The organism is Pseudomonas sp. Irchel 3F3, from assembly GCF_900187545.1.
Taxonomy (GTDB): Bacteria; Pseudomonadota; Gammaproteobacteria; order Pseudomonadales; family Pseudomonadaceae; genus Aquipseudomonas; species Aquipseudomonas fortuita.
The window spans coordinates 338,641-516,553 of the sequence record NZ_FYDS01000006.1 but is presented as its reverse complement, the minus strand read 5'-3'; the positions used below and the strand labels follow the sequence as shown (position 1 = coordinate 516,553).

General features: G+C 60.3%; 171 protein-coding genes and 1 pseudogene (1 of these 172 cut by a window edge). 103 read left to right on the top strand and 69 right to left on the bottom strand.

Going from position 1 to position 177,913, the window contains the following annotated elements; all coding sequences use genetic code 11:
- Positions 1-549: 549 nt before the first annotated feature.
- A complete protein-coding gene (locus tag CKW35_RS16145; protein WP_016484312.1) occupies positions 550-1,770 on the bottom strand; it encodes a CaiB/BaiF CoA-transferase family protein in 1,221 nt (406 codons plus the stop codon).
- 14 nt (positions 1,771-1,784) lie between these two features.
- Positions 1,785-2,966 (bottom strand): acyl-CoA dehydrogenase, encoded by a 1,182-nt coding sequence (locus CKW35_RS16140; protein ID WP_016484311.1) that lies wholly within the window; start codon positions 2,964-2,966, stop codon positions 1,785-1,787.
- A 161-nt stretch (positions 2,967-3,127) separates the two neighbouring features.
- Here CKW35_RS16140 and CKW35_RS16135 point away from each other — a divergent pair, with 161 nt between their 5' ends.
- The 10 genes from CKW35_RS16135 to CKW35_RS16090 all read left to right on the top strand — a co-directional run bounded on the left by CKW35_RS16135 (position 3,128) and on the right by CKW35_RS16090 (position 12,932).
- Entirely contained in the window at positions 3,128-4,027 is a 900-nt protein-coding gene (locus CKW35_RS16135; protein ID WP_016484310.1) for a LysR family transcriptional regulator, read from the top strand.
- Positions 4,028-4,463: 436 nt separating this feature from the next.
- Positions 4,464-5,585: a Re/Si-specific NAD(P)(+) transhydrogenase subunit alpha gene (locus CKW35_RS16130; RefSeq protein ID WP_095116383.1), complete on the top strand. Its 1,122-nt coding sequence runs from the start codon at positions 4,464-4,466 to the stop codon at positions 5,583-5,585.
- Positions 5,586-5,596: 11 nt separating this feature from the next.
- Positions 5,597-5,911, top strand: coding sequence for an NAD(P) transhydrogenase subunit alpha (locus tag CKW35_RS16125; protein WP_016484308.1), 315 nt, complete (start codon positions 5,597-5,599; stop codon positions 5,909-5,911).
- 2 nt (positions 5,912-5,913) lie between these two features.
- Entirely contained in the window at positions 5,914-7,350 is a 1,437-nt protein-coding gene (locus tag CKW35_RS16120) for an NAD(P)(+) transhydrogenase (Re/Si-specific) subunit beta (RefSeq protein WP_016484307.1), read from the top strand.
- Positions 7,351-7,536: 186 nt separating this feature from the next.
- Positions 7,537-9,030 (top strand): acetyl-CoA hydrolase/transferase family protein, encoded by a 1,494-nt coding sequence (locus tag CKW35_RS16115; RefSeq protein ID WP_016484306.1) that lies wholly within the window; start codon positions 7,537-7,539, stop codon positions 9,028-9,030.
- A 373-nt stretch (positions 9,031-9,403) separates the two neighbouring features.
- Positions 9,404-9,619 (top strand): DUF1127 domain-containing protein, encoded by a 216-nt coding sequence (locus CKW35_RS16110; protein ID WP_016484305.1) that lies wholly within the window; start codon positions 9,404-9,406, stop codon positions 9,617-9,619.
- Positions 9,620-9,922: 303 nt separating this feature from the next.
- A complete protein-coding gene (locus CKW35_RS16105) occupies positions 9,923-10,240 on the top strand; it encodes a DUF2388 domain-containing protein (RefSeq protein ID WP_016484304.1) in 318 nt (105 codons plus the stop codon).
- 88 nt (positions 10,241-10,328) lie between these two features.
- Positions 10,329-10,622, top strand: coding sequence for a DUF2388 domain-containing protein (locus CKW35_RS16100; protein ID WP_016484303.1), 294 nt, complete (start codon positions 10,329-10,331; stop codon positions 10,620-10,622).
- A 37-nt stretch (positions 10,623-10,659) separates the two neighbouring features.
- Entirely contained in the window at positions 10,660-10,980 is a 321-nt protein-coding gene (locus CKW35_RS16095; protein WP_016484302.1) for a DUF2388 domain-containing protein, read from the top strand.
- Positions 10,977-12,932: a DUF4105 domain-containing protein gene (locus CKW35_RS16090; RefSeq protein ID WP_060519863.1), complete on the top strand. Its 1,956-nt coding sequence runs from the start codon at positions 10,977-10,979 to the stop codon at positions 12,930-12,932. The genes CKW35_RS16095 and CKW35_RS16090 overlap by 4 nt, the downstream gene beginning before the upstream one ends.
- Positions 12,933-13,059: 127 nt before the next feature.
- On the opposite strand, the gene CKW35_RS16085 is transcribed toward CKW35_RS16090, so the two are convergent.
- Complete coding sequence (locus CKW35_RS16085; protein WP_095116381.1) at positions 13,060-13,461, bottom strand: GFA family protein; 402 nt, start codon at positions 13,459-13,461, stop codon at positions 13,060-13,062.
- A gap of 266 nt (positions 13,462-13,727) precedes the next feature.
- Here CKW35_RS16085 and CKW35_RS16080 point away from each other — a divergent pair, with 266 nt between their 5' ends.
- The 9 genes from CKW35_RS16080 to CKW35_RS16040 all read left to right on the top strand — a co-directional run bounded on the left by CKW35_RS16080 (position 13,728) and on the right by CKW35_RS16040 (position 24,022).
- Positions 13,728-15,035, top strand: coding sequence for a CitMHS family transporter (locus CKW35_RS16080; RefSeq protein WP_095116379.1), 1,308 nt, complete (start codon positions 13,728-13,730; stop codon positions 15,033-15,035).
- Between the two features lie 68 nt (positions 15,036-15,103).
- Positions 15,104-15,874, top strand: coding sequence for a TerC family protein (locus CKW35_RS16075; RefSeq protein ID WP_016484298.1), 771 nt, complete (start codon positions 15,104-15,106; stop codon positions 15,872-15,874).
- Positions 15,875-16,149: 275 nt separating this feature from the next.
- Positions 16,150-17,808: a Na/Pi cotransporter family protein gene (locus CKW35_RS16070; protein WP_016484297.1), complete on the top strand. Its 1,659-nt coding sequence runs from the start codon at positions 16,150-16,152 to the stop codon at positions 17,806-17,808.
- A gap of 30 nt (positions 17,809-17,838) precedes the next feature.
- Positions 17,839-19,245 carry a pitrilysin family protein gene (locus CKW35_RS16065; protein WP_060519860.1) on the top strand — a complete coding sequence of 469 codons (1,407 nt, stop codon included), beginning with the start codon at positions 17,839-17,841 and terminating at the stop codon, positions 19,243-19,245.
- Between the two features lie 145 nt (positions 19,246-19,390).
- Positions 19,391-20,413 carry a DUF5924 family protein gene (locus CKW35_RS16060; RefSeq protein WP_016484295.1) on the top strand — a complete coding sequence of 341 codons (1,023 nt, stop codon included), beginning with the start codon at positions 19,391-19,393 and terminating at the stop codon, positions 20,411-20,413.
- 113 nt (positions 20,414-20,526) lie between these two features.
- The gene (locus tag CKW35_RS16055) at positions 20,527-21,660 is read left to right on the top strand and encodes an ABC transporter permease (protein ID WP_023047259.1); all 1,134 of its coding nucleotides are present in this window, start codon (positions 20,527-20,529) and stop codon (positions 21,658-21,660) included.
- Positions 21,657-22,448 carry an ABC transporter ATP-binding protein gene (locus tag CKW35_RS16050; RefSeq protein ID WP_016484293.1) on the top strand — a complete coding sequence of 264 codons (792 nt, stop codon included), beginning with the start codon at positions 21,657-21,659 and terminating at the stop codon, positions 22,446-22,448. Before CKW35_RS16055 ends, CKW35_RS16050 begins: the two co-directional genes overlap by 4 nt.
- 3 nt (positions 22,449-22,451) lie before the next feature.
- Entirely contained in the window at positions 22,452-23,390 is a 939-nt protein-coding gene (locus CKW35_RS16045; RefSeq protein WP_016484292.1) for an MlaD family protein, read from the top strand.
- Positions 23,387-24,022, top strand: a complete 636-nt coding sequence (locus CKW35_RS16040) for an ABC-type transport auxiliary lipoprotein family protein (RefSeq protein ID WP_016484291.1) — start codon at positions 23,387-23,389, stop codon at positions 24,020-24,022. The genes CKW35_RS16045 and CKW35_RS16040 overlap by 4 nt, the downstream gene beginning before the upstream one ends.
- Here the strand turns inward: CKW35_RS16040 and CKW35_RS16035 are convergent.
- From CKW35_RS16035 to CKW35_RS16005, 6 genes are all read right to left on the bottom strand, one after another.
- Positions 24,004-25,233 carry a nucleoside recognition domain-containing protein gene (locus tag CKW35_RS16035; RefSeq protein ID WP_060519857.1) on the bottom strand — a complete coding sequence of 410 codons (1,230 nt, stop codon included), beginning with the start codon at positions 25,231-25,233 and terminating at the stop codon, positions 24,004-24,006. The genes CKW35_RS16040 and CKW35_RS16035 overlap by 19 nt on opposite strands.
- Before the next feature lie 237 nt (positions 25,234-25,470).
- Positions 25,471-26,799: a glutamate/aspartate:proton symporter GltP gene (gltP, locus tag CKW35_RS16030; protein ID WP_016484289.1), complete on the bottom strand. Its 1,329-nt coding sequence runs from the start codon at positions 26,797-26,799 to the stop codon at positions 25,471-25,473.
- A 745-nt stretch (positions 26,800-27,544) separates the two neighbouring features.
- Entirely contained in the window at positions 27,545-28,015 is a 471-nt protein-coding gene (locus CKW35_RS16020) for an inhibitor of vertebrate lysozyme family protein (RefSeq protein ID WP_016484287.1), read from the bottom strand.
- Between the two features lie 2 nt (positions 28,016-28,017).
- Positions 28,018-28,179: a DUF1328 domain-containing protein gene (locus CKW35_RS16015; RefSeq protein ID WP_003252966.1), complete on the bottom strand. Its 162-nt coding sequence runs from the start codon at positions 28,177-28,179 to the stop codon at positions 28,018-28,020.
- 43 nt (positions 28,180-28,222) lie between these two features.
- A complete protein-coding gene (locus tag CKW35_RS16010) occupies positions 28,223-28,513 on the bottom strand; it encodes a hypothetical protein (protein ID WP_016484286.1) in 291 nt (96 codons plus the stop codon).
- Between the two features lie 174 nt (positions 28,514-28,687).
- Positions 28,688-29,509 carry a BON domain-containing protein gene (locus CKW35_RS16005; RefSeq protein ID WP_095116377.1) on the bottom strand — a complete coding sequence of 274 codons (822 nt, stop codon included), beginning with the start codon at positions 29,507-29,509 and terminating at the stop codon, positions 28,688-28,690.
- A 210-nt stretch (positions 29,510-29,719) separates the two neighbouring features.
- On the opposite strand from CKW35_RS16005, the gene algB reads away from it, so the two are divergent.
- Together algB and CKW35_RS15995 are read left to right on the top strand one after the other, a co-directional pair.
- On the top strand, positions 29,720-31,066 hold the full coding sequence (gene algB / locus CKW35_RS16000) for a sigma-54-dependent response regulator transcription factor AlgB (protein WP_016484284.1): 1,347 nt from the start codon (positions 29,720-29,722) through the stop codon (positions 31,064-31,066).
- Positions 31,063-32,844 (top strand): KinB sensor domain-containing domain, encoded by a 1,782-nt coding sequence (locus CKW35_RS15995; protein WP_016484283.1) that lies wholly within the window; start codon positions 31,063-31,065, stop codon positions 32,842-32,844. Before algB ends, CKW35_RS15995 begins: the two co-directional genes overlap by 4 nt.
- A gap of 14 nt (positions 32,845-32,858) precedes the next feature.
- Here CKW35_RS15995 and CKW35_RS15990 read toward each other — a convergent pair whose 3' ends face one another.
- The 7 genes and pseudogenes from CKW35_RS15990 to CKW35_RS15960 form a co-directional block, all read right to left on the bottom strand.
- Positions 32,859-34,457: an EAL domain-containing protein gene (locus CKW35_RS15990; RefSeq protein ID WP_016484282.1), complete on the bottom strand. Its 1,599-nt coding sequence runs from the start codon at positions 34,455-34,457 to the stop codon at positions 32,859-32,861.
- A 204-nt stretch (positions 34,458-34,661) separates the two neighbouring features.
- Entirely contained in the window at positions 34,662-35,450 is a 789-nt protein-coding gene (locus CKW35_RS15985) for an N-acetylmuramoyl-L-alanine amidase (RefSeq protein WP_095116375.1), read from the bottom strand.
- A 79-nt stretch (positions 35,451-35,529) separates the two neighbouring features.
- Positions 35,530-37,446, bottom strand: coding sequence for a GGDEF domain-containing protein (locus tag CKW35_RS15980; RefSeq protein ID WP_095116372.1), 1,917 nt, complete (start codon positions 37,444-37,446; stop codon positions 35,530-35,532).
- Positions 37,447-37,473: 27 nt separating this feature from the next.
- Positions 37,474-38,306, bottom strand: a pseudogene (locus tag CKW35_RS15975) (endonuclease/exonuclease/phosphatase family protein).
- A 34-nt stretch (positions 38,307-38,340) separates the two neighbouring features.
- Positions 38,341-38,973 carry a thiol:disulfide interchange protein DsbA gene (gene dsbA, locus CKW35_RS15970; RefSeq protein ID WP_016484278.1) on the bottom strand — a complete coding sequence of 211 codons (633 nt, stop codon included), beginning with the start codon at positions 38,971-38,973 and terminating at the stop codon, positions 38,341-38,343.
- Between the two features lie 151 nt (positions 38,974-39,124).
- A complete protein-coding gene (locus CKW35_RS15965; protein WP_016484277.1) occupies positions 39,125-39,742 on the bottom strand; it encodes a cytochrome c in 618 nt (205 codons plus the stop codon).
- A 31-nt stretch (positions 39,743-39,773) separates the two neighbouring features.
- Complete coding sequence (locus tag CKW35_RS15960; RefSeq protein ID WP_016484276.1) at positions 39,774-40,076, bottom strand: cytochrome c5 family protein; 303 nt, start codon at positions 40,074-40,076, stop codon at positions 39,774-39,776.
- A 201-nt stretch (positions 40,077-40,277) separates the two neighbouring features.
- Between CKW35_RS15960 and yihA the strand changes: the two genes are divergently transcribed.
- Positions 40,278-40,910 (top strand): ribosome biogenesis GTP-binding protein YihA/YsxC, encoded by a 633-nt coding sequence (gene yihA / locus CKW35_RS15955; protein WP_016484275.1) that lies wholly within the window; start codon positions 40,278-40,280, stop codon positions 40,908-40,910.
- A 399-nt stretch (positions 40,911-41,309) separates the two neighbouring features.
- Here yihA and polA read toward each other — a convergent pair whose 3' ends face one another.
- A complete protein-coding gene (gene polA / locus CKW35_RS15950; protein ID WP_095116370.1) occupies positions 41,310-44,057 on the bottom strand; it encodes a DNA polymerase I in 2,748 nt (915 codons plus the stop codon).
- Positions 44,058-44,132: 75 nt separating this feature from the next.
- Here polA and CKW35_RS15945 point away from each other — a divergent pair, with 75 nt between their 5' ends.
- Positions 44,133-44,420 carry a DUF2782 domain-containing protein gene (locus tag CKW35_RS15945; protein ID WP_003252997.1) on the top strand — a complete coding sequence of 96 codons (288 nt, stop codon included), beginning with the start codon at positions 44,133-44,135 and terminating at the stop codon, positions 44,418-44,420.
- 69 nt (positions 44,421-44,489) lie between these two features.
- On the top strand, positions 44,490-45,440 hold the full coding sequence (locus tag CKW35_RS15940; protein ID WP_016484273.1) for a homoserine kinase: 951 nt from the start codon (positions 44,490-44,492) through the stop codon (positions 45,438-45,440).
- A 111-nt stretch (positions 45,441-45,551) separates the two neighbouring features.
- Here CKW35_RS15940 and CKW35_RS15935 read toward each other — a convergent pair whose 3' ends face one another.
- A complete protein-coding gene (locus tag CKW35_RS15935) occupies positions 45,552-46,508 on the bottom strand; it encodes a zinc ABC transporter substrate-binding protein (RefSeq protein WP_060519849.1) in 957 nt (318 codons plus the stop codon).
- Between the two features lie 18 nt (positions 46,509-46,526).
- On the opposite strand from CKW35_RS15935, the gene zur reads away from it, so the two are divergent.
- From zur to CKW35_RS15915, 4 genes are all read left to right on the top strand, one after another.
- Complete coding sequence (zur, locus tag CKW35_RS15930) at positions 46,527-47,012, top strand: zinc uptake transcriptional repressor Zur (protein WP_016484271.1); 486 nt, start codon at positions 46,527-46,529, stop codon at positions 47,010-47,012.
- Positions 47,009-47,782 carry a zinc ABC transporter ATP-binding protein ZnuC gene (gene znuC / locus CKW35_RS15925; RefSeq protein WP_016484270.1) on the top strand — a complete coding sequence of 258 codons (774 nt, stop codon included), beginning with the start codon at positions 47,009-47,011 and terminating at the stop codon, positions 47,780-47,782. Before zur ends, znuC begins: the two co-directional genes overlap by 4 nt.
- Complete coding sequence (gene znuB / locus CKW35_RS15920) at positions 47,775-48,557, top strand: zinc ABC transporter permease subunit ZnuB (RefSeq protein WP_016484269.1); 783 nt, start codon at positions 47,775-47,777, stop codon at positions 48,555-48,557. Before znuC ends, znuB begins: the two co-directional genes overlap by 8 nt.
- Positions 48,558-48,684: 127 nt before the next feature.
- A complete protein-coding gene (locus tag CKW35_RS15915; RefSeq protein WP_016484268.1) occupies positions 48,685-49,392 on the top strand; it encodes a PA5502 family lipoprotein in 708 nt (235 codons plus the stop codon).
- Positions 49,393-49,499: 107 nt separating this feature from the next.
- Here CKW35_RS15915 and katE read toward each other — a convergent pair whose 3' ends face one another.
- Positions 49,500-51,644, bottom strand: a complete 2,145-nt coding sequence (gene katE, locus CKW35_RS15910) for a catalase HPII (RefSeq protein WP_023047103.1) — start codon at positions 51,642-51,644, stop codon at positions 49,500-49,502.
- Between the two features lie 227 nt (positions 51,645-51,871).
- On the opposite strand from katE, the gene CKW35_RS15905 reads away from it, so the two are divergent.
- From CKW35_RS15905 to CKW35_RS15895, 3 genes are all read left to right on the top strand, one after another.
- Complete coding sequence (locus tag CKW35_RS15905) at positions 51,872-52,879, top strand: methionine ABC transporter ATP-binding protein (RefSeq protein WP_095116368.1); 1,008 nt, start codon at positions 51,872-51,874, stop codon at positions 52,877-52,879.
- Entirely contained in the window at positions 52,879-53,550 is a 672-nt protein-coding gene (locus tag CKW35_RS15900; protein ID WP_012269918.1) for a methionine ABC transporter permease, read from the top strand. The genes CKW35_RS15905 and CKW35_RS15900 overlap by 1 nt, the downstream gene beginning before the upstream one ends.
- A gap of 64 nt (positions 53,551-53,614) precedes the next feature.
- The gene (locus tag CKW35_RS15895) at positions 53,615-54,385 is read left to right on the top strand and encodes a MetQ/NlpA family ABC transporter substrate-binding protein (protein WP_016484265.1); all 771 of its coding nucleotides are present in this window, start codon (positions 53,615-53,617) and stop codon (positions 54,383-54,385) included.
- Positions 54,386-54,513: 128 nt separating this feature from the next.
- On the opposite strand, the gene CKW35_RS15890 is transcribed toward CKW35_RS15895, so the two are convergent.
- The 5 genes from CKW35_RS15890 to CKW35_RS15870 are packed head-to-tail and all read right to left on the bottom strand — an operon-like array spanning position 54,514 to position 58,397.
- The gene (locus CKW35_RS15890; RefSeq protein WP_016484264.1) at positions 54,514-55,146 is read right to left on the bottom strand and encodes an SCO family protein; all 633 of its coding nucleotides are present in this window, start codon (positions 55,144-55,146) and stop codon (positions 54,514-54,516) included.
- Positions 55,143-56,036: a heme o synthase gene (cyoE, locus tag CKW35_RS15885; protein WP_060519845.1), complete on the bottom strand. Its 894-nt coding sequence runs from the start codon at positions 56,034-56,036 to the stop codon at positions 55,143-55,145. The genes CKW35_RS15890 and cyoE overlap by 4 nt, the downstream gene beginning before the upstream one ends.
- The gene (locus tag CKW35_RS15880; protein ID WP_095116366.1) at positions 56,021-57,100 is read right to left on the bottom strand and encodes a heme A synthase; all 1,080 of its coding nucleotides are present in this window, start codon (positions 57,098-57,100) and stop codon (positions 56,021-56,023) included. Before CKW35_RS15880 ends, cyoE begins: the two co-directional genes overlap by 16 nt.
- Before the next feature lie 9 nt (positions 57,101-57,109).
- Positions 57,110-57,691, bottom strand: a complete 582-nt coding sequence (locus CKW35_RS15875) for a hypothetical protein (RefSeq protein WP_095116364.1) — start codon at positions 57,689-57,691, stop codon at positions 57,110-57,112.
- The gene (locus CKW35_RS15870; protein ID WP_095116362.1) at positions 57,660-58,397 is read right to left on the bottom strand and encodes an SURF1 family protein; all 738 of its coding nucleotides are present in this window, start codon (positions 58,395-58,397) and stop codon (positions 57,660-57,662) included. The genes CKW35_RS15875 and CKW35_RS15870 overlap by 32 nt, the downstream gene beginning before the upstream one ends.
- Before the next feature lie 51 nt (positions 58,398-58,448).
- Here CKW35_RS15870 and CKW35_RS15865 point away from each other — a divergent pair, with 51 nt between their 5' ends.
- Positions 58,449-58,652: a twin transmembrane helix small protein gene (locus CKW35_RS15865; protein ID WP_016484259.1), complete on the top strand. Its 204-nt coding sequence runs from the start codon at positions 58,449-58,451 to the stop codon at positions 58,650-58,652.
- A 29-nt stretch (positions 58,653-58,681) separates the two neighbouring features.
- Here CKW35_RS15865 and CKW35_RS15860 read toward each other — a convergent pair whose 3' ends face one another.
- The 4 genes from CKW35_RS15860 to coxB are packed head-to-tail and all read right to left on the bottom strand — an operon-like array spanning position 58,682 to position 62,923.
- Positions 58,682-59,569 carry a cytochrome c oxidase subunit 3 gene (locus tag CKW35_RS15860; RefSeq protein WP_016484258.1) on the bottom strand — a complete coding sequence of 296 codons (888 nt, stop codon included), beginning with the start codon at positions 59,567-59,569 and terminating at the stop codon, positions 58,682-58,684.
- A gap of 16 nt (positions 59,570-59,585) precedes the next feature.
- The gene (locus tag CKW35_RS15855; protein WP_016484257.1) at positions 59,586-60,152 is read right to left on the bottom strand and encodes a cytochrome c oxidase assembly protein; all 567 of its coding nucleotides are present in this window, start codon (positions 60,150-60,152) and stop codon (positions 59,586-59,588) included.
- Positions 60,153-60,162: 10 nt separating this feature from the next.
- Entirely contained in the window at positions 60,163-61,752 is a 1,590-nt protein-coding gene (ctaD, locus tag CKW35_RS15850) for a cytochrome c oxidase subunit I (RefSeq protein WP_016484256.1), read from the bottom strand.
- 43 nt (positions 61,753-61,795) lie between these two features.
- Entirely contained in the window at positions 61,796-62,923 is a 1,128-nt protein-coding gene (gene coxB, locus CKW35_RS15845) for a cytochrome c oxidase subunit II (protein WP_016484255.1), read from the bottom strand.
- A gap of 369 nt (positions 62,924-63,292) precedes the next feature.
- On the opposite strand from coxB, the gene CKW35_RS15840 reads away from it, so the two are divergent.
- The gene (locus CKW35_RS15840) at positions 63,293-63,934 is read left to right on the top strand and encodes a hypothetical protein (RefSeq protein ID WP_016484254.1); all 642 of its coding nucleotides are present in this window, start codon (positions 63,293-63,295) and stop codon (positions 63,932-63,934) included.
- A gap of 126 nt (positions 63,935-64,060) precedes the next feature.
- On the opposite strand, the gene CKW35_RS15835 is transcribed toward CKW35_RS15840, so the two are convergent.
- The 5 genes from CKW35_RS15835 to prlC all read right to left on the bottom strand — a co-directional run bounded on the left by CKW35_RS15835 (position 64,061) and on the right by prlC (position 70,431).
- A complete protein-coding gene (locus CKW35_RS15835; protein ID WP_016484253.1) occupies positions 64,061-65,593 on the bottom strand; it encodes a SulP family inorganic anion transporter in 1,533 nt (510 codons plus the stop codon).
- A 191-nt stretch (positions 65,594-65,784) separates the two neighbouring features.
- Positions 65,785-66,504 carry a carbonic anhydrase gene (locus CKW35_RS15830; protein WP_016484252.1) on the bottom strand — a complete coding sequence of 240 codons (720 nt, stop codon included), beginning with the start codon at positions 66,502-66,504 and terminating at the stop codon, positions 65,785-65,787.
- 422 nt (positions 66,505-66,926) lie between these two features.
- Positions 66,927-67,985, bottom strand: a complete 1,059-nt coding sequence (locus tag CKW35_RS15825) for a PA0069 family radical SAM protein (protein ID WP_095116360.1) — start codon at positions 67,983-67,985, stop codon at positions 66,927-66,929.
- A gap of 80 nt (positions 67,986-68,065) precedes the next feature.
- On the bottom strand, positions 68,066-68,347 hold the full coding sequence (locus CKW35_RS15820; protein ID WP_016484250.1) for a YheV family putative zinc ribbon protein: 282 nt from the start codon (positions 68,345-68,347) through the stop codon (positions 68,066-68,068).
- Positions 68,344-70,431: an oligopeptidase A gene (gene prlC / locus CKW35_RS15815; RefSeq protein WP_060519840.1), complete on the bottom strand. Its 2,088-nt coding sequence runs from the start codon at positions 70,429-70,431 to the stop codon at positions 68,344-68,346. The genes CKW35_RS15820 and prlC overlap by 4 nt, the downstream gene beginning before the upstream one ends.
- Before the next feature lie 66 nt (positions 70,432-70,497).
- Here prlC and CKW35_RS15810 point away from each other — a divergent pair, with 66 nt between their 5' ends.
- Positions 70,498-71,046 carry a gamma carbonic anhydrase family protein gene (locus CKW35_RS15810; protein WP_016484248.1) on the top strand — a complete coding sequence of 183 codons (549 nt, stop codon included), beginning with the start codon at positions 70,498-70,500 and terminating at the stop codon, positions 71,044-71,046.
- 20 nt (positions 71,047-71,066) lie between these two features.
- Entirely contained in the window at positions 71,067-71,717 is a 651-nt protein-coding gene (locus CKW35_RS15805) for an HAD family hydrolase (protein ID WP_016484247.1), read from the top strand.
- 34 nt (positions 71,718-71,751) lie between these two features.
- Here the strand turns inward: CKW35_RS15805 and CKW35_RS15800 are convergent, their stop codons facing one another.
- Positions 71,752-72,825 (bottom strand): aminopeptidase, encoded by a 1,074-nt coding sequence (locus tag CKW35_RS15800; protein ID WP_016484246.1) that lies wholly within the window; start codon positions 72,823-72,825, stop codon positions 71,752-71,754.
- 84 nt (positions 72,826-72,909) lie between these two features.
- On the opposite strand from CKW35_RS15800, the gene CKW35_RS15795 reads away from it, so the two are divergent.
- Together CKW35_RS15795 and CKW35_RS15790 are read left to right on the top strand one after the other, a co-directional pair.
- The gene (locus CKW35_RS15795) at positions 72,910-73,323 is read left to right on the top strand and encodes a hypothetical protein (protein WP_016484245.1); all 414 of its coding nucleotides are present in this window, start codon (positions 72,910-72,912) and stop codon (positions 73,321-73,323) included.
- A gap of 55 nt (positions 73,324-73,378) precedes the next feature.
- Positions 73,379-73,792 carry a hypothetical protein gene (locus tag CKW35_RS15790; protein ID WP_016484244.1) on the top strand — a complete coding sequence of 138 codons (414 nt, stop codon included), beginning with the start codon at positions 73,379-73,381 and terminating at the stop codon, positions 73,790-73,792.
- Positions 73,793-73,826: 34 nt separating this feature from the next.
- On the opposite strand, the gene CKW35_RS15785 is transcribed toward CKW35_RS15790, so the two are convergent.
- Both CKW35_RS15785 and CKW35_RS15780 read right to left on the bottom strand, forming a co-directional pair.
- The gene (locus CKW35_RS15785) at positions 73,827-74,060 is read right to left on the bottom strand and encodes a DUF1161 domain-containing protein (RefSeq protein ID WP_016484243.1); all 234 of its coding nucleotides are present in this window, start codon (positions 74,058-74,060) and stop codon (positions 73,827-73,829) included.
- 73 nt (positions 74,061-74,133) lie between these two features.
- Positions 74,134-74,559, bottom strand: a complete 426-nt coding sequence (locus CKW35_RS15780) for an OsmC family protein (RefSeq protein WP_016484242.1) — start codon at positions 74,557-74,559, stop codon at positions 74,134-74,136.
- Positions 74,560-74,713: 154 nt separating this feature from the next.
- Between CKW35_RS15780 and CKW35_RS15775 the strand changes: the two genes are divergently transcribed.
- Positions 74,714-75,718 carry an LLM class flavin-dependent oxidoreductase gene (locus CKW35_RS15775; protein ID WP_095116358.1) on the top strand — a complete coding sequence of 335 codons (1,005 nt, stop codon included), beginning with the start codon at positions 74,714-74,716 and terminating at the stop codon, positions 75,716-75,718.
- Between the two features lie 98 nt (positions 75,719-75,816).
- On the opposite strand, the gene CKW35_RS15770 is transcribed toward CKW35_RS15775, so the two are convergent.
- Together CKW35_RS15770 and CKW35_RS15765 are read right to left on the bottom strand one after the other, a co-directional pair.
- Positions 75,817-76,038, bottom strand: a complete 222-nt coding sequence (locus CKW35_RS15770) for a DUF1161 domain-containing protein (RefSeq protein ID WP_016484240.1) — start codon at positions 76,036-76,038, stop codon at positions 75,817-75,819.
- Between the two features lie 100 nt (positions 76,039-76,138).
- The gene (locus CKW35_RS15765) at positions 76,139-76,354 is read right to left on the bottom strand and encodes a dodecin (RefSeq protein WP_012269893.1); all 216 of its coding nucleotides are present in this window, start codon (positions 76,352-76,354) and stop codon (positions 76,139-76,141) included.
- A gap of 148 nt (positions 76,355-76,502) precedes the next feature.
- Here CKW35_RS15765 and CKW35_RS15760 point away from each other — a divergent pair, with 148 nt between their 5' ends.
- Positions 76,503-76,826 (top strand): YqjD family protein, encoded by a 324-nt coding sequence (locus CKW35_RS15760; protein WP_016484239.1) that lies wholly within the window; start codon positions 76,503-76,505, stop codon positions 76,824-76,826.
- Here the strand turns inward: CKW35_RS15760 and CKW35_RS15755 are convergent.
- A complete protein-coding gene (locus CKW35_RS15755; RefSeq protein WP_060519829.1) occupies positions 76,823-77,719 on the bottom strand; it encodes a LysR family transcriptional regulator in 897 nt (298 codons plus the stop codon). The genes CKW35_RS15760 and CKW35_RS15755 overlap by 4 nt on opposite strands.
- 110 nt (positions 77,720-77,829) lie before the next feature.
- On the opposite strand from CKW35_RS15755, the gene trpB reads away from it, so the two are divergent.
- Both trpB and trpA read left to right on the top strand, forming a co-directional pair.
- Positions 77,830-79,047, top strand: a complete 1,218-nt coding sequence (trpB, locus tag CKW35_RS15750) for a tryptophan synthase subunit beta (protein WP_016484237.1) — start codon at positions 77,830-77,832, stop codon at positions 79,045-79,047.
- The gene (gene trpA / locus CKW35_RS15745; protein WP_016484236.1) at positions 79,044-79,853 is read left to right on the top strand and encodes a tryptophan synthase subunit alpha; all 810 of its coding nucleotides are present in this window, start codon (positions 79,044-79,046) and stop codon (positions 79,851-79,853) included. The genes trpB and trpA overlap by 4 nt, the downstream gene beginning before the upstream one ends.
- 111 nt (positions 79,854-79,964) lie before the next feature.
- Here trpA and CKW35_RS15740 read toward each other — a convergent pair whose 3' ends face one another.
- Complete coding sequence (locus CKW35_RS15740; RefSeq protein WP_016484235.1) at positions 79,965-80,297, bottom strand: DOPA 4,5-dioxygenase family protein; 333 nt, start codon at positions 80,295-80,297, stop codon at positions 79,965-79,967.
- Between the two features lie 52 nt (positions 80,298-80,349).
- Between CKW35_RS15740 and CKW35_RS15735 the strand changes: the two genes are divergently transcribed.
- Complete coding sequence (locus CKW35_RS15735; protein WP_095116356.1) at positions 80,350-80,904, top strand: NAD(P)-dependent oxidoreductase; 555 nt, start codon at positions 80,350-80,352, stop codon at positions 80,902-80,904.
- Between the two features lie 31 nt (positions 80,905-80,935).
- Here the strand turns inward: CKW35_RS15735 and CKW35_RS15730 are convergent, their stop codons facing one another.
- Complete coding sequence (locus CKW35_RS15730; protein ID WP_095116354.1) at positions 80,936-81,835, bottom strand: LysR family transcriptional regulator; 900 nt, start codon at positions 81,833-81,835, stop codon at positions 80,936-80,938.
- Between the two features lie 108 nt (positions 81,836-81,943).
- Here CKW35_RS15730 and betC point away from each other — a divergent pair, with 108 nt between their 5' ends.
- From betC to CKW35_RS15715, 3 genes are all read left to right on the top strand, one after another.
- On the top strand, positions 81,944-83,461 hold the full coding sequence (gene betC / locus CKW35_RS15725) for a choline-sulfatase (protein WP_031311669.1): 1,518 nt from the start codon (positions 81,944-81,946) through the stop codon (positions 83,459-83,461).
- A gap of 14 nt (positions 83,462-83,475) precedes the next feature.
- A complete protein-coding gene (gene choX, locus CKW35_RS15720; RefSeq protein ID WP_095116352.1) occupies positions 83,476-84,399 on the top strand; it encodes a choline ABC transporter substrate-binding protein in 924 nt (307 codons plus the stop codon).
- Positions 84,400-84,525: 126 nt separating this feature from the next.
- On the top strand, positions 84,526-86,091 hold the full coding sequence (locus CKW35_RS15715; RefSeq protein WP_016484230.1) for a SulP family inorganic anion transporter: 1,566 nt from the start codon (positions 84,526-84,528) through the stop codon (positions 86,089-86,091).
- 130 nt (positions 86,092-86,221) lie between these two features.
- Here the strand turns inward: CKW35_RS15715 and aroE are convergent, their stop codons facing one another.
- Complete coding sequence (gene aroE, locus CKW35_RS15710) at positions 86,222-87,046, bottom strand: shikimate dehydrogenase (protein WP_016484229.1); 825 nt, start codon at positions 87,044-87,046, stop codon at positions 86,222-86,224.
- Positions 87,047-87,071: 25 nt separating this feature from the next.
- Positions 87,072-87,983, bottom strand: a complete 912-nt coding sequence (gene hemF, locus CKW35_RS15705) for an oxygen-dependent coproporphyrinogen oxidase (RefSeq protein ID WP_016484228.1) — start codon at positions 87,981-87,983, stop codon at positions 87,072-87,074.
- Positions 87,984-88,117: 134 nt separating this feature from the next.
- On the opposite strand from hemF, the gene CKW35_RS15700 reads away from it, so the two are divergent.
- On the top strand, positions 88,118-89,095 hold the full coding sequence (locus tag CKW35_RS15700; RefSeq protein ID WP_095116350.1) for an NADPH:quinone reductase: 978 nt from the start codon (positions 88,118-88,120) through the stop codon (positions 89,093-89,095).
- 354 nt (positions 89,096-89,449) lie between these two features.
- Here CKW35_RS15700 and CKW35_RS15695 read toward each other — a convergent pair whose 3' ends face one another.
- The 4 genes from CKW35_RS15695 to dprA all read right to left on the bottom strand — a co-directional run bounded on the left by CKW35_RS15695 (position 89,450) and on the right by dprA (position 92,701).
- A complete protein-coding gene (locus CKW35_RS15695) occupies positions 89,450-89,758 on the bottom strand; it encodes a hypothetical protein (protein ID WP_095116348.1) in 309 nt (102 codons plus the stop codon).
- Between the two features lie 484 nt (positions 89,759-90,242).
- Positions 90,243-90,686, bottom strand: a complete 444-nt coding sequence (locus CKW35_RS15690) for a hypothetical protein (protein WP_016489943.1) — start codon at positions 90,684-90,686, stop codon at positions 90,243-90,245.
- A 317-nt stretch (positions 90,687-91,003) separates the two neighbouring features.
- Positions 91,004-91,561 carry an L-threonylcarbamoyladenylate synthase gene (locus CKW35_RS15680; protein ID WP_011953122.1) on the bottom strand — a complete coding sequence of 186 codons (558 nt, stop codon included), beginning with the start codon at positions 91,559-91,561 and terminating at the stop codon, positions 91,004-91,006.
- A 42-nt stretch (positions 91,562-91,603) separates the two neighbouring features.
- Complete coding sequence (gene dprA, locus CKW35_RS15675; RefSeq protein WP_023047731.1) at positions 91,604-92,701, bottom strand: DNA-processing protein DprA; 1,098 nt, start codon at positions 92,699-92,701, stop codon at positions 91,604-91,606.
- 206 nt (positions 92,702-92,907) lie between these two features.
- On the opposite strand from dprA, the gene def reads away from it, so the two are divergent.
- Genes def through CKW35_RS15650 form a run of 5 tightly spaced genes read left to right on the top strand, consistent with a single transcriptional unit; the run spans position 92,908 to position 97,431 of the window.
- A complete protein-coding gene (def, locus tag CKW35_RS15670; RefSeq protein WP_012269876.1) occupies positions 92,908-93,414 on the top strand; it encodes a peptide deformylase in 507 nt (168 codons plus the stop codon).
- 60 nt (positions 93,415-93,474) lie between these two features.
- Positions 93,475-94,407 (top strand): methionyl-tRNA formyltransferase, encoded by a 933-nt coding sequence (gene fmt / locus CKW35_RS15665; RefSeq protein WP_095116346.1) that lies wholly within the window; start codon positions 93,475-93,477, stop codon positions 94,405-94,407.
- Positions 94,404-95,714 carry a 16S rRNA (cytosine(967)-C(5))-methyltransferase RsmB gene (gene rsmB / locus CKW35_RS15660; protein WP_095116344.1) on the top strand — a complete coding sequence of 437 codons (1,311 nt, stop codon included), beginning with the start codon at positions 94,404-94,406 and terminating at the stop codon, positions 95,712-95,714. Before fmt ends, rsmB begins: the two co-directional genes overlap by 4 nt.
- 23 nt (positions 95,715-95,737) lie before the next feature.
- Positions 95,738-97,111, top strand: a complete 1,374-nt coding sequence (gene trkA, locus CKW35_RS15655; RefSeq protein ID WP_016489939.1) for a Trk system potassium transporter TrkA — start codon at positions 95,738-95,740, stop codon at positions 97,109-97,111.
- An 11-nt stretch (positions 97,112-97,122) separates the two neighbouring features.
- Positions 97,123-97,431 (top strand): tetratricopeptide repeat protein, encoded by a 309-nt coding sequence (locus CKW35_RS15650; protein WP_023048056.1) that lies wholly within the window; start codon positions 97,123-97,125, stop codon positions 97,429-97,431.
- Between the two features lie 167 nt (positions 97,432-97,598).
- Here CKW35_RS15650 and CKW35_RS15645 read toward each other — a convergent pair whose 3' ends face one another.
- Entirely contained in the window at positions 97,599-98,486 is an 888-nt protein-coding gene (locus CKW35_RS15645; protein ID WP_095116342.1) for a lysophospholipid acyltransferase, read from the bottom strand.
- A 41-nt stretch (positions 98,487-98,527) separates the two neighbouring features.
- On the bottom strand, positions 98,528-99,079 hold the full coding sequence (locus CKW35_RS15640) for a DNA-3-methyladenine glycosylase I (RefSeq protein ID WP_095116340.1): 552 nt from the start codon (positions 99,077-99,079) through the stop codon (positions 98,528-98,530).
- Between the two features lie 83 nt (positions 99,080-99,162).
- Here CKW35_RS15640 and glyQ point away from each other — a divergent pair, with 83 nt between their 5' ends.
- Genes glyQ through CKW35_RS15620 form a run of 4 tightly spaced genes read left to right on the top strand, consistent with a single transcriptional unit; the run spans position 99,163 to position 103,520 of the window.
- Complete coding sequence (gene glyQ / locus CKW35_RS15635; RefSeq protein ID WP_012269869.1) at positions 99,163-100,110, top strand: glycine--tRNA ligase subunit alpha; 948 nt, start codon at positions 99,163-99,165, stop codon at positions 100,108-100,110.
- The gene (glyS, locus tag CKW35_RS15630) at positions 100,107-102,158 is read left to right on the top strand and encodes a glycine--tRNA ligase subunit beta (protein ID WP_023048058.1); all 2,052 of its coding nucleotides are present in this window, start codon (positions 100,107-100,109) and stop codon (positions 102,156-102,158) included. Before glyQ ends, glyS begins: the two co-directional genes overlap by 4 nt.
- A 3-nt stretch (positions 102,159-102,161) precedes the next feature.
- Positions 102,162-102,689 (top strand): D-glycero-beta-D-manno-heptose 1,7-bisphosphate 7-phosphatase, encoded by a 528-nt coding sequence (gene gmhB, locus CKW35_RS15625; RefSeq protein ID WP_016489933.1) that lies wholly within the window; start codon positions 102,162-102,164, stop codon positions 102,687-102,689.
- A gap of 45 nt (positions 102,690-102,734) precedes the next feature.
- On the top strand, positions 102,735-103,520 hold the full coding sequence (locus CKW35_RS15620; protein WP_016489932.1) for a 1-acyl-sn-glycerol-3-phosphate acyltransferase: 786 nt from the start codon (positions 102,735-102,737) through the stop codon (positions 103,518-103,520).
- A 177-nt stretch (positions 103,521-103,697) separates the two neighbouring features.
- Here CKW35_RS15620 and CKW35_RS15615 read toward each other — a convergent pair whose 3' ends face one another.
- Together CKW35_RS15615 and CKW35_RS15610 are read right to left on the bottom strand one after the other, a co-directional pair.
- On the bottom strand, positions 103,698-105,317 hold the full coding sequence (locus CKW35_RS15615) for an MFS transporter (protein WP_016489931.1): 1,620 nt from the start codon (positions 105,315-105,317) through the stop codon (positions 103,698-103,700).
- Positions 105,318-105,414: 97 nt separating this feature from the next.
- Positions 105,415-107,061 (bottom strand): GMC family oxidoreductase, encoded by a 1,647-nt coding sequence (locus CKW35_RS15610; RefSeq protein WP_016489930.1) that lies wholly within the window; start codon positions 107,059-107,061, stop codon positions 105,415-105,417.
- Between the two features lie 238 nt (positions 107,062-107,299).
- On the opposite strand from CKW35_RS15610, the gene CKW35_RS15605 reads away from it, so the two are divergent.
- A complete protein-coding gene (locus tag CKW35_RS15605) occupies positions 107,300-108,187 on the top strand; it encodes a LysR family transcriptional regulator (protein WP_060519805.1) in 888 nt (295 codons plus the stop codon).
- On the opposite strand, the gene CKW35_RS15600 is transcribed toward CKW35_RS15605, so the two are convergent.
- The 3 genes from CKW35_RS15600 to CKW35_RS15590 are packed head-to-tail and all read right to left on the bottom strand — an operon-like array spanning position 108,176 to position 111,183.
- On the bottom strand, positions 108,176-108,994 hold the full coding sequence (locus tag CKW35_RS15600; protein ID WP_095116338.1) for a sulfite exporter TauE/SafE family protein: 819 nt from the start codon (positions 108,992-108,994) through the stop codon (positions 108,176-108,178). The genes CKW35_RS15605 and CKW35_RS15600 overlap by 12 nt on opposite strands.
- A complete protein-coding gene (locus tag CKW35_RS15595) occupies positions 108,991-110,259 on the bottom strand; it encodes an FAD/NAD(P)-binding oxidoreductase (RefSeq protein WP_016489927.1) in 1,269 nt (422 codons plus the stop codon). Before CKW35_RS15595 ends, CKW35_RS15600 begins: the two co-directional genes overlap by 4 nt.
- A gap of 39 nt (positions 110,260-110,298) precedes the next feature.
- Positions 110,299-111,183, bottom strand: a complete 885-nt coding sequence (locus CKW35_RS15590) for an MBL fold metallo-hydrolase (RefSeq protein WP_016489926.1) — start codon at positions 111,181-111,183, stop codon at positions 110,299-110,301.
- Between the two features lie 221 nt (positions 111,184-111,404).
- Between CKW35_RS15590 and CKW35_RS15585 the strand changes: the two genes are divergently transcribed.
- Together CKW35_RS15585 and CKW35_RS15580 are read left to right on the top strand one after the other, a co-directional pair.
- Positions 111,405-112,703, top strand: a complete 1,299-nt coding sequence (locus CKW35_RS15585; RefSeq protein WP_060519819.1) for a sigma-54-dependent Fis family transcriptional regulator — start codon at positions 111,405-111,407, stop codon at positions 112,701-112,703.
- 129 nt (positions 112,704-112,832) lie between these two features.
- Complete coding sequence (locus tag CKW35_RS15580; RefSeq protein WP_016489924.1) at positions 112,833-113,240, top strand: RcnB family protein; 408 nt, start codon at positions 112,833-112,835, stop codon at positions 113,238-113,240.
- Positions 113,241-113,304: 64 nt separating this feature from the next.
- Here CKW35_RS15580 and gyrB read toward each other — a convergent pair whose 3' ends face one another.
- From gyrB to dnaA, 4 genes are read right to left on the bottom strand one after another with little or no spacing between them, the layout of a single operon-like run.
- Positions 113,305-115,725, bottom strand: a complete 2,421-nt coding sequence (gene gyrB, locus CKW35_RS15575; RefSeq protein ID WP_016489923.1) for a DNA topoisomerase (ATP-hydrolyzing) subunit B — start codon at positions 115,723-115,725, stop codon at positions 113,305-113,307.
- Positions 115,726-115,729: 4 nt separating this feature from the next.
- Entirely contained in the window at positions 115,730-116,833 is a 1,104-nt protein-coding gene (gene recF / locus CKW35_RS15570; protein ID WP_016489922.1) for a DNA replication/repair protein RecF, read from the bottom strand.
- Positions 116,834-116,848: 15 nt separating this feature from the next.
- Positions 116,849-117,952 carry a DNA polymerase III subunit beta gene (gene dnaN / locus CKW35_RS15565; RefSeq protein WP_016489921.1) on the bottom strand — a complete coding sequence of 368 codons (1,104 nt, stop codon included), beginning with the start codon at positions 117,950-117,952 and terminating at the stop codon, positions 116,849-116,851.
- Between the two features lie 40 nt (positions 117,953-117,992).
- The gene (dnaA, locus tag CKW35_RS15560; RefSeq protein WP_016489920.1) at positions 117,993-119,537 is read right to left on the bottom strand and encodes a chromosomal replication initiator protein DnaA; all 1,545 of its coding nucleotides are present in this window, start codon (positions 119,535-119,537) and stop codon (positions 117,993-117,995) included.
- 596 nt (positions 119,538-120,133) lie between these two features.
- Between dnaA and rpmH the strand changes: the two genes are divergently transcribed.
- The 22 genes from rpmH (at position 120,134) to CKW35_RS15450 (ending at position 141,791) form a co-directional block, all read left to right on the top strand.
- Positions 120,134-120,268, top strand: coding sequence for a 50S ribosomal protein L34 (gene rpmH / locus CKW35_RS15555; RefSeq protein ID WP_003253163.1), 135 nt, complete (start codon positions 120,134-120,136; stop codon positions 120,266-120,268).
- Between the two features lie 13 nt (positions 120,269-120,281).
- A complete protein-coding gene (gene rnpA / locus CKW35_RS15550; protein ID WP_016489919.1) occupies positions 120,282-120,686 on the top strand; it encodes a ribonuclease P protein component in 405 nt (134 codons plus the stop codon).
- Complete coding sequence (yidD, locus tag CKW35_RS15545) at positions 120,679-120,924, top strand: membrane protein insertion efficiency factor YidD (protein ID WP_015268406.1); 246 nt, start codon at positions 120,679-120,681, stop codon at positions 120,922-120,924. The genes rnpA and yidD overlap by 8 nt, the downstream gene beginning before the upstream one ends.
- Before the next feature lie 2 nt (positions 120,925-120,926).
- Positions 120,927-122,609 carry a membrane protein insertase YidC gene (yidC, locus tag CKW35_RS15540; protein ID WP_016489918.1) on the top strand — a complete coding sequence of 561 codons (1,683 nt, stop codon included), beginning with the start codon at positions 120,927-120,929 and terminating at the stop codon, positions 122,607-122,609.
- Positions 122,610-122,697: 88 nt separating this feature from the next.
- On the top strand, positions 122,698-124,068 hold the full coding sequence (mnmE, locus tag CKW35_RS15535; protein WP_016489917.1) for a tRNA uridine-5-carboxymethylaminomethyl(34) synthesis GTPase MnmE: 1,371 nt from the start codon (positions 122,698-122,700) through the stop codon (positions 124,066-124,068).
- Positions 124,069-124,701: 633 nt separating this feature from the next.
- A complete protein-coding gene (gene mnmG / locus CKW35_RS15530) occupies positions 124,702-126,594 on the top strand; it encodes a tRNA uridine-5-carboxymethylaminomethyl(34) synthesis enzyme MnmG (protein WP_024717851.1) in 1,893 nt (630 codons plus the stop codon).
- A complete protein-coding gene (gene rsmG, locus CKW35_RS15525) occupies positions 126,591-127,241 on the top strand; it encodes a 16S rRNA (guanine(527)-N(7))-methyltransferase RsmG (protein ID WP_016489915.1) in 651 nt (216 codons plus the stop codon). Before mnmG ends, rsmG begins: the two co-directional genes overlap by 4 nt.
- Before the next feature lie 18 nt (positions 127,242-127,259).
- Positions 127,260-128,051 (top strand): ParA family protein, encoded by a 792-nt coding sequence (locus tag CKW35_RS15520; RefSeq protein ID WP_016489914.1) that lies wholly within the window; start codon positions 127,260-127,262, stop codon positions 128,049-128,051.
- A 9-nt stretch (positions 128,052-128,060) separates the two neighbouring features.
- Positions 128,061-128,933, top strand: a complete 873-nt coding sequence (locus tag CKW35_RS15515; protein ID WP_016489913.1) for a ParB/RepB/Spo0J family partition protein — start codon at positions 128,061-128,063, stop codon at positions 128,931-128,933.
- Between the two features lie 148 nt (positions 128,934-129,081).
- Positions 129,082-129,489 (top strand): F0F1 ATP synthase subunit I, encoded by a 408-nt coding sequence (locus CKW35_RS15510; RefSeq protein WP_008092225.1) that lies wholly within the window; start codon positions 129,082-129,084, stop codon positions 129,487-129,489.
- Between the two features lie 16 nt (positions 129,490-129,505).
- A complete protein-coding gene (gene atpB, locus CKW35_RS15505) occupies positions 129,506-130,375 on the top strand; it encodes a F0F1 ATP synthase subunit A (protein ID WP_016489912.1) in 870 nt (289 codons plus the stop codon).
- A 144-nt stretch (positions 130,376-130,519) separates the two neighbouring features.
- Positions 130,520-130,777 carry a F0F1 ATP synthase subunit C gene (gene atpE, locus CKW35_RS15500; RefSeq protein WP_003097235.1) on the top strand — a complete coding sequence of 86 codons (258 nt, stop codon included), beginning with the start codon at positions 130,520-130,522 and terminating at the stop codon, positions 130,775-130,777.
- A 56-nt stretch (positions 130,778-130,833) separates the two neighbouring features.
- Positions 130,834-131,304, top strand: coding sequence for a F0F1 ATP synthase subunit B (locus CKW35_RS15495; RefSeq protein WP_003253189.1), 471 nt, complete (start codon positions 130,834-130,836; stop codon positions 131,302-131,304).
- 12 nt (positions 131,305-131,316) lie between these two features.
- Positions 131,317-131,853, top strand: coding sequence for a F0F1 ATP synthase subunit delta (locus tag CKW35_RS15490; RefSeq protein WP_003253191.1), 537 nt, complete (start codon positions 131,317-131,319; stop codon positions 131,851-131,853).
- Positions 131,854-131,874: 21 nt separating this feature from the next.
- Positions 131,875-133,419 carry a F0F1 ATP synthase subunit alpha gene (atpA, locus tag CKW35_RS15485; RefSeq protein WP_012274911.1) on the top strand — a complete coding sequence of 515 codons (1,545 nt, stop codon included), beginning with the start codon at positions 131,875-131,877 and terminating at the stop codon, positions 133,417-133,419.
- 48 nt (positions 133,420-133,467) lie between these two features.
- Positions 133,468-134,328, top strand: coding sequence for a F0F1 ATP synthase subunit gamma (gene atpG, locus CKW35_RS15480; RefSeq protein ID WP_016489911.1), 861 nt, complete (start codon positions 133,468-133,470; stop codon positions 134,326-134,328).
- A 27-nt stretch (positions 134,329-134,355) separates the two neighbouring features.
- Entirely contained in the window at positions 134,356-135,732 is a 1,377-nt protein-coding gene (atpD, locus tag CKW35_RS15475; RefSeq protein ID WP_016489910.1) for a F0F1 ATP synthase subunit beta, read from the top strand.
- 43 nt (positions 135,733-135,775) lie between these two features.
- Positions 135,776-136,195, top strand: coding sequence for a F0F1 ATP synthase subunit epsilon (locus tag CKW35_RS15470; RefSeq protein ID WP_016489909.1), 420 nt, complete (start codon positions 135,776-135,778; stop codon positions 136,193-136,195).
- Between the two features lie 116 nt (positions 136,196-136,311).
- Positions 136,312-137,679: a bifunctional UDP-N-acetylglucosamine diphosphorylase/glucosamine-1-phosphate N-acetyltransferase GlmU gene (glmU, locus tag CKW35_RS15465; protein WP_095116336.1), complete on the top strand. Its 1,368-nt coding sequence runs from the start codon at positions 136,312-136,314 to the stop codon at positions 137,677-137,679.
- Between the two features lie 190 nt (positions 137,680-137,869).
- Complete coding sequence (locus CKW35_RS15460) at positions 137,870-138,646, top strand: DeoR/GlpR family DNA-binding transcription regulator (RefSeq protein WP_016489907.1); 777 nt, start codon at positions 137,870-137,872, stop codon at positions 138,644-138,646.
- 3 nt (positions 138,647-138,649) lie between these two features.
- The gene (gene glmS, locus CKW35_RS15455) at positions 138,650-140,485 is read left to right on the top strand and encodes a glutamine--fructose-6-phosphate transaminase (isomerizing) (protein WP_023048578.1); all 1,836 of its coding nucleotides are present in this window, start codon (positions 138,650-138,652) and stop codon (positions 140,483-140,485) included.
- Positions 140,486-140,645: 160 nt separating this feature from the next.
- Positions 140,646-141,791 carry a TniQ family protein gene (locus CKW35_RS15450; RefSeq protein ID WP_095116334.1) on the top strand — a complete coding sequence of 382 codons (1,146 nt, stop codon included), beginning with the start codon at positions 140,646-140,648 and terminating at the stop codon, positions 141,789-141,791.
- A 50-nt stretch (positions 141,792-141,841) separates the two neighbouring features.
- On the opposite strand, the gene iteS is transcribed toward CKW35_RS15450, so the two are convergent.
- Both iteS and iteA read right to left on the bottom strand, forming a co-directional pair.
- Positions 141,842-144,121, bottom strand: a complete 2,280-nt coding sequence (iteS, locus tag CKW35_RS15445; protein ID WP_095116332.1) for a S8 family anti-phage peptidase IteS — start codon at positions 144,119-144,121, stop codon at positions 141,842-141,844.
- On the bottom strand, positions 144,072-145,250 hold the full coding sequence (gene iteA / locus CKW35_RS15440; RefSeq protein WP_095116330.1) for an anti-phage ATPase IteA: 1,179 nt from the start codon (positions 145,248-145,250) through the stop codon (positions 144,072-144,074). Before iteA ends, iteS begins: the two co-directional genes overlap by 50 nt.
- 199 nt (positions 145,251-145,449) lie before the next feature.
- Here iteA and CKW35_RS15435 point away from each other — a divergent pair, with 199 nt between their 5' ends.
- Positions 145,450-146,709: an abortive infection family protein gene (locus tag CKW35_RS15435; protein WP_095116328.1), complete on the top strand. Its 1,260-nt coding sequence runs from the start codon at positions 145,450-145,452 to the stop codon at positions 146,707-146,709.
- 36 nt (positions 146,710-146,745) lie between these two features.
- Here CKW35_RS15435 and CKW35_RS15430 read toward each other — a convergent pair whose 3' ends face one another.
- Both CKW35_RS15430 and CKW35_RS15425 read right to left on the bottom strand, forming a co-directional pair.
- Positions 146,746-147,138 (bottom strand): antitoxin Xre-like helix-turn-helix domain-containing protein, encoded by a 393-nt coding sequence (locus tag CKW35_RS15430; RefSeq protein ID WP_095116326.1) that lies wholly within the window; start codon positions 147,136-147,138, stop codon positions 146,746-146,748.
- A gap of 137 nt (positions 147,139-147,275) precedes the next feature.
- Positions 147,276-148,919, bottom strand: coding sequence for a TnsD family transposase (locus tag CKW35_RS15425; RefSeq protein ID WP_256583398.1), 1,644 nt, complete (start codon positions 148,917-148,919; stop codon positions 147,276-147,278).
- 619 nt (positions 148,920-149,538) lie between these two features.
- Here CKW35_RS15425 and CKW35_RS15420 point away from each other — a divergent pair.
- The 5 genes from CKW35_RS15420 to CKW35_RS28600 all read left to right on the top strand — a co-directional run bounded on the left by CKW35_RS15420 (position 149,539) and on the right by CKW35_RS28600 (position 155,159).
- Positions 149,539-150,498 (top strand): hypothetical protein, encoded by a 960-nt coding sequence (locus tag CKW35_RS15420; protein ID WP_232894454.1) that lies wholly within the window; start codon positions 149,539-149,541, stop codon positions 150,496-150,498.
- Complete coding sequence (locus CKW35_RS28605) at positions 150,495-152,495, top strand: transposase (protein WP_232893800.1); 2,001 nt, start codon at positions 150,495-150,497, stop codon at positions 152,493-152,495. The genes CKW35_RS15420 and CKW35_RS28605 overlap by 4 nt, the downstream gene beginning before the upstream one ends.
- A 2-nt stretch (positions 152,496-152,497) precedes the next feature.
- Entirely contained in the window at positions 152,498-153,841 is a 1,344-nt protein-coding gene (locus CKW35_RS15410) for a transposase (RefSeq protein ID WP_095116320.1), read from the top strand.
- 197 nt (positions 153,842-154,038) lie between these two features.
- A complete protein-coding gene (locus tag CKW35_RS15405) occupies positions 154,039-154,686 on the top strand; it encodes a hypothetical protein (protein ID WP_095116318.1) in 648 nt (215 codons plus the stop codon).
- A gap of 200 nt (positions 154,687-154,886) precedes the next feature.
- The gene (locus tag CKW35_RS28600) at positions 154,887-155,159 is read left to right on the top strand and encodes a hypothetical protein (protein ID WP_269803271.1); all 273 of its coding nucleotides are present in this window, start codon (positions 154,887-154,889) and stop codon (positions 155,157-155,159) included.
- A 115-nt stretch (positions 155,160-155,274) separates the two neighbouring features.
- On the opposite strand, the gene CKW35_RS15390 is transcribed toward CKW35_RS28600, so the two are convergent.
- The 6 genes from CKW35_RS15390 to CKW35_RS15365 all read right to left on the bottom strand — a co-directional run bounded on the left by CKW35_RS15390 (position 155,275) and on the right by CKW35_RS15365 (position 160,341).
- Complete coding sequence (locus tag CKW35_RS15390; protein ID WP_177434965.1) at positions 155,275-155,730, bottom strand: DUF411 domain-containing protein; 456 nt, start codon at positions 155,728-155,730, stop codon at positions 155,275-155,277.
- On the bottom strand, positions 155,720-156,502 hold the full coding sequence (locus tag CKW35_RS15385; protein ID WP_095116316.1) for a cytochrome c: 783 nt from the start codon (positions 156,500-156,502) through the stop codon (positions 155,720-155,722). Before CKW35_RS15385 ends, CKW35_RS15390 begins: the two co-directional genes overlap by 11 nt.
- A gap of 10 nt (positions 156,503-156,512) precedes the next feature.
- Complete coding sequence (locus tag CKW35_RS15380) at positions 156,513-157,628, bottom strand: copper resistance protein B (protein WP_095116314.1); 1,116 nt, start codon at positions 157,626-157,628, stop codon at positions 156,513-156,515.
- Positions 157,618-157,941, bottom strand: coding sequence for a hypothetical protein (locus CKW35_RS15375; RefSeq protein WP_095116312.1), 324 nt, complete (start codon positions 157,939-157,941; stop codon positions 157,618-157,620). The genes CKW35_RS15380 and CKW35_RS15375 overlap by 11 nt, the downstream gene beginning before the upstream one ends.
- Positions 157,942-157,955: 14 nt before the next feature.
- On the bottom strand, positions 157,956-159,953 hold the full coding sequence (locus CKW35_RS15370) for a copper resistance system multicopper oxidase (RefSeq protein WP_095116310.1): 1,998 nt from the start codon (positions 159,951-159,953) through the stop codon (positions 157,956-157,958).
- Positions 159,954-160,134: 181 nt separating this feature from the next.
- Positions 160,135-160,341 (bottom strand): co-regulatory protein PtrA N-terminal domain-containing protein, encoded by a 207-nt coding sequence (locus CKW35_RS15365; RefSeq protein WP_060519770.1) that lies wholly within the window; start codon positions 160,339-160,341, stop codon positions 160,135-160,137.
- Positions 160,342-160,506: 165 nt separating this feature from the next.
- On the opposite strand from CKW35_RS15365, the gene CKW35_RS15360 reads away from it, so the two are divergent.
- From CKW35_RS15360 to CKW35_RS15315, 9 genes are all read left to right on the top strand, one after another.
- Complete coding sequence (locus CKW35_RS15360) at positions 160,507-161,184, top strand: heavy metal response regulator transcription factor (protein WP_060519766.1); 678 nt, start codon at positions 160,507-160,509, stop codon at positions 161,182-161,184.
- Entirely contained in the window at positions 161,184-162,593 is a 1,410-nt protein-coding gene (locus CKW35_RS15355) for a heavy metal sensor histidine kinase (RefSeq protein WP_095116308.1), read from the top strand. Before CKW35_RS15360 ends, CKW35_RS15355 begins: the two co-directional genes overlap by 1 nt.
- Positions 162,594-162,673: 80 nt before the next feature.
- Entirely contained in the window at positions 162,674-162,949 is a 276-nt protein-coding gene (locus tag CKW35_RS15350) for a metal/formaldehyde-sensitive transcriptional repressor (protein WP_095116307.1), read from the top strand.
- Positions 162,950-162,956: 7 nt separating this feature from the next.
- Positions 162,957-163,895, top strand: coding sequence for a CDF family Co(II)/Ni(II) efflux transporter DmeF (gene dmeF / locus CKW35_RS15345; protein WP_095116305.1), 939 nt, complete (start codon positions 162,957-162,959; stop codon positions 163,893-163,895).
- Positions 163,896-164,471: 576 nt separating this feature from the next.
- Positions 164,472-165,722, top strand: coding sequence for a TolC family protein (locus CKW35_RS15335; RefSeq protein WP_095116301.1), 1,251 nt, complete (start codon positions 164,472-164,474; stop codon positions 165,720-165,722).
- Positions 165,719-167,182 carry an efflux RND transporter periplasmic adaptor subunit gene (locus CKW35_RS15330; protein WP_095116299.1) on the top strand — a complete coding sequence of 488 codons (1,464 nt, stop codon included), beginning with the start codon at positions 165,719-165,721 and terminating at the stop codon, positions 167,180-167,182. Before CKW35_RS15335 ends, CKW35_RS15330 begins: the two co-directional genes overlap by 4 nt.
- Positions 167,179-170,337, top strand: coding sequence for an efflux RND transporter permease subunit (locus tag CKW35_RS15325; RefSeq protein WP_095116297.1), 3,159 nt, complete (start codon positions 167,179-167,181; stop codon positions 170,335-170,337). Before CKW35_RS15330 ends, CKW35_RS15325 begins: the two co-directional genes overlap by 4 nt.
- On the top strand, positions 170,334-170,687 hold the full coding sequence (locus tag CKW35_RS15320) for a copper-binding protein (RefSeq protein ID WP_095116295.1): 354 nt from the start codon (positions 170,334-170,336) through the stop codon (positions 170,685-170,687). Before CKW35_RS15325 ends, CKW35_RS15320 begins: the two co-directional genes overlap by 4 nt.
- A gap of 160 nt (positions 170,688-170,847) precedes the next feature.
- Positions 170,848-171,174 carry a four-helix bundle copper-binding protein gene (locus CKW35_RS15315; protein ID WP_095116293.1) on the top strand — a complete coding sequence of 109 codons (327 nt, stop codon included), beginning with the start codon at positions 170,848-170,850 and terminating at the stop codon, positions 171,172-171,174.
- Between the two features lie 136 nt (positions 171,175-171,310).
- On the opposite strand, the gene CKW35_RS15310 is transcribed toward CKW35_RS15315, so the two are convergent.
- Positions 171,311-171,643 carry a DUF2790 domain-containing protein gene (locus CKW35_RS15310; protein WP_095116292.1) on the bottom strand — a complete coding sequence of 111 codons (333 nt, stop codon included), beginning with the start codon at positions 171,641-171,643 and terminating at the stop codon, positions 171,311-171,313.
- A 733-nt stretch (positions 171,644-172,376) separates the two neighbouring features.
- Here CKW35_RS15310 and CKW35_RS15300 point away from each other — a divergent pair.
- The 8 genes from CKW35_RS15300 to CKW35_RS15265 form a co-directional block, all read left to right on the top strand.
- Positions 172,377-172,733, top strand: coding sequence for a metalloregulator ArsR/SmtB family transcription factor (locus CKW35_RS15300; RefSeq protein WP_060519748.1), 357 nt, complete (start codon positions 172,377-172,379; stop codon positions 172,731-172,733).
- Positions 172,734-172,760: 27 nt separating this feature from the next.
- The gene (locus CKW35_RS15295) at positions 172,761-174,044 is read left to right on the top strand and encodes an arsenic transporter (RefSeq protein ID WP_095116288.1); all 1,284 of its coding nucleotides are present in this window, start codon (positions 172,761-172,763) and stop codon (positions 174,042-174,044) included.
- Between the two features lie 14 nt (positions 174,045-174,058).
- Positions 174,059-174,529, top strand: coding sequence for an arsenate reductase ArsC (locus CKW35_RS15290; RefSeq protein WP_095116286.1), 471 nt, complete (start codon positions 174,059-174,061; stop codon positions 174,527-174,529).
- Between the two features lie 23 nt (positions 174,530-174,552).
- Complete coding sequence (gene arsH, locus CKW35_RS15285) at positions 174,553-175,266, top strand: arsenical resistance protein ArsH (protein ID WP_095116283.1); 714 nt, start codon at positions 174,553-174,555, stop codon at positions 175,264-175,266.
- Positions 175,267-175,270: 4 nt separating this feature from the next.
- Positions 175,271-175,774, top strand: a complete 504-nt coding sequence (locus CKW35_RS15280) for a cyclin-dependent kinase inhibitor 3 family protein (RefSeq protein WP_095116280.1) — start codon at positions 175,271-175,273, stop codon at positions 175,772-175,774.
- Between the two features lie 25 nt (positions 175,775-175,799).
- Entirely contained in the window at positions 175,800-176,882 is a 1,083-nt protein-coding gene (locus CKW35_RS15275) for an ArsO family NAD(P)H-dependent flavin-containing monooxygenase (RefSeq protein ID WP_095116278.1), read from the top strand.
- Positions 176,875-177,435, top strand: coding sequence for an arsinothricin resistance N-acetyltransferase ArsN1 family B (locus CKW35_RS15270; protein ID WP_095116274.1), 561 nt, complete (start codon positions 176,875-176,877; stop codon positions 177,433-177,435). Before CKW35_RS15275 ends, CKW35_RS15270 begins: the two co-directional genes overlap by 8 nt.
- 165 nt (positions 177,436-177,600) lie before the next feature.
- Positions 177,601-177,913, top strand: partial view of a DUF4917 family protein gene (locus CKW35_RS15265; RefSeq protein WP_095116272.1) — the beginning only. Its footprint extends 686 nt past the window's final position; 313 of the gene's 999 nt are visible here — the first part of the coding sequence; its start codon is at positions 177,601-177,603; its stop codon lies off the right edge, out of view.

The window sequence follows — 177,913 nt, the reverse complement described above, 5'->3', positions numbered from 1 at the left end:
AGAAACCCTAAACTTGGCTCAGCAATCTCAAATGACTATGTGATTTCTCGCATGGTCACTTGTGATGCTGATAATCTTTTTGACTATCAGTCCGTACTCACAAGCACCCACACGAATTGCTTGATTCGATTTGTTAAAGAGCGTTTGGTTAAGAGCTTTTCGTCTCAACCGAGGCGCGCATTCTACGCTTTCCTCAGAGCCTGTCAAGCGTTTATTTTGAAGTTTTTTGCGAGAAACTCGTTTAGCTTCAAACACTTGGCTCGCTGCGATCTCTCGTAGCGGGAGGCGAATCATACAGCGTTTAGAAGCGCTGTCAACCACCATTTCAACCGCTTGCGATCATTCGATCGTAGCCCTTTCAACGCCACCTTAACTACCTAACTCATTGAATCTCAAGGAGTTTGTCGTTCCGATGTCGCTGGAAGTGGGGCGCATTATAAGGGGATTCGAAAGGGCGTCAACCATTAATTTCAAGAAACCGTAATATCGCTGAAAAGCAAAGCAGGGAGGCCTGGCGGCCTCCCTGCTTTTATATAGCACCCGCCGCTTCTACAGCACGCCGGCCTCCCGCAAGCGCTGCACCTCACCTGCCTCCAGCCCCAGCACTTCCCCCAGTACCGCCTCGGTATGCTCACCCAGCAGCGGCGGCGCCCGTCGGTACTCCACCGGCGTCTCCGACAACCGTATAGGGCTGGCTACCTGCGGCACGCTACCCGCCAATGGATGCGGAATGTTCACCGCCAACCCACGCGCCAGCACCTGTGGGTCCTGAAACATCTGCGCCAGGTCATTGATAGGCCCGCACGGCACCCCAGCAGCCTCCAGCTGGGCAACCCATTCGGCGGTTGTCTTGAATACTGTGGCCTGGCGGATCAGTGGAATCAGCTCGGCCCTGTTGGCCACCCGCTGCTTATTGGTCAGGAAGCGTGGATCGTCCGCCCATTGTGGCTGCCCGGCCACTTCTGCGAATTTGCGGAACTGGCTGTCGTTGCCCACGGTAAGAATGAAGTCGCCATCCGCCGTCGGGAAGTCCTGGTAGGGCACTATATTGGGGTGCGCATTGCCCAGGCGCCGAGGCGGGTTGCCCGTGGTCAGGTAATTCATGGCCTGGTTCGCCAGGCAGGCTACCTGTACATCGAGCAACGCCATGTCGACATGCTGGCCCACCCCGGTCTGCGCCCGATGGGCAAGGGCGGCAAGCATGGCCACCGTTGAGTACAGCCCGGTAAGGATGTCGGTAAGCGCCACACCCACTTTGACCGGCCCCGCGCCTTCCTCACCCTCCGGGCGGCCGGTCAGGCTCATCAGCCCACCCAGCCCCTGGATCATGAAGTCATAACCCGCACGCTTGGCATACGGGCCGGTCTGGCCGAAACCGGTAATGGAGCAATAGATAAGCTGCGGGTTGATCGCCTTCAGGCTCTGGTAGTCCAGCCCATAGGCCGCCAAACCACCCACCTTGAAGTTCTCGATGACAATATCGGACTTCGCCGCCAACTCACGCACCAGGCGCTGCCCTTCAGGCCGGGTGAAGTCGATGGTCACCGAACGCTTGTTACGGTTGGCCGACAGGTAGTAAGCCGCCTCGCTGGTGTTTTCACCCTCGGCATCCTTGAGGAAAGGCGGCCCCCACGCGCGGGTATCGTCACCACTGCCCGGGCGCTCCACCTTTATAACGTCAGCGCCCAGGTCAGCGAGAATCTGGCCAGACCATGGGCCGGCCAACACGCGCGAAAGGTCCAGCACCCGCAGATGTGATAGCGCGCCCATGGGCTGGCTCCTTATTAATAGAAGGCCTGGATACCGGTCTGCGCACGCCCCAGGATCAGTGCATGCACGTCGTGAGTACCTTCATAGGTGTTGACCACCTCCAGGTTTACCAGATGACGGGCCACGCCAAACTCATCGGAAATGCCGTTGCCACCCAGCATGTCGCGCGCCATGCGAGCGATATCCAGCGCCTTGCCGCAGGAATTGCGCTTCATGATCGAGGTAATTTCCACAGCAGCGGTACCTTCATCCTTCATGCGCCCCAGGCGCAGGCAGCCTTGCAGCGCCAGGGTGATTTCGGTCTGCATGTCGGCCAGCTTTTTCTGGATCAGCTGGTTGGCAGCCAGGGGGCGGCCGAACTGCTGACGGTCCAAGGTGTACTGACGCGCGGTGTGCCAGCACGCCTCGGCCGCACCCAACGCCCCCCACGAGATGCCGTAACGGGCAGAGTTGAGACAGGTGAACGGGCCTTTGAGGCCGCGCACATCCGGGAAGATGTTCTCTTCTGGCACGAACACATTGTCCATGACAACTTCACCGGTGATCGAGGCACGCAGGCCGACCTTGCCATGAATGGCCGGGGCACTGAGGCCCTGCCAGCCCTTCTCCAGGACAAAGCCGCGGATATCCCCTGCATCGTCCTTGGCCCACACCACGAACACATCAGCGATCGGGCTGTTGGTGATCCACATCTTGCTGCCGGTCAGACGGTAGCCGCCGTCGACCTTCCTGGCACGTGTGATCATCGAGCCAGGGTCGGAGCCGTGGTTGGGCTCGGTCAGACCAAAACAACCGATCCACTCGCCACTGGCCAGCTTGGGCAAGTACTTCTGCTTTTGGGCCTCGGTACCAAATTCATTGATGGGCACCATCACCAGCGACGACTGCACGCTCATCATCGAACGGTAGCCCGAGTCGATACGCTCGACCTCTCGGGCAATCAGCCCATAGCACACGTAGTTCAGGCCACTGCCACCGTACTGTTCGGGAATGGTGGCACCCAGCAGGCCGACTTCACCCATCTCCCGGAAGATCGCCGGGTCGGTCTGCTCGTGGCGGAAAGCCTCGAGCACACGCGGGGCAAGCTTGTCCTGGGCGAACTGATAAGCGCTGTCACGCACCATGCGCTCTTCTTCAGTGAGCTGTTGATCCAGCAGCAGTGGGTCGATCCAGTGGAAGCTTGCTTTACCGGCCATGAGCGAAATCCTCGTAATAGGGGGCAGTTTCTTGTGCCTTTGAGCCTAGGCCTGATCGGCCGCCGGGACAAACGAGGATTGCGCACCAATTAGTGATAATTTGTCACTTCGTAAATCGGCAAAACACCACAAAGACAGCCTTACGAGTGAGGTTGACGTACATGCGCCGCAAGATCCCCAGTACCACCGCTCTGGTTTGCTTCGAGGCGGCGGCACGCAACGAGAGCTTTACCAAGGCCGCCCAGGAACTCGCTCTGACCCAGGGTGCCGTTTGCCGGCAGATCGGCGGCCTCGAGGCTTTTCTGAATGTGGAACTGTTCCGCCGTTCCCGCCGCGGCGTGAAGCTGACCGAGGCCGGCCTGTCCTACAGTCGTCAGGTTGCCGCTCAACTGGACGCGGTAGAGCGCGACACCCTGTCGGTGATGGGTCAGCAGGGCGCCAGCGTGATCGAGCTGGCCGTAGTGCCTACCTTTGGTACCCAATGGCTGCTTCCGCGCCTCAAGGACTTCCAGCAACGCCACCCAGAGGTGACGGTCAACCTCACCAACCGCACCCGGCCATTCCTGTTCGCCGACACCCCCTTCGATGCCGCAATCTATTTCGGTGATGCCGACTGGTCCGGCACCCAGTCGCACCGGCTGATGGGGGAGAACCCGGTCCCCGTCTGCAGCCCGGCATTGCTGGCCGGGCAGGGCATACTCGAAGCACAGCGCATCGCCCAACTGCCACTGCTGCAGCAAAGCACGCGCCCCTACGCCTGGCGGCAGTGGTTCGGCAGCCTAGGGATGAATGTGCCACGCGACATGACAGGCCCGCGTTATGAACTATTCTCGATGCTCGCCCAGGCGGCCATACATGAAATGGGGGTCGCACTGATCCCACCGTTCCTGATCCAGCGCGAGTTGGGGGAGGGTAGGCTGGTGGTCGCTAACAGGCATGCCCTGATCAGCGACAAGGCCTACTATCTGATGATTCCGGATCGCAAGGTAGAGTCAGCTTCGCTGCGCGCCTTCCGAGACTGGCTGGTGAGCCAGGCCTGGGCCTACACCGCAACAGCTTGATGAAGTGCGACAAATTGACCCTGTAGTCAATTATTTTAAACACCTACAGATATATGTATTTGTCGCATATCCATAAACTGTTATGTCCGCCTGGAAATACCCTTTAACCCTGCTAACCACGCGGCTTTGCGGGTGATTTTGCGACATTCACCGTGCCGTAAGCGTATCAACCCAAATATTTTTGATTTTTTCTCCTAATCTGCCAATAGCCCATGCTTGACGGGCTGGAGCCTTACCGCTGCGACAAGCGGTCACAGGGTGACTTGTAGTTTTAACTTCGTTTCGCTCCATAACCGGTTGAAGGCCCCCGGGTTCGTCTGCAAAATGCTTCGCCCGCCCGGGAATCGGCGGGTCGGCGCTCCACAGCCGCCCCAGCGCACCATCCGAAGTGTGCTGGCTCATACAAAGACAAAAGGTCACCGCAGGAGAAATAGTCGTGCACATTGGTGTTCCTCTCGAGACGCAGACCGGTGAGACAAGGGTCGCTGCGACCCCGGAAACCATCAAGAAACTGATTGGCCAAGGCCATCAGGTCACCGTCCAACGGGGGGCAGGGCTCAACGCCAGCATTCCGGACAGTGCCTATGAGGCCGCAGGCGCTTCCCTAGGGAGCGCAGCCGATGCATACGGCGCCCAATTGGTACTCAAAGTGGTCGCACCCAACGACCAGGAGCTGGCCCTGATCAACAGTGGCAGCCTCCTGGCGGGCATGCTCAACCCCTTCAACAGCGAACTGATCGCCAAGATGGCCGAACGCGGCATCACCGCTTTCGCCCTGGAAGCCGCTCCCCGCACCTCGCGGGCGCAGAGCCTCGACGTGCTGTCGTCACAGGCCAACATCGCGGGTTACAAAGCTGTGTTGCTGGCGGCCCATCACTACCCACGCTTCATGCCCATGCTGATGACCGCTGCAGGTACCGTGAAGGCCGCGCGCGTGCTGATCCTGGGGGCGGGCGTTGCCGGCCTGCAGGCCATCGCCACCGCCAAGCGCCTGGGTGCGGTGATCGAAGCGTCCGACGTACGCCCGGCAGTGAAGGAGCAAATCGAGTCGCTGGGTGCCAAGTTCATCGACGTGCCTTACGAGACCGATGAGGAGCGCGAGTGCGCCGAAGGCGTCGGCGGTTACGCCAGACCGATGCCAGCCAGCTGGATGCAACGCCAGGCCCAAGCCGTGCACGAGCGAGCCAGGCAGGCGGACATCGTCATTACCACCGCACTGATCCCCGGCCGCAAGGCTCCAACCCTGCTCAGTGCCGAGACCGTGGCGCAGATGAAGCCCGGCTCGGTGGTCATCGACCTCGCCGCAGCCCAGGGTGGCAACTGCCCACTCACCGTTGCTGATCAGGTAGTACGGGAGAATGGCGTGACCATCGTCGGCCCGACCAACCTGCCGGCCCAGCTGGGTGCCGATGCCTCGGCGCTGTATGCGCGCAACCTGCTGGACTTCATGAAACTGCTGTTCGACAAGGACGGCGCACTGGTCATCAACCTCGAAGACGACATCGTCGCGGCCTGCCTCATGTGCCGTGATGGTCAAGTCGTCCGCAAGAACGGCTAAGGAGCACGACAATGGAAGACATGCTGATTTCCCATGGCATCTACAACCTGATCATCTTCGTGCTGGCCATCTATGTGGGCTACCACGTGGTGTGGAACGTCACCCCGGCGTTGCACACGCCGCTGATGGCCGTGACCAATGCCATCTCTGCCATCGTAATCGTCGGCGCCATGCTTGCTGCCGCGCTGACTGTGACCCCAGCCGGCAAGCTCATGGGCACTCTCGCCGTAGCCCTGGCTGCGGTCAATGTGTTCGGTGGCTTCCTGGTCACCCGCCGCATGCTTGAGATGTTCAAGAAGAAAGCCAAGAACGAGGGGCAGAAGTAAGCATGAGCATGAATCTGGTAACACTTCTGTACCTGGTCGCTTCGGTGTGCTTCATCCAGGCGCTCAAGGGCCTGTCGCACCCAACCACCTCACGGCGCGGCAACCTGTTCGGCATGATCGGCATGGGCATCGCCATGCTCACCACGGTTGGCCTCATCTATAAGCTGGGCGCCGAGCTGGCCACCGCCGGTATTGGCTATGTCATCGTCGGCCTGCTGGTCGGTGGTACCGCGGGTTCGATCATGGCCAAGCGCGTCGAGATGACCAAGATGCCGGAACTGGTCGCCTTCATGCACAGCATGATCGGCCTGGCTGCGGTGTTCATTGCCATCGCTGCCGTGCTGGAGCCGCAGTCGATGGGCATCGTTGCCGCGATCACCGACCCGATCCCCACCGGTAACCGCCTGGAGCTGTTCCTGGGCGCAGCCATCGGCGCCATTACCTTCTCCGGTTCGGTAATCGCCTTCGGCAAATTGTCGGGCAAGTACAAGTTCCGCCTGTTCCAGGGCGCACCGGTACAGTTCCCCGGCCAGCACAAGCTGAACCTGATCCTGGGCCTGACCACCATCGCCCTGGGCCTGCTGTTCACCTTCACTGGTCATTACAGCGCCTTCACCCTGATGCTGGCCCTGGCCTTCGTCATGGGCGTGCTGATCATCATCCCGATCGGCGGCGCCGACATGCCCGTGGTGGTGTCGATGCTCAACAGCTATTCGGGCTGGGCGGCGGCCGGTATCGGCTTCTCCCTGAACAATTCGATGCTGATCATCGCAGGCTCCCTGGTGGGTTCGTCCGGTGCCATCCTCTCGTACATCATGTGCAAGGCGATGAACCGGTCGTTCTTCAACGTCATCCTTGGGGGCTTTGGCGGCGATACCGATGCCGGCGCGGCGCAAGGCTCGAAAGAGCAGCGCCCCGTGAAGTCCGGTTCGGCCGACGATGCCACCTTCTTGCTCAGCAACGCCGACAGCGTGATCATCGTCCCGGGATACGGCTTGGCGGTGGCCCGTGCCCAGCACGCGCTGAAGGAGCTGACCGAGAAGCTGACCCACAACGGCGTAACCGTGAAGTACGCCATCCACCCCGTGGCGGGCCGCATGCCCGGGCACATGAACGTGCTGCTGGCCGAGGCCGAAGTACCGTACGATCAGGTGTTCGAGATGGACGACATCAACGCCGAATTCGGCCAGGCCGACGTGGTGCTGGTGCTGGGCGCCAACGACGTGGTCAACCCGGCGGCGAAGAACGACCCCAAATCGCCAATTGCCGGTATGCCAATCCTCGAAGCGTTCAAAGCCAAGACCATCATCGTCAACAAGCGCTCCATGGCCAGCGGCTATGCCGGCCTGGACAACGAACTGTTCTACCTGGACAAGACCATGATGGTGTTTGGTGACGCCAAGAAAGTCATCGAGGACATGGTGAAGGCCGTGGAGTGAAAACCACGGCTGCAAACCAACTGATATAAAGGAAGCCCCGGTCAGATTCTGCCGGGGCTTTCCTTTTATTGATCCGGATCAACGGCTCGACTTCAAGGCTTCTCATACGACCATGGTCGTGGGACGGCAATGGGCGAAATCTCTAGACTGCGCTGCAGTAGTTTCAGTAGCCCGAGATAACAATCCATGTACCGTGATCGTATCCGCTTGTCCTCCCTGCACAGCAAGGTAATGAGTGCGGCTGATGCCGCTGGTCTGATCGAGGACGGCATGACCGTCGGCATGAGCGGTTTCACCCGCGCCGGCGAAGCCAAGGCCGTACCGCATGCCCTGGCCGAACGTGCCAAGCAGTCGCCACTGAAAATCAGCCTGATGACCGGCGCCAGCCTGGGCAACGACCTGGACAAGCAGCTGACCGAGGCCGGTGTGCTGGCTCGCCGCATGCCGTTCCAGGTTGACAGCACCCTGCGCAAGGCCATCAACGACGGCCAGGTGATGTTCATCGACCAGCACCTGTCGGAAACTGTCGAACAACTGCGCAACCAGCAGCTGAAGCTTCCGGACATTGCGGTGATCGAGGCCGTGGCCATCACCGAGCAAGGCCACATCGTGCCAACCACGTCGGTAGGCAACTCGGCCAGTTTCGCGATCTTTGCCAAGCAGGTGATTGTCGAGATCAACCTCTCGCACAACCCCAACCTCGAAGGCCTGCACGATATCTACATCCCGACCTACCGCCCGACCCGCACGCCAATCCCACTGGTCAAGGTCGACGACCGCATCGGCAGCACCGCCATCCCGATCGACCCGGCCAAGATTGTCGGCATTGTCATCAGCAACCAGCCGGACTCCCCGTCCACCGTACTGCCGCCGGATGACGAAACCCAAGGCATCGCCGACCACCTGATCAACTTCCTCAAGCAAGAAGTTGAAGCTGGCCGCATGACTAACAAGCTCGGCCCACTGCAAGCCGGTATTGGCAGCATCGCCAACGCGGTGATGTGCGGCCTGATCGAGTCGCCGTTCGAAGACCTGACCATGTACTCCGAAGTACTGCAGGACTCCACCTTCGACCTGATCGACGCCGGTAAGCTGAGCTTCGCGTCGGGCAGCTCGATCACCTTGTCCGGCCGCCGCAATGCCGACGTTTTCGGCAACCTGGAGCGATACAAGGACAAGCTGGTGCTGCGCCCGCAAGAAATCTCCAACCACCCGGAAGTGGTACGTCGTCTGGGGATTATTGGGATCAACACCGCACTGGAGTTCGATATCTACGGCAACGTCAACTCCACCCACGTGTGCGGCACCCGGATGATGAACGGCATCGGCGGCTCGGGTGACTTCGCCCGCAACGCCCACCTGGCCGTATTCGTCACCAAGTCGATTGCCAAGGGCGGCGCGATTTCCAGCGTGGTGCCGATGGTCAGCCATGTCGACCACACCGAGCATGACGTAGACATCCTGGTTACCGAGCAAGGCCTGGCCGACCTGCGTGGCCTGGCGCCTCGCGAGCGGGCACGGGCGATCATCGACAACTGTGTGCACCCGGACTACCGCGCTGCGCTGAACGATTACTTCGAGCGTGCGTGCCAGCGTGGCGGCCATACCCCGCACATCCTGCGCGAAGCGCTGAGCTGGCACGAAAATCTGGAAGAAACTGGCCGTATGCTGGCTAGCTGACCCAAATACTGGACGGAACAGCAGCCCTGCTTCTGCTGTTCCGGCCTCTTCGCGGGCAAACCCGCAAAAGGGCCATGACAGTCAAATCCTTCTACTCGTACACCCATTCACTGCGACCAAATAAAACTGTACTACTGTACTGGTTGCCTTGCCTCGCTATACCTGTAAACGCCGCTATCCAACGTTAAAACGCACCAACAAAGTGCGGACCGGTACAGTTACGCCATTTTCGAGTGCAACAGTAGGGTTACACAGTTAACTGAGCCATCGTCTTACTACAGAACTGTATCTACTGTTATGGACAGCAGAGGAGGATCATTGGCATCAGTTAAATCACTACCTAATCCCGCCATAAGCGGAAGGATGAAGCATCATGGAACGTACCCTCAGTTCCGGTCTGGTTTTTGAAAGCAACGCCCAGCAATCCAACACCTCGATGCCGCTGCGCGCGCTGTCTACCCTGCTGCTGTGGCAGCGCCGTATGGCCAGCCGCCGTCAACTGGCTCGCCTGGACAGCCGTCTGCTGGCCGACGCCGGTATCAGCGAGTCGCAGCGTTACGAAGAGCTGAGCAAGCCTTTCTGGCGCTAAGCACCGGCTTGCCGGCTTAGGCCGGCACCGCGAATTCCCAAACCCGTTGCAGGTGACTGCGACGGGTTTTTTTATGTCCAGGCCGCGCGGCAGAGCGCTTCAAGGTCAATAGGTACAGTTTTTATAAACACAAAACAAGCCAGCACAGTTTACTGGCGTGCCGTTCATTAACTTCCACAAACAACGGCGCGTGATACGCTTGGCTTAACAGTCTGTTGAAAGCCGCTGTTAAACGTACCGTGACGAGCTGTGTCAGCGTCCGATAAGCACCACCACCCGACCCTAGTCCAGGAGTCCACCATCATGTCCCGTAAATACCTGATTGGCGCCGCCCTGATGCTGAGCCTGGCCGGCACCGCAAACGCCACCAGCTTCGTTGTCACCACCGACGCCGTTGTCGGCGCAGTGGCCGCATCCACCGATGCCACTTCCGACGTCACCTCTTCGTTCAAAGACGACAAGATCGTGCAGGCCGCCCGTGACGACGCCGCCAGCTTCGTTGGCAGCCAGGGCGACATCCGTGGGGCCAAGCTGGAAAGCGCTTTTTTGCACATCCGTTCGCAGATGCCTGACCTGCAAGCCAGCGACGCGCAATTGGCCCAGGCTATCCTGGCGCTCTGACCCCGAATAAGCCGTGCAACTGCGCTGCTCAGCACCTGCCCAGTTACACGCGCTTCTGTCACCCACGTTCCCAGCCGTTGTAGAGCCCATGCGTTATCTGTTGCCACTGCTGTTCTCTGTTGCAGGTATGGCCAGTGCCCATGCCATGGATACCACCACGCAAGGCATGGTCATCACTGGCTATGTCACCAGCCAGGTCACCAGCGCACCGTTCGATCGCAAGCTGGTTCGCCAGGCGCGCGATGATGCTGCTGCCTTCGTTGCCAGCGACGGCCAGATCCGCGGTGTTCGGCTGGAAGCCGCGCTGGAATCATTACGCCACAATTGTTCACAGCACGCCGTCGGCGACCTGGAACTGGCGCAGGCAATTCTCGTCCAATAGCTACATCTGACTCCCTGTATTTTTTCGGAGATGCTCCATGCGTAAACCGCTGATTGCCGCTAGCCTCGGCATGTTGCTGCTGGCCGACCTGGCCCATGCACAGACCTTGGTGGCCACCAGCAACATCATCGTGCGTGCCTTTGGCCGCTCGATCGACTTCACCTCAGACACCACCACCTCGATTCGCGACTCCAAAGTAGTCCGCGAAGCGCACGATGACGCCGCCAGCTTCGTCGCCAGCAATGGCGACATTCGCGGTGTCCAGCTTGAGGCCGCCTTCAACACTCTGCGCGAGCGTGTGCCTGAAGCACGTGGCGCCAGCGACCAGGTACTGGCTGAAGCCATCCTCGCGCTGTGAACCGCATGCGTACCTGGCTGCTCGGCTGCGCCCTGACGCTGCTCGGTACGCCCGCATTGGCCGACCTGCAGCTCCAGCTGCAGGCATCGGGCCTCGACCCACAACAAACCCAAGCCACCCAGGCACTGCTTGACGAGGCCATGGGCAAACTGCCCCCTCGCTTCAAGCAGCAGCTGGACCGCCGCGTGCGGGTGAGCTGGAGCGACACCATGCCGGCCGATGCCTACGGCCAGGCATCGCTGGTGTCCACCCTTGAGCTCAACCGTCGCCTGCTGCCCAGCCTCACCGACGGCAGCGCCGCAACCGAGCGTACCAATCGCCCACACGGCACAGTGCGTGAAGAACTGCTGGCCACCGTGTTGCACGAGCTCACCCATATCTACGACCGTGCCCGCCTGTGGCCCGCTGCCGAGAATTCGCTGATTGCCCGCTGCAAGCGCCAGCAAGGCACGCTGGGCAAGATCGGCCTGCCAGAAGCGTGCCGCGGCCAAGCCGAGCGCCGCTTCACCCTTAGCGACGACCCGCGCCTGCTCGACCTGGCCGGCTGGCAGCAGTACGTGGGCCGACGCGGCGAGCGCGAACAGCACAACGGCCAGTTCGTGCGCAGCCCCGACAGTTATGAACTGAGCAGCCCCAAGGAGTACATCGCGGTCAACATGGAGTATTTTCTCCTCGACCCAAGCTACGGTTGTCGCCGCCCGGCGCTGAACCAGTATCTGCGCGAGCACTTCGGTTGGGCCCCCCAACAGGACACTTGCGCCAAGGGCCTGCCGTTCATCAACGCTGGCAGCGACTTCGCTCGCCAGCCGTTGGGTGAAATCGATCCCGAGCGGGTCTATGAAGTGGACTACCTGCTGGCCGAAGCCAACCAGAACCTGGTCAGCCGTTGGGGCCACAGCATGCTGCGTCTGGTGATCTGCAAGCCCGGCCGCCCACGCGGGCCGGACTGCCGCCTTGACCTCGACCAGAGCCTGGTGCTGTCGTACCGCGCCTTCGTCAACGATGTGCAGCTGTCCAGCTGGGACGGCCTGGTCGGTGTCTACCCCTCGCGATTGTTCGTACTGCCGCTGGGGCAGGTGATCGATGAGTACACCAAGACCGAACTGCGTAGCCTGGCCTCGGTACCCTTGAGGCTCAGCCGCGAAGAAGTCGAGAGCCTGGTGCGTCAGGCAGCCGAGATGCACTGGAGCTATGACGGCAACTATTGGTTCCTGTCCAACAACTGTGCGGTGGAGTCGTTGAAACTGCTGCGCAGCGGCACCGCCAACCCACGCCTGAACGACCTCGACAGCATCATGCCCAACGGTTTGCTGGCCGTGCTCAAGGGCAGGGGGCTGGCCGATACCAGCGTGCTGGACAACCCGCGCGAGGCATTACGCCTTGGCTACCGCTTCGATTCCTACCGAGACCGCTACCAGGCGATGTTCGAGGTACTGAGGAAGCAGCTGCCGATCAAGCAGGCCCTGGTGGAAGACTGGCTGGCCCTGGATGCCGAGCAACGCCGCCCCTGGTTCGCCAAAGCCGACCTGCGCACCAGCGCTGCGTTGCTGCTGCTGGAACAGGCCAGCCTGCGCCGGCAGTTGCTGCTGGCCCAGGACGAGGTCAAGCAGCGCTACCTGAATGCAGCGGCGCTGAAAGATGGCAGCATCAACAAAGCTGACGCCACCCTCAAGCAGATGCTCGCGAACAGCGGTTTCCTCAGCCGCCCTGCAGAATTGCTCGATGCCAAAGGCTACGGGCTGCCACAACCCGAGGAGCGTAAGCACCTTGAGCAGGTGAGCAGCGAACGCCAGGCACAGCTGTTGCGCTTGAGTACCAGCCTGGACAAAGAGGTGAGGGCATTGCTGGAGCCATCGCGCGCCAAGGAAATTGCCGCCGTCGAGGCCAATGTGAAACAGATCGGTGAGCATTTGCGGGCGCTGCATAAAGCTGCGGGTGGCCTGCAATTGTAAGGAAGGCTGTACCGGCCCTATCGCCGGCAAGCCAGCTCCCACACATTCTGCACAGGCCTTGAGTACTGCGCAGTACCTGTAGAGGCTGGCTTGCCGGCGATAGGGCCTGCAGCACCAGCACAATTGCTTACTGGCTTTCGCCATCCTCTTCTGGCAAATCTTCATCCAGATGCAACCAGGGCAGCCGGCTACCCACCCAGATATGCCGGGTGGCCCGCACCCGCTCGGGGTGATCCAGCGTCGCCACCGTCACGTCAACCGTCTCAGGGCTGTGCGTAGTCACCAGCGCCACATGCGCCCCGCAATGCCCGCAGAAGTACCGGTTGCAACTGGCCGGCGCCACATAGCAGTTGGGGTCGCCCGCCAGCCACTTGAACCCCGAACCGGGCAGGGTGAGCCAGGTGACCACCAGCCCGCCGCTTACCCGGCGGCAGATCGTACAATGGCAGTGGGCAACGTCTGTCAGGTCACCCTCCAATCGGTAACGCAAGGCGCCGCAATGACAGCCCCCTTCGGTCACATTCTGCATCACCTACCTCTCGTCGCCTTTGCTTCAGCGAAAGCTGGCTGAAAGCTTGCCCTCATAGGATAGCCCCCACTACCGGCACAAGACCGGTCAGCCAGGGCACCGGTAAATACCGCGCCCGGCCCAATCAACAACAACAATGGTGATTCTGATGTATTCCTGTGCCCGCCTTCCTGCAGTACCTCTCCGTATGCTCCCCGCGCAGCGCCTGACGCGCTGATCCGCCCGAATCGACTTTCCTTTCGCCGCGCCACGCCTGGAGTATTGCCATGCTGACCTTCCTCGGCTTTGCCATGGTCATCACCTTCATGTACCTGATCATGACCAAGCGCCTGTCGGCCTTGATCGCGTTGATTCTGGTACCCATCCTGTTTGCCCTGTTCGGGGGCTTTTCTGCCAAGATCGGCCCCATGATGCTCGAAGGCATCAGCAAGCTCGCACCTACCGGCGTGATGCTGATGTTCGCCATCCTGTACTTCGCCCTGATGATCGACTCTGGCCTGTTCGACCCGGCCGTGCGCAAGATCCTGAAGCTGGTGAAGGGCGACCCGCTCAAAGTCTCTGTCGGCACTGCCGTGCTGGCCTTGGTGGTCTCCCTCGACGGTGACGGCGCCACGACCTACATGATCTGCTGCGCCGCCATGCTGCCCATGTACAGCCGCCTGGGGATGAGCCCGCGGATCATGGCCGGCCTCATCATTCTCGCCGGCGGGGTCATGAACATGACCCCGTGGGGTGGCCCCACTGCCCGCGCCGCCAGCGCCCTGCACGTCGACCCGTCGGACATCTTCGTGCCAATGATCCCGGCCATGCTGTTCGGCGTGCTGGCGATCCTGGCCATTGCCTACATGTACGGCAAACGGGAACGTGCCCGCCTGGGCGAGCTGCACCTGCCGACCGATGACATCGACCACAGCGAAATCACCGTTTCGCAATTTCCGGAAGCACGTCGGCCCAAACTGCTGTACTTCAACGGTGCGCTGACCGCCACCCTGATGGTCGCGCTGATCGCCGGTGTGCTGCCGCTGCCAGTGCTGTTCATGATCGCCTTCAGCATCGCCATGATCGTCAACTACCCGTGCCTGCAACAGCAGAAGGACCGTATAGCCGCCCACGCTGGCAGCGTGCTGGCCGTGACCGGGCTGATCTTCGCCGCCGGCATCTTCACCGGCATCCTGTCGGGTACCGGCATGGTCGACGCCATGTCCAAGAGCCTGCTGGCAGTCATCCCAGAAGCGCTGGGCCCATACCTGGCGGTAATCACCGCGATCGTGAGCATGCCGTTCACCTTCTTCATGTCCAATGATGCCTTCTACTACGGCGTACTGCCCGTGCTGGCCGAAGCCGCCAGCCACTACGGCATCACCCCGGTGGAAATGGCCCGTGCGTCGATCGTCGGGCAGCCGGTACACCTGCTCAGCCCGCTGGTACCCTCCACGTACCTGCTGGTGGCCCTGGCCGGTATCGAGTTCGGCGATCATCAGCGCTTCACGCTCAAGTGGGCAGTGCTGGTATGCCTGTGCATAATGCTCGCCGCACTGCTGATGGGGATTTTCCCGCTGTTCAGTAGTCTTTAATACTGACGTATCACCTACGCGACGCGTCCCACCGGGGCGCGTCGCCATTACCGCTCGAAGGAAATTACATGGAATGGCTGACCAGCCCGGAAATCTGGGTTGCCTTTTTTACCCTTACCGCGCTTGAGATCGTCCTCGGTATCGACAACATCATCATGATCTCGATCCTGGTCAGCCGCATGCCCAAGCACATGCAGCCGCGCACCCGGATCTTTGGCCTGGCCCTGGCCATGGTCACCCGCATCATGCTGCTGCTGTCGATTACCTGGGTCATGCGCCTTACTGCCGACCTGTTCGTGGTGTTCGGCCAGGGCATCTCCGGACGTGATCTGATCCTGTTCTTCGGTGGCCTGTTCCTGCTGTGGAAAAGCTCGCAAGAGATTTACCACGGCCTGGAAGGCGAGGACGAAAGCCCGGATGAGCCAAAAGGCGCAGGTGGCAAGTTCTTCTACACCATTATCCAGATCGCCATCATCGACATCGTGTTCTCGCTGGACTCGGTAATCACCGCAGTGGGCATGGTTTCCCACGTACCGGTGATGATCGCCGCCATCGTCGTAGCCGTGCTGGTGATGATGCTGTGCGCCGGTGCGATCAGCAATTTCATCGACAAACACCCGTCGCTGAAAATGCTCGCACTGTCGTTCCTGATCGTGGTCGGTACCGTGCTGATCGCCGAGGCTTTCGAGGTGCACGTACCCAAGGGTTATGTCTACTTCGCCATGGCCTTCTCGCTGGCAGTGGAAGCTATCAACATCCGCATGCGCACTGCCTCGGCCCGCAAGAAAGGCACAGAACAGGAGCCGGTGAAACTGCGCAAGGACATCCCGGGTCAATAAAACCAGGGAGTGCAGGAAAACCAAAGGGCCCTTCGTTCGGGGCCCTTTTTCATGCCCGCTTTCTGAACACGATCCCTGTGGGAGCGGGTTCACCCCGCAAAAAAGCGCGCACAGGCAATCATTCATTTCCATGTGTTTCAAATAAATGACTGCCATGCGAAGCTGGCAACAGCTGCGCAAAACAACTAAAGCTTTGAGTGAGCACCGAAAATTCTTCAAACGCTCACGTTTCTTTTTCTGGGCCCTATGGGCCAGTGCAACAGGGGGCCTTCGCCATGTTGACCCTGCTCAACCTGCTTTCGGCCGTGACGCTGCTGGTCTGGGGCACCCACATCGTGCGTACCGGCATCCTTCGGGTATTCGGTTCGAACCTGCGGCGCATCATCAGCCAGAACATGGACAAGCGTCCGTTGGCTTTCATAGCCGGTATTCTGGTCACCGCCATGGTGCAAAGCAGTAACGCCACCGCCATGTTGGTCACGTCTTTCGTCGGCCAGGGCCTGATGGCCATGACCCCGGCCCTGGCGATCATGCTGGGTGCCGATGTGGGTACCGCGTTGATGGCCCGGGTATTGACCTTCGACCTGTCGTGGCTGTCACCGCTGCTGATCTTCCTGGGCGTTATTTTCTTCCTCTCGCGCAAGCAGACGCGCGCTGGCCAATTAGGTCGGGTAGGTATCGGCCTTGGCCTGATCATTCTGGCACTGGAGCTGATCGTGCAGGCAGCTGCGCCTATCACCCATGCACAAGGCGTAAAAGTGCTGTTTGCTTCGCTGACCGGCGACATCATGCTGGACGCCTTGGTAGGCGCCATGTTCGCCATGATTTCCTATTCCAGCCTGGCCGCCGTGCTGCTCACTGCGACATTGGCCGGCGCCGAAGTCATCAGCCTGCCGGTGGCCATCGGCCTGGTGGTCGGCGCAAACATCGGCAGTGGCTTGCTGGCCTTCATCAGCACCAGCATGCAGAACACCGCCGGGCGCCGGGTAGCTTTGGGCAGCCTGCTGTACAAGCTGTTTGGCCTGGTGCTGATCATCCCGGTGCTGCACCCACTGGTGGAGTGGATGGACTCGCTCAGCTTCAGCCCACAAGAGCTGGTCATCGGCTTTCACCTGCTCTACAACACGCTGCGCTGCCTGCTGATGCTACCCACAGTCAAACTCATGGGCCGGCTGTGCAATACACTGCTGCCTGAGCGCGAAACCGGTAACGGGCAAGTGCGCCCACGCCATCTGGACGCTTCGGCACTGGAAACGCCCAGCCTGGCCTTGGCCAACGCCGCCCGCGAAACCCTGCGCCTGGGCGATATCGTCGACAGCCTGCTCGAAGCCATGCTCGGCGCCCTGCGCGGAACCCAGACCGCCCTGCCACAGCAGGTTCGCGCCTTGGCCGAAGACGCCGAAGCCCTGTACAGCGCGATCAAACTGTACCTGGCGCAGATGTCCCGCGAAGACCTTAGCGAGCAGGACAACCGCCGCTGGGCGGAGATCATCGAACTGGCAATCAACCTCAAGCTGGCCTGCGACCTGATCGAGCGCATGTTGCGCAAGGTCCAGCAGCAAAAAACCAGCCAGCGCCGGGAGTTTTCCCAAACAGGCCTGGAGGAGCTGACCGGCCTGCAGGAGCAATTACTGGCCAACCTGCGCCTGGGCCTGTCGGTGTTTCTCAGCGCCGACCCGGAAAGCGCCCGCTTGCTGCTGCGGGAAAAACGCCGTTTTCGCGCCCAGGAACGGCGCTTGGCGCACGCCCATGTCAGCCGCTTGCAGCGTAAGGTGGTGCAAAGCATCGAGACCAGTTCGCTACACTTGGAACTGATTGCCGACATGAAACGGTTGAACTCTTTGTTCTGCAGCAGTGCCTATGTGGTACTAGGCGGCTCGGACACCGGCGGCCTGATGCTCGACAGCGTACCGGACGAAGCCCGTCTGCCCTGATTCTGCCTACAAAAGGACCCTCGCTCGCCCATGCGTTGCCTGATGTTCGTTTGCCTGCTGATCTGCAGCCTGCCCTCATTGGCCCTCGACCGCTCGCGAGTCGAGGGCTACCTGCTGCCCAATGGCCTGCAGATCATCCTGAAAAACGGCTACGAACGTGACCACGTGGCAATCCGCCTGGTGGTCGGGGTGGGCCTGGACGACTTCGATTGCGAGCAGAAAGAACTGCCTCACCTGCTTGAGCACCTGCTGTTCAGCGGCATTGACGAAACGGGCGAGGGCGGCCTGGAAGAGCGCCTGCAAGCGCTGGGTGGCGAGTGGAACGCCTACACCAGCAGCGCCGACACCACCTTTGTCATCGAAGCCCCGGCGCGCAACCAGCGCAAGGTCCTCGACCTGCTGCTGGCGGTTATCCGCGAAACCCGCATCGACGCCAAAGCCCTGACCACTGCCAAGCGCATCATCGAGCGCGAAGATGGCGGCCATTATGGCCACCTGCAGCGCTGGCTCGACCGCCAGGACATCGGCCACCCTGCCAGCGACCAGCTGGCCACCGAGCTGGGCCTGAAATGCCCGGAGCGCTCCAATATCGACGACATGACCCTGGAGCAGGTGCAAGCCTTGCGTGATCGCTGGTACGCCGCCAACAACATGACCCTGATCATGGTCGGTGGCCTTGACCGCCTCTTACCGGCCTATCTAGAGCGCACCTTTGGCGAGCTACCCGCCACTGAACCGGAAGAGCGCCGCAACCTTGAAAGCATCACCCAACAGGCGGAGCAGCGTCGCGACCTGACCCGCGGCTGGCTGGGCGATGGCGTCAAGCTGCACTGGCTGTTCATCGAACCGGTGCTGGACAACGACCACCAGGCCACCCTCGACCTGCTGTCACGCTACCTGGACTGGGCGCTGTACGACCAGCTGCGCCTGCGCAACGGGCTGTCCTACGGACCCACGGTGCAGCGTGAGAGCTTTGGCGACACCGGCCTGCTCAGCCTCAACGCCGACCTGGAGCGCGATGACATCGACAAGGCAGTGAAGGTGATGCAGGCCCTGTTCGAACACCTTCGCAAGGAAGGCCTCGACCCGGACACCTTCGCCCGCATCAAGGACGCCAGCGTGGCCAAGGAAAGCTGGAGCACCCAGGGCAACAGTGCCCTGGCCGACTACTACTGGGGAGCGCTGAACGACTATACCGACGGGCGTTTTGCGAACCCGGTGCGCAAGTTGCGCCAGGTCAGCCTTGAACAGGCCAACGAGGCGCTGAAAGAACTGCTCAAGGAAGATGGCTATGTGCGCATCGAGAAGCCGTTGCTTGGCTATGACGAGCTTTACGGCTTGATCGCCTTGCTTGTGGGGGTGGTCCTGGCAGCAGGGTTGCTTCGCTGGCGGCGGCATGGGCCTGAACGGCCGAGTGGTGCTACACGGCAGCGGTGAATCGGCGGTATCCTTTTGCCAGTACCGCCTCCTTCGCGGGCACGCCCGCTCCCACAGGGACTGCATTATCGCCGAACCCTGTGGGAGCGGGCATGCCCGCGAAGGGGCCCGGACAGCCAACTCATCCTTTCTGTTGTAGCCCCTAATGCCCCAAATTCCCCATATCGTCCAGCGCATCATCGAACTGCTCAAACGCTACCCCGGCATCATCGCGCTCGGCGGTTTTCTCTCCGGTATAGGCAGCTTCATCCTGGTCGACCGCCAAGCCGGCCTGGCCAGCTGGGTTGCCGTGCTCATGCTGGTCAGTTGGGTCTGGCTGATGCTGGAAAACACCCTCACCGGCTTGTTCGCGCGTACTTTCAACCGCGAAATCCCGCAGCCGCTGTTGCGCTACGCGACGCAGATGATCCACCAGGAAACGCTGTTCTTCGTGCTGCCGTTCTTCTTCATCACCACCACCTGGAACAGCGGCCAGCTGGTGTTCACCGGTTTGCTCGGTGCCGCAGGCCTGATTTCGATCATCGATCCGCTGTACTACAAATGGCTGGCACCACGGCGCTGGCTGTTCCTGGCGCTGCATACCCTGACGCTGTTCGCCGCCCTGCTGACCGCGCTGCCGATCATCCTGCACCTGACCACCGCGCAGAGTTTCAAGCTGGCCCTGATCGCGGCCATGGCGCTGTCTTTCCCCAGCCTGGCCAGCAGCTTCCCGATCAACAACTGGCGCCGCGCCGTGGCGCTGGTGCTGGTCACCCTGTCGGTCGGTGCCGGGGGCTGGCTGCTGCGCTCCTGGGTACCGCCAGCAACCCTGTGGATGACCGAGGTGGCGGTGAGTACCGAAGTGCTGAACCGCCAGCCCGGCGAGTCGCTGGACGAAATTGCCGCCAGCCGCATACGCAGCAGCGGCCTGTACGCCTACACCGCCATCAACGCACCACGCGGCCTGAACGAGCGGATCTACCATGTGTGGCAAAAGGACGGCAAAGAGGTGGACCGCATCGCCCTGGACATCCATGGCGGGCGCAAGGAAGGCTACCGGGCCTGGACCCACAAGCAGAACTTCCCGCCAAACCCGGTGGGCAAGTGGCAGGTGAGGGTGCTGACCGAAGATGGCCAGGTGATTGGGGTACTGCGTTTCAAGGTGGTCGACGACACGCCAGCGCAGTAAATGAAAGGGGCGCTATGCGCCCCCGGGGCATCAACACACAGCACATAATCACCTAACAGCCCATGCCGGCTGCGCTATGATCAGCCCTTAAGCCTTAGCGCCGAGTCAATTGCATGGAGCCTATGACCCCACCCAGCGCCACCCTGGATGCCAGCAGCCAACCGGCCTGCCTGCGCATAACCGGTGACTGGACACTGGCGCACTACGCCAGCCTCAGGCGCGAGAGCGAGCAGCTACGCGCGCACTACACTGCTGACGCCGTCGCCGACCTCAGCCAGCTGGGCCGCCTGGACACCGCCGGGGCCTCGCTGCTGGCCGAGCTGCTCGGCTCAGAACGCCTGTCACACTGTGCCGAGGACCTGCCCGAAGCCAGCCGCGCACTGCTCAAGAACGTCTACTGCTCGGTCCAGGACTACTGCATCCCGGTCAAGGAGCCCGAGCGCAACGTCCTGCTGATGCTGCTGGAACGCATCGGCCGTGCCGTCGGCACACTGTGGCAAGACTCCATGCAGTTGCTCGGTTTCATCGGTGTCATCCTCGAGACCCTGCTACGCCGCGCCCTGACACCGCACCGCTGGCGCCTCACGCCGGTTGTGGCACATATCGAACAGACCGGGCTGGACGCGGCCCCCATCGTCGCCTTGCTGACCTTCCTGGTGGGCGCGGTGGTGGCCTTCCTCGGTGCCACGGTACTGGCCGCATTCGGCGCGACCATTTTCACCGTGGACCTGGTGGCGTTCTCGTTCCTGCGCGAGTTCGCCGTGCTGCTGACCGCCATCCTCATGGCCGGCCGCACCGCCAGCGCTTTCACCGCGCAGATCGGCTCGATGAAGGCCAACGAGGAAATCGACGCCATCCGTACCCTGGGCCTGAACCCGATGGAGCTGCTGGTGGTGCCACGGGTACTGGCACTGCTGATTTCACTGCCCTTGCTCACCTTCATCGCGATGATCTGCGGCATTGTCGGCGGTGCAGTGGTATGCGCCCTGTCGCTGGGCATCTCGCCGGCGATGTTCCTCTCGCTGCTGCAAACCGATATAGGCGTGCAGCACTTCCTGGTGGGCTTGGCCAAGGCGCCGTTCTTCGCCTTCCTGATCGCCGCCATCGGCTGCCTCGAAGGCTTCAAGGTCAGCGGCAGCGCCGAATCGGTGGGCGCACACACCACCTCTGCGGTGGTGCAGTCGATTTTTGTGGTCATCGTCCTGGACGCCGTGGCCGCCCTGTTCTTCATGGAGATGGGCTGGTGAATGCTCGGGAAAAAGTGATCGAAGCCCGCGGCATCTGCAACCGTTTCGGCCGCCAGGTTGTGCATGAAAACCTCGACCTGGACCTTTACCGTGGCGAAATCCTGGCCGTGGTCGGTGGTTCGGGCAGCGGCAAGTCGGTACTGCTGCGCAGCATCATTGGCCTGCGCCGGCCCAATGAAGGGCTGATCAAGGTGTTCGGCCAGGACCTTGCGGGCCTGCGCGAAGAACAGCGCTCACTGGTCGAACGGCGCTTCGGCGTGCTGTTCCAGAAGGGCGCACTGTTCTCTTCGCTGACCGTCACCGAAAACGTGGCCTTGCCGTTGATCGAACACGCCGGGCTGTCCCGCGCCGATGCCGAGCACCTGGCCGGCGTCAAGCTGGCCTTGGCCGGGTTGCCAATCTCGGCCGCCGACAAGTACCCGTCCTCGCTGTCAGGGGGCATGATCAAGCGTGCAGCGCTGGCTCGCGCCTTGGCACTGGACCCGGACATCCTGTTCCTTGACGAGCCCACCGCCGGCCTGGACCCGATCGGCGCCGCCGCATTCGACCAGCTGATCCTGACGCTGCGTGATGCGCTGGGCCTGTCGGTGTTCCTCATCACCCACGACCTCGACACCCTGTACACCATTACCGACCGCATCGCGGTGCTGTCGCAAAAAAAGGTCCTGGTGGCCGGCCCGCTGGCCGAGGTCGAGCAGACCAACGACGCCTGGATTCAAGAATACTTTCACGGCCCACGCGGGCGCGCAGCCGAGCAGGCTGCCACCCGTGCCAGGCAGGAGCGCTGAGCAATGGAAACCCGAGCCCATCATGTCCTTATCGGCCTGGTCACCGTCCTGGTGGTGGCTGGTGCCATGCTGTTCGGCCTATGGCTGACCAAGTCCAGTGTCGATGACGCCTTCAAGGATTACGAAGTGGTGTTCAACGAAGCCGTTTCCGGCCTGTCGCGCGGCAGCCCGGTGCAGTACAACGGTATCAAGGTGGGTGATGTATCTACCCTGCGGCTGGACCCGAAGGACCCGCGTCGGGTACTGGCCCGGGTGCGCCTGAGCGGCGACACCCCAGTGAAAGAAGACACCCAGGCCAAGCTGACCCTGGCCGGCGTGACAGGCAACTCGTTCATCCAGCTGAGCGGCGGCACTCCGCACAGCCCTGAACTGAAGGGCAAGGACGGCAAGCTGCCAGTGATCATTGCCTCGCCGTCGCCGATCTCGCGCCTGCTCAATGACAGCAGCGATCTCGTCACCAACGTCAACCTGCTGCTGCACAACGCCAACCAGATGTTCTCGGAAGACAACATCGGCCACCTCAGCAACACCCTGGCCAACCTCGACAAGACCACCGGCGCCTTTGCCGGGCAGCACGGTGGCATCGCCGAGGCCATCGAACAGCTGGTGCAGGTGGGCAAGCAGGCCAGCGCGACCCTGGCCGAAACCCAGGCGCTGATGCGCAACGCCAACGGCCTGCTCGGCAGCCAAGGCAAACAGGCGATCGGCAGCGCCGAGCAGGCCATGCAGTCACTGGCTGAAAGTACGGCAACCATCAACAACCTGCTCAAGAACAACAGCGAGGCCCTCGGCGACGGCGCACAAGGCCTGAACCAGCTAACCCCAGCCATTCGCGAGCTGCGCGAAACCCTCAACGCGCTCAAAGGCATTTCCCGGCAACTGGAGGCCGACCCGAGCGGCTACCTGCTCGGCCGCGACAACAACAAGGAGTTCCAGCCATGAAACCGTCGTTGCGCCTGCTGGCCCTGGCGGCCTCGCTGAGCCTGGCCAGTGCCTGCTCGATCCTGCCCCAGACCGAGCCCGTCGACCTCTACCGCCTGCCGGTGAACCAGCCCAGCCGCACAGCGGCGCCGCTGGACTGGTCATTGCGCCTGAACAAGCCGCTGGCCAGTGAGGTGTTGGCTGGCCCGCGCATTGCCGTCATTCCCCAAGGCGATGTGGTCAGCAGTTACAAGGGCGCGCGCTGGAGCGATGCGGCCCCGGTACTGCTACGCAACCGCCTGCTCGATGGTTTCCAGCGTGACGGCCAGGTGCAGCGCTTGAGTGCCGACGACAGCAACCTGCAGGCCGACTACGAGCTGGCTGGCGAGTTGCAGGCGTTTCAGAGTGAATACCGCCCGGGCGGGGCGGTGGAAGTGGTGATCCGCTACGATGCCCGTCTGGTTCAGGGGCGCAACCAGCGCATCCTGGCCAGCAAGCGCTTCGAGATTCGCCAGCCCCTTGCCGACAAACAGGTGTCAGCGGTGGTCGCCGGCTTTGGTCAGGCCAGCGACCAGCTGGTGGGGCAGGTGGTGAACTGGACGATTGCCCAGGCCAACCAGGATCAGTTGAAGGTTCAGGCGAAGAACCAGTAGCAGACGAAGATCGCCGCGATCACCCCGGACAACTCGGCCAGCAGTGCGCAGCCTACCGCATGGCGCACGCGCTGGATGCCCACGGCGCCAAAGTACACGGCCAGTACGTAGAAGGTGGTTTCGGTGCTGCCCTGAACCGTTGCCGCCACCAAGGCCGGGAAACTGTCCACGCCTTGGGTCTGCATGGTCTCGATCAGCATGGCCCGTGCTGCGCTGCCAGAGAACGGCTTGACCAGCGCGGTGGGCAAGCCCTCGACAAAGCGGGTGTCCAGGCCCATCCAGTTCACCGCATGACGGATACCGTCCAGGGCCAGCTCCAGGGCACCAGAGGCGCGCAGCACACCCACCGCCACCAGCATCGCCACCAGGTAGGGCAGCAGGTTCTTGGCCACATCGAAGCCTTCCTTCGCGCCTTCGACAAAGGCTTCATACACCTTCACCCGCTTCAGGGCACCTATCACCAGGAACAGCATGATCACGCCAAACAGCGTGAGGTTGCCCAGGATAGACGACAGGCTGGCCAGCGCGGCCGCCGACAAAGTGCCGAGAAAGGCCATGAACCCTCCCAGCAGCAAGGCGCCGGGGATGAAGTAGGCAAGTACCACCGGGTCCCACAGGCGCAAACGCTGCATCACTGCCACCGACAGCAGGCCGACCAGGGTCGAGACGCTGGTCGCCAGCAGGATGGGCAGAAACACCATGGTCGGGTCTGGCGCGCCCTGCTGGGCCCGGTACATGAAGATAGTGACTGGCAGCAGCGTCAGCGACGAGGCGTTGAGCACCAGGAACAGGATCTGCGCGTTACTCGCGGTGGTGCTGCTGGGGTTCAGCTCCTGCAGCGCGCGCATGGCCTTGAGCCCAATCGGCGTGGCGGCGTTGTCCAGGCCCAGACCGTTGGCGGCGAAGTTCATGGTTATCAGGCCAAGAGCCGGGTGGCCGGGCGGCACCTCCGGCATCAGGCGGGCAAACAGCGGGCCCAGCACCTTGGCCAGCCATTCGACGATACCGGCCTTCTCGGCGATCTTCAGAAAGCCCAGCCACAGGGTCAGTGTGCCGAACAGCAGCACCATCACCTCGACCGACAGCTTGGCCATGGCGAAGATGCTTTCGACCATTGCCGCGAAGATGCCAGCGTTCCCGCCTACCAGCCATTGGGCCAGGGCGGACACCGCCGCCACCAGGAAAAAGCCAAGCCAAAGGCCGTTGAGCATCCGCGTGTACCCCCTGAAAAATGCCCGAATGATAGCGTATCGCAGCCCCTGACTGGCGATCGCAGGCGAGGGCTGCGCCCTCGTATCGCGACACAAGGCCGCTCCCACAAAGATCGGTGAACGCCCGCCCTTGTGGGAGCGGCCTTGCGTCGCGATAGGGCCGCAACGCGGCCCAAGATCTCACAGACAACAAAAAGCCCCGACAGGTCGGGGCTCTTTATCAAACAGCGGTAAGGCTCAGCGCTTGGCGGTTTCGCCAGCGACTACAGCTTCCTTTTTGTCGGCCATCAGCGAGGCGTAGTACTGCTCGCCTTTGGCCGCGTCGTACATGCCTTCCCAGCGCGCGATGACCAGTGCAGCCAAGGCGTTGCCCACCACGTTCAGTGCAGTACGGGCCATGTCCATGATGCGGTCGACACCTGCGATGAAGGCCAGGCCTTCCAGCGGGATGCCTACGCTGCCCAGGGTGGCCAGCAGGACCACGAACGATACGCCCGGCACGCCGGCGATACCTTTGGAGGTGACCATCAGGGTCAGCACCAGCAGCAGCTGCTGGCTCCACGACAGGTCGATACCGTACAGCTGGGCAATGAAGATGGCCGCAATGCTCTGGTACAGGGTCGAACCGTCAAGGTTGAAGGAGTAGCCGGTCGGTACCACGAACGAACAGATCGACTTCGGTGCGCCGTACTTCTCCATCTTCTCGATCACACGCGGCAGCACGGTTTCGGAGCTGGAGGTGGAGTAGGCCAGGATCAGCTCATCTTTCATGATGCGCATGATCTTGATCACCGAGAAGCCGAACACGCGGGCTACCAGGCCCAGCACCATGAAGGCGAAGAAGGCGATGGCGAAGTACACCAGCAGCACCAGCTTGGCCAGCGGCAGCAGCGAGCTGAAGCCGAAGTTGGCCACGGTCACGGCGATCAGGGCGAACACGCCGATCGGGGCGTAGTTCATGATCATGTGGGTGACCTTGAACATGGTTTCCGATACAGCCTGGAAGGTGCGTACCAGCGGGTCACGCAGTTCTGCCTGCAGGCTAGAAAGGCCCAGGCCGAACATTACCGAGAAGAAGATGATCGGCAGCATTTCGCCACGCATCAGCGCTGCGAAGATGTTCGATGGAATCAGGTTGAGCAGGGTTTCGATGAACGCGTGCTCATGCTGCACCTCAGCCGCAGTGGCCTGGTACTTGGAGATGTCCACGGTACCCAGGGTGCTCATGTCGATGCCGGCGCCCGGGTGGAACAGGTTGGCGAGCACCAGACCCACGACGATGGCGATGGTGGTCACCACTTCGAAGTAGATGATGGTCTTCAGGCCGATACTGCCCAGTTTCTTCGCGTCGCCAACCCCGGCGATACCCACGATCAGCGACGAGATCACGATCGGGACGACGATCATCTTGATCAGGCGAATGAAGATGTCACCGGCGGGCTGGAGAACGTTGCTGATCCACCATGCCTTTTCCGCGCTGAAGTGGTTCAGCAGCGCGCCGATTGCAACGCCCAGGACCAGACCGATGACGATCTGCCAGGCGAGGCTCAGTTTTGCCTTCTTCATGTCTTTACCCTTTGTTCTAGTGGTCATGGCACCGGACGAAAACGCCCGTGACAAAGCCATAGGCCAGGTCACGGGCAGCAAATCTTCCTTCCGGCGACTTCATGTAAGGACAGCGCAGGCGAGCGACAGGGCGCTCGTGCCAGCGAAAAAGGCGGCAACTATTGCGATGGCAAAGGGGGAAATCTAATGCCGGAAACGCATACCCCATGCCGTTTACGCATATCGATTTGCACTAAAACAGAGCGTCGGCAAGTGCTTGATTTATAACGTTCGGAATCCCGAACAAGTCCAAACCGCCATATTTCGGCAGATTTGACGGTATGCAAAGCACATGAAAGATGGCCTGTTCGACAATCCGAATGGCGGAAATGACACTTGAAGAAGCGCCATCGAGGTCGAAAAAAAGTTGATGTACGGTCGAGACAAAATGTGTCTTGAGGGAAAAAACGCGCAAGGGAAGGGACGTTTCCTACATGGCTCCTCGGAAGTCAGGTCTGCAAGGCGTCCCTGTGACACCGCCGACCTGATACTTCCGATTCCGCCTTTCCTGACCCGGCCCATTGCTGGAGGCACTCCCTGTACCCCTAGGCCACTCCGGTTCTCTAGCAACCAGAACAGCCCGGCCCCCTGGTCATGTGCTGCCCCTCCTCGGGGCGGCGCATCATAGAAGGCTGAACTATAGAAAGGTTCAGCTTCTATTACGTGACAGTCGATAACCTTTCACCGCAATACCGGCAAAAAATGCTCAGTACCAGTTAGGGTCACGTTTGAGCTGCTCCTGCAGCATCGCCTTCATGCCGTCATCGGGTTTGCCCAGCCAGCGATACTGCGCATGGCGAGTGGGCGATTTGTCGCTGGGCAAACCCTCGGGTACCTCCACGAGCATCCCGTAGGCATCATCCTTGTCCCAGCTGAAGGCCACGATCAGCCGCTTGTAGGTACAGTTGTCCTGTTTTTCACACAGGGGGCCGACCAAGTATTTGTCGCCGTCTTCGGTAACGGCAGACATCTGCTGCTGGGCACTACCGGTCAGATTGACTACCCAATCGGGCAGTCGTTCCTCGCCCTTGATCGTGTCCTGCCAGGTATCCCGATACTCCGGGTCCGAGCCGAGCAACTGGTCGACCCGGACCTGGCCGTCATTGGCCGCCATGGCCGCCGCGCTGCCGCCCAGCAACAGGGCGGCGGCAAGGGCCGAACAAAGCTTCCTGCTCATCTTCAACCTCGTCCACGTCCAAAGAAGAAGGAGGCTACGAACAACACCAGGAAGACAATGAACAGGATCTTGGCGATACCCGTCGCAGCGCCCGCTATACCACCGAAGCCCAGTACGGCAGCGACAATGGCGATGATGAGGAAAGTGATAGCCCAGCTCAGCATGGTAGTTCTCCTTTCTTTTTGCGGAATCGATCGGGTCGGCAGGTCAGAAAACCCAGCGGTCCCGGGGTACGACATTTTCCAGGGTGGCCGGTGAGGCAGTGGCCTGGCCCGCTGGCAGGCGGTCAGCCGCCTGGACCAGGGTGTTGGCACGGGTTGCCTGAATTTGCGTCAACAGGGCAGTTTGAGCTGCCACCTGGTCAGCCAGACGCGCTGTCTGCCAGCTGTAATAGAAGAGGCCAGCAGCCAAGGTCAGCAGCAGCGCCATGCCAAGCGTGAGCATCTGGCGCAAAGGCAGTGCGGCGATCTGTGAGCGGTTGACGGATTGGCGGTTCATGCCGGCTCCTCCTGCTGTAATTTTTGTTCAAACCTGAACAGGTAATTGCAGCCTGCATGCCAGCCTTTTGATTTAATTAAAATGCTTATAAATCAATCACTTGCATAATAATCAAGTGAACCGCGAGGACGTATCCTGCACGATGTCGCCTGCAGGGTCGTGCGAATTGCACGATCATCCCTCAACCTTGGTCGCCACCTTGAGCAGGTCGGCATCTACCCCGCGTACGCCGATGATCTGCCGGGCGATCTCCACGGCGATGGTTTTCTGCTCAGCGCTGACCACCTCACCCGACAGCCTGACCATCCCCGATTCGCTGGCCACCTTCAGGTTCAGGCCATCGAGGTTGCGGCTGAAGCGGTAGCTGCTCTGGATCTTGTCGATGATCCAGCTGTCACTCGGCTGCGGCCCGGTTGGCGCCCCCACCGGCGTTTCCCGCGCCTTGGCCATGGCGGCGGTATCGAGGCTGATCAGGTTATTGACCAAGTGCACGCCGTCGGTGGTACGCGCCACCACGCCTGCCAGCTCCTTGGCTTCGGCACTGTCGACCCTGCCGCGCAACGTCACCACGCCGTCGCTGCTCTGTACTTCTATAGGTGCTTTTTCGGTGGTGCGGCTCCACAACAGCCGGGCGCGGATCACCGCCGCCAGGGTGGCGTCCTCCAGGCGCTGGGCGTAGGCACGCTGCTCCAGCGGGCGCTCGACCAGTTGGGCATTGACCTGCAACTGGTTCTCAATGTGTTCGATGCCCCGGGTGGCCCGGGCCACATCTTCGGCCAGCTGCCGCTCGACCTCGCTCTCCACCTCACCGGAAAGCCGCGCCTGCTTGCCGTCCACTTCAACCTTTATACGGAATGGGTCGAGCATGCGGTTCAGTGTCAGGGCGGTTTGCAGGGCACCTTCCAGGCGCGCGTCCTGCACCGGGTCGGCCACGGCCGGGGTGAAAATTGGCAGCAGGGTGGCTGCCAAAACGGCAGTACGCAGGGAAAAGGGCATGGCTGTTCCTCCTTCGTAGGCAAAATCTGAAAAACATCGCAACCAATGTGCCAGTGCGTGCCTCTAAGTAAATCATTGGCAAATAGCGGTTTTTACGTATCGTTTGGCCGTTGGCTAGCATGCAAAGGACAGAATCCTTCAGAATTGACCATGCAACTTGCCCGATTTTTCCCACACTAAATAAAGATCTATCCCTAAGGAGCACAGGAAATGGAATCAGCCCAGGACAACCAAGGCCGCATTCTGCTGGTGGATGACGAGTCCGCGATCCTGCGCACCTTCCGCTACTGCCTGGAAGACGAGGGATACAGCGTGGCCACGGCCAACAGCGCCGCCCAGGCCGAAACCTTGCTGCAGCGACAGGTATTCGACCTGTGCTTCCTCGATTTACGCCTCGGTGAAGACAACGGCCTCGATGTGCTGGCGCAGATGCGTATCCAGGCCCCGTGGATGCGCGTGGTGATCGTTACCGCGCACTCGGCGATCGACACTGCGGTAGACGCGATTCAGGCCGGCGCTGCCGACTACCTGGTCAAACCGTGCAGCCCCGACCAGTTGCGCCTGGCCACGGCCAAGCAACTGGAGGTGCGCCAGCTTTCAGCGCGCCTGGAAGCCCTGGAAGGTGAAGTCCGCAAACCCAAGGACGGCCTCGACTCCCATAGCCCGGCCATGATGGCGGTGCTTGAAACCGCCCGCCAGGTCGCCACCACCGACGCCAACATCCTCATCCTGGGCGAGTCCGGCACCGGTAAGGGCGAGCTGGCACGGGCGATCCATGGCTGGAGCAAGCGTGCACGCAAAGCCTGCGTGACCATCAACTGCCCGTCGCTTAACGCCGAGCTGATGGAAAGCGAGCTGTTCGGCCATACCCGTGGCGCCTTCACCGGCGCGAGCGAAAGCACCTTGGGGCGGGTCAGCCAGGCAGATGGTGGCACCCTGTTCCTCGACGAGATCGGCGATTTCCCGCTGACCTTGCAGCCCAAACTGCTGCGCTTCATCCAGGACAAGGAATATGAACGCGTAGGCGACCCGGTTACCCGACGTGCAGATGTGCGTATTCTGGCCGCTACCAACCTGAACCTCGAAGAGATGGTGCGCGAAAGCCGCTTCCGTGAAGACCTGCTGTACCGCCTGAACGTCATCACACTGCACCTGCCACCGCTACGCGAGCGCAGTGAGGACATCCTCACCCTGGCGGACCGCTTCCTTGCCCGCTTCGTCAAGGAATACTCCCGCCCCGCTCGCGGGTTCAGTGACGAGGCACGCTCGGCCCTGCTCAACTACCGATGGCCTGGCAACATTCGCGAACTGCGCAACGTGGTGGAACGGGCCAGCATCATTTGCCCGCAGGAACGCGTGGAAATCAGCCATCTGGGCATGGGCGAACAACCCGCCAGCAATGCCCCGCGCGTGGGCGCCGCCCTGAGCCTGGATGAGCTGGAGCGCGCCCATATCGGCGCCGTGCTGGCCGCCAGCGACACCCTGGACCAAGCCGCCAAGACCTTGGGCATCGATGCTTCAACCCTGTACCGCAAGCGCAAGCAGTACAACCTATGAAGTGGCCACCCATGAAGCTGCGCACGCGGCTTTTCCTCAGCATCTCGGCGCTGGTGACCGTGGCATTGCTAGGGCTCCTGCTGGGCCTGGTCAGCGTGCTGCAGATGGCCACAGTGCAACAGCAGCTGGTGCGTGAAACCACCCATGCCCTGGAAGTGGGCCTGAAGTTGCGCCAGAACCTGGGCGAACAGCTGACCCTGATCCTGGATGAAGACACCGCCCCGGAAAGCCTGCGGCTGCTACAGGAAAACTTCCAGGCCCTGCTCAATCAAGGGCTGGAGCAAGGCGGTGAACGCACCGGTTTCAGCAAGGCCAGCAGCAATTACCAGGCCTTCCTCCAGGCCTATCGCGACAGCGCCGCACCCGCTCGCAGCATGGGTCTCGATCAGCCGTTGGGGGCCGCATTCAACCAGGTCCGCAGCGACCTGATCGATTCCCACAAGCAGGCATTGGACCTGATTACCCGTAGCGAGGAACGCACCCGTGACCGAGCCTTGCTGGTCAGCGGTGTACTGGGCCTGATGGGCCTGGTGGTGCTGGTACTGGGCTTTATCACCGCGCACAACATCGCCCGGCGTTTCGGCCAGCCGATCGAAGCCTTGGCCAAGGCGGCCGACCAGCTGGGCAAAGGCAATTTCGACGTCACCTTGCCGGTCACTCAGGCGTCCGAGCTCAACCAGCTGACCCGTCGCTTTGGCCTGATGGCCGATGCCTTGCGCAAGCACCAGGCCACCAACGTTGACGAACTGCTGGCTGGTCAGCAACGTCTACAGGCCGTGCTCGACAGCATTGACGACGGTCTGCTGATCATCGACCGCCAAGGCCGCCTCGAGCACCTCAACCCGGTAGCGCAGCGCCAGCTGGGCTGGAACGACAGCCGCGTCGGCAGCAGCCTCGCAGAAGCCTTGCAGCGCCCCGAGCTTGAGCAACAGCTGCGCCAGGTGCTACGCGGAGGCAACCTCGACCGCCCACCTGACGATTTGAACATGGAGGTTGATGAAGAATCACGCCTGCTCACCTACAGCCTGACCCCGGTCAGCCACCCGCAGGGGCCAATCCTGGGTGCGGTGATGGTGCTGCACGATGTGACCGAGCAAAGGGCCTTCGAGCGGGTGCGCAGCGAGTTCGTGCTGCGCGCCTCCCACGAACTGCGTACCCCGGTGACTGGCATGCACATGGCCTTCGGCCTGTTGCGCGAGCGGGTAAAATTCCCGCCCGAGGCGCGCGAGAACGACCTGTTGGAAACCATCGGCGAAGAAATGCAGCGCCTGACCCAGCTGATCAACGACCTGCTGAACTTCTCGCGCTACCAGAGCGGGCTGCAGAAGCTGGACCTGGCCCCATGCTCCCTCGACGAGCTGCTTGAGCGGGCGCGACTGCGGTTTGCGGAGCAGGCAGCGCACAAGCAGATCGAATTGACCATGGAACTGGAAGCGCCGCTGCCGCGCATCCAGGCCGATGCCGCCCAGCTGGACCGCGTGCTGGACAACCTGCTGCACAACGCCGTCCGCCATACTGCCAACGGCGGGCGTATCCGCCTGCATGCCCGGCGGCATGCGGAACGGGTCATCATCAGTGTCGAGGACAACGGCGAGGGCATCGCCTATGGGCAGCAGGGGCGCATCTTCGAACCCTTCGTGCAGGTAGGTCGCAAGAAAGGCGGCGCTGGGCTGGGGCTGGCATTGTGCAAGGAGATCGTCCAGCTGCACGGCGGTCGCATGGGTGTATTTTCCCGACCGGGGCAGGGGACCCAGTTCTACATGGCGTTGCCGGTCTGAATGCGGTAACGCGCCTATACCCGCCGCGGGAGGTGCCCGCGGGTCACCAGCTCGGCAAATTGCCGGGCGTTCAGAGGCCGGGCAAACAGCCAGCCCTGGCCATAGTTGACCCCCTCGCTGTTCAGCAGCACCGCCTGGTCCTCGAACTCGATCCCTTCGGCGATCACCCGCAGGTGCAGGTCATGGGCCATGCGGATGATATGGGGGGCAACGCCGCTGCTGGCGGCATCATGGCCCAGGGCATCGATGAACGCCTTGTCGATTTTCAGGCAGTCCACCGGCAAGGTCTGCAGGTAGGCCAGGCTGCAATAACCCGTACCAAAATCGTCGATCAGCACCTGATGCCCCACGGCGCGCAGCGCCTGCAGGTTGTCACGGGCTACCACCACATCGATCAGGCCACGCTCGGTCACCTCAAAGGCAATCTGGCTGGGCGCCACTCGATGCAAGGCCAACAGGCGGGCCGCCACCCGACCAATACGCGGCACCATCACATCGCATGCCGCCAGGTTTATCGATATGTACAGTTTGGGGTGCGAGCGCAGTAGCTGCCCAAGCTGTTCAAGCACCCGTTGCAGGACAAAATCGGTGATCTGGCGAATCTGCCCGGTGTTCTCCGCCAGCGGAATAAACAAGTCCGGGCTGGTCAGGGTGCCGTCCGGTCGACGCCAGCGCACCAGCGCCTCGGCACCCACGCAACGCCGGCTGTCGAGCTCGATGATTGGCTGATAGAGCACCTGCAGCTCGCCACGGCGCAAGGCATTCTGCAACTCCGAGCTCATCGACCGTCGTTGCAGGATCAACTGGAGTACCAGCCAACCGATGCAGCAGGCCGCCAGCACGCTACCGGGGAACAGCAACCAGAGCATGCCGTTCATCCTCAGCGGCAGGCTCGCCCTCGGGGCTATCAGTACCAGCTGGTAATCCGGCGACTTGGTCGGCATTCGGTAGATCAGCCGATCACTGAGTTCCAGCAATGACTTGTGGCCGTTCGACCATGCGGAGGGCGGTGGCCATACCTGGGGCGGGCCGAGTACCGGAATGGCCCGGGCACCGTTGTCCAGCACCACCACCAGGCTGCCGCCCGGGGGCAGATCGACCACGTCGGTCAGGTGCCCGCGCGAGGTGGAGACCACGAACTTGCCCCGGCCCAGCATGAGTGCAGCCAGGTTCTCGTTGGGTTCGGTGGTGGTGTTCAACCAGTAGCTGTAGGTCGGCCCCTGAATGTCGGGTGCCCGCAGAGGTTCGAACGCCCGCTCATCGCCACGGTTGGAGCAGGCGACATCACCGTCCACATAAGCCGCTTCATAAATGAACCGCGAGCTCAGGCCCACTTGTTGCAACGCCGCCAGCATCGCCGGGCTGCAGCCACGCAAGGGCTGCGCCTGCAACAGGTCGACCCCTTCACGCAACTGGCCAAACACTTGTTCGAGGCGGTCGAGAAATCGCTCGCCCTGGGCGTTCATCTGCTCGCTCTCGCTTTGCTTCATCTGTTGCAGGGCAATGCCAATGCTGGCAGAGAGCAACAGGGCGGCGCTGGCCAGCGCTGCCAAGGAGGCCAGCATCCAGGGACGGTAAAAAATTTGGCGCAGCAGGGTGATGATGGCTGACATCAAAGGCATCCAGTTGATAACTAAGGTATAGCAACTGAATCGAGAATCACCCTCACCGTTTGGCGCTTATCCGCAGTTTACGCAGGCCGTTGCAGGAGCGGCCTTGTCGCGAACGGGCTGCAAAGCCCCCGGGATCTCAGCTTTTGCCTGGTCACCGGGGCCGCTTTGGGGCCCGTTCGCGACACAAGGCCGCTCCTGCAGGGCTCAGCGCATGCGGTTAAGCACCTGCAGCATCGCTGCCGTCTGCGCATCCGGCATGCCGTCGAAGCGCTGAGGGCGGAAGCGCATCTGGAACGCGGCAATCACATGCCGGGTGGCCACATCCAGCACCCCGGTCTGCTCGATTTGATAGCCAAACCGCGCCAGCTCCTGCTGGTACCAGCCAATGCCTGGCGGGTTGACGCTGAAGTAGGCCTGCTGCCGCGCCACAGCGTTGGCATCCGGCCAGATACCCAGCCCGGCATCAGCCAGGCGCTTCCACGGGAACAGCGGCCCTGGGTCCAGCTTGCGCAACGGAGCAATATCGCTGTGGCCGATGATGTGCCGCGGCTCGATGTTGTTGCGTTTGACAATGTCCTTGAGCAGCGCGATCAGCGATTGCACCTGCGCTTCGCTGTAAGGGTGCCAGACCCGGCCGTTCGGTGTGTCGGTAAACCCCGGATTGACGATCTCGATCCCAATGGACGAGGAGTTCAGCCAGGTGCGCCCCTGCCACTGGCTGTCACCGGCATGCCAGGCACGGCGGTTCTCATCCACCAGTTGATACACCGTCGCCGGGCCGTCGCCGATCAGGTAATGGCTGCTGACCTCACCATGGGTAAGCAACGCCAGGGAGCGCTCCAGCGAAGCATTGGTGTAATGCAGGACAACGAACTGTATGCGGTTGTCCTGGTTGGCCGAGGGGTGGCTGCGGTCAATGCGCAGGCCCGTCGAGCAACCGGCGACAGACAACAGCAGAAAGGGGATCAGCGTTTTTTTTAGCGTAGAAAGCACGTCAGTGGCCTCAGCGAATCAGCGCTACAGTATAACGTGCTCCCCATGGCCGCGCTTACCGTGGGTCAGTGTTTGCAGGCTAGCCCTGTTCGACCAGGTTGCGGCCCTGCTCCTTGGCCCGGTACAGCGCCGCATCGGCGCGCTTGAGTACCTGGTCGGCGCGCTCCCCGGAGCGAAACGCAGCCAGGCCTATGGAGGTGGTAATGACCACCCGCTCGCCCTTGAAGTGGAACGGGCAGGCTTCCACCGTGGCCCGCATGACTTCCGCCACTTGGGCAGCGGCAGCCGGCGACCTCTGAGGGAGCAGCAGGACGAATTCCTCACCACCGAAACGGGCGATGAAGTCACGACCCTGCAGGCGCTTGCGTAACTGGTCCGCAACAATCTTCAGTACCTTGTCACCCGCCAGGTGCCCATAACTGTCGTTGATGCGTTTGAAGTGATCCAGGTCGAGGATAGCCATGGCCAGATGGCCGCCGTTCTCTTGCCATTCGACCATTTCGCGCTCTACCCGCTCACTCCAGGCCGCGCGGTTGGGCAGGCCGGTCAGGGGGTCAAGCAGGGCTTTCTGGCGCTGCTCTTCCAGGTGCTCGCGGTAACCGAGCGCTTCGTGCTCCATGTTTGCCACCCGCTCGGACAGGCCTTGCAGGCGCCCCGCCAGCTCTTGCTCGCGGCGATCCCGTTCGTGCTTGTGCTCGTCCATGGTGACCAGCAGGCCTTCCAGGCGGTTTTCCAGGATGTGCTTGAGGCTATCGACGTCAGCGGCGCCCTGCACACTGGTTTGCAACCCATCGACATGCTCACGCAACTGGGTATCCAGCTCGCGAGCGGCAAAGCTGTTGTCGGCGTGGCCGGCGCTGGCCTCGTGCAGGTGGCTCTGGAACCCTTCCAGGCGCTCATTGAGCTGTTGCAGATAAGTTTCGAATTCGTGCTGGCCACTGTCAGTGATCGCCAGCATGAGCACGGCAAGGTCATCCAGCACCGGGATCAGCTCGTACCAGTTCAGGCCACGGGCAACTCGCTCGCGCATTTCCAGCGCCTGAGCCTTGTGCCGTTCGGGCAGGCTCAGGTCATCGAGCAGGCCGATCAGGGTCTTTTCGATGTGCGCCGCAACCTGGCTGTACGGCGGTTCAACCGCGTAGGGCAGGGCATAGGGGCCGTCTTCGCCGAAGGTTTCTTCGAGCGTGGGTGCCGGCTGTGCTTCTGCCAGAGGTTCGCTGACGTCAGCCCCTAGGTCGGGCGCATCATCCTGCGGCAGCTGGGCGGCTGATGTTTCAATTGTTTCAATCAGCGCCGGGCCAGACACCTCCCGATCCGGTTCGGGCAACCCGATCGCTTCGGCGGCCGAAGCGGAAAGCGGTTGCAGCGCATCCACATCGTCAGGCTGCGGGGCTTCGGTACTGGCCTGTACAGCCTGGGGTGCCTCAGCAACAGGCACCGGCACCGGCACAGGCTCGCCTTGTGGGTCGTCCTCACGGCTGCCAAACAACCGTTGCAAAAAGCCGGGCCGGGCTTCGTCCGCCTGTTTGCCAAGGGCCGACAGTGCAAGCCCCTGCAGGCCGCTCAGCTCGCCCAACAGCGGCGGCAGATCGCGGGACTGGGCAACCCCACCATCGAGTTTTTTTGCCAGCTTTTTCAACGGCCGCGAGATATCGCTGGGCAGCGGTAAGCCTTGCAGCTGGCCGACCAGCGCGGCCAACGCATCGCTGACCTGATTCATGCGGGTTTCCCGGCGCTGTTCGGAGTCCAGCACCGCTTTTTCCAGGCGCGGAATCAACCCGGCGAGGCCAGCATCCATGTTGTCGCTGCGAATAACCTCGCGCATCTCCTTCATGCACGCGTCCACCACCTTGTCACTGCCTTCGGCAGCCAGGGTGCTGCGCACCAGACCACGACGCAGCAGGTCGAGACGGGCGTCCCAGCGGCGTTCGAGCTTTTCTTGCTGCTCGATGCTTTTAAGGTATTTTTCTTTCCAGCGCTCAGCGTCTTCAGTCATGCCGGGGTCCGCAAACGGTGATGGCAATTAGCTCAAGGCCGGCAGCGTATCCACAGTCAATGCATCAGGCAATCGAATCTCGACAGCAACGGGAAGGTGGTCGGAAATTGGCCGCGCCAACACCTCGACACGCTCCAGCGTGAGGCTTGGGCTGAGCAGGATATGGTCCAGGCAACGCTGCGGACGCCAGCTGGGGAAGGTTGCCTCGACTTGCGGGGCAATCAGGCCCAGATCGCGCAACGGCGAGTGCTCCAGCAGGTCGGCGGCATGGGTATTCATGTCGCCCATCAGCACCTGGTGGCGGTAACCGCCAATCAGCTCGCGGATGTAACCCAGTTGCAGGGCGCGGGTCTTGGCTCCTAGCGCCAGGTGCATCATCACCACGATCAGGGCGTCTTCACCTTCACCAAAACGCACCAGGATCGCCCCACGGCCGGCCGGGCCGGGCAACGGGTGATCTTCGAGCAGTTGCGGCTTCAGCCGGCTGAGGACGCCATTGCTGTGCTGGGCAAAACGCCCAAGGTTGCGGTTGAGCTGCTGATACCAATAAGGGAAGGCCCCCAGTTGGGCAAGGTGTTCGACCTGGTTGACGTAGCCCGAGCGCATGCTGCCACCGTCGGCTTCCTGCAAGGCCACCAGGTCGAAGTCGGCCAGCAATTCACCGATCTTCTGCAGGTTGCCGGCACGCCCGTTGTGCGGCAGCAAGTGCTGCCAGCTGCGGGTCAGGTAATGCCGGTAGCGCTCGGTGCTGATGCCGACCTGAATGTTGAAACTGAGCAGCCGCAGTCGACCATCCTCGGGCAGGCCGGAGGCCTGCAGGTGATGCTCGTTGACCTGCGGCTGGTGCAGGCCAATGCCACGCGTGGTTCTGAAGCGGGGCATGGGTTACGCCGCCTACTTGGCGGCGCGCTCCTTGGCGATCAGTTGGTCGGCGACGTCCAGCACCTCTTTCGGCCCGCCTGCGGTACCCAGGTCGAAGCGGTACTTGCCGTTGACGACCATGCTCGGTACGCCGGTGATTTCATACTTCTTCGCCAGTTCCTTGGCCTGGTTGACCTGGCCCTTGATGGCGAACGAGTTGAAGGTGGCCAGGAACTTGTCCTTGTCCACACCTTGGGTGGCGAGGAAGTCAGCCATGTCCTGCGGGTCGGTCAGGCGCTTTTTCTGGTTCTGGATGGCGTCGAACACCGCGGCGTGCACCTTGTGCTCGACGCCCATGGCTTCGAGGGTCAGGAACATCTGGCCATGAGCGTCCCATGGGCCGCCAAACATGGCCGGTACGCGCTTGAAGTTGACATCCTGTGGCAGTTTTTCAACCCAGGGGTTGATGACCGGCTCGAAGTGGTAGCAATGTGGGCAGCCGTACCAGAACAGCTCGACCACTTCGATCTTGCCAGGCACGGAAACCTGAACAGGGTTGCTCAGCTCGAAGTATTCCTTGCCAGCAACAGGCTCGGCGGCCTGGACGGCAGTCATACCAAATACGCTGGCAGCGACCAGCGCGGCGCTGAGAATCAGTTTACGCATGCTTTACTCCTGAGCAGTCATAGGTCGCCACGACCCTACCTGCACTGAGACAGGCCGGGAAGGGGTCGAGTTCTGTAGTGTAACGGCTGCGGACTGAAAAAAGGGCGGCCCGGCCGCCCTTTCATCATTGGCCTACAACATTAACCGAAAGTTAATGCAGGCCCTGGATGTAGCTGGCCAACGCCTCGATGTCGTGGTTGCTCAGCTTGCCGGCAATGGTGCGCATGGTCATGGCATCACCATCGTTGGTGCGGTTGCCTTCGCGGAAGTCCGTGAGCTGCTTGGTCACGTACTGCGAGTGCTGGCCGCTCAGGTGCGGGAAGCCGGCCAAAGCAATACCTGCGCCGTTGGGGGAGTGGCAACCGGTGCAGGCGGGCATGCCTTTCTCCAGGTCGCCACCATTGAACAGCGCACGGCCACGTTCGACCAGCTTGGGATCGGCGGCACCCACGCTGCCTTTCTGGCTGGAGAAATAGGCGGCGATGTCGGCAAGGTCCTGGTCGTTGAACGCGGCCAGCATGCCGGTCATCTCCAGCACCGTGCGCTTGCCCGACTTGATATCGTGCAGTTGTTTTTCAAGGTAACGCTGGCCTTGGCCGGCCAGTTTAGGGAAGTTCGGTGCCAGGCTATTGCCGTCGGGGTTGTGGCAGGCGCCACAGACGGCCGTCTTGGCCTGACCGGCGGCGGCATCGCCCTTGACAGTTTGCGCAGCAGTGGCCGCACCTGCGACACCCAGGGTCAACAGCAGACTCACGACTAGTTTGTTCATCAGCTAATCCAACACGGCTAAGGGTGAAATGTTATGTATCGGGACTGCCGCTCATCCAAAGGATGACCAAACGGTAGTCCTCGGCACTGCAGTCCATGCACAATCCACGCGGCGGCATAGCCTTGAAACCCTGGGTCACGTGCTTCACCAGTACATCCATGCCTTGCGCCAGCCTTGGCTCCCATGCTGCCCGGTCACCCTGTCTGGGTGCCTGTGGCAACTGCCCGGTGTGACAGGCCGCACACGTGCGGTTGTACAACACCTCGGGATCCTGTGTAGCCTGTGCGCTGAAAACCGGCAGGAACATACCGACAGCAAGCAGCCATTTCGCCATGCGGAACGACCTTCAGGGTTGGGGGCCGCGCTGCGTTCTGATGCGCGAGCTATTGTTCGACACCCCATGCCCGTTCTCCTTCGCTGGGAGAATGAGCACACAAAAACTGGGGCATTATATACTTCCGCCATCCAAACGGAAACGACACCGCTTGCCAGGCTCGGGCCTTCAGAGTCAGGCAACACCCACATCGGATATCCCATGCAAGTCAAGAACCCCATCCTCGGCCTCTGCCAGAAAGCCACATTCGCCCTCAGCGCTGCCAAGGTCGAACAATGCCCGGACGACCAGGGTTACGAGGTGGCTTTTGCCGGCCGCTCCAATGCCGGCAAATCCAGCGCCCTCAACACCCTGACCCATGCCAGCCTGGCGCGCACCTCGAAAACCCCCGGGCGCACCCAACTGCTGAATTTCTTCAGTCTGGACGATGAACGGCGTTTGGTCGACCTGCCGGGCTACGGTTATGCAAAAGTGCCGATCCCGCTCAAGCAACACTGGCAAAAACACCTGGAAGCCTACCTGGGCAGCCGTGAGTGCCTGCGCGGCGTGATCCTGATGATGGACGTGCGCCACCCGATGACCGACTTCGACAAAATGATGCTCGACTGGGCCAAGGCCAGCCATATGCCCATGCATATTCTGCTGACCAAGGCCGACAAGCTGACCCACGGCGCGGGCAAGAACACCCTGCTGAAAGTGCAGTCGGAAATCCGCAAGGGCTGGGGCGATGGCGTGACCATCCAGCTGTTTTCGGCACCCAAGCGCCTGGGCGTGGAAGACGCCTACCGCGTGCTGGCGGGCTGGATGGAGCTGGAAGACAAGCCTGCTGTTTGAGGGCCCTATCGCCGGCAAGCCAGCTCCCACAGGTTCAACACAGGCCTCAAGGGAAGTGATACCCCTGTGGGAGCTGGCTTGCCGGCGATGAGGCCGGTACGGTCGACCCAAATTCCGGGCAAAAAAAACCCCGGACTTCGTATGGGGAGGGGGAAGTTCGGGGTCCAAGTCCGGACCGCTAGGGCGGGGTCCAGATATCTGCCAACACTTAACACAACATAGGAGCATCGAAGGGCTTCACCAGCCATTCAGTTACTCTGAGTTCCGCTTCACCGGTTTAGTTCCGAAGCCCTGAAAACTATTTGCGATAGTTTCATGAAACTTCCATACCGACGGCACTGAGCAGTGCCAGGATCCGCGTCACTACGCCGCAGATCCTACACAGCTTTCCGCGCTCAATCAGTGAGCTTCGTCCCAATTCGCACCAATGCCTGCCTCCACCAGCAGCGGCACATCCAGTTGTGCGGCCTGGCTCATGTGCTGGCGAATTTCATCTTTCACCTGCTGCACCAGGTCCTCACGCACCTCCAGGACCAATTCGTCGTGTACCTGCAGGATCACCCGGGCATCCAGCCCGCTCTCGCTCAGCCAGTTATCCACATTGACCATGGCCCGCTTGATGATATCGGCGGCAGTGCCCTGCATCGGCGCGTTGATCGCCGTACGCTCCGCGCCTTTGCGCAGGGCCGGGTTCTTGGCGTTGATGTCTGGCAGGTACAGGCGGCGGCCGAACAGGGTTTCGACAAAGCCTTGCTCGGCGGCCTGGGCACGGGTGCGCTCCATGTAGGCCAGCACGCCCGGATAGCGGGCGAAGTAGCGGTCGATGTAGTCCTGCGACTGCTTGCGGTCGACACCGATCTGCTTGGCCAGCCCAAAGGCGCTCATCCCGTAGATAAGGCCGAAGTTGATGGCCTTGGCTTTACGGCGCTGGTCGGTGGTGACGTCTTCCAGGGCCACACCGAACACTTCCGCCGCCGTTGCCCGGTGCACATCGAGGTCGTTGCGGAAGGCGTGCAGCAGGCCTTCGTCCTTGGCCAGATGAGCCATGATGCGCAGTTCGATCTGCGAATAGTCCGCCGCCAGCAGTTTGTAACCCGGGCTGGCAATGAACGCCTGGCGAATACGCCGGCCTTCGGCGGTACGAATCGGGATGTTCTGCAGGTTCGGGTCGCTCGACGACAGCCGGCCGGTGGCTGCCACTGCCTGCTGATAGGAGGTATGGATACGCCCGGTGCGGGGGTTGATCTGGCCCGGCAGCTTGTCGGTGTAGGTGCTCTTGAGCTTGCTCAGGCTGCGGTACTGCATCAGTACCTCAGGCAGTGGATAACCGAGCAAGGCCAGCTCATCGAGCACGGCTTCGGCAGTGGATGGCTGGCCCTTGGCGGTCTTGCTCAGCACCGGCATGCCTAGCTTGTCGTAAAGGATCGCGCCCAGCTGCTTGGGTGAACCGAGGTTGAACTCTTCACCGGCCAGCGCGTAGGCGCGCTGCTCCAGTTCGGCCATCTTCACGCCCAGTTCACCGCTTTGCACATGCAGCAGCGCAGCATCGACCAGCGCTCCCTGGCGTTCGATCTTGGCCAGCACCGGCACCAGCGGCATCTCGATGTCCATCAGCACCGGCTGCAGGCTAGGCGTCTGTGCCAGGCGCGCCTGCAACGCCTGGTGCAGGCGCAGGGTAATGTCGGCGTCTTCGGCAGCGTAGGGGCCGGCCTTGTCCAGGTGGATCTGGTTGAAGGTCAGCTGCTTGGCGCCCTTGCCGGCGATGTCCTCGAAGGCAATGGTGGTGTGGTCGAGGTACTTCTGCGCCAGGCTATCCATGTCATGACGGGTGGCGGTGGAGTTCAGCACGTACGACTCGAGCATGGTGTCGTAGGCCACGCCACGCATTTCGATGGCGGGTGAGCCATTGGCGAGGATGTTGATGTCGTACTTGGCGTTCTGCCCGACCTTGGCCTTGGCCGGGTCTTCCAGCAACGGTTTCAGTGCCAGCAATACGGCCTCACGGTCCAGCTGGGCCGGTGCACCTTCATAGTCGTGGGCCAACGGCACATAAGCCGCCTCATGGGGCGCGACAGCGAAAGACAGGCCAACCAGCTGCGCCTTCTGGGCGTCAAGGCCGGTAGTTTCGGTATCGAAGGCGAACAACGGCGCCTGGCGCAGCTTTTCCAGCCAGGCTTCAAAACGGGCTTGGTCAAGAATGGTTTCGTACTGCGGCTCGACCTTGGCTGCCGGCTCTTCGACCGGCGCAACGTCATCGCCAGCCCTTGCGGCATCACGCTGCACCTCGGCAACCCAGCTCTTGAACTCCATCTCGGTGTACAACGCCAGCAACGCCTCGCGATCAGGCTCACCGCAGACCAACGCCTCGACCTCGACATCCAGTGGCACGTCTACCTTGATGGTAGCCAGCTCGTAGGACAGGAACGCCGCGTCGCGGTGTTCCTCCAGCTTGGCCGGCAGGGTCTTGGCACCGCGAATGGCCAGTGCCGGCACCTTGTCCAGATTGGCATACAGGTCGCTGAGGCCGCCGCCAATACCGGTCAGCAGGCCCACAGCGGTTTTTTCGCCAACGCCGGGTACGCCGGGGATGTTGTCGACCTTGTCGCCCATCAGCGCCAGGAAGTCGATGATATGTTCCGGGCCGACGCCAAATTTCTCGTGCACGCCAGCCACGTCCAGTACGCTACCGGTCATGGTGTTGACCAAGGTAATGTGCCCGTCCACCAGCTGCGCCATGTCCTTGTCGCCGGTCGAGATGATCACCGGGCGGCCCTGGGCGGCGCTGCTGCGCGCCAGGGTGCCAATCACGTCATCAGCTTCGACACCCTCGACGCACAGCAGCGGGTAGCCAAGTGCCCGCACGGTGGCATGCAGCGGCTCGACCTGCACCCGCAGGTCGTCAGGCATGCTTGGGCGGTTTGCCTTGTACTCTGCGAACATGGCATCGCGGAATGTGCCGCCCTTGGCGTCGAATACCACCGCGAACAAGCTGTCCGGGTACTGCTTGCGCAGGCTCTTGAGCATGTTCAGCACACCCTTCACCGCACCGGTCGGCATGCCCTTGGACGTGGTCAGCGGCGGCAGCGCGTGGAAGGCGCGGTACAGGTAGGAGGAACCGTCCACCAGGACGAGGGGGGCTTGGCTCATGAGCAGAATCAACCTTTTCGACGGGTCCGGCGCTAGAATAGCCAGAATCATTGACGACAAAGGGACTAGGTTATCATGCGTACACTCAATCGCCTGTTACTGCTCGGCCTGTTGGCAACCACGCCAGTCGTCACCCTGGCGGCGGACGACGCCCCCTCGGCCGATCCCGAGGTGACCATTCGCACGGAAGGCGACAAAACCATCCAGGAGTACCGGCAGAACGGGTTCCTGTATGCGATCAAGATCACGCCGAAAAACGGTAAGCCTTATTTTCTGGTGCGCGCTGATGGCACTGATGCCAATTTCATTCGATCCGACCAGCCGGACATGCTGATTCCGTCCTGGAAGATTTTCGAGTGGTAATCTGACGCGCACCGTTCACATCAACCCGGCACTTCCCGGCGGAAGTGCCCGTATGGGCAAATTTTCATCATGTCAGTCTTCACCCCCGTGACCCGGCCTGAGCTGGAAACCTTTCTGGCACCGTATGAGCTGGGCCGTCTGCTCGACTTCCAGGGCATTGCCGCCGGCACCGAGAACAGCAATTTCTTCGTCAGCCTCGAACAGGGGGAGTTCGTCCTGACGCTGATCGAGCGTGGGCCAAGCGAAGACATGCCGTTCTTCATAGAACTGCTAGACACCCTGCACGACGCTGACATGCCGGTGCCCTATGCCGTTCGTGACCGCGACGGCAACGGCCTGCGCGAGCTGTGTGGCAAGCCGGCGTTGCTGCAGCCACGGCTGTCGGGCAAGCACATCAAGGCGCCCAACAACCAGCACTGCGCCCAGGTCGGCGAGCTGCTGGCGCACATTCACCTGGCCACCCGCGAGCACATCATCGAGCGCAAGACCGACCGTGGCCTGGACTGGATGCTGGCTTCGGGTGCCGAGTTGTTGCCACGCCTGTCCGCCGAGCAAGCCGCACTGCTGCAGCCGGCACTGCAAGAGATCAGCGCGCACAAGGCGCAGATCCTGGCTTTGCCGCGGTCCAACCTGCATGCCGATCTGTTCCGCGACAACGTGATGTTCGAAGGCACCCACCTGACCGGTGTGATCGACTTCTACAACGCCTGCTCCGGGCCGATGCTGTATGACATCGCCATCACCGTGAACGACTGGTGCCTGGACGAGCAGGGCGCAGTGGATGTACCGCGTGCCCAGGCACTGCTGGCAGCCTATGCGGCGCTGCGGCCGTTCACTGCCGCCGAAGCCGAGCTGTGGCCGGAAATGTTGCGGGTAGGTTGCGTGCGCTTCTGGCTGTCGCGCCTGATCGCGGCCGAATCGTTTGCCGGGATGGATGTGATGATCCACGACCCGAGCGAGTTCGAAGTGCGCCTGGCACAGCGCCAGCAAGTGGCCTTGCACCTCCCGTTCGCCCTCTAGACCCCGTCTGCTTCTTCGCGGGCACGCCCGCTCCCACAGGGATAACACAACCCTGAAAGTTATCGTTGTTCCTGTGGGAGCGGGCATGCCCGCGAAGAGGCCGGTACAGGCTTACAGCTGTTCCAGGCACCCCGCCAGATCACCACCCAGCTTCTCAAGCAAGCGCTCATACCCTTTGCCATCCACCGGGTCGGTACCGCCGAGTGCATCCAGCTCGGCCAGACGCACCGGCAGCCCGGCAGTCAGGGTCTCAGCCAGGCGCGGTCGCAATGGCGGTTCGCTGAACACGCACGTCTTGCCCACTTCCTGCAGGCGCTTGCGCATGGCCGCTACATGTTGCGCCCCAGGCTGCACCTCGGACGCCACGCTGAACACGCCGGCGTGCTTCAAGCCATACTCAGCTTCGAAATAATCGAACGCTTCGTGGAACACGAAGTACGGCTTGTCGGCAATACCGGCCACCCGCGCCTTGATACGCTCATCCAAAGCATCCAGGCGTTCGTCGAAGGCCTTGAGGTTGTTTTGGTAGCGGGCAGCATTAGCCGGGTCGACCTGGGCCAGGTCAGACGCCATTTTTGCCGCGATTACCCGCGCGTTGACCGACGATAGCCACAAATGAGCATCCAGGCTGCCCGGGCGGTGATCGTGGTCATGATCGTCGTGATCCTCTTCCTCATGGGAATGGCTGTCCTCACCAAAGTGGCGCAGCTTCATGCCCGTCAGCGACTGCACAGCCACCGTCGCCTTGCTACGGCTCGCCAGTACCCGAGGCAGGAAATTCTCCATGTCCGGGCCGATCCAGTACAGCAGGTCGGCATCACCTACCCGCCGCACATCGGAGGGGCGCAATGCATAGTGGTGCGGCGAGGCACCTGGCGGCAGCAATACGTCAGGGCTGCCTACGCCATCCTGCACGGCGGCGGCAATCTGCTGCAGGGGCTTGATACTGGTGAGCACACGCACATCGGCGTGAGCGGAAAATGCGATGAAAGCGACAAACAGAGCTAGGAATCGGGACACGGTGGATACTCGAGTCGTCAGAAACAGGTAACATAATAACGTCTCCATCCAGAACCGTCGCTGCCCATGTCCATCACGCCGCTGGCCAACCGTCCTCACGATCACTCCCATTGCGTACACAGCGCACTGGCTGAAGCCGACGCCTTGTGCACCCGCCAAGGCCTGCGCCTGACCGCGCTACGCCGCCGTGTGCTGGAGCTGGTGTGGCAAAGCCACAAGCCGCTGGGCGCCTATGACATTCTCGCCGTGCTCAGCGAGCAGGACGGCCGACGTGCCGCCCCGCCCACGGTATACCGCGCGCTGGATTTCCTGCTGGAAAACGGCCTGGTCCACCGCATCGCCTCGCTCAACGCCTTCATCGGCTGCAGCCACCCCGAGCACGTGCACCAAGGCCAGTTCCTTATTTGCCGGGCCTGCCATGTGGCCATCGAGCTGGAGCAGAGCAGCATCAGCGAGGCCATCATCAGCAGCGCCAAAGGCGTGGGCTTTGCGGTCGAGACCCAGACCGTGGAAGTGGTCGGCCTGTGCGGCAGCTGCCGGAGCGCGGCATGAGCGATGCCCTGATCCGTCTTGAGCAGGTCGGCGTCACCTATGGCGGCGAGGCGGTGCTCGACAGCATCGACCTGTCGGTCGCCCCCGGCCAGATCGTCACCCTGATCGGCCCCAACGGGGCGGGCAAGACGACCTTGGTCCGTGCCGTACTCGGGCTGCTCAAGCCGCACCGCGGCAAGGTATGGCGCAAGCCGAAGCTGCGCATTGGCTACATGCCGCAAAAGATTCAGGTCGATGCCACGCTGCCGCTGTCGGTGCTGCGCTTTTTGCGCCTGGTGCCCGGCGTAGACCGTGCAGCAGCCTTGTCGGCGCTACAGGAGGTAGGCGCCGAACAGGTCATCGACAACCCGATCCAGACCATTTCCGGCGGCGAGATGCAACGCGTGCTGCTGGCCCGCGCCCTGCTGCGCGAACCCCAGTTGCTGGTGCTCGACGAGCCGGTGCAGGGCGTGGATGTGGTCGGCCAGACCGAGCTGTACAACCTCATCACCCGCCTGCGTGATCGTCATGGTTGCGGCGTGCTGATGGTGTCCCACGACCTGCACCTGGTAATGAGCGCCACCGACCAGGTGGTATGCCTGAACCGTCACGTGTGCTGCTCGGGTCACCCCGAGCAAGTCAGCGGCGACCCGGCGTTCGTCGAGCTGTTCGGCCAGACCGCGCCAAGCCTGGCCATTTACCACCATCACCACGACCACAGCCACGACCTGCACGGTTCGGTGGTCGCCCCTGGCACCCATGTTCACGGAGAGCACTGCAAGCATGGCTGATTTTCTTCTCTACGCCCTGCTTGCCGGTTTGTCCCTGGCGCTGGTGGCTGGCCCGCTGGGCTCCTTCGTGGTGTGGCGACGCATGGCCTATTTTGGCGACACGCTGTCCCACGCGGCCCTGCTCGGCGTGGCCCTCGGGTTCGCCCTGGATGTCAGCCCGACGCTGGCAGTTACTATCGGCTGCCTGTTGCTGGCGATCCTGCTGGTCACCTTGCAGCAACGCCAACCGCTGGCCTCCGATACCCTGCTCGGCATTCTCGCCCCCAGCACCCTGTCGCTGGGCCTGGTGGTACTGAGTTTCATGCACGACGTGCGCATCGACCTTATGGCCTACCTGTTCGGCGACCTGCTGGCCATCAGCACCACCGACCTGGCCTGGATCCTCGGCGGCAGTGCGCTGGTGTTGCTGCTACTCGCCGCGCTGTGGCGGCCGCTGCTGGCGGTTACCGTGCACGAAGAACTGGCCATGGTCGAAGGCCTGCCGGTGGCCGGCTTGCGCCTGGCATTGATGCTGCTGATTGCGGTGGTGATTGCCGTGGCCATGAAGATCGTCGGTGTGCTGCTGATCACCTCGCTACTGATCATCCCTGCTGCTGCGGCGCAGCGACACGCCCGCTCCCCCGAGCAGATGGCCCTGGGCGCCAGCTTGCTGGGCGTCACCGCCGTCTGCGGTGGCCTGGCCATGTCCTGGTTCAAGGATACCCCCGCTGGCCCGTCGATCGTGGTCTGCGCGGCGGTGCTATTCTTGCTGAGCCTGGCCCTGCCGAAACGCTGAAAGACAGGGCGTGTGCAGGCACGCCTTGCAACCTTTTGCCGGGTAAAGGGTCTGTAAGACCTGTTTTCGAGCGTGCGCACCTGGGTGTAGACTTGCTCGCTTTTTGCGCAAATAGAGAGTCGCAGGAATGAAGCCGTTCGCCTCCCGTTATCTGCTTGTTGCCGCGTTTTCCCTGTTCCTGGGTGCCTGCTCCAGCGCGCCGGTCGAACAGGCCACCGCACCTGCCCAAGCCGATGCCTGGCAGCAGTTGCAACAAAACATCGCCAGCAACGAACTGGCCACCGCCGAAGACCAGCTTGCAGCCCTGCAGGCTCAGTCGCCCGACGACGCACGCCTGGAGCAATACCAGCGTCAGTTGGCCGAAGCCTACCTGCAACGCAGCCAGATCGTCTTGCAAAAGGGCGATGTGAACGCAGCGGCTACCGCCCTGGCCCGCGCCCGAGCTCTGATGCCACAAGCCCCGGCCGTGACCGGGGGCGACCCCCTGACCCAGGCACGCAAGGCCGAGCTGGAAAAAGCGGAGGCTGCCTTGAAAGCCGCCGAATCCAAGCCCCAGGCACGCCTCATTGACCCAACGGCGCCAAGCACGGTGGTGGCCTTGAAGACCACTGACAGCCGTGCCATGCGCCGCCAGCTCGATGACATTGCCGCCGATGTGGTGAGCTATGACTGCGAAGTGGTGTTTCAGGTGCCGCGTACCGACGATGCGCCGTGGCTGAAGACCTTGCTGGAGAAACGCGTGCGCAAGATCGACAGCGGGTTCGAGCTGAAGCAGAAGCATGAAATCCAGCGCTCGCTGCCGGCGCAGGTGGTTCTGGTTCCGCACCAGCATTGAGAATCTGGGGGCGCTGTGCTCCCCATCGCGACACAAGGCCGCCCCTACAGGGAACTGCTATCCCTGTAGGGGCGGCCTTGTGTCGCGATGGGGTGTCGAAGCAGCCCTTAGGCCGGCACAGCCTCCGCGGCAGCTTCACGCTCCCACACCCTATGCCCCTCGACCGCTTTGACGAAAGCGTCCAGCGTCTTCTGGTCATCGCCCAGCAACAGCCCCTTGTCTTCCTTGAGGCCCAGTGCGTCCACCAGCACCTTGCCTTCTTTGGCAAAGCCGATCGCCTTCAGGTGCTTGTAGGCCTCGAGCAGGAAGTGCTTGGCCAACCCACTCGCCCCCAGCGCATCCAGCGCGGCCTTGCCGGCCGGTACCAATACCCCGTCGAACATGATCGAAGGCATGCCCTCCATCGACGCATCCACTGGCAGTGCCTTGCCGTCAGCAGCCTTGACCGGTGCCGAGGTTGGGCCAAGCAGCATGATGCGTGCGCTATGCGCCTCAAGCGCCTTGACCAGCCGGTCGACACTGCCGGCATCCACGCCATCGGCCAGCAGCACGGCTATCTTGCGCCCCTTGATGCCCACAACCCCCGGGTGGTTCATCTGGCTCAGCGCGGGGGACTCGGCCAGTTTGCTGCCCTTCACCTGAACGGTGCCCGCCTTGGGTGCCGGCAACCCCAGGTTGGCGGCCACGGCGGCGGCCAGCTTGAGGTCGATGTTGGCTAGAATTTCGTTCACCTCACGGGAACGAATGGCCTCGCGCTCCACCTTGCCCAGTTCGAAGCTGTAGGCCTTGATGATGTGCTGTTGCTCTGTCGGGCTCATGCTCTGGAAGAACAACCGCGCCTGCGAGAAGTGGTCGCCAAACGACTCGCTGCGCTGGCGAATCTTGTGCGCATCAACGCGTTCCTGGTAGCTCTCGAAGCCGCCATCCTGCGCCGCAGGTGGCGTTTCCTTCGGCCAGCCGCCGTCGATGGAGTTCGGCTCATACGAGGCACGGCCCCTGTGCACGATGTGCTGGTGCAACGCGTCACGCTGGTTGTTGTGGTTGGGCGCCACCGGGCGGTTGATCGGGATCTGGTGGAAATTCGGCCCACCCAGCCGGCTCAGTTGCGTGTCGGTATAGGAGAACAGCCGGCCCTGCAGCAAGGGGTCATTGGTGAAGTCGATACCCGGCACGATATGGCCAGGGCAGAAGGCAACCTGCTCGACCTCGGCAAAGAAATTGTCCGGGTTGCGGTTCAGGACCATCTTGCCCAGCGGGGTAACCGGTACCAGTTCTTCGGGAATGATCTTGGTCGGGTCCAGCAGGTCGAAGTCGAATTTGTGTTCGTCAGCCTCAGGCACAATCTGCACGCCCAGTTCCCATTCCGGGTAGTCACCGGTTTCAATGGCTTCCCACAGGTCACGGCGCTGGAAGTCTGTATCCTTGCCCGCCAGTTTCTGGGCTTCGTCCCACAGCAGCGAATGCACGCCCTGGCTCGGCTTCCAGTGAAACTTGACGAAGCTGGCCACGCCCTCGGCATTGATCAGCCGGAAGGTGTGCACGCCAAAGCCTTCCATCATGCGCAGGCTGCGCGGGATGGCGCGGTCAGACATGGCCCACATGACCATGTGGGCCGATTCCGGTACCAGCGAGACAAAATCCCAGAAAGTGTCATGCGCCGAGCCGCCGGTAGGTATTTCGTTGTGTGGCTCCGGCTTAACCGCGTGAACAAAATCGGGGAACTTGATGGCATCCTGGATGAAAAACACCGGCATGTTGTTGCCAACCAGGTCGAAATTACCCTCGTCGGTATAGAACTTGACTGCAAAGCCCCGCACATCTCGCACCGTGTCGCCAGAACCACGTGGGCCCTGAACCGTGGAAAAGCGCACAAAAACCGGGGTGATCTTTTCCGGATCCTGCAGGAAACCGGCCTTGGTCAGTTCCGCGTGATTGCCATAGCTCTGGAAGAACCCGTGTGCACCGGTACCGCGTGCGTGCACGATGCGCTCGGGGATCCGCTCATGGTCGAAGTGGGTGATCTTCTCGCGCATGATGAAGTCTTCAAGCAGCGAAGGCCCGCGGTCACCCGCCTTCAGGGTGTTCTGATTGTCCGCAATACGTACGCCTTGGTTGGTGCGCAGCGCATGCCCGGTCGCATCACTGCGGTCGGCCTCCAGGCTTTGCAGCTTGGCATTGGTATTGGCCCGGTCAGGGGTCTGGGTGCCGGCGGCTTCACTCTGCTTGGGCGCGTCCGTTTTCTTGCTGGGCATGATCGGCTCTCCTCATCAGTCTTAAGGCTTGCCCGTTCAGGGCTTGTCCAAGTAGTGACTGGAGGGCGTGGCCGAGCGTTCAATCAGGATTACCAGTTGTCGCGATATGCCCGAAGGATTGGTGCATTACGAAATAAATGCTAAGAACAGCTATTGGAAAAGGCTAAAATGCGCGACCCCAGCTAACCGCTGACCCAAATTTCAATGCGCCCCACAAGGTTCGCTACGTGATCGAGTTCCAACAGGTACATAAAACCTACCGCGTTGCCGGTAGGGAAATCCCCGCACTGAATCCGACCAGCCTGACCATCGAAGATGGCCAGGTGTTCGGCCTGATCGGCCATTCCGGCGCCGGCAAAAGCACCATGCTGCGCCTGATCAACCGCCTGGAAGAACCCTCCGGCGGCAAGATCATCGTCGACGGCGAAGACGTCACCGCGTTCAACGCCAGCCAGCTGCGCGGCTTCCGCCAGCAGGTCGGGATGATTTTCCAGCACTTCAACCTGCTGGCTTCCAAGACCGTCGCCGACAACGTCGCCCTGTCGCTCACTCTGGCCGGCGAGCTGTCGCGCAGCGAAATCGACAAGCGCGTTACCGAGCTGCTGGCCCGCGTGGGCCTGTCGGACCACGCCAGAAAGTACCCGGCGCAGCTGTCCGGCGGCCAAAAGCAGCGTGTCGGCATCGCCCGCGCTCTGTCCACCAACCCGAAGATCCTGCTGTGCGACGAGGCCACCAGTGCCCTCGACCCGCAAACCACGGCCTCGGTCCTGCAACTGCTGGCCGAAATCAACCGTGAGCTGAAGCTGACCATCGTGCTGATCACCCACGAGATGGACGTGATCCGCCGTGTCTGCGACTGCGTGGCCGTGATGGACGCCGGCCAGATCGTCGAGCAAGGCTCGGTGGCCGATGTGTTCCTGCACCCGCAGCACCCCACCACCAAGCGCTTCGTCCAGGAAGACGAGCAGGTCGACGAAGGCGAGCAACGCGACGACTTTGCCCACGTGCCGGGCCGCATCGTGCGCCTGACCTTCCAGGGCGACGCCACCTACGCCCCACTGCTGGGCACCGTGGCCCGCGAAACCGGTGTGGACTACAGCATCCTCGCCGGGCGTATCGATCGCATCAAGGATGTCCCCTATGGCCAGCTCACCCTCGCCCTGATCGGCGGTGACATGGAAGCGGCGTTCGCCCGCTTCAAGGCAGCTGACGTACATATGGAGGTACTGCGTTGATGGACGCCCTGAATTTCTTTGCCAACGTCGACTGGGCCGAAATCTGGCTGGCCACCATCGACACCATGATCATGCTGTTCGGCTCGCTGTTCTTCACCGTGCTGCTGGGCCTGCCACTGGGTGTGCTGCTGTTCCTCTGCGGGCCGAAGCAAATGTTCGAACAGAAGGGCGTATATGCGCTGCTTTCGCTGGTGGTCAACATCCTGCGCTCGCTGCCGTTCATCATCCTGCTGATCGTGATGATCCCGTTCACCGTGCTGATCACCGGCACCTCGCTGGGCGTTGCCGGCGCCATCCCGCCGCTGGTGGTGGGTGCAACGCCGTTCTTCGCGCGCCTGGTGGAAACCGCCCTGCGTGAAGTGGACCGCGGCATCATCGAAGCTACCCAGTCGATGGGCGCTACCACCCGCCAGATCATCACCAGCGCGCTGCTGCCGGAGGCCCGCCCGGGTATCTTCGCGGCCATTACCGTCACCGCCATCACCCTCGTTTCGTACACCGCCATGGCCGGTGTGGTGGGTGCCGGTGGCCTGGGCGACCTGGCTATCCGCTTCGGTTACCAGCGTTTCCAGACCGACGTGATGGTCGTGACCGTGGTACTACTGCTGGTACTGGTTCAAGTACTGCAGAGCGTGGGCGACAAACTGGTCGTGCATTTTTCCCGTAAGTAACCCCAATGGGGTCGGCCTGGCCGACCCGTTCGGGGGCCGTCGCGGCCCTCACAAGGAGTGATCAATGAAGAAGCTGCTTGCTGTTGCTGCCGCTGTTGCGGCCTTCTCGGCCCACGCCGATACCCTGACCGTTGCCGCCACCCCGGTGCCGCATGCCGAAATCCTCAACTTCGTCAAACCGCAACTCGACAAAGAAGGCGTTGATCTGAAGGTCAAGGAATTCACCGACTACGTCCAGCCGAACGTACAGGTTGCCGAAAAGCGCCTGGACGCCAACTTCTTCCAGCACCAGCCGTACCTGGATGAGTTCAACAAGGCCAAGGGCACCCAACTGGTCAGCGTGGCCGGCGTGCACATCGAACCGCTGGGGGTGTATTCGGCCAAGATCAAGAAGCTGGACGAGCTGTCTTCCGGCGCCACCGTGGTCATCCCCAACGACGCCACCAACGGCGGCCGCGCCCTGCTGCTGCTGGACAAGGCCGGTGTGATCAAGCTCAAGGACAACAAGAACATCCTGTCCACCGTGAAGGATGTTGCCGAAAACCCGAAAAGCATCAAGTTCCGTGAGCTGGAAGCCGCCACCATCCCGCGTGTGCTGACCCAAGTCGATGCCGCCTTGATCAACACCAACTACGCGCTGGAAGCCAAGCTGAACCCGGAAAAAGACGCCCTGGCCATCGAAGGCAGCGACTCGCCTTACGTGAACATCCTGGTTGCCCGCCCGGACAACAAGGACTCGGAAGACATGAAAAAACTGGCGGCTGCGCTGCACTCGCCAGAGGTGAAGCAGTTCATCATCGAGAAGTACAAGGGCGCTGTGGTTCCGGCGTTCTGATCCAACATCCCCGGGGCCGCTTTGCGGCCCTTTCGCGGCACAAGGCCGCTCCCACCAAGTAAGGCGTACGCCGATCCATGTGGGAGCGGCCTTGTGCCGCGAAAGGCCTGCGCAGCAGGCCCGAAATCTCAATCCCGCTTCACAAGCCCAGGCAACTGCGCCACCAGCTTCTGGTTGTTGAAGGGCGCCCGAATGAACCCACGCTGACGCCCATCCGGCCCGACAACCGCCAGGTTGCCGCTGTGGTCCACGGTGTACCCCGGCTTGCTGGTATCGGCAGGGATGAACGGAATGCTCAAGGCATTGGCCAGCTTCTGGGTATCTTCGATCGACCCCGCCACCCCGACAAAGTCCTTGTCGAAATAGCCCAGGTACTGCTTCAGCTGGTTCGGCGTATCGCGGTTCGGGTCCACGCTCACCAGCACCACCTGCAGCCGGTCGACGGCTTCCTTGGGCAGCTCGCTCTTCACTTGGCGCAACTGGGCCAGGGTGGTCGGGCAGATGTCCGGGCAGTAGGTGTAGCCGAAGAACAACAGCGACCATTTGCCTTTCAGGTCATCCAGCTGCACGGGCTGGCCGTCCTGGTTGGTCATGGTCACGTCGGCCACGCTGCGGCTCTGCGGCAGCAGGATGATGCCGGCATCGATCAGCTCGGCGGGGTTGGCCTGGTCGCGGCCATTGAGCACCTTGTTGACGGTAAGGCCCAGGATCAACGCGACCAGGGCGACGAGGATGAAGACGGTTTTCTGGGTTCGGGTCATAGGTTCAGCAACAAGTAGTGGTCGAGGAGCAACGCGATGAACAGCGCGAACAGGTAGCCAATAGAGTACTTGAAGGTACCGATCGCCGCGTGCGGCCGGCTGCCACGGTACAGCACCCAGGCCCATTGCAGGAAGCGCAGGCCCAACGCCAGGGCACAGGCCAGGTACAGCAAACCGCTCATGTGGATGGCATACGGCAGCAGGCTCACCGCCAGCAGTATCAGGGTGTACAGCAGGATGTGCAGCTTGGTGTAGCGCTCCCCGTGGGTCACCGGCAGCATCGGGATATCGGCCTTGGCGTATTCTTCCTTGCGGTGAATGGCCAGCGCCCAGAAGTGCGGCGGGGTCCAGGCGAAGATGATCAGCACCAGCAGCAAGGGTTCAGCGCTGACATGGCCGCTTACCGCCACCCAGCCGAGCAGCGGCGGGGCGGCGCCGGCCAGGCCGCCAATGACGATGTTCTGTGGCGTGGCCCGTTTGAGAAAGCCGGTGTAGAGCACCGCATAACCCAGCAGCGAAGCCAGGGTCAGCCAGGCAGTGAGGGCGTTGGTGAACACCAGCAGCAGGGCCATGCCCAGCAGCGCCAGCGCCAGAGCGAACAGCAACGCCGGTAGCGGTTCGACCCGGCCCTGGGCCAGCGGCCGCTTGTGGGTACGGGCCATCAGCGCATCGATGCGCCGGTCCACCACATGGTTGACCACCGCCGCAGCGCCAGCGCACAGGCCGATGCCCAGGTTGCCGAACAGCAGCACGCTCCAGCCGACACCCGCCCGTGTGGCCAGGAACATGCCTGCCAGCGAGGTGATCAGCATCAGAACCACCACCTTGGGCTTGGTCAGCTCCAGGTAATCGCGCCAACTGGCCCGCCGTGCGCTCAGAAGCGTCGCCACGAATCGTTCCTCATGTGATGGGAGATGCCCACACCGGCCACCGGCCGCAGGCGCCAGCCTTGGCCGACGCCCACGCGAACCTTGTCGACCACTCGAATGCGGTAGTTCACCAGCACCATGCTCAGCAGCAACAGCGCCCCGCCGGCATTGTGCGCAACAGCTACCGCCAGCGGCAGGTGAAACACCACGTTGCTGATACCCAGGCCCACTTGCAGGGCCAGCACCAGCATTACCAGCCGCGCCAGGCCGGGGAGGCCACAGCGGTGCAGCTTCCAGCTGAGCATCAGCAGCACGCAAGTCACCAGTAGCGCGCCCAGGCGGTGGCTGATGTGGATGGCCGTGCGGGCATCACTGTCCAGTTGCCCGCCCAGGTAATTGGGGCCGACGTGCTGCGTCAGGTGGAAGCCATTGCTGAAGTCCGCCGCCGGCCACCACTGGCCGTGACAGGTAGGCAGGTCGATGCAGGCGACTGCTGCGTAGTTGGCACTGACCCAGCCCCCCAAAGCGATCTGGCCGATCACCACCAACAAAGCCAGCGCAGCGATCCGCCGCAGGCTCAACGGCAGTTTCGGCAAAGGCGCAAAGGCACGGGACAGGCGCAGGGACAACAGGAACAACAAGCTCAAGGTAGTAAAGCCACCCAGCAAATGCGCCGTGACCACCTGCGGCCACAGCTTCAGGGTAACCGTCCACATGCCGAAGGCTGCCTGGGCCAGCACCACACCCAGCAGCAGCACCGGCAGGCGATACGGTTGGCCATCGCGGGCATGCCGACGCAGCGCCTGGAAGGCGAGCAGGGCAATCACCATGGCCAAGGTACCTGCGAAATACCGATGGACCATCTCGGCCCAGCCCTTGGCCTCTTCCACCGGGTGATCGGGGAAGTGCAGCTCGGCATGGGCGAGCTGGGCCTCGCTCTTGGGTACGCTGATGAAGCCATAGCAACCCGGCCAGTCAGGGCAGCCAAGGCCGGCATGGGTCAGGCGGGTATAGGCACCGAGCAGGACAACCAGCAGTGCCAGCAGGGTGGCGAACACAGCGATGCGGAATCCAGGTCTGGCCATGGCAGGCTCCTAGCCGATGTTGGACAGCTTGAGCAGGTGGCGCAGGTCATCCAGCACATGCTTGCCGTTGGCCTTGCCGTCGTAACGCAGCACCAGGTTGCCGTGGGGGTCGACGATCCACAGTTGCGGGCCAGGCTCGCCCACCTTCTGCAAATAGCGCGGGGCATCCAGCGGGTAGCGTTGCAGCTGCGGGTACTCGCGGCCCAGCAGCGCCTGGTAGTCGGCGCTCAGCGGCTGGGCTGTGGCCAGTGCATGGCTGGCACGGCTGGCGTCGCGGCCCAGGCCCACCTGGATCTGCCGGGCGAGGTACACCAGGCGCTGGCAGTCCTCGGCACAGGCTTCGGGGGCGCTGACCAGCAATTGCCAGCGCTCGTCCTCGCCTGACACGCCGATATCAGTACGGCTCTCACCGTTGCCGATCATATCGCCGTGGTAGCTGCGGCCCTCCGGCACCCAGAACTTCAGCTTGTACATGCTGGTGGCCAAAATCATCGGCCCGAGCACTACCAGCAGGATCAGCAAAAGCTGCAAACGCCCGCGGGCTCTGGTTTTGCTACGTTCAGGCACGTCCAGTGGAGTGGCGGTGGCCATGGCGTTTCTCCTTGTTGTGGTGCCAGCCGAAATAGAGGTAAAGCAGAACCAGTGCACCCGCCAGGGCAAACCACTGCACGGCGTAGCCCAGGTGTTTTTCCGGGCCCATGGCGACAACCGGCCAGTCCAGGCGATAGGCCGCCGGGCCGGGCTCCAGGCGCAACTCATGGGCATAGCCTTCGCGGGCTAGCTGCGGCCATAGCTGCGCGGCAGCAACGGCGGTGAGCAGATGCGGCCATTGGCCGCCTTCAGGGTCGGGATGCAGCTGGAACGTGCTGCCGGGCGACACATACACCGAAGCGTCCAGTGCCAAGGCCTGTGGAGGGGTATTGAAATGCACCGGCACGCGGCGGTCTGGCCATGGCAGCCAGCCGCGGTTGATCAGCAGCCACTGGCCACTGGCCTGGTCATGGAAGGGTTGCAGCAGTTCGACACCGGCCTGGCCATCGCGCATGCGGTTGTCCAGCAGCACGCTGTGCTCGGCATCGAAGCGGCCGTACAGGTGCACGCGGCGGAAGGCGTTGTCGTCGTTTGATGCGAGCTGGGCCGTGGCGATCGGCGCTTCGACCCGCCGTTCGGCATAAGTGGCCAGCAGCACGCGCTTTTCCTCGGCCCGGCCGAGTTGCCAGCAGCCAAGCGCGATCAGCCCTGGCAGCAGTGCAAGCACCACCAGGGTCGGAATCCAGCCTGGGCGAAACCGCCTCACGGGCGCCTCGCTATACTTATCCACATCACCGCATCCCCCCGGAGTAGCGCCATGCTCAAGGCCGCGATTGTCCTGATGCTGTTGGCCACGATTGCCAGCCTGTTCAGTGGCCTGGTGTTTCTGGTCAAGGACGATGAAAACTCGACGCGTCTGCTGAAGGCTCTGACCGTGCGGGTGACCCTGGCGGCCCTGACAATTGCCCTGGTCGCCTGGGGTTTGCTCAGCGGTCAGCTGGTTTCACACGCCCCCTTCTGAAACTGCACTCGTTTTGCCGGCGATTGGCCCTACAGCACATACACAAAAATGAACAACCCCACCCACACCACGTCGACGAAGTGCCAATACCAGCTGGCTGCCTCGAAGCCGAAGTGTTTCTCGGGGTTGAAATGCCCGCGCAAGATGCGCACGAACATCACAATCAGGATGATCGTGCCCAAGGTCACGTGGGCACCGTGGAACCCGGTGAGCATGAAGAACGTCGCGCCATAGATCCCCGACCCCAGCGTCAGCCCCAGCTTGGTATAGGCTTCGTGATACTCGAAGGCTTGCAATGCAATGAAGCTGAGCCCCAGCAGGATGGTCAGGGCCATCCAGAATTTCAGCGGACCACGGTGGTCACGGCGCAGGGCGTGGTGGGCGATGGTGATGGTCACACTGGAACTGACCAGCAAGATCGTGTTGATCAGTGGCAGGTGCCACGGGTCGATTACTTCTTTGGGCGGCGGGAACAGTTTCGGATCCGGCGTGTGCAGCAGCGGCCAGGTGAACTCGAAAGTCGGCCACAGCATGTGTGCAACCCCTTTGGCGCCTTCACCTCCCAGCCACGGCCCGGCAAGCACGCGCACGTAGAACAGCGCACCGAAGAAGGCCAGGAAGAACATGACTTCAGAGAAGATGAACCAGCTCATCCCCCAGCGGAACGAGCGGTCCAGCTGCGGGCTGTACAACCCGGCGCGGCTCTCCTTGACCACCGCCCCAAACCAGCCGAACAGCATGTAGGCCAGGAACAAAGCGCCCACGAAGAAAATCAGCGGGCCATGCGATTCCGGGTGGCCGGCCTTCATGTCGTTGAACCAGGTGCCCAGGCCAAACACCGTGATGAACATGCCGATGGTGGCGATGATGGGCCACTTGCTCTGCGCCGGAACGTAGTAGTGCTGATGACTTGCCATTGCTGTTCTCCTTCCCTTAACGGGCGCCCTGGACGTCCTGGGCCGCAACATGCGCGACCGGCGGGTGGCGAGCGGTGATGTCGAACAAGGTGTAGGCCAGTGTCAGGTGCTTCACGCTGGCCGGCAGGTCGCGGTCGACGATGAAGCGCACCGGCATCTCTATGCGTTCGCCGGGCTGCAGCACCTGCTGGGTAAAACAGAAGCACTCGGTCTTGTGGAAGTACGCCGCGGCCTCGGCCGGGGTGATGCTGGGTATGGCTTGCGCACTCATCGGCCGGTCGGTCGGGTTGTGCGCAACGAATATCATCTGGTTCACCGCACCCGGGTTGACCTCCAGCTGGTCGGCAGTGGAATAGAAATCCCAGACCATGTCGCTGGCATTGGTCGACATGAACTGCACGCGCACCGAACGCGACGGGTCGCTAACCTGGCTGCCCTCGTATTGCCCACCGGTCTTGCCGTTGATGCCAAAGGCCTTGCACATCACGTCGTAGATCGGCACCAGGGCGAAGCCGAAGGCGAACATCACCACCGTCAGCATCAACAGGCGCGTTACCAGGCGTTTCAGCGACAGGCCGTTCATGACAGGTTTCCTATTTCACTTCCGGTGGGGTCTGGAAGGTGTGGTAAGGCGCAGGGGAGGGGATCGACCACTCCAGGCCCTCGGCGCCATCCCAGGGTTTGGCCGGTGCCGGCGCGCCACCGCGAATGCACTTGATGACAATGAACAGGAAGAAGATTTGCGTGGCGCCGAACATGAAGGCACCGATCGACGACACCATATTGAAGTCGGCGAACTGCAGGTTGTAGTCGGGGATGCGACGCGGCATGCCGGCCAGCCCTACGAAGTGCATCGGGAAGAAGGCCATGTTCATGCCGATGAACGACAGCCAGAAGTGCAACTTGCCGAGGGTTTCGTCGTACATGTGGCCGGTCCATTTCGGTAGCCAGTAGTAAGCCGAGGCAAAGATGCCAAAAATCGCCCCGGGTACCAGCACGTAGTGGAAGTGCGCCACCACGAAGTAGGTGTCGTGGTACTGGAAGTCCGCCGGGGCGATCGCCAGCATCAGCCCGGAGAAACCGCCGATGGTGAACAGGATGACGAAGGCGATGGCGAACAGCATCGGCGTCTCGAAGGTGAGCGAGCCTTCCCACATGGTGCTGACCCAGTTGAACACCTTCACCCCTGTGGGCACGGCAATCAGCATGGTGGCGTACATGAAGAACAGCTCGCCCACTACCGGGATGCCGACCACGAACATGTGGTGGGCCCAGACGATGAACGACAGAAAGGCAATTGCGCCGGTGGCGTACACCATCGAGGTGTAGCCGAACAGCGGCTTGCGCGAGAACGCCGGGATGATCGAGCTGACCGCGCCGAACGCCGGCAGGATCATGATGTACACCTCGGGGTGGCCGAAGAACCAGAACACGTGCTGGAACAGCACCGGGTCACCGCCACCGGCCGCGCTGAAGAAACTGGTGCCGAAGTGAATGTCCATCAGCATCATGGTCACCACGCCGGCCAGCACCGGCATCACCGCAATCAACAGAAAGGCCGTGATCAGCCAGGTCCAGACAAACAGCGGCATCTTCATCAGGGTCATGCCTGGCGCACGCAGATTGAGGATGGTGGCAATCACGTTGATCGCGCCCATGATCGAGCTGATGCCCATCAGGTGGATGGCAAAAATGAAGAAGGTGACGCTGGCGGGTGCATAGGTGGTGGACAGCGGGGCGTAGAAGGTCCAGCCGAAGTTCGGCCCGCCACCCGGGCTGAACAGGGTCGAAACCAGCAGCAGGAACGCCGCCGGCAGCAGCCAGAAGCTGAAGTTGTTCATCCGCGGCAAGGCCATGTCGGGCGCCCCGATCATCAACGGGATCATCCAGTTGGCCAGGCCGACGAAAGCCGGCATCACTGCACCGAACACCATGATCAGGCCATGCATGGTGGTCATCTGGTTGAAGAACGCCGGCTCCACGATCTGCAAGCCTGGCTGGAACAGTTCGGCCCGGATGACCATGGCGAACGAGCCACCCAGCAGGAACATGATGAAGCTGAACCACAGGTACATCGTGCCGATGTCTTTATGGTTGGTGGTCAGCACCCAGCGCATCAGGCCCTTGGCCGGGCCGTGCGCATGGTCATGGCCGTGGGCTTGGTCGTCGATCACTGCACTCATGTCCTGTCTCCTGCAACCCATTGGTTGCCGCGAGTAACCCGGTTCACTTGGCTTCTGCCTGCTTCAGCGCCAGCACGTCCTTCGGCGTGACCATGTCGCCTTTGTTGTTACCCCAGGCATTGCGCTCGTAGGTGACCACAGCAGCGATGTCGACTTCCGACAGTTGCTTGCCAAAGGCGGCCATGGCCGTGCCGGGCTTGCCGTGGAAGACAATGCTCAGGTGGCCTTCCTTCGGCCCGGTGGCAATCTTCGAGCCCTTGAGCGCCGGGAACATCGGCGGCAGGCCCTGGCCTTCGGCCTGGTGACAGGCCACGCAGGTGGTGTGGTAGACCTTGTCGCCACGCGCCACCAGCTCTTCCAGGGTCCATTCCTTGCTGGTCAGCTCCTTGAGCTTGGCGGCTTCAGCCTTGCGCTCGCCCAGCCAGGTGTCGTAGTCGGCCTTGGACTTGACCTCGACCACCACCGGCATGAAGCCGTGGTCCTTGCCGCACAACTCGGTGCACTGGCCACGGTAGATGCCGGGCTTCTCGATACGGGTCCAGGCTTCGTTGACGAAGCCGGGGATGGCGTCACGCTTGACCGCAAAAGCCGGCACCCACCAGGAGTGGATGACATCCGCGGCGGTCACCAGGAAGCGCACCTTGGCACCCACCGGCAGCACCAGCGGCTGGTCGACTTCAAGCAGGTAATGCTCGTCCTTGGGGGCCTTGTTGTGAATCTGATCGGCAGGGGTGGCGAGGTTGCTGAAGAACTCCACGTCCTGACCCAGGTATTTGTAGTGCCACTTCCACTGGTAGCCGGTGACCTGGATGTCGATGTCCGACTCGCTGGCGTCGTAGATGTCGATCAGGGTCTTGGTGGCCGGAATGGCCATCACCACCAGAATCAGGAAGGGCACCACGGTCCAGAGGATTTCCACCCAAGTGTGCTCGTGGAAATGCGCAGCCTGCTGGCCAGTGGAGCGGCGGTGGACGACCATCGACCAGAACATCGCGCCAAACACCACGATGCCAATGATCACGCAGATCCAGAAGATGGTCATGTGCAAGTCGAAGACGGCGTTGGAAACTTCCGTCGCCCCCGGGTGCATGTTCACGGTCCAGGCGGCATTGGCCTGACCAAAAACCGACCACAACAGGAGGCCCATCCAGACATGTGGATGTCGCATCATTGCGGGTTCCCCTTCTAATTCTTGTTGTCCCGGAGGCGTGGCCTGCGGCAAGAGGGAACGGCGGTCAAGACTGCCTGGCTTCGACGACCGAGCCCCTGCTAAAAGCAGTCGGGCCTCATCAACGAATCACGTTCAACGGGAGTATAGACAGCGACCAATGGCACGCAATGAAGCGTGTGAAATGAACTTCACGAAATGGCTGAATGGCCTGAAAGCCGCGTGCTTGATGGGGAATGGCGTAATAATGGCACGGCTATATGCCTGATAGCGCACACGTTTGCGCGACTTATAACAAATACGTCTTAGGTATTCTGTATACCGAGCTAATTTAGTGTCTTCCGTTTGAAACGTAATGTCCCTGGAGTTGTCATGAACATCGCTGCTGTACGCGAGCAGGTAAGCCAAGCCCATCAACATGAAGGCCAGACCGGCCAATTGAAAGAGCGTCTCGAGCTGCAACTGCCCCACCTGCATCCCTCGATCCAACTGCCTGAGCAGGACGCCCAGGGTACTTTGGCGCGCTTCGTCAGCGCCTACATCGATCAGGTTCCGGAACTGCTGGAGGCCGCCCACGCGGTCGCCCGCGAAGCCGGGATCGAATCGCAGATCAAACCCGTACTGAAAATTGCCGAAGCCTACTTCCTGCAGCCGCCCAGCGTGATGCAAGGGCATGTCGGCCTGGACTGCTTGCTGGATGAGGCCTACCTGGCGCACCGCCTGGTGGAAGAGGTGAATGACTTGTACATCCGCCACTTCCAGCAGCCATTGATCCCGGTCGACACCACTGTCGCCAACCTGATTGCCCACCAGTTGATTGGCGAAAGCTTTGCCAACCAGCTGGATGAAGTGGTGCACCACTCGGTTGACGAAATGCTCAATGACGAAAGCTTTGCGGTGGAGTCGGTGGAGGCGTACCGCGAGAAGCTGAGCAGCCCGGCAACCGGCGAGGCGTGGAAGCGCTGGCCTTGCCTGTCGCGCCAGCTGGGTGTGGAGCTGGGTCAACCAGCCTGATATTCCGGTACCGGCCTCTTCGCGGGCTCGCCCGCTGCCACAGGTACTGCACAGCATTGAGTGTCTGCGCGGTCCCTGTGGCAGCGGGTTCACCCGCGAAGAGGCCAGTTCAGGCGATAGAAGTTTTCAGGCCCCAACCCCCGCCGTAGTGCGCAACCGCCCCTCGATCCGCCGCTTCAGGCGCCGCTGCTCTATCAGCAACCGTGACCCATTGGCCGAATTGCTGCGGCTCCAGTCCTCCAGCAACTCAAGGCACGAGTGATCGATATAGCTCAGGTTGCCCAACGGCACATGCAGCGTAGTGCCCGCCGGTACCGTATCCAGCACCTGGGTCAGCGCCGGCACCTTGAGGAACGTCGCCGCGCCACTGAGGCGCAGTTCCATGTGCCCGGCCTTCTCCAGGCTCACCAGGTTGATCTTCAGCCGCGCCGCCTTGAACGCCAGCTTCAGCAGGGTCAGGGCAAAGCCCAGCAGCACGCCGGTCAGCAGGTCGGTGAAGATGATCGCCAGGGCTGTCGCCGCATAGGTGAACATCGGCATGCGGCCATAACGGCCCAGGCCACGAAACGCCTTGAAATCAACCAACTTCACCCCGGTAAACACCAGCACACCCGCCAGGCTCGCCACCGGAATCTGCTGCAGCACGCTGCTCAACACCACCACGAAGGCCAACAGCCACAGCCCGTGGAAGATTGCCGATGCCCGTGTCTGCGCGCCCGCCTGCACATTGGCCGAACTGCGCACGATCACGCCCGTCATCGGCAGCGCTCCGAGCACGCCACAGAGCATGTTGCCGATACCTTGGGCCGACAGCTCACGGTCGAAGTCCGAACGCTGGCCGCTGTGCATCCGGTCCACCGCCGCAGCCGACAGCAAGGTTTCGGCGCTGGCGATGAAGGCCAAGGCAAAGGCGGCAACCAGCAGGGTAGGGTCGGCCAGTTGCATCAGGTCACCCGGGCGGATCCAGTCGATGGCCTCGGACAGGTCTGCCGGCACCTGCACACGGTTTACCGGCAAGGCCAGCCACATACTGATGACGGTCATGGCTGCAACACCCAACAGGGCCCCAGGGACGAAGCGCAGCCGCTGGGGCCGCAGGCGCTCCCAGCCCCACATGATAGCGATGGTACCCAGGCCAAGCGCACCCGCCATCCAGCCGGAGCCTGAGCGTTCCTGTGGCAGGGCTGCGGCCACGGTGGACGGGAATTCCAGCAGGTTCTGCAGCCCCGAAGGCTGCGGCGCTGTATCGAACATCACATGTATCTGCGACAACACGATCAGCACGCCGATGCCCGCCAACATGCCATATACCACCGCTGGCGCAGTGACGCGAAACCAGCAACCCAGACGCAGGCGCCCAGCCAGCAACTGCAGCAGCCCCGCCAGCAACAAGATCGGCCCGAGCATGGCCACGCCATGCTGGCGCACCAGCTCGAACACCAGTACCGCCAAGCCGGCGGCCGGGCCACTGACCTGCAATGGCGAACCGGCGAGGAAACCCACCACAACGCCGCCGATAATGCCGGTAATCAGGCCCTTGGCCGGCGGCATGCCCGATGCAATCGCGATACCCATGCACAATGGCAGGGCCACCAGAAAGACCACCACCGACGCCAGCAACTCACGCGGCAGGGCCGCTTTCAACTGTGTAATGTTCACCGTGTTTCTCCTTTCTTTGTCACACGGTCATTCCTCTGACCGTGGGCACGTTTGCCCCTGACTAGCGCGCAAGCGCGGGCCGCCAGCGGGCTTGCCGGCAGGGCAGTCAGGGAATTCAAGGCAGCCGAAGGCCGCGCCACACCCCAGCAGGGTGCAGCCGGCTATCAAGGTTCTAGCGGTGGATGGGTCGCTTAGTAGCGGCCTCTCGGAGTAGCGCAGGGGACCGGCTCGCCAGCAGCCAGGGGCAGGAAGCTGTCGCTGATGGCGTCGTAGGCTTCGATCTTGCTGGTTTCGATGTCGTAAACCCAGCCATGAATGAACAGCTCACCGGCTGCAAGGCGCGAGGCAACCGAAGGGTGGGTGCGCAGGTGATGCAACTGGGCGATCACGTTTTCCTTGGTCAGCACCTGCATGGTTTCGTGTTCGGTACCGCACGAGCAGTTGTTCTCGACCACGGTACGCGCCACTTCGGCATGGCGCAGCCAGGCAGAAACAGTCGGCATCTTGGTCAGCGATTGCGGGTTGAGTACCGCACGCATGGCGCCACAGTCGGAGTGGCCACAGACGATGATGTGGTGCACTTTCAGCGCAAGCACGGCGTATTCGATGGCGCTGGAAACGCCGCCGTTCATCTGGCCGTAGGGCGGTACCACGTTACCCACGTTACGGGTTACGAACAGGTCGCCGGGCGAGCTCTGGGTGATCAACTCGGGGACGATGCGCGAGTCGGCGCAGGTGATGAACATGGCACGCGGCGTTTGCGCAGTAGCGAGCTTCTTGAACAGCTCTTGCTGCTCGGGGAAGACGTCATGGTGAAAGCGCAGGAAGCCGTCGACGATGTGCTTCAGGGCGGCATCGGCGCCCTCGGCGGGTACATCCGGAACGACCTTGGATGGGTCCTTGACGGGCATGATTCATCCTCTTGACGGTGTGGTGGTAAATCCATTTTACCGGGGAAAGATTATGGCTATGCAGGGTTTTAGATGACACGCACGGGCCATAGATCACAGTCGGTGTGGACTGACTGCCTACGCTAGCGGGGAAAACTTAACTGAAACTTAATTCGGAGGCTCTAGAACGGGTGTTCCAGATGTAAAAGGCGGGAGCTGGATAATAGCAAAAAAACATCAACTGCCAATATGTATTAGCGCAATTATTAACTCGGATTAGTTGTATTGAGGGCTGGCAATAGGCCCCATTTGGGAACCTGAGACCTCCAAGGTACCTGTGGGAGCGGGCATGCCCGCGAAAAGGGCAACTCGGTATATGGCACCGGCTGCGCCAGTGTTCGCGGGCACGCCCGCTCCCACAAAAACCGTGATCTGTTCAAAGATCAAAATAGGGCCATCTGCCCACCGGGCGGGCAGAAGGCAGAGCAATCCAGCGTCTGTGCCTCGCGCCCTTCAAAATCCAGCCGCTTCATGGCTTTGGCAAAGCGCTGAGCCAACAACTCGGCAAATACCCCTTCCCCGCGCATGCGCGCACCAAACCGGCTGTCATACAGCTCGCCGCCCCGGCTCTGGCGGATCAGGCTCAACACATGGGCCGCCCGTTGCGGATAATGGTCCTGCAGCCACTGCTCGAACAGCGGCGCCACTTCCAGTGGCAGGCGCAGCATCATGTAGGCCGCGCTCTGTGCGCCAGCTTCCTTGGCAGCCTCCAGCAAGCGCTCCAGCTCACTGTCGTTGATCATCGGAATCATCGGCGAACACAGCACCCCCACTGGCACACCCGCCTCGCGTAGCACGCGGATGGCCCTCAACCGGGCATTGGGTGACGCCGCCCGCGGTTCCAACACCCGCTTGAGGTCGTCGTCCAGCGTCGTCAGGCTGATCATCACTCGCGCCAGTCGTTGCCGGGCCATTTCGGCCAGCAGGTCGAGGTCACGCAACACCAGCGAGCCCTTGGTCACGATGGTCACCGGGTGACGAAAACGCAGCAACACTTCGAGCAGGCGCCGTGTCAGCAACTGGTCCCGCTCGATCGGCTGGTACGGGTCGGTATTGGAGCCCAGGTTGATCGGCGCGCACACGTAGCCCGGTTTGCTCAACTGCTGCGCGAGTATCTCGGCGGCATTGGTCTTGGCGATCAGCTTGGTTTCGAAGTCCAGGCCGGGGGAGAGGTCCCAATAGGCATGGGAAGGCCGGGCATAGCAGTAGATGCAGCCATGCTCGCAGCCGCGGTAAGGGTTGATGGAGCGGTCAAAGGGCAGGTCGGGCGATGTATTGCGGGTGATGACCGATTTCGCTGTCTCGCTGCGCACTTCGGTGCCTTGGGTCTGCGGCACTTCCTGATACCAGCCGTCGTCCTCGACCACCGAATGGTTGGGGGCAAAGCGGTTATGCGGATTGTGCGCCGTGCCACGGCCCTTTAATGGTGCTGGAGGATTCATGGCTAACCCCTATACTGTATTTACATACAGTATCGCGACTACCATGAATCCACCAGCGCCTCTGATCCGACAGCCAGTGCTTACTCTGTCGGTTTCTTCAGCTTCGGATTAGGGAAGAACTGCACCGTCTGTACTTTGGCCGGCGCCGCCTTGGGTGCCAGGTGGTTAACCCGGGTACCGAGCTCCTTGGGCACCGACAAGCCCTGCTCGTTGAGGGTGTCGGTGAACCCGCAGGCGACGCACTCGCGGTGCGGTACGTCGTCTTCGCTCCACATCATCAGCTTGTCAGGCTCGCTGCATGCGGGGCATACCGCCCCGGCAATGAAGCGCTTCTTGGTCTTGTTCACAGCTACCTCGCTCACGCCGCAGCGCCTTCGGTAAGGCCGCTGTGCCGCAGCAGCGCATCAATGGAAGGCTCACGGCCACGGAAGTCGACAAACAGCACCATCGGCTCGCGCGAACCGCCACGGGCCAGGATAGCCTCGCGGAAGGCGCGGCCGGTCTCGGCATTCAGCACACCTTCTTCCTCGAAGCGCGAGAAGGCGTCAGCCGACAGCACTTCAGCCCACTTGTAGCTGTAGTAGCCCGCCGCATAACCGCCAGCAAAGATGTGCGCGAAGCTATTGGGGAAGCGGTTGTACGCCGGTGGGCGCATGACCGACACCTCGTCGCGCACGCCTTCGAGCACCTGCAGCACGCTGCGGCCGTCGCCATGGCTGGCGTGTAGCTCGAAGTCGAACAGCGAGAATTCAAGCTGGCGCACCATCATCATGCCCGACTGGAAGTTCTTCGCCGCCAGCATTTTGTCCAGCAGGTCCTGAGGCAAGGCCGCGCCGGTTTCGTAATGGCCGGAGATCAGTGCCAGGCCTTCTGGCTCCCAGCACCAGTTTTCCATGAACTGGCTCGGCAGCTCGACCGCGTCCCAGGCCACGCCGTTGATACCCGAAACACCGGCATGCTCGATGCGGGTCAGCAGGTGGTGCAGGCCGTGGCCGAATTCGTGGAACAGGGTGGTGACTTCATCATGGGTCAGCAGTGCCGGCTTGCCGGGTGCGGCCGGAGTGAAGTTGCACACCAGGTTGGCCACCGGGCTCTGCAGTTCGCCACCGGCAGTACGACGACGGTCGCGGGCGCCATCCATCCAGGCCCCGCCGCGCTTGTTGGCGCGGGCGTAAAGGTCGAAGAAGAAGCGGCCGACATGCTGGCCGTTTTCCTTGATCTCGAACAGGCGTACGTCCGGGTGCCAGCTGTCGAAGCCCTTGAGTTCGGCGATTTCGATGCCGTACAGGCGCTGCACAATGCTGAACAGGCCACCCAGCACCTTATCGATCGGGAAATAGGCACGCAGGGCTTCCTGCGACACGCTGTAGCGCTGCTCGCGCAGCTTCTCGCCAAAGTAGCCGGCGTCCCAGCTGGCCAGTTCAGGGCAGCCTTGCTCAGCGGCGTAGGCCTTGAGCTGCTCCAGGTCCTGGGCTGCAAAAGGCTTGGAACGCTTGGCCAGGTCACGCAGGAAGCTCAGCACCTGGTCGCTGGACTCAGCCATTTTGGTGGCCAGGCTCAGCTCGGCGTAGTTCTTGTAGCCCAGCAGTTCGGCCAGCTCCTGGCGCAGGTCAAGGATTTGCTGCATGACCGGGCCGTTGTCGAACTGGCCGGCATTCGGGCCCTGGTCCGAGGCGCGGGTGCAGTAGGCGGCGTACACCTCTTCGCGCAGGGCGCGGTCGCTGGCGTAGGTCATCACGGCGTAGTAGCTGGGGAATTCCAGGGTAATCAGCCAGCCTTCAAGGCCCTTGGCCTGGGCCGCAGCGGCCATCTGCGCCTTGGCCGAGTCGGTCAGGCCGGCCAGCGCGGCTTCGTCGGTAACGTGCTTGGTCCAGGCCTGGGTAGCGTCGAGCAGCTGGTTGGAGAAGCGGCTGCCCAGCTCGCTGAGCTTGCTTTGCACTTCGGCATAGCGCTGCTGCTTGTCCGCCGGCAGGTCGATACCCGACAGGCGGAAGTCACGCAGCGCATGCTCGAGGATAGTTTTTTGCGCCACGTCGAAACCGGCGGCTTCAGGGCTGTTGATCAACGCCTGGTAGGCGTCGAACAGCGCACGGTTCTGGCCCAGTTCGGTAGAGTAGGCGCTCAGCGCTGGCAGGCACGACTCGTAAGCCTCGCGCAGCTCTGCGCTGTTGCACACTGCGTTGAGGTGGCTGACCGGGCTCCAGGCAGCGCCCAGGCGGTCGTTCAGTTCGTCTATCGCCAGCACCAGGCCAGCCCAGGTAGGGGCCTTGCCCTGCTTTTCGAGGATCTCGGCAATGGCTTTACGGTTGTCGGCCAGGATCGCTTCGATCGCCGGCAACACGTGTTCGGCACGGATTTGCGAGAAGGGCGGCAGATCGTGGGATTGCAAAAGCGGGTTGTTCGCAGTCACGGTTTGGATACCTTGGCAGAAGAAACACTGCCCCATCTTAATTACAATCGACGCCGACCGCAGCAGGCAGCCTGCCTATCGGCACAGATGAGAGACGCTATCATGGCCATCCGAAGCTTCCAGCAACACACTCCGAAAGTGGGACTCCGTGCCTTCGTCGACCGTTCGGCGGTGGTGCTGGGCGACGTGGAGATTGGTGAAGACAGCTCGATCTGGCCCATGACCGTGGTGCGCGGCGACATGCACCGCATCCGCATCGGTGCGCGCACCAGCGTGCAGGACGCCAGCGTGCTGCACATCACCCACGCCGGCCCGTTCAACCCGGACGGCTTCCCGCTGATCATCGGTGACGAGGTGACCATTGGCCATAAGGTGATGCTGCATGGCTGCACCCTGGGCAATCGCATCCTGGTCGGCATGGGCAGCACCATCATGGATGGCGCCATCATTGAAGACGAAGTGATCATCGGTGCAGGCAGCCTGGTACCGCCGGGCAAACGCCTGGTCAGTGGTTACCTGTACATGGGCAGCCCGGTGAAACAGGCCAGGTTGCTCAACGACAAAGAGCGCGCGTTCTTCTCCTACAGCGCCGGCAACTACGTGAAGCTCAAGGACCAGCACCTGGCCGAAGGCTACGACCAACCGGAATAAACCCGACTAACGAGACGAACATGCAACAGCAAAACATCCTCTTCGACCTCGACGGCACCCTGACCGACCCACGCCTGGGCATCACCCGCTCGATCCAGTATGCCCTGGCCAAGCTGGGCATCGACGAGCCGGACCTGACCCGCCTCGAGCACTTCATCGGCCCACCCCTGCTGCAGGCCTTCATGCAGTTCTACAGCTTCGACGAAGCAAAGGCTTGGGACGCGGTCAACTTCTACCGGGAGCGTTTCCGCGTCACCGGCCTTTACGAGAACCTGGTGTTCCAAGGTGTGCCTGAGTTGCTTGAAGCCCTTAACGGGCAGGGCCGCACGCTGTATATCGCCACTTCCAAACCGTGGGAATTCGCCCGCGAAATCGCCCGGCATTTCGCTTTCGACCAACACTTCAAGGTGATCTACGGCAGTGAACTGGACGGCACGCGTACCAACAAGGTCGAGCTGATTCGCCATCTGCTGGATGAAGAAGGACTGGACCCGGCGCAGACCCTGATGATCGGCGACCGCAAACATGACCTGATTGGCGCGCGCAGCAATGGCTTACAGGCGGTGGCGGTGGGGTATGGGTTTGGTAGCCGGGAAGAACTGATGGCAGAAGAGCCGGCCTACCACTTTGCGACCTTGGCCGAGATGCATCAGGCATTCATCAAGGCTTGAGTGCCCTAGGGGGCCGCGTTGCGGCCCCAAAATCTCACAGGCTAACCACCAGACGCTGCAGCGCCGCTTTCCTTTCTTCAATCGGCAACCGCCCCAACTGCTCGACCCGCTGGTAAAACCGAAGCCAGTCCCCACCCACCTCACGAAACACCGCCGCAAACGCCGGCACCCACTGGTCATAAAGCCCGAACGGCAACAACTTGGCATTACTCATCGGCCCATACATCCAGGCGTCATAGCGCTTGTCGCCGCCCCACTGGCCATCACGCACCTGCCGGTACTCACGCCTCAAACGCTCAAACTCGGCCTGCTTGGCCAGCCGCTTGTGTGCATCGTCCAGCGGCCCGGCATAAATCGCCTGCAACCGCTCGCGGCTGGCCAGCACCAGGCGGATGAACTGGTCACGCTGGCGCCCCTGGTTTTCGCCAATGGCAGCCAGCCCTCGCGCCGCACGCCATTGGCGTGTGCCTTCCTGCTCTACGAACGAGGCAAACGATTCGTTGAACTCGGTATCGTCCTGCACATAAAAGCGCTGGTGGGCCAGCTCATGAAAAATTAACGTCGCCAGGCGTTCATCACCCCAACCCACCATCGATGACAAGATCGGATCGTCGAACCAGCCCAGGGTCGAATAAGCCTCCACGCCACCGACATACACATCCAGGCCGTCTTGGCGCATCAACGCCGCCGCCCCGCGTGCTGCACCTTGCTGGTAGTAACCGCGATAAGCCACGCACCCGGCAATCGGGAAACAGTGCGTCACCGGCTGCAGCGACAGTTCGGGCGTGGCGAACACATTCCACACCACATAAGGCCGGGCTATGTCGGCATACACCCGATAGCTACGGTTATCCGGCAGTTTCAACTGCTCGCTGGCGAAAACCCGCGCCTGTTCAGCGTGCGCAAGACGCGAGCGTAATTGCGGTGACGTGGCCGGGTCGGCCACCACCTGCGCAACAGGCTGACGCGCACGCAGCAACTGAAACTGCCCCTCGGCCAGCTGCCCATAGTAGGCGACGCTGCTGCAACCGTTCAGCAGGATCGCCCCCAGCAGGGGAACCAAACGGGTGAAAACGCGGTCGAGTGCCCCAGGGCCTGAGCGCTGCATAAAAAAAAGTCGAAGCATCCGGGCTGTATGACTCGCTCAAGGCCAATTCGCTCCAAGACTATCTCGCCAAGGGGGAGTTTCGCCATGCGTGCATTGCTGGTCGCCGGTTCACTGTTGCTGATATCCGCCTGTTCCACGTTGCCAGCCCCGGACCCGAACCAGGCCTGGATCGACCTCACCCCCTACGACAACACTTCGCTGGACGCCGTGCAGGTCGATGAACGTGACTGGGCCGACAGCCGCTATTTCGAAGTACAGCCCGGCAGCCACGAGCTGACCGTGCGCTATCAGTTCCCGGTCACTCCCAGCAATATCGGCCCGGTCGACGAGCCGTTGTGGCGCGATTGCCAGGTCAAACTCACCTTCAAGGACTTCGGCGCCGGCCAGCGCTATCAGCTGCACGCTGGCAGTATCGGCTTCCGTCCCTGGATCAAGCTCTACGACGACCAGCAAAAAATGGTCGGCCAAGGCTTGCCGGCAGGCTGCCAACGCACCTGAACCGTACAAACGGCGCTATGCTTGTAACGTGTAAATCGCAAGTGGGAGTTTTGCCATGCGCCAGCCCATGATGCTGATCGCCCTCAGTGCACTGGGGGCTTGCGCCAGCCCCTTGCCACCCGTCGACCCCAAACAGGCCTGGGTCGATCTGTACACCATGACCCCTGGCCGGGTGATCATGGCCGACCGCCTCGATGGCAAGCGCCTGGAGGACGGCCGTTACTTCCAGGTAACGCCGGGCAAGCACGAACTGGTGGTGCGCTTTGATTACGAAATCTATTCAGGCGGCATCATGTCTGAACCCAGGGACCGAACCTGCTACCTGACCGTACGCTTTGACGACTTCAAGGCCGGCGAGCGTTACCGCCTGGAAGCGCGGGCGCCGGTGATGGAACCGCAGGTGCTGCTGTATGACGCGAGCCGCAAGGTACTGGTGAACGAGCCTAGCAACGTGTTCTGCATTCCGTGAGTCGGGGCTGCTTTGCAGCCCCACAATCCCGAATCTACTGATCATTCTTCTGGTAAATGATCTTCTTCGTGCCGCCATCGCAAGTGCCGACGACCATGTTCTGGTCCTTGACCTCACTGTTGGGCACGATCTCCAGGGTGTAGGACGGCACACCCTGAGCCTGGATCTTGGCCTCGATCTCGGCCTTGAGCTCCTCGCACGGCTTGACTGCCGCCAACGTGGATGTGGCGACCAGGGAAGCCAACACGGCGATTGCTACGCGAATCATGGAACGGCTCCTGAAAAGGCAGCGTGCTGCCGACGCTGTTTAGACTACAGCAAACCGCTGCCGTTGCGCCGCTTCAGCCCACGAGCGCCGCATCCAGGCTGATTTTGGCGTTCAGCACCTTGGACACCGGGCACCCTTCCTTGGCCTTTTTGGCAATGTCCAGGAACTGCGCCTCGCTGGCCCCAGGCACCTTGGCCCTGAGCACCAGATGCACGGCCGTAATGGCAAAACCGTCAGGCTGCTTGTCGAGTGTCACCTCGGCAGCGGTGTCGATCCGGTCCGCTGTCAGCCCTGCTTCCCCAAGCATCATCGACAACGCCATCGAGAAACAGCCGGCATGCGCCGCGCCAATCAGCTCCTCCGGGTTGGTTCCAGGTGTACCCTCGAAACGGGTGTTGAAGCCATACGGGTTCTGCTTGAGCGCCCCGCTTTCGGTAGAGAGCAGGCCCTTGCCATCTTTCAAGCCACCTTGCCAGATCGCCGATGCTGTCTTTTTCATACTGCCTCCTGGTCATTCGGTTATGTGGTTATGGATTCAGAGGCCAGCGGCTTACGGCAAGTTCAGACCAATCGCACAGCAAACATTGAATCCCCCGAATATGCCCATACAGAGTTACAAAGGCCTCTGGCCAACCACCTTTACGGAGGCTCCCATGACGCAGCTGCGTGACCTGAAAATATCCACCCTCGACCTGGTGCCCGTGCGCGCCGATGCAGGCCCGGCGCAATCGCTGCGCAACTCGCTGGACCTGGCGCAACACGTCGAGCGTTTTGGCTACAACCGCTTCTGGGTGGCCGAGCACCACAACATGGACGGCATCGCCAGTTCAGCGACTTCGGTGCTGATCGGCTACCTGGCCGGGGGTACTTCGACCATTCGCGTGGGCTCTGGCGGGGTGATGCTGCCCAACCACGCACCGCTGGTGATCGCCGAGCAATTCGGCACCCTGGCCAGCTTGTACCCGGGGCGTATCGACCTGGGCCTGGGCCGTGCGCCGGGTTCAGACCAGATGACGGCTTATGCTTTGCGCCGCGACCGTGCTGGCGGCCCGGACGACTTCCCGGACGATGTCGAGGAGCTGTCGCGCTACCTCGGCCCACGTACCGACGATCAAAAAGTGATCGCCGTGCCGGGGCACGACACTGACGTGCCAATGTGGCTGCTGGGTTCCAGCCTGTTCAGCGCCCAGCTGGCAGGCATGCGCGGCATGCCCTATGCCTTCGCTTCGCACTTTGCGCCGCGCTACATGCACGAGGCCATTCGCGTGTACCGCAATCATTTCAAGCCCTCGACCACACTGGACAAGCCGTATGTGATGCTGGGCATCCCCATGGTGGTGGCAGAAACCGACGAAAGGGCCGAATACCTGGCCACCTCGGTGTACCAGCGCATCCTGGCGCTGATTCGCGGCCAGAGCCTGATGCAGAAGCCGCCTGTAGAAAGCATGGATGGGCTGTGGTTGCCCCATGAGCGGGATACGGTAGGCAGTTTCCTCGGCCTGGCGATGATCGGCAGCCCGCAGAAGGTAAGGGCCAAGGCGGAGGTGCTGCTGGAGCAGACCGGTGCGGACGAGCTGATCTTTACCTGTGACCTGTATGAGCATGCGGACCGGATCCGGTCCTATGAGCTGTTGGCGCAGGCCCTCAAGACCGCCTGACCTTCTTCGCGGGCTCGCCCGCTCCCACAGGACTGCACGGGTGCCTGACCCTGTGTATTACCTGGGGGAGCGGGCGAGCCCGCGAAAAAGCAAACGCATCAACCGCGACGGTACACAATCTCTTTGGTACCCGCCTCGCAGCTGCCAATCACCTTGCCGGCCGGCTCGCCCTTGTTGACGATCTCCAGCTTGTAGCCAGTAACCCCTTTGGCATCGAGCTTGGCGGCAATCTCCGCCTTCAGTTCCTCGCACGGCTTGCCCGCCGCCAGCGCACCACCGGCCAGTGTCATCAGGCCAAGCGCCAGAATCAGTTTATTCATCGATCGCTTTCCTTGTGCAGATGAAATCAGAAAAGGCGCCGCCAAGGCGCCTCTCTTCTAAATACCCCATCAAGCCGGGATCATCCAGTCCCGCAATGTTTCAGCTATTGGCGATACGGAAGCCCACCTTCAACGTGACCTGGAAGTGCGCCGCCTTGTTGTCGCGGATATGCCCACGGGTATCCACCACTTCGAACCATTCCAGGTGCTTGATGCTCTTGCCGGCTTCAGCCAGGGCATTGTTGATTGCGTCTTCGATACTGGTTGGCGAGGAGCCCACCAGCTCGATCTTCTTGTACGTGTGATGGTCAGTCATGTTCACGCTCCTTGGTAACGGTGAAATTCAGCCTAGCAGCGTAGGCCCGGTTTACCTGCGAGCCGTCCGCCAAGGTGAAAGTTCGATCGCACTTTCGCGCAAGCCAAGGGTCGCAACCTTACAGCCCATACTGCAAAGGAGAGTCAACATGCACCGCAACTCGCTGCGTAAATCATCCCTGGAAAGCATGGAAGCAGAGATCGAGAGCCTTCTGAAAAGCCTGGAAAACCTCAAGCATGACGCATCGGAAGAGTCCCAGAAGTCGGTGAAGGCAATCCGCAGCAATGCCGAAAGCGCGCTGAAACATTCGCGTAGCTTGCTCAGCGATGCCTATGAGGAGGTAAAGACCCGCACTCGCCAGACCGGGATCGCCACCCGTGAGTACGCACAGGAGCACCCGGTTACCACAGCGGGCGTGGCGATTGGCGCCCTGGGTCTGCTGGCGGCCTACCTGCTGACCCGTCGCAACTAAGCCGCCTGCCGTTCCAATTCGCGGCGCAGCCACTGCGCCAACTGCTCGGCGCGCCCATCTGCGGCGCGCCGGGGCACCCACAAGGCCAGCGCTGCGCGGGTAGGGGAAAAGCCCCATGGCGCGCTGAGGCGCCCGGCCCGCAAGTCATCAGCCACCAGTGGTTGTGGCGCGATGGCCACCCCAAGGCCAGCAACCGCAGCCTCCAGCAAATAGTACAAATGCTCGAATGCCTGGCCATACTGCAACCCGGCCGGGTCCAATCCCTGTTGCCCTGCCCATGTCGGCCATGCTTGTGGCCGCGAGGTGGTATGCAACAGGGCCTCGTCCAGCAGGGCTTTGGCGGGCGCATCTCGCAAGCGATCGAAGCCGGCAAAATGCGGGCTAAGTACCGGCCCGATACGCTCCTCAGCCAGCACATGCACCTGCATGTCCGCCGGCCACGGGGGTTCAGCGTACACCAGCAATGCATCGAGCCCTGGACGACGTGGGTCGAGATCACCTTCACCGGCGGACAAGTGCAGGCGCAGCTCAGGCAAATCCGCCTTCAGGCGACCAAGCCTTGGGATAAACCAACGCGCCAGCAGGCTCCCCGAGCAGCCCAGCACAAATGGCGCCTCGCTGACATCGCGGCTGAGTTCAGTACACACGCTGCGCAACCGGTCGAAGGCCTCACCGCTGGCATCGCGCAGACGCACACCGGCATCTGTGAGTTTGATGCCACGCCCGTCCTTGACGAAAAGCGCCACCCCCAGGTGCTCCTCCAGCACCTTGATCTGCCGACTGACAGCGCCATGGGTAACATGCAGCGCTTCAGCCGCCTGGCTGACGCTGTTAAGCCTGGCGGTAGCCTCGAAGGCGCGCAGAGCATTCAGGGGAGGGAGATCGTGGGCCATTTTACCTGTGAGTTTTTCTGACAAGTTTGCGCAATCTTATCGGTTTTCAGCCGGACGTGCCGTGGTTACAGTAAAGCCCATCACTCATTCATTACGCCCTGGAGCGCCCCATGACCCAGTCCCAATACCGCCCCGGCCCCGACGCCAATGGCCTGTTCGGCTCGTTCGGCGGCCGCTACGTGGCCGAAACCCTGATGCCACTGGTGCTGGACCTGGCCCGCGAATATGAAGCGGCCAAGGCAGACCCCAAGTTTCTCGAAGAGCTGGCCTACTTCCAGCGTGACTACATCGGCCGCCCCAACCCGCTGTACTTCGCCGAGCGCCTGACCGAGCACTGTGGCGGTGCAAAGATCTTCTTCAAGCGTGAAGAGCTCAACCACACCGGCGCGCACAAGGTGAACAACTGCATCGGCCAGGTGCTGCTGGCCAAGCGCATGGGCAAAAAGCGCCTGATCGCCGAAACCGGCGCCGGCATGCACGGCGTGGCCACCGCCACCGTCGCTGCCCGCTTCGGCCTGCCGTGCGTGATCTACATGGGCGCTACCGACATCGAGCGCCAGCAGGCCAACGTGTTCCGCATGAAACTGCTGGGCGCCGAAATCGTCCCGGTCACGGCCGGTACCGGCACCCTGAAAGACGCCATGAACGAAGCCCTGCGCGACTGGGTCACCAACGTCGAAGACACCTTCTACCTGATCGGCACTGTCGCTGGCCCACACCCGTACCCGGCCATGGTCCGCGACTTCCAGTCGATCATCGGCAAAGAAACCCGCGCCCAGCTGCAAGAGAAGGAAGGCCGCCTGCCAGACAGCCTGGTTGCCTGCGTGGGTGGTGGTTCCAACGCCATGGGCCTGTTCCATGAGTTCCTCGAAGAACCAAGCGTACAGATCATCGGCGTCGAAGCCGGTGGCCACGGCGTGCACACCGACAAGCACGCCGCCAGCCTGAACGGCGGCGTGCCGGGGGTACTGCACGGCAACCGCACCTACCTGCTGCAAGACTCGGACGGCCAGATCACTGACGCCCACTCGATTTCTGCAGGCCTGGACTATCCGGGCATCGGCCCTGAACACGCCTACCTGCACGAAGTGAAACGTGTCGAATACGTCAGCATCACCGATGACGAAGCGCTGGATGCGTTCCACGCCAGCTGCCGCCTGGAAGGCATCATTCCAGCTCTGGAAAGCTCCCACGCCTTGGCCGAAGCCATCAAGCGCGCGCCGAAGCTGCCCAAGGACCACCTGATGGTGGTGTGCCTGTCGGGCCGCGGCGACAAAGACATGCAAACCGTCATGAGCCACATGGCCGCCCAGGAGAAACAGGCATGAGCCGTCTTGAACAACGCTTCGCCGAACTTAAGGCCGAAGGCCGTTCGGCACTGGTCACCTTCGTCACCGCGGGTGACCCGGGCTACGACGCCTCACTGCAGATCCTCAAGGGCCTGCCAGCAGCCGGCGCCGATGTGATCGAACTGGGCATGCCGTTCACCGACCCGATGGCCGACGGCGTGGCCATCCAGCTGGCCACCTTGCGCGCGCTGGAAGCTGGCCAGACCTTGGCGAAAACCCTGCAGATGGTGCGCGAGTTCCGTGTGGATAACCACACCACGCCAATCGTGCTGATGGGCTACTACAACCCGATCCACCGCTTTGGTGTGGACACGTTCGTGGCAGAAGCCAAGGAAGCGGGCGTCGATGGCCTGATCATCGTCGACCTGCCGCCAGAGCACGACGCCGAACTGGCCACCCCGGCCCAGGCTGCAGGCATCGACTTCATTCGCCTGACCACCCCGACCACCGACGATGCGCGCCTGCCGCGCGTGCTGGAGCGCAGCTCCGGGTTCGTCTATTACGTGTCGGTGGCCGGTGTGACCGGTGCCGGCTCAGCGACCACCGAGCACGTGACCGAGGCCATAGCCCGCCTGCGCCGGCATACCGATCTGCCAATCAGCGTTGGTTTCGGCATTCGTACCCCGGAGCAAGCTGCGAACATCGCCCGTCTGGCGGATGGTGTAGTGGTGGGCTCGGCGCTGGTCGACAAGATTGCCCAGGCCAAAAGTGCCGATCAGGCGGTGACTGATGTATTGAGCCTGTGCTCGGCACTGGCTGAAGGCGTGCGCTCAGCTCGCAATTGATCGCGAGGGCTCCGCCCTCGTTCGCGGCACAAGGCCGCTCCTACAGGGTATTGCGATCACCTTTTAGGAGCGGCCTTGTGCCGCGAAGAGGCCGGCACAGGCAATACAAATCTACCCACCAAATATCGACAGCTTCAATGGCCGCACGGCCCCCATCCAGATCGCATGATCCCGGTGGTCCGCCAGTTCATCCCCGGTTTCGGGGTGCATGAATACCACCAAACCCTTGCGGTACAGCGCCAACCAAGGCAAAACCACCCCCACCACTTCAGGCCCGAACGCCAGCTGGCAGCTCCAGTCCGGATGCGGCCCCACCGGCTTTTGATGCATGCGCCCCATGGTCACGGGAAACAGCCGCGTCGCCTCCTCGCACAGCTCCCGCGCCTGCTCCATGGTCGCTGCGTCGTAATAAACGTGGGCGTGGTAACCCTTGATCCTCTGCACGATAACTCCTGATTGCGGTCCAACCATCACCACCTGCAAAGGAAGTGATGCAGTGAAAAACGCCGAAACCCCAGTATTCAAACTGGTCCTGTTCGGGCCTGAAAGCAGCCTGGGCAAAGCCCTGATGGCCGAGCTGCTGTCGCGCCAGCACGAAGTCACCGCCGTGGTCGATGACCTCAACCGCCATACCGCACGCCCGGGCCTGCACTTCAAGATAGGCGGGCTGGACGATGCCGACCAGGCAGAGCAGGGCGCGGCAGGCGGCTCGGCGGTAATTGCCCTGTTGTCGGCGCTGGCGCCAGGTGACTTGCCGGGGCAAGCACGCCTGAGCGAGGCGCTGGTGGCGGGGCTTGAGCGTACGACTATACGCCGGCTGTTGCTGGTGGGCGATTTCGCTGTGCTGGATGAGCCGGCCAAGTACAGTGAGGTAGAGCGGGCATATGTGGACCAGGTGGTTGATCGGTTGCAGCGCAGTGCTTTGCACTGGACCTTGATCAATATGCCGCAGGCGTTGCCCGATGAGGGGTGGGCACGCGTGGCGGCGGGGATGGCGGATATGCTGGAACTGGACCTGCACCGGGGCGAGCATCTGAACTTTGTGGTCTAGATCGTCGGGGCTGCTGCGCAGCACCAAAATCTTAAAGGCTGCGCTCATCCTCCAGCCACCTCACAAATCGCTCGATCAGCGCCCCACGCCGCTTGCGCGGCGGCAGCACCGCGTAATACCCGCGCTGCGAGCGCAAACTCCCCTGCAGCGGCCGGCACAGCAACCCTTGCTCCACCAACCCATCCACCAGGTGCCCCCAACCGATCGCCACCCCTTGCCCGGCAATCGCTGCCTGAATCAGCAACGTATAGTTATCGAACCGCAACTGCCCCGCAGGCGGTGGGCTGGCCACGCCAAACCCGCGAAAAACGCCGGCCCAGTCAAACCAGCGGCTGGCCTGCTCGCCCTTCAAATGCAGCAAGGGCAATCGTTGCAAACCCACGGCTGACAAGGGTTTGCCATCGGTCAGCCGGGGGCTGCACACCGGGAACACTTCCTCATCGAACAGCCAGCGGCTTTCACCCTGATGAAAGCGCCCATCACCAAACAGCACCGCCACATCCACGTCCGGGCGCAACATCCCCTGGCTGCGTTCACCGGTCACCAGGCTCACATCCACCTGTGGATAAGCCTCGTGAAAGCGTTGCAGCCTTGGCATCAGCCAGAACGCGGCAAAGGCAAAGTCGGTGGCCACCTGCAGCACTTCGCGCTGACCGCGCCCGCTGGCTTGGGAAATGCCGTCATCCATGGCTTGCAGGCCCTGGTGTACCTGTTCAAACAACAGCTGGCCGGCCTCGGTGAGCTCGATGCCCCGATAAATACGGTCGAATAGGCGCGTGCCCAGCTGGGCTTCCAGGCGTTTCACCTGCTGGCTTACTGCCGGTTGCGTGGTGCCCAGCTCCAGCGCCGCAGCGGTAAACCCCCGCAGGCGGGCCGCGGCTTCGAACACACGCAAGGTATCCAGCGACAGCTCGGCAAGGTGCTCAAACATAAGCTCAGCTAATCCCAGTCATTGCCCGCCATGGGCTTTACCCATGTTATCCGCAGTCGCATCTTGGAAGGCAAGCAAATCGCATAACCCTCAACGATGGAAGCCACCATGACGCGCCCGAATATCCTGTTCATCATGGCCGACCAGATGGCCGCACCCTTGATGCCCATCTACGCCCCTTCGCCCGTCCAGATGCCGCACCTGAGCCGCCTGGCCGAGCAGGCGGTGGTGTTCGATTCAGCCTACTGCAACAGCCCGCTGTGCGCGCCGTCACGCTTCACCCTGGTCAGCGGCCAGCTGCCCAGCCGCATCGGCGCCTACGACAATGCCGCCGATTTCCCCGCCGATATACCGACCTATGCGCACTACCTGCGCCGTCTGGGCTACCGCACTGCGCTGTCAGGCAAGATGCACTTTTGCGGCCCGGACCAGCTGCATGGCTACGAAGAGCGCCTGACCAGCGACATCTACCCGGCCGACTATGGCTGGGCAGTGAACTGGGACGAACCGGATGTGCGCCCAAGCTGGTACCACAATATGTCCTCGGTGCTGCAGGCCGGCCCGTGCGTGCGTACCAACCAGCTGGATTTCGACGAGGAGGTGGTGTTCAAGGCACGCCAGTACCTGTACGACCATGTGCGCGAAAACGACGGTCGGCCGTTCTGCCTGACCGTTTCGATGACTCACCCGCACGATCCGTACACCATTCCCAAACGCTACTGGGACCGGTACGAGGGTGTGGATATCCCCATGCCCCGTGCAGAGTTGAGCCAGACAGAGCTCGACCCGCATTCGCAGCGCCTGCTGAAAGTCTACGACCTGTGGAACAAGCCGCTGCCTGTGGACAAGATCCGCGATGCCCGCCGCGCCTACTTCGGCGCCTGCAGTTACATTGACGACAACATCGGTCAGCTGCTGCAAACCCTGGATGAGTGCAACCTGGCCGACGAAACCCTGATCGTGTTCTCAGGCGACCACGGCGACATGCTTGGCGAGCGTGGCCTCTGGTACAAGATGCACTGGTTCGAGATGTCGGCGCGGGTACCGCTGCTGATCCATGCGCCCAAGCACTTTGCGGCGGCTCGGGTCAGTGCCTCGGTATCGACCTGCGACCTGCTGCCAACCTTGGTAGAACTGGCTGGCGGCATTGTGGATAACAACCTGCACCTGGACGGCCGCTCACTGCTTGGCCACCTGCAAGGGCAGGGCGGCCACGATGAAGTGATCGGCGAATACATGGCCGAAGGCACCGTCGGCCCGCTGATGATGATCCGCCGCGGGCCTTACAAGTTCGTGTACAGCGAAGACGACCCATGTCTACTCTATGACCTGAGCCGCGACCCGCACGAGCGGGAGAACCTCGCCGGCAGCCCGGACCACCAGGCGCTGCTGCAGGCATTTGCCGATGAAGCACGACAGCGTTGGGATATCCCCAGCCTGCGCCAGCAGGTACTCGCCAGCCAGCGGCGCCGCCGCCTGGTGGCCGAGGCGCTGGCTATCGGCACGCTGAAAAGCTGGGACCACCAACCGCTGGTGGACGCCAGCCAACAGTACATGCGCAACCACATCGATCTCGACGACCTCGAGCGCAAGGCACGTTATCCACAGCCCGCACCCCTGGATTGAAAAGAGAGGCCGCCATGCACAAGTTCTCCGCCGCCGTGTTCGCCCTGGCCCTGGGCGTCGCCACGGCCCACGCCGCCGACAGCGACGCGCAATGCAGTACCGTAAAAATGGCCGACCCCGGCTGGAGCGATATCGCCACAACCAATGCCGTGGCGCGGCTGTTACTGGAAAGCCTGGGCTACCAGGTGAAAATCGACAGCCTGGCCGTGCCGATCATCTACGGCGGCCTCAAGGACGGCCGTGTCGACGCCTTCCTCGGCAACTGGATGCCCGCGCATCAAGGCTTCCATGACAAGTTCATCGCCAACGGCGATGTGCAGCAGCTGTCGCGCAACCTGGAGGGAACCGAGTTCACCCTGGCGGTGCCCGATTATGTGTGGAATGCCGGGGTAAAGGATTTTGCCGACCTGCAGAAGCATGCCGACCAGTTCGACAAGAAGCTGTACGGGATCGGCTCCGGCGCACCGGCCAACCTGTCGCTGAAGGCAATCATCGACAAGAATGAATTCAACCTTGGCCAGTGGAAACTGGTGGAGTCCAGCGAGCAGGCGATGCTGGCCCAGGTCGACCGGGCGGCGAAGAAACAGCAGTTCATCACCTTCCTTGGCTGGACCCCGCACCCGATGAACGTGAAGCTGAAAATGCATTACCTGACCGGTGGGGAAAAGTGGTTCGGCACCAAGGGCGAAGTGTACACGCTGACCCGCAAAGGTTATCCACAAGCGTGCCCGAATGCGGCGAAGCTGCTGGGCAACTTGAAATTTACCCTGGACATGGAAAACGCCATCATGGCCGAGGTTGTGGATAACAAGATCAGCTTTGATGACGCGGCCAGGGCTTGGATTAAAACGCATCCCGAGTTGCTGGAAGGGTGGTTGGCTGGGGTGACTACCAAGGCCGATGGCAATGCCCTGGAGGCCGTGAAAGCCAAACTGTAGTTTCAGACACGACGCGCCCCCTGTGGGAGCGGGTTCACCCGCGAATGCTGCATTGCATGTACCGACGCATTCGCGGGTAAACCCGCCCCACAGGGGACAGTGGACCTTTGGAAATGTGAATATCTCATGCATCGCATCATTCACCTGCTGCCCTTCCTCTCCTGGCTCCCCCGCCAATCGGGCCGCAGCCTGCGCCAGGACCTGCTGGTCGGCCTGAGCGGTGCCATCCTCGCCCTGCCACAATCCATCGCCTACGCCCTGATTGCCGGCCTGCCCGCCGAATACGGCCTGTACGCCGCCATCGTGCCGGTGCTGATCGCCTGCCTGTGGGGCTCGTCCTGGCACCTGATCTGCGGCCCCACCGCCGCCATTTCCATCGTGCTCTACGCCAGCATCAGCCCGCTGGCCGTGGCCGGCAGCGCCGATTACATCACCTTGGTACTGTTGCTGACCTTGCTCGGCGGCATCTTCCAGTTGCTGCTCGGGCTTATGCGCTTTGGCGCGCTGGTCAATTTCGTCTCCCACTCGGTAGTGCTCGGCTTCACGCTGGGGGCTGCCATCGTCATTGCCCTGGGCCAATTGCCCAACCTGCTGGGCATGGACCTGCCCAGCCAGGCCACGGCACTGAAAACCGTACAGGACCTGGCCAGCCATGCAGGGGAGGTCGACCTGCCTTCCTTTATTCTGGGCCTGGCCACTGTCGTGATCGGCGTAGCCTTCAAACTGTGGCGCCCACGCTGGCCGAGCCTGTTGATAAGCCTGATGCTGGTCAGCCTGCTGGCTTGGCTGTTGCCGGGCTACTTTGGCCATGTGCCAAGGGTGGCGGCGTTTACCGGGCAACTCCCACCCTTCAGCCCGCTGCCTTTGCTGGATCTGGAACTGATGCTGCGCCTGCTGCCCAGCGCCGTGGCGGTAGGCATGCTGGGGCTGGTCACCAGCCTGTCGATTGCCCGCTCGTTGTCGGCACGTTCAGAACAACTGATCGACCCCGACCAGGAAATCCGCGCACAGGGCCTGTCGAACATCGCCGGTGCATTTTTCTCCGGTTACCTGTCTGCCGGTTCCTTCACCCGCTCAGGCCTGAGTTATGAGGCAGGTGCCCGCTCGCCCATGGCTGGGGTGTTCTCGGCGCTGTGGGTGGCGTTGTTTGCCGTTACCGGCGCCGGCCTGATCGCGCACCTGCCGATACCCGCCATGGCTGGCAGCATTCTGCTGATCTGCTGGGGGTTGGTGGACCATCGGGCGATTCGCGCGCTGTTTCGGGTCAGCCGCTCGGAGTTTCTGGTGATGGCGCTGACGGCGGCGGCGACATTGTTGCTGGAGTTGCAGACGGCCATCTATGCAGGCGTGCTGGCTTCGCTGTTCTTTTACCTCAAGCGCACGTCACGGCCACGGGTGCAGCAAAGCCGGGAAGGGGACGCGGATGTGTTGCGGGTGGGCGGGTCGATTTTCTTTGGTGCGGCGCATTACCTGCAGGTGCGCTTGCAGCGCTGCCAGGGGCCGCATGTAGTGATCGATGCCCGGCAGGTGAATTTTATCGATTACTCGGGTGTGGATATGTTGCACCGCGAAGCGCGGCGGTTGCGGAGATTGGGCGGGAGTTTGACCCTGCACCGGGCCAGGCCGCAGGTGATCGAGGAATTGCAGAAGCTGGAAGGGGTGGAGTTGTGTCCGATCCGGTTTGAGGAGTGAGGCTGGGATCCTGGGGCTGCTGCGCAGCCCATTCGCGGCACAAGGCCGCTCCTACAGAGGATCGGCGTACGCAGTACTTTGTGGGAGCGGCCTTGTGCCGCGAATGGGCCGCAAAGCGGCCCCGGCAATTTCAGCCCCGAGCCAGTTGCCGGCGCAGCTCCGCCAACACCGGCGCCGTATCCGGTCGCACCCCACGCCAGATAAAGAACGCTTCAGCCGCCTGCTCAGCCAGCATCCCCAACCCATCGAGCACCTTGGCCGCACCCAGCCGGGTAGCCCACGCGCAAAACGGCGTCGGCTCCTTGCCATACATCATGTCGTAGCAAACCGTGCGCCCCGCCTCGACCAGGCTGTCGGCAATCGGCGGCATTTCTCCGGCCAGGCTTGCCGAAGTGGCGTTGATAATCACATCCACCGGCTCCTGCAACCAGGCAAACCCGCTGGCCACCACCGGCCCCAGCTCATCGAACTCACGCGCCAGCTGCTCGGCTTTCTCCACAGTGCGGTTGGCAACCACAAGGGACTGCGGGTTGTGCGCCAGAATAGGCTCCAGCACGCCTCGCACGGCGCCACCGGCACCGAGGATGAGAATGCGCTTGCCAGCCAGTTCGACGCCGGCATTTACCGTCAGGTCGCGCACCAGGCCAGCGCCATCGGTGTTGTCGCCTTGCAGGGTGCCATCAGCCAGCTTGCTTAGCGTGTTCACTGCGCCAGCGCGCTGGGCACGCGGGGTCAGGCTGTCGCACAGGCGGTAGGCCTCTTCCTTGAATGGTACGGTGACGTTGCCGCCGCTGCCTTGCTTGAAGAAGCCGCGCGCGCAATCGCTGAACTCGTCCAGCGGCGCCAGCAGGGTGGCGTATTCCAGGTCCTGGCCGGTCTGCTCGGCAAACAGGCGGTGGATCAGCGGCGACTTGCTGTGGCCGATGGGGTTACCAAAAACGACGTACTGGTCCATGACGGCTCCTTGGTTATCCACAGGCTTACTGGCCGAGCCAGTCGCGGTCTTGCAGGAAGTACTCGGTCAGGCGTGCTTCTTCGCTGCCGGGTGCGGCCTTCCAGTCGTAGCCCCAGCGCACCTGAGGCGGCAGCGACATGAGGATGGACTCGGTGCGGCCACCGGATTGCAGGCCGAACAAAGTGCCACGGTCGTAGACCAGGTTGAACTCCACGTAGCGGCCGCGGCGGTATTCCTGGAACTCACGCTGCTGCGGGGTATAGGGCGTGTCCTTGCGGCGCTGTACGATCGGCAGGTAGGCGTTGATGTAAGCATCGCCGATGGCACGGATGAAGGCGAAGCAAGTGTCGAAGTCCCACTCGTTCAGGTCATCGAAGAACAGGCCGCCGATGCCGCGTGGCTCGCCACGGTGCTTGAGGTGGAAGTAGCGGTCGCACCAGGCCTTGTAACGCGGGTACACGTCGGCGCCGAACGGTGCGCAGGCCTGTTCGGCCACGCGGTGCCAGTGAATGCAGTCTTCTTCGTTGCCATAGTATGGGGTCAGGTCGAAGCCGCCACCGAACCACCATACGGCCTCTTCACCTTCCTTTTCGGCGATGAAGAACCGCACATTGGCGTGGGAAGTGGGCACATGCGGGTTGTGCGGGTGGATCACCAGCGACACTCCCAGGGCCTCGAAGCCCCGGCCCGCCAGTTCAGGCCGGTGGGCGCTGGCCGAGGGGGGCAGACCGGTACCAAACACATGGGAGAAGTTGACCCCGCCTTTCTCGATCAGCTTGCCGTCGCCAATCACCCGCGTGCGGCCCCCGCCACCGGCTTCGCGCACCCAGGCATCCTCGACGAAACGGGCGCCGCCGTCTTCTGTTTCGAGGGCAGAGCAAATGCGGTCTTGCAGGTCGAGCAGGTAGGCTTTCACGGCCTCGGTGCGGCTAGTCATCGGGTCACCAGGAACGGGCAGGGAAGAATTCGCGCGTAGCATACCACCGCCAGCGCGCGCGCCGCAGTTGACGGCGATCACGCAAAGGCGTCCGATAGAAGGCCTTTTCCCGATCCCGACTACAGGAGTGCGAGATGGCCAAGCGTATCCAGTTCAGCCAGCATGGCGGCCCGGAAGTGCTGCAGTTTGTGGAATTCGAACCCACCCCGCCCGGGCCGCAGCAGGTGCGCGTGCGCAACCACGCCATCGGCCTGAACTTCATCGACACGTACTTTCGCAGCGGGCTGTATGCTCCGCCGTCTCTGCCTTCTGGCCTGGGTACCGAGGCGGCCGGCGTGGTCGAGGCTGTGGGCGAGGGTGTCACACGCCTGAAGGTGGGTGACCGCGTGGCCCATGCCGGCGGCCCGCTGGGTGCCTACAGCGAAGTACATACGCTGCCGGAGGCCAACCTGGTCAAGTTGCCCGACAACATCAGCTTCGAGCAGGCCGCAGCGGTGATGCTCAAGGGTTTGACCGTGCAGTACCTGCTGAAGCAGACCTATCAGGTGAAGGCGGGTGATGTAATCCTGTTCCACGCCGCAGCGGGTGGCGTCGGTTCGCTAGCCTGCCAGTGGGCCAAGGCTCTGGGCGCCAAGCTGATCGGCACCGTGAGTTCTGCCGAGAAGGCCGAGCGGGCCAAGGCGCTGGGGGCATGGGAAACCATCGACTACAGCCACGAAGATGTGGCCAAGCGGGTACTGGAACTGACCGACGGCAAAAAATGCCCGGTGGTGTATGACGGGGTAGGCGCCGATACCTGGCTCACCTCGCTGGACTGCCTGCAGCCACGCGGGTTGATGGTGAGCTTTGGCAATGCCTCGGGCGCGGTGAGCGGGGTGAACCTGGGGATCCTGGCGCAGAAAGGCTCGCTGTACGTCACCCGGCCGACCTTGGCGACCTATGCCAATAATGCCGAGAACACCCAGGCCATGGCCGATGACCTGTTTGCGATGATTGCAAGTGGCAAGCTGGTTGTGGATATCCAGCAGCGGTATCCATTGAGCGAGGCGGCCAAGGCGCAGGCAGAGCTGTCGGCGCGCAGGACTGTGGGGTCGACTGTTTTGTTGCCTTGAGAAAAGCAGGGAATTGCGTCAGGGCGGCCAGGCGCACGCCTTGAGAGTTTCAGCGCCTGTGACATCGAGCGCCGCCCGCGCGGCGCTTCGCGGGGCAAGCCCGCTCCCACATCTGTTTCGGGCCAATTATTCCTGTGTCAGGTGGGTTGCAGCTTTGGTGCATGGCTGCAGATCGAGGAACCGCAGTTGCGCACCCCTCGATATCAAATGGAACAAACAAAGCGGGCAGCGGTGACTTCCCAGGAGGGATTGGCCCGAAACAAATGTGGGAGCGGGCTTGCCCCGCGAAGCGCCGCGCGGGCGGCGCTCGATGTCACAGGCGCTGAAACCCTCAAGGCAGGCACCTGTCAGCCCTCACACCTTCTTTTGCGGCTGCGGTGTCGACTCGATGCCATCGAGTATCGCCTCAATCACACCCTCCGCCATTTCAATCGCATGCAGGTTCGACCAGAACATGCCACGGCCCTCTTCGCGCAGGTAGTCCAGGGCTTTGTAGCCGGTTTCGTAGGCGCTGCGCAGGTACAGGGCTACGTGGACCAGAGCGTCCTCGGCGGAAATGTTCGGGTTGACGGTAAAGAGAGGATCATGGCCGGCGTCGCAGCGGCCGAAGGAGCGGGTGGAGGTGCATGGAAGGGGTGGATCGGGGACTATTTTCTTGCTCATGGGAATTCACCTGATCAGGGCGGCCGCTCAATCCGTTACCACACGAAATGGGTGGCAGCTGCACGCGGGGTGGTAAACCGGACGAATCCCAAACCCGGCAGGCTCGAAAGCCTCCCGCGCACAGCCGCCATGGCTGCCATTCAGAATTCGCACATCCGGGTTACCACACCCGATCGCCAAGTTATTCGGCGACGGTTTAAGCCTAAGGGCAGAGGTTCCCACTGAGAAGGTGATGGCAGAGGACGCGGCTCGTAGGATATTTCCGAAGTGGCCAACTGGACAGCCATTTTGGCAAAAATCAGAAAACCCTGATCCAGTAAAAGCCAACATGAAGCGCATGCACAGCGCGCTAGAAAAAGGTCCCGGCTTGACCGTAAAGATTCGGAAGGGTAGCCTTTGTGCTTGTGGATGTACTGGTGCGCCGGTTGAGTTTCAAGTTATCCGGGCGAGTGCATCCCCACCCTTTAGGCCGCTTAAGCGGCCTTTATTTTTTGGGCTTGTTTCTATCCCCTTTAGGGATGATGGAATAGAGCTCTGCCTTGGGCTTGCGGGCCGTCAGTTCAAAAATCGCCTCATCAAGGACCTCATTGCCATAGCCATCATTGCGGCCAATCGTGCTGCGAAGGGCCGTCATGTGCGTGGCGCCTTTCCAGATCGATGTCACCGCCAATGCTGCCTCAATCTGCAGAACCATGTCATCGATGGTGTAACCATCCCGTAATACCCGGCTCCTGTAGGCATGGCTACCAATAAAGACGATGCCTGGGTCCTCCAGCAGCGGCAAATCCTGCCCTTCTTTCTGCCTATTGATCGCTTCGAACTGATCGGCGGTGAATCTACCGATTTCCACCGCTCTGACCCGATGGTTGGACGCAAGCTGCTCGAGATTCGCCCTTATCAGGTATTCGGCATTTTCGAATAGCGGCATTTGTCCCAGTGCTCCCGCCGAATGACGACGGCCTTTGCTAGCGCAAAGATCGAGCGCCGCCCATGCGACGCCTGGCCATCAAGCTAGAGGGAGGGGGTTCTGCAGGGAAGGTGACGACTGACGACGCGGGCAGTAGGAATTTTCCCGAACTACGTGCCGGCCAACCATTCGAGACAAAATCAGAAAAATCTGCAGGGGTTTGCCGCCCAATCGCCGGCAAGCCAGCTCCCACACCGAGCGCACCGGCTTCAAGCCATGTGCAGTACCTGTGGGAGCTGGCTTGCCGGCGATCGAGGGCGAAGCCCTCGCCAGCGGTATCAGCCCGGGCGCACAACCTCGCCGGTTGCCAGGTTGCGAATCACACTCGGGTTCTTCCGCCCGCCCAGCGCCCCGCCAAGCACCAGGTCCAGCTGGCCGTGGAAGTACTGCTCCACCCGCAACCGGGTCTTCGCCGCCGGGCGCCCGCCGGGGTTGCACGAGGTGGAAATCAGTGGCCCCACCAGTGCGCACAGTTCACGCACCACCGGGTGGTCACTGACGCGCAGCGCCACCGTGTCATGCTGCCCGGTCACCCACTCGGGCAGCAGGTCCTGGTGCGGCACCAGCCAGGTATTCGGCCCCGGCCAGGTGCTGCCCATGCGGTCGATCCAGTCTTCGGGAAAGTCCTCGAACAAAAAGTCGAACTGGCGGATGTTGTCAGCGATCAGAATCAACCCCTTATCCACAGGCCGCGATTTCAGCGCCAGCAGGCGATACACCGCGTCCTCGTTCCACGGGTCGCAGCCCAGGCCCCAGACCGCTTCCGTCGGGTAGGCGATAACTGCGCCCGCCCGGATCTCACGTGCGGCTTGTTGCACACGAAAACTGCTCACCATTGCTGCTTCTCCGCCTGAATACCTTGCTTATGCGCAGTGTACTTAGCCCGCGCGGGCAAACCAACGCCCTGCTTCATTGCTGACCCGGCCTTCCAGCTCCAGCTCGGTCAACTGCGCCAACACTTCGGCCAGCGGCAGCTCGCTGCAGTGTGCGAGGCTTTCGCTGGTTTGAGGCGCTGCATGCAGCAGGGCAAGCAGGGGATGGTCGAACCTGTCCACAACTGCAGGCGGCAGGTTCTGCCAACCCTTCAGGCTTTCCAGGATCTGCTCCACACTTTCCACCAGCAGCGCCCCGTCACGGATCAGCTGGTGACAGCCCTTGGCCCCCGGGTGGTGAATGGAACCCGGAATGGCATACACCTCACGGCCTTGCTCGGCCGCCAGGCGCGCCGTGATGAGCGAGCCACTGGCCAAGCTGGCCTCGACCACCAGCACGCCCAGCGACAAGCCGCTGATGATGCGGTTGCGCCGTGGGAAGTTGCCGGGCAGTGGCCCGGCGTCCAGCGGATACTCGGAAACCAGCGCACTGCCGTTGTCGATCATCGCCTGCGCAAGCTCTTGATGGCGCTGTGGATAAAGTTTTTGCAGCCCCGTGCCGAGCACGGCAATCGTGCACCCACCAGCCTGCAACGCAGCCCGATGAGCGGCACCGTCGACGCCTACCGCCAGCCCGCTGGTAATGGTGAAACCTGCCTGCGCAAGGTAGCGGGAAAATGCCCGGGCTGTGTCGAGCGCCGGGGGTGTGGCACGTCTGCTGCCCACGATGGCCAACTGAGGGCGGTCGAGCAAGGCCGGGTCGCCAGCAACAAAAAGCAGCGGCGGGGCATCGTCGATTTCTGCCAGCAAGGCTGGGTAGCCAGGGCCGTCCCACATCAGCAAATGCTGGCCGGGGCGCTCTAACCAGGCCATTGCGGCCAGCGCGCCATCGCGGACCTCGGCACTGCGCCGGGCATCGATGGTGGCTTGGGGGATGCCCAACGCTCGCCAGGCCGAACCGGGAGCGCTAAGCGCGCTAGAGGCGCTGCCGAACGCATCCAGCAAGGTGCGAAAACGTCGCAATCCTGTCTCGGGCAGGCGATGCAGGCGTAATCGCGCCTCCAGTTCGGCAGGCGGGCAGAGCGACGAATGGTAACTGGGCATGGGGATCGTCCTTGATCGAAACAGGGCCATCTACGTGGCACAACCTGTGGATAACTCTGTGAGTAACACTTTGAAAACCTGTCCATTGGCTGGGGGCTATCAAGCCCATAGACACCCTAGACGAGCTTGCCAGGTGCCGAAATCCCCGTTTCCCTTTATTATGTGTGCTCAGTTTTCAACCGAACGCACAGTGACTGCCTGACCTTATGGCCATCTTGAACATTCTCGAATTCCCGGACCCGCGCCTGCGCACTATCGCCAAACCGGTGACGGAGTTCGACGACGCCCTGCGTCAGCTGATCGACGACATGTTTGAAACCATGTACGAAGCCCCTGGTATCGGCCTGGCCGCCACCCAGGTCAACGTGCACCTGCAGGTCGTGGTCATGGACCTCAGCGAAGACCGCAGCGAGCCGCGCGTCTTTATCAACCCCACGGTCGAAGAGCTGACCCACGACATGGGCCAGTACCAGGAAGGCTGCCTGTCGGTGCCTGGCTTCTATGAGAACGTCGACCGCCCGCTGCGTGTACGGGTCAAGGCCCAGGACCGTGACGGCAAGCCGTTCGAGCTGGAATGCGAAGGCCTGCTGGCGGTGTGCGTGCAGCACGAATTCGATCACCTCAACGGCAAGCTGTTCGTTGACTACCTGTCGCAGCTCAAACGCGACCGGATCAAGAAGAAGCTGGAAAAGCAGCACCGCCAGCAAGCCTGATCCCCCCCTTCCTGAAGGCTTGCTCCGGCAAGCCTTTTTCTATTTTGAAGCGAGAACTCCATGCGCATCGTCTTTGCAGGCACTCCAGAGTTTGCCGCCGAACACCTCAAGGCCCTGCTCGACAGCCCGTACGAGATCGTGGCCGTCTACACCCAGCCCGACCGCCCGGCCGGTCGTGGCCAGAAGCTGATGCCAAGTGCGGTCAAGGCACTGGCCGTCGCCCATGACATCCCGGTGTTCCAGCCGCAGACCCTGCGCAACGCCGATGCCCAGGCCGAACTGGCCGCGCTGCAGCCGGACCTGATGGTGGTGGTCGCCTACGGCCTGATCCTGCCGCAGGCAGTGCTGGATATCCCGCGCCTGGGCTGCATCAACAGCCACGCCTCCCTGCTGCCACGCTGGCGCGGTGCGGCGCCGATCCAGCGCGCCGTGGAAGCCGGCGACGCCGAGAGCGGGGTAACCGTGATGCGCATGGAAGCTGGCCTGGACACCGGCCCAATGCTGCTCAAGGTGGTCACCCCGATCAGCGCCGACGACACCGGCGGCACCTTGCATGATCGCTTGGCCGAAATGGGCCCGCCCGCAGTCGTTCAGGCCATCGCTGGCCTCGCCGACGGTTCGCTGCAAGGTGAAACGCAAGACGATGCCCTGGCCACCTACGCCCACAAGCTGAACAAGGACGAGGCGCGCATTGTCTGGACCCGCCCGGCCGTCGAGCTGGAGCGCCTGATCCGCGCCTTCAACCCGTGGCCGGTGTGCCACAGCACCCTCGATGGCGAAAGCGTGAAGGTGCTGGCCGCCAACTTGTCCACAGGCAAGGGCGCCCCGGGCGAAATCCTGTCCGCCAGCAAGGACGGCCTGGTCGTTGCGTGCGGCGACCAGGCGCTGAGCCTGACCCGCCTGCAATTGCCCGGCGGCAAGGCGCTGAACTTCAGCGACCTGTTCAACAGCCGCCGCGAGAAGTTCGCCGCTGGCAAGGTGCTGGGCCAATGAACCCACGTCTCGCCGCTGCCCGTGCCCTTGCCGCTGTACTCAGTGGCAAGGCCTCGCTGAACAGCTCGCTGCCAGCACAACTGGACAAGGTCGATGAACGCGACCGTGGCCTGACCCAGGACTTGGCGTTCGGCACCGCACGCTGGCAGCCACGCCTCGACCTGCTGGCCGCGCAACTGCTGCAAAAGCCTTTCAAGGCCGCCGACGCCGATGTGCAGGCGCTGCTGCTGGTCGGCCTTTACCAGTTGTTCTACACCCGCATTCCGGCCCACGCCGCCATCGGCGAAACCGTGGGCTGTGCCGACAAGCTGAAAAAGCCGTGGGCCAAGGGCCTGCTCAATGCCGTGCTGCGCCGCGCCCAGCGCGAAGGCGAAGAACTGCTCGCCGGCATGGAGCGCGACCCAGTGGTACGCACCGCCCACCCGCGCTGGCTGCAGAAGGCACTGAAAGCCTTCTGGCCGGAGCAGTGGGAAGCCATTTGCGCCGCCAACAACGCCCACCCGCCGATGATTCTGCGGGTCAACCGCCGTCACCACAGCCGCGATGCGTACCTTGCACTGCTGGCCGACGCGGGCATTGACGCCAGCGCCTGCCAGTACAGCCGTGACGGCATCGTGCTGGCCGAGGCCTGCGACGTGCGCGGCCTGCCCGGCTTCGCCGAAGGCTGGGTGAGCGTGCAGGACGAAGCCGCGCAGCTGTCTGCCGACTTGCTCGAACTGGCCCCCGGCCAGCGCGTACTGGACGCCTGCTGCGCCCCAGGGGGCAAAACCTGCCACTTGCTGGAGGCCGAAGCCGGCCTGGCGCAGATGGTGGCCATCGACCTTGAAGCCAAGCGCCTGACCCGCGTGCGCGAGAACCTCGACCGCCTGCAACTGGACGCCGAGCTGATCGCCTGCGATGCCCGCGACACCGCCAGCTGGTGGGACGGCAAGCCGTTCCAGCGCATCCTGCTCGACGCGCCGTGTTCGGCCACCGGCGTAATCCGCCGTCACCCGGACATCAAGCTGACCCGCCAGGCCGACGACATCCCGGCCCTGGCAACACTGCAAGGCGAGCTTCTCGACGCCCTGTGGCCGACCCTGGAAGTAGGCGGCATGCTGCTGTACGCCACCTGCTCCAGCCTGCCGACCGAGAATACCGACGTGATCGGCGCCTTCCTGGCCCGCACCCCGGGCGCCCGTGAACTGGACCTGGCCACCGAGGCCGGCCTGCGCCAGCCCCACGGCCGCCAGTTGCTGGCCCAGGAGGGCGGCCACGACGGCTTCTACTATGCCAAGCTGATCAAGATCGCCGCCTCACGCGGATAAGACCAAACGGTAGGGAGTAGCGGATGAAGATCATCATCCTCGGCGCAGGGCAGGTAGGCGGTACGCTGGCAGAGCACCTGGCCAGCGAAGCCAACGACATCACCGTGGTCGACACCGATGGCGAGCGCTTGCGCGACCTCGGTGACCGCCTGGACATCCGTACCGTGCAGGGCCGCGGTTCGCTGCCGACGGTGCTGCGCCAGGCGGGTGCCGACGACGCCGACATGCTGGTGGCAGTGACCAACAGCGACGAAACCAACATGGTCGCCTGTCAGGTGGCCTATTCGCTGTTCCACACCCCGACCAAGATCGCCCGGGTGCGTGAATCGTCCTACCTGACACGCGAAGAGCTGTTCGACAACGACCATATCCCGGTCGACGTGCTGATCAGCCCCGAGCAGGTGGTGACCAACTACATCAAGCGCCTGATCGAACACCCAGGCTCACTGCAGGTGATCGACTTCGCCGAAGGCAAGGCCCAGCTTGTGGCGGTGAAGGCTTACTACGGCGGCCCACTGGTCGGCCAGCAGTTGCGCCAGATCCGCGCGCACATGCCCAACGTCGACACCCGCGTGGCGGCGATCTTCCGCCGCGACCGGCCAATCACCCCACGTGGCGACACGGTGATCGAAGCTGACGACGAAGTGTTCTTCATCGCCGCCAAGAAGGACATCCGCGCCGTGATGGGCGAGCTGCGCCGCATCGACGAAACCAATAAACGCATTGTGATCGCCGGCGGTGGGCAGATCGGCGAACGCCTGGCCGAAGCCATCGAGAGCCGCTACCAGGTGAAGATCATCGAGATGAACCCGGCCCGCTGCCGGCACCTCTCCGATACCCTGGAAAGCACTGTGGTGCTGCAGGGCAGCGCCTCGGACAAGGACTTGATGCTCGAAGAGAACATCGCCGACGCCGACATCTTCCTGGCCCTGACCAACGATGACGAAGCCAACATCATGTCGTCGCTGCTGGCCAAGCGCCTGGGCGCGGGCAAGGTAATGACCATCATCAACAACCCGGCCTATGTCGACCTGGTGCAGGGCGGTGATATCGACATCGCCATCAGCCCGCAGCTGGCCACCATCGGCACCCTGCTTGCGCACGTGCGCCGGGGTGACATTGTCAGCGTGCACTCGCTGCGCCGTGGTGCGGCCGAGGCCATCGAGGCGGTGGCGCACGGGGATTCGAAGTCGAGCAAGGTTGTGGGCAAGGCCATCGAAGACATCGCCCTGCCACCGGGTACCACCATCGGCGCCATCATCCGCGACGAAGAGGTGATGATCGCCCACGACGACACCGTGATCGCGTCGGGTGACCATGTGATCCTGTTCGTTGTGGATAAAAAACACATTCGGGATGTGGAGAAGCTGTTCCACGTTGGCTTGAGTTTCTTCTAGGAGAAGAGGGCATGCGCGAATCGCTGGAGAAGATGCTGGCCAAGGGTGTGGATAACCCATTGCTGCGGTTCGGGCTGGGGAAGGCCTGGCTGGATGAAGGCAATGGCGCTGAAGCGGCGGTGCACCTGGCACGGTGTGTGGAGCAGGATCCCAAGTACTCCGCAGCGTGGAAGTTACTGGGCAAAGCGCATCAGTTGCAGGGTGACCTGGCGGCAGCGCGCAGGGCCTGGGAAGACGGGATCGTGGCGGCGCAGGCCCATGGGGACAAGCAGGCCGAGAAGGAGATGGCCGTATTCCTGAAGAAGCTCAACAAGGCCTGAGATTGCCGGGGCTGCTTTGCAGCCCATTCGCGGGGCAAGCCCGCTCCCACAGAGATAGTGTGGGCTGCGCTGAACATCGCGACACAAGGCCGCTCGTTCAGGTGACCGCGATCCCATGTGGGAGCGGGCTTGTCCCGCGAAAGGGGCGCAAAGCGCCCCCAGAAATCTCAGTACCAGCGCGGCTCGCCAGCCGGGCGCTTCTTGAAGCGTTTCATGCTCCACATGTACTGGCTGGGGTACTCGCGCACATAGCGCTCGACCACCTTGCTCATCGCCGCCGCCGATTCGGTCACATCGGTGCTGTACATCGCTTCCGGCGCTGCCTCCAGAATCACCCGAAAGCCCGAACCATCCGGCAGCCGCAGCGCATGCAGGAACACACCCACCGCCTTGCCGCCGGCCAGCATGTTCGGCACGAATTTGCTGGTCAGCGCCTGGGTACCCAGGAACGGTACGAACACCCCTGCCGATTCCGCCGGCTCGGGGTCGGCGGGGATGCCTACCTGGCCTCCACGGCGCACTTCCTTGATGATGCTGAGGATGCCTTCCTTGGTCGAAGGCGCCACGCGGTTGCCCATCTGCACACGCTGCTCGCGCAACAGGTCATCCACCGCTTTGAGCTTCGGCGGGCGATAGAAGATGATCGGTTTGCACTGGTTACAGTAAAAGTGGTTCAGCACTTCCCAGTTGCCCAGGTGGCTGGTGATCCCCACCACGCCCTTGCCCGAGGCCAGAGCCTGCTCAAGCACTTCCAGGCCGTGCACTTCCTTGACCAGCTCCAGCGAACGCTGCGGCGGCCAGATCCAGGCACAGGCACTTTCGACAAAGGATTTGCCAATATCCCGCAGCGCCTGGCCAACCAGCTGCTCACGGGCAACCGGGTCCATCTCCGGGAAACACTTGGCCAGGTTGATCCGCACCACGTTGCGCGAACCATTGGGCACTTTCCACATCAGCCAACCGATACCCGCGCCGACGCGCTGTACAGCGCCCCAGGGCAGCTTGGCAAACAGGCGCAGCACCCCGACCATCAGGGCGCCCTTGAACTTTTCCACAGGCGAATTCCTTATTTCAGCAAGGCGCGCATTGTAACCCCTCAGCGCAACAAGGCGGCGTAGCGATCGCAATCGGTGGTGTGGTCCATGACCATGCCGGTGGCCTGCATGAAGGCGTAGCAGATGGTCGGGCCGACAAAGGTGAAGCCGGCTTTCTGCAGGGCCTTGCTCATGGCCTTGGCTTCGTCGGTAACAGCCGGCACGTCGCCGCGCCCGTTGAAGTGGTTGATCTTCGGCTCGCCGCCAACGAACGACCACAGCCATTCGGCCGGGTTATCCACAGCCCGCCAGGCCTGGGCATTGCGCCGCGCAGCCTTGAGCTTGAGGCGGTTGCGGATGATACCCGCATCCTGCATCAGTTCTTCGATGCGCTCGTCGCTCATGGCGGCCAGCTTTTCCGGGTCGAAGCCGTACATCACCTCGCGATAACGCTCGCGTTTGCGCAAAACGGTTATCCACGAAAGCCCGGCCTGGAACCCTTCGAGCAAAAGCATCTCGAAGAGCAACGCCGGGTCACGCTGTGGCGTTCCCCATTCCTGGTCATGGTAGGCCTGGTACAACGGATCGTCGGTACACCAAAAGCAGCGTGGCATAAGGCTCCAATGAGTAGAGGGCGAGGCGAATCAGGTTATACTCCCGCTCTTTACATCCGCATCCCCAGATACAGGTGAATTTCGTGAGCCAGCCTACGCCAGCCGTGCGTACCTTCCAAGACCTGATCCTCGCCCTGCAGAACTACTGGGCAGCTCAAGGTTGTGTGGTGCTTCAGCCCTACGATATGGAAGTAGGCGCCGGCACTTTCCATACCGCCACGTTCCTGCGCGCCGTCGGCCCAGAAACCTGGAACGCCGCCTACGTGCAGCCTAGCCGTCGCCCTGCCGACGGGCGGTATGGCGAAAACCCAAACCGCCTGCAGCACTACTACCAGTTCCAGGTCGTGCTCAAGCCCAACCCGGCCAACTTCCAGGAGCTGTACCTCGGCTCGCTGAAAGCCATCGGCCTGGATCCGCTGGTGCACGACATCCGCTTCGTCGAAGACAACTGGGAATCGCCGACCCTCGGCGCCTGGGGTCTGGGCTGGGAAATCTGGCTCAACGGGATGGAAGTCACCCAGTTCACCTACTTCCAGCAGGTAGGCGGTATCGAGTGCTACCCGGTCACCGGTGAAATCACCTACGGCCTGGAGCGCCTGGCCATGTACATCCAGGGCGTCGACTCGGTGTACGACCTGGTGTGGGCCGACGGCCCGTTTGGCAAAGTCACCTATGGCGACGTGTTCCACCAGAACGAGGTGGAGCAGTCGACCTACAACTTCGAGCACGCCAATGTCGACAAGCTGTTCGAACTGTTCGACTTCTACGAAAGCGAAGCCAACCGCCTGATCAAGCTGGATCTGCCGTTGCCGACCTATGAAATGGTCCTGAAGGCCTCGCACACCTTCAACCTGCTGGACGCCCGCCGCGCCATCTCGGTAACCGAGCGCCAGCGTTACATCTTGCGTGTACGTACCCTGGCCCGGGACGTGGCGCAAAGCTATCTGCAAGCCCGCGCACGCCTGGGCTTCCCGATGGCCACCCCTGAATTGCGTGACGAAGTGTTGGCTAAGCTGGAGGCTGCACAATGAGTGCTCAAGATTTCCTGGTAGAACTGGGCACCGAAGAGCTGCCACCCAAGGCCCTCGCCACCCTCGGCGACGCCTTCCTGGCCGGCATCGAGAAAGGCCTGCAGGCCGCTGGCCTGAACTACACCGGCAAGCAGGTGTACGCCGCGCCGCGCCGCCTGGCCGTGCTGATCCGCCAGCTGGACGTGCAGCAGCCTGACCGCAGCATCAATATCGACGGCCCGCCCCTGCAGGCTGCTTTCAAAGACGGCGAGCCGACCCAGGCTGCTCTTGGCTTTGCCAAGAAATGCGGTGTAGATCTGTCGGAAATCGACCAGAGCGGCGCCAAGCTGCGCTTCTCCCAGCATATCCCAGGCAAGGCCACCGCCGGCTTGCTGCCAACCATCGTCGAAGATTCGCTCAACGACCTGCCGATTCCCAAGCGCATGCGCTGGGCGGCCAGCCGTGAAGAGTTCGTACGCCCGACGCAATGGCTGGTGATGCTGCTGGGCGACCAGGTGGTCGACTGCACCATCCTGTCGCAGAAAGCCGGCCGTGAATCCCGTGGCCACCGCTTCCACCACCCGGAAAACGTCGTCATCACCACCCCGGCCAACTACGTCGAAGACCTGCGCAAAGCCTACGTGCTGGCCGACTTCGCCGAGCGCCGCGAGCTGATCAGCAAGCGTACCGCCGAGCTGGCCATGCAGCAGGAAGGCACCGCCATCGTGCCGCCTGCGCTGCTGGACGAAGTGACTGCCCTGGTCGAGTGGCCAGTGCCGCTGGTGTGCTCGTTCGAGGAGCGTTTCCTTGAAGTGCCACAGGAAGCCCTGATCACCACCATGCAGGACAACCAGAAGTACTTCTGCCTGCTGGACAGCGAAGGCAAGCTGCTGCCGCGCTTCATCACCGTGGCCAACGTCGAGAGCCGCGACCCGAAGCAGATCGTGCAAGGCAACGAGAAGGTCGTGCGCCCACGCCTGACCGACGCCGAGTTCTTCTTCAAGCAGGACAAGAAGCAGCCGCTGGAAACCTTCAACGAGCGCCTGAAAAACGTGGTGTTCCAGGCGCAGCTGGGCACTGTGTACGACAAGGCCGAGCGTGTTTCCAAACTGGCTGCGTTCATTGCCCCGCTGATCGGCGGCGACGCCCAGCGCGCCGGCCGTGCCGGCCTGCTGTCCAAGTGCGACCTGGCCACCGAGATGGTCGGCGAGTTCCCCGAAATGCAGGGTGTTGCCGGTTACTACTACGCGCTCAACGACGGTGAGCCGCAGGACGTCGCCCTGGCTTTGAACGAGCAGTACATGCCGCGCGGTGCTGGCGCCGAGCTGCCGCAGACCCTCACCGGTGCTGCCGTGGCCATCGCCGACAAACTCGACACCCTCGTTGGCATCTTCGGCATCGGCATGCTGCCTACCGGGAGCAAGGACCCGTACGCCCTGCGCCGTGCTGCCTTGGGCGTGCTGCGCATTCTGATCGAGAAGCAGCTCGACCTGAACCTGACCGGTGCGGTCGAGTTCGCAGTCAAGCAGTTCGGCGCCAAGGTCAAGGCCGCTGGCCTGGCCGAACAGGTACTGGAATTCATCTTCGACCGCCTGCGTGCGCGTTACGAAGACGAAGGCATCGACGTGGCCACCTACCTGTCGGTGCGTGCCCTGCAGCCAGGCTCGGCCCTGGACTTCGACCAGCGTGTGCAAGCTGTGCAGGCCTTCCGCAAGCTGCCGGAAGCCGAAGCCCTGGCCGCGGTGAACAAGCGTGTATCGAACTTGCTGAGCAAGGCCGAAGGTGCCATCGCCGAACAGGTCGAGCCAAAGTACTTCGACAACGCCAACGAGTTCTCCCTGTACTCGGCCATCCAGCAGGCCGACCAGGCCGTGCAGCCGATGGCTGCTGCACGCCAGTACAGTGAATCGCTGGCCCGCCTGGCGGCCCTGCGTGACCCGGTCGACGCCTTCTTCGAAGCGGTGATGGTCAACGCTGAAGATGCCAAGGTACGCGCCAACCGTTATGCCCTGCTCAGCCGCCTGCGCGGCCTGTTCCTGGGCGTGGCCGACATTTCGCTGCTGGGGTAAGCCTTGAAACTGCTGATTCTCGACCGTGACGGGGTCATCAACCATGACTCCGACGCCTACATCAAGACGCTGGAAGAATGGGTGCCGATCCCTGGCTCGGTCGAGGCCATCGCGCAGTTGAGCAAAGCCGGCTGGACGGTGGCCGTGGCCACCAACCAGTCCGGCATTGCCCGTGGCTACTACACACTGGCAACCCTGGAAGCCATGCACGCACGCCTGCGCGAGCTGGTGGCGGAGCAGGGGGGCGAGGTGGGCCATATCGTGTATTGCCCGCACGGGCCGGACGATGGCTGCGATTGCCGCAAGCCAAAGCCTGGCATGCTGGTGGCGATTGCCGAGCATTACCGGGTCGCCCTGCAAGGCGTCTGGTTCGTCGGCGACAGCAAAGGTGACCTGGAGGCCGCCCTGGCCGTCGGTGCACAACCCGTGTTGGTAAAAACTGGCAAGGGCGAGCGGACCCTGGAAAAAAGTGTCCCTGAAACTACACTGATTTTCGACGATCTGGCAGCTATCGCCAGAGAACTAATTTAAACAGTGCGCCTCGGGCGCATTTTTCTCAGGCGGGCATGCCCCGCAATGGTACAAGCCACTATGTCGATCCTGCAGGCGATCAGAATCTTTCTTTTTTACCTGCTGCTGGGCACCAGTTCACTGCTGTGGTGCTCGCTGAGCTTCTTCATCGCGCCGTTCCTGTCGTTCCCCAAGCGCTACAGGTTCATCAACGTGTATTGGTGTCGCTGCGCGCTGTTCCTGGTGCGCACCATTCTCGGCATCGACTACAAGGTCACCGGCGCCGAAAACGTGCCGAAAGAGCCCTGTGTGATCCTGTCCAACCACCAAAGCACTTGGGAAACCTTCTTCCTTTCCCAGTACTTTTCGCCGCTGAGCCAAGTGCTCAAGCGCGAGCTGCTGTACGTGCCGTTTTTCGGCTGGGCCATGGCCATGCTGCGGCCGATCGCGATCAACCGCGACAACCCAAAGGAAGCGTTGCGCCAGGTGGCGAGCAAAGGCGACGAGCTGCTCAAGCAGAAGACTTGGGTGCTGATCTTCCCGGAAGGCACCCGCGTGCCCTTCGGCACCGTGGGCAAGTTCTCCCGCGGCGGTACTGCGCTGGCCGTGAATGCCGGGCTGCCGGTGCTGCCGATTGCCCACAATGCCGGCAAGTTCTGGCCGAAGACAGGTTGGGGCAAGCGTGCCGGTACCATCGAAGTGGTGATTGGCGAGCCGATGTACGCCAATGGCACCGGGCCACGTGCCATCGCCGAACTCAATGACCGCGCAGCGGCGTGGAACGAAGCGACTCAACGGGCCTTGGGTTCGCTGCCGCCAGCTGATGAAAAACCCCAACAGCAGATGGCCTGATCATCTGTGGATAACTTGTGAGCAGTTTTTCGATCAAATGCTTGAAATGATCGCTAAGTACTTGAATTAGAAGTTTATTTCCACTTATGAAATTTTTCTGAAAAGCGTGCATAAGTTTTTCCGCGGTATAAAAAAACCGGCTTTTACAGCCGGTTTTTTTATGCCGGATGAACAGGGTCAGACCTTGTCGAGATCCACATCCTTGGTTTCTTTAAGGCAGAAAATCCCCACCACCAGGCTGATCCCGGTCACCAGCACCGGGTACCACAATCCGTAGAAGATATCCCCGGTATACACCACCAGCGCGAACGATACCGTTGGCAGGAAACCGCCGAACCAGCCATTACCAATATGGTAGGGCAGGGACATGGAGGTGTAGCGGATACGGGTCGGGAACAGCTCGACCATTACCGCTGCCAGCGGGCCATAGGTCATGGTCGCGATCAGGATCATCGCCACGATCAGCACCACCACCATTACCTGGTTGACCTGCCCTGGGTCGGCCTTGGCCGGGTAGCCCGCCTGCTCCACTGCGCTGCGCATGGCCGCTTCGTCGTAGCCATTGATGGTCTTTTCACCAATATTCACTACCACATCGCTGCCGGCCACGTTCACTGAGCTATACGGCAGGCCCTGCTTCACCAGGAATGTCTTGACCTTGTCGCACGGGCTGTCAAAACGAGCCTTGCCCACCGGGTCGAACTGGAAGGTGCAATTTTGTGGGTCGGCCGTGACCACGATAGGCGCCTGCCGGCTGGCTGCGTCGATCTGAGGGTTGGCGTAATGGCTTAGCGCCTTGAACAGCGGGAAGTACAGCACCGTGGCCAACAGCAGGCCGAGCATCAGGATCGGCTTGCGGCCAATACGGTCCGACAGCCAACCGAAAAACACGAAGAACGGCGCACCGATCACCACACTGATGATCAGCAGCGTGTTGGCCTGGGCAGGGTCCATCTTCAGCATTTGGGTCATGAAGAACAACACATAGAACTGCGCCGTATAGAAGGTCACGGCTTGCCCGGCGTTGATGCTGAACAAGGCGGTCAGCACCACTTTCAGGTTAGGCCAAGAGGTGAACGACTCACGAATAGGCGACTTGCTGACCTTGCCCTGGGCCTTCATTTTCACGAAGGCCGGCGACTCGTGCATGCTCATGCGGATCCAGGTGGAGATGGCCAGCAGCACGATCGACAACAGGAACGGCAGGCGCCAGCCCCAGGTTTCGAACTGGTCGCCACTGATGTAGCGGCTGCCCAGCACCACCAGCAGCGACAACAACAGGCCAAGGGTGGCCGTAGACTGGATGAAACCGGTGTAAAAGCCCCGTTTGCCATGGGGCGCATGCTCGGCCACATAGGTGGCAGCACCGCCGTACTCCCCCCCCAGCGCCAGCCCTTGGAGCATGCGCAGGATCACCAGGATGATCGGTGCGGCAATGCCGATACTGGCATAAGTGGGCAGCAACCCCACGGCGAAGGTGGACAAACCCATCAGCACGATGGTGACCAGGAAGGTGTACTTGCGCCCGATCATGTCGCCCAGGCGGCCGAACACCAATGCACCGAACGGCCGCACCAGAAAGCCGGCGGCGAAGGCCATGAGGGCGAAGATGAATGCGGTGGTGTCGTTCACCCCAGCAAAGAACTGCTTGCTGATGACCGCTGCCAGCGCACCATAGAGAAAAAAGTCATACCACTCGAAAACCGTCCCGAGGGATGACGCGAAAATGATCTTGCGTTCTTCACGGCGGCTGGAGCTGCTGGCCGCCGCACCCTGTTCCTGGATGTAATCCGACATCGTTGCTGTCCTCGGCCCGCAGGCCACAGTGATTATTCTTTTTGTTCCACTGTCGGCGGCTTCTGACCGCGAGCCACCGGTGTTGCACGCACCCGGGTCAGGGGGTCGGTATCGCGTCTTCGTTCATGTAGGTCTGGGTAGCAGCTCCTTTGAGGATCAGTTGCGCCGCCTTCTCGGCGATCATCAGGGTCGGTGAACAGGTATTACCGGAGGTGATCTGCGGCATGATCGAGGCATCGGCCACACGCAAACCGGGGATGCCGTGCACGCGCAACTGGTTATCCACAACGTCCAAGGCACCGCTGCCCATACGGCAGGTACCGACCGGGTGGAAGATGGTGGTGCCAATTTTGCCGGCTGCCTCAAACAGCTCTTGCTCGGTTTGCAGGGCTGGGCCTGGCAGGTATTCCTTGGGGTCGAACGCTGCAAGGGCAGGGGCCTGCACGATGCGCCGGGTGAGGCGGATGGCATCGGCGGCCACGCGCAGGTCCTGTGGCTCGCTGAGGTAGTTGGGGTCGATCAGCGGCGTGCTGTTCATGTCGGTGCTGCTGATATCGATACGCCCGCGGCTTACCGGACGCAGGTTGCACACCGATGCGGTAAAGGCCGGGAACGAATGCAGCGGCTCACCGAAGCGCTCCAGTGAAAGCGGCTGAACGTGATACTGCAGGTTGGCGGTGGCCTGGTCCGGGCTCGAGCGCACGAACGCGCCCAGCTGGCTCGGCGCCATCGCCAGTGGGCCGCTGCGGTCATAAAGGTAGCGCAGGCCCATGCCCATCTTGCCCCAGAGGCTATTGGCCATCTGGTTCAAGGTGCGGGTATTGCGGATCTGGTAGATCAGGCGCAGTTGCAGGTGGTCCTGAAGGTTGCCCCCCACGCCCGGCATATCGTGGCGTACACCAATGCCCAGGCTTTCCAGCAGCTGGCGCGGGCCGATGCCGGAGCGTTGCAGAATACCGGGTGAACCAACAGCGCCGGCGCAGAGGATGATTTCGCGACGCGACGCAAACTCGTGCCAGGCGCCTTGCCAAAATGCTTTCACGGCCCGCGCCCGGGTGTTGTTGAGCAGTACCTGGTCAACCTGAACGCCGGTCAGCACAGTGAGGTTGGCGCGGTCCTTTATCGGCCTCAGGAAAGCTTTGGAGGCGTTCCAGCGTACGCCGCTGCGCTGGTTGACCTGAAAGTATCCACAGCCCTGGTTGTCGCCGGTGTTGAAGTCGTCGACCTTGCCGATGCCGCTTTGCTCGGCGGCATCACGGAAAGCATCGAGGATTGGCCAGCTGTAGCGCTGGCGCTCGACCCGCCATTCGCCGTCACCGCCGTGGTGCTCACTGGCGCCGGCGAAGTGGTTTTCGCTGGCCTTGAACAGCGGCAGCACGTCCTTCCAGGCCCAGCCGTCATTGCCTTGCTCGGCCCAGCGGTCATAGTCCGCCGCCTGGCCACGCATGTAGATCATGCCGTTGATTGAAGAACAGCCACCGAGCACCTTGCCGCGTGGGTAGCCCAGTGCGCGCCCCCCCAGGCCTGGCTGCGCCTCGGTCTTGAAGCACCAGTCAGTGCGCGGGTTGCCGATGCAATAGAGATAGCCGACGGGGATGTGAATCCAGGGATAGTTGTCGCGGCCACCTGCTTCCAGCAGCAAAACGCGGCAGGATGGGTCGGCGGACAAACGGTTGGCCAGAAGGCAACCGGCGGGACCGGCCCCTACGACGACGTAGTCGAAGACAGAATCGGCTGATGGCATGTGCAACCTCGCGCCCGTTTTTTATTCTTGTCCCGATCCATCTTAGTGCGTAATTTCGTGAGTGAAACACGAGATTTCGCGCAGCCGTTGTGCGTTTTAGCACAGGGGTAAGCCTATACCGGCCTCTTCGCGGGTAAACCCGCTCCCACAGGTTCGACGCTGCTTCTGAAGGCGGCGCGGTCCCTGTGAGAGCGGGTTTACCCGCGAAAGGGCCGGACGAACAGCCACAAGGATCAGCATGTTCGACTGGAACGATCTGCGGTTTTTCCTCGAGTTGCAGCGCAGCGGCCGCCTGCTTACCGCCGCCAAGCGCCTCAACACAACCCACAGCACCGTGGCCCGGCATATCGAGAGCATCGAGCAAAGCCTGGGCACTGCGCTGTTTGTACAACATGCCCAGGGCTACGAGCTGACCCCCTCGGGCCAAGCCCTGCTCAAGCATGCCGAGGCCATGGAGAACGTCGCGCTGTTGGCGCAGGAAGAAATCACCCAGGCCATCACCCCGTTGGGCAAAATTCGCCTGGGGGTGACCGAAGGCATCGGCATCATGTTCTTCACCCCACGCATGAACGCGTTGTTCGAGCGCTACCCGGGCCTGGAGGTGGAACTGGTGGCGGTGCCGCGCTTTGTCAGCATCCTCAACCGCGAAGCGGAGATCAGCATTCACCTGGAACGCCCCAACGCCGACCTGCTGATAACCCGCAAGCTCACCGACTACCGCCTGGCGCTGTACGCCAGCCAGGACTACCTGGACCGGGCACCGCCGTTGCGCAACCGTGAGGACCTGGCCCGGCACAACTGGATCGGCTACGTCGACGACCTGCTGTTCAGCCAGGAACTGCTGTTTCTCAACAGTTTCTGCCGGGCACCGACCGTGGTGTTTCGCAGCACCAGCGTCATTGCCCAACAGGCTGCCGCCCGCGCCGGGCTGGGCATCGCCGTACTGCCCAACTACATGGCTCACGACGACCCGACGCTGGTGCGCGTACTGCCTGGCGAAACCATCCAGCGCAGCTACTGGATCTGCACCCGCCGCGAGCTGCACAAGTCAGTGCGCCTGCGGGTGGTGTGGGACTACCTGCTGGCGCTGTGCGCCGCAGAACAGGACGCGCTGCTAGCCCAATAGTGTCTTGCCAGCCAGCAGCAATGCCGCCGTCCAACCGGCCACCGCAAACATCTGCTGCAAACGCGGCCCGGCCAGCCTGGCCGCCAATGGCCGCGCCAGCAGCAGGCCGAGCACCGCGCCTGATGCAAACGGGGCTCCAACCTGCCAATGCATCACACCCGCCAGGCTGGCGCTGACCACACTGCCGGTGGACACCAGTGCGATCACCGCCAGCGAGGTGGACACGATGCTGGCCATGCGCAGGTTGGTATAGCGGTTCAGGGCCGGGATGATGACGAAACCACCGCCAACCCCCAGCAGACCAGACAGCAACCCAGACAAGGCACCGGTAAATGCCAGGGCACGCGCGCATGGCAGGGTCCAGCGCAAGCGACCTTGCAACGGGTTCAGCACACAGGGTTCGATATAGCGATGGGCGTCATTGGCTTCACCGCGCAGGTCTTTGGCCGCCTTGCGCCAGATACGCAGGCAGGCGTACACCAGCACCCCGGCAAACACCAACTGCAAAGGTGTATTCGGCAAGCGGTGCGCCAGCATCAGCCCGAACGGCGCCGCTGCTACGCCGATCAGTGCGATAAACAGCGCTGCCCGATAACGCACCAACCCCTGACGCAAACCCAGCACTGCGCCAACCGCCGCCGCCATGCCTACGGCCAACAGGCCGACCGGTGCAGCCTCGACCATCGACAGCCCCAGGCCGAACACCAGCAAGGGCACAGCAAGAATGCCACCGCCGGCGCCGGTCAACGCCAGCACCGCACCGATGATCGCGCCCAGGCCCGCCCCCAACAATTGATGTTCGATCACTGCCCACCCTCGGCTACCAACTGCGGGCGCGCCAGCCACTCGCGGCCCTTGAGCATGCCTTGCCAGTACAGCGGCGGCAGCGCCTGCGCCTTGAGCAACCAGGCCAGACGCGTCGGCTTGCGGCCATCCAGCAACCAACTGGGAAAGCTCGGTGCCAGTTTGCCGCCATAGGTGAACTCGGCCAGGACGATCTTCCCGCGCTCTACCGTCAGCGGGCACGAGCCATAGCCATCGTACTGGGCGAGGGTGGGCAGCCGGCCCAGTGCCACCAGCACGTTGTTGGCCACTACCGGCGCCTGCTTGCGGGCCGCTGCGGCGGTCTTGGCATTGCTGGTATTGGCCACGTCACCCAGGGCATGGATGTTGGTGTACTTGCGATGGCGCAGGGTATGCGGATCGACATCGACCCAGCCGGCGTTATCGGCCAACGGGCTTTCGCGAATAAAAGCCGGCGCCACCTGTGGCGGTACCACGTGGAGCATGTCGAACGCCTCGATGCGCGTTTCACTGCTGCCATCGGGCAGCGTGCGTACGAAGGTGGCGCGCTTGTTCGGACCGTCCACAGCGACCAACCTGTGGGAAAAATTGAGGTCCACAGCGTATTTTTCGATGTACTTCATCAACGCAGGCACGTAGTCCGCCACACCGAACAACACTGCCCCGGCATTGAAGAAGCTGGCTTTAACCGCCCCCAGATGGCCGTTGCGCAGCCAATGATCGCAAGACAGGTACAGCGCCTTCTGCGGTGCGCCCGCACATTTGATCGGCATGGGCGGCTGGCTGAATACGGCACGGCCTTGCTTGAGTTTCTGCACCAGCTCCCACGTGTAGGGCGCCAGGTCGTAACGGTAATTGGAGGTGACCCCGTTGCGGCCCAAGGTTTCACAGAGCCCCTCAATTGCCGCCCAGTCCAGTGTGAGGCCAGGGCACACTATCAGCTGTTCATAGCTGATGGCACGACCGCCCTCGAGCATGACCAACTGGCCCAGAGGGTCGAAACCCTGCACCCGCGCCTTGACCCAGCGCACACCACGCGGGATGGTCGAAGCCATGGTGCGGGCGGTGCTCGGTGCCTTGAACACACCGGCCCCGACCATGGTCCAGCCGGGTTGGTAGTAATGCACATCGGCGGGGTCGATCAAGGCAACGTCCAGCGACGGGTCACGGCTGATCAGGCTGGAAGCGGTGGCGATACCAGCGGCACCGGCACCGACGATGACCACCTTGTGGTGGTCGGTATTGGCAGGGGACAACAAGGCAGGCATGGCGGTAAATCCTGGAAATCTGATTATGGGGCAGGGCGGTTACAGCTTGTTCAGCGGGATTTTCAGATAGCTCACGCCGTTCTCTTCCGGCGCGGGGAAGTGCCCGCTGCGCATGTTCACCTGCACCGAAGGCAGGATCAGCACGGGCATGTCGAGGGTCTTGTCACGGGCTTCGCGCATGGCGACGAAACTGTCCTCGTCGACACCCTGATGAATATGAATGTTGCTGGCGCGCTGCTCGGCCACGGTGGTGACGTACTGCATGTCGCGGCCACCTGGCAGGTAGTCGTGGCACATGAACAGCTGGGTATGGTCAGGGAAAGCCAGAAGACGACGGATCGAACGGTACAGGGTACGGGCATCGGCCCCAGGGAAATCGCAGCGGGCAGTACCGTAGTCGGGCATGAACAGGGTGTCACCGACGAACACTGCAATCTCGCCCGCATCTTCAATCATGAAACTCATGCACGCGGGGGTGTGCCCAGGTGTGTGAAGTGCCCGGGCGTGCAGGTTGCCGATGCGCAAGCCTTCCTCGTCTTCGAGCAGCACGTCGAACTGGCTGCCATCACGGGCGAAGCCAGGCTCTGCATTGAACAAGGCGCCGAATACTTTCTGTACCTGGGTGATGTGAGCGCCGATCGCGGTATGGCCACCCAGCTTTTCCTTCAGGTAGGCGGCCGCTGAAAGATGGTCGGCGTGTACATGGGTTTCCAGCACCCAGCGCACGCTAGCGTTCAGCTCGGTCACGCGCTCGATCAGGCGATCCGCCGAAGCGCTGCAGGTGCGCCCGGATTTGGGGTCGTAATCCAGCACACTGTCGATCAATGCACATTGCCGGGTTTCACGGTCCATGACCAGGTAGCTGATGGTCGAGGTCGCCTCGTCGTAAAAGGCGTCCACGTGAAGGTTGTTGCCGATGATCATCACGTTCTCCAATTTATCTGCCCCACCTTGCAAGGCGTAGGCAGTGCCAGGAGGTGTATCAAGATGCATGCCAGGCCTTTTACCGCGCTTGCCCCAATGAAACCGGCCCGGTCAAGACGACTGGCAGCGATACTGGCAAGGCAGGTGGCAGTCGACTGTCAGCCAATGGCAGTGTTTGGCAGTCCTTGTTACGCTGCGCCGTTCATCCAAACGGTGCCGTCATGCCTGAAGCCCATCCGCTCATCCTAGCTCTGGTTTCCTACCTTGAGCACGATGCCCTGCCGGCCATCGTGCTGGATACCGACTACAACATCCTGGCCGCCAATGCCGCCTATCGCCGCCAGTTCGGCCAGCATGATCAGGCGCCGCTGGGTGAAAAATGCCATAAGGTCTCGCACCACTATGCCGTACCGTGCGACCAGGCCGGCGAGCATTGCCCAATGCGCAAGGCGTGGGACAGCAAGGTGCCCGAGCGAGTGCTGCATGTGCATCACACACCACGCGGCCCCGAGCATGTGGATGTCGAGCTGCGCCCGATTCTGGATGAGCAGGGCAGGGTGGTGGCGTTTGTCGAACGCCTGACCACCATCACTCTCGCGTCAGCGCAACCTCAGGAGCAGGGCCTGGTGGGCCGCGCACCAGCCTTCAAGGCTGCCTTGGCCAGCCTGCAACGTGCAGCGCCAGCGCAGATCCCGGTGCTGCTGCAGGGTGAGTCCGGTAGCGGTAAAGAGCTGTTCGCGCGTGCAGTGCACATGGGCAGCCCCCGAGCAAACGGCCCGTTGGTGGTAGTCGACTGCACCGGGTTGACCGAGTCGTTGTTCGAAAGCGAGTTGTTCGGTTATGAGAAAGGTGCGTTCACCGGTGCCCACCAGCGCAAGATCGGCCTGGCTGAGGCGGCACATGGCGGTACCCTGTTTCTCGACGAAATCGGCGAAGTACCACTGGCGATGCAGGTAAAACTGCTACGCCTGATCGAGTCCGGCAGCTTCCGCCCGGTGGGTAGCCTGCGCACGGTGCATTCAGATTTTCGCCTGGTATCCGCTACCCATAAGCCGCTCAAGCAGATGGTTGCGCAGGGCTCCTTCCGTGAAGACCTGTACTACCGCATCAGCGGCTTTCCGATTCGCCTGCCGGCATTGCGCGAGCGGGTAGAAGACCTGCCGCTGCTCGCGCAAAGCCTGCTGCAGCGCATGGCCACGGCCGGTAAACCCACGCCCACGCTGAGTGACGATGCCTTGCAGCAACTTGGGTTGCATCCGTTTCCGGGCAATATCCGCGAGCTGCGCAACATCCTGGAGAGGGCGCGGCTGTTCGCCGATGACGGGCTGATCCGCCCTGAACACTTGCCAGAAGATATCGGGCCGGTGGCAGCGAACACGGCAGGTGGCCGTCGCACCCACCTGGGTGAGCTGGCGCAGGCGCTGGAAGAGTTCAAGGGCTCGCGTAGCGAACTGGCCAGCCATCTTGGCATGAGTGAACGTACACTGTATCGCCGCTTGAAGGCACTCGGACTGAACTGAATAGGCGGCAGACTTTACCGGACCTTTACCTGCGCCCTGACATTAAACGTAAAAAATCGTGGTCTGATCAGTTAACCGCATCTGGCAGTCAGCACTGGCCAGACGATAACAGGCAGAGGACCGCAGCAAATGAAGAAAACCCTAACCGTGATCTGCGCCGCGCTCATGCTCAGCGCACCGTTGGCCGGCTTCGCGCAGCCGGGCCCACCCGATCGACATGATGGCGGTCCATCGCACCAAGGCAACCCGCCACATGGCCAGCCCAAGCAACAGGGCCGACATGACAATGGCCGCGGCCCTGCTTACCGTGACTCGAACTTCCGCCCACAGCCAGGTATGCCTGTACCGCACCAGCAATGGCAGCGTGGTCATGCAGTTGATCCACATTACCGTGGTGACCGTTACTGGGTGACCGACTGGAAAGCCCGCCACCTGTATGCGCCACCGCGTGACCACCGTTGGCTGTACGTGAACGGCGACTATGTGTTGATGTCGATCGCCAGTGGCAGGATCGTGAACATTCTTACCGGCTACTGATTTTTTGCAGACACTAAAAAGCCCGCATCAGCGGGCTTTTTAGTGTCTGGCGAATTACACCTGATCAGAAGTCCAGGTTCGACACAGACAGCGCGTTGCTTTCGATGAACTCACGACGCGGCTCGACTGCATCACCCATCAAGGTGTTGAAGATCTGGTCAGCAGCGATCGCATCTTCAATCGTGACTTTGAGCATACGGCGAACGGTCGGGTCCATGGTGGTTTCCCACAGCTGGTCCGGGTTCATCTCACCCAGCCCTTTGTATCGCTGGATGGTGTGACGCTTGGTGGTCTCATTCATCAGCCAGTCCAGGCCTTCCTTGAACTCGACGATTGCCTTGCGGCGTTCACCACGTTGTACATAAGCGCCTTCACCCAACAGGCTGGAAAGCTTGGCACCAATGTTGACGACGGTCCGGTAGTCATTGCTGCCGAAGAAGTCACGGTTGAACGTGATATAGCTAGCCAGGCCGTGGGAGGTGATTTCCACTTCCGGCAGCCATACATTGCGCTCTTTATCTTCACGCAGGCTGGCGTTGTATGCCAGGCCAGACTTCTGGCTAGAGTTCAGACGCCCCTGAAGCTTGGCCAGCCAGGCCTGCATCACCGCGTGGTCACCCAACTGCTCCAGAGTCACCTCAGGCAGGTAAACGAAGTGCTCGGTCAGCTCTTCCGGGTACAAACGCGACAGGCGCTTGAGGGTCTTCATGACACTACGGAACTCGTTCACCAGGCTTTCCAGTTGCACACCAGAAACCGCTGGGGCTGACTCGTCCAGGTGCAGGCTTGCGTCTTCCAGGGCCGACTGGGTCATGTATTCTTCCATGGCCTCGTCGTCCTTGATGTACTGCTCCTGCTTACCTTTTTTCACTTTGTACAGTGGCGGCTGGGCAATGTAGATGTAGCCGCGCTCGACCAGTTCCGGCAACTGACGGAAGAAGAAGGTCAGCAGCAGAGTACGGATGTGCGAACCGTCAACGTCAGCATCGGTCATGATGATGATGTTGTGATAACGCAGCTTGTCGATGTTGTACTCTTCGCGGCCGATACCGCAGCCAAGCGCAGTGATCAGGGTGCCCACTTCCTGGGACGAGATCATCTTGTCGAAGCGTGCTTTCTCGACGTTGAGGATTTTACCCTTCAGCGGCAAGATCGCCTGGGTGCGACGGTTACGACCTTGCTTGGCCGACCCCCCTGCGGAGTCACCCTCCACCAGGTACAGTTCGGAAAGGGCAGGGTCCTTCTCTTGGCAGTCCGCCAACTTTCCTGGCAGGCCAGCGATATCCAGTGCACCTTTGCGGCGAGTCATCTCACGGGCTTTACGCGCCGCTTCACGCGCACGAGCGGCGTCGATCATCTTGCCAACGACGGCCTTGGCCTCGTTCGGGTTCTCCAGCAGGAAGTCGGAGAAGTATTTGTTCATCTCTTGTTCCACGGCGGTTTTCACCTCCGAGGAGACCAGTTTGTCTTTGGTCTGCGAGCTGAACTTAGGGTCCGGTACCTTTACCGAGATGATTGCGGTCAGGCCTTCACGGGCGTCGTCACCCGTGGTCGCCACCTTGTTCTTCTTGGCCAGGCCTTCCTGTTCGATGTAGCTGTTAAGGCTACGGGTCAGCGAAGAACGGAAGCCCACCAAGTGGGTACCACCGTCGCGCTGTGGAATGTTGTTGGTGAAGCACAGCAGGTTTTCGTTGAAGCTGTCGTTCCACTGGAGAGCCACTTCAACACCCACGCCATCGTCACGCTGAACGTTGAAGTGGAATACCTGGGAGTTGACCGGCGTCTTGTTGGTGTTCAGGTACTCGACGAACGCGCGCAGGCCGCCTTCGTATTTGAAGAACTCCTCCTTACCGCTGCGCTCATCCTTCAGCAAAATACCAACGCCCGAGTTGAGGAATGACAACTCGCGGATACGTTTGGCCAGGATATCCCAGCTGAAGTGGATGTTCTTGAACGTTTCAGCCGACGGCTTGAAGTGGATGTGGGTACCGGTGGTTTCGCTTTCACCGACTACCGCCATCGGCGCTTGTGGAACGCCATGAACGTAGGTCTGTTCCCAGATCTTGCCGCTACGGCGAACCGTCAGTACGAGCTTCTCGGACAGGGCGTTTACAACAGAAACACCCACGCCGTGCAGGCCGCCGGATACCTTGTAAGAGTTATCGTCGAACTTACCGCCGGCGTGCAGTACGGTCATGATGACCTCGGCTGCGGAAACGCCTTCTTCTTTGTGCACATCCACCGGAATGCCGCGACCGTTGTCGCGCACGCTGATGGATTCGTCCGGGTGGATGATGACCGTGATGTCATCGCAGTGACCGGCGAGGGCTTCGTCGATCGAGTTGTCGACCACCTCGAAGACCATGTGGTGCAGGCCGCTACCATCATCGGTGTCGCCAATGTACATGCCGGGACGCTTGCGTACGGCATCCAAACCTTTCAGCACTTTGATGCTGGAGGAGTCGTACGTTTGATTTTCGCTCATGCCTTCACTCCCGATGGTCGTGGGTCTGGGTGATACGGCCTTGTTCCACGTGGAACAAAGCAACTGGCGTTTCCGTCTGCCAGCCTTCCCTCAGTAATTCGTGATCTACACAGGTGATGAACACCTGGCAGCGTAATTCTTCTAGCAAGCGACACAGCGCGCGGCGATGCTTGTCGTCCAGCTCGGACGGCAAGTCATCCACGAGATAAATACAGTTACCGCGACGAGCCTGACTGACGAGGTGGCCTTGGGCGATGCGCAACGCGCACACCACAAGCTTTTGTTGACCACGCGACAGGATGTCGGCCGCGTTATTGGCAGCCAGGCGAAGACGCAGATCAGCACGCTGCGGACCGGCCTGGGTATGGCCCATCTGCTGATCGCGAAGGAGAGAGGATGCGAGTACTTCTTGCAGTTCCCGGTCCTTGTCCCAGCCTCGGTAGTAGCTCAGGGTCAACCCGTCCAGCTCGACCAGTTCGCTCAGGGTTCGCTCGAAGACGGGCTTCAAGGCCTTGATGTAGTTGCGACGGTATTCATCTATTTCCGCACTGGCCAGGCACAATTCCCGGTCCCAGGCGGCTTGCGAAGCTGCGTCAAGTGTACCATGACGCAACCATGAGTTCCGCTGCCGCAGCGCCTTCTGCAGCCGTTGCCAGGCTGGCAAAAAGCGAGGTTCCACGTGGAACACCCCCCAATCCAGAAACTGGCGGCGTATTTTCGGCGCACCTTCCAACAGCCGGAAACTGTCTGGGTTGATGAGCTGCAGCGGTAACAGTTCCGCCAGCTGGGCGGCGCTGCGTGCGTTCTGCCCATCGATGCGAATGGTGAATTCTCCCTGCCGCTCTCGGGAAACACCCAGGTTACTGGTGCCACCTTCAGTCAACTGCACTTCACCAAACACGGTACAGGCAGGCTGTTCGTACTGGATGACCGGATTCAGGCGGGTGCTGCGAAATGAGCGCGCCAGCCCAAGCAGGTGCACGGCCTCAAGCACGCTGGTCTTGCCGCTGCCGTTGGCGCCGTAAAGGATATTGATGCGGGGGGAGGGCGAGAGTGTCACCGGGTGCAAGTTGCGCACCGCGGTGACCATGATCCGTCGAAGGGACATTGCGCCTGCTACAGGTTACAGACGCATCGGCATGACAACGTAGGAAGAATCGTCATTGCCAGCTTCCTGCAGCAGCGCACTGCTGTTGGAGTCGGACAGGATCAGACGAACTTGCTCAGTAGTCATCACGCCCAGCACGTCGAGCAGGTAGCTGACGTTAAAGCCGATTTCCAACGAGCTACCTTCGTAGTCCACGCTGATCTCTTCTTCAGCTTCTTCCTGCTCGGGGTTGTTGGCCTGGATCTTCAGTTGGCCAGCAGCCAGTTGCAGGCGAATACCGCGGTACTTTTCGTTGGAAAGAATCGCAGTACGGCTGAAGGCTTCACGCAGCGCCTGGCGGTCGCCCACCACCACCTTGTCGCCACCCTTGGGCAGCACACGCTCGTAGTCCGGGAACTTGCCATCCACCAGCTTGGAGGTGAAGGTGAATTCACCGGTAGTGGCGCGAATATGGTGTTGGCCCAAAACAATGCTGACCATGCCTTCAGGGTCGGTCAGCAGACGCGCCAACTCCAGAATACCTTTGCGTGGCACGATGACCTGATGGCGATCTTCCTGCTCGATCGGCGCGGTCATGGAGCACAGCGCCAAGCGGTGGCCGTCAGTGGAGACTGCGCGCAGGGTGTTACGTGAAACCTCCAGCAGCATGCCGTTGAGGTAATAACGCACATCCTGCTGGGCCATGGCGAAGCTGGTGCGCTCGATCAAACGGCGCAGCTTGCTCTGTTCCAGGTTACAGGTCAGCGAGCCCGGGCCTTCTTCCACAGTCGGGAAGTCATTGGCTGGCAGGGTCGACAGGGTGAAGCGGCTGCGGCCGGCCTTGACCAACAGTTTCTGCTCGTCGACCTTGATATCGATCAGGGCGTCGTTCGGCAGGCTTTTACAAATGTCCATCAGCTTGCGCGCCGGCACAGTGATTTCGCCAGGCTCGGCCGGCTCTTCCAGTTGTACGCGGCCTACCAGCTCGACTTCCAGGTCGGTACCGGTCAACGACAGTTGCTGGCCTTGTACGACCAGCAATACGTTGGACAGGACCGGCAAGGTCTGACGGCGCTCTACGACACCGGCGACCAGTTGCAGGGGTTTCAACAGGGCTTCGCGTTGAATGGTGAAATGCATGGTCTAGTCCCTTGCCTTCAATTAGCTGCGCAGACGGCCATCAGGTCGTCAGCGTCCGCAGCAGGTTCTTGTAGTCCTCGCGGATGTCCGCGTCGGATTCCTTCAATTCGTTGATCTTGCGGCAGGCGTGCAGCACGGTCGTGTGGTCGCGACCACCGAACATGTCGCCGATTTCCGGCAGGCTGTGGTTGGTCAGCTCCTTGGACAGGGCCATGGCCACCTGACGTGGACGCGCGACAGAACGCGAACGACGCTTGGACAACAGATCAGAGATCTTGATCTTGTAGTACTCGGCAACGGTGCGCTGAATGTTATCCACACTGACCAGTTTATCTTGCAGCGCCAGCAGGTCTTTCAGCGACTCACGGATCAGCTCGATGGTGATATCGCGGCCCATGAAGTGCGAGTGGGCAATCACCCGCTTCAGCGCACCTTCCAGCTCACGCACGTTCGAGCGAATGCGCTGGGCAATGAAGAACGCCGCATCATGTGGCAGCTCGACCTTGGCCTGGTCGGCCTTCTTCATCAGGATCGCTACGCGAGTCTCCAGCTCTGGAGGCTCGACAGCCACGGTCAGCCCCCAACCAAAGCGCGATTTCAGGCGCTCTTCCAGGCCTTCGATCTCCTTGGGGTAACGGTCAGAGGTAAGGATTACCTGCTGGCCGCCCTCAAGCAGGGCGTTGAAAGTGTGGAAAAACTCTTCCTGCGAGCGCTCTTTGCGGGCAAAGAACTGAATATCGTCGATCAGCAACGCATCCACCGAACGGTAGAAGCGCTTGAATTCGTTGATGGCGTTGAGCTGCAGCGCCTTGACCATGTCTGCAACGAAGCGCTCCGAGTGCAGGTACACGACCTTGGCGTTCGGATTCTTCCTCAGCAGGTGGTTACCCACAGCATGCATAAGGTGGGTTTTACCCAAGCCAACGCCGCCATAAAGGAACAGCGGGTTATAGCCATGCTTGGGGTTATCAGCCACCTGCCAGGCAGCCGCGCGCGCCAACTGGTTCGACTTACCTTCGACGAAGGTGTCGAAGGTGAAGGTGCGGTTCAGGTAGCTGGTGTGCTTGAGCGCACCTTCCACCTGTACGGTGCGCTGTTCGGTCCGGGCATTGGCGGCTGGCGGCGAAACGGGCTCGGCCATGGCATCGAAGCTGTCACGCGAGGACGGCTCTGCCAGTTCATTGACCAGCACAGGCTCGTTGGCCGTTACCGCAACGGGTTCGACCGCTGCCGCTACCGGCACAGGCTTTTGTACCTGGCTCTGCGAGCGGGTCTGCGCCAGCGAAGCGGCCACCGCGGCGCTGACAGGCGCGTTGGGCGCGGCGCGTGGGGCCGAGCTGCGGCGGCTGCCTATTAATAAGGAAAGGGCAGGCGCAATGCCGCTGCCGTTTTCACCCAATAGCTCGAGCAAGCGGCCCAGGTACTTTTCATTGACCCAATCGAGAACGAAACGGTTAGGCGCATAAACGCGCAACTCGTCGCCTTCGGCTTCGACCTGTAGCGGACGGATCCAGGTGTTGAATTGCTGGGCAGGCAGTTCATCGCGCAGAAGCTCCACGCACTGCTGCCAAAGTTCCACTGACACGGATATCCCCTGAGTTTGAAAGCCGGATGAGGCAAAAGCAAACCGCCATTGTACCGGTCGAGCGTTCAGTTATCCACATGTGGACACGTTAGGAACCATGACAAAACAGCCATTTATCGACCAAAAAGGCTTTGCCTCACTGTGCATAAGCTCTGTGGATAAGCGACCATGAGGGCTATGCACAACCCTGGGCTCAAATCTGTTGATAACTCTGCTGTGGATAAGCGGCATTTTAATCCACAGGTTTCGACCACGATGAAAACAAGCGCAGCACGGGATGAGAACAAGGTTTTGAAACTCTGTACAGCGCGTGATTACTGGCCTACAGGATGTTATCCACAGAAGGTTATCCACCTAAGATTTATAAGTTATTCAGAAAAGCTTTTTATATGTCTCTTCTTTTTTTTCATGTTGTCCCCGATTCGTGTGTCCGATCAACCACCCCCTGGAGGATGACCGAGCAGGCACCGTCCATCACACGCCCTATAGGGAATAGCTGGTTGGAAATTGACCTATGGGCTTGCTTTCTCTAGAATCGCCGGTCTCTTAAAAAGGGGGCCATCCCGGCCCGTCGTCGACAAACCAGGTAACACGCCATGAAACGTACTTTCCAACCAAGCACCATCAAGCGCGCCCGCACCCACGGTTTCCGTGCCCGTATGGCTACCAAGAACGGCCGTGCTGTTCTGTCGCGTCGTCGTGCCAAAGGCCGTAAGCGTCTGGCCATTTGATTTTTCGGCACAGGTGGTGAGTCAGGACTTCAGTCGGGAAAAGCGACTGCTTACACCCCGACACTTCAAAGCGGTCTTCGACTCCCCAACCGGCAAGGTTCCAGGGAAAAACCTGCTGATCCTTGCTCGCGAGAACGGTCTCGATCACCCACGTCTAGGCCTGGTGATTGGCAAGAAGAGCGTCAAGCTCGCCGTTCAACGCAACCGCCTCAAGCGCTTGATGCGCGATTCCTTTCGTCTGAACCAGCAATTGCTTGCCGGGTTGGACATCGTGATCGTCGCGCGCAAGGGATTGGGTGAGGTAGAAAACCCGGAATTGCACCAACACTTTGGCAAACTCTGGAAACGCCTGGCACGTAGCCGGCCGACCCCAGCAGTCACCGCCAATTCCGTAGGGGTAGACAGCCAAGATGCGTAAACTGGCGCTCGTTCCGATCCAGTTTTACCGTTACGCCATTAGTCCTCTGATGGCCAATCACTGTCGTTTTTTCCCCAGTTGCTCCTGTTACGCGTATGAAGCCATCGAAAACCATGGCCTCTGGCGTGGTGGGTGGCTGGCCGTTCGTCGCCTGGGGCGTTGTCATCCGTGGAATGACGGCGGTTTCGACCCCGTTCCCCCCGCTCCTTCCTCCCGAACTTCTTCGATAGCCGAGTAATCATGGATATTAAACGCACGATCCTGATCGCCGCGCTGGCAGTCGTGTCCTACGTCATGGTCCTGAAGTGGAACGATGACTACGGTCAGGCTGCCCTGCCGACTCAGAATACTGCTGCCAGCACTGTTGCTCCGGGTTTGCCTGATGGCGTGCCGGCTGGTAACAACGGCGCCAGCGCCGATGTACCAAGCGCCAACGCCGAATCGAGCCCCGCCGAACTGGCACCGGTTGCACTCAGCAAGGACCTGATCCGAGTCAAGACCGACGTCCTGGAACTGGCTATCGATCCGGTCGGTGGTGACATTGTCCAGTTGAACCTGCCGAAGTACCCGCGCCGTCAAGACCACCCGAACATTCCATTCCAGTTGTTCGACAACGGTGGTGAGCGCGTTTACCTGGCACAAAGCGGCCTGACCGGTGCCAACGGCCCGGATGCCCGCGCCAGCGGCCGTCCGCTGTATGCCGCCGAACAGAAAAGCTACCAGTTGGCCGACGGCCAGGAACAACTGGTGGTCGATCTGAAGTTCAGCGACAACGGTGTCAACTACATCAAGCGCTTCAGCTTCAAGCGCGGTGAGTACGACCTGAACGTCAGCTACCTGATCGACAACCAGAGCGACCAGGCCTGGAGCGGCAACATGTTTGCCCAGCTCAAGCGCGACGCCAGCGGCGATCCGTCCTCGAGCACTGCCACTGGCACTGCCACCTACCTGGGCGCAGCCCTGTGGACAGCTTCCGAGCCTTACAAAAAGGTCTCGATGAAGGACATCGACAAAGGTAGTTTGAAAGAAAATGTGTCCGGCGGCTGGGTTGCCTGGCTGCAGCACTACTTCGTGACCGCCTGGATTCCGGCCAAGTCGGACAACAACGTTGTCCAGACTCGCAAGGACAGCCAGGGCAACTACATCATCGGCTACACCGGCCCATCCCTCAGCGTCCCTGCTGGTGGCAAGGTCGAAACCAGCGCCATGCTGTACGCCGGCCCGAAGATCCAGTCCAAGCTCAAAGAGTTGTCCCCAGGCCTGGAACTGACCGTCGACTACGGCTTCCTGTGGTTCATCGCCCAGCCGATCTTCTGGCTGCTGCAACATATCCACAGCCTGCTGGGTAACTGGGGCTGGTCGATCATCGTGCTGACCATGCTGATCAAAGGCCTGTTCTTCCCGCTGTCGGCTGCCAGCTACCGCTCCATGGCGCGCATGCGTGCTGTGGCGCCCAAGCTCGCTGCGCTGAAGGAACGCTTCGGTGACGATCGCCAGAAGATGTCCCAGGCGATGATGGAGCTGTACAAGAAAGAGAAGATCAACCCGCTGGGCGGCTGCCTGCCGATCCTGGTACAGATGCCGGTATTCCTGGCCCTCTACTGGGTACTGCTGGAAAGCGTGGAAATGCGCCAGGCCCCATGGATGCTGTGGATTACCGACCTGTCGATCAAGGATCCGTTCTTCATCCTGCCGATCATCATGGGCGCCACCATGTTCATCCAGCAGCGCCTGAACCCGACGCCGCCGGATCCGATGCAGGCCAAGGTGATGAAAATGATGCCGATCATCTTCACCTTCTTCTTCCTGTGGTTCCCGGCTGGTCTGGTGCTGTACTGGGTTGTGAACAACTGCCTGTCGATTTCGCAGCAGTGGTACATCACTCGCCGTATCGAAGCAGCCACCAAAAAAGCTGCTGCTTGACGGGCTAGTACGCTAGCCTGTGAATAAAAAACGCCCCCTAGTGGGGCGTTTTTGCTATCTGTCGTTTTTGTCGTAGAGGCTTTCGAGCATGAACACTGTGCGTGAAACCATCGCCGCCATCGCTACCGCCCAAGGCCGCGGTGGTGTGGGTATTGTCAGGTTGTCCGGCCCTTTGGCTGGCAAGGCCGGGCAGTTGATCACCGGTCGTACGCTGACCCCTCGCCATGCCCATTACGGCCCGTTCCGCGACGATGAAGGGCTGGTGCTTGACGAGGGGATTGCGTTGTTCTTCCCTGGGCCGAACTCGTTCACCGGCGAAGATGTGCTTGAACTGCAGGGCCACGGTGGCCCGGTGGTCCTGGACATGCTGCTGCAGCGCTGTGTACAAGTTGGCTGTCGCCTGGCCCGCCCAGGTGAATTCAGCGAACGCGCGTTCCTCAACGACAAGCTCGACCTGGCCCAGGCCGAAGCCATTGCCGACCTGATCGAGGCCAGCTCCAGTCAGGCGGCACGCAACGCCCTGCGCTCACTGCAAGGGGAATTCTCCAAGCGTGTGCACAGCCTGACCGAGGCGCTGATCGCCCTGCGCATCTACGTCGAGGCAGCAATCGACTTCCCCGAAGAGGAGATCGACTTCCTCGCCGATGGCCACGTCCTGTCGATGCTCGATGCAGTGCGCGGCGAGTTATCCACCGTGCAACGTGAGGCCGGGCAGGGTGCCTTGCTGCGTGACGGCATGACCGTGGTGATCGCCGGGCGACCGAATGCCGGCAAGTCGAGCCTGCTGAACCAGCTGGCTGGCCGCGAAGCGGCCATTGTCACCGATATCGCCGGCACCACCCGGGACATCCTGCGCGAACATATCCACATCGACGGCATGCCGCTGCACGTGGTCGATACTGCCGGGTTGCGTGACACCGACGATCATGTGGAAAAGATCGGCGTAGAACGCGCCCTGAAGGCCATTGGCGAGGCTGATCGTGTGTTGCTGGTGGTCGACTCCACTGCGCCCGAGGCCAGCGACCCGTTCGCCTTGTGGCCCGAGTTTCTCGCTCAGCGGCCGGACCCGGCCAAGGTCACGCTGATTCGCAACAAAGCCGACCTGAGTGGTGAGCGGGTAGCGCTGGAACAGTGCGAGGATGGCCATGTGACCATTACTCTCAGCGCCAAGGGCGACGACACAGGGTTGCAACTGCTACGTGACCATCTGAAGGCCTGCATGGGTTACGAACAGACCTCAGAGAGCGGTTTCAGCGCCCGCAGGCGCCATTTGGATGCTTTGCGCCAGGCCAGCGAGCACCTGGAGCATGGCCGTGCTCAGCTGACATTGGCGGGCGCAGGGGAGCTTCTGGCTGAGGATTTGCGCCAGGCACAGCATGCGCTGGGGGAAATCACAGGAGCATTCAGCTCGGATGACCTGCTGGGGCGGATTTTCTCCAGTTTCTGCATCGGCAAGTAATCCACAGCCCGGCAAGACCAAGCGCCGCTCCTTCGGGAGCGGCTTTTTTTGCCTGAAATTCGTTGCAGGAGATGACCTCGGCCAGGCGAACGAAGCACTTGTGGGGAGCGGGCATGCCCGTGAAGAGGCCATTACAAGCCTGAACCTCTGTGGATATAACCCCCCTTTAGCGGGCTTGCCCACTCCACCTGGACCCTCTCTGGTCGCTGGCTCGACAAAATTTTCCTGCTCAGCCTGAAATGTGTACTCAGGAGCCCTGTGGAAAACTCCCCTTCAGCTCAGTTGATAAACAGGCTTTTTTTCTGAGGACAAACCCGCCTGTGGGTAAAAGGCCATTTAATCCACAGGCTAAATGACGTTATCCATAGCCCTCATGGCACTCCAGACACAGGGTTTAATTTCTCTCTACACAGCGATATTCAAGGGATACAAAGATTTATCCACAGATATCGTTGTGCATAAGAATAAACATAAAAACAAAGCTTTTATAAATTTCTTCTTGTTGATTTCTGTTGTCTGCCACTCATCCACAGACTGGTCAAAATTTGCTCAGACGGTTTCTTTAAAGGGGGTGAAGTCCCTATACTTGTCGGCTTACCTTCTCTATTCGCAAAAACAGGCACGAGGTGCGTGGTGGATTTCCCTTCCCGTTTTGAAGTGATCGTCATCGGCGGCGGCCATGCCGGTACCGAGGCTGCGCTTGCGTCCGCACGCATGGGTGTGAAAACCCTGCTGCTGACCCATAACGTGGAAACCCTCGGTCACATGAGCTGCAACCCCGCCATCGGCGGTATTGGCAAAAGCCATTTGGTCAAAGAGATCGATGCCCTTGGCGGCGCCATGGCAATGGCTACCGACAAGAGCGGCATCCAGTTCCGCGTTCTGAACAACCGCAAGGGCCCGGCGGTACGTGCCACCCGTGCACAGGCCGACCGCGCCATTTACAAGGCGGTCGTGCGTGAAATCCTGGAAAATCAGCCGAACCTGTGGATATTCCAGCAGTCCTGCGACGACCTGATCGTCGAGCAGGATCAGGTCAAGGGCGTGGTTACCCAGATGGGTTTGCGTTTCTTCGCAGAATCCGTAGTACTGACCACCGGCACCTTCCTGGGCGGGCTTATCCACATTGGCCTGCAAAACCATTCCGGTGGTCGCGCCGGTGATCCGCCTTCGATCGCCCTGGCTCACCGCATGCGTGAACTGCCGCTGCGCGTCGGCCGCCTGAAAACCGGGACGCCGCCACGCATCGATGGCCGCTCGGTGGACTTCTCGGTGATGACCGAACAGCCAGGTGATACGCCGATCCCGGTCATGTCGTTCATGGGCAATGCCCAGATGCACCCACGGCAGGTGAGCTGCTGGATTACCCACACCAATGCGCGTACCCACGAGATCATCGCCTCGAACCTTGACCGCTCGCCGATGTACTCGGGCGTAATCGAAGGCGTCGGTCCGCGCTATTGCCCATCGATCGAAGACAAGATCCACCGCTTCGCCGACAAGGAAAGCCATCAGGTGTTCATCGAGCCGGAAGGCCTGAACACCCATGAGTTGTACCCCAACGGTATTTCCACTTCGCTGCCGTTCGACGTGCAGCTGGAGCTGGTGCGTTCGATCCGCGGCATGGAAAATGCCCACATCGTCCGCCCGGGTTACGCAATCGAGTACGACTACTTCGACCCGCGTGACCTCAAATACAGCCTCGAGACCAAAGTCATCGGCGGCCTGTTCTTCGCCGGGCAGATCAACGGCACCACCGGTTACGAAGAAGCCGGTGCCCAGGGCCTGCTGGCCGGGACCAACGCCGCATTGCGCGCACAGGGCCGCGACAGCTGGTGCCCGCGCCGCGACGAGGCGTACATCGGTGTGCTGGTCGACGACCTGATCACCCTGGGTACCCAGGAGCCGTACCGCATGTTCACTTCGCGCGCCGAGTACCGCCTGATCCTGCGCGAAGACAACGCCGACCTGCGTCTGACCGAGAAAGGCCGTGAACTGGGCCTGATCGACGACCAGCGCTGGGCCGCTTTCTGCGCCAAGCGTGACGGCATCGAGCGTGAGGAACAGCGCCTGAAGTCGACCTGGGTTCGGCCGAACACCGACCAAGGCCAGGCCATTGTGGATAAGTTCGGCACGCCGCTCAGCCACGAGTACAGCCTGCTCAACCTGCTGGCGCGCCCGGAGATCGACTACGCGGGGCTGATCGAGGCGACCGGCGGTGAAGCGATCGATCCACAGGTCGCCGAGCAGGTCGAGATCCGCACCAAGTACGCGGGCTACATCGACCGCCAGCAGGATGAAATCGCTCGCTTGCGCGCCAGTGAAGACACCCGTCTGCCTGTGGATATCGACTATTCGACGATTTCTGGCTTGTCCAAAGAGATCCAGGGCAAGCTTGGCCAGACCCGCCCGGAAACCCTGGGCCAGGCTTCGCGCATTCCCGGCGTGACCCCGGCGGCGATTTCCCTGTTGCTGATTTACTTGAAAAAACGCGGCGCTGGCCGCGAATTGGAGCAAAGCGCTTGAGTTCCCTGGTCACCCCGCAACACGCTGAAGAGTTGTCCACAGGTGCGCGCCAGCTTGGTGTAGAGCTGAGCGCAGAGCATCACGAGAAATTGCTCGGCTACCTGGCCCTGTTGATCAAATGGAACAAAGCCTACAACCTCACTGCTGTGCGCGACCCGGACGAGATGGTGTCGCGCCATCTGCTCGACAGCCTGAGCGTCATGCCGTTTATCCACAGCGAGTGTCAAAACTGGCTGGATGTCGGCAGCGGCGGTGGCATGCCGGGTATCCCGTTGGCTATCCTGCATCCGCACAAGCGCGTGACGGTGTTGGACGCCAACGGCAAGAAGACCCGCTTCCTCACCCAGGTGAAAATGGAACTCAAACTGGACAACCTCACGGTTATCCACAGCAGGGTCGAAGCCTTTCAGCCGGCTCAGCCGTTCGACGGAATCATCTCCCGCGCCTTCAGCAGCATGGAGAACTTCACCAACTGGACCCGCCATCTGGGCGACACCGGGACGCAATGGCTTGCAATGAAGGGGCTGCATCCTGCCGATGAACTGGTAGCATTGCCCGCAGACTTCACAGTGGAAAGCGAACAGGCCCTGACCGTTCCGGGTTGCCAGGGCCAGCGCCATCTGCTGATACTGCGCCGCAAGGCATGACTGGGAACACGCGCATCAATGGCTAAGGTATTCGCAATCGCGAACCAGAAAGGTGGTGTAGGCAAGACCACCACCTGTATCAATCTCGCCGCCTCGCTGGCCGCGACCAAGCGTCGTGTCCTGCTGATCGACCTCGATCCGCAGGGCAACGCCACCATGGGCAGCGGCGTGGACAAGCACGAGCTCGAGCACTCGGTCTACGACCTGCTGATCGGGGAGTGCGACCTGGCTCAGGCCATGCATTACTCCGAGCACGGCGGGTTCCAGTTGCTGCCGGCCAACCGCGACCTGACCGCCGCCGAGGTGGTGCTGCTGGAAATGCAGGTCAAGGAAAGCCGTCTGCGTAACGCCCTGGCGCCAATCCGCGAGAACTACGACTTCATCCTCATCGACTGCCCGCCGTCGCTGTCGATGCTCACGCTAAACGCCCTGGTCGCTTCCGATGGCGTGATAATCCCCATGCAGTGCGAGTACTACGCACTGGAAGGTCTTAGCGACCTTGTGGATAACATCAAGCGCATCGCCGCCCGGTTGAATCCGGAGCTGAAGATCGAGGGCCTGTTGCGGACCATGTACGATCCTCGCCTGAGCCTGAACAATGATGTTTCGGCGCAGCTGAAAGAACACTTTGGCCCGCAGCTGTACGACACGGTCATTCCGCGCAACATTCGCCTGGCCGAGGCCCCCAGCTTTGGCATGCCGGCCCTGGCTTACGACAAGCAATCGCGCGGCGCGCTGGCTTACCTGGCCCTGGCGGGGGAACTGGTTCGCCGTCAACGCCGTCAATCACGCACTGCACAAACAACTTAAGGAATCCGTATGGCCGTCAAGAAACGGGGTCTCGGACGTGGGTTGGATGCACTGCTCAGTGGTCCTTCCGTCAGCGCGCTCGAAGAGCAGGCTGTGAAGATCGACCAGAAAGAACTGCAACACCTGCCGGTCGAGCTGATTCAGCGTGGCAAGTACCAGCCACGTCGGGACATGGATCCGCAGGCGCTGGAAGAGCTCGCGCACTCGATTCGCAGCCATGGCGTGATGCAACCGATCGTGGTCCGCCCGATTGGCGACAACCGCTATGAGATCATCGCCGGTGAGCGCCGCTGGCGCGCGACCCAGCAGGCTGGCCTGGACACGATTCCGGCCATGGTCCGCGAAGTGCCCGATGAAGCCGCCATTGCCATGGCGCTGATCGAGAACATCCAGCGCGAAGACCTCAACCCGTTGGAAGAGGCCATGGCCCTGCAGCGTCTGCAGCAGGAATTCGAACTTACCCAGCAACAGGTGGCTGATGCCGTTGGCAAGTCGCGGGTAACCGTGGCCAACCTGCTGCGCCTGATCACCTTGCCTGAGGCGATCAAGACCATGCTCGCCCACGGCGACCTGGAGATGGGGCACGCACGCGCATTGCTCGGCCTGGACGAGAATCGTCAGGAGGAGGGGGCGCGTCATGTTGTCGCACGTGGCCTCACTGTGCGCCAAACCGAGGCACTGGTTCGTCAGTGGCTCAGTGACAAGCCTGATCCGGTCGAACCGAGCAAACCTGATCCGGATATCGCACGCCTTGAACAGCGGCTCGCAGAGCGCCTGGGCTCGGCCGTTCAGATCCGTCATGGCAACAAGGGCAAGGGGCAGTTGGTTATTCGTTACAACTCGCTTGACGAGTTGCAAGGCGTGCTTGCTCACATCCGCTGAAACAATTCCTGTTGTAGCGCGCAGTCGGAAATCACTACGAAGAGTTGAATAGGGGTTAATCCACCCCTATACTCTGCGCGCATTTTGTCGGCACAAATTATGCCAAGTCATAGCTGACTTGTTGGTCGACTTCCGAGGAGCAGTTGTGATGGAAATCCGCACGCCAAACCGCCTGCCTTTCCATCGCTGGGCGGTTTTTCCGGTACTGCTGGCTCAATTCGTCGTACTGCTGCTGGCAACCCTGGTGTTGTGGCAGTGGAAAGGGGCGGTCAGTGGATATTCAGGCCTTTGCGGAGGTTTGATTGCGTGGCTGCCCAATGTGTATTTCGCCTGGAAGGCTTTTCGCTTCAGCGGAGCTCGGGCAGCACAAGCCATCGTCAAGTCGTTTTACGCTGGCGAGGCAGGCAAGATGATTTTGACGGCAGTGCTTTTTGCACTGACCTTCGCAGGAGTGAAGCCACTGGCGCCGTTAGCAGTATTCGGCGTCTTCGTGTTGACCCTTTTGGTCAGCTGGTTCGCGCCCCTGCTGATGAATAAAAGACTTTCGAGACCTTAGGGCGTTTGAGGCAACCATGGCAGCAGAAACCGCTTCGGGCTATATCCAGCACCACTTGCAGAACCTGACCTACGGTCAACTACCAGACGGCAGCTGGGGCTTTGCCCATTCGGCTGCAGAAGCCAAGGCAATGGGCTTCTGGGCGTTCCACCTGGACACCCTGGGTTGGTCCGTCGCGCTGGGTCTGATCTTCCTGTTCATTTTCCGCATGGCGGCAAAGAAGGCGACTTCCGGCCAGCCTGGCGGTCTGCAGAACTTCGTGGAAGTGATGGTCGATTTCGTCAACGGCAGCGTGAAGGACTCCTTCCACGGCCGTAGCCCGGTAATCGCACCGCTGGCGCTGACCATCTTCGTCTGGGTATTCCTGATGAACGCCGTCGACCTGGTACCGGTCGACTGGATTCCTCAGCTGGCCATCCTGATCTCCGGTGATCCGCACATTCCGTTCCGCGCCGTGTCGACCACCGACCCGAACGCGACCCTGGCCATGGCCTTCAGCGTGTTTGCCCTGATCATCTTCTACAGCATCAAGGTCAAGGGCCTGGGCGGCTTCATCGGTGAGCTGACCCTGCACCCGTTCGGCAGCAAGAACATCTTCGTGCAGATCCTGCTGATTCCGGTCAACTTCCTGCTGGAATTCGTCACCCTGATCGCCAAGCCGATCTCGCTGGCACTGCGTCTGTTCGGCAACATGTATGCCGGCGAACTGGTGTTCATCCTGATCGCTGTGATGTTCGGCTCCGGCCTGCTGTGGCTCAGCGGCCTGGGTGTGGTGCTGCAATGGGCGTGGGCTGTGTTCCACATCCTGATCATTACCCTGCAAGCTTTCATCTTCATGATGCTGACCATCGTCTACCTGTCGATGGCGCACGAAGATAACCATTAAGACCGCCTGGCGTGTCTGATAGCCTTCCCCGCCCGTTCGGGGGGAGGGCTTAAAAAGTCCGCAAGGGCATGCTGTACCAAACGATTTGTTTTACCGCTTCAAACTAAAAACCTAACCAATACGACGTAAAAGTCGGGAGGAAAGATGGAAACTGTAGTTGGTCTGACCGCTATCGCTGTTGCTCTGCTGATCGGCCTGGGTGCTCTGGGTACCGCCATTGGTTTCGGCCTGCTGGGCGGCAAATTCCTGGAAGGCGCTGCTCGTCAACCAGAAATGGTTCCGATGCTGCAGGTTAAAATGTTCATCGTTGCCGGTCTGCTCGACGCCGTAACCATGATCGGTGTTGGTATCGCTCTGTTCTTCACCTTCGCGAATCCGTTCGTTGGTCAGATCGCCGGCTAATCACTCGTCACCACGAGTTGATGGCTGTATGAATTAAGACCGAGCGAGGTGTTGGCGTGAACATTAATGCAACCCTGATTGGCCAATCCGTTGCTTTCCTGATTTTTGTACTCTTCTGCATGAAGTATGTATGGCCTCCGGTCATCACTGCCCTGCAAGAGCGCCAAAAGAAGATTGCCGACGGCTTGGACGCTGCCAACCGCGCAGCTCGCGACCTGGAGCTGGCCCAAGAGAAAGCGGGCCAGCAACTGCGTGAAGCTAAAGCCCAGGCAGCCGAAATCATTGAGCAAAGCAAGAAACGCGCTGCTCAGCTTGTCGAGGAAGCCCGTGAACAGGCCCGCGTCGAAGCTGACCGTGTGAAGGCTCAGGCTCTGGCCGAGATCGAACAGGAACTGAACAGCGCTAAAGACGCCCTGCGTGCCCAAGTGGGTGCTCTGGCCGTTGGCGGTGCTGAAAAGATCCTTGGCGCCACAATCGATCAAAACGCGCATGCGGAGCTGGTTAACAAACTGGCCGCTGAAATTTAAGCGAGGGCGATCATGGCAGAACTGACCACGTTGGCCCGACCTTACGCTAAGGCTGCCTTTGAGCATGCCCAGGCCCATCAGCAACTGGCCAATTGGTCAGCCATGCTCGGCCTGGCTGCTGCGGTGTCGCAAGACGACACCATGCAGCGCCTGCTCAAGGCCCCGCGACTGACGAGCGCAGAAAAGGCCGCCACGTTCATTGACGTGTGCGGTGACAAGTTCAATGCACAGGCACAGAATTTCATTCATGTTGCCGCGGAAAACGACCGTCTCCTGCTTCTGCCGGAGATTGCCGCTCTGTTTGACCTGTACAAGGCAGAACAAGAGAAATCCGTGGACGTGGAAGTCACCAGTGCCTTCGCGTTGAACCAAGAACAGCAAGACAAACTCGCCAAGGTTCTCAGTGCACGGTTAGGCCAGGAAGTGCGCCTGCACGCGTCGGAGGATGCCAGCCTGATTGGCGGCGTCGTCATCCGCGCTGGTGACCTGGTAATCGATGGCTCTGTTCGCGGCAAAATCGCGAAACTGGCCGAAGCATTGAAATCTTGAGTTTGAAGGGGCAGCAGAGCAATGCAGCAACTCAATCCTTCCGAAATTAGTGAAATCATCAAGGGCCGCATCGACAACCTCGATGTGAGCTCCCAAGCCCGTAACGAAGGTACCGTCGTTTCGGTTTCCGACGGTATCGTGCGGATCCACGGTCTGGCCGACGTCATGTACGGCGAAATGATCGAGTTCCCGGGCGGCGTCTACGGCATGGCACTGAACCTGGAGCAAGACTCCGTAGGTGCAGTGATCCTGGGTGCCTACGACACCCTCGCCGAAGGCATGAGCGCCAAGTGCACCGGCCGCATCCTGGAAGTTCCGGTTGGTAAGGAACTGCTGGGTCGCGTCGTCGACGCACTGGGTAACCCGATCGACGGCAAAGGTCCTCTGGGCAACACCCAGACCGACGCAGTCGAGAAAGTTGCTCCAGGCGTGATCTGGCGTAAGTCGGTAGACCAGCCTGTACAGACTGGCTACAAATCCGTCGACGCCATGATCCCTGTCGGCCGTGGCCAGCGTGAGCTGATCATTGGCGACCGTCAGATCGGCAAGACCGCCATGGCCATCGACGCCATCATCAACCAGAAAGACTCCGGTATTTTCTGTGTTTATGTAGCTGTCGGCCAGAAGCGTTCCACCGTTGCCAACATTGTTCGCAAGCTGGAAGAAAACGGCGCCCTGGCCAACACCATCGTGGTTGTTGCCAGTGCTTCGGAATCCGCCGCACTGCAATTCCTGGCGCCATACGCCGGTTGCACCATGGGCGAGTTCTTCCGTGACCGCGGTGAAGACGCACTGATCGTTTACGATGACCTGTCCAAGCAGGCCGTTGCCTACCGTCAGATCTCCCTGTTGCTGCGCCGTCCACCAGGACGTGAAGCGTACCCAGGCGACGTGTTCTATCTCCACTCCCGTCTGCTGGAGCGTGCATCGCGCGTTTCGGAAGAGTACGTCGAGAAGTTCACCAACGGTGCTGTCACTGGCAAAACCGGTTCCCTGACCGCTCTGCCGATCATCGAAACCCAGGCAGGCGACGTTTCCGCGTTCGTTCCGACCAACGTGATTTCCATCACCGACGGTCAGATCTTCCTGGAATCGGCCATGTTCAACTCGGGCATCCGCCCTGCAGTGAACGCCGGTGTTTCGGTATCCCGTGTGGGTGGTGCCGCTCAGACCAAGATCATCAAGAAGCTGTCCGGTGGTATTCGTACCGCGCTGGCTCAGTACCGTGAACTGGCTGCATTCGCCCAGTTCGCGTCCGATCTGGACGAGGCGACCCGCAAGCAGCTGGAGCATGGTCAGCGCGTTACCGAGCTGATGAAGCAGAAGCAGTATGCGCCGATGTCCATTGCGGACATGGCTCTGTCGCTGTACGCCGCTGAGCGTGGCTTCCTGACTGACGTAGAAGTCTCCAAGATCGGCAGCTTCGAGCAAGCACTGATCGCCTTCTTCAACCGTGATCACGCTGAACTGATGGCGAAGATCAACGTGAAGGGTGACTTCAACGACGAAATCGACGCAGGCCTGAAAGCCGGTATCGAGAAGTTCAAGGCCACCCAGACCTGGTAAGCCGCAGCGGGGGCTCTGGCCCCCGCTTGCTAACCTGATAGGTGATACATGGCAGGCGCAAAAGAGATTCGCAGTAAGATTGCGAGCATCAAAAGCACGCAAAAAATTACCAGCGCCATGGAGAAAGTGGCGGTCAGCAAGATGCGCAAGGCACAAATGCGCATGGCTGCTAGCCGTCCTTACGCGGAGCGTATCCGCCAGGTGATCGGTCATCTGGCCAACGCCAACCCGGAATACCGCCACCCATTCATGATCGAGCGCCCTGTAAAGCGCACCGGTTATATCGTGGTGAGCAGTGACCGTGGTCTGTGCGGTGGCTTGAACACCAACCTGTTCAAGGCCCTGGTCAAGGACATGAACGCAAACCGCGAACAGGGCGTGGAAATCGACCTGTGCGTGATCGGCAGCAAGGGTGCGACTTTCTTCCGCATCTTTGGCGGTAACGTCGTAGCAGCGATCAGCCACTTGGGTGAAGAGCCATCGATCAACGATCTGATCGGCTCCGTCAAAGTGATGCTGGACGCCTACCTGGACGGCCGTATCGATCGCCTCTCCGTGGTTTCGAACAAGTTCATCAACACCATGACCCAGAAGCCAACGGTCGAGCAATTGGTACCGTTGGTGGCAACCCCGGATCAGGATCTCAAGCATCACTGGGATTACCTGTACGAACCCGACGCAAAAGAGCTGCTGGACGGCTTGATGGTGCGTTACGTGGAGTCGCAGGTGTACCAGGCGGTGGTCGAGAACAACGCTGCTGAACAAGCGGCCCGGATGATCGCGATGAAGAACGCCACAGACAACGCCGGTGATTTGATCAAAGAGCTTCAGTTGATCTACAACAAGGCGCGTCAGGCTGCGATCACCCAGGAGATCTCGGAAATCGTCGGCGGCGCTGCCGCGGTTTAACGGTTCAAATATTCAGAGGATCCAGCTATGAGTAGCGGACGTATCGTTCAAATCATCGGCGCCGTCATCGACGTGGAATTCCCACGTGACGTCGTGCCGAGTGTATACAACGCGCTGAAAGTACAAGGCGCGGAAACCACCCTCGAAGTCCAGCAGCAGCTGGGCGACGGCGTGGTTCGTACCATTGCGATGGGCTCGACCGAAGGCCTGAAGCGCGGTCTGGATGTCGTCGACACCGGTGCTGCCATTTCCGTTCCTGTTGGTAAGGCCACCCTGGGCCGCATCATGGACGTACTGGGCAACCCGATCGACGAAGCCGGCCCGATCGGCGAAGAAGAGCGTCGCGGTATCCACCAGCCAGCGCCTTCGTTCGCTGACCAGGCAGGCGGCAACGACCTGCTGGAAACCGGCATCAAGGTTATCGACCTGGTTTGCCCGTTCGCCAAGGGTGGTAAGGTTGGTCTGTTCGGTGGTGCCGGTGTAGGCAAGACCGTAAACATGATGGAACTGATCCGTAACATCGCCATGGAACACAGCGGTTACTCCGTGTTCGCTGGTGTGGGTGAGCGTACTCGTGAGGGTAACGACTTCTACCACGAGATGAAGGACTCCAACGTTCTCGACAAGGTAGCGCTGGTCTACGGTCAGATGAACGAGCCACCAGGAAACCGTCTGCGCGTAGCGCTGACCGGCCTGACCATGGCTGAGAAGTTCCGTGACGAAGGTAACGACGTTCTGCTGTTCGTCGACAACATTTATCGTTACACCCTGGCCGGTACCGAAGTATCCGCACTGCTGGGCCGTATGCCTTCGGCAGTAGGTTACCAGCCGACCCTGGCTGAAGAGATGGGCGTTCTGCAAGAGCGCATCACCTCCACCAAGGAAGGTTCGATCACCTCCGTACAGGCCGTATACGTACCTGCGGACGACTTGACCGACCCGTCGCCAGCGACCACCTTCGCCCACTTGGACGCCACCGTCGTTCTGTCCCGTGACATCGCCTCCCTGGGTATCTACCCAGCGGTCGACCCACTGGACTCGACTTCGCGCCAGCTGGACCCGAACGTGATCGGCAATGAGCACTACGACACTGCTCGTGGCGTTCAGTATGTTCTGCAGCGCTACAAAGAGCTGAAGGACATCATTGCGATCCTGGGTATGGACGAACTGTCCGAGACCGACAAGCAACTGGTAGCCCGCGCTCGTAAGATCCAGCGCTTCCTGTCGCAGCCGTTCTTCGTGGCCGAAGTCTTCACCGGTTCGCCAGGCAAGTACGTTTCCCTGAAAGACACCATCGCTGGCTTCAGCGGCATCCTCAAAGGTGACTACGACCACCTGCCAGAACAAGCGTTCTACATGGTCGGCAGCATCGACGAAGCGATCGAGAAAGCCAAGAAACTGTAATTCCTGCGCCCCGCAAGGGGCGCTATCAGGTTGAGGCAAGCAGATGGCTATGACAGTCCATTGCGATATCGTCAGCGCGGAAGGAGAAATTTTCTCCGGTCTGGTCGAGATGGTGGTTGCGCACGGTAACCTGGGTGATCTTGGTATCGCTCCAGGCCACGCGCCGCTGATCACCAATCTGAAGCCAGGTCCGATCACGCTGACCAAGCAGGGTGGCGCCCAAGAGGTGTTCTACATCTCTGGTGGCTTCCTCGAGGTTCAGCCGAACATGGTCAAGGTGCTTGCCGATACCGTGCAACGTGCTGCAGACCTGGATGAAGCGCAAGCTCAGGAAGCCCTCAAGGCTGCTGAGAACGCCCTGAATCTGAAAGGCGCGGACTTCGACTACGGTGCCGCCGCCGCACGTCTGGCCGAGGCCGCAGCCCAGCTGCGTACCGTCCAGCAAATGCGCAAAGGCAAGTAATCGGCCTCGGCTGATAACTTCTGTTGCGATTGAGTAAAAGGGTAGCCTCGGCTACCCTTTTTCTTTTTCTGATTTCCCCGGTCATTTCACTGACCACCCAGGATTGGTAGCCAGTAATGTCACTCGATATCGTTATTCTCGCCGCGGGCCAAGGCACTCGCATGCGCTCGGCGCTGCCCAAGGTGCTGCACCCGGTAGCCGGCAACTCCATGCTTGGCCATGTTATCCACAGTGCGCGCCAACTGCAGCCGCAAGGTATCCACGTGGTCATTGGCCATGGTGCGGAGCTGGTTCGCGAGCGTCTGGCCGCTGACGACTTGAACTTCGTCATGCAGGAAAAACAGTTGGGCACCGGCCATGCGGTAGCTCAGGCTCTGCCAGCCGTGACCGCCGACACCGTGCTGGTACTGTACGGCGATGTACCGTTGATCGAAGTGGAGACCTTGCAGCGTCTGTTGGCCAAGGCCAATGCTGAGCAACTGGGTCTGCTTACCGTCGCGCTCGATGACCCGACCGGCTATGGCCGCATCGTGCGTGACGAGCAGGGTAAGGTGACTGCCATCGTTGAGCACAAGGACGCCAACGACGCGCAGAAAGCGATCAAGGAAGGCAACACCGGTATTCTGGCCCTGCCAGCCGCGCGCCTGGCCGACTGGATGGGCCGCCTGTCGAACAACAACGCCCAGGGCGAGTACTACCTGACCGACGTCATCGCCATGGCAGTGGCTGACGGCCTGGTGGTGGCCACTGAACAGCCACACGACCCGATGGAAGTGCAGGGCGCCAACGATCGTCGTCAGCTGTCCGAGCTTGAGCGTCACTACCAGCTGCGTGAAGGCCGCCGCCTGATGGCTCAGGGTGTGACCCTGCGCGATCCGGCCCGCTTCGACGTACGGGGTGAAGTGACCGTTGGTCGTGATGTGCTGATCGACATCAACGTGATTCTCGAAGGCAAAGTGGTCATCGAGGACGATGTGCAGATCGGCCCTAACTGCGTCATCAAGAACACCACCCTGCGCAAAGGCGCGGTGGTCAAAGCCAACAGCCACCTTGAAGGCGCCGTGATGGGCGAGGGCAGCGATGCCGGCCCGTTCGCCCGCCTGCGCCCGGGCAGCGTGCTGGACGCCAAGGCCCATGTGGGTAACTTCGTCGAACTGAAAAACGCCCACCTGGGTGAAGGCGCCAAGGCAGGTCACCTCACCTACCTGGGCGACGCTGAAATCGGTGCACGCACCAATATCGGCGCCGGTACCATCACCTGCAACTACGATGGCGCCAACAAGTTCAAGACGGTAATGGGCGAGGACGTGTTTATCGGCTCGAACAACTCGCTGGTGGCGCCTGTGGAAATCAAGGCCGGCGCGACCACCGCAGCCGGTTCAACCATCACCCAGACCGTCGAAGCTGCCGACCTGGCTGTAGGCCGTGCGCGCCAGCGCAATATCTCGGGCTGGAAGCGGCCGGAGAAAATCAAGAAGAGCTGAGTTACCCACAGCTGCTTCGATCGAAAGCCGACTTATGCGAATAAGTCGGCTTTTTTATTGGCCGATCGGTAATCCAGTGGGACCGCGCCAAATCTGACAAAACTATCCACAGGGCAGCAACTGCTTGACGAAACGGGCGTGTTAGGTTTTGATTGCAACCATTATCTTTCGAAACGAAACTTAAGAGCAAATGTCGAAACGAAATACACCCCAGCGGCGGCACAATATCCTGGCTTTGCTCAGCGAACAGGGTGAGGTGAGCGTGGACGCCTTGGCCAAGCGTTTCGAAACTTCGGAAGTGACCATTCGCAAAGACCTCGCTGCCCTCGAAACCAATGGCCTGTTGCTGCGGCGCTATGGCGGTGCGGTACCGGTGCCGCAAGAACTGCTCGGTGAGCCGGCCCAGCCTGTGTCTTCCTACAAGAAGGCCATTGCGCGTGCCGCCGTCGGGCGTATCCGCGAACATGCGCGCATCATCATCGACAGCGGCAGCACCACGGCAGCCATGATCCCCGAACTGGGGCGCCAGCCCGGCCTGGTGGTGATGACCAATTCGCTGAACGTGGCCCGAGCCATTTGCGACCTCGAACACGAGCCGGTGCTGCTGATGACCGGTGGCACCTGGGACCCCCATTCCGAGTCGTTCCAGGGCCAGGTGGCCGAGCAGGTATTACGCTCTTACGATTTTGATCAGCTGTTCATCGGCGCCGACGGCATCGACCTGGGCCGGGGTACCACCACCTTCAACGAGCTGCTCGGGCTTAGCCGCGTCATGGCCGAAGTCGCCCGTGAAGTGATCGTGATGGTCGAGTCGGACAAGGTGGGGCGCAAGATCCCCAACCTTGAGCTGCCCTGGGGCAGCGTGCACACCCTTATTACAGACGAACGCCTGCCCGCAGCGGCACGCGAACAAATTCAAGCTCGCGGCATCAACCTGATCTGCGCCGCGATCAGCCAGGAGAAATAAAACATGTGTGGAATCGTTGGTGCTGTCGCCGAGCGCAATATCACAGCCATCCTGATCGAGGGCCTCAAGCGTCTTGAGTACCGTGGTTACGACAGCGCCGGCCTGGCCGTTCTGACCCAGGCGGGTGAACTTGAGCGCCGTCGCCGTATCGGCAAGGTGAGCGAGTTGCAAGCTGCTGTCGCCGCTGACCCGCTGGTAGGTCAGCTGGGTATTGCCCACACCCGTTGGGCGACCCACGGTGCGCCGACCGAAGGCAACGCCCACCCGCACTTCTCGGGCGATGAAGTGGCTGTGGTGCACAACGGCATCATCGAAAACCACGAAGAGCTGCGCGAAGAGCTGAAAGGCCTAGGCTACGTCTTCAGTTCGCAGACTGACACCGAGGTCATCGTCCACCTGATCCACCACACCCTGAAGAGCATCCCGGACCTGGCCGATGCCCTGAAAGCCGCGGTGAAACGCCTGCATGGCGCCTATGGCTTGGCACTGATCAGCGCCGGGCAGCCTGACCGCCTGGTAGCTGCACGCAGCGGCAGCCCGCTGGTCATCGGCCTGGGCCTGGGCGAGAACTTCCTGGCCTCCGACCAGCTGGCGCTGCGCCAAGTCACCGACCGCTTCATGTACCTGGAGGAAGGCGATATCGCTGAAATCCGTCGTGACCAGGTCACCATCTGGGACCAGCAAGGCAACAAGGTTCAACGCGAAACCGTGCAGTACCATGAAGGTGCTGAAGCTGCCGACAAAGGCAACTATCGCCACTTCATGCTCAAGGAAATCCACGAGCAGCCAAGTGTGGTCCAGCGCACCCTGGAAGGCCGCCTGGGCAAGGACAACGTGTTGGTACAGGCCTTCGGCCCGCAGGCCGCCGAACTGTTCGCCAAAGTGCGCAACGTGCAGATCGTTGCCTGTGGTACCAGCTACCACGCCGGTATGGTTGCCCGTTACTGGCTGGAAAGCCTGGCTGGCATCCCGTGTCAGGTGGAAGTGGCCAGCGAATTCCGTTACCGCAAGGTCGTGGTGCAGCCGGATACCCTGTTCGTCTCCATCTCGCAGTCGGGCGAAACTGCTGACACCCTGGCCGCGCTGCGTAACGCCAAGGAGCTGGGCTTCCTCGGCAGCCTGGCAATCTGCAACGTGGGCATCAGCTCGCTGGTGCGTGAGTCGGACCTGACTCTGCTGACCTTGGCCGGCCCGGAAATCGGTGTGGCCTCGACCAAAGCCTTCACCACTCAGCTGGTGTCGCTGATGCTGCTGACCCTGGCCCTGGGCCAAGTGCGCGGTACTCTGGAAGAGGGCGTCGAAGCCGAGCTGGTTGAAGAGCTGCGTCGCCTGCCGACCCGCCTGGGTGAAGCCCTGGCCATGGACGCTACTGTCGAGAAAATCGCCGAGCTGTTCGCCGACAAGCACCACACCTTGTTCCTCGGCCGGGGTGCACAGTACCCGGTGGCGATGGAAGGTGCGCTCAAGCTCAAGGAAATCTCCTACATCCACGCTGAAGCGTACCCGGCAGGCGAGTTGAAGCACGGCCCGTTGGCATTGGTGGATAACGACATGCCGGTGGTTACCGTTGCCCCGAACAACGAACTGCTGGAAAAGCTGAAGTCCAACCTGCAGGAAGTGCGTGCCCGTGGTGGCGAGTTGGTAGTGTTCGCCGACGAGCACGCTGGCATGACCAATGGTGAAGGCACTCACGTGATCAAGGTGCCGCACATCGCCGATGCGCTGGCGCCGATCCTGTACACCATTCCACTGCAACTGCTGTCGTACTACGTGGCCGTGCTCAAAGGCACCGACGTGGATCAGCCGCGTAACCTGGCCAAGTCGGTGACTGTTGAGTAAGAGGCTGTCATGACCGGTAAAAATGGTTTTGTTGAATTAAAACGGTTTTCGAAGAATTAAAACTGTCGCCGGTAGAGGGGGAAGCGCTTGCTCCCCTTCATCGAGCGGTTACACCAGCCTCCCCGCGTGACCCCTCCCTACCTGATACTGGCGTTTTGACATGCACCTCTCGATTCTGCCTGATGAAACTCTTCCGTCATATGTGAGAAGGAACCTGCTGCTCCTTTGGGCCGAGCCCAAGGCAGAGATCTTCGAAGCCCTGCGTACCCGTCATGTGATAAAGACGGCCGAAGTGAGAAGGCTCGCAGCAGCCATCGGCTGGCCTGGGTGCTATGGTTTCAATCGACTTGTTCACAATCACACGCTGAACGCAGCGTTCCACGTCATCAAAAGTGACTGGGATTTTGCCTACTCAGGCACTCAGTACCTTTCTGAGGGGGAGCACTTCAGTGAATGGGATGCTTCCTTCTGCCCTGAATGCGTTAGGGAAGACCTCAAGATCCATGGGTTTTCATACTGGAGGCGCTATGGCGCGTCAAAGGTGTCGGTGTGCCCCAAGCACAACGCTGTCTTGCTTAGGGATTGTCCTTTTTGCGGTAAGTTGTTCACTCGCATAGATCATGACCTTGATGTGATGTGGCGCACTTGCGGCGGCCGGCATCTCGCCGAAGCTGAAGTTGTTGCTAACCACGACCCATTGGCGCTCAAGCGTGCTGAGGTGTACCAGCGATTGTGCAGGTCGCCCCATATCATCTCTGGTTTGCATGCCGCCAAGGTGCTGCTGGATAAGGCTACCGCTTTGAGCCCGCAGCTCAGTGGCGAGGAAAGGTCAAAAATGCAGGCGATAGCCTCGACCATGAGCGATCTTGTAAAGGGGTTCGCCGATGTGCCATCACCGAGCCTTGAAAGTCGAGCTGGGACCATCACAGCATTATTCATTCATGCTGTCGTGGCGCTCTATGACAGCTATGACGATTTCGAACGTGAATTAATGTCCCTAGCGGGGAGCGCTCGATGCACTGATTCGCTTTGGAGCAGCTATCGGATAGAGGACACAAAGTATGTCCACTTTGTAGAAGAAGACTATGTCCAGGGTTTGGGGGTTTGGTCCACCCCGCGCATTGTGTTGGATGACGTGGTAGTCCAGGTAGGTTGGCCTTGGCCTACATCCAAGCACTATCCCTGCTGCAACACCCCGCTGTCCATTCATGAAGGATCATCGCAGCGGAATACCACCGTCGCTGCTTCGCCAAGCATTCCCAAGATCGGTTTAGCAAAAGCGCGAGCTGTCGGGATCATAAAATAGACGCCGCAAGCCTTCACCCGCTGCGACGCCTAGTGCAGGCAGCCAATGTTCTACACTCGAATCGGTACGCGAACAGGTAGAGGAGTATGGACCCAGTTGCACTGGCTCAGCGCTTTGAGTCCTGCCGCGCGTACCTTTGGATCTCTATCCAGTGATCGCAAAGTTACGATTATGTTGACCGGCAACGCCTCTGTTAGCTCGGGTTCGTATGCACGTAGTCGAGCCTTTGCCTGTAATCCCCATTGCAGGACCGCTGTGCCGTTGGGGAATTTTGCCCTATGCACCTTCACTGGCGACCACTTACCTCCAGCGGAAATTTGAGCGATCTCATATCCGCTCTGGCCTTCATCGCTGTCCATTGGAACCATGCCTTGGATGGTATCTCCCGTTATCGCACCGAAGCTCAACTCAACGTTAGCGCGCACATATTCGCTGCCCGAGTTGGGGTCCAGTGGGGGGGCATATGCCGCCGTGATGATCACCTCGCCCCGAAATTTTCCGTCCTCAATCAAAACATCTGGGATCGGATAAGGTGTTTTCCGCCAGCGCATGTTGCCCGGTACCAGATTCGCCTGGAAAACGAGGGTGAAACTGTCGTCTGAATCGTAAAGGGCTTTGAGTACGTCTTCAGGGCGGCCTGCACCTAGATATCGGCGATGGTAAGAATCGTAATCAGGCGAAGAGAGTTGCGCTGCATGGATCATTAATGCCTTGACCAACGAAGGCGACGGATTTAGCGATGGACGCCCAGCCACAGCTTGCCATGCGTGGGCTGCCATGCACGATGCGAGGGGGGCCGCGTAACTCGTACCAAAACCCAAGCGCAGCTGATTGTCGGGCCACAAGACTTTGAGGCTAGCCGAGCCGGCGTTCCACGGAGCATGTACTCCTCCGCCCACATGCGTGATGTCTGGTTTCGGAGTGAAGACAGGGCCAGGACCACAACGCGAGTAAGGTGCCGGGTGGCCAATAGCGCTGAGCGCGCCCGCAGCATCAATGTGGGAGATAGAACCCACAGTTAATGCACGAACCGACTCCCCTGGACTCGAAATACGGTCAGCTAGCGTCGAAAACTTTTGCCATTCACGCCGAGGGAGGTCGTTGTAGTTGCCGGCAGCTACTACGAAGAGAACCTGGTACTTATCGCTGAGTTGGTCCAACGCCATGGCAATGTCACTGAATTGGCTGTCGTCGCAAGCCTCACCACCAATCGATATGTTCCATACCTTCACATCCGGGCGCTTTTTCACGGCCGACTGAAGCCGCAGCTCCAGATCGGACATGTAAGAGCCAGAAACTTCCAACGCACAGACGTCGTGTACGTATGCTGGCGTTGTTGGGATCCAAGCGTGCTTATCGTTGAAGAATGCACCTCCGGCGACCAGAGAGGCTACCGCTGTTCCATGCTCATAATTGGTGTCTGGAGGTAGGACGTAGGGGTCTCTCGATTTGACGAAGTGCTCAATCAGCTTCGCATCCGAGCTCACACCGGAGTCGAAGACGGCCACCGTGGGCAGCGTGACGGGTTGTGGAGTTGGCTGAGCTTGGGTGGCTACCGCGCCGCTCATAGGCATTTGGACAGTTGTAACGGGAAGGAAAAGCTTTTCCGCGTAAATTGTTCGAATGCCAGGGAAATCCAGTATCTGCTCAAGAGCATCGTCTTGGATCTTGTCCAGGTCTCGAATGCCAAATATCGGCAGGCCACGTCCTTGGTCGATTTGGACGAACGGCAGCGATAGGGACTTCAAAATCCGCACTAAGGTCTCGTAATTGAACGCGTTGAAGCTGCCCTGTTGGTACTGGAAGAGTCGCAAAACGGCACGACCATTTTCCAGGAGCCGGTGGCTTCCTTCCGGGTTTCGTCGTTGGCGATCCCAAGGCTCAATGGATTCGATCACACTCAGTTGGGATCGAATTTTCTTGGTGTCGCGGTGCAGGATCACACGATCAAACACGTCCAGACTGTTGGCAGAGGCCCCAACGAGCATCTCGTCAATCTGACCATGGCCAGCCGGCTGTAGCTTCGCTTCCTCTGCGACCAAGATGGGGCGGTGGGTTTTTGCGATTCCCTTTTCCCGCAGCTTGAGTACCAGGTGCGTCAAAGCTTGGGGATGAAGCACCTGCTCGCGGGAGAGCGCCGATGAAGCACCTGCGAGTGTTCTTGAAAGTGCCTGACGGTAAGCGGCGTTGACCTCTACGAGCTCTTTGCCACCACCGCCACCGCCACCCTCAATTGACGAGAGATCCCCAGGCTGGAACGGGACATGTATGAACGGATTCTCAACCCTCGCATTCAACAGCGGTTGCGCGGACGTGTTCTTGCGGGCCACTACTGGTCTCCTCCTTGAGGATCTTCGTGATTTGCCTAGTCGACAGGTCGTACAGCCTTCCCAATGTTCTCAGGGAAAAGTACTTTGGTGCCCATCCATTAAGCCACCGAACTTCTGACTCGACAGTAGATAGCACTCGGCCACCAGTAAGTGCAAGATTTAAACCTAGGCGTCGGATGAGTTGGTTTTCATCGACGCTTGATGCGTTCGACAAAACAGCCCCGCGCTTGGTATCGAGGCAGACCTGTTCAATGTTTGCCCCTGTGATTCCGTCAGACAGCTGAGCCAGGACATCCAGATCCAACTGCTCGGCGCTAAACGGCTCCAGGTATTGTTTCCACAGCATTCGGCGCAATGCCAGATCAGGCTCAGCCATAGGAATTCGGAAACTGAAACGGCGCCAGATGGCTGGGTCCAGCAACTGATCGTGATTGGTTGCAGCGACCAGAATGGTGCTTTCTGGGATGGCGTCTATGTTCTGCAGCAGTGCGATCACCACTCGCTGGAGCTCCCCGACGTCACGCTCGTTCCCCCGAGCCCCCGCTAAGGCATCGAACTCATCTAGGAACAGTACACAGGGGCGCTGCTGGGAGTACTCAAACACCCTACGGAGGTTCCGGCTGGTCTGTCCCAGCAGACTGCTCACAAGCGTGTCGCACCGGACCGTTAGCAGTGGCAATTCAAGGTGGCCGGCGATATACCGGGCAAGCTTAGTTTTTCCCGTACCGGGCGGGCCGTATGCCAGCAAGCGGCTCGGCATGGCAGCGCCCACGCGTGCAAGGTCGTCGTATCGGCGGATATTTGACAGAAACTCCTGGATTCGATTCTCGACAGCACTGGGCAGCAGCAACGAGCCTTTATCAAGCGCAGGGGTGCTTACGTCCACCGTATGCAGATGGCTTTCACCATCTGTAGGCAGGTTCGAGAAGCTGAAACCATGGGCAGCATCTTGGGCACTGGCTAGCGCTGCAGGAGCCCTTGCAAGGCGCTCTCTGATCATTCGGGCTTGTCGTTTGTCGCCGTCACTCTCCAGTTTGTCTGCCAGGAGGCCGGCATAATTCGAGGCCATGCTGGCATTCGCCTTGAGAGCTCCGTCCAGGATCTTCAAGATTTCTGAGAGGTATTCCACGGGATGATTCGCTCAAAGGGTTATCTGTTTCGGATTTCGGCGTGAGTGTAGCGTATCTGGTCAAAATCGTTTCGCATTACTGTGCTTCTGATTCACTATAGTGACATGTGGAATCTTGATTTTCTGTCGTAAAGTGGCGGCGCCCTAGGGTTACGGCCTGGCGAGCAATGCCAATGGGATTGGCTTTTTTGAGGCAGGTATGGAGCAGAACGACCAAATCGAGCCGCTACTGGCGACCGTACACGCTCTCTTGCGAGCAGATGGTGCGGATGATGCTGCCGAGATCGTGCAGAAATACCCCGCCACAGCGGAGCAGACGGGGTATGACAATTGGAACGGCGGAACCGACTATTGGGACATCCAGTTCAAGATGCCTGCCTCGGACTATGCTCGCCTTGGCGGGAAACGCAACCAGCTGGAAGAACAGATTACAGCCAAGCTCCGGACCGTTACCGAGCATCAGGAGAGTGATTGCTACTCTGCAGTGATCGTCCCAGACAGGGAGTTCCGCGCTGATTGGCGGTCTTCGAGCCAGTCAGAACTGCCTAAAAAGGTGCGACAAAACATCTTGGATGGTCTGCGCTTGGATGATGTCGACTGGAGCGGGCGGCTCAACGATGTGGAATTTTTGAGCCGGTTGTATGACCTGGAAGAAATGCCCTCTACGGATAGCCGTTATAAGGATGCTGTTGGCGATATCTGGCAGCATCGCTGTAACAACGACGATTGGGAAAACGACTGGATCTACAGCGACAGTCGCTTCCGCTTGGCTGAAGGGAGTGCCGATCACTTCCTGCGCTTTCTGTGTGAAATGGTCCATCCCGTGGTACGCCCCAATCGAGATGACGCGATTAAACTGGCGGAGCAGTTCAATGATCAACTGAAGGGCGCCGGATGGGAGTTGTACCAGGCTGAGCTCATTGCTGGCCGACCGAGATTTGCCTTTCGGTCTCTGGAGCACAATGGCGGCCGCTCGGTACTCCGTGCTAAAGCTGTCGCAGACGCACTGAATGCAGGCTGGATGGCTAAGCAAATCGAACGTCTTGAGCTCGCCGTGGATACTGATCCAGAGTTGGCGATCGGTACAGCCAAAGAGCTTGTGGAGACCTGTTGCAAGTCGATTCTCACGAAGCGTAGCGTTGCCTTCACCAAGTCAGATGACATGGGCGATTTGACGAAGAAGCTCACCAAAGCCCTCCAACTTGTACCTGAGGGTGTGAGTGATGCTGCAAAAGGGGCTGAGAACGTTCGACTGATCCTGCGCAACCTCACGCAGATCACGAGCAATCTGACTCAGCTGAGAGGTCTGTATGGGACGGGACACGGAAAGGATGGCCAGTATCGCGGTCTCCAGCCGAGACACGCTCGGCTGGCTGTTGCGGCTGCCGTCGCGTTTATCGATTTTGTGTCCGAGACGCACCGGTACCGGGAACACACGGAAAACGCCGAGAAAGCATGAACTGAGTAGGCGGTCCAAGGGGCTGACCGGTTAGGTTCAGCTCGACTGGTGCAGATGTTCAATTCGTCTGTAGGTCTCATAAAGCGAGATCATGTCCCCTTGGGCCATCACTTCCAGGGGAGAACGTCCTTCGAAGAAGTCATTGGCATTCTCCAGGAGTGGGAATCCTTGAACGTTTTCTTGATTTGCAAAGACCGCTCGCAATGAGGCATGAATGTTGAGCACCAAGCTGATTCGCTGCTGCTGATCCAGATCTAGGCGTACGCTGGCGCTGGAATCCCGTGAGATCCTCTGGCGGGTCGCGATGGATATGCGAAGAATGCTTCGGACCTGCTCGGCGGTCGCGTTCCATCCATCAAGAATTCGCAGGGCTGCCCTTAACCCTACGGCCAACTGATTTTGAGTGAGCTCAGCATTGGCGCCCGTCATTTGAAATCTCTCCATTGCCGCCTATCTACAGGCCAAACCGCCGTTGGACTAGCTGATCATGAGGACCGGTTTCCTCACCATAAGCTTCTTGCCCATCTTCTCACCAGTCCAGGCCATCTGGAAATGGATGCGGAGGATCATGAGGACTGGAGGGCTTCAGTGCCGCAACCAGCCGAAGCACTCCCACTGTCTATTGGAGCTGACGCGGTGATCGCTTGGAGAAAAGATCGGGTTAGCTCGTAGGCTTGTCTTTTTTGCAAAGCGCTGGCCAGCCTTGGAAGTGCCAAATAAATTTGCTGTTTCTTCAATGGAAGCTCATGAGACTTCAACAAATAGTCAGCGGTTGATTTTAGAGCTTCTAGCAAATGCTGATCACGCTTGCTCCAATCAACGGCAGAGTGATTACCAATTCGCCCGTTTGGTAGCTCTCCAAGTCTACTGTTCAGCCATTCCCTATCGTTGCGGTAAAGCCAAGCATAGACTGACGGGACACGGCATCTAATTTTCTTCGCGCTATCCTTTGAGAATCCTTTAACCGTATTTTCCCAGATCGACCTTCTTTTCAACCTCTCTGTAGATGTAGTTTTTTCTTTCCATGCGTTAGCTACTGATGGCTCTGATCGTATCAGTTTATTAAGAGTCGATATCGTTATACCGAAACCCTCGCACAAGCTATATTTTGATTGACCCTGGGACAGGCTGAGTAAGATCGCAGCTCTGATATCTTTTTTTAAAATCTTTGGGCGCCTAGCCGCTATCAATGTCCTATCTGAGGAGGAGTTTATCTCTATGACACGTTTATCTGAATTAACAATGCCTGACAAAACAGTTGTGGATGGCGTCTTAGAATTTACTATCTGGTCGTGTAACTTGATGAAAGCCCCGAGAGATCCAAACAGCCAGGTGATTAGCGTGAGGTGCTTCAAGGGGTGGACGTGCCCCCGTGGGCTGCGCACAAGACCCCTCAAAAATGTGAGGGCCTCCTCGGGGCTTCTAGGCATGCAACTGAATGGTTGGTAGGCATGAAGCCCTTTGATGTGGAGCCAAAGCGCACTGGCAGCTGCCTCCTGTCCAGAACTGCGTTCACCGTACTGAGCCAACGCTGTCCTGTACACAGCGTTGACAGCGCTTGGATCAAAAATCCTCTGACATCCGAAACTTGCTAAGGCGATGATAGCCTCGACAAGATCTTCCAGCACTTTCCGGGTCGCGGCCGTCGTTTCAATTCGAGGTGCTGGCAAGAGATCTTCTTCTCCTGGCAGTAACCACTCGAATTGACCTGACCACTGTCTATTCTTTGTACTTTCTCGGAGATACAAACCGTGCACAGGGCAAATTGTTACCCCTGGATACTGATGAGATAGATGCCAGTAGGCCACGCCGACACGTATACGGTCGCATACCATACATGCAATGCACGCTTTTAAGGGGTGTTCTGCACCGAAGCGGTTTGTTAGCAAGCCGAGGCGGTACTTCAATGATCCCAATCTCGGGCCTAAAAGTGTTTCCTTTGCAGCAAGCACATTTTCCAGAGATTGATAAGGAAAGAAAAATGGAGCAATGGTATGATCATTTATGATGGATTCAGGCGTACCCCAATTAGTGGTAAATTTATTTAAAGCACCCAAGTTGTAATTAAGGTCGTGAACATATCCTTTGTAAGTGCCGAATAGCCATTCACAAGTAGCGGCTGAGTCAATGCTGCAAAGGTACGCATGTTGCCTGCTGCAGATGCTGAAGAATGTTTCGTCTTCGAGCCAATTTAATGCAAATCGCACCATGGCTTTCACCACCGCTCAATACATTAATTTTATCGATTAGCATAGTAGGCACTGTCGCGGTTCGCAAGAAGTATCAGGGAATGATAATCATTAGCTCATTATATAATTCTCAGAATTATATATTAGCCCTGCTTCGAGGTTGCATGAGGGCAAGGTCAAAAAACAAACGGCATCCGCTTCAAGTAATTAATCCAGTTACCAACTTTTTATTGTCAGGCGGGAAAATGCAGCGGTACTATTGCCAGTTGTACAGAAGCGGCGCAATGGCCAGCATCACGGCCGGCGATCCACGCAAACCGCCATTTTTCAAATGATAGGAGATCACATGACATCTAGAAGCTAGCCAAGAGAGCTATTAGAAGTCAGGTAGACAAAGACCCCAGTGCGACCTGGGGTCTCTGTGGATAAGTCAGTTTTCGAACCCTGACCCTTCCATTGTCTATCCCTTGCATGTGGGACGTCAAGTCCCGCACGACTTCGTTCATCCACAAGAAAGTTGGCGTTATCCACAGCGCAAGGTGCTGGCGGATGCCCGACTGACAAGGGTTTGCTGCAGTCCTGACAAATTATCCCCAGTCAGCGCTGCGGCTGCTTTCCCCATGACAAAGGGAAGAAAAACATGAACAGGCAGCAGCAATTCGCCCTCATCATGAGTCGACAAAGAGACTTTCAGTGGGGCGATCAGTACGTCCCTTCGACGTTGGCGCTTCCACGAGAAGCTCCTAAAAAGTCTCGTATCTCGCGTCTGAACAGCCGAAAACTCAATCGTGCAATCCATGCGATGTCCAACCCTGAGCGTGTGTTCATTCAGCTCGCTCTGCACGCTCCAAGCTTGTTTGATATGCATGAGCAACGAATGCTCTCGCCATATGCAGCTCGCCACCCGCTGAGTGGCCATCCGCTTATGAAGGGTAGGTTCCCGCCGTCTGTTCGTGGGACATTAGACATCGCCAAGGAAATCGGGTTTAAGCATTTCGAAGTAACAGTGCGAGTTGGAGGTGTCTGGCGCAGGCTGCCGTTCCCTTACCAAGGCGACCTACTCCTCTATTTCCTGGGTGCCAATGGCGTCCCTTACGCTGTGAATTGGACGATCAAGGATCAAGGCGCGGCTTTCGGTGAGCGGCGTCTGTCCAGCCTGAAGACTCCGGCCCAGCAACGGAAAGATCGAGATTACGCGGTAGGACGCGCTGAACTGGAGGCCGCTTACTACGCGAGCGCTGGCATCAGGACGGTGAAAGCGTCTTTGGACAGCATTGCACCTACAGTACAGGCCAATCTTGCCCTGATTTTTCCGATGCATGGCTTGTCGCTGTCCCACCCCGCTGAACTGCTGGCCGACTTCAGTGCCGAGGTCAAAGAATTCATCGCTAAGGGTGAGCCCGCCTTTATGGTGATTTCTAAATTTAGTAAACGTTGGGGTGCTCCAGACCAGTTTACGGCGCGGTTTTATCAGGATATTTGGGAAAGAAGGTTGAAGGTTAATTTTTTCCAGCCAATCCTCATTGATCACCCACTGGAAACAGAGGGGGAGGATCTGCTGCAGGTATACGACTCGCTTTTTACGGAGCAAGTATCATGATCACCGGTACTCAGCTGATCGCACCCGAAGGATTTGGAGAACTCTGCAAAGGTATTACTTACTATTTTCTTGTGAATGACCCAAGACACAACCAGGCTCGGCTAATAGAGTTCATCGTTGGCAAAGAGCCTGTTCCGGTTCTGATTACTTTAACTTCAACGCAATTCGAAGAAGCACTAGAGATCGGATTACTTCAGGAAACCGGAGTGGTAGAAAAGTATCCGCCCTGGCTGAAACGTATCGAAGGCGTAGCCATATCCCATCTAGAGGAGTGCCGTGTTTCTGCCAAGGAGTCTTATGACGAAAAGGTTAACCGTCGTTTTCTGGCGATTGCTGATCTAGTTCGCGACGCCCAAAACATTCTCATCAGCAAGAACCCCAACGCCGTGATCAACGCTCGCGCCAATGCCTCCATCCCTAGACAGAATGCCGCGCGGCTACGTCTGTGGTTCTACGCTTACATTACGTTTGGACGTAACAAGTGGGCGTTGATGCCACGAACTCACTCTACAGGTAGGTGGGACAGGATGGGACCCAATCGAATGGTAAAACTTGGACGGCCTTCGCCTTTTGGCAAAAAGGCAGGGTATCCCTGCGATTTGCAAATGCAGAAGAAAATATGCTCAGGATATGTGCGATTTACATCGCCATCCCATAGTTGGGATAGAATTCGACGTGAAATATTGATCAATGAATTTGGGTGTCGTGCAATTGAAAAATCAGGGGAGTACATTTTTCGTCATCCCGAGGGCCTTCCTTTCCCGTCCCCCGCACAGATCAAATATTGGATTAGAAAATATTTCAGCGTACGAAAGCGAGAAATCGCGCAGAAAGGTGCAAATAAGGCGCGCGCTAGGGCAGGTGATAAAGGAAGTTTTTCAGAAAAGCTTATTAATGTAAATCAGCTTTCTGAATTCGATGGATATTATATTAGCGAGAAATTAAGCGGCCTGACTGAAGGTAGTGTAGTTGATTCCTTTTGTGTCGTTCGCGCAGTGTGCGGTGTATCAGGAGCCATCGTCGGAATTGGATTTTCCGAAGGTAAGGAAAACATGGAATCCTACCGGATGTGTTTATTCTCCATGGCTTTGAATAAGGTCAAATTCTGTGAGCTTTTTGGCGTTGAGATCGCGCCCCAACACTGGCCTTGCGAGGGCTTATCCGGTAGCGTCGTCTTTGATAGAGGCCCCGGTGCAAACTATGATATCGAACCACAGGTTAACTGGCTTGGTGAACTTGAGCTTACTCCGGTATTTTCGGGTCAATCGAAATCGACTGTCGAGTCATCGCACCCTCGGGATAAAAGGGATCTGGAGCAGCCGGTAGTTGTCCAAAGCAAACTGAATTTCGTCACCATGGCCAGGCGGGAGATCAGGCAGGTGTTGGAGGACAATCTAGGGTCTGATGCTACCGGTAGAATGGAGGAGGCCCTGATTCTGGCGGGAGTAAAGGCCACTCCTATCGGGGTTTGGAACTATTGGAGTGGACGCGGGCGTGATTCATCTATCGGGATGCAGTTCGAAACTGCCGTTAGATCCTTCCTAGCTCAGCATCCTGCAACCATCAAGCAAGACGCCGTGTATTTTTATGGCCGAAAATACAGGTCGCCCGAACTTGAAGCTACAGGGGTTTTTGACCGAGTATCAAAAGACTCAGTGATACAAACAAGTGTCTACGTGCTTACCATGTGTGTTCGCCATATTTGGCTTGATTTAAACGGTGTTTTGTACGAGCTTGATATGGTAAGCACTATTAGAACCCTTGAGGGAGAAAGAAATATTTCCTTGCGTAAGCTACAAGAAATTGATGGTCTCAGGCGCGCTGAAGTCGCTAAATTAATGGAGCAGAGAGCGGCGTTGCAGCAGGTCCAGCGGGACGCTTTCAAGCATGAAACCGGAGAGGATTGGCAGGCAGTTAAGCGTATAAAGGGAAAGCCGACAAAAAGCGAAGCTTCAAAGCGTGATAAATCGGATTTCGATAGAAGCCGAGGGAAGTAGAGATGAACGGATCACTGCAAGAACGCTTCATTTTCGCTATGGATAATGAATTTGTCCGGAAAGCGATTACTGTGAAGCCTGATCCCGTTTCTTCGCTATCTAGCGCGGAGCCATTTTTGGCGGCAACATTGCTAGCCGATGCGTTGCAGCAATCGTTCATACCTAATCAATTTTCCCTGGATTTTATACATGAAATGGTTAGCCGAGCGTTTATGCATCACTGCTATGTTTGTCCAAGTGAGGCCGAGCACCAAGCGAAGATTTATACTCCTCCCATAACGGAGGTTGTACCAATATGCCTAACGGGTTTGGCGGGATTGGGTAAGAGTCGAACAATTGATGCTTTGAAAAAAGTAATGCCGGCGCCATCTCAGTTTCATTCGCCATACTTTGACGGGGCACTCAATCTAGAATCCTACTGGTACGCAAGTGCGGAAGGAAAGGAAAGCGGCAAGAGCTTGCTCTTGTGGTTTTTGTTTGGAGGCTCAGATCGCAAAAGTGGTAATTTTGACAGGCTACTGCTTGAGTGTCGGCGCCGTGCATACAGGGATATAGTTTCATTGCTGTTGCTCGATGAAACTCAGCACATCAGTTTAGGTTTAGGTATAGCGAGGATTGTTACTATTTTGCTGACATTGATGCGAATAGGCCCGCCAGCAGTTTTCGTATCGAACTTCAGTCTTGGGCATAAGCTCTTCAAACGCAACAATGAGGACAAGCAGCGTTTACTCCCCGAACCTCGGATCATGCTGCCCGACGAGGTTGGCAGTAAGGACTGGAAGGCATATGCAAATGAGTGCGTCAGGGTCAGCGGCGGCCATATCCGCACCCGAGGAAGAGATTTCGCCGCAGAGCTCCATAGATACACATTCGGGATTAAACGGATCGCGGTGCATCTACTGAAGCAGGCATACATCGAAAGTCGAAAATCTGGTCGAGCCTGGATTGAAATGGATGACCTCGGTAGCGCCTTTCGTTCTGCGGAGTTTTCCGCCAATGCGGGCGATGTCCAAGCTCTCCATAATTTGGCATTAGGCGAACGACGATTGCAGAAGTCTCGCCCCGATTTGTGGTGCCCGTTTGATCTGCCGACGGCTTATACGAGTAGCGTTGCACAGATGGCCATTGCCGAGCGAGATAGACAGGTGGCCGAAACGATCTTCGATTCTGCCCTCAACGCCGCAGAGCGCGCCGCGAAGGCGCAAATTGTTGAGCCTAGTGACAGAAGGCCTAGCAAGAGCTCTCGGAGGCCGCCTGCAGCAAAGCTGACTGAGGAGGAACAGAGAAAACTGTACTTCGAATATGAATGCAGGAGTCAACAGCCTGCGAAGCGGCAAACGCGCTGAGGGATTCCACCAACTATAGGGTGGCCAGCCATTTGCCGTGTTCGGGTGATCAAGCCCAGAGGTAGTGCTTGATCACCTGGCTCCCCGGTGGGGAGCTTTGGGGCAAAGCAGGTTCTATCCCCCTCGAACGATTGTGGAATCCTAGGTCACCGGATAGCTTGTCGGTCACTGACGATAGCTCTCACAGAGAAGGCGATATGTCCCTTTCAGCTCAAAAGCGTAGTGCTCTCTCAGCGTTTCTTACGGGCACAGCTGACAATTCTGCTTTCTACACCGCGCTCACAGCGGCTGATGGGATGCGCGAGATCAATGAGCAAGCAGGTCTTAGGGCTGACCCTCGGTATCGTTTGGTTCGAGTTGACCATCGGCTCGGACCGGCAAAGAATGAGTTCGAAATCGCCCTGGTCGATGATATTGAGTTATCAGTAGCCTTTTACGATAAGGTCACGCTCGTGTGTGTCCCAGGAGTCAGTAACCGACTCCTTGCGCGCAACTTGGTCTGGAGATCGGCGAATAGGCGTCATTCCCTAGCTCTTCGCGATATTTCGCAGAAGGTGCTTTTCAACTACATCGTTCAGTACTACGACATCTTTCTGGCAGCGGACACGATGACAGATGGCGGCAATTTTAATTGGCACCGCCATGTCTCCAGGGCGATTGAGAAAGGTCTCTACGCCTTCGTGTACCACCCGACGACGCAAGCTCTTCAGTCAATTCCAACGCAGGGCGCGCTCAACGATTTACAGGATCTGGCATGGTCTGATGGCGATCATGAGGGCTTGCGAGCCGTTATCTCGCTTTCTCCTATGGTCAGTCGTCTGGAAAAAGAAGATAAGCCCGTGTAGCGCTCCCTGTAGGTTTAGAAAGCTGGTGGCCGCTGCAGCAACCGTATGGTGGCGGTCGTACAGAAGGACAATGCATTATAGATTCGCACCGCCAACGGAGCGACTTTCCCTGCGCGTGCTGTGATGGTGGCATCAGGGGGCTTCAGCCGTCCTTTCATGCCTGATATTCCTAGGCTGGAGAACTTTTTTCAGTACGCTGTCTGCATAGCTCAGCTTATCGAATACCTGAGGCCTTTGCCGGCCAGCGTGTTGTCGTTGCGGGAGCTGCGAACTCGGCTGTTCAGATTGCCTATGAGCTTGCCGGTGTTGCACAGGTAGAGCTGGCGACCCGCGAGAAGATCCGCTTTTTCCCTGGGACTGGATTTTCATGCCTGGCTGAAATTCACCGGGTTCGGGGTCACGACGGGCGACAGACTCTCCATCAAGCTTATCAACGGCGATATCGTACTCAAGCCTGTCCGCGAGCGCTGTGAATCTGATTAGCTACGCTTTGCAGGCCCTCTGTGTCGTCGTGTTGAGCTGATGAAGCTTTCTAGCGGGGATATATGGGACGGCAGTCAGCATACTGCCGTCCTCATCGTTGGTTCGTTATTTGGCTGGATAGTTGGCGACTACTAGGTCCTCGCCGTTTTTGGTCAAACCAATAACCTGATAGGCATGGCTTACGCCATCAACCTCCATGCCTGGGGATCCAGCTGGCATTCCTGGCACGGCGATCCCGACCAGATCGTTCCGCTCCTTGAAATCTCGAATCTGCTCAGCTGGCACGTGACCTTCAACAAACTTTCCATCAATCACGGCTGTGTGGCAGGACGCCAACCGTGGCGCTACGCCCAGCTTCTGTTTCACTGCGCTCATGTCCGTCTCAACATGGTCGGTCACTTTGAAACCATTGGCTTCCAGGTGCGCGATCCACTTCTTGCAGCAACCACAGTTCGCATCTCGGTGGACGTCGATGGACAATGGCTCGGCGGCGTAGGCCGCCGAGGCCACCAGCAGCCCAGCGATAGCGGCTAGCCGAACGAGTATCCGGTTAGTTGGCATGAGTGTGCTCCTTACCGTCTTTGTGAACATGCATCTTTGTTGACGATTTCGGGTGGGCGTCCGAATGGGCTTCGGCCGCATTGTGGTCACCGTGATGATCTGCCGCTTGGGCGGCGCCTGCGGGTGCAGCTTCATGGTCGTGAGCTGCCTGGGCATGATCGTCGTCTGCCGCTTCGTCGTGATCGCCATGCTCGGCATGCCCGCTCTCGCCGTGCTGGCCTTCATGGTTATGCATATCGCTTTCACCGCCGCCGTGCTGGTGTCCACCGCTCGTGGCCACCAAAGCCTTGTACTGCTCGGGATTCATCTGTGGAAGTTGATCCAGGAACGCGACGATTCCCCAGATGTACTCGTCACCCATGCTCTTGCCCCAAGCGGGCATGCCGGTGGCTTTGATGCCGTGCTTGATCGTCCAGAATGCGGCAGCCGGATCGTCTCCGACACCCACCTTGGTGAGGTCAGGTGGCGACGGGTATAGCGCTTGGCTAAGTTCTGTCTTCCCAACGCCAGGGGCGAGGTGGCACCCAATGCACATGGCGTTGTAGTTGCCTGCGCCTGCCTTGATCAATGCGGCGTCCTTCAGGTCAGGCACTTCAATGTCTCGCGCTCGAACCTCAATCGACCGGTCGCGAGCCATGGCGAGAAACGAATGGACAGCCGGGAAGTGAGGATCATCGGCGCCGACATTCACCAAGCCGAAATACGCCGTGCCCAGTACCGCAGCACTTCCGACAGCACCGGCCACAAGCAGCGTTGTAATTGTTCTTTTCATGTTGGAATTCTCAGAACCACATCCTGATACCGGCAACGAAGCGTGCCTCATTAACATCTCCACCCTCGTCTCGGATGAAGTCAGCGGTGTTGCCGTAGGAGCGACTCCAGGTAACGCCTATGTACGGGGCAAACTGGCGGACAATTTCATACCGTAGACGCAGACCGACTTCGGTATTGGCCAGACCCGAGCCAACACCGCGCTCAGGATCGTTCTTGCCATAGAAGTTCGCCTCAGCCGTGGGCTGCAAAATCAAGCGATTGGTCAGCAGGATGTCGTATTCGCCCTCAAGACGCGCAGCAGTCTGGCCGTTCTCGCCGATGAACGCCGTAGCTTCGGCCTCGAAGTCATACAAGGCCATGCCCTGAATACCAAAGGCTGCCCAGGTCTGCGGTGATTCCGGTTTGAAATCCTGACGGACCCCGGCGACCACGTCCCACCAAGGACTGACCGAGCGCCCGTATAGCAGTTGCAGCTCAGCGTCTTCGGTTACTCCATTGGTGCGCTCGCCTTCCGAGCGAACCCAGAGTCGATTGATGTCGCCGCCTACCCAGCCCGAAGCGTCCCAGGCCAGCGTGCTGCCTTCGTCGGCGTCCTGGTATTCGAGCTGGTCCAACAGGAAGAAGCTGTTGATTCCGCTGTCGTGCACCTGGTGGCCACCCAAAGGGGGAAAGGCTGCCTCGCGATCGGCATCAGTGAGCACTGGAATCGGCGTGCGGCTCGTTGTGGTCGGAGAAGTCGCTGAACCATGATTCATCTGGGAATGGTCCATGCCCTTCATCGAACCGTGATCCATGCCCTTCATGTTTCCATGGCCCATTTTGCTGTGGTCCATCTTGCTATGGTCCACCGGCCTGGATTTGCTCTGGCTTTGAGCATGACCCATCTGGCTGTGATCAACAGGGGCAGGCTGTTTCTGCTGTTTGCTCCCCCGCATCTTGCTGTGATCCATCGCCGGCATCGATTCGGACGGAGCAGCATCCATTTGCATGGAACCGTGCCCCATTTTCGAATGATCCATGCCCGAGTGATCCATTTCTTCAGCGGCGAAGCTGGGCGTTACGCCCAGCATGCCAATTGAAACAGTCAGGGCCAACAGCGAAGGCCGCCCAAAGCTATTGACCATCTTTCCCTGCCTTAGCTTTGTCGCTGCCATGCGATTCCATCATTTTGTCGTGGTCCATGCCTTCCATCGAGCCATGGTCCATCCTCTTCATCGAGCCGTGGTCCATACCTTCCATGGACCCATGGTCCATGCCTTCATGGTTCATCCCCTGACCCTGCTTGTCCTGCGAACCTTTGGTTTTACCGGCCTCGGTGGATTTCTGGGAATGCTGATCATGGTTGTCGCTAGACCACGACGACGGGGCATAAACAGCCAACATGCCGACCATCGCAGCGGAGAGGAAAAAGGCGCTTCGTTTCATTGGTTTGCTCATTTCAAATCTCCAGTTCATTCGTCCACACGGACTTCTCGGAACATGCCCATTTCCATGTGGAACAGTAGGTGACAGTGATAGGCCCAACGTCCCAAGGCATCTGCGGTGACGCGATAGCTTCGTTTTGAGCCAGGTGGCATGTCGATGGTGTGCTTGCGAACCATGAAGTTGCCGTTCTCGTCCTCCAGATCACTCCACATACCGTGGAGATGGATGGGGTGAGTCATCATGGTGTCGTTGACCAAGGTGATGCGGAGACGCTCGCCATATTTCAACCGCAGCGGTTCAGCGTCGGAGAATTTGATACCGTCGAACGACCACGCGAACTTCTCCATGTGGCCGGTAAGGTGTAGTTCGATTGTGCGTCCAGGCTCTCGACCATCGGGATCGATGAAGGTGCTCCGCAAATCGGCGTAGGTCAGCACTCGGCGTCCGTTGTTGCGCAGGCCAATTCCCGGATCGTTCAGCTTCGGGGTCGGCGACATGGTCTGCATATCGACCAACGGGTTGTTGGTCTCGGAAGCCGGATGGCTCTGCATTGCACCGCTCATGCCGGCCATGCCCTCATGACTCATCCCAGCCATCGTGCTGTGATCCATGCCGGCCATGTTGCTATGGTCCATTCCAGCCATCTTGCTGTGGTCCATGCCGGCCATGCTGCCATGGTCCATGCCGGCCATGCTGCCATGGTCCATGCCGGCCATGCTGCCATGGTCCATCCCAGCCATCTTGCTGTGGTCCATGCTGGCCATGCTGGCCATGCTGGCCATGCTGGCCATGCTGGCCATGCTGCCATGATCCATCCCAGCCATCTTGCTGTGATCCATGCCGGCCATGTTCCCCTGGTCCATGCCAGCCATGCCGCCGTGATCCATTCCGCCCATGCTGCCGTGGTCCATGCCCATATCGCTCATGGCGATAATCGGGCGTGGATCTACCTCCGGCACGGGCGCTTGCAAGCCTTCACGAACTGCCAGGGTGCCTCGGGAGTACCCGGTACGGTCCATGGATTGCGCGAAGATCGTATAGGCCTGCTCGTTTTCAGGTTCGACGATGACATCGTAGGTTTCGGCAACTGCAATCCGGAACTCATCGACCGATACGGGTTTGACGTACTGGCCGTCGGCAGCCACAACCGTCATCTTGAGCCCAGGAATCCGGACATCGAAATAGGTCATGGCCGAGCCGTTGATAAAGCGCAGGCGGATCTTCTCGCCGGGCTTGAAGATACCCGTCCAGTTACCGTTCGGAGCCTGGCCGTTCATGAGGTAGGTGTAGGTATACCCGCTCACGTCAGCGAGGTCGGTGGGGCTCATCTTCATTTCAGCCCACATCTTCCGATCCGCTACAGCGGCCGACCAGCCTTTTTCGCTCACATCGTCAACGAAGTCGCTAACTGTGCGCTTGTGGAAGTTGTAGTAGTCAGATTGCTTCTTGAGTTTGGAGAGCACCCGCGCCGGGTCTTCATCCGTCCAATCGCTGAGCATGACGACGTAATCACGGTCGTACACAAACGGCTCCGGATCCTTGGCATCGATCACCAACGCCCCATAGACCCCGGACTGCTCTTGGAAGCCTGAGTGGCTGTGATACCAGTAAGTGCCGTTCTGGTGGACCTTGAACTTGTATTCGTACATGCCATCGGGAGCGATGCCGTGGAAGCTCAAGCCCGGCACACCGTCCATGTTGGCGGGCAGGATGATGCCGTGCCAGTGAATGGAGGTGTCCTGTTTCAGCCGGTTGCGTACGCGCAGCGTCACGGTGTCGCCTTCGCGCCATCGCAGTATCGGCCCTGGCACCGAGCCGTTGATGGCCATGGCCGTGCGAGCTGCACCCGTGATATTGACGGGGAGTTCGCCGATATACAGATCGAAGTCCGTGCCGCTCAGCACGTTCGGTTGGCCAGGGCTGGTCACGGCCCAGACCGGCGCGCGCCACATGCCGAGCCCACCCAGAAGTCCGGTAGCGGCCAGGCCTTTGACGAAAGATCGTCTCGTGGTTTTGCTTTGCATGCCGTTGCGTCCAGTCAGGTAGATCGCTGATATCCAGGCTGCTCGATGGGGCAGCCCTTGGGTTCATTGGAGCTCTCACCAGTCTCGTAGACTTTCGTCACTGCGCGAGGCTGATGAGAGGCCGTAGTCTGAAACTGCCATAGTTCAGATTCCGGGGTGATTACATTTCTGTAAGCTCGGATCAGCAGCTTTCGTGGCCGGCATGCTTGCTGGACTGGGCGGCAACTGGCGCCTGCTCTTTCTTCTCCTGCGCAACTTGGAATGCCTGCATGGAGCTTTGGCGAGCCGCTTCCATCCGCGCAAAGGTCCGGTCCGCGCCGCCCTCTGCTAGGGCGATGCCTGCCATGCCGAAGGTAACGACCATCACAATTGCTTTGACCATGTTCATCTGGAGATCCTCAGTGGGTTCTGCGCCTCATGGCGTCAGGTACAGGGTCAAGTTAGCTTCGCGGTGCTGTCAGAAAACTGATCTCGACATTACTTTTCCGTCAGCTTCTGGTTGGGCGTCTTTTTTCCTGCAAACTGGAGATGCACCCCGCGTGGATGAGAGCAGATGAAATTACTCGTAGCCGAAGATGAGCCGAAAACCGGTGTCTACCTCCAGCAAGGCCTGACAGAAGCTGGCTTCACCGTTGACCGGGTGATGACAGGCACTGACGCCCTGCAACAGGCACAGAGCGAAGCGTATGACTTGCTGATCCTCGACGTGATGATGCCGGGGCTCGATGGCTGGGATGTCCTGCGCAAGATCCGTGCGGCGGGTCAGGATGTGCCGGTCCTTTTCTTGACGGCCCGAGACGGCGTAGACGACCGCGTGAAAGGTTTGGAACTGGGCGCTGATGATTACCTGGTGAAGCCCTTTGCGTTCTCGGAGCTGCTGGCTCGGGTTCGCACGTTGTTGCGCAGAGGCAACGGTGGTGCTGCTCAAACCACCATGAAGATGGCAGACCTTGAGGTAGACCTGCTCAAGCGTCGAGCTACGCGAAACGGCAAGCGGATCGACCTTACCGCAAAGGAGTTTTCCCTGCTGGAGCTGCTCATGCGCCGACGCGGCGAGGTGCTCCCCAAGTCGCTGATCGCTTCTCAGGTCTGGGACATGAACTTCGACAGTGACACCAACGTGATCGAGGTCGCGATTCGCCGACTGCGGGCCAAGATTGATGACGACTTCGCGCCAAAGCTCATCCATACCGCCCGAGGCATGGGCTACATGATGGATGTGCCGGAGTGATGCGCCCGCAATCATCGCTCGTCAAGCGACTGACCCTGATGTTCATGTTCGCGGTGACTGCTGTCCTGGTGGTTGCCGGGGTGGCTTTCTACGGGCTCAGTCAGCACCATTTCCGGATGCTGGATGAGCAGGCGCTTTCCGAAAAGCTGGAGTCAACGCGTCATATCCTGTCCATCTCAGCAGCGCGAGGCGGGCTCGACGATCAGGAGCAGCAGCTGCGGGCATTGCTCGGCGCACATCAGGATTTGTCGGCGAAAATCACCAAGGCTGATGGTACGGTCCTTTTTTCAGACCCCAAAGCCTCCCAAATTCCTCAGCGATTCGAGCAGGCGCACCGGGGTGCGGTCTGGGAATGGCAGGATGAATCGCAGAACTTTCGCGGCATTACCGCCCAGCTGACCATTGCAGGCGAGCCGGAACCGGTGACGGCCGTGCTGATGCTCGATGTCACCACTCATGCCCACTTCTTTGTCACCCTACAATGGTGGTTCGGAATTGGCCTGGTGATCAGCGCGATTGTGAGCGCAGGCTTGGGCTGGGTCGTGGCCAAGAGTGGGCTTCGGCCTGTTGGGCAAATCACCAAAGTGGCGACCGGGATGTCGGCAAGATCACTCCGCGAACGCATTCCGCTGGAGCCCGTACCGCTGGAGCTTCAGGAGCTCATCCTGTCTTTCAACGGGATGCTGGGACGGTTGGAGGATGCATTCGTTCGGTTGTCCAACTTCTCTGCCGATATCGCTCACGAGTTGAGAACGCCAGTCAGCAACCTTCTGACCCATACCGAAGTGGTGCTCACCAAGAAGCGTGACTTGGATGCTTATGAGGAAAACCTCTATTCGAACCTGGAAGACCTCAAGCGCATGTCGCGCATGATCGACGACATGCTGTTCCTCGCCAAGGCGGATAACGGTCTGATCGTGCCCGAGCAGATCGATGTGGAACTCTCCGAGCTCGTATCCAAGCTGTTTGAGTACTACCAGTTCCTGGCTGAGGACCGTGGCATTCAGCTGACCCTCAAAGGTCGTGGCGAGGTTCGTGGCGATCGCCTGATGATTGACCGAGCGCTTTCCAACCTTTTATCGAACGCGTTGCGCTACACCCCGGAAGGCAACGAGATATCAGTGCAGATCGAGCAAACACCTGAAACCGTGACGCTATCCGTACGTAACAGCGGAGTCACCATCGATCCCCAACATATCGGAAAAATCTTCGACCGCTTTTATCGGGCCGACCCTGCCAGGCGGGAGGGAACCCCTACCAATGTTGGTTTGGGCCTTGCGATTACGCGTTCCATTGTCTTAGCCCATAAGGGCCGGGTGTGGTGTGATTCAGCGAATGGCACAACTGAATTCCATCTCAGCTTCCCAATCGACCAGGAAAGCTCATCGCCTCGAAGCATGTGCAGCTAGTCGTGTAAGTTGAACGGGCCGTTGCTTTCTCAGATCCGAATCTTCATCATGCGCCCCACTATAGGGTAGGGGGGTATGGTATGGCTCACACAAAGGCGGCGAAGGATGAACTGCTCAAGCGCGTGAAACGTATCGCTGGACAGGTCCAAGCAATCGAACGTGCGTTGGATGGCGAAGCCGATTGCGCAAAGACCCTGCATTTGGTTGCCGCAACCCGTGGGGCGATAAACGGACTGCTTGACGAAATCATCGAGGACCATGCTCGGGAACATGTAGCGAAGGCTGGCCTGACTGACCAGGAACGAGCACAAGGTCTTGAAGAGCTTCTTGAAGCAATACGCCGATATTCAAAGTGAGAAACGCATGAGCACCACATACATACACAGCCATAACTTTCTTGGCGTTGCTCACGACGCCAATGCCAAGCGCACCTTGTGGGTAGTCCTGCTTACCGTCGTCATGATGGTAGGTGAGATCGCCGCTGGACATATCACAGGCTCAATGGCGCTGTTGGCAGATGGTTTCCATATGGCAACGCACGCAGGAGCATTAGGAATTGCAGCTGCGGCGTACGCCTATGCCCGCAAGCATTCTGAGAGTTCCATTTTCAGTTTTGGCACAGGCAAAGTGGGTGATCTCGGAGGCTTCGCCTCGGCCTTGATTCTTGGTTTGATCTCGTTAGGCATCGGTATCGAGTCGGTACTGCGTCTTTTTGAGCCGACCCAGGTGCAGTTTGGAACGGCGACTCTGATCGCTATCACCGGTCTGATTGTGAATGTCGTCAGTGCCTTGCTTCTGGCTGGTGGGGGCCATCATCACGATCATGGACACGGCCACTCGCATGGTCATTCGCATGGACCTCACGGCCACATGCATGGCGAAGACAACAATCTACGTTCAGCGTACGTCCACGTACTTGCGGACGCAGTGACGTCAGTCCTTGCAATCGTCGCGCTGCTCGCAGGCAAGTTTCTTGGCTGGGTGTGGCTTGATCCGGTTATGGGGCTCGTGGGCGCTGTCGTAATAGCAAGATGGGCGTGGTCCCTCATGAAAGACACGGCGTCCGTACTGCTTGATAAGACGGACAACCATGTTGCCGAGGAAATTCGGGGATTACTTAGTCATTCCGGCAAGCTACAGATCACAGACCTCCATGTGTGGAGGGTGGGGCCTGAAGCCCGAGCGGCAATTGTCAGCGTAACCGGCTCATTAGATTTCACAGCCGACGATATTCGTGCAGCACTGACGCCTGTTCATGAAGTGGCCCATCTCACGGTGGAATATAGGGCTGCGGCGAGTTAGGGCGTTCGTTATGGGCGAAGCTGTACGGAGTCATCACTCATCCAGCACAGGCATAAGCGCCGCCACTGGTTCAAAACGATTGGTTAGTGCAGCCCCAACCCCTTAATGCTGAACTCATCCCGGTAACCTATACTCGCCCATCATGAATCGGTTCATTCGACTGCTCACCATCCTGATGCTTATCGTGGCGCTTCCGCTTAACGGGATGGCGGGCGTCGATTCGGCGACTGAACCTTGCCCAATGCAGGCCATCGGCATGGAAATGATGGCGGGTATGGACCATGACTGCTGCCAGGACCACGACCTGGGTAAGACTGGCGATCATGCCAAATCCTGCAAGGTCGGCCAGGAGTGCAGGACTGCCAGTACCGTACAGCTCAGCTTCCTGACGCCTGGGCTGACCTTTGCCAAGCCACGACCTGCCGATACCTACGCGGTAGGCATAGCAACAGGCTCTCCCCCCGATCCATGGCGGCCTCCCCGCGTCTGATTCCCTCTTAATTTCACACCGTCGTTCCGCCTAGCAGCGGGGCGATGGCACGCGCCTGGGCGCTGATCTTTCGAGGAATCATTTTCATGACTCCCCAACGTTTTCAGGGACGGATAACCACGGCCGTCCTTTCCATACTGCTGCCGGCTGTCTCGGCACAGGCTGCAACGCTGTCGCTGGATGAGGCGCTGCAACTGGCTGAACGCAACGCTCCCTCTCTACAGGCCCGCCAGGAGCAGGCATCAGCTGCGCGCAGCGCAGTCATTCCAGCGGGCGAACTACCCGATCCGCGCCTGAATCTCGGGGTACAGAACCTGCCGATTGAAGGCACCGACCGCTGGAGCATGAACAGAGACTTCATGACCATGCAGGTGGTTGGCCTGTCCCAAGAAGTACCGAACCGGGACAAACGCAAAGCTCGCATAGAGACAGCGCAGGCCACGGTCGAGCGAGCCGATGCCGAGGCGGTGTTCGAACGGCTCAAGGTTCGGGCGGCAACCGCCCAGGCTTGGGTGGCTGCATACACCGTGCAGCGAAAGCTTGAACAGTTCGACGCCTTCTACAAAGAAAACCAGCTGCTGGCGTCCACGGTGCGGGCCCGCCTGGCCGGTGGTGCAGGCTCCACCGCCGATACGCTGGCTCCCAAGCAAGAAGCCGCGCAGCTGGACGAGCAGAAAGACGTTCTGTTGAGTCAATCAGCTCAGGCGCGAGCCGCGCTGAAGCGCTGGATTGGGCAGGACGCCGAAGTAGGCGCGCCGACGTTCCCTGTCTGGCCTGTAGACGCAGCTGAATACCTGCACTCCGTCCATGCCCATCCGGAGCTCAATACCTACAACGCCATGACACGCGAGGCTCAAGCCCAGGTACATCAGGCTCAGGCGGAGAAGAAATCGGATTGGTCCTGGGGGGTGGATTATCAGCGCCGTGGCCCGGATTTCAGCAACATGGTCAGCCTGCAGGTCAGCTTCCAGTTGCCGTTGTTCAGCAGCTCACGGCAAGACCCGATGATTGCGGCACGACGCGCACAAGTTCGACAACTGGAGGATGAGCAGGACGCTGCCCTGCGCGAGCATCAAGCCCAGCTTGAAACAGACCTTGCCGAGTACCACCGCTTGCAACGGGCAGTGCGGCGCAGTCGCGAAACGCTTCTACCTCTGGCCGAGGACCGGGTACGCCTCGCTCTGGCGGACTACCGCGCCGGTAAGTCTCCGTTGAGTGAAGTGCTGTCGGCACGCCGGCAGCGTGTGGAAGCACTGCTACAGGATGTGGACCTGCAAGGACAGTTGGCGGCAACAGCAGCGCGTCTGCATTTCGTTTATGGAGAGGTGCGGGCATGAGGAATAGGTCGATTGGTTTGCTCGTGGCTGCTGCCCTAGCTATTGGGATTGGCGCTGGCTTCTGGCTAGGTGGAAGAGGTGCGTATTCCCCATCGCAGCCAGTAGGTGAGGAAAAAAAAGCGCTGTACTGGTATGACCCGATGTATCCCCAGCAGCACTTCCCGGCGCCCGGAAAATCACCCTTCATGGACATGCCGCTCGTGCCCAAGTATTCGGATGACACGGCTGGCGAGGAGCAGCCTGCGGTTCAGGTCTCGGCTGGGCTCCAGCAAAACCTTGGGATTCGATTGGCAACGGTGACGGCTGGTCGGCTTGAGCGAACCCTGAGCGTAAGCGGCGTTCTGGCGTTCGACGAACGCGACTTCAGCGTGTTGCAGGCCCGGACTGGCGGTTACGTCGAGCGCGTCTATGGTCGAGCGACGGGTGACATCGTTGCCAAAGGGGCTCCTCTAGCCGATGTGCTGACCCCGGAGTGGGCTGGTTTGCAGGAGGAATACCTGGCGCTGCGGCATTCCGGCGACGCGCAGCTGACGGCGGCGGCACGACAGCGGCTTGTGCTCGCCGGCATGCCGGCCGACCTGATCAACCGGGTCGCGAGCACGGGGAAGGTGCAGCTCTCGGTCACACTTTCAGCACCCACTGCCGGTGTAATTCAGGCTCTCGATTTGCGACCCGGAATGACGCTGACGCCGGGGGCTACCTTGGCAAGGATCAATGGAGTGGCCAACGTCTGGCTGGAAGCGGCTGTGCCGGAATCCCAGGCTCAAGGCCTGCGCGAAGGCCAGCCTGTGCAGGCGCAATTGCCAGCATTCCCGGGCGAACCCTTGCCAGGCAAGTTGACTGCGCTATTGGCCGATGCCGATTTGCAGAGCCGCACGTTGCGCCTGCGTATCGAGTTGCCCAACCCGGATGGACGGCTTCGTCCTGGGATGACCGCTCAAGTGGCTCTCCATCCCGGCGAGTCTGCCGAGCAAAGCCTCTTGGTGCCTGCCGAGGCGGTCATCCGCACCGGCAAGCGGGATCTGGTGATGCTGGCTGAAGACGGTGGTCGCTTCCGGCCGGTGGAAGTCGTGTTGGGCCAGGAGAGCAAAGGGAAAGTTGCGGTGTTGCAGGGCCTTCAGGCAGGACAGCGCATCGTCGCTTCCGGGCAATTCCTGTTGGACTCCGACGCTAATTTGAAAGGCATCGAGGCGGCGACGGCGCAGGATAGTCAGCCTAATGCGGGGCCCGCCCTGCATGAAGCGGATGGCCGTGTCGTGCAGATAGACGGCACCCAGCTCACCGTTGCCCACGGTCCTTTCATCACCCTGGGCATGCCAGGGATGACCATGACCTTTCCTGTGGCTGATCAGTCTCTCCTTGATGGCCTCAAGGTCGGTGCGCAGATTCGTTTTGGCATACGCGAACGCGACGAGGGCATGGTAGTTGAGCAGATCAATGTGGTGGAGGGCCAACCATGATTGCCAAGCTGATCCGCTGGTCGGTAGGCAACCGTGTGCTGGTGCTCCTCGCCACGCTGTTTCTGGTGGCATGGGGCTTCGTCTCGGTGCGTAGCCTGCCAATCGACGCCTTGCCCGACCTGTCGGACGTGCAGGTGATCATCCGCACGTCCTACCCAGGCCAGGCTCCCCAGATCGTTGAGAATCAGGTGACCTATCCGCTGACCACTACCATGCTCTCGGTTCCGGGGGCCAAAACGGTTCGCGGCTTCTCCGCCTTCGGTGACAGCTTCGTCTACGTGCTGTTCGAGGACGGCACCGATCTGTATTGGGCGCGCTCACGGGTGCTTGAGTACCTGAGCCAGGCGCAATCGCGATTACCTGCGGCAGCCAAGCCGGTACTTGGCCCGGACGCCACCGGAGTGGGCTGGATTTATCAGTATGCGTTGGTCGATCGCAACGGCGGCCATGACCTGTCGCAACTGCGCAGCCTGCAGGACTGGTTCCTGCGCTATGAGCTCAAGACCCTGCCGGATGTCGCTGAGGTAGCCACCATCGGCGGTATGGTCAAGCAGTACCAAGTCGTCCTCGATCCGCTGCGTATGGCCAGCCTCGGTATCACCCAGGCTGAGGTGGTGGAGGCTATAGGCAAGGCCAACCAGGAGACCGGTGGCGGTGTACTGGAGCAGGGCGAAGCGGAATTCATGGTACGTGCGGCCGGCTACCTGCGATCACTGGATGATTTCAGGGCGATACCGCTGCGACTGGCTACCAAGGGCGTGCCGGTGACATTAGGCGACGTCGCTACGGTGCAGATAGGTCCGGAAGCCCGCAGAGGCATAGGCGAACTGGACGGCCTCGGTGAAGCTGTAGGAGGTGTGGTGATCCTGCGCAGCGGCAAGAATGCTCGTGAGGCCATCGCCCACGTCAAGGCCAAGCTCGAAACCCTGAAGAAAGGCCTGCCAGCCGGGGTGGAGCTTGTTACCGTCTACGACCGCAGCCAGCTGATCGACCGTGCCGTAGAGAACCTCAGTCACAAGCTGATCGAGGAATTCGTGGTAGTGGCGTTGGTATGCGCAGCCTTTCTCTGGCACCTGCGCTCGTCATTGGTGGCTATCGTTTCGCTGCCCGTGGGAATCCTGATAGCGCTGATCGTCATGCGTCATCAGGGCATCAACGCCAACATCATGTCACTCGGCGGTATAGCAATTGCCATCGGCGCGATGGTGGATGCTGCCGTGGTCATGATCGAGAACGCCCACAAACGCGTTGAGGCTTGGCATGCCCGACATCCTGGTCAGCCGTTGCGAGGCGAAGCGCATTGGAGGGTAATGACGGAGGCGGCCGTCGAGGTAGGGCCGGCACTGTTCTTCAGCCTGATGATCATCACGCTATCGTTCATCCCGGTGTTCACGCTGCAAGCCCAGGAAGGGCGTCTCTTCGCACCCCTGGCCTTTACCAAGACCTACGCAATGGCAGCGGCGGCTGCGCTATCGGTGACCCTGATTCCGGTGCTGATGGGGTACTGGATCAGAGGGCCACTGCCTGCGGAACAGCGCAACCCGCTCAACCGGGGCCTCATCTGGCTGTACCGTCCGGCATTGGAGGTCGTCCTGCGCCGGCCTCTGGTTACCCTCGCTGGAGCATTGCTCATCCTGCTCAGCAGTCTGTGGCCCTTGAATCATCTTGGGGGCGAGTTCCTTCCTCCGCTCGATGAAGGTGATCTGCTCTACATGCCTTCAGCCTTGCCTGGACTCTCGGCGCAGAAAGCTTCAGAACTGTTGCAACGAACGGATCGTCTGATACGAACTGTTCCCGAAGTGGCCAGTGTCTTTGGTAAAGCCGGCCGCGCCGAGTCCGCTACCGACCCGGCACCGCTGGAGATGTTCGAGACCACCGTTCGGCTCAATCCCAAGAGTGAGTGGCGTCCAGGGATGACCACGGAGAAGCTCATCGAGGAGCTTGATCGCACTGTGCGTGTGCCTGGGCTGACCAACATCTGGATCCCGCCCATCCGCAACCGCATCGATATGCTGGCCACCGGCATCAAGAGCCCAATCGGCGTCAAGGTGGCCGGCAGCGACCTGGACCAGATAGACCGGGCCACTCTCGCTGTGGAGCGGGCAGCGAAAAAGGTGCCTGGAGTGACGTCGGCGCTGGCAGAGCGTTTGACTGGCGGCCGCTACATTGATCTGGATATCGACCGCCATGCCGCAGCCCGTTACGGCCTGAACATCACCGACGTACAGGCCATTGTCGCCGGCGCCATCGGTGGCGAAAGCATCGGGGAAACGGTTGAAGGGTTGGCCCGCTATCCCATCAGCGTGCGCTATCCACGCGAATGGCGTGATTCCGTGGAGGCGTTGCGTCAGCTGCCGATCTACACCTCGCAGGGCGGCCAGCTGACCCTCGGCAGCGTGGCCCGCATACGTATCGCTGATGGCCCGCCCATGCTCAAGAGCGAGAATGCTCGTCCCTCGGGCTGGGTGTACATCGATGTGCGCGGCCGGGACCTATCGTCTGTTGTGGCAGACCTTCGTCAGGCGATCAACAGCGAGGTGAAGCTCGATCCAGGCATGAGCTTGAGCTACTCCGGCCAGTTCGAATACCTGGAGCGGGCGAACGCCCGTCTGGCCTGGGTGGTGCCGGCGACGCTGGCCATTATCTTTGTGCTGCTCTACCTGACCTTCGGCCGCCTCGGTGAAGCACTGCTCATCATGGGCACCTTACCTTTTGCCCTGACCGGGGGCGTCTGGCTGCTTTACCTGCTGGGCTACAACCTATCGGTGGCCACAGGCGTTGGCTTCATTGCCCTGGCCGGGGTAGCGGCGGAGTTCGGAGTGATCATGCTCATCTACCTGAATAACGCTTGGGCTGAGCGTCAGGCCAACGGCGAAACCACACGAGCAACGCTGCTCGACGCGATCCGTGAGGGCGCGGTGCAACGCATTAGACCCAAGGCAATGACGGTGGCGGTCATCGTTGCAGGCCTGCTGCCCATTCTCTGGAGCAGCGGTACCGGCAGCGAGGTCATGAGCCGCATCGCGGTGCCCATGGTGGGCGGCATGCTCACCGCCCCCTTGCTTTCCCTTTTTGTAATCCCTGCGGCGTACTGGCTGATCCGTCGCCGCGAACTTGCTGTAACTACCCCCAACCTCTCAGGAGAAATCCAATGAAAAAGCTAATTGTCATCGCAGGTCTAGTCACCGCTTTCGCTGCCAGTGTGCATGCCCAGGACATGGATGGTATGGACATGAAGAAAATGCCAGCCTCCGCCGAGGGTGACCAAGGTAGCCAGGCGGCGCCCACTGCGCATGCTGAGGGGACAATAAAGGCGCTGGATCCTCAAAGCGGGAAAATCACCTTGGCGCACGGCCCGGTAGCGGAGCTCAAATGGCCGGCGATGACCATGGGCTTCCAAGCTGAGCCTGCGCAGCTGAAGGGCTTGAATGTAGGCGACAAGGTGAAATTTGGGTTCCGTATGGAGGGAAGCGTCGCGAAAATCGAGAGCATCCAGAAGCAGTGATTGAAAAGCCTTGAATGATCAGGCACGCCTTCATACCGAGATGATTCGGACAAGCTTACAGAAATGTAATCAATCTTAAGGACCCCTTCAGGTCGAACGCTACATACCGTCATGAGACGGTGCACTGGCATCACATCGACCCGATACCGGAGATATGATCATGAACAGTAGCTTTGATAAATGCATCTCGGAATGCCTGCGCTGCGCGCTGGCCTGTGAAGGCTGCGCGTCAGCCTGCCTGCAAGAGCAGGACGTAAAAATGATGGCTGACTGCATCAAGCTGGACAGGGATTGCGCAGATATGTGCAAGCTGGCGGCTACCTTGATGGCACGAGAAAGCATGCTCGCCAAGGACTTTTGTGCGTTGTGCGCAAGGATTTGCCGCGCCTGCGGGGAGGAGTGCGGTAAGCATAAGGCAGACCACTGTCAGCATTGCGCACAGGCCTGTTTCGCCTGCGCACAATCCTGCGAAGCAATGGCTGCCTAATTAATTTCGACCGACCGTCGCTCTTTTGCAAAGTACTTAGGGAAGACCTCGGTCGGTCGATCACAAGCCCCTGGCGGCCGATCAGCTGTGGCGCTGCTGGTGATCAGCTGACTTCAAAAATTAACCTGTGCATCGGTCAGTTTTGACCCCTGCAGTTAATTCCGGCAGTGCGATATTCAAGGATTTTCAGCTCTCCTGTTGAGTCCTCGTAATTCATCTGTGCCGGCATCACGTCGCAGCTACCGTTGGTCGAAGTCCTGCTGATGACCCTCGCCACGTCCAGCTTCATTCCATAGCGATAATGGATCACCTCAGGTGGCTTTTTTCCATTGGCTGCTGCGTATGCACGCATAGCCTGCTCATTCGCGTGAATCATTTTTCCGTGCAAACGATCAGATCCTCCTTCGGAAAAAGCGGATGAGGAGGCGATTAAGAGAAGTAGGCCGGCGATGCATTTGGCTTTGATCATTTCAGTTACTCCATGAAAACATGACTGCAGCCTAAGGCCCGGTAGCTGTCATCCATGTGATCCAGGCATTACATCTTTGTAAGGCTGTGCTGGGTTGACAGCGCTATTCCCTCATAGACAGTTTGCGGGTACCTAAGGTAAAGCCGACGCGGGACAGAGCTTTTCAAACTCTGCGGAGTTGGAAATCACCCTAGGGGCTAGGGATCGCTCTCTGCGCTCATATCCCCGAGCCTCGACTAAATCGGGCGCAATTGTGGTCCGCAGAGGCTTTAAGCCCCGTCGGCTTCGGCTATGCGTTCAAGTGCTCTAAGCAGCAAGGTACCGACCCCGGATCCTCTTTCCCAGGATCCACAACCAGCGAACGAATTAGACGAGCCTGGCCATCCTTCGATGCCCCATATCCCAGTTCCGTTTCTCCACGGTGAAAGGAATTGAACATGCGGTCGTGCTGCAGAAGGTCCTGGGTAGGCAAGCCGGCTGCGGAAAGATACTCATCCAACCCCTGGATCTGATCGGCACCAAGCAATCGGAGAGACATCTCAGGGTGGTTCATCGTGGACTCGATGGGAAGGGAATCAATATCCGGATAAGGGCGCGAACCCTGGATTTTGCCTCTTACTGTGACTCGGTCATCTGGTCAGTGAATTAATATCTGCTTTACCGTATATCCGAATGGTCATATATTCGAGCCTCCAGATATGAGCCGCCCGTGCTGCGTTCCCCAGGAGGTCAAATGCGGGAAACCCTAACCCCCCCCATCGTTTTTAAATGCTTGGCTGACGAAACACGAGCCCGGATGACCTTGCTGATCGCCAGTGAAGGCGAGCTATGCGTATGTGAGTTGACCTGCGCACTCGACCTCAGCCAGCCGAAGATTTCTCGGCATCTTGCTCAATTGCGAGAAGCCGGAATCCTCATGGACCGGCGGCAGGGACAATGGGTGTATTACCGCCTCAATCCGTCCTTGCCAGAATGGGTGCAGATGATGCTCAAGAGTGTTGTCGATGCAAACGCCCAGTGGCTAAGCGCCGATGCTGTGCGCCTTGCTGAAATGGGCGAGCGTCCACAAAGCCCTGCTGCTTGTGCTTGATTTTCACTTCGCTGACTGAGTTGAGCCATGTTCATCGCATTTTTGATTTTTCTAGCAACGATCGTTCTGGTGATCTGGCAGCCAAAGGGTCTGGGGGTGGGCTGGAGCGCTGGTCTAGGGGCGGTCGTGGCGCTACTGGCGGGCGTAGTGAATCTGTCTGATATCCCAGTGGTGTGGCAGATAGTATGGAACGCCACCGCAACGTTTATCGCTGTCATCATCATCAGCCTTTTGCTGGATGAGGCGGGTTTCTTCGAATGGGCAGCGTTGCATGTGGCCCGCTGGGGCAACGGCAGTACCCGCAAGCTGTTCGCTTTCATCATTCTCCTGGGAGCAGCAGTGTCGGCGTTATTCGCCAATGATGGCGCAGCGCTGATCCTGACGCCGATCGTTATCGCCATGCTGCTTGCCCTGCGTTTTTCCCCGGCGGCGACGTTGGCATTTGTCATGGCAGCAGGTTTTATCGCCGATACCGCGAGCCTGCCGCTGGTGGTGTCCAACCTGGTGAACATCGTTTCCGCCGACTACTTTGGCATCGGTTTCAGCGAGTACGCCTCGATCATGGTGCCGGTGAACCTGGTCAGTATCGCCGCCACGCTGGGAATGCTGCTGTGGTTCTTCCGCAAGGACCTGCCGCGAACCTATGAACTCGACCAACTGAAGGCTCCCGAAGCCGCTATCCGCGACAAGGCGACGTTCGTTGCCGGCTGGTGGGTACTTGCCATGTTGCTGGTCGGCTTCTTCGCCATCGAGCCGCTAGGCGTTCCCATCAGCGCCATCGCTGCTGCCTGTGCGCTGATCCTGTATCTGATCGCCGCGCGCGGGCACGTGATTTCTACCCGCAAGGTGCTCAGGGACGCGCCTTGGCAGGTCGTGGTGTTCTCTCTTGGCATGTACCTCGTGGTCTATGGCCTGCGTAACGCCGGCCTCACCGACTTCCTGACGCATATCCTCAATGTCTTCGCCGGCTACGGGGTCTGGGGCGCATCCCTCGGGACGGGGCTGCTCGCCGCTGGCCTGTCGTCGGTCATGAACAACATGCCCACTGTGCTGGTAGGAGCTTTGTCGATCCATTCCGCCGAGGCCACCGGCATCGTGCGCGAGGCCATGATCTACGCCAACGTCATCGGCTGTGATCTCGGTCCGAAAATCACCCCAATCGGCAGCCTGGCCACCTTGCTGTGGCTGCACGTGCTGGCCCGCAAGAACATCGTCATCACCTGGGGTTACTACTTCCGCACCGGTATCGTCCTGACGCTGCCAATCCTGCTTGCCACCTTGGCCGCATTGGCCATCCGCCTGAGCTTTTGAACCGGAGATACCTGATGAAAGTCTTGTTCATGTGCACCCACAACAGCTGCCGCAGCATCCTGTCCGAGGCGCTGTTCAATCATCTGGCCTCTGAGGGTATGGAAGCTGTGAGCTCGGGTAGCTACCCAAGCGGCAAGGTCAATGAGCGGGCATTGAAGACCTTGGAAGCCGCCGGTATCCCCACCGCTGGTCTTTCAAGCAAGGCCTCGGATGCTTTCGAGAGCTCTCCCCCCGACATAGTTGTCACCGTGTGTGATAGAGCTGCCGGCGAAGCCTGTCCGATCTTCTTCGGGCCATCGCTCAAAGCCCACTGGGGCCTGGCCGACCCTTCGGCGGTTACCGGCAGTGAGGCGGAAATCGAACAAGCTTTCCAGACCACACTTGCGAAGATCGATGAGCGCGTGCGCGCTTTCATTGCGCTGCCCTTCTCGCAACTGAGCCAGGACGAACTGAAAGCCGAACTTGCTCGCATCGGCGCGCTGTAGGCCTTGGATCAATGGAGACTGAAATGAACGACCACCTGCCAAATGTCCAGCCAGAACTGATCGATCTGCCGTCGCTGGAGCGGCTGGAGCCGAAGGATCCCTCCACGCATAAACCACGGATCCTGCTGCTGTACGGATCGACTCGCGAACGCTCATTCAGCCGTTTGATGGTCCAGGAAGCTGCGCGCCTGCTGGAAGCGTTCGGCGCCGAAACCCGTATTTTCGACCCTTCCGGCCTGCCGCTGCCGGATGACGCTCCGGACTCCCACGAGAAGGTGTTGGAACTCCGCGAGCTGATGCAATGGTCCGAGGGCCAGGTGTGGTGCTCGCCCGAGCGCCACGGTTCGATGAGCGGCGTGTTCAAGGCGCAGATCGACTGGGTACCGCTGGCCATGGGCGCCGTTCGTCCAACCCAGGGCAAGACCCTTGCTGTGCTGCAGGTCTGCGGTGGTTCGCAGTCGTTCAACGTGGTGAACCAACTGCGCGTGCTTGGCCGCTGGATGCGGATGTTCACCATCCCCAACCAGTCCTCGGTACCCAAGGCATTCCTGGAGTTCGACGATGCCGGGCGGATGAAGCCGTCCTCCTTCTACGACCGTCTGGTCGATGTGATGGAAGAGCTGACCAAGTTCACCCTGCTGCTGCGCGATCGCCAGGATTACCTGGTGGACCGCTACTCCGAGCGCAAGGAGTCGGTGGAAGAGCTGTCCAAGCGAGTAAATCTGCGGTCCATTTGAGGTCATGAGCATGTCGCATCCCTACTCGATGAAATCGCTGCCCCATGCCCCGGGAGCGCTGATTTTCACACCCTGCCCGGGCACCCAGACCAGTGATCTCGATGAAAGCCTGGAGACGCTGAAGCAGGCTGGCGCCGTGGCGCTGGTTACCCTGATGTCGGATACAGAGCTTCAGAAAAACGGCGCTGGTGAGCTTGGCGTCGCGGCTAGGCAGCATGGGTTGGAGTGGTACCAGTTGCCGATCGAGGATGATCAGGCTCCTGATCAGAACTTCGAGGCTCGGTTGGGAGAGATTCGCCACCAGTTGGACAATTTGCTCGCTTCAAACAAGGCCCTGGCCATCCACTGCAAGGGCGGCTCCGGTCGCACCGGGCTGTTCGCTGCCCGTCTGCTGATCGAATCCGGAATGCCGCGTCGCGAGGCGATCGCATGGGTGCAGGAGCTTCGCCCACGGGCGATTCAGAAGCCTGCGCACATCAACTACATCAACCAGTTCGGCGAAGACTGAACGCTCCAGCCAGACAGGAGAAACCATGGCCACCGAAGGCGAGCTACTCGATGTCATCGTAATTGGCGGCGGGCAGTCCGCGCTGACGGTGGCCTATTTTCTCAAGCGGGCCAAGTTGTCGTTCCTGCTGCTCGACGCCGAAGAGGCTGCGGGCGGGGCGTGGCGCCATGGCTGGGACTCGCTGACGCTATTCTCACCCTCCGCATGGAGCTCGATCGCGGGCTGGCCGATGCCGCTAGTCACCGAAGGTAATCCCGATAGGGATCACGTGGTCAGCTATCTGGAGCAGTACGAGGCGCGCTACGGGTTTCCTATCGTTCGCCCCGTCAGCGTCACGGCGGTGGAGCGAACCGGGCGTGGCCTTCGTGTTCGCTCGAAGGACCGCGACTGGGAAGCCTGTGCCGTCATCAGCGCAACGGGGACTTGGAGCACACCCTATGTTCCGGTTTATCCGGGGATAGAGCTGTACCGGGGGCAGCAAATTCACTCCGCCAATTATCAGTCACCAGAGGCTCTCCAAAGAAAGCGCGTGCTGGTCGTTGGTGGTGGCAACTCGGGGGCGCAAATCTATGCGGAGCTGTCCGAGGTCGCCGACGCAACGTGGGTAACCACGGAGGAGCCGGCGTTTCTGCCTGATGATGTCGATGGCCGGGTGCTGTTCGAGCGGGCTACCGAGCGCCTCAAGGCTCAACAGGAGGGCCGGGTTATCGATGCACCGGTCGGTGGGCTTGGCGATATCGTCATGGTGCCCTCGGTGGTCCGAGCTCGCGAGCGTGGGGCCCTTCGTGCTGTAAGGCCTTTCACATCATTCACGCCAGATGGGGTCGTCTGGCCCAATGGTGAGAAAACCCAGGTCGATGCGGTGGTCTGGTGTACCGGCTTCCGGCCGGCTCTGGATCACTTGCTGGCGTTGGGCGTGCTGGATGACAACGGCAGGGTCGAGGTTGACGGGTCGCGCTCTATTTGCGAGCCGCGCCTCTGGCTGGTCGGATATGGCGACTGGACCGGACTGGCCTCGGCGACGCTGATCGGCGTCACCCGTACCGCGCGCAGCACCGTAAACGAAGTAGTGGAATACCTGAACAGCTTGGAGCAGCCGGATGCATAGCGGAATCGAGATTCGTATTGCTGGTCCAGAAGACGCTGCATCCATACAGGCTATCTACGCGCCGATTGTGCTCCACACTGCCATCTCGTTTGAAGAGGTAGCGCCGAGCGCGGAAGAAATGCGCCAGCGAATCGAGACGACGCTTCATACCTATCCATATTTTGTGGCTGTGCAGCAAGGTCGGGTGGTCGGTTATGCCTATGCTAGCCAGCATCGAGCGCGAGCGGCATATCGGTGGGCGGTAGATGTGACCGTCTACGTTGCAGAGGGGCAGCGTCGGAGTGGGATTGGCCGGCAGCTTTATGACGTTCTCCTGCCGGTTCTGAAGCAGCTAGGATATCGTTCTGCATACGCGGGTATTTCTTTACCGAACGAAGGAAGCGTGGGTCTCCATGAGCAACTCGGCTTTCAGCACATCGGTACGTTTTCGCAGGTCGGGTTCAAACTCGATGCGTGGCATGACGTGGGGTATTGGCGGTTTGATTTCGGTGGCGAGGGTTGTCGGCCTGAGGCTCCTACAAGCTTCTTATCCCAAATCCCAATGCCGCGTTAGAACATGAGGTCCATATTGAAGGGTCCATTTGAGCGGCCACTGAGCGTTTCGTCCGCAGGGCTTGAATCTGAGCTAGCGGGTTGCGAAGACACGTCGGCGGCCTAGAAGACTCGATGGAACCATCAGAGATATGATCCTTGCGATCACAACTCGAAGGTGGCCTCTATGCCATACCCCGTAAAGCCATGGGCAGAAATAGCTCAGAATTATCAGCGCGGTACCATCTTGTTGGGCAACGGCGCGAGTATCGCTGTGTCGCAGAGTTTTGCGTACCGCTCACTGCTAGAACATGTAAGGGAAAATGAGCTGCTCCAGAACGACGTGGCGCGTCTGTTCGAGTTTTTTGAGACAGAGGATTTTGAGCTAATTCTGCGGGTCGTCTGGCAAGCATCCAACGTCAACAAATCGTTGGAGATCCCAGATCAGCGTACCCACGAAGCCTACGTGCGCGTCCGGGATTGCCTGATCCAGGCAGTGC

What these genes read in the sequence shown, in the direction of transcription:
- CKW35_RS16145 (WP_016484312.1), bottom strand. Translation starts at nt 1,770, where the DNA reads ATGGGCGCGCTATCACATCTGCGGGTGCTGGACCTTTCGCGCGTGTTG.
- CKW35_RS16140 (WP_016484311.1), bottom strand. Translation starts at nt 2,966, where the DNA reads ATGGCCGGTAAAGCAAGCTTCCACTGGATCGACCCACTGCTGCTGGAT.
- CKW35_RS16135 (WP_016484310.1), top strand. Translation starts at nt 3,128, where the DNA reads ATGCGCCGCAAGATCCCCAGTACCACCGCTCTGGTTTGCTTCGAGGCG.
- CKW35_RS16125 (WP_016484308.1), top strand. Translation starts at nt 5,597, where the DNA reads ATGGAAGACATGCTGATTTCCCATGGCATCTACAACCTGATCATCTTC.
- CKW35_RS16120 (WP_016484307.1), top strand. Translation starts at nt 5,914, where the DNA reads ATGAGCATGAATCTGGTAACACTTCTGTACCTGGTCGCTTCGGTGTGC.
- CKW35_RS16115 (WP_016484306.1), top strand. Translation starts at nt 7,537, where the DNA reads ATGTACCGTGATCGTATCCGCTTGTCCTCCCTGCACAGCAAGGTAATG.
- CKW35_RS16110 (WP_016484305.1), top strand. Translation starts at nt 9,404, where the DNA reads ATGGAACGTACCCTCAGTTCCGGTCTGGTTTTTGAAAGCAACGCCCAG.
- CKW35_RS16105 (WP_016484304.1), top strand. Translation starts at nt 9,923, where the DNA reads ATGTCCCGTAAATACCTGATTGGCGCCGCCCTGATGCTGAGCCTGGCC.
- CKW35_RS16100 (WP_016484303.1), top strand. Translation starts at nt 10,329, where the DNA reads ATGCGTTATCTGTTGCCACTGCTGTTCTCTGTTGCAGGTATGGCCAGT.
- CKW35_RS16095 (WP_016484302.1), top strand. Translation starts at nt 10,660, where the DNA reads ATGCGTAAACCGCTGATTGCCGCTAGCCTCGGCATGTTGCTGCTGGCC.
- CKW35_RS16085 (WP_095116381.1), bottom strand. Translation starts at nt 13,461, where the DNA reads ATGCAGAATGTGACCGAAGGGGGCTGTCATTGCGGCGCCTTGCGTTAC.
- CKW35_RS16080 (WP_095116379.1), top strand. Translation starts at nt 13,728, where the DNA reads ATGCTGACCTTCCTCGGCTTTGCCATGGTCATCACCTTCATGTACCTG.
- CKW35_RS16075 (WP_016484298.1), top strand. Translation starts at nt 15,104, where the DNA reads ATGGAATGGCTGACCAGCCCGGAAATCTGGGTTGCCTTTTTTACCCTT.
- CKW35_RS16070 (WP_016484297.1), top strand. Translation starts at nt 16,150, where the DNA reads ATGTTGACCCTGCTCAACCTGCTTTCGGCCGTGACGCTGCTGGTCTGG.
- CKW35_RS16065 (WP_060519860.1), top strand. Translation starts at nt 17,839, where the DNA reads ATGCGTTGCCTGATGTTCGTTTGCCTGCTGATCTGCAGCCTGCCCTCA.
- CKW35_RS16060 (WP_016484295.1), top strand. Translation starts at nt 19,391, where the DNA reads ATGCCCCAAATTCCCCATATCGTCCAGCGCATCATCGAACTGCTCAAA.
- CKW35_RS16055 (WP_023047259.1), top strand. Translation starts at nt 20,527, where the DNA reads ATGGAGCCTATGACCCCACCCAGCGCCACCCTGGATGCCAGCAGCCAA.
- CKW35_RS16045 (WP_016484292.1), top strand. Translation starts at nt 22,452, where the DNA reads ATGGAAACCCGAGCCCATCATGTCCTTATCGGCCTGGTCACCGTCCTG.
- CKW35_RS16040 (WP_016484291.1), top strand. Translation starts at nt 23,387, where the DNA reads ATGAAACCGTCGTTGCGCCTGCTGGCCCTGGCGGCCTCGCTGAGCCTG.
- CKW35_RS16035 (WP_060519857.1), bottom strand. Translation starts at nt 25,233, where the DNA reads ATGCTCAACGGCCTTTGGCTTGGCTTTTTCCTGGTGGCGGCGGTGTCC.
- gltP (WP_016484289.1), bottom strand. Translation starts at nt 26,799, where the DNA reads ATGAAGAAGGCAAAACTGAGCCTCGCCTGGCAGATCGTCATCGGTCTG.
- CKW35_RS16020 (WP_016484287.1), bottom strand. Translation starts at nt 28,015, where the DNA reads ATGAGCAGGAAGCTTTGTTCGGCCCTTGCCGCCGCCCTGTTGCTGGGC.
- CKW35_RS16015 (WP_003252966.1), bottom strand. Translation starts at nt 28,179, where the DNA reads ATGCTGAGCTGGGCTATCACTTTCCTCATCATCGCCATTGTCGCTGCC.
- CKW35_RS16010 (WP_016484286.1), bottom strand. Translation starts at nt 28,513, where the DNA reads ATGAACCGCCAATCCGTCAACCGCTCACAGATCGCCGCACTGCCTTTG.
- CKW35_RS16005 (WP_095116377.1), bottom strand. Translation starts at nt 29,509, where the DNA reads ATGCCCTTTTCCCTGCGTACTGCCGTTTTGGCAGCCACCCTGCTGCCA.
- algB (WP_016484284.1), top strand. Translation starts at nt 29,720, where the DNA reads ATGGAATCAGCCCAGGACAACCAAGGCCGCATTCTGCTGGTGGATGAC.
- CKW35_RS15995 (WP_016484283.1), top strand. Translation starts at nt 31,063, where the DNA reads ATGAAGTGGCCACCCATGAAGCTGCGCACGCGGCTTTTCCTCAGCATC.
- CKW35_RS15990 (WP_016484282.1), bottom strand. Translation starts at nt 34,457, where the DNA reads ATGTCAGCCATCATCACCCTGCTGCGCCAAATTTTTTACCGTCCCTGG.
- CKW35_RS15980 (WP_095116372.1), bottom strand. Translation starts at nt 37,446, where the DNA reads ATGACTGAAGACGCTGAGCGCTGGAAAGAAAAATACCTTAAAAGCATC.
- dsbA (WP_016484278.1), bottom strand. Translation starts at nt 38,973, where the DNA reads ATGCGTAAACTGATTCTCAGCGCCGCGCTGGTCGCTGCCAGCGTATTT.
- CKW35_RS15965 (WP_016484277.1), bottom strand. Translation starts at nt 39,742, where the DNA reads ATGAACAAACTAGTCGTGAGTCTGCTGTTGACCCTGGGTGTCGCAGGT.
- CKW35_RS15960 (WP_016484276.1), bottom strand. Translation starts at nt 40,076, where the DNA reads ATGGCGAAATGGCTGCTTGCTGTCGGTATGTTCCTGCCGGTTTTCAGC.
- yihA (WP_016484275.1), top strand. Translation starts at nt 40,278, where the DNA reads ATGCAAGTCAAGAACCCCATCCTCGGCCTCTGCCAGAAAGCCACATTC.
- polA (WP_095116370.1), bottom strand. Translation starts at nt 44,057, where the DNA reads ATGAGCCAAGCCCCCCTCGTCCTGGTGGACGGTTCCTCCTACCTGTAC.
- CKW35_RS15945 (WP_003252997.1), top strand. Translation starts at nt 44,133, where the DNA reads ATGCGTACACTCAATCGCCTGTTACTGCTCGGCCTGTTGGCAACCACG.
- CKW35_RS15940 (WP_016484273.1), top strand. Translation starts at nt 44,490, where the DNA reads ATGTCAGTCTTCACCCCCGTGACCCGGCCTGAGCTGGAAACCTTTCTG.
- CKW35_RS15935 (WP_060519849.1), bottom strand. Translation starts at nt 46,508, where the DNA reads ATGGAGACGTTATTATGTTACCTGTTTCTGACGACTCGAGTATCCACC.
- zur (WP_016484271.1), top strand. Translation starts at nt 46,527, where the DNA reads ATGTCCATCACGCCGCTGGCCAACCGTCCTCACGATCACTCCCATTGC.
- znuC (WP_016484270.1), top strand. Translation starts at nt 47,009, where the DNA reads ATGAGCGATGCCCTGATCCGTCTTGAGCAGGTCGGCGTCACCTATGGC.
- znuB (WP_016484269.1), top strand. Translation starts at nt 47,775, where the DNA reads ATGGCTGATTTTCTTCTCTACGCCCTGCTTGCCGGTTTGTCCCTGGCG.
- CKW35_RS15915 (WP_016484268.1), top strand. Translation starts at nt 48,685, where the DNA reads ATGAAGCCGTTCGCCTCCCGTTATCTGCTTGTTGCCGCGTTTTCCCTG.
- katE (WP_023047103.1), bottom strand. Translation starts at nt 51,644, where the DNA reads ATGCCCAGCAAGAAAACGGACGCGCCCAAGCAGAGTGAAGCCGCCGGC.
- CKW35_RS15900 (WP_012269918.1), top strand. Translation starts at nt 52,879, where the DNA reads ATGGACGCCCTGAATTTCTTTGCCAACGTCGACTGGGCCGAAATCTGG.
- CKW35_RS15895 (WP_016484265.1), top strand. Translation starts at nt 53,615, where the DNA reads ATGAAGAAGCTGCTTGCTGTTGCTGCCGCTGTTGCGGCCTTCTCGGCC.
- CKW35_RS15890 (WP_016484264.1), bottom strand. Translation starts at nt 55,146, where the DNA reads ATGACCCGAACCCAGAAAACCGTCTTCATCCTCGTCGCCCTGGTCGCG.
- CKW35_RS15880 (WP_095116366.1), bottom strand. Translation starts at nt 57,100, where the DNA reads ATGGCCAGACCTGGATTCCGCATCGCTGTGTTCGCCACCCTGCTGGCA.
- CKW35_RS15875 (WP_095116364.1), bottom strand. Translation starts at nt 57,691, where the DNA reads ATGGCCACCGCCACTCCACTGGACGTGCCTGAACGTAGCAAAACCAGA.
- CKW35_RS15865 (WP_016484259.1), top strand. Translation starts at nt 58,449, where the DNA reads ATGCTCAAGGCCGCGATTGTCCTGATGCTGTTGGCCACGATTGCCAGC.
- CKW35_RS15860 (WP_016484258.1), bottom strand. Translation starts at nt 59,569, where the DNA reads ATGGCAAGTCATCAGCACTACTACGTTCCGGCGCAGAGCAAGTGGCCC.
- CKW35_RS15855 (WP_016484257.1), bottom strand. Translation starts at nt 60,152, where the DNA reads ATGAACGGCCTGTCGCTGAAACGCCTGGTAACGCGCCTGTTGATGCTG.
- ctaD (WP_016484256.1), bottom strand. Translation starts at nt 61,752, where the DNA reads ATGAGTGCAGTGATCGACGACCAAGCCCACGGCCATGACCATGCGCAC.
- coxB (WP_016484255.1), bottom strand. Translation starts at nt 62,923, where the DNA reads ATGATGCGACATCCACATGTCTGGATGGGCCTCCTGTTGTGGTCGGTT.
- CKW35_RS15840 (WP_016484254.1), top strand. Translation starts at nt 63,293, where the DNA reads ATGAACATCGCTGCTGTACGCGAGCAGGTAAGCCAAGCCCATCAACAT.
- CKW35_RS15830 (WP_016484252.1), bottom strand. Translation starts at nt 66,504, where the DNA reads ATGCCCGTCAAGGACCCATCCAAGGTCGTTCCGGATGTACCCGCCGAG.
- CKW35_RS15825 (WP_095116360.1), bottom strand. Translation starts at nt 67,985, where the DNA reads ATGAATCCTCCAGCACCATTAAAGGGCCGTGGCACGGCGCACAATCCG.
- prlC (WP_060519840.1), bottom strand. Translation starts at nt 70,431, where the DNA reads ATGGGGCAGTGTTTCTTCTGCCAAGGTATCCAAACCGTGACTGCGAAC.
- CKW35_RS15810 (WP_016484248.1), top strand. Translation starts at nt 70,498, where the DNA reads ATGGCCATCCGAAGCTTCCAGCAACACACTCCGAAAGTGGGACTCCGT.
- CKW35_RS15805 (WP_016484247.1), top strand. Translation starts at nt 71,067, where the DNA reads ATGCAACAGCAAAACATCCTCTTCGACCTCGACGGCACCCTGACCGAC.
- CKW35_RS15800 (WP_016484246.1), bottom strand. Translation starts at nt 72,825, where the DNA reads ATGCAGCGCTCAGGCCCTGGGGCACTCGACCGCGTTTTCACCCGTTTG.
- CKW35_RS15795 (WP_016484245.1), top strand. Translation starts at nt 72,910, where the DNA reads ATGCGTGCATTGCTGGTCGCCGGTTCACTGTTGCTGATATCCGCCTGT.
- CKW35_RS15790 (WP_016484244.1), top strand. Translation starts at nt 73,379, where the DNA reads ATGCGCCAGCCCATGATGCTGATCGCCCTCAGTGCACTGGGGGCTTGC.
- CKW35_RS15785 (WP_016484243.1), bottom strand. Translation starts at nt 74,060, where the DNA reads ATGATTCGCGTAGCAATCGCCGTGTTGGCTTCCCTGGTCGCCACATCC.
- CKW35_RS15780 (WP_016484242.1), bottom strand. Translation starts at nt 74,559, where the DNA reads ATGAAAAAGACAGCATCGGCGATCTGGCAAGGTGGCTTGAAAGATGGC.
- CKW35_RS15775 (WP_095116358.1), top strand. Translation starts at nt 74,714, where the DNA reads ATGACGCAGCTGCGTGACCTGAAAATATCCACCCTCGACCTGGTGCCC.
- CKW35_RS15770 (WP_016484240.1), bottom strand. Translation starts at nt 76,038, where the DNA reads ATGAATAAACTGATTCTGGCGCTTGGCCTGATGACACTGGCCGGTGGT.
- CKW35_RS15765 (WP_012269893.1), bottom strand. Translation starts at nt 76,354, where the DNA reads ATGACTGACCATCACACGTACAAGAAGATCGAGCTGGTGGGCTCCTCG.
- CKW35_RS15760 (WP_016484239.1), top strand. Translation starts at nt 76,503, where the DNA reads ATGCACCGCAACTCGCTGCGTAAATCATCCCTGGAAAGCATGGAAGCA.
- CKW35_RS15755 (WP_060519829.1), bottom strand. Translation starts at nt 77,719, where the DNA reads ATGGCCCACGATCTCCCTCCCCTGAATGCTCTGCGCGCCTTCGAGGCT.
- trpB (WP_016484237.1), top strand. Translation starts at nt 77,830, where the DNA reads ATGACCCAGTCCCAATACCGCCCCGGCCCCGACGCCAATGGCCTGTTC.
- trpA (WP_016484236.1), top strand. Translation starts at nt 79,044, where the DNA reads ATGAGCCGTCTTGAACAACGCTTCGCCGAACTTAAGGCCGAAGGCCGT.
- CKW35_RS15730 (WP_095116354.1), bottom strand. Translation starts at nt 81,835, where the DNA reads ATGTTTGAGCACCTTGCCGAGCTGTCGCTGGATACCTTGCGTGTGTTC.
- betC (WP_031311669.1), top strand. Translation starts at nt 81,944, where the DNA reads ATGACGCGCCCGAATATCCTGTTCATCATGGCCGACCAGATGGCCGCA.
- choX (WP_095116352.1), top strand. Translation starts at nt 83,476, where the DNA reads ATGCACAAGTTCTCCGCCGCCGTGTTCGCCCTGGCCCTGGGCGTCGCC.
- CKW35_RS15715 (WP_016484230.1), top strand. Translation starts at nt 84,526, where the DNA reads ATGCATCGCATCATTCACCTGCTGCCCTTCCTCTCCTGGCTCCCCCGC.
- aroE (WP_016484229.1), bottom strand. Translation starts at nt 87,046, where the DNA reads ATGGACCAGTACGTCGTTTTTGGTAACCCCATCGGCCACAGCAAGTCG.
- hemF (WP_016484228.1), bottom strand. Translation starts at nt 87,983, where the DNA reads ATGACTAGCCGCACCGAGGCCGTGAAAGCCTACCTGCTCGACCTGCAA.
- CKW35_RS15700 (WP_095116350.1), top strand. Translation starts at nt 88,118, where the DNA reads ATGGCCAAGCGTATCCAGTTCAGCCAGCATGGCGGCCCGGAAGTGCTG.
- CKW35_RS15695 (WP_095116348.1), bottom strand. Translation starts at nt 89,758, where the DNA reads ATGAGCAAGAAAATAGTCCCCGATCCACCCCTTCCATGCACCTCCACC.
- CKW35_RS15690 (WP_016489943.1), bottom strand. Translation starts at nt 90,686, where the DNA reads ATGCCGCTATTCGAAAATGCCGAATACCTGATAAGGGCGAATCTCGAG.
- CKW35_RS15680 (WP_011953122.1), bottom strand. Translation starts at nt 91,561, where the DNA reads ATGGTGAGCAGTTTTCGTGTGCAACAAGCCGCACGTGAGATCCGGGCG.
- dprA (WP_023047731.1), bottom strand. Translation starts at nt 92,701, where the DNA reads ATGCCCAGTTACCATTCGTCGCTCTGCCCGCCTGCCGAACTGGAGGCG.
- def (WP_012269876.1), top strand. Translation starts at nt 92,908, where the DNA reads ATGGCCATCTTGAACATTCTCGAATTCCCGGACCCGCGCCTGCGCACT.
- fmt (WP_095116346.1), top strand. Translation starts at nt 93,475, where the DNA reads ATGCGCATCGTCTTTGCAGGCACTCCAGAGTTTGCCGCCGAACACCTC.
- rsmB (WP_095116344.1), top strand. Translation starts at nt 94,404, where the DNA reads ATGAACCCACGTCTCGCCGCTGCCCGTGCCCTTGCCGCTGTACTCAGT.
- trkA (WP_016489939.1), top strand. Translation starts at nt 95,738, where the DNA reads ATGAAGATCATCATCCTCGGCGCAGGGCAGGTAGGCGGTACGCTGGCA.
- CKW35_RS15650 (WP_023048056.1), top strand. Translation starts at nt 97,123, where the DNA reads ATGCGCGAATCGCTGGAGAAGATGCTGGCCAAGGGTGTGGATAACCCA.
- CKW35_RS15640 (WP_095116340.1), bottom strand. Translation starts at nt 99,079, where the DNA reads ATGCCACGCTGCTTTTGGTGTACCGACGATCCGTTGTACCAGGCCTAC.
- glyS (WP_023048058.1), top strand. Translation starts at nt 100,107, where the DNA reads ATGAGTGCTCAAGATTTCCTGGTAGAACTGGGCACCGAAGAGCTGCCA.
- CKW35_RS15620 (WP_016489932.1), top strand. Translation starts at nt 102,735, where the DNA reads ATGGTACAAGCCACTATGTCGATCCTGCAGGCGATCAGAATCTTTCTT.
- CKW35_RS15615 (WP_016489931.1), bottom strand. Translation starts at nt 105,317, where the DNA reads ATGTCGGATTACATCCAGGAACAGGGTGCGGCGGCCAGCAGCTCCAGC.
- CKW35_RS15610 (WP_016489930.1), bottom strand. Translation starts at nt 107,061, where the DNA reads ATGCCATCAGCCGATTCTGTCTTCGACTACGTCGTCGTAGGGGCCGGT.
- CKW35_RS15605 (WP_060519805.1), top strand. Translation starts at nt 107,300, where the DNA reads ATGTTCGACTGGAACGATCTGCGGTTTTTCCTCGAGTTGCAGCGCAGC.
- CKW35_RS15595 (WP_016489927.1), bottom strand. Translation starts at nt 110,259, where the DNA reads ATGCCTGCCTTGTTGTCCCCTGCCAATACCGACCACCACAAGGTGGTC.
- CKW35_RS15590 (WP_016489926.1), bottom strand. Translation starts at nt 111,183, where the DNA reads ATGATCATCGGCAACAACCTTCACGTGGACGCCTTTTACGACGAGGCG.
- CKW35_RS15585 (WP_060519819.1), top strand. Translation starts at nt 111,405, where the DNA reads ATGCCTGAAGCCCATCCGCTCATCCTAGCTCTGGTTTCCTACCTTGAG.
- CKW35_RS15580 (WP_016489924.1), top strand. Translation starts at nt 112,833, where the DNA reads ATGAAGAAAACCCTAACCGTGATCTGCGCCGCGCTCATGCTCAGCGCA.
- gyrB (WP_016489923.1), bottom strand. Translation starts at nt 115,725, where the DNA reads ATGAGCGAAAATCAAACGTACGACTCCTCCAGCATCAAAGTGCTGAAA.
- recF (WP_016489922.1), bottom strand. Translation starts at nt 116,833, where the DNA reads ATGTCCCTTCGACGGATCATGGTCACCGCGGTGCGCAACTTGCACCCG.
- dnaN (WP_016489921.1), bottom strand. Translation starts at nt 117,952, where the DNA reads ATGCATTTCACCATTCAACGCGAAGCCCTGTTGAAACCCCTGCAACTG.
- rpmH (WP_003253163.1), top strand. Translation starts at nt 120,134, where the DNA reads ATGAAACGTACTTTCCAACCAAGCACCATCAAGCGCGCCCGCACCCAC.
- yidD (WP_015268406.1), top strand. Translation starts at nt 120,679, where the DNA reads ATGCGTAAACTGGCGCTCGTTCCGATCCAGTTTTACCGTTACGCCATT.
- yidC (WP_016489918.1), top strand. Translation starts at nt 120,927, where the DNA reads ATGGATATTAAACGCACGATCCTGATCGCCGCGCTGGCAGTCGTGTCC.
- mnmE (WP_016489917.1), top strand. Translation starts at nt 122,698, where the DNA reads ATGAACACTGTGCGTGAAACCATCGCCGCCATCGCTACCGCCCAAGGC.
- CKW35_RS15520 (WP_016489914.1), top strand. Translation starts at nt 127,260, where the DNA reads ATGGCTAAGGTATTCGCAATCGCGAACCAGAAAGGTGGTGTAGGCAAG.
- CKW35_RS15515 (WP_016489913.1), top strand. Translation starts at nt 128,061, where the DNA reads ATGGCCGTCAAGAAACGGGGTCTCGGACGTGGGTTGGATGCACTGCTC.
- CKW35_RS15510 (WP_008092225.1), top strand. Translation starts at nt 129,082, where the DNA reads ATGGAAATCCGCACGCCAAACCGCCTGCCTTTCCATCGCTGGGCGGTT.
- atpB (WP_016489912.1), top strand. Translation starts at nt 129,506, where the DNA reads ATGGCAGCAGAAACCGCTTCGGGCTATATCCAGCACCACTTGCAGAAC.
- atpE (WP_003097235.1), top strand. Translation starts at nt 130,520, where the DNA reads ATGGAAACTGTAGTTGGTCTGACCGCTATCGCTGTTGCTCTGCTGATC.
- CKW35_RS15490 (WP_003253191.1), top strand. Translation starts at nt 131,317, where the DNA reads ATGGCAGAACTGACCACGTTGGCCCGACCTTACGCTAAGGCTGCCTTT.
- atpA (WP_012274911.1), top strand. Translation starts at nt 131,875, where the DNA reads ATGCAGCAACTCAATCCTTCCGAAATTAGTGAAATCATCAAGGGCCGC.
- atpG (WP_016489911.1), top strand. Translation starts at nt 133,468, where the DNA reads ATGGCAGGCGCAAAAGAGATTCGCAGTAAGATTGCGAGCATCAAAAGC.
- atpD (WP_016489910.1), top strand. Translation starts at nt 134,356, where the DNA reads ATGAGTAGCGGACGTATCGTTCAAATCATCGGCGCCGTCATCGACGTG.
- CKW35_RS15470 (WP_016489909.1), top strand. Translation starts at nt 135,776, where the DNA reads ATGGCTATGACAGTCCATTGCGATATCGTCAGCGCGGAAGGAGAAATT.
- glmU (WP_095116336.1), top strand. Translation starts at nt 136,312, where the DNA reads ATGTCACTCGATATCGTTATTCTCGCCGCGGGCCAAGGCACTCGCATG.
- CKW35_RS15460 (WP_016489907.1), top strand. Translation starts at nt 137,870, where the DNA reads ATGTCGAAACGAAATACACCCCAGCGGCGGCACAATATCCTGGCTTTG.
- glmS (WP_023048578.1), top strand. Translation starts at nt 138,650, where the DNA reads ATGTGTGGAATCGTTGGTGCTGTCGCCGAGCGCAATATCACAGCCATC.
- CKW35_RS15450 (WP_095116334.1), top strand. Translation starts at nt 140,646, where the DNA reads ATGCACCTCTCGATTCTGCCTGATGAAACTCTTCCGTCATATGTGAGA.
- CKW35_RS15435 (WP_095116328.1), top strand. Translation starts at nt 145,450, where the DNA reads ATGGAGCAGAACGACCAAATCGAGCCGCTACTGGCGACCGTACACGCT.
- CKW35_RS15430 (WP_095116326.1), bottom strand. Translation starts at nt 147,138, where the DNA reads ATGACGGGCGCCAATGCTGAGCTCACTCAAAATCAGTTGGCCGTAGGG.
- CKW35_RS15425 (WP_256583398.1), bottom strand. Translation starts at nt 148,919, where the DNA reads ATGGTGCGATTTGCATTAAATTGGCTCGAAGACGAAACATTCTTCAGC.
- CKW35_RS15420 (WP_232894454.1), top strand. Translation starts at nt 149,539, where the DNA reads ATGAACAGGCAGCAGCAATTCGCCCTCATCATGAGTCGACAAAGAGAC.
- CKW35_RS28605 (WP_232893800.1), top strand. Translation starts at nt 150,495, where the DNA reads ATGATCACCGGTACTCAGCTGATCGCACCCGAAGGATTTGGAGAACTC.
- CKW35_RS15410 (WP_095116320.1), top strand. Translation starts at nt 152,498, where the DNA reads ATGAACGGATCACTGCAAGAACGCTTCATTTTCGCTATGGATAATGAA.
- CKW35_RS15405 (WP_095116318.1), top strand. Translation starts at nt 154,039, where the DNA reads ATGTCCCTTTCAGCTCAAAAGCGTAGTGCTCTCTCAGCGTTTCTTACG.
- CKW35_RS15390 (WP_177434965.1), bottom strand. Translation starts at nt 155,730, where the DNA reads ATGCCAACTAACCGGATACTCGTTCGGCTAGCCGCTATCGCTGGGCTG.
- CKW35_RS15385 (WP_095116316.1), bottom strand. Translation starts at nt 156,502, where the DNA reads ATGAAAAGAACAATTACAACGCTGCTTGTGGCCGGTGCTGTCGGAAGT.
- CKW35_RS15380 (WP_095116314.1), bottom strand. Translation starts at nt 157,628, where the DNA reads ATGGTCAATAGCTTTGGGCGGCCTTCGCTGTTGGCCCTGACTGTTTCA.
- CKW35_RS15375 (WP_095116312.1), bottom strand. Translation starts at nt 157,941, where the DNA reads ATGAGCAAACCAATGAAACGAAGCGCCTTTTTCCTCTCCGCTGCGATG.
- CKW35_RS15370 (WP_095116310.1), bottom strand. Translation starts at nt 159,953, where the DNA reads ATGCAAAGCAAAACCACGAGACGATCTTTCGTCAAAGGCCTGGCCGCT.
- CKW35_RS15365 (WP_060519770.1), bottom strand. Translation starts at nt 160,341, where the DNA reads ATGAACATGGTCAAAGCAATTGTGATGGTCGTTACCTTCGGCATGGCA.
- CKW35_RS15360 (WP_060519766.1), top strand. Translation starts at nt 160,507, where the DNA reads ATGAAATTACTCGTAGCCGAAGATGAGCCGAAAACCGGTGTCTACCTC.
- CKW35_RS15355 (WP_095116308.1), top strand. Translation starts at nt 161,184, where the DNA reads ATGCGCCCGCAATCATCGCTCGTCAAGCGACTGACCCTGATGTTCATG.
- CKW35_RS15350 (WP_095116307.1), top strand. Translation starts at nt 162,674, where the DNA reads ATGGCTCACACAAAGGCGGCGAAGGATGAACTGCTCAAGCGCGTGAAA.
- dmeF (WP_095116305.1), top strand. Translation starts at nt 162,957, where the DNA reads ATGAGCACCACATACATACACAGCCATAACTTTCTTGGCGTTGCTCAC.
- CKW35_RS15335 (WP_095116301.1), top strand. Translation starts at nt 164,472, where the DNA reads ATGACTCCCCAACGTTTTCAGGGACGGATAACCACGGCCGTCCTTTCC.
- CKW35_RS15330 (WP_095116299.1), top strand. Translation starts at nt 165,719, where the DNA reads ATGAGGAATAGGTCGATTGGTTTGCTCGTGGCTGCTGCCCTAGCTATT.
- CKW35_RS15325 (WP_095116297.1), top strand. Translation starts at nt 167,179, where the DNA reads ATGATTGCCAAGCTGATCCGCTGGTCGGTAGGCAACCGTGTGCTGGTG.
- CKW35_RS15320 (WP_095116295.1), top strand. Translation starts at nt 170,334, where the DNA reads ATGAAAAAGCTAATTGTCATCGCAGGTCTAGTCACCGCTTTCGCTGCC.
- CKW35_RS15315 (WP_095116293.1), top strand. Translation starts at nt 170,848, where the DNA reads ATGAACAGTAGCTTTGATAAATGCATCTCGGAATGCCTGCGCTGCGCG.
- CKW35_RS15310 (WP_095116292.1), bottom strand. Translation starts at nt 171,643, where the DNA reads ATGATCAAAGCCAAATGCATCGCCGGCCTACTTCTCTTAATCGCCTCC.
- CKW35_RS15300 (WP_060519748.1), top strand. Translation starts at nt 172,377, where the DNA reads ATGCGGGAAACCCTAACCCCCCCCATCGTTTTTAAATGCTTGGCTGAC.
- CKW35_RS15295 (WP_095116288.1), top strand. Translation starts at nt 172,761, where the DNA reads ATGTTCATCGCATTTTTGATTTTTCTAGCAACGATCGTTCTGGTGATC.
- CKW35_RS15290 (WP_095116286.1), top strand. Translation starts at nt 174,059, where the DNA reads ATGAAAGTCTTGTTCATGTGCACCCACAACAGCTGCCGCAGCATCCTG.
- arsH (WP_095116283.1), top strand. Translation starts at nt 174,553, where the DNA reads ATGAACGACCACCTGCCAAATGTCCAGCCAGAACTGATCGATCTGCCG.
- CKW35_RS15280 (WP_095116280.1), top strand. Translation starts at nt 175,271, where the DNA reads ATGAGCATGTCGCATCCCTACTCGATGAAATCGCTGCCCCATGCCCCG.
- CKW35_RS15275 (WP_095116278.1), top strand. Translation starts at nt 175,800, where the DNA reads ATGGCCACCGAAGGCGAGCTACTCGATGTCATCGTAATTGGCGGCGGG.
- CKW35_RS15270 (WP_095116274.1), top strand. Translation starts at nt 176,875, where the DNA reads ATGCATAGCGGAATCGAGATTCGTATTGCTGGTCCAGAAGACGCTGCA.